The sequence below is a fragment of the Paraburkholderia sacchari genome, from assembly GCF_000785435.2.
Classification (GTDB): domain Bacteria; phylum Pseudomonadota; class Gammaproteobacteria; order Burkholderiales; family Burkholderiaceae; genus Paraburkholderia; species Paraburkholderia sacchari.
The window spans coordinates 115344-343550 of the sequence record NZ_JTDB02000007.1 but is presented as its reverse complement, the minus strand read 5'-3'; the positions used below and the strand labels follow the sequence as shown (position 1 = coordinate 343550).

The 228207-nt window shown below is 64.6% G+C and carries 207 protein-coding genes, 4 tRNA genes, 1 other RNA gene and 5 pseudogenes (2 of these 217 running past the window's edge); 90 read left to right on the top strand and 127 right to left on the bottom strand.

Annotated elements, in window-relative coordinates; all coding sequences use genetic code 11:
- From ompR to NH14_RS23840, 3 genes are all read left to right on the top strand, one after another.
- On the top strand, positions 1-433 hold the 3' portion of the coding sequence (gene ompR, locus NH14_RS23850; RefSeq protein ID WP_027814652.1) for an osmolarity response regulator transcription factor OmpR. The gene continues 302 nt to the left of window position 1, outside the view; only the last 433 of its 735 coding nucleotides appear in the window; its start codon lies beyond the left edge, outside the window; the stop codon is at positions 431-433.
- 53 nt (positions 434-486) lie between these two features.
- Entirely contained in the window at positions 487-1836 is a 1350-nt protein-coding gene (locus NH14_RS23845) for an ATP-binding protein (protein WP_035533264.1), read from the top strand.
- Between the two features lie 135 nt (positions 1837-1971).
- On the top strand, positions 1972-2520 hold the full coding sequence (locus NH14_RS23840; protein WP_035533265.1) for a peroxiredoxin: 549 nt from the start codon (positions 1972-1974) through the stop codon (positions 2518-2520).
- A 62-nt stretch (positions 2521-2582) separates the two neighbouring features.
- Here the strand turns inward: NH14_RS23840 and NH14_RS23835 are convergent, their stop codons facing one another.
- The 3 genes from NH14_RS23835 to ispD all read right to left on the bottom strand — a co-directional run bounded on the left by NH14_RS23835 (position 2583) and on the right by ispD (position 5090).
- Positions 2583-3731, bottom strand: a complete 1149-nt coding sequence (locus NH14_RS23835) for an acyltransferase family protein (protein WP_035533267.1) — start codon at positions 3729-3731, stop codon at positions 2583-2585.
- 138 nt (positions 3732-3869) lie between these two features.
- Positions 3870-4349 carry a 2-C-methyl-D-erythritol 2,4-cyclodiphosphate synthase gene (ispF, locus tag NH14_RS23830; RefSeq protein WP_035533268.1) on the bottom strand — a complete coding sequence of 160 codons (480 nt, stop codon included), beginning with the start codon at positions 4347-4349 and terminating at the stop codon, positions 3870-3872.
- Positions 4350-4370: 21 nt separating this feature from the next.
- Positions 4371-5090: a 2-C-methyl-D-erythritol 4-phosphate cytidylyltransferase gene (gene ispD / locus NH14_RS23825; protein ID WP_035533270.1), complete on the bottom strand. Its 720-nt coding sequence runs from the start codon at positions 5088-5090 to the stop codon at positions 4371-4373.
- Positions 5091-5372: 282 nt separating this feature from the next.
- Here ispD and mfd point away from each other — a divergent pair, with 282 nt between their 5' ends.
- The 4 genes from mfd (at position 5373) to mscL (ending at position 11890) form a co-directional block, all read left to right on the top strand.
- Complete coding sequence (gene mfd / locus NH14_RS23820) at positions 5373-8861, top strand: transcription-repair coupling factor (RefSeq protein WP_035533271.1); 3489 nt, start codon at positions 5373-5375, stop codon at positions 8859-8861.
- A gap of 126 nt (positions 8862-8987) precedes the next feature.
- Positions 8988-10208, top strand: a complete 1221-nt coding sequence (gene argE, locus NH14_RS23815; protein WP_035533273.1) for an acetylornithine deacetylase — start codon at positions 8988-8990, stop codon at positions 10206-10208.
- A gap of 64 nt (positions 10209-10272) precedes the next feature.
- On the top strand, positions 10273-11283 hold the full coding sequence (locus tag NH14_RS23810; protein ID WP_035533275.1) for a threonine/serine dehydratase family protein: 1011 nt from the start codon (positions 10273-10275) through the stop codon (positions 11281-11283).
- Between the two features lie 169 nt (positions 11284-11452).
- Complete coding sequence (gene mscL, locus NH14_RS23805; protein WP_035533277.1) at positions 11453-11890, top strand: large conductance mechanosensitive channel protein MscL; 438 nt, start codon at positions 11453-11455, stop codon at positions 11888-11890.
- 68 nt (positions 11891-11958) lie between these two features.
- On the opposite strand, the gene NH14_RS23800 is transcribed toward mscL, so the two are convergent.
- The 3 genes from NH14_RS23800 to NH14_RS23790 all read right to left on the bottom strand — a co-directional run bounded on the left by NH14_RS23800 (position 11959) and on the right by NH14_RS23790 (position 16348).
- The gene (locus NH14_RS23800; RefSeq protein ID WP_237179746.1) at positions 11959-13956 is read right to left on the bottom strand and encodes a hybrid sensor histidine kinase/response regulator; all 1998 of its coding nucleotides are present in this window, start codon (positions 13954-13956) and stop codon (positions 11959-11961) included.
- Between the two features lie 96 nt (positions 13957-14052).
- Positions 14053-14622 (bottom strand): response regulator, encoded by a 570-nt coding sequence (locus NH14_RS23795; RefSeq protein WP_084225909.1) that lies wholly within the window; start codon positions 14620-14622, stop codon positions 14053-14055.
- A gap of 58 nt (positions 14623-14680) precedes the next feature.
- Positions 14681-16348: a sensor histidine kinase gene (locus NH14_RS23790; protein ID WP_035533279.1), complete on the bottom strand. Its 1668-nt coding sequence runs from the start codon at positions 16346-16348 to the stop codon at positions 14681-14683.
- A gap of 426 nt (positions 16349-16774) precedes the next feature.
- Between NH14_RS23790 and NH14_RS23785 the strand changes: the two genes are divergently transcribed.
- Positions 16775-17278: a hypothetical protein gene (locus NH14_RS23785; protein WP_035533281.1), complete on the top strand. Its 504-nt coding sequence runs from the start codon at positions 16775-16777 to the stop codon at positions 17276-17278.
- Between the two features lie 93 nt (positions 17279-17371).
- On the opposite strand, the gene NH14_RS23780 is transcribed toward NH14_RS23785, so the two are convergent.
- The gene (locus NH14_RS23780) at positions 17372-19714 is read right to left on the bottom strand and encodes an AsmA family protein (RefSeq protein WP_168727157.1); all 2343 of its coding nucleotides are present in this window, start codon (positions 19712-19714) and stop codon (positions 17372-17374) included.
- 90 nt (positions 19715-19804) lie between these two features.
- Here NH14_RS23780 and NH14_RS23775 point away from each other — a divergent pair, with 90 nt between their 5' ends.
- Together NH14_RS23775 and NH14_RS23770 are read left to right on the top strand one after the other, a co-directional pair.
- The gene (locus NH14_RS23775) at positions 19805-20557 is read left to right on the top strand and encodes an ABC transporter ATP-binding protein (protein WP_052148477.1); all 753 of its coding nucleotides are present in this window, start codon (positions 19805-19807) and stop codon (positions 20555-20557) included.
- Entirely contained in the window at positions 20554-21378 is an 825-nt protein-coding gene (locus NH14_RS23770; protein ID WP_035533283.1) for an ABC transporter permease, read from the top strand. The genes NH14_RS23775 and NH14_RS23770 overlap by 4 nt, the downstream gene beginning before the upstream one ends.
- A gap of 105 nt (positions 21379-21483) precedes the next feature.
- Here the strand turns inward: NH14_RS23770 and NH14_RS23765 are convergent, their stop codons facing one another.
- Positions 21484-22041 carry a DUF6013 family protein gene (locus NH14_RS23765; protein ID WP_035533285.1) on the bottom strand — a complete coding sequence of 186 codons (558 nt, stop codon included), beginning with the start codon at positions 22039-22041 and terminating at the stop codon, positions 21484-21486.
- A gap of 218 nt (positions 22042-22259) precedes the next feature.
- Entirely contained in the window at positions 22260-23345 is a 1086-nt protein-coding gene (ligD, locus tag NH14_RS33665) for a non-homologous end-joining DNA ligase (RefSeq protein ID WP_052148478.1), read from the bottom strand.
- A 330-nt stretch (positions 23346-23675) separates the two neighbouring features.
- Here ligD and serB point away from each other — a divergent pair, with 330 nt between their 5' ends.
- Positions 23676-24515, top strand: a complete 840-nt coding sequence (gene serB, locus NH14_RS23755; RefSeq protein WP_035533287.1) for a phosphoserine phosphatase SerB — start codon at positions 23676-23678, stop codon at positions 24513-24515.
- A gap of 119 nt (positions 24516-24634) precedes the next feature.
- On the opposite strand, the gene NH14_RS23750 is transcribed toward serB, so the two are convergent.
- The 10 genes from NH14_RS23750 to NH14_RS23705 form a co-directional block, all read right to left on the bottom strand.
- Positions 24635-25849 carry a cystathionine beta-lyase gene (locus NH14_RS23750; RefSeq protein ID WP_035533289.1) on the bottom strand — a complete coding sequence of 405 codons (1215 nt, stop codon included), beginning with the start codon at positions 25847-25849 and terminating at the stop codon, positions 24635-24637.
- 224 nt (positions 25850-26073) lie between these two features.
- Positions 26074-26664: a hypothetical protein gene (locus NH14_RS23745; RefSeq protein ID WP_035533291.1), complete on the bottom strand. Its 591-nt coding sequence runs from the start codon at positions 26662-26664 to the stop codon at positions 26074-26076.
- Positions 26664-27602: a sugar kinase gene (locus NH14_RS23740; RefSeq protein WP_168727156.1), complete on the bottom strand. Its 939-nt coding sequence runs from the start codon at positions 27600-27602 to the stop codon at positions 26664-26666. The genes NH14_RS23745 and NH14_RS23740 overlap by 1 nt, the downstream gene beginning before the upstream one ends.
- 5 nt (positions 27603-27607) lie before the next feature.
- Positions 27608-28945 (bottom strand): 30S ribosomal protein S12 methylthiotransferase RimO, encoded by a 1338-nt coding sequence (gene rimO / locus NH14_RS23735; protein ID WP_052148642.1) that lies wholly within the window; start codon positions 28943-28945, stop codon positions 27608-27610.
- A gap of 237 nt (positions 28946-29182) precedes the next feature.
- Positions 29183-29785, bottom strand: a complete 603-nt coding sequence (phaR, locus tag NH14_RS23730) for a polyhydroxyalkanoate synthesis repressor PhaR (protein WP_035535443.1) — start codon at positions 29783-29785, stop codon at positions 29183-29185.
- A 164-nt stretch (positions 29786-29949) separates the two neighbouring features.
- Complete coding sequence (locus NH14_RS23725; RefSeq protein ID WP_035535446.1) at positions 29950-30690, bottom strand: 3-ketoacyl-ACP reductase; 741 nt, start codon at positions 30688-30690, stop codon at positions 29950-29952.
- A gap of 107 nt (positions 30691-30797) precedes the next feature.
- Positions 30798-31979, bottom strand: coding sequence for an acetyl-CoA C-acetyltransferase (locus NH14_RS23720; RefSeq protein WP_168727155.1), 1182 nt, complete (start codon positions 31977-31979; stop codon positions 30798-30800).
- A gap of 142 nt (positions 31980-32121) precedes the next feature.
- A complete protein-coding gene (gene phaC / locus NH14_RS23715) occupies positions 32122-34059 on the bottom strand; it encodes a class I poly(R)-hydroxyalkanoic acid synthase (RefSeq protein ID WP_407947177.1) in 1938 nt (645 codons plus the stop codon).
- A 446-nt stretch (positions 34060-34505) separates the two neighbouring features.
- The gene (pgeF, locus tag NH14_RS23710; protein ID WP_035526263.1) at positions 34506-35399 is read right to left on the bottom strand and encodes a peptidoglycan editing factor PgeF; all 894 of its coding nucleotides are present in this window, start codon (positions 35397-35399) and stop codon (positions 34506-34508) included.
- Entirely contained in the window at positions 35396-36664 is a 1269-nt protein-coding gene (locus NH14_RS23705; RefSeq protein ID WP_035526261.1) for an RluA family pseudouridine synthase, read from the bottom strand. The genes pgeF and NH14_RS23705 overlap by 4 nt, the downstream gene beginning before the upstream one ends.
- Before the next feature lie 41 nt (positions 36665-36705).
- Here NH14_RS23705 and NH14_RS23700 point away from each other — a divergent pair, with 41 nt between their 5' ends.
- On the top strand, positions 36706-37602 hold the full coding sequence (locus NH14_RS23700; protein WP_035526259.1) for an outer membrane protein assembly factor BamD: 897 nt from the start codon (positions 36706-36708) through the stop codon (positions 37600-37602).
- A 115-nt stretch (positions 37603-37717) separates the two neighbouring features.
- On the opposite strand, the gene rlmD is transcribed toward NH14_RS23700, so the two are convergent.
- Positions 37718-39133: a 23S rRNA (uracil(1939)-C(5))-methyltransferase RlmD gene (gene rlmD / locus NH14_RS23695; protein ID WP_035526256.1), complete on the bottom strand. Its 1416-nt coding sequence runs from the start codon at positions 39131-39133 to the stop codon at positions 37718-37720.
- A 295-nt stretch (positions 39134-39428) separates the two neighbouring features.
- Between rlmD and NH14_RS23690 the strand changes: the two genes are divergently transcribed.
- The 3 genes from NH14_RS23690 to NH14_RS23680 all read left to right on the top strand — a co-directional run bounded on the left by NH14_RS23690 (position 39429) and on the right by NH14_RS23680 (position 41100).
- Positions 39429-39635, top strand: a complete 207-nt coding sequence (locus NH14_RS23690; protein WP_152617137.1) for a hypothetical protein — start codon at positions 39429-39431, stop codon at positions 39633-39635.
- Positions 39636-39786: 151 nt separating this feature from the next.
- On the top strand, positions 39787-40134 hold the full coding sequence (locus NH14_RS23685; RefSeq protein WP_035526254.1) for a hypothetical protein: 348 nt from the start codon (positions 39787-39789) through the stop codon (positions 40132-40134).
- Between the two features lie 66 nt (positions 40135-40200).
- The gene (locus NH14_RS23680) at positions 40201-41100 is read left to right on the top strand and encodes an endonuclease/exonuclease/phosphatase family protein (RefSeq protein ID WP_035526251.1); all 900 of its coding nucleotides are present in this window, start codon (positions 40201-40203) and stop codon (positions 41098-41100) included.
- 25 nt (positions 41101-41125) lie between these two features.
- Here NH14_RS23680 and NH14_RS23675 read toward each other — a convergent pair whose 3' ends face one another.
- Genes NH14_RS23675 through surE form a run of 5 tightly spaced genes read right to left on the bottom strand, consistent with a single transcriptional unit; the run spans position 41126 to position 45787 of the window.
- Positions 41126-41905, bottom strand: a complete 780-nt coding sequence (locus tag NH14_RS23675) for a 3'-5' exonuclease (protein ID WP_035526247.1) — start codon at positions 41903-41905, stop codon at positions 41126-41128.
- Positions 41906-41937: 32 nt separating this feature from the next.
- Positions 41938-43014, bottom strand: a complete 1077-nt coding sequence (gene rpoS / locus NH14_RS23670) for an RNA polymerase sigma factor RpoS (RefSeq protein ID WP_035526244.1) — start codon at positions 43012-43014, stop codon at positions 41938-41940.
- Between the two features lie 12 nt (positions 43015-43026).
- Positions 43027-43899 (bottom strand): peptidoglycan DD-metalloendopeptidase family protein, encoded by an 873-nt coding sequence (locus NH14_RS23665; RefSeq protein ID WP_035526241.1) that lies wholly within the window; start codon positions 43897-43899, stop codon positions 43027-43029.
- Positions 43900-43904: 5 nt separating this feature from the next.
- Positions 43905-45029, bottom strand: coding sequence for a protein-L-isoaspartate(D-aspartate) O-methyltransferase (locus NH14_RS23660; protein WP_035526239.1), 1125 nt, complete (start codon positions 45027-45029; stop codon positions 43905-43907).
- Positions 45026-45787 (bottom strand): 5'/3'-nucleotidase SurE, encoded by a 762-nt coding sequence (surE, locus tag NH14_RS23655; protein ID WP_035526435.1) that lies wholly within the window; start codon positions 45785-45787, stop codon positions 45026-45028. Before surE ends, NH14_RS23660 begins: the two co-directional genes overlap by 4 nt.
- 320 nt (positions 45788-46107) lie before the next feature.
- Here surE and NH14_RS23650 point away from each other — a divergent pair, with 320 nt between their 5' ends.
- Complete coding sequence (locus NH14_RS23650) at positions 46108-47079, top strand: NADPH:quinone oxidoreductase family protein (protein WP_035526236.1); 972 nt, start codon at positions 46108-46110, stop codon at positions 47077-47079.
- A 92-nt stretch (positions 47080-47171) separates the two neighbouring features.
- Here the strand turns inward: NH14_RS23650 and NH14_RS23645 are convergent, their stop codons facing one another.
- From NH14_RS23645 to ffs, 5 genes are all read right to left on the bottom strand, one after another.
- On the bottom strand, positions 47172-48425 hold the full coding sequence (locus NH14_RS23645; RefSeq protein WP_035526234.1) for a CaiB/BaiF CoA transferase family protein: 1254 nt from the start codon (positions 48423-48425) through the stop codon (positions 47172-47174).
- Positions 48426-48460: 35 nt separating this feature from the next.
- Positions 48461-49057: a recombination mediator RecR gene (gene recR / locus NH14_RS23640; protein WP_035526232.1), complete on the bottom strand. Its 597-nt coding sequence runs from the start codon at positions 49055-49057 to the stop codon at positions 48461-48463.
- A gap of 98 nt (positions 49058-49155) precedes the next feature.
- Complete coding sequence (locus tag NH14_RS23635; RefSeq protein WP_035526230.1) at positions 49156-49482, bottom strand: YbaB/EbfC family nucleoid-associated protein; 327 nt, start codon at positions 49480-49482, stop codon at positions 49156-49158.
- 81 nt (positions 49483-49563) lie between these two features.
- Entirely contained in the window at positions 49564-52032 is a 2469-nt protein-coding gene (locus NH14_RS23630) for a DNA polymerase III subunit gamma/tau (RefSeq protein ID WP_035526228.1), read from the bottom strand.
- A 256-nt stretch (positions 52033-52288) separates the two neighbouring features.
- Positions 52289-52387, bottom strand: an RNA gene (gene ffs, locus NH14_RS23625) — signal recognition particle sRNA small type.
- Between the two features lie 448 nt (positions 52388-52835).
- Here ffs and trxA point away from each other — a divergent pair.
- From trxA to NH14_RS23585, 8 genes are all read left to right on the top strand, one after another.
- A complete protein-coding gene (gene trxA / locus NH14_RS23620; RefSeq protein ID WP_027797264.1) occupies positions 52836-53162 on the top strand; it encodes a thioredoxin TrxA in 327 nt (108 codons plus the stop codon).
- A 271-nt stretch (positions 53163-53433) separates the two neighbouring features.
- Positions 53434-54696 (top strand): transcription termination factor Rho, encoded by a 1263-nt coding sequence (rho, locus tag NH14_RS23615; protein ID WP_027797263.1) that lies wholly within the window; start codon positions 53434-53436, stop codon positions 54694-54696.
- Positions 54697-54856: 160 nt separating this feature from the next.
- Complete coding sequence (locus tag NH14_RS23610; RefSeq protein WP_052148035.1) at positions 54857-55396, top strand: MerR family transcriptional regulator; 540 nt, start codon at positions 54857-54859, stop codon at positions 55394-55396.
- A complete protein-coding gene (locus NH14_RS23605) occupies positions 55393-56949 on the top strand; it encodes an MFS transporter (protein ID WP_035526226.1) in 1557 nt (518 codons plus the stop codon). The genes NH14_RS23610 and NH14_RS23605 overlap by 4 nt, the downstream gene beginning before the upstream one ends.
- 51 nt (positions 56950-57000) lie before the next feature.
- On the top strand, positions 57001-57846 hold the full coding sequence (locus NH14_RS23600; RefSeq protein WP_035526225.1) for a M90 family metallopeptidase: 846 nt from the start codon (positions 57001-57003) through the stop codon (positions 57844-57846).
- 149 nt (positions 57847-57995) lie between these two features.
- Positions 57996-58259: a type B 50S ribosomal protein L31 gene (locus NH14_RS23595; protein ID WP_035526223.1), complete on the top strand. Its 264-nt coding sequence runs from the start codon at positions 57996-57998 to the stop codon at positions 58257-58259.
- 275 nt (positions 58260-58534) lie between these two features.
- Positions 58535-60289 (top strand): ArnT family glycosyltransferase, encoded by a 1755-nt coding sequence (locus NH14_RS23590; RefSeq protein WP_035526222.1) that lies wholly within the window; start codon positions 58535-58537, stop codon positions 60287-60289.
- Between the two features lie 7 nt (positions 60290-60296).
- Complete coding sequence (locus NH14_RS23585; protein ID WP_035526220.1) at positions 60297-61664, top strand: MATE family efflux transporter; 1368 nt, start codon at positions 60297-60299, stop codon at positions 61662-61664.
- Between the two features lie 58 nt (positions 61665-61722).
- Here NH14_RS23585 and lipA read toward each other — a convergent pair whose 3' ends face one another.
- From lipA to NH14_RS23560, 5 genes are all read right to left on the bottom strand, one after another.
- Complete coding sequence (lipA, locus tag NH14_RS23580) at positions 61723-62757, bottom strand: lipoyl synthase (RefSeq protein ID WP_084225392.1); 1035 nt, start codon at positions 62755-62757, stop codon at positions 61723-61725.
- A 2-nt stretch (positions 62758-62759) separates the two neighbouring features.
- Positions 62760-63881: an acetoin dehydrogenase dihydrolipoyllysine-residue acetyltransferase subunit gene (locus tag NH14_RS23575; protein WP_035526218.1), complete on the bottom strand. Its 1122-nt coding sequence runs from the start codon at positions 63879-63881 to the stop codon at positions 62760-62762.
- A 4-nt stretch (positions 63882-63885) separates the two neighbouring features.
- Positions 63886-64890 carry an alpha-ketoacid dehydrogenase subunit beta gene (locus tag NH14_RS23570; protein ID WP_035526215.1) on the bottom strand — a complete coding sequence of 335 codons (1005 nt, stop codon included), beginning with the start codon at positions 64888-64890 and terminating at the stop codon, positions 63886-63888.
- A 46-nt stretch (positions 64891-64936) separates the two neighbouring features.
- A complete protein-coding gene (locus NH14_RS23565) occupies positions 64937-65914 on the bottom strand; it encodes a thiamine pyrophosphate-dependent dehydrogenase E1 component subunit alpha (protein WP_035526213.1) in 978 nt (325 codons plus the stop codon).
- Between the two features lie 121 nt (positions 65915-66035).
- Entirely contained in the window at positions 66036-67097 is a 1062-nt protein-coding gene (locus NH14_RS23560; RefSeq protein WP_152617136.1) for an ATP-NAD kinase family protein, read from the bottom strand.
- A gap of 429 nt (positions 67098-67526) precedes the next feature.
- On the opposite strand from NH14_RS23560, the gene NH14_RS23555 reads away from it, so the two are divergent.
- From NH14_RS23555 to NH14_RS23545, 3 genes are all read left to right on the top strand, one after another.
- On the top strand, positions 67527-69542 hold the full coding sequence (locus tag NH14_RS23555; protein WP_035526209.1) for a sigma-54-dependent Fis family transcriptional regulator: 2016 nt from the start codon (positions 67527-67529) through the stop codon (positions 69540-69542).
- A gap of 213 nt (positions 69543-69755) precedes the next feature.
- Positions 69756-70361 carry a ComEA family DNA-binding protein gene (locus NH14_RS23550; RefSeq protein WP_035526207.1) on the top strand — a complete coding sequence of 202 codons (606 nt, stop codon included), beginning with the start codon at positions 69756-69758 and terminating at the stop codon, positions 70359-70361.
- Positions 70362-70441: 80 nt separating this feature from the next.
- On the top strand, positions 70442-70882 hold the full coding sequence (locus NH14_RS23545; protein ID WP_035526205.1) for a YidB family protein: 441 nt from the start codon (positions 70442-70444) through the stop codon (positions 70880-70882).
- A gap of 130 nt (positions 70883-71012) precedes the next feature.
- On the opposite strand, the gene clpB is transcribed toward NH14_RS23545, so the two are convergent.
- Both clpB and NH14_RS23535 read right to left on the bottom strand, forming a co-directional pair.
- Positions 71013-73610 carry an ATP-dependent chaperone ClpB gene (gene clpB, locus NH14_RS23540; RefSeq protein WP_035526203.1) on the bottom strand — a complete coding sequence of 866 codons (2598 nt, stop codon included), beginning with the start codon at positions 73608-73610 and terminating at the stop codon, positions 71013-71015.
- A 249-nt stretch (positions 73611-73859) separates the two neighbouring features.
- Complete coding sequence (locus NH14_RS23535) at positions 73860-74360, bottom strand: Rrf2 family transcriptional regulator (RefSeq protein ID WP_035526201.1); 501 nt, start codon at positions 74358-74360, stop codon at positions 73860-73862.
- A 161-nt stretch (positions 74361-74521) separates the two neighbouring features.
- Between NH14_RS23535 and NH14_RS23530 the strand changes: the two genes are divergently transcribed.
- Positions 74522-75088: a group III truncated hemoglobin gene (locus NH14_RS23530; protein WP_035526199.1), complete on the top strand. Its 567-nt coding sequence runs from the start codon at positions 74522-74524 to the stop codon at positions 75086-75088.
- A gap of 164 nt (positions 75089-75252) precedes the next feature.
- Here the strand turns inward: NH14_RS23530 and NH14_RS23525 are convergent, their stop codons facing one another.
- The 6 genes from NH14_RS23525 to NH14_RS23500 all read right to left on the bottom strand — a co-directional run bounded on the left by NH14_RS23525 (position 75253) and on the right by NH14_RS23500 (position 81651).
- Entirely contained in the window at positions 75253-75732 is a 480-nt protein-coding gene (locus NH14_RS23525; RefSeq protein WP_035526198.1) for a molybdenum cofactor biosynthesis protein MoaE, read from the bottom strand.
- 37 nt (positions 75733-75769) lie between these two features.
- Positions 75770-76027, bottom strand: coding sequence for a molybdopterin converting factor subunit 1 (gene moaD, locus NH14_RS23520; RefSeq protein WP_035526196.1), 258 nt, complete (start codon positions 76025-76027; stop codon positions 75770-75772).
- Between the two features lie 15 nt (positions 76028-76042).
- Positions 76043-77287, bottom strand: a complete 1245-nt coding sequence (locus NH14_RS23515) for a molybdopterin molybdotransferase MoeA (RefSeq protein WP_035526426.1) — start codon at positions 77285-77287, stop codon at positions 76043-76045.
- Positions 77288-77509: 222 nt separating this feature from the next.
- A complete protein-coding gene (thrC, locus tag NH14_RS23510; RefSeq protein ID WP_035526194.1) occupies positions 77510-78961 on the bottom strand; it encodes a threonine synthase in 1452 nt (483 codons plus the stop codon).
- 22 nt (positions 78962-78983) lie between these two features.
- On the bottom strand, positions 78984-80315 hold the full coding sequence (locus tag NH14_RS23505; RefSeq protein ID WP_035526192.1) for a homoserine dehydrogenase: 1332 nt from the start codon (positions 80313-80315) through the stop codon (positions 78984-78986).
- Positions 80316-80412: 97 nt separating this feature from the next.
- Positions 80413-81651: a pyridoxal phosphate-dependent aminotransferase gene (locus NH14_RS23500; RefSeq protein WP_167556497.1), complete on the bottom strand. Its 1239-nt coding sequence runs from the start codon at positions 81649-81651 to the stop codon at positions 80413-80415.
- Positions 81652-82128: 477 nt separating this feature from the next.
- Between NH14_RS23500 and NH14_RS23495 the strand changes: the two genes are divergently transcribed.
- The 13 genes from NH14_RS23495 (at position 82129) to NH14_RS23435 (ending at position 95485) form a co-directional block, all read left to right on the top strand.
- The gene (locus NH14_RS23495; protein ID WP_035526186.1) at positions 82129-82503 is read left to right on the top strand and encodes an Mth938-like domain-containing protein; all 375 of its coding nucleotides are present in this window, start codon (positions 82129-82131) and stop codon (positions 82501-82503) included.
- Positions 82504-82675: 172 nt separating this feature from the next.
- Positions 82676-84367, top strand: coding sequence for a glycosyltransferase family 39 protein (locus NH14_RS23490; RefSeq protein ID WP_035526184.1), 1692 nt, complete (start codon positions 82676-82678; stop codon positions 84365-84367).
- 281 nt (positions 84368-84648) lie between these two features.
- Positions 84649-85020, top strand: coding sequence for an SMR family transporter (locus tag NH14_RS23485; RefSeq protein ID WP_028219199.1), 372 nt, complete (start codon positions 84649-84651; stop codon positions 85018-85020).
- Between the two features lie 118 nt (positions 85021-85138).
- The gene (locus NH14_RS23480) at positions 85139-86314 is read left to right on the top strand and encodes a DegT/DnrJ/EryC1/StrS family aminotransferase (RefSeq protein WP_035526183.1); all 1176 of its coding nucleotides are present in this window, start codon (positions 85139-85141) and stop codon (positions 86312-86314) included.
- Positions 86315-86433: 119 nt separating this feature from the next.
- Positions 86434-87528, top strand: coding sequence for a glycosyltransferase (locus tag NH14_RS23475; protein WP_052148045.1), 1095 nt, complete (start codon positions 86434-86436; stop codon positions 87526-87528).
- Positions 87525-88472, top strand: coding sequence for a formyltransferase (locus NH14_RS23470; RefSeq protein ID WP_035526181.1), 948 nt, complete (start codon positions 87525-87527; stop codon positions 88470-88472). Before NH14_RS23475 ends, NH14_RS23470 begins: the two co-directional genes overlap by 4 nt.
- Positions 88469-89515 (top strand): bifunctional UDP-4-keto-pentose/UDP-xylose synthase, encoded by a 1047-nt coding sequence (locus NH14_RS23465; protein ID WP_052148034.1) that lies wholly within the window; start codon positions 88469-88471, stop codon positions 89513-89515. The genes NH14_RS23470 and NH14_RS23465 overlap by 4 nt, the downstream gene beginning before the upstream one ends.
- A gap of 16 nt (positions 89516-89531) precedes the next feature.
- Entirely contained in the window at positions 89532-90428 is an 897-nt protein-coding gene (locus tag NH14_RS23460) for a polysaccharide deacetylase family protein (RefSeq protein ID WP_035526179.1), read from the top strand.
- A gap of 117 nt (positions 90429-90545) precedes the next feature.
- Positions 90546-91007 (top strand): peroxiredoxin, encoded by a 462-nt coding sequence (locus tag NH14_RS23455; protein ID WP_035526418.1) that lies wholly within the window; start codon positions 90546-90548, stop codon positions 91005-91007.
- A 90-nt stretch (positions 91008-91097) separates the two neighbouring features.
- Positions 91098-91295 (top strand): hypothetical protein, encoded by a 198-nt coding sequence (locus NH14_RS23450; protein ID WP_152617135.1) that lies wholly within the window; start codon positions 91098-91100, stop codon positions 91293-91295.
- 127 nt (positions 91296-91422) lie between these two features.
- Positions 91423-93273, top strand: a complete 1851-nt coding sequence (locus NH14_RS23445) for a PhoH family protein (RefSeq protein WP_035526177.1) — start codon at positions 91423-91425, stop codon at positions 93271-93273.
- A gap of 245 nt (positions 93274-93518) precedes the next feature.
- The gene (locus tag NH14_RS23440) at positions 93519-94511 is read left to right on the top strand and encodes a C40 family peptidase (protein WP_035526175.1); all 993 of its coding nucleotides are present in this window, start codon (positions 93519-93521) and stop codon (positions 94509-94511) included.
- A 167-nt stretch (positions 94512-94678) separates the two neighbouring features.
- On the top strand, positions 94679-95485 hold the full coding sequence (locus NH14_RS23435; protein ID WP_035526172.1) for an SDR family oxidoreductase: 807 nt from the start codon (positions 94679-94681) through the stop codon (positions 95483-95485).
- A 98-nt stretch (positions 95486-95583) separates the two neighbouring features.
- Here NH14_RS23435 and NH14_RS23430 read toward each other — a convergent pair whose 3' ends face one another.
- From NH14_RS23430 to NH14_RS23385, 10 genes are all read right to left on the bottom strand, one after another.
- Positions 95584-96594: an inorganic phosphate transporter gene (locus NH14_RS23430; protein WP_035526169.1), complete on the bottom strand. Its 1011-nt coding sequence runs from the start codon at positions 96592-96594 to the stop codon at positions 95584-95586.
- A 10-nt stretch (positions 96595-96604) separates the two neighbouring features.
- Entirely contained in the window at positions 96605-97231 is a 627-nt protein-coding gene (locus NH14_RS23425) for a DUF47 domain-containing protein (protein WP_035526166.1), read from the bottom strand.
- A gap of 182 nt (positions 97232-97413) precedes the next feature.
- Entirely contained in the window at positions 97414-98796 is a 1383-nt protein-coding gene (locus NH14_RS23420) for a replicative DNA helicase (RefSeq protein WP_035526163.1), read from the bottom strand.
- Between the two features lie 190 nt (positions 98797-98986).
- Positions 98987-99439, bottom strand: a complete 453-nt coding sequence (gene rplI, locus NH14_RS23415; protein ID WP_035526160.1) for a 50S ribosomal protein L9 — start codon at positions 99437-99439, stop codon at positions 98987-98989.
- Between the two features lie 27 nt (positions 99440-99466).
- Positions 99467-99742, bottom strand: coding sequence for a 30S ribosomal protein S18 (gene rpsR / locus NH14_RS23410; protein WP_035526157.1), 276 nt, complete (start codon positions 99740-99742; stop codon positions 99467-99469).
- Positions 99743-99744: 2 nt separating this feature from the next.
- Positions 99745-100044: a primosomal replication protein N gene (priB, locus tag NH14_RS23405; RefSeq protein ID WP_028216786.1), complete on the bottom strand. Its 300-nt coding sequence runs from the start codon at positions 100042-100044 to the stop codon at positions 99745-99747.
- 59 nt (positions 100045-100103) lie between these two features.
- Positions 100104-100475, bottom strand: a complete 372-nt coding sequence (rpsF, locus tag NH14_RS23400) for a 30S ribosomal protein S6 (RefSeq protein WP_027818337.1) — start codon at positions 100473-100475, stop codon at positions 100104-100106.
- Positions 100476-100646: 171 nt separating this feature from the next.
- A complete protein-coding gene (locus NH14_RS23395; RefSeq protein WP_035526150.1) occupies positions 100647-101582 on the bottom strand; it encodes a zf-HC2 domain-containing protein in 936 nt (311 codons plus the stop codon).
- Complete coding sequence (locus NH14_RS23390) at positions 101572-102375, bottom strand: RNA polymerase sigma factor (RefSeq protein WP_084225398.1); 804 nt, start codon at positions 102373-102375, stop codon at positions 101572-101574. Before NH14_RS23390 ends, NH14_RS23395 begins: the two co-directional genes overlap by 11 nt.
- Positions 102376-102607: 232 nt before the next feature.
- The gene (locus NH14_RS23385) at positions 102608-103519 is read right to left on the bottom strand and encodes a LysR family transcriptional regulator (protein WP_035526148.1); all 912 of its coding nucleotides are present in this window, start codon (positions 103517-103519) and stop codon (positions 102608-102610) included.
- A 215-nt stretch (positions 103520-103734) separates the two neighbouring features.
- Between NH14_RS23385 and gcl the strand changes: the two genes are divergently transcribed.
- The 4 genes from gcl (at position 103735) to lysM (ending at position 108440) form a co-directional block, all read left to right on the top strand.
- Positions 103735-105519, top strand: coding sequence for a glyoxylate carboligase (gene gcl, locus NH14_RS23380; RefSeq protein ID WP_035526145.1), 1785 nt, complete (start codon positions 103735-103737; stop codon positions 105517-105519).
- A 112-nt stretch (positions 105520-105631) separates the two neighbouring features.
- Entirely contained in the window at positions 105632-106429 is a 798-nt protein-coding gene (gene hyi, locus NH14_RS23375; RefSeq protein WP_035526143.1) for a hydroxypyruvate isomerase, read from the top strand.
- A 32-nt stretch (positions 106430-106461) separates the two neighbouring features.
- Positions 106462-107379, top strand: a complete 918-nt coding sequence (locus NH14_RS23370; protein WP_331253469.1) for a 2-hydroxy-3-oxopropionate reductase — start codon at positions 106462-106464, stop codon at positions 107377-107379.
- Between the two features lie 560 nt (positions 107380-107939).
- Positions 107940-108440: a peptidoglycan-binding protein LysM gene (gene lysM / locus NH14_RS23365; RefSeq protein ID WP_035526137.1), complete on the top strand. Its 501-nt coding sequence runs from the start codon at positions 107940-107942 to the stop codon at positions 108438-108440.
- An 84-nt stretch (positions 108441-108524) separates the two neighbouring features.
- On the opposite strand, the gene NH14_RS23360 is transcribed toward lysM, so the two are convergent.
- The 6 genes from NH14_RS23360 to NH14_RS23335 form a co-directional block, all read right to left on the bottom strand.
- Positions 108525-109556 carry an asparaginase gene (locus NH14_RS23360; protein ID WP_035526133.1) on the bottom strand — a complete coding sequence of 344 codons (1032 nt, stop codon included), beginning with the start codon at positions 109554-109556 and terminating at the stop codon, positions 108525-108527.
- Between the two features lie 95 nt (positions 109557-109651).
- The gene (locus NH14_RS23355; RefSeq protein ID WP_035526130.1) at positions 109652-110578 is read right to left on the bottom strand and encodes a CysB family HTH-type transcriptional regulator; all 927 of its coding nucleotides are present in this window, start codon (positions 110576-110578) and stop codon (positions 109652-109654) included.
- Between the two features lie 59 nt (positions 110579-110637).
- Entirely contained in the window at positions 110638-111693 is a 1056-nt protein-coding gene (locus tag NH14_RS23350; RefSeq protein WP_035526127.1) for a sulfate/molybdate ABC transporter ATP-binding protein, read from the bottom strand.
- Positions 111694-111695: 2 nt separating this feature from the next.
- Positions 111696-112682, bottom strand: coding sequence for a sulfate ABC transporter permease subunit CysW (gene cysW / locus NH14_RS23345; protein ID WP_035526124.1), 987 nt, complete (start codon positions 112680-112682; stop codon positions 111696-111698).
- Positions 112679-113575, bottom strand: coding sequence for a sulfate ABC transporter permease subunit CysT (gene cysT, locus NH14_RS23340; RefSeq protein ID WP_035526121.1), 897 nt, complete (start codon positions 113573-113575; stop codon positions 112679-112681). Before cysT ends, cysW begins: the two co-directional genes overlap by 4 nt.
- A gap of 130 nt (positions 113576-113705) precedes the next feature.
- Entirely contained in the window at positions 113706-114749 is a 1044-nt protein-coding gene (locus NH14_RS23335) for a sulfate ABC transporter substrate-binding protein (RefSeq protein ID WP_035526118.1), read from the bottom strand.
- A gap of 313 nt (positions 114750-115062) precedes the next feature.
- Between NH14_RS23335 and lexA the strand changes: the two genes are divergently transcribed.
- The 3 genes from lexA to NH14_RS23320 all read left to right on the top strand — a co-directional run bounded on the left by lexA (position 115063) and on the right by NH14_RS23320 (position 116934).
- Positions 115063-115713, top strand: coding sequence for a transcriptional repressor LexA (gene lexA / locus NH14_RS23330; RefSeq protein ID WP_035526115.1), 651 nt, complete (start codon positions 115063-115065; stop codon positions 115711-115713).
- Between the two features lie 43 nt (positions 115714-115756).
- Positions 115757-116143 (top strand): hypothetical protein, encoded by a 387-nt coding sequence (locus NH14_RS23325; protein WP_035526113.1) that lies wholly within the window; start codon positions 115757-115759, stop codon positions 116141-116143.
- A gap of 74 nt (positions 116144-116217) precedes the next feature.
- The gene (locus NH14_RS23320; protein ID WP_052148033.1) at positions 116218-116934 is read left to right on the top strand and encodes a DUF2939 domain-containing protein; all 717 of its coding nucleotides are present in this window, start codon (positions 116218-116220) and stop codon (positions 116932-116934) included.
- 163 nt (positions 116935-117097) lie between these two features.
- Here NH14_RS23320 and NH14_RS23315 read toward each other — a convergent pair whose 3' ends face one another.
- Positions 117098-117571, bottom strand: a complete 474-nt coding sequence (locus NH14_RS23315) for a universal stress protein (protein ID WP_035526110.1) — start codon at positions 117569-117571, stop codon at positions 117098-117100.
- A 176-nt stretch (positions 117572-117747) separates the two neighbouring features.
- Between NH14_RS23315 and nodI the strand changes: the two genes are divergently transcribed.
- Both nodI and nodJ read left to right on the top strand, forming a co-directional pair.
- The gene (nodI, locus tag NH14_RS23310; RefSeq protein ID WP_035526107.1) at positions 117748-118656 is read left to right on the top strand and encodes a nodulation factor ABC transporter ATP-binding protein NodI; all 909 of its coding nucleotides are present in this window, start codon (positions 117748-117750) and stop codon (positions 118654-118656) included.
- Positions 118657-118666: 10 nt separating this feature from the next.
- A complete protein-coding gene (nodJ, locus tag NH14_RS23305) occupies positions 118667-119503 on the top strand; it encodes an ABC transporter permease (protein ID WP_035526103.1) in 837 nt (278 codons plus the stop codon).
- Positions 119504-119524: 21 nt separating this feature from the next.
- Here nodJ and NH14_RS23300 read toward each other — a convergent pair whose 3' ends face one another.
- The gene (locus tag NH14_RS23300; RefSeq protein ID WP_035526100.1) at positions 119525-119947 is read right to left on the bottom strand and encodes a hypothetical protein; all 423 of its coding nucleotides are present in this window, start codon (positions 119945-119947) and stop codon (positions 119525-119527) included.
- A 142-nt stretch (positions 119948-120089) separates the two neighbouring features.
- Positions 120090-121160, bottom strand: coding sequence for a permease (locus NH14_RS23295; RefSeq protein WP_035526097.1), 1071 nt, complete (start codon positions 121158-121160; stop codon positions 120090-120092).
- 117 nt (positions 121161-121277) lie between these two features.
- Here NH14_RS23295 and NH14_RS23290 point away from each other — a divergent pair, with 117 nt between their 5' ends.
- Positions 121278-121457 (top strand): hypothetical protein, encoded by a 180-nt coding sequence (locus tag NH14_RS23290; RefSeq protein ID WP_152617134.1) that lies wholly within the window; start codon positions 121278-121280, stop codon positions 121455-121457.
- 56 nt (positions 121458-121513) lie between these two features.
- On the opposite strand, the gene NH14_RS23285 is transcribed toward NH14_RS23290, so the two are convergent.
- The gene (locus NH14_RS23285; protein ID WP_035526094.1) at positions 121514-121789 is read right to left on the bottom strand and encodes a hypothetical protein; all 276 of its coding nucleotides are present in this window, start codon (positions 121787-121789) and stop codon (positions 121514-121516) included.
- A gap of 450 nt (positions 121790-122239) precedes the next feature.
- On the opposite strand from NH14_RS23285, the gene dusA reads away from it, so the two are divergent.
- From dusA to NH14_RS23270, 3 genes are all read left to right on the top strand, one after another.
- On the top strand, positions 122240-123265 hold the full coding sequence (gene dusA, locus NH14_RS23280) for a tRNA dihydrouridine(20/20a) synthase DusA (protein ID WP_052148031.1): 1026 nt from the start codon (positions 122240-122242) through the stop codon (positions 123263-123265).
- A gap of 94 nt (positions 123266-123359) precedes the next feature.
- Positions 123360-123435: transfer RNA gene (locus NH14_RS23275), tRNA-His, on the top strand.
- Positions 123436-123792: 357 nt separating this feature from the next.
- Complete coding sequence (locus NH14_RS23270) at positions 123793-124164, top strand: DUF805 domain-containing protein (protein ID WP_052148030.1); 372 nt, start codon at positions 123793-123795, stop codon at positions 124162-124164.
- A gap of 46 nt (positions 124165-124210) precedes the next feature.
- On the opposite strand, the gene NH14_RS23265 is transcribed toward NH14_RS23270, so the two are convergent.
- The 5 genes from NH14_RS23265 to ssuD form a co-directional block, all read right to left on the bottom strand.
- A complete protein-coding gene (locus NH14_RS23265; RefSeq protein WP_035526091.1) occupies positions 124211-124453 on the bottom strand; it encodes a DUF6566 family protein in 243 nt (80 codons plus the stop codon).
- Positions 124454-124548: 95 nt separating this feature from the next.
- Positions 124549-124764: a TOBE domain-containing protein gene (locus tag NH14_RS23260; RefSeq protein WP_035526088.1), complete on the bottom strand. Its 216-nt coding sequence runs from the start codon at positions 124762-124764 to the stop codon at positions 124549-124551.
- Between the two features lie 60 nt (positions 124765-124824).
- On the bottom strand, positions 124825-125817 hold the full coding sequence (locus tag NH14_RS23255; RefSeq protein ID WP_035526085.1) for an ATP-binding cassette domain-containing protein: 993 nt from the start codon (positions 125815-125817) through the stop codon (positions 124825-124827).
- Positions 125814-126662, bottom strand: coding sequence for an aliphatic sulfonate ABC transporter permease SsuC (gene ssuC / locus NH14_RS23250; RefSeq protein ID WP_035526082.1), 849 nt, complete (start codon positions 126660-126662; stop codon positions 125814-125816). Before ssuC ends, NH14_RS23255 begins: the two co-directional genes overlap by 4 nt.
- Before the next feature lie 92 nt (positions 126663-126754).
- Positions 126755-127912, bottom strand: coding sequence for an FMNH2-dependent alkanesulfonate monooxygenase (ssuD, locus tag NH14_RS23245; RefSeq protein ID WP_035526404.1), 1158 nt, complete (start codon positions 127910-127912; stop codon positions 126755-126757).
- Positions 127913-128215: 303 nt separating this feature from the next.
- Between ssuD and NH14_RS23240 the strand changes: the two genes are divergently transcribed.
- Positions 128216-128641: a hypothetical protein gene (locus NH14_RS23240; RefSeq protein WP_035526080.1), complete on the top strand. Its 426-nt coding sequence runs from the start codon at positions 128216-128218 to the stop codon at positions 128639-128641.
- 103 nt (positions 128642-128744) lie between these two features.
- Here NH14_RS23240 and NH14_RS33660 read toward each other — a convergent pair.
- The 3 genes and pseudogenes from NH14_RS33660 to NH14_RS23225 form a co-directional block, all read right to left on the bottom strand.
- A pseudogene (locus tag NH14_RS33660) lies at positions 128745-128867 on the bottom strand (enoyl-CoA hydratase/isomerase family protein); the annotation flags it as partial.
- A 36-nt stretch (positions 128868-128903) separates the two neighbouring features.
- Complete coding sequence (locus tag NH14_RS23230; protein ID WP_052148029.1) at positions 128904-129638, bottom strand: TetR/AcrR family transcriptional regulator; 735 nt, start codon at positions 129636-129638, stop codon at positions 128904-128906.
- A 69-nt stretch (positions 129639-129707) separates the two neighbouring features.
- Positions 129708-129992 (bottom strand): DUF1488 family protein, encoded by a 285-nt coding sequence (locus NH14_RS23225; protein ID WP_035526077.1) that lies wholly within the window; start codon positions 129990-129992, stop codon positions 129708-129710.
- A 334-nt stretch (positions 129993-130326) separates the two neighbouring features.
- Between NH14_RS23225 and NH14_RS23220 the strand changes: the two genes are divergently transcribed.
- Positions 130327-130539, top strand: a complete 213-nt coding sequence (locus tag NH14_RS23220; RefSeq protein ID WP_035526074.1) for a hypothetical protein — start codon at positions 130327-130329, stop codon at positions 130537-130539.
- Between the two features lie 16 nt (positions 130540-130555).
- On the opposite strand, the gene NH14_RS23215 is transcribed toward NH14_RS23220, so the two are convergent.
- The gene (locus tag NH14_RS23215; protein WP_176329286.1) at positions 130556-130888 is read right to left on the bottom strand and encodes a DMT family transporter; all 333 of its coding nucleotides are present in this window, start codon (positions 130886-130888) and stop codon (positions 130556-130558) included.
- Between the two features lie 10 nt (positions 130889-130898).
- Positions 130899-131396, bottom strand: a complete 498-nt coding sequence (locus NH14_RS23210; RefSeq protein WP_035526068.1) for a heme-degrading domain-containing protein — start codon at positions 131394-131396, stop codon at positions 130899-130901.
- 241 nt (positions 131397-131637) lie between these two features.
- Between NH14_RS23210 and NH14_RS23205 the strand changes: the two genes are divergently transcribed.
- The 9 genes from NH14_RS23205 (at position 131638) to NH14_RS23165 (ending at position 138823) form a co-directional block, all read left to right on the top strand.
- Positions 131638-131714 (top strand) — tRNA-Met (locus tag NH14_RS23205).
- Between the two features lie 115 nt (positions 131715-131829).
- On the top strand, positions 131830-132117 hold the full coding sequence (locus NH14_RS23200) for a hypothetical protein (protein ID WP_035526066.1): 288 nt from the start codon (positions 131830-131832) through the stop codon (positions 132115-132117).
- A 258-nt stretch (positions 132118-132375) separates the two neighbouring features.
- Positions 132376-133716, top strand: coding sequence for a tetratricopeptide repeat-containing glycosyltransferase family protein (locus NH14_RS23195; protein WP_152617133.1), 1341 nt, complete (start codon positions 132376-132378; stop codon positions 133714-133716).
- Positions 133713-134258, top strand: coding sequence for an NUDIX hydrolase (locus tag NH14_RS23190; RefSeq protein WP_035526063.1), 546 nt, complete (start codon positions 133713-133715; stop codon positions 134256-134258). The genes NH14_RS23195 and NH14_RS23190 overlap by 4 nt, the downstream gene beginning before the upstream one ends.
- Positions 134259-134272: 14 nt before the next feature.
- Positions 134273-135037 carry a leucyl/phenylalanyl-tRNA--protein transferase gene (gene aat, locus NH14_RS23185; protein WP_035526060.1) on the top strand — a complete coding sequence of 255 codons (765 nt, stop codon included), beginning with the start codon at positions 134273-134275 and terminating at the stop codon, positions 135035-135037.
- A 147-nt stretch (positions 135038-135184) separates the two neighbouring features.
- Complete coding sequence (locus NH14_RS23180; protein ID WP_052148028.1) at positions 135185-135964, top strand: arginyltransferase; 780 nt, start codon at positions 135185-135187, stop codon at positions 135962-135964.
- Positions 135965-136108: 144 nt separating this feature from the next.
- Positions 136109-137143, top strand: coding sequence for a quinone-dependent dihydroorotate dehydrogenase (locus NH14_RS23175; RefSeq protein WP_035526058.1), 1035 nt, complete (start codon positions 136109-136111; stop codon positions 137141-137143).
- A gap of 125 nt (positions 137144-137268) precedes the next feature.
- The gene (locus NH14_RS23170; protein ID WP_035526055.1) at positions 137269-138066 is read left to right on the top strand and encodes a transporter substrate-binding domain-containing protein; all 798 of its coding nucleotides are present in this window, start codon (positions 137269-137271) and stop codon (positions 138064-138066) included.
- A 97-nt stretch (positions 138067-138163) separates the two neighbouring features.
- Complete coding sequence (locus NH14_RS23165) at positions 138164-138823, top strand: amino acid ABC transporter permease (RefSeq protein WP_035526053.1); 660 nt, start codon at positions 138164-138166, stop codon at positions 138821-138823.
- Between the two features lie 23 nt (positions 138824-138846).
- On the opposite strand, the gene NH14_RS23160 is transcribed toward NH14_RS23165, so the two are convergent.
- The 3 genes from NH14_RS23160 to NH14_RS23150 all read right to left on the bottom strand — a co-directional run bounded on the left by NH14_RS23160 (position 138847) and on the right by NH14_RS23150 (position 142657).
- Positions 138847-139860, bottom strand: a complete 1014-nt coding sequence (locus tag NH14_RS23160) for a Gfo/Idh/MocA family protein (protein WP_052148027.1) — start codon at positions 139858-139860, stop codon at positions 138847-138849.
- A gap of 152 nt (positions 139861-140012) precedes the next feature.
- A complete protein-coding gene (locus NH14_RS23155) occupies positions 140013-140732 on the bottom strand; it encodes a FadR/GntR family transcriptional regulator (RefSeq protein ID WP_035526050.1) in 720 nt (239 codons plus the stop codon).
- 275 nt (positions 140733-141007) lie between these two features.
- Complete coding sequence (locus NH14_RS23150; protein WP_035526047.1) at positions 141008-142657, bottom strand: mannose-1-phosphate guanylyltransferase/mannose-6-phosphate isomerase; 1650 nt, start codon at positions 142655-142657, stop codon at positions 141008-141010.
- A gap of 729 nt (positions 142658-143386) precedes the next feature.
- Between NH14_RS23150 and NH14_RS23145 the strand changes: the two genes are divergently transcribed.
- Positions 143387-144121 carry a Crp/Fnr family transcriptional regulator gene (locus NH14_RS23145; RefSeq protein WP_035526392.1) on the top strand — a complete coding sequence of 245 codons (735 nt, stop codon included), beginning with the start codon at positions 143387-143389 and terminating at the stop codon, positions 144119-144121.
- 180 nt (positions 144122-144301) lie between these two features.
- Here NH14_RS23145 and rpiA read toward each other — a convergent pair whose 3' ends face one another.
- The 4 genes from rpiA to rnr all read right to left on the bottom strand — a co-directional run bounded on the left by rpiA (position 144302) and on the right by rnr (position 149626).
- Positions 144302-144994 (bottom strand): ribose-5-phosphate isomerase RpiA, encoded by a 693-nt coding sequence (gene rpiA / locus NH14_RS23140; RefSeq protein ID WP_035526389.1) that lies wholly within the window; start codon positions 144992-144994, stop codon positions 144302-144304.
- A gap of 137 nt (positions 144995-145131) precedes the next feature.
- On the bottom strand, positions 145132-146049 hold the full coding sequence (locus NH14_RS23135; RefSeq protein WP_035526044.1) for an N-acetylmuramoyl-L-alanine amidase: 918 nt from the start codon (positions 146047-146049) through the stop codon (positions 145132-145134).
- Positions 146050-146061: 12 nt separating this feature from the next.
- The gene (rlmB, locus tag NH14_RS23130) at positions 146062-146805 is read right to left on the bottom strand and encodes a 23S rRNA (guanosine(2251)-2'-O)-methyltransferase RlmB (RefSeq protein WP_035526041.1); all 744 of its coding nucleotides are present in this window, start codon (positions 146803-146805) and stop codon (positions 146062-146064) included.
- 271 nt (positions 146806-147076) lie between these two features.
- Complete coding sequence (rnr, locus tag NH14_RS23125) at positions 147077-149626, bottom strand: ribonuclease R (RefSeq protein WP_176329285.1); 2550 nt, start codon at positions 149624-149626, stop codon at positions 147077-147079.
- A gap of 235 nt (positions 149627-149861) precedes the next feature.
- Between rnr and NH14_RS23120 the strand changes: the two genes are divergently transcribed.
- From NH14_RS23120 to NH14_RS23110, 3 genes are all read left to right on the top strand, one after another.
- Positions 149862-149948: transfer RNA gene (locus NH14_RS23120), tRNA-Leu, on the top strand.
- Entirely contained in the window at positions 149939-150166 is a 228-nt protein-coding gene (locus NH14_RS23115; protein ID WP_152617131.1) for a hypothetical protein, read from the top strand. Before NH14_RS23120 ends, NH14_RS23115 begins: the two co-directional genes overlap by 10 nt.
- An 11-nt stretch (positions 150167-150177) precedes the next feature.
- A tRNA-Leu gene (locus NH14_RS23110) sits at positions 150178-150264 on the top strand.
- A gap of 110 nt (positions 150265-150374) precedes the next feature.
- Here NH14_RS23110 and NH14_RS23105 read toward each other — a convergent pair.
- Together NH14_RS23105 and NH14_RS23100 are read right to left on the bottom strand one after the other, a co-directional pair.
- Entirely contained in the window at positions 150375-151238 is an 864-nt protein-coding gene (locus tag NH14_RS23105; RefSeq protein ID WP_035526035.1) for a nucleotidyl transferase AbiEii/AbiGii toxin family protein, read from the bottom strand.
- Positions 151219-152328, bottom strand: coding sequence for a type IV toxin-antitoxin system AbiEi family antitoxin (locus NH14_RS23100; protein ID WP_035526386.1), 1110 nt, complete (start codon positions 152326-152328; stop codon positions 151219-151221). Before NH14_RS23100 ends, NH14_RS23105 begins: the two co-directional genes overlap by 20 nt.
- 225 nt (positions 152329-152553) lie before the next feature.
- Here NH14_RS23100 and NH14_RS23095 point away from each other — a divergent pair, with 225 nt between their 5' ends.
- On the top strand, positions 152554-152877 hold the full coding sequence (locus NH14_RS23095; protein WP_035526032.1) for a hypothetical protein: 324 nt from the start codon (positions 152554-152556) through the stop codon (positions 152875-152877).
- An 8-nt stretch (positions 152878-152885) separates the two neighbouring features.
- On the opposite strand, the pseudogene oxlT reads toward NH14_RS23095, so the two are convergent.
- The 8 genes and pseudogenes from oxlT to NH14_RS23055 all read right to left on the bottom strand — a co-directional run bounded on the left by oxlT (position 152886) and on the right by NH14_RS23055 (position 162421).
- Positions 152886-154273, bottom strand: a pseudogene (oxlT, locus tag NH14_RS23090) (oxalate/formate MFS antiporter).
- Positions 154274-154290: 17 nt separating this feature from the next.
- Entirely contained in the window at positions 154291-155685 is a 1395-nt protein-coding gene (locus NH14_RS23085) for an NAD(P)(+) transhydrogenase (Re/Si-specific) subunit beta (protein WP_035526029.1), read from the bottom strand.
- Between the two features lie 13 nt (positions 155686-155698).
- On the bottom strand, positions 155699-157288 hold the full coding sequence (locus tag NH14_RS23080) for a Re/Si-specific NAD(P)(+) transhydrogenase subunit alpha (RefSeq protein WP_035526027.1): 1590 nt from the start codon (positions 157286-157288) through the stop codon (positions 155699-155701).
- 301 nt (positions 157289-157589) lie between these two features.
- Positions 157590-157850, bottom strand: coding sequence for a hypothetical protein (locus NH14_RS23075; protein ID WP_035526024.1), 261 nt, complete (start codon positions 157848-157850; stop codon positions 157590-157592).
- Positions 157851-157916: 66 nt separating this feature from the next.
- Positions 157917-158351, bottom strand: coding sequence for a PAS domain-containing protein (locus NH14_RS23070; protein ID WP_035526021.1), 435 nt, complete (start codon positions 158349-158351; stop codon positions 157917-157919).
- Positions 158352-158462: 111 nt separating this feature from the next.
- Complete coding sequence (frc, locus tag NH14_RS23065) at positions 158463-159713, bottom strand: formyl-CoA transferase (protein ID WP_035526019.1); 1251 nt, start codon at positions 159711-159713, stop codon at positions 158463-158465.
- A 42-nt stretch (positions 159714-159755) separates the two neighbouring features.
- The gene (gene oxc / locus NH14_RS23060) at positions 159756-161501 is read right to left on the bottom strand and encodes an oxalyl-CoA decarboxylase (RefSeq protein WP_035526017.1); all 1746 of its coding nucleotides are present in this window, start codon (positions 161499-161501) and stop codon (positions 159756-159758) included.
- A gap of 200 nt (positions 161502-161701) precedes the next feature.
- The gene (locus NH14_RS23055) at positions 161702-162421 is read right to left on the bottom strand and encodes a GntR family transcriptional regulator (protein ID WP_035526014.1); all 720 of its coding nucleotides are present in this window, start codon (positions 162419-162421) and stop codon (positions 161702-161704) included.
- A gap of 241 nt (positions 162422-162662) precedes the next feature.
- Here NH14_RS23055 and NH14_RS33235 point away from each other — a divergent pair, with 241 nt between their 5' ends.
- Positions 162663-163046 (top strand): hypothetical protein, encoded by a 384-nt coding sequence (locus NH14_RS33235; protein WP_052148026.1) that lies wholly within the window; start codon positions 162663-162665, stop codon positions 163044-163046.
- A gap of 59 nt (positions 163047-163105) precedes the next feature.
- Here the strand turns inward: NH14_RS33235 and NH14_RS23045 are convergent, their stop codons facing one another.
- Both NH14_RS23045 and NH14_RS23040 read right to left on the bottom strand, forming a co-directional pair.
- On the bottom strand, positions 163106-164797 hold the full coding sequence (locus tag NH14_RS23045) for a long-chain fatty acid--CoA ligase (protein ID WP_035526011.1): 1692 nt from the start codon (positions 164795-164797) through the stop codon (positions 163106-163108).
- A 60-nt stretch (positions 164798-164857) separates the two neighbouring features.
- A complete protein-coding gene (locus NH14_RS23040; RefSeq protein ID WP_035526009.1) occupies positions 164858-165631 on the bottom strand; it encodes an SDR family oxidoreductase in 774 nt (257 codons plus the stop codon).
- 264 nt (positions 165632-165895) lie between these two features.
- On the opposite strand from NH14_RS23040, the gene NH14_RS23035 reads away from it, so the two are divergent.
- The 3 genes from NH14_RS23035 to NH14_RS23025 all read left to right on the top strand — a co-directional run bounded on the left by NH14_RS23035 (position 165896) and on the right by NH14_RS23025 (position 170713).
- The gene (locus NH14_RS23035) at positions 165896-167347 is read left to right on the top strand and encodes a glycosyltransferase family protein (protein ID WP_052148025.1); all 1452 of its coding nucleotides are present in this window, start codon (positions 165896-165898) and stop codon (positions 167345-167347) included.
- A 280-nt stretch (positions 167348-167627) separates the two neighbouring features.
- Complete coding sequence (locus NH14_RS23030) at positions 167628-168842, top strand: MFS transporter (protein ID WP_035526006.1); 1215 nt, start codon at positions 167628-167630, stop codon at positions 168840-168842.
- Between the two features lie 83 nt (positions 168843-168925).
- A complete protein-coding gene (locus NH14_RS23025; protein WP_035526003.1) occupies positions 168926-170713 on the top strand; it encodes an AMP-binding protein in 1788 nt (595 codons plus the stop codon).
- On the opposite strand, the gene NH14_RS23020 is transcribed toward NH14_RS23025, so the two are convergent.
- The 5 genes from NH14_RS23020 to NH14_RS23000 form a co-directional block, all read right to left on the bottom strand.
- Positions 170710-171069, bottom strand: a complete 360-nt coding sequence (locus NH14_RS23020; protein ID WP_035526000.1) for a hypothetical protein — start codon at positions 171067-171069, stop codon at positions 170710-170712. The genes NH14_RS23025 and NH14_RS23020 overlap by 4 nt on opposite strands.
- A gap of 36 nt (positions 171070-171105) precedes the next feature.
- On the bottom strand, positions 171106-172719 hold the full coding sequence (locus tag NH14_RS23015) for an FAD-binding oxidoreductase (RefSeq protein ID WP_035525997.1): 1614 nt from the start codon (positions 172717-172719) through the stop codon (positions 171106-171108).
- 40 nt (positions 172720-172759) lie between these two features.
- Entirely contained in the window at positions 172760-173614 is an 855-nt protein-coding gene (locus tag NH14_RS23010; protein ID WP_035526379.1) for an anti-sigma factor family protein, read from the bottom strand.
- Positions 173615-173691: 77 nt separating this feature from the next.
- A complete protein-coding gene (locus NH14_RS23005) occupies positions 173692-174243 on the bottom strand; it encodes a sigma-70 family RNA polymerase sigma factor (RefSeq protein WP_035525993.1) in 552 nt (183 codons plus the stop codon).
- Positions 174244-174277: 34 nt separating this feature from the next.
- Positions 174278-174415, bottom strand: coding sequence for a hypothetical protein (locus tag NH14_RS23000; protein WP_167556495.1), 138 nt, complete (start codon positions 174413-174415; stop codon positions 174278-174280).
- Between the two features lie 485 nt (positions 174416-174900).
- Here NH14_RS23000 and hfq point away from each other — a divergent pair, with 485 nt between their 5' ends.
- On the top strand, positions 174901-175407 hold the full coding sequence (gene hfq / locus NH14_RS22995) for an RNA chaperone Hfq (RefSeq protein WP_035525987.1): 507 nt from the start codon (positions 174901-174903) through the stop codon (positions 175405-175407).
- A 145-nt stretch (positions 175408-175552) separates the two neighbouring features.
- Positions 175553-175735, top strand: a complete 183-nt coding sequence (locus NH14_RS22990; protein WP_084225388.1) for a hypothetical protein — start codon at positions 175553-175555, stop codon at positions 175733-175735.
- Positions 175736-175880: 145 nt separating this feature from the next.
- Here the strand turns inward: NH14_RS22990 and NH14_RS22985 are convergent, their stop codons facing one another.
- Both NH14_RS22985 and NH14_RS22980 read right to left on the bottom strand, forming a co-directional pair.
- Entirely contained in the window at positions 175881-176639 is a 759-nt protein-coding gene (locus tag NH14_RS22985) for a DUF2968 domain-containing protein (protein ID WP_035525984.1), read from the bottom strand.
- A 54-nt stretch (positions 176640-176693) separates the two neighbouring features.
- A pseudogene (locus NH14_RS22980) lies at positions 176694-177802 on the bottom strand (sigma 54-interacting transcriptional regulator).
- Between NH14_RS22980 and NH14_RS22975 the strand changes: the two are divergent.
- Positions 177747-177968, top strand: a pseudogene (locus NH14_RS22975) (ShlB/FhaC/HecB family hemolysin secretion/activation protein); the annotation flags it as partial. The pseudogenes NH14_RS22980 and NH14_RS22975 overlap by 56 nt on opposite strands.
- Positions 177969-178204: 236 nt before the next feature.
- Positions 178205-178690, top strand: coding sequence for a DUF2147 domain-containing protein (locus tag NH14_RS22970; RefSeq protein WP_035525981.1), 486 nt, complete (start codon positions 178205-178207; stop codon positions 178688-178690).
- Between the two features lie 6 nt (positions 178691-178696).
- On the opposite strand, the gene NH14_RS22965 is transcribed toward NH14_RS22970, so the two are convergent.
- The 6 genes from NH14_RS22965 to typA form a co-directional block, all read right to left on the bottom strand.
- Positions 178697-179158: a transposase gene (locus tag NH14_RS22965; protein WP_035525978.1), complete on the bottom strand. Its 462-nt coding sequence runs from the start codon at positions 179156-179158 to the stop codon at positions 178697-178699.
- A gap of 149 nt (positions 179159-179307) precedes the next feature.
- Positions 179308-180405 (bottom strand): cell division protein ZapE, encoded by a 1098-nt coding sequence (gene zapE, locus NH14_RS22960; RefSeq protein WP_035525975.1) that lies wholly within the window; start codon positions 180403-180405, stop codon positions 179308-179310.
- A gap of 117 nt (positions 180406-180522) precedes the next feature.
- A complete protein-coding gene (lpdA, locus tag NH14_RS22955) occupies positions 180523-181953 on the bottom strand; it encodes a dihydrolipoyl dehydrogenase (RefSeq protein WP_035525971.1) in 1431 nt (476 codons plus the stop codon).
- Positions 181954-182050: 97 nt separating this feature from the next.
- Positions 182051-183319 (bottom strand): 2-oxoglutarate dehydrogenase complex dihydrolipoyllysine-residue succinyltransferase, encoded by a 1269-nt coding sequence (gene odhB / locus NH14_RS22950; protein ID WP_035525967.1) that lies wholly within the window; start codon positions 183317-183319, stop codon positions 182051-182053.
- Between the two features lie 124 nt (positions 183320-183443).
- The gene (locus NH14_RS22945) at positions 183444-186308 is read right to left on the bottom strand and encodes a 2-oxoglutarate dehydrogenase E1 component (protein ID WP_035525965.1); all 2865 of its coding nucleotides are present in this window, start codon (positions 186306-186308) and stop codon (positions 183444-183446) included.
- Between the two features lie 336 nt (positions 186309-186644).
- Positions 186645-188471, bottom strand: a complete 1827-nt coding sequence (gene typA / locus NH14_RS22940; protein WP_035525962.1) for a translational GTPase TypA — start codon at positions 188469-188471, stop codon at positions 186645-186647.
- Between the two features lie 339 nt (positions 188472-188810).
- Here typA and NH14_RS22935 point away from each other — a divergent pair, with 339 nt between their 5' ends.
- The 4 genes from NH14_RS22935 (at position 188811) to NH14_RS22920 (ending at position 193910) form a co-directional block, all read left to right on the top strand.
- Positions 188811-189317, top strand: coding sequence for a MarR family winged helix-turn-helix transcriptional regulator (locus tag NH14_RS22935; protein WP_035525959.1), 507 nt, complete (start codon positions 188811-188813; stop codon positions 189315-189317).
- 92 nt (positions 189318-189409) lie between these two features.
- Positions 189410-191002, top strand: a complete 1593-nt coding sequence (locus NH14_RS22930; protein WP_035525956.1) for an efflux transporter outer membrane subunit — start codon at positions 189410-189412, stop codon at positions 191000-191002.
- A gap of 47 nt (positions 191003-191049) precedes the next feature.
- Complete coding sequence (locus NH14_RS22925; protein ID WP_035525954.1) at positions 191050-192291, top strand: EmrA/EmrK family multidrug efflux transporter periplasmic adaptor subunit; 1242 nt, start codon at positions 191050-191052, stop codon at positions 192289-192291.
- A 53-nt stretch (positions 192292-192344) separates the two neighbouring features.
- Entirely contained in the window at positions 192345-193910 is a 1566-nt protein-coding gene (locus NH14_RS22920; protein ID WP_035525952.1) for a DHA2 family efflux MFS transporter permease subunit, read from the top strand.
- A gap of 70 nt (positions 193911-193980) precedes the next feature.
- Here the strand turns inward: NH14_RS22920 and NH14_RS22915 are convergent, their stop codons facing one another.
- The 11 genes from NH14_RS22915 to NH14_RS22865 form a co-directional block, all read right to left on the bottom strand.
- Positions 193981-195093, bottom strand: a complete 1113-nt coding sequence (locus NH14_RS22915) for a Gfo/Idh/MocA family protein (protein ID WP_035525949.1) — start codon at positions 195091-195093, stop codon at positions 193981-193983.
- A 150-nt stretch (positions 195094-195243) separates the two neighbouring features.
- Positions 195244-196356 carry a porin gene (locus NH14_RS22910; RefSeq protein ID WP_084225386.1) on the bottom strand — a complete coding sequence of 371 codons (1113 nt, stop codon included), beginning with the start codon at positions 196354-196356 and terminating at the stop codon, positions 195244-195246.
- 70 nt (positions 196357-196426) lie between these two features.
- Positions 196427-197236 (bottom strand): SDR family NAD(P)-dependent oxidoreductase, encoded by an 810-nt coding sequence (locus tag NH14_RS22905; protein WP_035525946.1) that lies wholly within the window; start codon positions 197234-197236, stop codon positions 196427-196429.
- Positions 197233-198129, bottom strand: coding sequence for an aldose 1-epimerase (locus NH14_RS22900; protein ID WP_035525943.1), 897 nt, complete (start codon positions 198127-198129; stop codon positions 197233-197235). Before NH14_RS22900 ends, NH14_RS22905 begins: the two co-directional genes overlap by 4 nt.
- Before the next feature lie 2 nt (positions 198130-198131).
- Positions 198132-198965, bottom strand: a complete 834-nt coding sequence (locus tag NH14_RS22895) for an HpcH/HpaI aldolase family protein (RefSeq protein WP_084225384.1) — start codon at positions 198963-198965, stop codon at positions 198132-198134.
- A gap of 16 nt (positions 198966-198981) precedes the next feature.
- Positions 198982-200724 carry an L-arabinonate dehydratase gene (araD, locus tag NH14_RS22890; protein WP_202031765.1) on the bottom strand — a complete coding sequence of 581 codons (1743 nt, stop codon included), beginning with the start codon at positions 200722-200724 and terminating at the stop codon, positions 198982-198984.
- 5 nt (positions 200725-200729) lie between these two features.
- On the bottom strand, positions 200730-201551 hold the full coding sequence (locus NH14_RS22885; protein ID WP_237179744.1) for a sulfite exporter TauE/SafE family protein: 822 nt from the start codon (positions 201549-201551) through the stop codon (positions 200730-200732).
- Positions 201552-201553: 2 nt separating this feature from the next.
- On the bottom strand, positions 201554-203605 hold the full coding sequence (locus NH14_RS22880) for an alpha-glucosidase (RefSeq protein ID WP_052148023.1): 2052 nt from the start codon (positions 203603-203605) through the stop codon (positions 201554-201556).
- A 41-nt stretch (positions 203606-203646) separates the two neighbouring features.
- Positions 203647-205386, bottom strand: coding sequence for a solute:sodium symporter family transporter (locus tag NH14_RS22875; protein WP_052148022.1), 1740 nt, complete (start codon positions 205384-205386; stop codon positions 203647-203649).
- A 155-nt stretch (positions 205387-205541) separates the two neighbouring features.
- Positions 205542-207014 carry an NAD-dependent succinate-semialdehyde dehydrogenase gene (locus NH14_RS22870; protein WP_237179743.1) on the bottom strand — a complete coding sequence of 491 codons (1473 nt, stop codon included), beginning with the start codon at positions 207012-207014 and terminating at the stop codon, positions 205542-205544.
- 17 nt (positions 207015-207031) lie between these two features.
- Positions 207032-207922, bottom strand: coding sequence for an SMP-30/gluconolactonase/LRE family protein (locus NH14_RS22865; RefSeq protein WP_035525940.1), 891 nt, complete (start codon positions 207920-207922; stop codon positions 207032-207034).
- Positions 207923-208167: 245 nt separating this feature from the next.
- On the opposite strand from NH14_RS22865, the gene NH14_RS22860 reads away from it, so the two are divergent.
- Positions 208168-209181: a LacI family DNA-binding transcriptional regulator gene (locus NH14_RS22860; protein ID WP_202031749.1), complete on the top strand. Its 1014-nt coding sequence runs from the start codon at positions 208168-208170 to the stop codon at positions 209179-209181.
- A gap of 91 nt (positions 209182-209272) precedes the next feature.
- Here the strand turns inward: NH14_RS22860 and truB are convergent, their stop codons facing one another.
- The 9 genes from truB to NH14_RS22815 all read right to left on the bottom strand — a co-directional run bounded on the left by truB (position 209273) and on the right by NH14_RS22815 (position 221599).
- The gene (gene truB / locus NH14_RS22855) at positions 209273-210244 is read right to left on the bottom strand and encodes a tRNA pseudouridine(55) synthase TruB (protein ID WP_035525935.1); all 972 of its coding nucleotides are present in this window, start codon (positions 210242-210244) and stop codon (positions 209273-209275) included.
- Between the two features lie 11 nt (positions 210245-210255).
- Positions 210256-210621 carry a 30S ribosome-binding factor RbfA gene (gene rbfA / locus NH14_RS22850; protein ID WP_035525933.1) on the bottom strand — a complete coding sequence of 122 codons (366 nt, stop codon included), beginning with the start codon at positions 210619-210621 and terminating at the stop codon, positions 210256-210258.
- Between the two features lie 72 nt (positions 210622-210693).
- The gene (gene infB / locus NH14_RS22845) at positions 210694-213645 is read right to left on the bottom strand and encodes a translation initiation factor IF-2 (RefSeq protein WP_035525930.1); all 2952 of its coding nucleotides are present in this window, start codon (positions 213643-213645) and stop codon (positions 210694-210696) included.
- A 153-nt stretch (positions 213646-213798) separates the two neighbouring features.
- Positions 213799-215274: a transcription termination factor NusA gene (gene nusA / locus NH14_RS22840; RefSeq protein ID WP_035525927.1), complete on the bottom strand. Its 1476-nt coding sequence runs from the start codon at positions 215272-215274 to the stop codon at positions 213799-213801.
- Positions 215271-215729 carry a ribosome maturation factor RimP gene (gene rimP, locus NH14_RS22835; protein WP_035525925.1) on the bottom strand — a complete coding sequence of 153 codons (459 nt, stop codon included), beginning with the start codon at positions 215727-215729 and terminating at the stop codon, positions 215271-215273. Before rimP ends, nusA begins: the two co-directional genes overlap by 4 nt.
- Positions 215730-216108: 379 nt before the next feature.
- Entirely contained in the window at positions 216109-217980 is a 1872-nt protein-coding gene (gene rluB, locus NH14_RS22830) for a 23S rRNA pseudouridine(2605) synthase RluB (RefSeq protein WP_035525923.1), read from the bottom strand.
- 74 nt (positions 217981-218054) lie between these two features.
- Entirely contained in the window at positions 218055-218936 is an 882-nt protein-coding gene (gene scpB, locus NH14_RS22825) for an SMC-Scp complex subunit ScpB (RefSeq protein ID WP_035525920.1), read from the bottom strand.
- 361 nt (positions 218937-219297) lie between these two features.
- Positions 219298-220554: a pyridoxal phosphate-dependent aminotransferase gene (locus tag NH14_RS22820; protein WP_084225382.1), complete on the bottom strand. Its 1257-nt coding sequence runs from the start codon at positions 220552-220554 to the stop codon at positions 219298-219300.
- A 136-nt stretch (positions 220555-220690) separates the two neighbouring features.
- Positions 220691-221599: a LysR family transcriptional regulator gene (locus tag NH14_RS22815; RefSeq protein ID WP_035525917.1), complete on the bottom strand. Its 909-nt coding sequence runs from the start codon at positions 221597-221599 to the stop codon at positions 220691-220693.
- A 447-nt stretch (positions 221600-222046) separates the two neighbouring features.
- Here NH14_RS22815 and NH14_RS22810 point away from each other — a divergent pair.
- A pseudogene (locus NH14_RS22810) lies at positions 222047-222442 on the top strand (transposase); the annotation flags it as partial.
- Positions 222443-222786: 344 nt separating this feature from the next.
- On the top strand, positions 222787-223104 hold the full coding sequence (locus NH14_RS22805) for a hypothetical protein (RefSeq protein ID WP_152617130.1): 318 nt from the start codon (positions 222787-222789) through the stop codon (positions 223102-223104).
- Positions 223105-223268: 164 nt separating this feature from the next.
- Here the strand turns inward: NH14_RS22805 and NH14_RS22800 are convergent, their stop codons facing one another.
- Positions 223269-223589, bottom strand: a complete 321-nt coding sequence (locus NH14_RS22800) for a hypothetical protein (protein WP_035525910.1) — start codon at positions 223587-223589, stop codon at positions 223269-223271.
- Between the two features lie 256 nt (positions 223590-223845).
- On the opposite strand from NH14_RS22800, the gene NH14_RS22795 reads away from it, so the two are divergent.
- The 4 genes from NH14_RS22795 to NH14_RS22780 all read left to right on the top strand — a co-directional run bounded on the left by NH14_RS22795 (position 223846) and on the right by NH14_RS22780 (position 227071).
- Complete coding sequence (locus NH14_RS22795) at positions 223846-224544, top strand: YdcF family protein (protein WP_035526354.1); 699 nt, start codon at positions 223846-223848, stop codon at positions 224542-224544.
- A 189-nt stretch (positions 224545-224733) separates the two neighbouring features.
- On the top strand, positions 224734-224976 hold the full coding sequence (locus NH14_RS22790; protein WP_035525908.1) for a hypothetical protein: 243 nt from the start codon (positions 224734-224736) through the stop codon (positions 224974-224976).
- 299 nt (positions 224977-225275) lie between these two features.
- On the top strand, positions 225276-225536 hold the full coding sequence (locus NH14_RS22785; protein ID WP_035525906.1) for a hypothetical protein: 261 nt from the start codon (positions 225276-225278) through the stop codon (positions 225534-225536).
- Between the two features lie 248 nt (positions 225537-225784).
- Positions 225785-227071: an EAL domain-containing protein gene (locus tag NH14_RS22780; protein WP_035526351.1), complete on the top strand. Its 1287-nt coding sequence runs from the start codon at positions 225785-225787 to the stop codon at positions 227069-227071.
- A 79-nt stretch (positions 227072-227150) separates the two neighbouring features.
- Here the strand turns inward: NH14_RS22780 and arfB are convergent, their stop codons facing one another.
- A complete protein-coding gene (gene arfB / locus NH14_RS22775) occupies positions 227151-227555 on the bottom strand; it encodes an alternative ribosome rescue aminoacyl-tRNA hydrolase ArfB (RefSeq protein WP_035526348.1) in 405 nt (134 codons plus the stop codon).
- 286 nt (positions 227556-227841) lie between these two features.
- On the opposite strand from arfB, the gene NH14_RS22770 reads away from it, so the two are divergent.
- Positions 227842-228207, top strand: partial view of a VC0807 family protein gene (locus tag NH14_RS22770; RefSeq protein ID WP_052148021.1) — the 5' portion only. 288 nt of this gene lie beyond the right edge of the window; the window shows 366 of its 654 coding nt (coding positions 1-366); the start codon lies at positions 227842-227844; its stop codon lies beyond the right edge, outside the window.

Sequence of the window (228207 nt, the reverse complement as noted above, 5' to 3'; positions counted from 1 at the left end):
AATGGGTGCCGACGATTACCTGCCGAAGCCCTTCAACCCGCGCGAGCTGGTTGCGCGCATTCATGCGGTGCTGCGTCGCCAGGCACCGTCCGAGCTGCCTGGCGCGCCCTCGGAAACCACTGAGGTGTTCGAGTTCGGCGAATTCGCGCTGAACCTCGCCACCCGCACGCTCACCAAGGCCGGCCAGGAAATTCCGCTCACCACGGGCGAATTCTCGGTGCTCAAGGTATTCGCGCGCCATCCGCGCCAGCCGCTCTCGCGCGAAAAGCTCATGGAGCTCGCGCGCGGCCGGGAATACGAGGTGTTCGACCGCAGCCTCGACGTGCAGATCTCACGTCTGCGCAAGCTGATCGAGCCGGACCCGGGCAGCCCGCGCTTCATCCAGACGGTCTGGGGCCTCGGCTACGTGTTCATTCCCGACGGCGCGGCCTGATACTCGACGGGGTCTAGTTGTCTGCACTGCCTTTGTTGAAACGGGAAGGGTCCATGCGGATTGACCGGCGTTTGCTGACGCTCGCGTTTGGCGATCTGTTCTGGCGCACCTTCCTGCTGATCGCCCTTCTCATCGCGGTCAGTCTCGCCGCGTGGTTCCAGAGCTTTCGGGTGATCGAGCGCGAGCCGCGTGCGCAGCGCGTGGCGCTCCAGCTCGTCGCCGTCGTCAAGCTCACGCGCACCGCGCTGCTCTATTCCGATCCCGATCTGCGCCGCGCCCTGCTCCAGGACCTGGAGAGCAACGAGGGCGTGCGCGTTTACCCGCGCGAAGCCACCGACAAATACAAGCTTCAGCCTGACGAGTCGCTCAATCGGCTGATCGAGCACGACATCCGCGGGCGTCTTGGCGACGACACCGTGATTGCGCAGTCCGTGAACGGCATTCCCGGTGTCTGGATCAGCTTCAAGATCGACGACGACGATTACTGGGTTGCGCTCGATCGCGACCAGCTCGACAGCGTCACGGGCCTCCAGTGGGTCGGCTGGGGCGTGTCCGCGCTCGCGCTCTCGCTGTTCGGCGCGGCATTCATCACGAGTCTCGTGAACCGGCCGTTCGCGCGGCTCGCCATGTCCGCGCGCATGGTGGGTTCGGGGCAATCGCCCGCGAAGCTGCCCGAAAGCGGCATGGGCGTGGCCGCCGAGACCAATCGCTCGTTCAACCAGATGGTGCGCGACCTCGAGCAGCTGGAGGCCGATCGGGCGCTCATGCTCGCCGGTATCTCGCACGATCTGCGCACGCCGCTCGCGCGGCTGCGGCTGGAAACGGAAATGAGTCCGTCCGACCAGGCGACCAAGGACGCGATGATCGACGACATCGAGCAGATGGACATGATCATCGGCCGTTTCCTCGACTATGCGCGGCCCGTGCAACGCATGCCCGAGCGCGTCGACCTGTCGGTCATCGCGAGCGAAATGGCCGCGCGCATGGCCAGCGAGGACGGCGTGCGCCTCATCACGCGCCTCGCGCCCACGGCCGTGATCGAAGCCGACGACACCGACATGCGCCGCGTGTTGGGCAATCTGATCGAAAACGCGCGCAAGTACGGTTTGAGCGAGTCCGACGGCATTCCGCACATCATGCTGGAAACGCGCGTCTCGCATTCGCGTGTGGAGCTTTCGGTGGTCGACGAAGGCCCTGGCATTCCCGAAGACCAGCTGCCGCTCGTCACGCGGCCGTTCTATCGCGTCGACAGCGCCCGCACCCAGGCCAACGGCACGGGCCTCGGCATGGCCATCGTGCAGCGCCTCGTGGGCCGTTATCGCGGCGCGCTGCGCCTGCGCAATCGCGCGCCCGGGCCCGGTCTCGAAGTCACCATCGAATTTCCGCTCGCCAAGGGCGCCTGAGCCCCCCGTCGTTGCCCCTGCCCCCGCGCACGCCGGTGGCACGCGCCCTCCACCCCTGCCACAATTAGCGAAAGCATCGGGCCATGAGGCGCGCGCACGGGGCGCGCGTGCGCCCCGCGTTCAAGGAGCGACGCCATGAAAACCGTTGGCGACAAACTCGAAGCCTTCACTGTCACCGCCGCGAAACCCGGCTTCAACCAGCCCGAAGAAAACGGCGAATCCGCATTCATGGAATTCACCGAGCGCAGCTTTCCCGACAAGTGGAAAGTGATCTACTTCTATCCGAAAGATTTCACGACGGTCTGCCCGACCGAGATCACGGCATTCGCTCAGTTGCACAAAGAGTTCGAAGACCGCGAGACCGTGCTGTTGGGCGGCAGTTGCGACAACGAATACGTGAAACTCGCGTGGCGGCGCGAGAACAAGGCGCTCGACCGGCTGAACCACTATGCCTTCGGCGACGTAAAGGGCGAGTTGATCGACCAGCTCGGCATTCGCGACCAGGAAGCGGGCGTAGCGCTGCGGGCGACGTTCATCGTCGATCCGGATAATGTCATTCAGCACGTCACGGTGAACAATTTGAGCGTCGGGCGCAGCGCCGCCGAAATCCTGCGCGTGCTCGACGGGCTGCAAACCGGCGAACTCTGCCCGAGCGACCGCGAGGTGGGCGGCGCGACGTTCTGAAATGCGTGTGTGTGTGGAAAGCCGCGTGGGTCGCTCGCCAGGAGCGGCTCAGCGCGCCTTGCTCAAGTCCGCCCGGCGGCCGCGCGCGCAGGCAGGCGGCTGCGGATTGCCGTGGCGAGCGGCTCCTTCCACTCGAGCACGCGCTTTTCCAGCAACTGCCACGACAGATGCGCAAGCAATACCGAAAGCGCGAACTGCATGACGAGCGACATCAGGTCCTGCGCAAGTGGCGGCACATGCAAGCTTGCATAGAACGCCGGGGCCTCGCCCAGACGCGACGGCACCAGATTGTGGAACAGATAGAACCCGTAGCTGATGGTACCCAGATACGCGAGGGGCCTCGCTTCGAGCGCGCTCACGAGCGCGCTGTCCTGCCGTCGCACGAGCCATAGAAATACGGCGCAGAGCGAAAGCGCGAGGCCGATATCGAGCAAGCCGGGCAAGACGGCGCGCTGTGCCGCTTCGCAGGTGTCGCAATCGGCGCGCGCAAGCGCGAATGTCACGAGACTCGCGCATGCGAGCACAAACCAGACGCCGCTTCGCACCCTCCCCTCGATGGGCACGCGAGCGCGGCCAATCGACAAGATAGCCAGCACGCCGCCGAGCGCGAGCAAGGCGAAATTCCACGGCGAGAATGCATAGACGAGCGGCTCGATCGCTCCGGTGGCATAAAGCACGAGATGCGCGAGCGCCGCGCAGCAGATCATGACGATGCATATCGCCAGATGATATGAAGCGCGCGTGAACAGCAGCGCGAACGGTGCGATCAGATAGAACTGCTGCTCGACCGCGAGGCTCCAGAAATGCGAGACCGAGCCCGGCCATCCATCATGGACGATGCCGATCCAGAAATTGGAGAGGAATACGTAATGCCAGGCGAGCCCGAGATTCACATCGCGTTGATAAAAGAACGCATGTGCGATCGTGAGTGCGATGAGCAGCAAATAATAGACTGGGAAGATGCGCAACGTGCGCTTGACGAAGAATACATAAAGCACCGCATCACGGCGCGCTGTGCGTTGTTCGACGCGCAGGCGGTTGCGATGCAGTTCGCCGATGATGAGATAACCGCTGATAAGGAAGAACAGCCACACGCCGATCTTGCCTGCGTCGATTGCATCGACGTGCGCCTTGTGCGACAGGAACACCAGCATCACGGCCAGTGCCCGGAGACCGTCGAGGCCTTTCACGCGTCTTTCGAGTCCCGTCATGAACCTTTCCGCTTCCGGTGCGACTTGATACGGCTTCAGTATGCGGCGAAAAAAACGGAAATTAATCGACAATAAAAACGAGGGCGGTGATTGCAGATGCAATCACCGCCCTCGTTATGGCAGCAGGCACACGGCCTGCTAAGCGCGCGTGAGCAGCACAACCGCCTGCGCTTCGATGCCTTCGCCACGGCCCAGATAGCCGAGCTTCTCGTTGGTTTTTGCCTTCACGTTCACGCGATCGAGCGGCAGTTGCAGATCTTCCGCAATGCATGCGCGCATCGCTTCGATATGCGGCGCAAGCTTCGGCGCCTGCGCAATCACGGTGGTGTCCACGTTCACGAGCGTGAAGCCCGCCTCCTGCACGCGGCGCAGGCACTCGCGCAGCAGCACGCGGCTGTTCGCGCCGTAGAACTGCTTGTCGGTGTCCGGGAAATGGCGGCCGATGTCGCCGAGCGCAGCGGCGCCGAACAGCGCATCGGTGATCGCGTGCAGGAGTACGTCGGCGTCCGAGTGGCCGAGCAGCCCGCGCTCGTAAGGCACGGTCACGCCGCCAATGACGAGCGGACGTCCCGGCACGAGCGCGTGCACGTCATAGCCTTGTCCGATTCTGATATCCATATGTGAAGTGTTCCGTGTAACTCAGTTTCCAGGATTGCGGCTGAGAATGGCTTCGGCGAGTGCGAAGTCTTCCGGGTAGGTCACCTTGAAGTTGCGCAGGCTGCCCTGCACGAGCCGCGGCGAATGGCCGAGCCATTCGATGGCGCTCGCTTCGTCGGTGAGATCGTGGCCGTCTTGCTGCGCGCGCTCGATCGCCGTGCGCAGCATGCCGATGCGGAACATTTGCGGGGTCTGGGCCTGCCAGAGGCCGTCGCGCGCTTGCGTGCGCTCGATGCGCGGGCCGCCCGGCACGTGCTGGGGCGCGACGCGCTTGAGCGTGTCGGCGACGGGCAGCGCCATGATGCCGCCTACGGGGTCGTCCTTGAGCGCATCGACGAGCGAGCGGATCAACGCGGGCGTGATGCCGGGGCGCGCGGCGTCGTGCACGAGCACCCAATCGTCGTCGGTGGCGCCGAACTCGGCCAGCGCGATCAGGCCGTTGTAGACCGACGCCTGGCGCGACGCCCCGCCCTTGCGGCGCACCGCGAAGCGCAGGCCGGCGAAGCGGCGCGCGTCGAAATGGTTATCGTCGGGAGAAATAACCACGAGCGTCTGGGTGAATTCGCTGCAGGCGTCGAATGCCGCAAGCGTATAGTGCAGAAGTTCGTGTCCGGCGACCGCCCGATATTGTTTGGGCATCGCCGATCCCGAGCGGCTGCCGGTGCCGGCACAGGGGATCAGGGCAAAAAGGCGTGAGGTCACAGTATTGCGGGCCGCATGAGTCAAAGTAAAGGACGGATTTTATAATAGGTCCTTTGACCATACGTCAGCCGTTCGCTCTGGCCCCTCGGCCTGCGCCGCAACCGGCGCTGGCGGGCGTGGTGGGCGTGGCGGATACGTCGCCCGCCCTTCGCCAGGCCGCGCCCCTTTACCTTACGAATGACTGTCGCTCACCGGATCGCATGCGCGCTGCACCGCGCGCCCCGCTACTGACACATAACCGACGCATACGATAAGCAGCGCCTCGCCACTCTGTTGCCCCCTATGTCCGATATCGCCGCACCCCAGCAGTCGCCGTCTTCGTCCCCGTCTCCGGTCGCCATCGTCAAACCGGGGCAGCGCTTTGCCTTCGACGGCACGCACGGCTCGTCCGATGCGCTCCTGATCGCCCGCTATCGCGAGGCTTCGCGCGCGAGCGCGCCGGGCGCGCCTTTGCTCGCGGTAATCTGCGCGAGCGCCGTGGACGCCCAGCGCCTCGCCCAGGAGATCCCGTTCTTCGCGCCCGATGCGCGCGTGCGCCTGCTGCCCGACTGGGAAACGCTGCCCTACGACACGTTCTCGCCGCACCAGGACCTCGTGTCCGAGCGCCTCGCGACGCTGCACGATCTCGGCGAAGGCCGCTGCGACATCCTCATCGTCCCGGCCACGACCGCGCTCTACCGCATGCCGCCCGCGTCGTTTCTCGCGGCCTATACGTTCTCGTTTGCACAAGGCGAGCGCCTCGACGAAGCAAAGCTCAAATCGCAGCTCACGCTGGCGGGCTACGAGCACGTGAGCCAGGTCGTGCGACCCGGCGAATACTGCGTGCGCGGCTCGCTGATCGACCTGTTCCCGATGGGCTCGCCGCTGCCGTACCGCATCGACCTCTTCGACGATCAAGTCGATTCGATCCGCGCGTTCGACCCCGACAACCAGCGCAGCCTCTATCCGGTCAAGGACGTCCGCCTCTTGCCGGGCCGCGAGTTTCCATTCGACGAGGCCGCGCGCACGGCATTTCGCAGCCGCTGGCGCGAGGTGTTCGAAGGCGATCCGAGCCGCGCGTCCATCTACAAGGACATCGGCAACGGCGTGCCGTCCGCAGGCATCGAGTACTACCTGCCGCTCTTCTTCGAAGAGACGGCCACGCTGTTCCACTATCTGCCCGAAAATGCGCAGCTGGTGTTTTCGGGCGACCTCGACGCCTCGATCCGCCGCTTCACCGCCGATACCAAACAGCGCCACAACTTCCTCGCGCACGACCGCGAGCGGCCGATCCTTGAGCCGCAGCGCCTGTTCCTGACCGACGAGGACTTCTTCACGCTCGCCAAGCCGTTCGCGCGCCTCGCGCTGCCGGCCGCAAGCGCGGGCGGCTGGGCCAACGCGCTGCCGAGCCTCGCGATCGACCGTCACGCCGACGACCCGCTCGCCGCGCTGCGCGATTATCTGAACGCCACGAAGAACCGCGTGCTGTTCGCGGTGGAGTCGGCGGGACGGCGCGAGACCATCGCGCAACTGCTGGCCGAGAACCATCTGCGCCCCACGTCCGCGGACAGCTACGCAGACTGGCTCGGCAGCGATGAGCGTTTCGCGCTGGGCGTGGCGCCGCTCTCGACCGGCTTCGCGCTGCCCGGCGAAGGTCTCGCGATCATCACCGAAAGCGAGCTCTATGGCCCGCTCGCGCGCCGCGCGGGACGCCGCCGCCAGGAACAGGCGAGCAACGTCGATTCGATGGTGCGCGACCTCTCCGAGCTCAAGGTGGGCGACCCCGTCGTGCACGCTCAGCACGGCATCGGCCGCTACCACGGGCTCGTGACGATGGACCTCGGCGAAGGCGACACCGAGTTTCTGCACCTCGAATACGCCAGCGCGAGCAAGCTCTACGTGCCGGTCTCGCAGCTGCACGTGATTTCGCGCTATAGCGGCGCCGATCCGGAAAGCGCGCCGCTGCACGCGCTCGGCTCGGGCCAATGGGAAAAGGCGCGCCGCAAGGCCGCGCAGCAGATCCGCGACACCGCTGCCGAGCTGCTCAACCTCTACGCGCGCCGCGCCGCGCGCGAGGGCCACGCGTTCGCGCTCGAACCGCGCGACTATGTGAAATTCGCGGAGAGCTTCGGCTTCGAGGAAACGCCCGACCAGGCGGCGGCCATCGCGGCCGTGATCGGCGACATGACGAGCGGCAAGCCCATGGACCGCCTCGTGTGCGGCGATGTGGGCTTCGGCAAGACCGAAGTGGCGCTGCGCGCTGCGTTCATCGCCGTGATGGGCGGCAAGCAGGTAGCGATCCTCTCGCCCACCACGCTGCTCGCGGAGCAGCACACGCAAACCTTCACCGACCGCTTCGCCGACTGGCCCGTGCGCATCGCCGAGCTTTCGCGCTTCAAGTCCGCGAAGGAAGTGAGCAGCGCGATTCAGCAGATCAACGAGGGCAGCGTCGACATCGTGATCGGCACGCACAAGCTGTTGTCGTCCGATGTGCAGTTCAAGCGCCTCGGGCTCGTGATCATCGACGAGGAGCATCGTTTCGGCGTGCGCCAGAAGGAGGCGCTGAAGGCACTGCGAGCAGAAGTGGACGTGCTCACGCTCACCGCCACACCGATTCCGCGCACGCTCGGCATGGCGCTCGAAGGCCTGCGCGACTTCTCCGTGATCGCGACCGCGCCGCAAAAGCGCCTCGCCATCAAGACCTTCGTGCGCCGCGAGGAAGACAGCGTGATTCGCGAAGCCATGCTGCGCGAGCTCAAGCGCGGCGGCCAGGTTTATTTCCTGCACAACGAAGTCGAAACCATCGAGAATCGCCGCGCGATGCTCGAAGCGCTCGTGCCCGAGGCGCGCATTGCGGTCGCGCACGGCCAGATGCACGAGCGCGAACTCGAAGCCGTGATGCGCGATTTCGTGGCGCAGCGCGCGAACGTGCTGCTGTGCACGACCATCATCGAGACCGGCATCGACGTGCCGACCGCGAACACCATCCTCATTCACCGCTCCGACAAATTCGGCCTCGCGCAATTGCACCAACTGCGCGGCCGCGTCGGGCGCTCGCACCACCAGGCTTATGCGTACTTGCTCGTGCACGACCCGCAGGGCCTCACGAAGCAGGCGCAGCGCCGTCTCGAAGCGATTCAGCAGATGGAGGAACTGGGCGCGGGCTTCTATCTCGCGATGCACGACCTCGAAATCCGCGGCACGGGCGAAGTGCTCGGCGACAAGCAGTCGGGCGAAATCCACGAGATCGGCTTCCAGCTTTACACCGACATGCTCAACGACGCCGTGAAGGCGCTCAAGGATGGCCGCGAGCCCGATCTGAACGCGCCGCTCGCCGCGACCACGGAGATCAATTTGCATGCGCCCGCAATCTTGCCGGCCGACTATTGCGGCGATGTCCAGGAGCGCCTGTCGCTCTACAAGCGCCTTGCGAACTGCGAGCACGACGATTCGATCGACGGCATTCAGGAGGAGCTAATCGACCGCTTCGGCAAGATGCCGCCGCAGGCGCATGCGCTGATCGAAACGCATCGGCTGCGCCTCGCGGCCAAGCCGCTCGGCATCACCAAGATCGACGCGGGCGAGGCCGTGATCGGGCTGCAGTTCGTGCCGAATCCGCCCATCGACGCCATGCGCATCATCGAAATGGTGCAGAAGCACAAGCACGTCAAGCTCGCGGGCCAGGACAAGCTGCGCATCGAATCGCGCAGCCCCGACCTCGCCGTGCGCGTGGCGACGGTCAAGGAGACGCTGCGCGCGCTCGGCGCGCCGGCGCGGGCAGCGGCACGCTGAATACGCCCCGGCGCGGGGCGCATATTGCACCGCGCCATCGCACGCCCGGGCCGCTTCGGCCCGGGCGTTTTGGCTTGAGCGGTCCTTTTTGGGTAATATGGATAGACAAGCAAGCTGGAGTCCATCATGACCATCGCCGCTGAATCAGCGCAGTCGTCCCTCCCTGCCTCCCTTCCCGCCGCGCTCCCCTGGGTCACCCGTCTCGTGTCGATGGATACGGTCAGCCGCCATCCGAATCTCGGGCTGATCGAGACCGTGCGCGACGACCTGCGCGCGCGCGGCATCGAATCGACGCTCACCTATGGCCACAACGGCAAATGGGCCAACCTGTTCGCCACCTTGCCCGCGCACGACGGCTCGACCGATGGCGGCATCGTGCTCTCGGGCCACACCGATGTGGTGCCCGTCGACGGCCAGAAGTGGGACAGCGCCCCGTTCAAGCCCGAGATCCGCGACGGCCTGCTCTATGGACGCGGCACTTGCGACATGAAGGGCTTTATCGGCACGGCGCTTTCGCTCGTGCCCGAGATCCAGCAGATCAAGCTCGCGAAGCCGCTGCATCTCGCGCTCTCGTTCGACGAGGAAGTCGGCTGCGTCGGCGCCCCGCTCATGATCGAAGATCTCGTCAGGCGCGGCGTGAAGCCCGAGGGCTGCATCGTTGGCGAACCCACGAGCATGCGCCCGATCGTGGCGCACAAGGGCATCAACGCGTATCAATGCTGCGTGCGCGGGCATGCGGCACATTCGTCGCTCACGCCGCGCGGCCTGAATGCCATCGAATACGCTGCGCGCCTGATCTGCCATATCCGCGACATCGCCGACGAGTTCCGCGCGAAGGGCCCGTTCGACGAGCTCTACGACGTGCCGTTCACGACCGCGCAAACCAGCACGATCGAAGGCGGCAACGCAATCAACACAGTGCCGGCCGAATGCCTCTTCGCCTTCGAATTCCGCAACCTGCCCACGCTCGACCCCGACGCGATCTTCGCGCGCATCGAGCAATACGCGCGCGAGACGCTCGTGCCGAAGATGCAGCGCGAAAACGCGGCGGGCGCGATCGAGTTCATGAAAATCGCTGCCGCGCCGGGACTCGACGACAGCGAGCAGGCGGCGATCACCCAGCTCGTGCGCGCGCTCACCGCCGACCGCACGCGCCGCAAGGTGGCGTACGGCACCGAAGCGGGCCTCTTCGCGCGCGCCGGCGTTCCGAGCGTGGTGTGCGGCCCGGGCGACATCGAGCAGGCGCACAAGCCCAACGAATTCGTCTCGCTGGACCAGCTCGCGGCATGCGAGGGCTTCCTGCGCAAGCTCGTGCACGGCCTATCGGTCGAGGCGCAAGCGCAGTAGTCTTCGCAATCGTCATCGAGGCAGCCCTCTTCAACACACTCGTCCCGCGCGCAGGTCCAACGCCATGTCAACCGCCACGCCGCTGCCCACCGATCGCACGATCGACGGCGAAGCCATTCCAACGCTCGACGAGATCGCCTCGCAGCACTTCTCGCTGGCGCCGTGGGTGCTGCGCACACCGGTGTTCGACCGCCACGACCTGCCTTCGCTCGGCAACACGCACGTCAATTTCAAGTTCGAACTGCTGCAGGCGGGCGGCAGCTTCAAGGTGCGCGGCGCGTTCACGCACCTGCTCGCGCTCAGCGCGGCGCAGCGCAGCGCGGGCGTCACCTGCGTCTCGGGCGGCAATCATGCGATCGCGGTCGCGTATGCGGCGAAGCGGCTTGGCATCGGCGTGAAAGTCGTGCTCTTTCGCACCGCGAGTGAAGCACGAGTCGAGCAGTGCCGCCGGCTGGGAGCTGAAATCGTGCGGGCCAACGACAGCCGCGAGGCCTTCGAGATCGTGCGCCGCATCGAGGCCGAGGAAGGCCGCTATTTCGTGCATCCGTTCAACGGCTATCGCACGGTGCTCGGCACCGCGACGCTCGGCTACGAATGGGCGACCCAGGCACCCGATCTCGACGCCGTGATCGTGCCGATCGGCGGCGGCGGGCTGGCCGCGGGCGTGGCTACGGCGCTGCGCCTCGCCAACCCGCGCGTGCGCGTCTACGGCGTGGAGCCAGAGGGCGCCGACGTAATGAGCCGCAGCTTCGCGGCAAATCACACGATACGCATGACCCACATGCAGACGATTGCGGACTCACTCATGTCGCCGCATACCGAGCAATACAGCTATACGCTATGCCGCCGTCACATCGAGCGCGTCGTCACGGTCTCCGACGACGCGCTGCGCGCGGCGATGCGCCTGCTCTTTGACGAGCTGAAGCTCGCCGTCGAGCCGGCCTGCGCAACGGCCACCGCGGGCCTCTACGGGCCGCTGCGCGACACGCTGGAGGGCAAGCGCGTGGGTGTCCTGCTGTGCGGGACCAATACGGATCCGCAACGCTTTAGCGAGCAGATCGAGCAGGCCCACTGAGGCCACGCCACGCCCAAGGGGCTATCGACACAATGTTATGCAGTGTCAAATCGCTACCGCATTGCGGATGCGTTCGTTATCATTGCGCCGTTGTGCCCATTGCGCCGTTGTGCCCATTGCGCCGTTGTGCCCCCGGCCCGTCCCGCCCCCGTTCAAGGAGAGCCTGCTCATGAGCATCATCAAGGAGTTCAAGGAGTTTGCCGTCAAAGGCAATGTGATGGATCTGGCAGTCGGTGTGATCATCGGCGGCGCCTTCTCGACCATCGTCAACTCGGTCGTGAAGGATCTCATCATGCCGGTGATTGGCGTGGTTACGGGCGGTCTCGACTTCTCGAACCTGTTCGTCCGGCTCGGCCACATCCCCGATACCTTCAAGGGCAATCCCGACTCCTACAAGGATCTGCAAACCGCCGGCGTGGCCGTGTTTGGCTACGGTGCGTTCATCACGGCGCTGATCAACTTCGTGATCCTCGCTTTCATCATCTTTCTGATGGTGAAGTTCGTGAACAAGCTGCGCCAGGCGGAACCGCCCGCGCCGGCCGCGCCGCCGCCCACGCCCGAAGACGTGTTGCTGCTGCGCGAGATTCGCGACTCGCTCAAGAAGTAAGCCCAAGAAGTAAGATAGTCAGCAAAAAAGCCCGCTTCGCGGCTTTTTTGCGTCCTCGCAGGCCATGCTCAGGCCGCTGATGTATCGCCTGCGCGCTGTATCACCGTCGCTTCGATCAAGCGCTCGAGCTGATCGAAATTCACGGGCTTCGTGAGATGCGCGGTGAAGCCGGCTTCGAGACTGCGGCGCACGTCGTCGTCAGTGCCGAAGCCGGTGAGCGCGATGGCCGGCGCCGCCGACTCCTTGCGGAATGCACGGATGAAGTCGATGCCCGAGCCGTCCGGCAATCCGATATCGCTCACTACCAGATCGAAGCGCTGCGCAGCCGAGAGCGCGAGCGCGCCGGCCACGCTCGCGGCCACCGAAACTTCGTGGCCAAGTGCGCGGATCAGTTGCGACATGACTTCGGCCGTATCGTCGTGGTCCTCGATCAGGAGGATGTCGAGCGCGCCCGCACGGTGCGGCTCGCTGTCGTCCGCGGGGCATGCGACGCCCGAGCCGGGCGCCGCGGTCGGCAGCACGATCGTGAAGGTCGCACCGCAGTGCGAGCCCGGGCTCTTCGCGCTCACGGTGCCGCCATGCGCCTCGGTCAGCGCCTTCGTCACCGCGAGTCCAAGGCCGAGGCCGCCGAACTGCCGCGTCATGTTGTGGCTGCCCTGCTCGAAGGCGTGAAAGAGCTTGCCGATCTGGTCAGGGGCGATGCCGATGCCGGTGTCCTCGACTTCGATCACCACATGCATGCGCTCATCGCGCGTGCGCACGTAAATATGGCCGCCGTCGGGCGTGAATTTCGCCGCGTTGCGCACGAGATTCCAGAACATCTGCTGCATGCGCGCGCGGTCGCCGCGCACGTAGTGATGCTGCGCCAGTCGCTCGACGTGCACGTCCTGCTGCTTGATCTGGATTTCGCTATGAAAGAGTTCTAGCACCGCGTCGATCACCTCATGCACGTCGACCGTGTCGAGCGTGAGGCTCAGCTTGCCGTTCGCCACGCGCGTGAGATCGAGCAGATCGTCGATCAGGCGCGCCTCGAGTTCGATATTGCGGCGGATCATCAGCACGCCTGCGCGCGCGGCATCGGGCAAGCCGTCGATCTGTTCGAGCAGGCGCGTGCCGGCCAGCACCGGCGTGAGCGGCGTGCGCAACTCGTGCGAAAGCATCGCCAGAAAGCGATCCTTTGCGCGATTGGCCTCTTCAGCCGCCTGACGCGCGGCCTGCTCCGAGGCCAGCAGCAACTCGCGCTCTTCGTTCGATTCGCGCTGAGCATGGATGTCGGTGCAACTGCCGAACCACTTGTTGACGCCGCCGCGCGGATCGCGCATCGCAACGATTCGGACATCGAACCATCGATATGCGCCGTCGTGGCGAAGAATGCGCAGTTCGTGCCGGTAATCGTCGTTGGCGGTGCGCACGGCTTTGAGCCAGGTGTCGCGAATCTCGTCGCGGTCGTCCGGATGCACGGCGTCGAGCCACGCGAGGCCGTGCGTCGTGTCGGCGTCGATGCCCGTGTATTCGCGCCATTGCTTCGAAAGAAAATCGCACTCGCCGTCCGCGCGGCAGGTGAACACGAGGTGCGGCAGCGCCTCGGACAGCGTGCGGTAATGCTCTTCGCGATCGCGCAGGAGCAGCGCCTCGTCGGAGGCACGCTGCAGCGCGACCTGTGCGAGCACGCGTGCCACCGCTTCGGGCAAGTAGTCGAGGTAATCGCCCGACTTCGGCACCACGTCGGAGACGCCCGCGCGCAGCGCGGCGATCACGCGCGATTCGTCGGTGAAGCCGGTGACGAGTATCGCCGGCACACGCACGTCTTCGGCACGCAGGCGCCGAAAAAAGTCGAGCCCGGTCTCGGCGCCGTCCAATTGGTAATCGAGCACGAGCACGTCTGGCGTGCGCGCCGCGAGCACCGCGCGCGCCTCGCCAACGCCCGTGCAGGTATCCACGCGCGCGCCGGCCCGCACTAGCGATTTGCGCGCGAGCCGCAGAATACCTTCGTCATCGTCGACGACGAGCACGTGCGCGCCCGCCAACATCGGCGCCCCTTCGTTCAAGTCATTTATGCCGTTCATGCCGCTCATGCGTCGAGCATCCCTTGTGACTGGCGCCGCGCCGCTGACTCGCGCGGTATCGATATTGTCGTGGTGATCCTGCGTGAATCGAAAACATCACGGACGCAAAAAACGATGCCCCGGTGGCAACTTGACGACCTGGAGAAAAAATCCGAGCCGCCGCACCGCCTCGATGAATGCGTCATATTCGACAGGCTTCGTGATGTACACATTGCAGCCCAGTTCGTAACAACGCTCGATCTCGCGCGGATCGTCGGTCGTGGTGAGCACGATCACCGGCACCGAAGCGGTCACGGGATCGGCCTTCAACCGCCGCAGCACTTCGAAGCCGTCCACGCGCGGCATGCGCAGATCGAGTAGCACGACGAAATTCGCCAGTTCTTCTCGCGACGGGTAATTCGACGCTGCAACCGTGTCAGCGCCCGGCGCGCCGAAGAAGTAATCGAGCGCCTCCTGGCCGTCGCGAAAACGCAAAAAGCCGTTGGACACGCCCGAGCGCCGCAGGTTGCGTTCGACCAGCGTGGCATGCCCATCGTCGTCTTCGATCAGCACGATGCTCACGCGCCGCCCGGGCTCGCCACGTTCGGCCGGGAGGGCGGCTCGCGCACCGCCATGGTGCGGATCCGGCTGCGCCGCTGCGCTGTCGTCCGCCTTATTTTCAGCCATCTCTCCCTCCCTCATAACGCTCTCCGACGTTTCCTCATGCGATTCAATGGTCGTGTCCTCATGCCGCACGCAGCGGCTCGTCGGGCAGCGCAACGAAGAAGGTGGAGCCCGCGCCTTGCGTCGACTCGACCCAGATGCGTCCGCCATGGCGCTCCGCAATGCGGCGCGCGAGCGCGAGCCCCGTGCCCTGCCCGTCCGACTCGCCGCCGTGCAGGCGCTGGAACGCGCGAAAGAGCTTGGGCAGATACGCCGACGGGATTCCGACGCCATTGTCGCGCACATAGTAGGTCCGCGTGCGTGTGCCCGATATGCGCGAGGTATCGCCGGCGACGTCGGACAGTGTGGCGGACGACGTGGAGGACAGCGCCGCACTACGATCCGCGCCCTCGCCCGGCTCCAGTGCGCCGATTTCCACATGCCCGGGCCGCGCCGGATCGAGATGACGCAAGGCGTTGTCGATCAGGTTGCCGAAGATCTGCTCGAGCGCCGCGGGGTCGCCCCATGCAGGCGGCAGCTCGCGCACCTCGATGCGCGCCTGCTGCGCGAGCCCCGCTGCGAGACCGGCGAGCGCACGCTCGACAATCCGCCCCACATTCACGCGCTGCCAGCGGTACTCGAGTCGCCCGGCGCGCGACATGCGCAACAGCGCATCGATGATGGAGGCCGCGCGCGCCACGGCCTGGCGCAGGAATTGCAGCGACTCTTCGACATCGCCTTCGAGCAACTCCACCATATGCTGGCGCTCGTTAGCCGGCAGATCGGCCAGATCGATCTGCTCGCGCAGATCGCCGCACGAAACCTGCAATTCCTTCGAAAAGCCTTGCAGATTCACGAGCGGCGAGCGAAGGTCGTGCGAGACGCTGTAGATGAACATCTCGTTGTCCTGGCTCTCCTGGCGCAAGTTGTCGTTGGCGGCGGCGAGGTCCGCGGCGCGCTCCTGCAATTGCGCCTTGAGCGCGGTCTGTTCATGCTCGGCTTCGGCGAGGCGCCGGCTCGTCTGGTTGAGCACGGCGTCGAGCGAGGCAATTTCATCGTTGCCGGCAAGCGGCGGCGCGAGCGCCACGCCAACGCCGAGCCGTTGCGCATTGGCGCTCAGCGCGGCAAGGCGCACGCCCACATTGCGCGCGAACACGACGGCGGTGGCGGCCCAGATCAACATCGACCCGACGACCGCGAAGATGAGCGCATCCTGCTGCCGCTCGCGGCTCTTGCGCAGCGAGGCGCTGCGTGCTTCGTCAAAGCGCGTTTGCTCCGCGATGAACGCATCCAGCTCGCTACGCACCGCGTCGATTTCCGGCGGCAGGCCGACGCCGCCCGTATAGGCGAAGCCGCCGGCCTCACTGGCGCGCAGCGCGTCGGCCACCTTGCTGCAGCGCGCGCGCCACATCCGCGCATAATCGTTGATGCGCTGGATGCGCGCGAGTTGCGTGGGGTTGTCGCCCACCATATGCGCGAGCAGCCCGATGCGGTCGGAGAATTCGGCCCAGACGGCGCGACGGTCGATGAACGATGGATCTTCGAGCACGATCGCCGTGCGTACCCGCGCGGCCTCGCGCAACAGTGGATGGGCGAGGCCCGCGGCCTGCCAGAGAATCTGCTTGCTGTTCTCGGCGCTCTTCGCGGCCTGGGCGGCCTCGCCTTGCGTATCGAATACGATGCCGAGCAGCGCGAGCTCGATTGCGCTCGGTATCGCGATCAGCAAAAGCCCCTTGGCGAACAGTTTCATGTCTGTCTGATTGGATGCCGCTCAGGGCCGCGCTTGCGCGCCGGACCTCCCCGCCCGGCCACCCCAGGCCAGGTCCCTCGCGTGCCGCGAAAAGGCCGCGCCGCCCGTGCCAAATCATTATCCCCGGTAGATTATGAGATTACAACGTATGTGGTGACCCGCACCACCTAGTGAGAAAAGCGGGCATTTTCCGGAGAAATCGTCACACCGCGCGCGCGTGCAGGTCTATTATTGAGACCGGAGATAAGTAATGGTAGCGAGAGAGCGCCGGGATACCTACATGAGCGCGACGTGTGGTCCGGCATGGCGTTTGCCTGACACAACGAGGATGTCGACAGGGTCCTCACGGGCCTGAGTCCTCGTGAATCCGGCAAATCGGTATGCATGTGGGATCGACGTGCGGCGCACCAGTCCGGGAGTGGTCGCATGGGAACGCTGCGTATTTTGCAATCCACCTTTTTCAGGCGAATTTTTATGTCTTTCCCGAAAAAGCGTAAACGCATCAGGGCGGATGGCGACGAGTCGTTTCTCGCCGTACTCAGCCACTTCAAGCCGTTTGGTCAACTCGACACCAAGATCGCACGCGCACGCGCGCAGGACGAGCCGGTGCTCTATGCACACGTGCTGCCTGGGCTGGACGTGCTGTTATGCAGCGTCCGCGGTGCGCATCCGCCCTATCCCGGCACGAGTGAATTGCGCCGGCGCTGCATCGAATCGATCGCGCATGCGCTCGAGCAGCCGATCGAAGGGCTAGAGAACGGCGGCTACTGGTACGAGGCCGACGGCTTCGGCTTCCTCGTGTTCGCGAGCCGGGCACGCGGGCGAATCCTGCCCGAGTTCGGCGGAAGCCGCTCTGGCATCAGCTTGCGGCACGCGGCTCGCCGCCAGGACACCACGGGCGATCCGGCACCGCGCCAACAGTTGCGCTGAGCTATTCTGAACAACGCCCGACGCCCAAGCGTCGGGCGTTGTCGTATCTGCGTGTATCTGCGCGGCTGAAATTCGCCGGCCATCTCATCTGCCTCAACTGCCCTTGTACAGACCCTGCGTGCCGGTGGGCGCGGCGTCGCCATGCGTCACCGGCGGCGAGACCACCTTCGCCCCGCTGGCGGGCGGCGGCAAGGCTTGCATTTTCTGGCCCGGCGGTGGTGCGGCCGGACGCTGGCGGATCTGCGCGAACAACTGATCGCACGGTAACGGCTTGTTGTTGCTCGGCGCGACGAGCGGCAAGAGCGCCATGAACGGGTTGATGAGCCCGAGCCCCACCATGGCGCCGCCGCGCAGCGCGAGCGCTGCGGCGTCCACGCCCACATGCGGATTCTGGAACGTACCCTTCACGTAGAGCGGCGAGCGCAACGAGAACACCCGGAAACCTTTGGTGTGCGGATGCACCCTCATGTTCATCGATTCGTCGCGCAGATCGATGGGGCCATCGATGTCGATCACTGCGTCGTCGGTGTCCAGCGCGAACACGCGTGGATCGAGCACGCCGTTGGTCGCAACGAAATCCGCCGCCGCGCAATTGATGTTCACATCGCGGGTTCCGAACAGCTTTTCGTAGACCACATTGGCCACATTCAGGCCCGCCGCTTCCATCAGCAGGCGGCTGATGGTGCCTTGCGTGACCAGCGCCTTCACCTCGCCGTTGGAGGTGGCCGCGAGCGCCGCCGGCGAATTGCCGGTCGCGGAAAGCGAAGCGTCGCCGTTGATTTCGCCGAGCGCCGACTRCATCGATTTGAACTTCGGGAACAGTTCCTTGAGCTTCAGGTGGCGCGCGGAAACGGTGCCGCGCGCCTTGAGCGGCTCGCCACTGCCATCGAGCGAGAGCCGCGTGGCGAACGTGCCGCCCGCCACGCCGAATTGCAGGGGTTCAAACTTGAGCACGCCATCGGTCAGGATCACGTGCGTGTGGAGGTCCTGGATCGGCAGGCTGCCCTGCTTGATGATGCTTTTGCCGGTGAACTTCACGTCGGCGTCGATGGACGTCCAGCGATCGGTCTTGAACGGCTCGGCGGGGATCACGCGGCCTGCAGGCTGCCTGACCGTGTCGCCACGCTTCTTCTTGCTAGCCTTACTGTCCGCGCCGATGATCGGCGCCAGATCCGAGAACTGCAGCAGGTTCGACACGAGGTCGCCGGAGAGCAGCGGGCGCGGCTGGCGCTGCTCGTACACGAACGTGCCGTTCAGGTCGCTGCCACCCACACGGCCCGTGAAATTCTCGTAGCGGAACACGCTCGCGCCGCGATGGAACTGGCCGACGAAACGCCCTTCGGTTGCGTAAGGCGGCGTTTCAGGCAGCGTCACGCCGGTCAGACTGTACAGATGCGCCATGCTCTGGCCTTGCAACCAGAGGCGCAAATCGACGGCGGCGAGGTGCATGGGGTCGGTAAGCGTGCCGACCAGCGCGATATGCATGTCGCCGGAACGCACGTCGGCCTGAAGCGGGAACGGCCGCTTTGCGTCTTGCAGCGCAAGCACGCCGCCGAACTTGCCGTCGCCCGAGACCGGCGTCTTGTTGTAGGTGCCCTTGAGGGTCCAGCCGATCGCGTAGAACGGCTCGCTCGGCCTGCGAGCTGCGGGCGCGCTTGCGGCGCTTGCGGCACTGGTGGCACTAACGGCGCTCGCAGCGGATGCAGCGCTGGCGGCCGCCGCCTCGGAGGCGTGCGCCTTCTGCGCCTGCTGCGCGAGCCGGTTCGCGCCCGCGCGCCCGATCATCTCGGCGGAACCCTGGCGCGATGCCGCCTCCTGCTGAGCCATCACCTCGCCGATCGGAATCCCCTTGCCGAGCAGGGTCACGGCGATCTTCACATCGGTTTTCGTCTGCTGGTCGCTCACCGCGATATTGCCGCTGGAGAACGTGATGTCGTGCAGATCGAGCTTCCACGTGGAAGGCCCGCCCGACGACGCCAGCTTGAAGGTCCAGTTGTTGCGCCCGTCGGCGAGGCGTTCGATATCGACGGCCGGATTCTCGAGGTGAATCGCCGGAATCACAATGTCGTGCGCGAGCAGCGGCAGCACGGCCACATCGAAATCGATCGCGTCGAGCGTGGCGAAGTGCGGCGTCTGGGTCCAGTCGGGGTTTGCCACTTCGATTCGCGAGGCCGAGAAGCGCGGCCACGGCACCCAGGCGCGCCAGCCCGTTTCGTTCGGCGGCCGGCGCCAGCCCACCTTGAGGTCGCCGACAATGGCGAACGGCCGACCGATAGCTTGCGTCACCTTTTCATTGACAAAGGGTCTGGCGCGATTCCAGTCGAAGGTATAGATGAATACGCCAAGCCCGGCAACCAGCACCACGACAACGGCCGCGAGCCATGCGAAGATCCTGGCGAGCGTGCGGCCCAAGCCGTGGGATTGCCGTGACGTCATGCGCACTCCATGTTATCCATTGTTGTTTCGCCAACGATGACGCAGCACCTGGCGTGCCTGATGGCTGCTCACTTTGTCTGTAATACTCCGATGACTCATCAAAACGATTCGCGCCGGGCCGGCGTTGACCTGAAGTCCAGCGCGCCGCTCATCGAAGCAAGACGCATCACGCGCCGCGACGTCCAGCGCGACCAGGTCTTGCTACAGTCCACCGATTTCGCGCTTCACGCGGGTCAACGCATTGTGCTCACGGGACCATCCGGATCGGGCAAGAGCGTATTCCTGCGCGCGCTCGCGCTGCTCGATCCGCTCGACGGCGGCACCCTGCACTGGCATGGCCAACCGATCGCGCCCGCGCGGATTCCGCACTACCGGCGTCACATTGCCTACGTGCGGCAACGGCCCGCGCTGATCGACGGCACGGTGGAAGACAACCTGCGCTATCCGTTTTCGCTCGCGGTCTATCGTGACACAGCCTTCGACGCTGCACGCGCGCGTGCGCTCTTCGACGCAGCAGGCCGAGGGTCCGGATTCCTCGCGCGCGAGACGGCGGAGCTATCCGGCGGCGAAGCGCAGATCGTGGCGCTCGTGCGCGTGCTGCAACTCGATCCCGAAGCGCTGCTGCTCGACGAACCCACCGCCTCGCTCGATCCCGAATCCGCGCGTGCGGTCGAAACGCTGATCGCACAATGGTTCGAACACGATCGCACCGCCCGCGCGACAGTCTGGGTCTCGCACGATCCCGTGCAGGCGCAACGCGTGGGCGAGCGCCACATCACGATGCGCGCAGGCGTGCTCGACGAGCCCGCCGCCACGCACGCCGCACTGGGAGCCCTGCGATGAACCCCGGCGTGCTGCAGAACCTCGGCATCGGCGACGTCGCCATCGCGGCGCTGCTGGTGTTCGTCAACGGCGCCATTTCGGTGCTGCTCAAGCTCGACCTCGAACGCAAGCTTGCATGGGCCGCCGTGCGCACCGTGGTGCAGTTGCTCGCGATTGGCTACGTGCTCGGTTGGGTGTTCGCGTTCAACCGCTGGTACGCGGTGCTGCCGCTCATGGCGTTGATGACGCTCATCGCCGGCATTGCGGGCTCGCAGCGCGGCGCGCGCACCTATCTGGGCCAGCGCCTGGACAGCATCGTGTCGATATGGATCAGCGCGTGGCTCGTGGCGGCGGTAGGGCTTTTCGTGGTGATCCGCATTCGGCCATGGTACGAGCCGCAATATGCGATACCGATCCTCGGCATGATTCTCGGCAATACGCTCACGGGTGTGTCGCTCGGCGTCGAGCGCATGATGCAGGAGCTCACTGCGCGCCGCGACCGTGTGGAAAGCGCCCTTGCGCTCGGCGCCACGCGCTGGGAGGCGGCCCAGGCGAGCGCGCGCGAGGCCGTGCGCGCGGGCATGATCCCGACGCTGAACCAGATGGCCGTGGTGGGTGTGGTGAGCCTGCCCGGCATGATGACGGGACAGGTGCTCGCGGGACAATCGCCGCTGCAGGCGGTGCGCTATCAGATCGTGATCATGTTCCTCATCGCGGCATCGTCGGCGCTGGGCACCGTGGGCGCTGTCGTGCTCGCGTACCGGCGGCTTTTTTCGGCCGAGCATTGCTTCCTGGCCGCGCGGCTCATCGAGCGGGAAGCCCGCACGAAAGCGCGCGCGTGACGTCTCGGTCATGAGTCGCCTTGACGGCGCGCGGTGCACGTGTCGTCCAAGGCTTCCTGCCACCCGGCGCTACCGCAACGCAGGTCTGGTTTCGAACGCAGCCAACTAGCGTTGCGCCGAAACGCTCAACTGCGTGCCGTCGCTGAGTGTGAGCGTTTTGGCCGTGCCGTTGGTGGGCATCGAGAAGTGCAGCACCTCGCTATGGGCGACCACTTCGGGACATTGCGCGCCGGCGGCCGATTTGCCGGTGCGCGGCGCCTGGGCCCGGAAGCTCACCTGGACATTCGCCGTGCCGTCCGCCGCTACGATAGGCGCGAGCCGCACCTGCGTCTGGCGCACCATCGCCCCGTTCGCGTCGAGCGGCAGCGAGGCGTAATCGGGACAACTCTGCGCCGCCGGCACCGCGCCGCCTGGCGGCGTGGTGCGCCAGGTAAAGTCATCGGTGTCGCCCGAACGCAGCGTGCGGGTTTCCTGCGAGTTGCCGTAGAGCTTCGACGTGACCTTGACCGTGTACCGAATCGGGCCATCGGGCGGCGTCTTCGACGTCACCTTGATCGGGGGCGAGGCCAGTGCCGGCAGCGCGATCGCGCAAGACAGGGCAACGGCAACACGAACGAGCGCCGCGCGAGTGCGGCTGGGACGGCTGGAGCTGCTGCAAGGCATGCGTCACCTCCTGGCGGGAGCTGCCGCGGCCGCGATCGACGCGGTGCGGGCAGCACGTGGCGGAACTTCTACTGTCAGTCTAGCGCGACACGCGAAGCCTTGCGCCGGACGATGACGTCGGCGTGACCAGGTTTTATCCGGCTTGCCAGGCCGCGCATTTTGTTAGCAATGCGCAATGTGCTGTCGTGCAGCGCGAAGCGTGCCCCATCGCCTGACGCCTAAGCAGCGCCCTGCTCCAGCCGCAACGTGAGCTCGCTGCTTACCGACTGGCGCACCCGCGCATAATTTGCCCACGGGTCCGAGCATTTGACGTGCGCCAGACGCGCGTCGATATTCGCGAGCGTCCATTGTGCGCCGCCCGTTGTATCGGCGAGTTCGTCCCACGCGATCGGCACCGAGACGCCCATGCCGGGCCGCGCGCGCACGCCATAGGCAACCGCCGTGCTGGCGCCGCGCACATTGCGCAGATAGTCGACGAAAATCTTTTTCTTGCGATGCTCGGGGCCCATGGTCGCCGTGAACTGCGTGGGCCAGCCCGAGGCAAGCCGCTGCGCCACGGCGCGCGCGAAAGCCTTCGCTTCGTCCCAGCCCGTGCCGTGCACGAGCGGCACGACGATATGCAGCCCCTTGCCGCCGCTCGTCTTGCAAAACGCATCGAGACCGAGATCGGCGAGCATCACGCGCGTAAGCTGCGCGGCCTCGATCATGCGGTCCCAGTCGAGTGCGGGATCGGGATCGAGGTCGAGTACGATGCGATCGGGCGCTTCGATATCAGCGGTGACGGCATTCCATGTGTGCAGCTCGATCGCGTCCATCTGCGCGACGTGCACGAGCGCTTCGAGCGAATCAATGCTGAGCACCGGCGGATGGCCGGGATCGAGACCTTCGTGTTGCGTGACCTCGGGAATCGGCGCGCGCGCGCTGTGGCGCTGGAAGAAAAGCTCGCCGCCGAGACCTTGCGGTGCGCGCACGAGCGATACCGGTCGATCGCGCAAGTGCGGCAGCAGCCAGGGCGCGGCGCGCGCGTAGTAGCGCACGAGGTCGAGCTTGCGAGTGCCGCTGTCGACATCGATGACGCGGCGCGCGCTGGTGATGCGTATGCCGGCGACTTCGCCGATCGTGCCATGACGGCCCGAAGAGGTTCGCGGAGATCGAGGCGCGCGAGGCATGGCGGTACGCGGCACGCGCTGGGTGGTCACGTTAGGCGCGCTGGGCGCGGTTTGCGCTGCGCTGTCCGCAGCCTCGGCCCGCGCGCCGGTCGGCGTTCGGGCGGCGCCCGCCTGGGCATTGTGAGCGTCCTGCATACCGGTTCCCCTTGCGCCCTTGCAGGGCGCATGCGACGCATCGCACGGCACAAGCCGCAAATCACGATGCGCTCGGTTGACGGCATGCGGCGACCGTCCCCCGGCAGGCGCCGCACGAGCTTTCATTGTGCCTAAAAAGACGGCTTTCGTCTCTGTAAGCTGTGAACCGGGCCGCGCGCCGGCATCGAAACGGTACAATTCGCCTTTTGACGCCGTGCTTCGGCCGGAACGACCGGTCCTTGCACCCTTTTTATCGATACCCATTCGATATCCATTCGATCTTCCGCCGTTTCCGGGGCGCCATCCCGGAATCCCGGCACCGTTCACGTCATGAATCTCGTCATCCAGAGCCCCGCTCCGCTGCAAGCCGTCCACCACAAGCCACTGCTCGCACTCGCGCGCGGCAGCCGCCTCGTGCCGATCGACGCGCATGCGATCCGTATCGAAGACGCCGCGCCCGCGCAGCACCCGGACCTCGACGTCTATTGCGGGACGCATCAGCTCGATTTCGCGTTCATCGAGCCGGACCGCACGCTTGCCGGCTTCGGGCTCGTCGCCATGGACATGGACTCGACGCTCATCACGATCGAATGCATCGATGAAATCGCCGACTTCTGCGGCCTGAAAGCCGAAGTTGCGGCGATCACCGAGGCGGCGATGCGCGGCGAGATCAAGGACTTCAACGAAAGCCTCACGCGCCGTGTCGCGCTGCTCAAGGGGCTCGACGCGAGCGCGCTGGAACGCGTCTATGAAGAGCGCTTGCAGCTTTCACCCGGCGCCGAAAAAATGCTCGCCGGCGCAAAGGCCGCGGGCCTGAAAACGCTGCTGGTTTCGGGCGGTTTCACGTTCTTCACCGAGCGGCTGAAAGCGCGGCTCGGCCTCGACTTCACGCGCGCGAACACGCTTGATATCGTCGACGGCAAGCTCACTGGCCGCGTCGTGGGCGAGATAGTCAATGCGGAGGTGAAGGCGCGCACACTGGTCGAAACCTGCGCGCAGATCGGCGTCGAGCCGCGCCGCGCGATTGCCATGGGCGACGGCTCGAACGACCTGAAAATGATGGCCGAAGCGGGTCTTTCGGTTGCGTTCCGCGCGAAGCCCGTGGTGCGCGAGTCGGCGAGCGTCGCGTTCAATTTCGTCGGCCTCGACGGCTTGCTGCGGCTCTTCTGAAGCGCCTCAAACGTGCCTCGACGTGCCGCGCAAGCGGCACGCGCGCTGCTGAAACGACAACGGCCGTGTCTGTCCCGGGATAGAACCCCGGCGACAGGCGCGGCCGTTTCGTTATGGCGCTATTCCTGCGGGCCGCGCACCGATGCGCCGCCTTCGAGCGTCGCGAGCGCGCGTTCGAGGTCGGCGCGCAGGTCGGCTTCGTCCTCGAGGCCAATGTAGAAGCGCACCAGCGTGCCGCGATGCGGCCAGCTCGCCTCCGTGCGCATCGACGCGATGTCGTAGGGCATCGCGAGGCTGTGCGCCCCGCCCCAGCTCCAGCCAAGCGAGAAAAGCTCGAGCGATTCGCAGAACGTATCGACTTGCGCGGGGCTGTAACGTTCGTCGAACACCACCGAGAACAAACCGCCCGCACCAGTGAAATCGCGCTTGTAGAACTCGTGGCCCGGACAATCGGCGAATGCGGGATGCAGCATCGCGGCGATCTCGGCGCGCGACTTCAGCCACGTCGCGAGCGCGAGCGCGGTGCGGTCGTGTGTCTCGAAGCGCGCCTTCATGCTCGGCAGGCCGCGCAGAACGAGCGAGCAGTCATCCGACGAGACGCCGATACCCAGCCGCATGCGCGCCGCCTTCAGCTTCAGATGCAGCTCGCGGTCCCGCGTGATCGTTGCGCCCATCAGGACGTCGCTGCCGCCCGACTGGTACTTCGTGAGCGCCTGCACCGAGATGTCGATGCCATGCTCGAACGGCTTGAACGCAAGGCCCGCCGACCACGTGTTGTCGATCGCCGTGACGACGTTGCGCGCGCGCGCAGCCGCAGTGATTGCACGCACATCGGGCACTTCCATCGTCACCGAGCCGGGTGCTTCAAGCCAGATCAGCTTCGTCTCGGTGCGGATCAGCTCGGCGATGCCCGCGCCGATCATCGGATCGTAGTAGCGCGCCGTCAGGCCGAAATCGCGTGCGAGCCAATCGCCGTGATCGCGGTTCGGCGAATAGACATTATCGGGAATCAACACGTCGTCGCCAGCCTTCAGGAGACCGAAGTACACGTTCGAGATGGCCGAGAGGCCGGACGGCTGCAACAGCGCATGCTCGCCGCCCTCGATGGCGGCAAGACGCTGCGTGAGCATCGAAGACGTGGGCGTCGCGTGCAGGCCGTAGCGCCATTGCGCGTCGTTGCGCCAGTCGAGCGCGCGCACCGACTTGAGGTCGGGGAACACGACTGTCGACGCTCGCGTGACGGGCGCGGCGAACGACTCGAAACCGGGCGTGATGTCTTCTTCGGGGTGAACGATGCGTGTCTGCAGCGCGTGGCTAGGTTCGGATTTCTTCATGTCGGATTGGATGGCAAGCGGTAAATGCGCTGGGGGTAGGTGGCGCGAGGCTCCTCAGGGCGAGTTCGACAACGAAGCAAACCGGGAGCCGCGACGCGCGCCGCATGCAGAAGATTAACACCAGCGCCAGCCAGGCTCACCGCGGCGGCCCAGCGCCTGCGCTTTCGCGCAGGGCGCGCCATGCGGTGCGCGCGTTATTGCACGTTATTGCACGAAATTACGCGTTATTCGCCGGTCACGAGATTGCCGACGCCGTTCACGGCCTGGCCGCCTTTCGCGGCGGAATGGGCCACCGCGGGCGCAGATGCTCCTGCGCCAAGCGGCTTCAGATCGAACGGCTGAGGATTCGAGTCGTCGATTTCCATGCGCTCGCCCGAGATCGAGCCATCGTCTGCGAACGTGCCGACCCAGTTGCCCGTGATGCGCGAACCGTCGTCCGACTCTTCCGCTTCGAGCGTGGTGCCGGTGCGGTCGCCCGCAATCAGCACAACCTCGCCCGTATCGGTGAATTGATATTCGCCATGCACGCCGGTCTTGTCGTCCGGGTCGTCGGTCTTGGCGCCGAGCCGCATCACGATCGGACGCTTGCCGAGCGTGCCCGCGTATTGCGGAAGCCTGGCGAATTCCGGGCTCGGCTTGAGCAACGAATGCGCTTGCTCCGGCGCGGCCGAGGCATTCGACGCATCGCTCGATGCACTGCCGCCCGCGGCGCAGGCCGCGAACGGCAACGCAAGCGCTGCCGCCGCGAAGCACACGCAGCCATACCGCCGCACGAGATTCGAAATGCTCGTCACTTTCGAGGCCGACGCTTCCATTAAATCCCGTCCTTCGTGGCGAGCATGCGTTCGACATCGTCGCGGCGCGGAATCGGCGCAACGGCGCCAAACCCGAGCGTCGACAGCGCGGCTGCCGCGTTTGCGTATTGCGCCGCCGCGAACGGGTCGTCGCCGGCCACGATCCGGGCGATGAACGCGCCGCCAAAGCAGTCGCCCGCGCCGGTGGCGTCGACAGCCGCTACGACGCGGCCCGGCACGAGACGGCGCTCATGCGGCGTAGCCACATAAGAGCCCTCCTTCCCGAGCTTCAGCGCGACGACGCGCGAACCGAGCGAGAGCAGACGGTCGACAATCGCATCGCGATCGTCCAGGCCGGTCAGCGCCGCGACATCGTCCCAGCTGGGCAGACAGATATCGGTGACACGCAGCACCTCGGTCATGACCGCGCGGGCACGCGCGAGCGGCCAGAGCTTCAGGCGCAGGTTCGTATCGAAGCTCACCTGCACGCCATTCGCGCGTGCATGATCGATGGCCGCGAACGCCGCGTCGCAGGCGGCGTCGCCGATCGCCACGCTGATGCCCGACAGATGCAGCACGCGCGCGGCAGCCAGCGCGTCGAGCGGCAGATCGCGCGCCGCGTAGCGGCTCGCCGCCGAACCCTTGCGCAGGTAATCGAAGGCATGGCCGTCGGGGCCGTGCGAGACGAAGTACACGCCGGTCGGCGCGCTGGCGTCGACCCGCACCATCGAAGTATCGACGCCCTCGCTCGTCCACAGATCGAGCAGCAGACGCCCGAACTGATCGTCACCCACCGCCGAAACAAAGCCCGTGCGCACGCCCTGGCGCGCCGCCGCGATGGCGAAGTTCGAGGTATCGCCGCCGAAACCCTGCAGATACTGGGGCTTGCCTTTCTCGGCCTGATTGAATTCGATCATGGCCTCGCCATAGGCGAGAACTTCCGGCGCCGGGTGTGCCATGCCGATCAGACCTCGCCCCAGAGATCGTGTCCGTCGGCGCCGGTGATCTTCACCGAAACGAAGTCGCCGACCTTGTAGCGCTTCGAAGCCTTGGTCGCGGGCGCGACGTAGACCACGCCGTCGATCTCGGGCGCGTCCGCCGCCGTGCGGCCGATGCCGCCGTCGGGGTTGATCTCGTCGATGAGCACCTTGAGCGTCTTGCCGACCTTGCGCTGGATGCGCTTGGCCGACACTTCCTCGGCCACTTCCATGAAGCGCGCGCGGCGTCCCTCGCGCACTTCGTCGGGCAGCGCGCCATCGAGCTCGTTGGCGCTCGCGCCTTCGACCGGCGAGTAGGCGAAGCAGCCCACCCGGTCGAGCTCGGCTTCGCGGATAAAGTCGAGCAGCGTCTCGAACTGCTCTTCGGTCTCGCCGGGGAAGCCCGCGATGAAGGTGCTTCGAATTGTGAGGTCCGGACACATTTCGCGCCACGCCTTGACGCGCTCCATCACCTTCTCCGCGTTCGCGGGGCGCTTCATGCGCTTGAGCACCTCGGGGTGCGCGTGCTGGAACGGCACGTCGAGGTACGGCAGCACGTGTCCCTTGAACGGACCTTCCGCCATGAGCGGAATGACCTCGTCCACGCTCGGGTACGGGTACACGTAGTGCAGCCGCACCCACGCGCCGTACTGCGCGGCCAGCTCGCCGAGCGCGGCGACCAGATCGGTCATGCGCGTCTTGATGGGCTTGCCGTTCCAGAAGCCGGTGCGGTATTTCACATCGACGCCATAGGCGCTCGTGTCCTGCGAAATGACGAGCAGCTCCTTCACGCCCGACTTGAAGAGGTTCTCCGCCTCGAGCATGACTTCCGCAACCGGACGCGAGACGAGGTCGCCGCGCATCGACGGGATGATGCAGAACGTGCAGCGGTGATTGCAGCCTTCGGAAATCTTGAGATACGCGTAGTGACGCGGCGTGAGCTTCACGCCCGCCGGCGGCACGAGATCGACGAACGGATCGTGCGGCTTGGGCAGATGGCTGTGAACCGCCTGCATGACTTCGCCCACGGCGTGCGGCCCCGTCACGGCCAGCACCTTGGGGTGCACTTCCTCGATGAGATTCGAGCCGCTCGCGCTCGCCTTCGCGCCCAGACACCCGGTGACGATCACCTTGCCGTTTTCGTTGAGCGCCTCGCCAATGGCGTCGAGACTCTCCTGCACGGCTTCGTCGATAAACCCGCAGGTATTGACCACGACCAGATCGGCGCCGTCATATGACCCCGAAATTTCGTAACCCTCGGCGCGCAGCTGGGTGAGGATCTGCTCCGAGTCGACGAGCGCTTTGGGGCAGCCAAGGGAAACCATGCCTACGCGCGGCGCAGGATTGCGGGAGGTCGTTGATTCAACAGGGTTTTTCACGTGTACGTCCGGATGTGGGGCGCACGGCGAAGAATGCGCCGCGCGAAATCAAGCCAATCCGCCATTTTACCCGTTTGGCGTATCGAGCGGCGCGCGGGTCGAGCCAACCGGCGCCGCGCAAACGCTGTTGCGCGTCGCCGAGCGCCATCCGGAAGCACTGTGCAATCTGAAAACCGCCCGAGCTTACTTCTTCTCGTTTTCGCCGCTGCCGCCCTCGTTCGTGCCTTGCGCGGGCGAGCCAGGCGTTACGGGCTTGAACGGAAAGCTGCTGAACATGTTCTTGGCCTGGTTCTGCATCTGCTCCTGCATCTGCACGAACATGTTCTTCGATTGCTCGATGTAGCTGGTCATCATGCCCTGCATCATCGGCGCCTGCATGTTCATGAACTGCGACCAGACCTCGGGGTTCATCGCGTTGCCTTCGTAAAGGTTCTTCGACTGATCGGCGAGTTTGTTCTGGATGTCGATGAACGCCTGGATATTCTTTTCCAGGTACGTGCCCATCATGCCCTGCATCGCATGCCCGTAGAAACGGATGATCTGCGAGAGCATCGACGACGAGAACATCGGCAGACCGCCGCTCTCCTCTTCCAGAATGATCTGCAGCAAGATGCTGCGCGTGAGGTCTTCGTTGCTCTTAGCATCGATAACCTTGAACTCCTCCTGATCGAGCACGAGTTGCTTCACGTCGGTCAACGTGATGTAGGTGCTCGTCTCCGTGTCGTACAGCCGACGGTTCGGATATTTTTTGATCAGCCGTTCGGCGGTCTTCTTTGTAGTCGTCATGTGTCGCCCTTGTAAGCGCCAACGCGCGACGGCCAATCCCGTCGCGCGCTGCGCTGTCTTCCAGCCCGGAGGCGGAGCCTGCCCCGGCGTGCAAACAGGCCCGCCGCCGCCGTCGATCCCTGCGTTGCCGCGCGCCCCTGTCACGCACGCGGCGGCGCGCGGGATCAGCCCATGTGCAACCCGCCGTTCAGCGAGAAGTCAGCACCGGTTGAGAAGCCCGACTCATCCGAGGCGAGCCATGCGACGATCGAGGCGATTTCCTCGGGAGCGCCGAGACGGCGCACGGGGATGGTCGCGACGATCTTTTCCAGCACGTCGGGACGAATCGACTTCACCATGTCCGTGCCGATGTAGCCGGGCGAAACGGTGTTGACCGTCACGCCCTTGGTGGCCACTTCCTGCGCGAGCGACATCGTGAAGCCGTGAATCCCGGCCTTGGCCGTCGAATAGTTCGTTTGCCCGAACTGGCCCTTCTGGCCGTTCACCGACGAGATATTGATGATGCGGCCCCAGCCGCGCTCGACCATGCCGTCGATCACCTGCTTCGTGACGTTGAAGAGGCTCGTCAGATTGGTATCGATCACGGCGGTCCAGTCTTCGCGCGTCATCTTGCGGAACACCACATCACGCGTGATGCCGGCGTTGTTGACGAGCACGTCGACCTCGCCCACTTCGGCCTTGACCTTGTCGAACGCCTGTTTCGTCGAATCCCAGTCGCCAACATTGCCTTCCGAGGCGACGAAGTCGAAGCCCAGCGCCTTCTGATCTTCGAGCCATTTGGCGCGGCGCGGCGAGTTCGGTCCGCAACCCGCGACTACCTTGAAGCCCTGCTTCGCGAGGCGCTGGCAGATTCCGGTTCCGATGCCGCCCATTCCGCCCGTGACATACGCAATACGTTGTGACATAAACCACACTCCATTATCGTTTTCCGGAGCGCCGACCGACGGCCCCGACCTCGCTTCCGATCCGTTGCTGCCGCGACCGGGCTGCGCTCAATCGTGTTCAATCAAGCTCAAGCGCGCTCGAGCGCAAGCGCCACGCCCATGCCGCCGCCGATGCACAGCGAGGCCAGACCGCGCTTTGCGTCGCGGCGCTGCATCTCGTGCAGCAGCGTCACCAGAATCCGGCAGCCCGATGCGCCAATCGGGTGACCGATCGCAATCGCCCCGCCGTTCACGTTGATCTTCGACGTGTCCCAGCCCATCTGCTTGTTCACCGCGAGCGCCTGCGCCGCGAACGCCTCGTTGATCTCCATGAGATCGAGGTCGCCCGCCGACCAGCCCGCACGCTCCAGGCAGCGCTTCGATGCCGGCACCGGGCCCATGCCCATCACCTTCGGATCCACGCCGCCGGCCGCGTACGCCTTGATGCGCGCAAGCGGCGTGAGGCCCAGCGCCTCGGCCTTCTTCGCCGACATCACCAGCACCGCCGCCGCGCCGTCGTTCAGACCCGATGCGTTCGCCGCCGTCACCGTGCCTTCCTTCGAGAACGCCGGCTTCAGGCCCGCGAGCGATTCCGCCGTCACGCCATGGCGCACGAATTCGTCGGTCTTGAACACCAGCGGGTCGCCCTTGCGCTGCGGGATTTCCACCGGCACGATTTCCGCGTCGAAGCGGCCCGCCTTCTGCGCGGCTTCCGCCTTGTTCTGCGAGAGCGCCGCGAACGCGTCCTGCTCTTCGCGCGTGATGCCGTATTCCTTCGCCACGTTTTCCGCGGTCACGCCCATGTGGTACTGGTTATAAACGTCCCACAGACCATCGACGATCATGGTGTCGACGAGCTTCGTGTCGCCCATGCGGAAGCCGTCGCGCGAGCCCGGCAGCACGTGCGGCGCCGCGCTCATGTTCTCCTGGCCGCCGGCCACGACGATCTCCGAGTCGCCCGCGATAATCGCGTTGGCCGCGAGCATCACGGCCTTCAGGCCCGAGCCGCACACCTTGTTGATCGTCATGGCGGGCACCGCTGCAGGCAGCCCGGCCTTGATCGACGCCTGGCGCGCAACGTTCTGGCCCGAACCCGCGGTCAGCACCTGACCCATGATCACGTCGCTTACCTGCTCGGGCTTCACGCCCGCGCGCTCCAGCGCTGCCTTGATGACCAGCGCGCCCAGATCGGGCGCGGCAATCTTTGCCAGCGAACCGCCGAATTTGCCCACCGCGGTGCGCGCGGCCGAAACGATCACAATGTCAGTCATTTTCAGTTCCTCCAGGCGGCGGGAAGTTGCGATAGCCACCTGCCCGTCACGTTAAAAACCTTTCACCACGCATCGCCGCGGCACTCGCGGCGCACGCTTCGAAGCCCATTCAGTCCGCGCTTCACTCCACGCTTTGGCCGCCTCAGTCGCGCTGCTGCACGTAGCGCCCAGGCGCGGGCTCGATCTCGGGAAACTCCGCCGAGCCCGGCTGCGCACGCGGCTTCACCTTCTTGCCGCCGAACTGGTCGAGCCATTCGATCCAGGTCGGCCACCAGCTGCCGGGCTTTTCCTCGGCATCGGCGAACCACTCGTCTGCAACGCCTGGCAAGTGCTTCGCATCGGTTTCGACGCTCCAGTAGCTGCGCTTGTTTTTCGAAGCCGGATTGATCACGCCGGCGATATGCCCTGACGCGCCCAGCACGAACTTGAGCGGCCCCGAAAGCAGCGGCACCGAAGCATAGGCGCTGCGCCACGGCACGATATGATCTTCGCGCGAGCCATAGATGAAGGTCGGCACATCAATGCGCGAAAGATCCACTTCCTCGCCGCACACGGTGAGCGCGCCAGGCTCGCGCAACTTGTTCTCGAGATACGTATTGCGCAAATACCACGCATACATGGGACCCGGCAAGCTCGTCGAGTCGCTGTTCCAGTACAGCAGATCGAACGCGGCAGGCGTGCGGCCCTTCAGGTAATTGTCGACGACGTAGTTCCAGACCAGATCGTTCGGGCGCAGGAACGAGAACGTGTTCGCGAACTCGACGCCGCGCATCAGCCCCGGCGTGCCGCCGTTCTTGCCGCCAATGGTCTGCTCGCGCATCTGCACGTGCGCCTCGTCGATGAACACGTCGAGCACGCCCGTATCGGAGAAGTCGAGCATCGTCGTGAGCAGCGTCATCGACGCTGCGGGATGCTCGCCGCGCGCAGCCGCGACGGCCAGCGCCGTGGCGAGCAGCGTGCCGCCCACGCAGAAGCCGAGCGTGTTGATCTGCTCGCGCCCGCTGATGCTGCGCGTCGTCTCGATCGCAGTAAGCACGCCCTCTTCGATGTAGTCGTCCCAGCCTTTATGGGCAATCGACGCGTCGCCGTTGTGCCAGGAGACGAGGAACACCTGCTGGCCCTGCTCCAGCGCGTATGCGACCAGCGAATTCTCGGGTTGCAGATCGAGAATGTAGTACTTGTTGATGCACGGCGGCACGAGCAGCAGCGGCCGCTCGTGCACGGTCGCCGTGCGCGGCTTGTACTGGATGAGCTGGAACAGCTCGTTCTCGAACACCACCGAGCCTTCGGTGTTAGCGAGATTGCGGCCCACCACGAAGCGCGATTCGTCGGTTTGCGAAATCTTGCCGCGCGACATGTCGCCGAGCAGATTCATCACGCCCTGGCGCAGGCTCTCGCCGTGACTTTCGAGCAGCGCGTGCTGCGCCTCGGGGTTGAGCGCGAGAAAATTGCTGGGCGACGCAGCCGCCGTCCATTGCTGAACCGCGAAGCGGATGCGCTCGCGCGTTTTTGCATCGGTTTCGATGGCGTCGACCATCTCATGCAGGTAACGCGCATTGAGCAGATACCACGCCGCCGTGAACGCATAGGCCGGCGTGGCCTTCCACGCGTCCGCGTTGAAGCGACGATCCTTGAGTTCGGGGGCCTTGGGCGAAGCAGCAGACGCCTCGCGCAACAGTTCGAGTGCATCGCGCGAGTACTCGGCCTGCAAATGCTGCAAACGCGTAGGCTCGATCGAGGCCGATGGTAGCTTGAACGCCTCGAGCGCGCCCAAAGCGGAACGCATCGCGGTGGGATTCATTGCGGCGTTGAACGCCGCCTGAACGGGATTCGGCGCGGCGCTCGCGGCACCGTTGGCCATACCAGGCCAGAATGCGCCGGGTTGCCCCGCCGCCTGGCCCCAGTGCTGCATACCCGATTGCTGCGCGGCATCCATGGCGCTGCGCCATGCCTGCGTCCACGCATCAAGCATCTGTTGCATGCCAGCAGCGTCCGGTGTGAATTTCGGAATGAAAGACTGTGCACCGTCGGTTGAAGCGCCCGTACCCGGGGTTGTCGAGGAACGTTGAGATGCCGTCATGCCTGCTTTTGACCGATGTGTCCCGGAGGACTGGTTGAGAGGCAGGTGGTCCGCTTGCGGTGCACTGCTGCCATGTGCGCCCGGTCGCGTCCTGTCCCGTAGGTGAGGGACATTCTTGCTCCCCACTGCAAAGCGTGTCAATGCTTGTGCCCGATTTTGCCGCAGTGCGATATTTTTTTTATTATCGTTTTCCCGATGTAAGCCATTCTTAAATTGGCTGACACAATGCACCGCGCACGATGCTGCAAAAAAAAGCGCCGTGCGCGCAAGTGCTTGCAGTGCAATGCAGGAATCGCCCGACTGATTTGAATCGCATGAAGTACGGCGTTTGGCGCCGACCGTGCAGTGCAGCAAAATATGGCGGTTCGGGACTTAAAACCGGTGTTCGAAAGTTCAGCAGGAAGCCTGCGGATTTGAAATAACGGAGCGGCTCCCCACTGCAAGATTCAAGGCGTAAGCCAGATGAGCGCCGCCATTCGGCCAGTCACGCGTTCGCGGCGATAGGAAAAGAACCGTTCGCGATCGGTAAAAGTGCACATTCCCCCGCCGCTGATATGCGTCACGCCGATTTCAGCAAGCCGCAGGCGCGCGAGGCAGCCCAGATCAGCGAGATACTTGCCAGGCACCTCGGGGCGCGGCACAAATGCCGCTTCTGTGCCGACGCGCACGGCATCGCGCCGGGCACCATCGATGGCCTCGGCGTGATCCATGAACGCGGCGCGCACATCCTCCCCCACTTCGAACGCCTTCGGGCCGATTGCGGGCCCAAGGTACGCGTGCAGTTCGCTCGCGGCACAGCCCGCGAGCGCGGCCACGCGTTGCGCAGTTTTCTCGATGACCCCCGCAGCGAGCCCGCGCCATCCCGCATGCGCCGCGCCTACGGCCCGCCCCGCGCCATCGCAAAGCAGCACGGGCATGCAGTCGGCGACCATCACCGCGCAGGCGATGCCCCGCTGGCCGGTCACGCTCGCATCGGCTTCGAGCAGGGTACCCGCGCGAGCGGACTCGAGGGCAGCTGCCGCGTCGACCACCACTGGCCCGTGAACTTGCTTCAGCCATGCCGCCGGCACGCCCGCCCAGGCGAGCAGGCGCGAGCGATTGGCCTCGACGTGCTCCAGATCGTCGCCGGACAAACGGCCCAGGTTCAGGCCGCACGGCAGCTCCACACCGCCTTCGCTCGCCGCATCCGCCAAGGACGCCGCATCTGCCCGCCAACGGCCGAACGGCGGCAAGCTCACGCCGCCGTTACGCGTGGTCACGATCGCGCGCACGCGCGGCGCCACATGCCACTCCGGTTGCAGCAAATCGGCGGAAGTCAGTTCCGGGCAGGTCGTAGTCATACCGGCTGGTTCTCCTCGTCATCTTCGCCTTCGTCATCTTCTTCGTCGTAGTCGTAATCGTCTTCGTCGCTGCCGATCACGTAGCCCTCGTCGGTGTACGCGCTATCGAACATCTCGTCGTCGAAGCCGTGTTCGTCCTCGCCCTCTTCGCGGCCGAAGCCAAGCGCTTCGATCAGCGCGTCCATGTCGTCGGGCACCTCCGCGCGCCATTGCATCGCGCGGCGCGTGACCGGATGGATCAGGCCGAGACGCCACGCGTGCAGCGCCTGGCGCGCAAAGCCGCCGGGCAGCGCGGCGACCGAGCGCTTGCCGCGTGCGTGCCCGTAGACCGGATCGCCGAGCAGCGGATGGCCGATGGCCGCGCAATGCACGCGGATCTGGTGCGTGCGCCCGGTCTCCAGGTCGCAATGGATCGCGCTCACGGGCTGGTTGTGCCAGAGGGTTTTGTCGATGCGCCGGAAGTGCGTGCGCGCGGGCTTGCCCGAGGCGCCCGACACGACCGCCATGCGCGTGCGCTCGCGCGGGTCGCGACCGATGGGCGCGTCAATCGTGCCCTCATCGCGAATATTGCCCCACACGAGCGCGAGATAGCGGCGCTTGACTGTGCGCGCCTGCAGTTGGCGCACGAGATCGGTCTGCGCTTCGAGCGTGCGCGCGACCACCATCAGCCCCGAAGTTTCCTTGTCGAGCCGATGCACGATGCCCGCGCGCGGCAGGCCCGCCGCCGCTTCGCCGTAGCGGTGCAGCAAGCCATTGAGGATCGTGCCGCTCCAGTTGCCGGCGGCCGGATGCACCACGAGCCCGGCGGGCTTGTTGATCACGACGATGGCGTCGTCTTCGTAGACGACATCGAGCGGCAGCGGCTCGGGGGTGAACGCGAGCTGTTCGGGCAGCAGATCGGGCACGAGTTCGATGAGCGCACCCAGCGGCACCGGCTGGCGCACCTTGGCCGGCTTGCCGTCGACGCGCACGCGCTGCTCCTCGATCCAGCCTTGCAGACGGCTGCGCGAAAACTCAGGAAACACTTTGGCGAGCACTTTGTCGAGCCGCTCGCCGGCAAGCTCGTCGGGCACCTCGACGCGGCGCGCTTCCTGCTCCTGCTGGGCGCGGCGTGTGCGCGGCGCGGCGGCGGACGCGCCGCCAATGGGGGCGTCATCGCGCGCCTGGCCGGCTGCTGCGTCATTGGGCTCATCGCCCAGGCTATAATCGCTGATGCTGTTTTGGGCGCCGGGAGCGCCGGCCCCCCGAATAACTGAACGGGTCATTGAGTCTGGGTCACCTGTGGACCTGTAGCTGGACTGGATAAATGCGAGCCTTGAACACGATTACGAAACTGGCCCAAGAAACAATGGCCCGAAACGCTACGCGCACGGCGCGAGCACGAACGCTCGGCAAAATTGGCAACGTTATTCGCATTGCCGCCTGCGGTGCCGCGCTCGCCGTGGTCGCGGCCTGCCACGGCCTGCCGCAAAAAACGGACGAAACGGCAACGTGGAATAACAACAAATTATATACGGAGGCCCAGGACGCGCTCTCCGGCGGCGACTGGGGCAAATGCGCGAAATACTTCGAGCAACTCGAAGGCCGCGACCCGTTCGGCCGCTTCGCTCAGCAGGCGCAGATCAACGTCGCCTACTGCAGCTGGAAGGATAACGAGAACGATGCCGCCGACCAGGCCATCAACCGTTTCATCCAGTTGCACCCCGATCATCCGGACATTGCCTACGCGTACTATCTGAAGGGCATGATCCACTTCAACGACGACCTCGGTCTGTTCGGCCGCTTCTCTGGCCAGGACATGAGCGAGCGCGATCCGAAGTCGCTGCGCGAGTCGTATGACGCGTTCAAGGTCGTCGTGGACAGGTTCCCGAAGAGCAAGTACGCGCCGGACGCAGCACAGCGCATGCGCTATATCGTGAACGCCCTCGCCTCGCACGAAGTGCACGCGGCCGACTACTACTACCGTCGCGGCGCCTACGTGGCGGCGATCAATCGCGCGCAGCTGGCGATCCAGGACTACAAGAGCGCACCGGCAATCGAGGACGCCCTGCACATCATGATCCTCTCATATCAGAAGCTGAACCAGCCGCAGATGGCCGAGGATACCCGCCGCGTGCTCGCCGCCACGTTCCCGGACAGCCCGTACATCACGGGCCACGCGCGCGCCGGCAAGGAGAACAAGCCGTGGTACCAGATCTGGTAAGCGCCGCTTCGGCCCAGTCGGTCCAATAAAAAATCGCACGGAAATCCGTGGCGATTTTTTTTGCCGCTATCGATTGTCGAGCCGCTGGAAAAGGCGCCGGAGGCGCCGTCCTCGTTCAGTCGCGCTCGAACAACGCGATCGACTCGACGTGCGACGTATGCGGAAACATGTTGACCACGCCCGCGCCCTTTAGCCGGTAACCCGCTTCGTTCACGAGCACGCCCGCGTCGCGCGCGAGCGTCGCCGGACTGCACGACACGTAGACGATGCGCGTGGGCAACGGCCCCTCGCCGCTCTTCGCGATCTCGGCCAGCGCCTGCGACACCGCAAGCGCACCTTCGCGCGGCGGATCGATCAGGAATTTGTCGAAGGCGCCGAGCGCCCGAAGATCGTCGGCAGTGACTTCGAACAGATTGCGGCACGCAAACGACGTATGGCCGTCCACGCCATTGGCACGCGCGTTTTCGAGTGCGCGCGCCGTCAGCGTATCGCTGCCCTCGATGCCCACCACTTCGCGTGCGAGACGCGCGAGCGGCAGCGTGAAGTTGCCGATGCCGCAGAACAGGTCGAGCACGCGGTCGCCCGCCTCGGGTGCGAGCAGGCGCAGCGCGCGTCCTACGAGCACGCGGTTGATCTGGTGATTGACCTGAGTGAAATCCGTCGGCTTGAACGGCATGCGGATATCGAACTCGGGCAACGTGTAGTCGAGCGCCTTGTCGAGCGGATAGAACGGAAACACCGTATCCGGACCCTTGGGCTGCAGCCAGAACTGCACGTTGTGCAAGTCGGCGAAGGTGCGCAGCAAGTCTTCGTCGGCGGCGGTGAGCGGCTCGAGGATGCGCAGGACCAGCGCCGTCACGCTCGAACCGACGGCCAGTTCGATCTGCGGCATGCGATCGCGAATCGACAGCGCCTCGACCAGCCGACGCAGCGGCACGAGCATGGCCGAGACATGCGGCGGCAGGACCTCGCAACTCGTCATGTCGGCGACATAGCTGCTCTTGCGTTCGTGGAACCCCACCAGCACGCCGCCCTTCTTCGGCACATTGCGCACGGTCAGGCGCGCACGGTAGCGGTAACCCCACGACGGCCCGTGGATCGGCCGGAACATCGTTTCAGCACGCACCTTCGAGAGATGCATGAGATTGTCTTCGAGCACGCGCTGCTTGACGGCAATCTGGGCGCGCACGTCCAGATGCTGCATCGAGCAGCCGCCGCAGGTGCCGAAGAACTGGCACTGCGGCCTCGTACGAATCGCACTCTCGCGCAGCACGTTCACGACCTGAGCCTGCTCGAAGCTCGGCTTCTTGCGGTAGCTCAAATATGTGACCTGTTCGCCCGGCAACGCGCCCTCGACGAAGATCACCTTGCCGGGTTCGCCCGTTTCGGTGACGGTACGGCCCACGCCACGCGCCTCCATGTCGAGGGACTCGATTTCCAGAATCGGGGCATGAGCAACCGACGCTTCGATGGATGCGCGTTTCTCGGCACGGCGCTCGCGCTTGCTGAGCTTCTTCGCGGGCACGGGCATGGAAGCAGCGGCAACGGATTCGGCACGGCCAGTTTCGGCACGGCCAGTTTCGGCTTGAGGGTCGGGGGCAGCTTGAGACACCAGCGGGTTCCTGACAGACAGACAGTGAGGGGAATTTTTCAGGCGAAGGCGAGATTGTAGTCGATTCGGCGTCGACTCCCTACGCGCGCTGCGACACGCCCCCGCTCACGCTGCACTCGCACTTTCAAACTAATCCCATACCCGGCGCGGACATCGGTCAGTACGATGTTTCTCACGATGTGCCATATGAGGCCTGCGCCCGAAACCCGACATCATGGACATACTCCTCTCCGATCAAGGCTTTGCGATACCGCTGGCCATACTTTGTACCGCGATTGTATTGCTCACCCCTTCTCTGGAAGCGCCGCCTCGTCGCGCCATGGCGCGGCGCCGCTCGTATGCGGTCGCCGCAATCATGCCATGCAGTTCGTTCGTGATGATCGGCCTCATTTATCTCATCGTCCGCTTCGTATTCGATTGATTCGATTGATTCGATTGAGTAGCGGGTAAGCAGCCCCTGCGCGCACGCGATGCTTTGGATTCCCTGGCACGTTGAATTGAGACGAATCCGATAGAAAACCTTGCACCGGGAGCGTACAGATAGCGCACCCATCATGATCTTCTAGTTTGAAATGAACAAACTGCTTTATGCGATGCTGGTCGCGACTGTTCTCGGTGCGAACGCCTGCATCTCGCCAACGCCGGCTCCTGATGTGACGATGTCCTCCGTCACGCGGAGCATGACGCAAACCGAAGTCACCAGGCGCATCGGACCACCCGATCGCATATTTGGCGAAAACGGCAACGAGTGCTACCAGTATGCGCTCGGCGATTACGGGAAGGTCCCGTTCGCCGTGTATTTCAAGCAGCGCGCCGTGTCGGCGACCGCGCACGGGAAATGCGACTTGGGCCTGGTGCGCCGGGCAGCCGGGCCCGCCGTGGCCTATCATTCATCCGATTACGCGGTCATGCGCCGATAATCCGCTCGCGATCATCCCGGAGTCCGGCGCCCCGGCCGTTCAATGATGCGTGAACTGGAGCCGGTCATGAAACTCGTTAGCTGGAACGTGCAGTGGGGACGCGACGCATCAGGTGTCGTGGATCTCGGGCGCACGGTGCGCGAAGCCCGCCGCCTCGCCGATTTCGACATCCTGTGCATGCAGGAAATCACGCGAGGCTTTCACGCGCTGCCGGGCGGCCCCGGCAACGACCAGTTCGCCGAACTGGCAACGCTTCTACCCGGCTTCACGGTAATCGAAGCAATCGGTGCCGACTTAGGTGCCGATTTAGGTGTCGATCCGGCCACTGCGCCGGACACGGGCCCCGCAGCGCGCCGGCAGTTCGGCAATGCGATCGCCACCCGCCTGCCTGTCGCCCAGGTATTCCGCCATCTGCTGCCCTGGCCCGCCGATCCTGCCGCGCCGTCGATGCAGCGCGTCGCGCTCGAAGCGGTGCTCGATGTGTCCGGCGCGACGTCATCGGGCGGCGCATTGCGCGTGCTCGTGACACACCTGGAGTTCTATTCGGTGCACCAACGGCTCGCGCAGGTCGATGCGCTTCGGCAACTGCAGCAGGAGGCCACCGCCCACGCGGCGCACCCCGCCCCCGCCGAGAACGCCGAAGGACCGTTCGCTCGTACCGTGCGACCGGTGAGTGCAATTGTCTGCGGAGATTTCAACAGCGCGTTCGGCAGCGCCGCATACGCGCGCATGCTCGAACCGCTTGCCGGCAGTCCCGCGTTCGTCGATGCCTGGACTGCGCTGCATCCCGGCATGACGCCGCCGCCCACGGCGGGCGTCTTCGACACCGTGCAATGGTCCGACGGGCCGCTCGCCTGCGACTTCGTGTTCGTCACCGAGGATTTGCGCGGACGGCTCAAGTACTGCGAGATCGACGGCGCCACCGAGGCGTCCGATCATCAGCCGATCGTGCTCGAACTGGACTAACCAACCAGGCTAACTACGCCGGCGCTCACTGGCCGAACGCGTCCAGATATTCCTTCCAGTGCGCCGCGGGCTCGGCCGTGAGCGACTGCTTCACGAACTCGATTTCGTCGTCGTATTCGCGCTCGGTGAAACCGCCGCGCATCTTCTGGAAGCGGCAATAGAGCAGATACGTGTTGACCACGTCGGTTTCACAGTAGTTGCGGATTTCCTCGATGCGCCCCTGCTGGAACGACGTCCACACCTGACCGCCGTCCATCCCGAGCTTGCCCGGAAAGCCGCACAGTTTCGCGAGCGCATCGAGCGGCGCGCTGGCGCGCGGCTGATACATGGCGAGCAGGTCCATCAGGTCGGTGTGACGCGAGTGGTAACGGCTGATGTAGTTGTTCCACTTGAAGTCGCGCTCCTCCTCGCCCATTTCCCAGTAGCGCACGGCACGTATGCCGTGCACCAGCGCCCGGTAGTGCAGCACCGGCAGGTCGAAGCCGCCGCCGTTCCACGAAACGAGTTGCGGCGTGTACTTCTCGATGGTGCGATAAAACGAGTCGATCAGCTTTGCTTCGCCGTCCTCGGGCGTGCCTAGCGAGCGCACGCGAAAGCCCTGCCCATCACGGAACACGCACGAAATCGCGGCCACGCGCTGCAGATGATGCGGCAGGAAATCGCTGCCGGTTTTCTCGCGGCGCGCGGCGAATGCGTGCTCGGCCACTTCGGCGTCGGAGAGCGAGGCGGGCAGATCTTCGAGGCGGCGAATGCCGTCGACATCGGGAATCGTCTCGATGTCGAATACAAGTACAGGAACTGTCATTCAGGTCGACTGCGAGGTGGACTGCGAGGGTTTTATAGAACAGCGTCCTTGCGCACGCCGTTCGAAGCGAAAAAGCGCTTGAGGCGCACCAGCGCTTCTTGCTGGATTTGCCGCACACGCTCGCGGGTGAGGCCCATTTCATCGGCCAGCTCTTCGAGCGTGGCGGGCTCGATATGGTTCAGTCCAAAGCGCCGCTCGATAACATGGCGATGCTTGTCCGAGAGCCGGCCGAGCCAGGCGCGCGTGAGCGTCTCGAGCTCGCGATGCTGCACCTCGGCGTCGGGCGACTGGCTCTGGTCGTCCGAGAGCAGATCGAGCAGGCTGCTTGCCGGATCGAGGTCAAGCGGCGCATCGAGCGAAGCGGTGTGTTCGTTGAGCGCGAGGATGTCGGTGACTTCCTCGGTGGTTTTGCCGGTGAGATAGGCGATGTCGTCGATGCTCGCGTCGCGCCGGTCGGACGCCGAGTCGGCGTTCAGCGAATTCTTCTCCAGATGGCGCTTCGCGCGCAGCACCTGATTGAGTTCGCGAATCACGTGCACCGGCAGGCGCACCGTGCGCGCCTGGTTCATGATCGCGCGCTCGATGCTCTGGCGGATCCACCAGGTGGCATAGGTCGAAAAGCGGAAGCCACGCGTGGGATCGAATTTCTCGATCGCGTGCATCAGGCCGAGGTTGCCTTCCTCGATCAGGTCGAGCAGCGGCACGCCACGGTTCAGATAGCCCTTCGCAATGCTGACGACGAGACGCAGATTGCGCTCGATCATGACCTGCCGCGCCTCGAATTCGCCGGCCTTGGCAAGGCGCGAGTAGCGCTGCTCTTCCTCGACGGTGAGCAGCGGCTTCACGCTGATCCGGTTCAGATAATGCTGGATGGTGTCGGCCGTGAGTTCGGCCTGCAAGATCGCGCGGAAGTCGTCCGCATCGGACGGCGCTTCCGCTGCTTCTTCGTTTTCGCGCCCCCCCTCTTCCGAGGCGGACTCGCGCTCGTCGAACTCGCGTGCGTTCTCGAGTTCTTCGTCGTCGCCCTGCCGAGCGCCGTCCTCCACCGAAACCTGGGCGGCTTGACTGTCAGACTCGGACTGCTGCAGACGGCGCTTCGATTTCGGCATAGTCGGCTCGCTTTATTGCGGCGGCAAGTATTTCATAGGGTCGACGGGCTTGCCCTGACGGCGTACTTCGAAATGCAGCATCACGCGGTCCGAATCGGTATTACCCATCTCGGCAATTTTCTGACCCTTCGTGACCGCATCTCCTTCTTTTACCATCAAAGCCCGGTTGTGTGCGTACGCTGTCAAAAACGTCGCGTCATGCTTGATGATAATGAGATTGCCGTAACCGCGCAGCCCATTTCCGGCATAAACCACTCGTCCATCACCCGCTGCCTTGACAGGGTCACCAGTTGCACCGCCGATATTGATGCCTTTGTTCTTCGCATCGTCGAAGCGGTTGAGCACCGGGCCGCGCACCGGCCACGCAAGCGACACGCTGCCGGGCGCTGCGGCCGTGTCGCTGCCGCTCGCCTGCGGCGGCACGGCCGCAACGGGTGGCGTTGCGCTCGCGCCCGATCCGTATATCGGCGGCATGGCGGACGAGCCCGGCTGTGCGCCCGGCGCTGGCGCTGCGACAGCCCCCGGCGCGCTGCTCGCACCATTCGGCGGCGCGACACGCAGCAACTGATCGACTTCAATCTGATTCGGATTGGTGAGATTGTTCCAGGTGGCGACGTCGCGGTAGTTCTGACCGTTTTCGAGCGCAATCCTATACAGAGTGTCGCCCGGCTTCACCCGGTAGTATCCCGGAGGCGGCGGCCCGAGCGGCGCTGCTGGCTGTGCGCCCGCCGTCCCGAGCGGCGCGGTGCGGTCTACGACAGGTGCGTTGTCGAGGCGCGTCGCACAGGCCGTCAGCAGGCAGAGCGCGATGACCGAAGCCCCATTACGGGCTGCGGTCAGGTCGATATTCAAGCGTTTTCTTTGCATCGCGCGCAACATACTCATCGGTTTCAAATCACTCCGGATTTTAAAGGGACAAAGAAAACGCGATCAAGCCGCGACTCCCGCCACTGCGCAGGCCCCGTGCGCTCGACGAGCGTGAGCACCTGGGTCGTCTCGCCCTGCTCCGCGACAGGCGCGACGAGCCGTCCGCCAATGGCAAGCTGTTCGAGCAGCGCCTGCGGCACCTCGAAGCCGGCGGCGGCGATTACGATCGCGTCGAACGGCCCCGCCGACGGCAAACCGAGCCGTCCGTCGCCGTAGTGCAAACGGATGTTCGGGATGCGCAGCGGGCGCAGGTTCGTTTTCGCGCGCTCGTATAACGGCTTGATGCGTTCAATGGAATACACATCGCGTGCAATCCGGCTCAGCACCGCGGCCTGATAGCCGCAGCCGGTGCCGATTTCGAGCACGCGCTCGAGGTTGCGGCCCGCGCCCGCGAGTTCGAGCATGCGGGCGACGACCGAGGGCTTCGAAATGGTCTGGTGATGGCCGATCGGCAACGCCGCATCTTCGTAGGCCTGGGTCGCGAGGCCTGGGTCGACGAACATGTGGCGCGGCACACCCGCAATGGCCTGTAGCACGCGCGGGTCGGCAATGCCATTCGCACGCAGGCGTTCGACCATGCGTTCGCGAACCCGTTCCGAAGTCAGCGCGTGCGCGCCGTTGAGCGCGACGCCGGGCGCCCCCGAGCTGGGCGCCGCACCCGGGCGCGCGTTGGCCGCAGGCCGCGCTTGACCGTTTCTGGCCACGGACGTGGCGACAGGAAAAGATGCCGCGGGGCGCGGCACCGGTTCGCTGCGGCGCACCTCGGATTTGCGCGCAGGCGACGCTGCGGCATGCACTGCCCCGGGCGCTTTTGCGGGTTGAATGCCGTGCGTGGCGGCCGACGAACCTGGCGTGTTCTTCACGCCCGGCAAGCCCTTGACGCCAGCGTTTTTCGCAGGCGCGGCTTTCGCGACGGGGTTGACCGCCCGCTTCGCTGCGCCTGAAACACCTGGCTGGCCCGCGCGCCCGAGCGGCGCGCGCGCCTCGCCCGGCCGCCCATCGTGACGATCCTGGCCGTCGTGACGCCGCGGCTCGCGCACGAGATCCGCGAGACCGAGCGGGAAACGCTTCGTGCGCTCGCCCGTCATGAAGCGCTGCCGCCCTGACGCACCCATTCGTGCGTCGCCGGCAACATCTGCGTGTGTGTGAGGTCGAGTTGCAGCGGCGTAATCGACACATGACCGTGCGACACCGCATGAAAGTCCGTGCCCTCGCTCGCGTCGCGCGCGCTGCCCGAAGGGCCGATCCAGTAGATCGGCTCGCCGCGCGGATTGGTTTCGCGGATCACGGGCTGCGAAGGATGACGTTTGCCCAGACGCGTGACACGCCATTCGCCGAGTTCGTCGTATGGCAGATTGGGAATGTTGACGTTGAGCAGCGGATTGCCCGGCAGCGGATTCGCCAGATAATGCGCGACGATGTCGGCCGCCACGCGCGCGGCGGAATCGAGATGCGCCCAGTCTTTGTCGACGAGCGAGAACGCAATGGCCGGCATGCCGAACATGATGCCTTCGGTGGCCGCGGCGACCGTACCCGAATACAGCGTGTCCTCGCCCATGTTCTGACCGTTGTTGATGCCGGAGACCACGAGATCAGGCTTGTGATCGAGCATGCCCGTGAGCGCGATATGCACGGAGTCGGTGGGCGTGCCGTTCACGTAATAGAAACCTGTGCTCGCCGAGCGCAGCACCGAGAGCGGGCGCCACAGCGTGAGCGAGTTGGAAGCGGCGCTGCAGTTCTGCTCGGGCGCCATTACCGTGATCTCGCCGAGCGGCTTGAGCGCTTCGTAGAGCGCGGCAAGGCCGGGCGCGAGATAACCGTCGTCGTTGCTGATCAGGATTCGCATCCGCCGATTGTAACCGAGGAAAGAAGGCAGGCGAACGACACGCCGGTATGCGCCCGCCGCTGCGCACGAGCTGATTCGCGCCACATTCCGGCGCGTGCAGGGAATCTTGCGCGCGACGCTCTTCGCCCCGTTTTTCTTCCGTTTTTCTTCCGCTTCTCGCACCCGTTGCGCGATCTTTTCCGGCCGCGCGCGGACTGGATCGATAACCGGCACGCAGACATAAATGCACGATCGTTCGCATAAACCGGGATTGCCGTACACTGTGGCGCTGAGCTTTATCCATGACCGCCCTACCGGAACGACAAAAGACAGGAGACACGATGCGCGCAATCCGCTGCAACCAGTACGGCCCGCCCGAAACGCTCACCCTCGAAGACCTGCCTGACCTCGTGCCAGGCGCGGGCCAGGTGGTGATCGACGTGAAGGCGGCTGCCGTTAACTTCCCGGACGTCCTGATCATCGAGAACAAATATCAGGTCAAGCCCCCGCTGCCGTTCACGCCGGGCGCCGAGGTCGCCGGCATCGTGCGAGCCGCCGGCGAGGGCGTGGCGCTCGCGCCCGGCATGCGCGTGGTCGCCTATGTGGGCAACGGCGGGTTCGCGGAGCAGGCGCTTGCCGATGCCGCCGCCTGCGTGCCGCTGCCCGAAGGCGCCGATTTCGCCACTGCGGCCGCCTTCACGCTCGCCTACGGCACCTCGCATCACGCCGTGGTCGACCGCGCCGCGCTGCGCGCCGGCGAAACGGTGCTCGTGCTCGGCGCGGCGGGCGGCGTGGGTCTGGCTGCGGTGGAGATCGGCAAGGCGTTGGGTGCGCGCGTGATCGCAGCGGCATCGAGCGACGAAAAGCTCGAGGTCTGCCGCCGCTTCGGCGCCGACGCCACCATCAACTACAGCACCGAGGACCTGCGCGAGCGCATCAAGACGCTCACCGACGGCAAGGGTCCCGACGTGATCTACGACCCGGTCGGCGGCATTTATGCGGAGCCGGCGTTTCGCAGCATCGGCTGGCGCGGCCGCTATCTCGTGGTCGGCTTCGCCAACGGCGAAATCCCGAGGCTGCCGTTGAACCTCACGCTGCTCAAGGGTGCGAGTATTGTCGGCGTGTTCTGGGGCGATTTCGCGCGCCGCGAGCCGCAGCGCAATGCAGCGGCCTTCGCGCAGATGGTGGGCTGGATCGGCGAGGGCAAGCTCAAGCCCTATGTCTCGAAGCGTTACGCACTCGCCGACACCGCGCAGGCGCTCAAGGACATGGCCTCGCGCAAGGTGACGGGGAAGATCGTGATCGAGCCCTGACCGGCGCGGCGCGTTACGCTTGTAAACGAGAAAAAGGCTCGCGATGCGCGAGCCTTTTTCAAATTTTCAGCGCTGCAATAACCACCGCGCCGCTAGACGATTTGTTGCGCGTGCAACTGTGCGATGCGCTCCGCGTCATAACCGAGCGAGCGCAAGACTTCGTCGGTGTGCTCGCCCAGTTCGGGGCCGAGCCAGCGCGTGTCGCCCGGCGTCGCCGAGAGCTTGGGCGTGACCGCCGGCAGCGCGATATCGACACCCTCGCCCTCCTGCGCATCCTTCTTCTGCCAGCGGAACTGCTGGATCATCTGGCGCGCGGCAAACTGCGGATCGGTGAACATGTCGGCCACCGTGTAGATGCGGCCCACGGGCACGTCGGCGGCATTGAGCACGTCGAGCGCTTCGTCGATGGAGCGCGTCGCGAGCCACTGCGCGATCGCGCCATCGATCTCCGCCGTGCGCGGCACACGGCCGTCGTTGTGCGCGAGGCCAGGATCGTTGGCGAGGTCGTCGCGATCGATCGCCGTCATGAGACGCTTGAAGATCGGATCGCTGTTGCCGCCGATCACGATGCTGCCGTCGCGGCACGGATACGTGTTCGACGGCACGATGCCCGGCAGCGAGGCGCCGGTGCGCTCGCGCACCATGCCGTACACGCCGTACTCGGGCACCACGCTCTCCATCATGTTGAACACGGCCTCGTAGAGCGCGACGTCGACGATCTGGCCGCTGCCGCCGTTCATGTTGCGATGATGAAGCGCCATCATTGCGCCGATCACGCCGTGCAGCGCCGCGATCGAGTCGCCGATCGAAATGCCGATGCGCGGCGGCGGCAGTTCTGGATAGCCGGTGATATGGCGCAACCCGCCCATCGACTCGGCGATCGCGCCAAAGCCTGGACGATCGCGATACGGGCCGGTCTGGCCATAACCCGAAAGCCGCACCATCACGAGACCGGGGTTCTCCTTCGAGAGCACGTCGTAGCCGAGCCCGAGCTTTTCGAGCAGGCCAGGCCGGAAGTTCTCGATAACGATATCGGCTTCTTTCGCGAGCCGGCGCACGATCTCCTTGCCTTCCTCGGCCTTGAGATTGATCGTCACCGACTTCTTGTTGCGTGCCTGCACCGCCCACCAGAGCGAGGTGCCGCCCACTTCGGGATAGAGCTTGCGCCACTTGCGCAGCGGGTCGCCGCCCTTCGGGTCCTCGATCTTGATGACCTCGGCGCCGAATTCGCCAAGAAAGCGCGCTGCGAACGGGCCTGCGATCAGCGTGCCGAGTTCGAGCACTTTGACGCCTGCAAGCGGGCCGGCTGGTTTCGCAGCGGATTCGGGGGAAGAGGCTGCGCTCATGAGTCTCCTTTGGTGTTCTGCTTGTCGGCGCGGCGCTACATCGAGCGCCGGTCGAGCATTGCGCGGGCAATGGTGCCCGCGTCGACGTATTCCAGTTCTCCGCCCACCGGCACGCCACGCGCGAGGCGCGTGACGGCGAGGCCCCGCGCCTTGAGCGTCTGGCCGAGGTAGTGCGCGGTGGCCTCGCCCTCATTGGTAAAATTGGTTGCGAGAACAACCTCCTTGACGATGCCATCGGAGGCGCGCTTCACGAGGCGATCAAAATGAATTTCCTTGGGACCGATACCGTCCAGCGGACTCAGATGCCCCATCAGCACGAAATACAGCCCGCGATAAGTCATGGTCTGCTCGAGCATGATCTGGTCGGCGGGCGTCTCCACGACGCACAGGAGCGTGGGATCGCGCTCATCGTCGAGGCATGTTTCGCAGACCTGAGCTTCGGTGAAGGTGTTGCACTTCTCGCAATGCTTCAGGTGGTCGGTTGCGAACAAAAGCGCGCGGCCGAGCTTTTCAGCGCCGTCGCGGTCATGCTGCATCAGGTGATAAGCCATGCGCTGCGCCGACTTCGGCCCGACACCGGGCAACACGCGCAGCGCCTCGACGAGCGCCGCCAGGGCGGAAGGTTGTTTCATGCGGATTCAGCGTGGCAATGCATGAGCGTGCGCGGCGGCCGGCAAAGCCGTCGCGCACGAGGCTGCGCGCGGCCACCGGGCCGCGCGGCGCGCCTGCTTTAGAACGGCAGCTTGAAGCCCGGCGGCAGCGGCAGACCGGCGGTCATGCCGCCCATCTTTTCCTGCGACGTGGCTTCGGCTTTGCGCACGGCGTCGTTGAACGCAGCGGCGACGAGGTCTTCGAGCATGTCCTTGTCGTCGGCGAGCAGGCTCGGATCGATCGACACGCGGCGCACGTCGTTGCGGCACGTCATCGTGACCTTGACGAGGCCGGCGCCTGCCTGACCCTCGACTTCGATCTGGGCAAGCTGCTCCTGCATCTTCTTCATGTTTTCCTGCATCTGCTGAGCTTGCTTCATGAGCCCGGCGAGTTGACCTTTCAACATTTCACTGCTCCTTCTGGATCATGTGTGATTCGTAAATGATGTGTTCGCACGCGCGGCGCCCGGAGCGCCGCGCGGCGTAATTCAATGGGCGGCCTGGTTGCCGCCCGTCGCGGCCTCGGGCGCGATCGGCCGGATCGAACCCGGCACGATGCTCGCGCCGAAGTCGCGAATCAATTGCTGCACGAAAGGATCGGCGCCGATCTCGCGCTCGGCGTCGCGCTGGCGCTCGGCGCGCGCGGCAGCATCCAGCGCGGCCGCGGTGCGGCGCGCGGGGCCGACCGTGACGTCGACCTCCACGGGCTTGCCGAGCCTCTCGGCCAACGCCATCTTGAGCTTGGCGACCTGCGAGGTTTCGGCGTACTGCGGCACCGGCACGCTGAGCTTGAGCACACCATCTTCGAGCGCGGTGAGTTCACTGTTGAACGCGAGCTGATACGAAATGCCCGTGAGCGGCAGCGTGGCGGCAAGCGCAGGCCAGTCGCCCGAAAAGCCGATGGCGTCGAGCGGGATGCCCGCAGGCAGCTTGCTTACGTCGACCACTGCCGCCGAAGTCGCGGCGGGAACGGCTGCGCGTGGCGCGGCGGACTCGCTCTCGTAAGCAGGCGCGAAATTGTCTTCGGATGCCGAGAAATAAGCGTCGTCGGCGCTGAGCGGCACGTAATCGTCGGGCGGGATGTCGTCCCAGGGCGGCGCACCCGACGCGTCCTGTCGCGGGTTCGATTCCCGCGCGGGCCGACGCGCCTGCGCTTCTTGCGCAGCCGCCGCGCGACGCGCGGGGTCGGGTGTCGGCACCTTCACTTCCGCGCGCGGCGCGGCTGCCTTCGGAGGCGCCGCGGGCGTTGTGGCCGGGGCCGCTGGCCGGGAACCGCGCTCGGTTGACACCCGCATGCCCTTGCTGCGCAGCACGTCGAGTGCGGCGCTCGCACCGCTGCGCGACGACGCCGCTACAGCGCGCGCCTCATGCATCTGAGGCTGTGACCCAGGCAGTACCCCAGGCGCAGCCGGCTCTGCGGCGACAGGCGCTACAGCGGACGCCGCCGCGGTTTGCACGTCGGCTTGCGCTTCCGGCTTTGCATCGTCGCCCGAAGCGGCCGTGGCGTCGTCTTCCCAAGGCGGCACGATGCGCACTTGTGCAACAGGCGCGGCGTCCACAACATTCGCCGCCGCAGAGTCAGCGGAATCGGTATGGACATCGTCGGCAACCGGCGATGCGGCGCTCTGCTTCGCGTCTTCAGCCACAACGGCACGAAGCGGCGTGCTCGCGACTTCAACCTGCGCCGGTTCAGCAAGCGGTGCGTCCGGCTTTGTCGGCGCGGCGACCTTCGGCTGAACAACAGCGCGCTCGGCGGACACAACGCCCGCCGCCGAAGTTGCCGTCTGTGTTGCCGTCTGCGCAGCCGCACGCACGCCCGCGCCTGCCGCAACCGGCCTCGAAACCGGCGCGCTGCCGACACTGCCCGCGCCCGCCGAAGGCTCGAACGCGAGCATGCGCAGCAGCGTCATGGTGAAGCCCGCGTACTCGTCGGGCGCAAGCCCGAGCTCGCTGCGCCCAAGCGTCGCAATCTGATAGAAAAGCTGCACCTGCTCCGCGCTCAACACGTCGGCGAAGCGGCGCAGATCGTCGGCCTCGGGCCATTCGTCGAGCACCGACGCCGGCGCGAATTGCGCCCACGCCACGCGATGGAACAAGCTCGCGAGATCTTGCAGCGCGGTCGAGAACGACAGGCTGCGCAGCGACATTTCGTCGGCGATCGCGAGTACCTGCGCACCGTCGCCTGCAATCAGGGCGTCGATCAAGCGAATCAGGTAGCTCTGGTCAAGCGCGCCGAGCATGCCGCGCACGGCTTCTTCCGTGACCTGATTGGCCGAATAGGCGATAGCCTGGTCAGTGAGCGAAAGCGCGTCGCGCATCGAGCCGTCCGCGGCGCGTGCGAGCAGGCGCAGCGCTTGCGGCTCGAACTCGACCTTCTCTTCGCCAAGAATATGCGTGAGATGCTCGACGATATTGGCGGCCGGCATCTGCTTCAGGTTGAACTGCAGACAGCGCGAGAGCACCGTGACCGGAATCTTCTGCGGGTCGGTGGTCGCGAGGATGAACTTGACGTGCGGCGGCGGCTCCTCAAGCGTCTTGAGCATCGCGTTGAACGCGTGGTTCGTGAGCATGTGCACTTCGTCGATCATGTAGACCTTGAAGCGCGCATCCACGGGCGCATAGACCGCGCGCTCGAGCAACGCCGCCATTTCGTCGACGCCCCGATTGCTCGCCGCGTCCATCTCGACATAATCGACGAAGCGGCCTTCGTCGATCTCCCTGCACGCGCGACACACGCCGCACGGCTTTGACGTCACGCCGGTCTCGCAATTGAGCGCCTTGGCGAAGATGCGCGAAAGCGTCGTCTTGCCCACGCCGCGCGTGCCCGTGAAGAGATACGCGTGATGCAGACGCCCGCCGTCGAGCGCATGCGTGAGCGCGCGCACCACGTGCTCCTGTCCGACGAGCGAAGCAAAATCCTTCGGTCGCCACTTGCGTGCGAGAACTTGATAGGTCATCTGGAAATTGTATCAGCAACGCCCGTGCGTCCAGATGGATTCGAAACGCGTCTCGCGTCGTCCGGACGGGCACGCCGAACCCCGGCCAAGGCACTGCCAGGAGATCGTTCTTGCAGGTTCTTGCGCCCCACTTCCCCGCAGGCAATTGGCATGCGTGCAACGTGCAAAAGCGGCACACTCAGCCACATTCGGCAAGACGACGCACTCAGGGAGAAACAACGAGGGGGAGAAGAAACAACGCGGAAGAAAAAAGGAAGGTGACGAGCCTGACCCTCGGCACTGGCGGAAAACGGCTGTGGCTGCTTCGTTCCCGACCTGACCAGGTTGACCGCCCCTCCATGCGAGGAGGCCCGTCACGGCGCATTCTAACATCGGTTGTACGGCATTGCGAATGCCGCATCGCAAAAAAGTCTTCAAAAGGCCCTGGACCAACGCGATGAGCGAGCCGGGATGAGCACATGAAAAACAGGCAGACGGATGCAAGACGACGCATCGCGTGCGCCCTCTTGCAAACACGCCCCGCATCGCCATATCGGCAATATGAGGTTCGGGAAATACCTTGAAATACCGGGAAACCCTGCTGCCGATATGCGTACTATCACCGTCGGCAACGCATAGGGATTTAGGCTACACTGGCGTCGACCGTTGCCTGGGCAGGCCCGGCGACCGTATCCCGGCGACCGTATCCCGGCGACCGCATCCGGTCCCGCCTGGCGAGGCCCTGGCCCCCGGATATATTTTGAGTTTTGGTGTATCGTGGCGAGCAATTCAATCAGCCTCGATCGTGAAGAGGTATTCATACAATGAGCGAACAAATCAAGCACATCAGCGACGCATCGTTCGAACAGGACGTCGTGAAATCCGACAAGCCCGTGCTGCTGGACTTCTGGGCCGAATGGTGCGGCCCCTGCAAGATGATCGCGCCGATTCTCGACGAGGTCGCGAAGGACTACGGCGACCGCCTCCAGATTGCGAAAATCAACGTTGACGAGCATCAATCGACGCCGGTGAAGTTCGGCGTGCGCGGCATCCCGACGCTGATCCTCTTCAAGAATGGCGCCGTTGCGGCACAGAAGGTCGGCGCACTCTCGAAGTCGCAGCTCACTGCATTCCTGGATAGCCACCTGTAATCAGGCGCTCCAACTCCCCGCCGCGCGAATGGGCGAACAGGCGGGCGAATCAAAGGTGCGTGTTGTCCACCGACAACACGCACCGTAAAAAACATGCTGAAACTTGCCACCGGGCTCCACTGGCGGCTTCCGGCGTGTGCTATGCTAGAATTCATAAAGCGTCTACCCGGCGCTCTTATATAAAGTTTCAAGCAAAAGTCCTTGAGCGGTTCCGCTCGCTTCTTTTCCCCCAGACTTCTTTTCGTCGCATCCTCCCCGACGGGTTCTCCGTATGCATCTTTCCGAGCTCAAGTCTCTGCACGTGTCCGAATTGATCGAGATGGCCAACGGCCTCGAGATCGAAAGTGCGAACCGCCTGCGCAAGCAGGAACTAATGTTCGCGATTCTCAAAAAGCGCGCCAAGACGGGCGAAACGATTTTCGGCGACGGCACGCTCGAAGTGCTGCCGGACGGCTTCGGTTTCCTGCGCTCGCCGGAAACCTCGTATCTCGCGAGCACGGACGATATCTATATCAGCCCGTCGCAGATCCGCCGCTTCAACCTGCACACCGGCGACACGATCGAAGGCGAAGTGCGCACGCCGAAGGACGGCGAACGCTACTTCGCGCTCGTGAAGGTGGACAAGGTCAATGGCCAGCCGCCCGAGGCCTCGAAGCACAAGATCATGTTCGAGAACCTCACGCCGCTGCACCCGAACAAGGTGCTGCTGCTCGAGCGCGAAATGCGCGGCGAGGAGAACGTGACGGGCCGCATCATTGACATGATCGCGCCCATCGGCAAGGGTCAACGCGGCCTGCTGGTCGCCTCGCCCAAGTCGGGCAAGACCGTGATGCTTCAGCACATCGCGCACGCCATCAAGCAGAATCACCCCGACGTGATCCTGTTCGTGCTGCTGATCGACGAACGTCCTGAAGAAGTGACCGAAATGCAGCGTTCGGTGGCGGGCGAAGTGATCGCCTCGACCTTCGACGAACCGGCCGCGCGCCACGTGCAAGTGGCAGAAATGGTGATCGAGAAGGCCAAGCGCCTGGTCGAAATGAAGCACGACGTGGTGATTCTGCTCGACTCCATCACGCGTCTCGCCCGTGCGTACAACACGGTTGTGCCCGCATCGGGCAAGGTGCTCACCGGCGGTGTGGACGCCAACGCGCTGCAACGTCCGAAGCGCTTCTTCGGCGCCGCGCGCAATATCGAGGAAGGCGGCTCGCTCACCATCATCGGCACGGCGCTGATCGAAACCGGCAGCCGCATGGACGACGTGATCTACGAAGAGTTCAAGGGCACCGGCAACATGGAAGTGCACCTTGAGCGCCGTCTCGCGGAAAAGCGCGTCTACCCGTCGATCAACCTGAACAAGTCGGGCACGCGCCGCGAAGAGCTGCTGATCAAGCCGGACATCCTCCAGAAGATCTGGGTGCTGCGCAAGTTCATCCACGACATGGACGAAGTCGAGGCCATGGAATTCCTGCTCGACAAGATTCGCCAGACGAAGAACAACTCCGAGTTCTTCGACATGATGCGTCGCGGCGGCTAAGGCCTCGCCCACCCTGCCCGTTTGATGTACCGCAAACGCCCGCACACGCGGGCGTTTGTCATTTCTGCTCAAGCCCGTTCAGCGTCAAACCTGTACGTGAACGTTCACGTTAAACTATAATCCGATCGTTACTCCACCGCCGCCACGCGGCTGCCCGCCGATGTCCAGGGATCCCAGCGCACTGTTGACAGTGCGAGACGCTGCCCAGCGGCTCAACGTCACGCCGCGCACGCTCAAGTACTACGAGGAACGCGGCCTCGTCACGCCCACGCGCAGCGAGGGCCGCTACCGCCTCTACGACGAACACGATCTCGAGCAATTTGCCCGCATTCTGCGACTGCGTGCGCTCGGCTTCTCGCTGCACGGCATTACCGAGATGCTCAAGCGCCCGCTTGAATCGCTCGACGACGGCCGCCGGCGCTACTCGCAGGAATCGCTGCAGCAGATTGCCGATGCACTCGCGCAGCAGATCGACACGCTAGACGCACGCATCGCCGCCGTGCGCCGCGAGTTGAGGGAAGCGCAGACGGTGCGCACCGAATTGGCCGGCGATCTCGACTATCTGCGGCGGCGCCTTGCTGGCGTGCCATCGGAGACGTTGATCGACGAGCGGCTTGCCGCCACGCGCCGGCGCAAGGAGGAGGCAAAGGAGGCAAAAGAAAGTGCCGGCGGGCGCAAACATGGGAGCGCTCGCGAATGAGCAGCGCCCCGAGCCGCGCACCGATCTTTGACGCCGCACGTCTACGAGGCGATTTTTTCCCCTGGGTGCTCGCGCTCGCGACCGGCCTCGACTACTACGACAACGCCATCTTTTCGTTCTTCACGAGCTATATCGCCGGAGGCATCAACGCTTCTCCCGACGAGCTCGTCTGGGCATCCAGCGCTTACGCCGTGTGCGCCGTGCTCGGCATCCTGCAGCAGCAATGGTGGGTCGAGCGCATCGGCTACCGCCGTTATGTGGGCGGGTGTCTGCTGCTCTACTCGGCGGGCGCGGTGGCGGCGGCGCTTTGCGAATCGTCGATCGAACTCGCCTTTGCGCGCGGTTTCCAGGGCTATTTCATTGGCCCGATGATGGGCACCTGCCGCATCCTCATTCAGATTTCCTTTACGCCGCAGCAGCGCCCCGTGGCGACGCGCGCATTCCTGATCCTGATCGTGCTGTCCAGCGCGCTCGCGCCACTCGCGGGCGGTTTTCTCGTTTCGCATTTCGACTGGCGCGCCCTCTTCGCGTTTTCCGCGCCGGCCGGCGTGCTCTATGCGGCGCTCGCCCTGCTCGCGCTGCCCGACGCCGGCCACGTGCTGCCCGAAGCGCGCGGCGATACGCATTTCTGGCCCTACATCATCTTTGCGCTTGCCCAAGGCGCGCTGCAGATCGCCATGCAGCAGGTGCGCTTCGCGCTCTTCAGCACCTCGCCCGGCACCATCTTGCTGAGCGTGGCCGGCATCGCGGCGCTCGCGTGGTTCGCCTGGCATCAGTGGCATCATCCGAAGCCGCTCATGCGACTGCACGCGCTGCGCGAAAAACCGTTTCGCGTCGGGCTGCTGCTCTACACGATCTATTACTACCAGAGCACGGCGCTCAGCTATCTGGTCTCGCGCTTTCTCGAAGGCGGGCTGAACTATCCGGTGGAAAATGCGGGGCGCCTCACTGGCATCACCTCGCTGATTTCGGCTTCGACGCTGTTCTTCTATTTCCGCTACGCGAAGTTCGTCACGCACAAGAAGTGGATCATCGTGCCGGGCTTCGTGCTGGCGGCGTTCATCTCGTTCTGGATGACGCGCCTCACGCCCGACACCAGCGAAAGCTGGCTCGTTTTCCCGCTGCTGCTGCGCGGCCTCCTGCTGCTCTTCATCGTGCTGCCGGTCGCGAACCTGACGTTCCGCATCTTCGACAACGAAGAGTTCACGCACGGATACCGCTTGAAAAACGTCGTCCGTCAGTTGACGATATCGTTCGCGACCGCAACGATTATCATCGTCGAGCAGCACAGACTGGCACTGCACCAGGCGCGGCTCGTGGAGTTCGTGAACCCGCTCAACCCGATCTTCCAGAGCATTTACGCCACGCTCTCGCACGCCTTCGAAGCGCTCGGCCGCTCGCCAGGCGAGGCCCACGGGCTCGCGCTCGCGCAGATGAGCCGGATGGTCGCGCAGCAGGCGAGCTTTCTGAGTTCGCTCGACGGGTTCTATTTCCTGATCGGCGTGGCCGTGTGCGGCGGGATTTTCGCGGCCTGGCAAAAGCAGATCGACTGAACTGAACGACACGTGAACGCACCCCGCATACACAACTGAGCGCACCGAGCGATGTTTTCGAAACTGACCCAATGGTTCGGCGCGCGCCGACGCGAAAAGGCGCTGCGCACCTACGCGATCGACGACGCGCTCTGGCAAACCACGCTCGCCGGACTGCCCTTCCTCTCGCACCTCGAAGCCGCCGATCTCGCGCGCCTGCGCGAACTCACGAGCCTCTTTCTCGCGCAAAAGGAATTTTCCACAGCCCACGAGCTCGAACTCACCGACCAGATCGCGGTTGCGATCGCGACGCAAGCGTCGCTGCCGGTGCTCAATCTTTCCCTCGATCTCTACAAGGGCTGGGTCGGCGTCACCGTCTATCCTGGCGAATTCGTGATCCGCAAGACGGTCGAGGACGAGGACGGCGTGGTGCACGAAGTCGAGCACGACGCGAGCGGCGAAGCATGGGAAGGCGGGCCGGTGATCCTCTCGTGGGAAGACGCGCAGATGACCGATGGCAGCGATGCCTACAACGTCGTGATCCACGAGTTCGCGCACAAGATCGACATGCTCACCGGCGAGGCCGACGGCCATCCGCCCCTTTTTCGCCGCTGGCACGCGCCGCTCGATGGCCAGGCTTGGGCCGACGTGTTCGATAACGCCTACGACCAGTTCTGCGACAAAGTGGATGCCGTGCCCGAGCGTCGCTGGTCGCGCTTCGAGCGCGATTCGCTGATCGACCCCTATGCCTCGGACCATCCGTCGGAATTTTTCGCTGTATGCAGCGAGGCGTTGTTCGTGAAACCCAAGGCATTCGAAGCCGAATATCCTGAGCTTTACCGGCTGCTCGCGTGCTATTACCGGCAGGATCCGGCCAAAGTGGGGGCGCTGGCCGCGCTGGCCGCTCCGCCCGCGTGAATCCCGCCTCGCGAGCCAGCAATAATTCGCCAACCGGCTGATTTTCTGGCATAATCGCCGTTTTTCGACCTTGGGCAAGTGGCTCGCGCCGAAACGACCTTCACAGTGAAGGCACGCGGGTTGGCTACCGCCAGATTTAAGGAAAAACCATGAAAGAAGGCATTCACCCGGATTACCGCGAAGTCCTGTTCATCGACGTTTCGAACGACTTCAAGTTCGTGACCCGCTCGACCATCCAGACGCGCGAAACCGCCGAATTCAACGGCAAGACCTACCCGCTCGCGAAGATCGAAGTGTCGTCGGAATCGCATCCGTTCTACACGGGCACGCAAAAGATCATGGACACGGCCGGCCGTGTCGAGAAGTTCAACAAGAAGTTCGGCGCACGCGCCTCGGGCAAGGCTGCAAAGTAAGCTTTCGAAGCGAACTTCGCGCACCGGCTCCAAGCCGGTCCCGCACAAAAAAGGGCAGCCTGCGCTGCCCTTTTTTATTGCCTGCACGGCGTTCGCGCTGGTCCGCGCCGTGACGCTCGCTGGCGCAGGCGGCTAGAATGCCGGATGCTCCCGACCGGCGGCGCACGACGGCACGTGCCGCGGCAGTTCCCGCGACCGCCCTAGGCATCGCCCCCTTGAGGCCACAACCGCCATTGGCGCGCCCCGGTCCGCTTACCCGAATTCCTTCGCATTGCATGAAGCCTGCCATTCGCCTGACCGCCTCCGCCACCAGCGCCCTGCCGCGCTGGCTGCTGCTGACCATCTGCATCATCTTCGCTTCGTTTGGCCTGTTCGGCCGCGACCCGTGGAAGAACGAGGATGCGGCCGGATTCGGCGTGATGTGGACGATGGCCGGCGGCACCACGCACGACTGGCTGATGCCGAACCTCGTCGGCAAATACATCACCGCGAATGGCCCGCTTGGCTACTGGCTCGGCGCCATCTGCATCCGCGCGTTAGCCCCCTGGGTCGACGCCAGCAACGCGGCTCGAGTGGCCACCGGCGTGCTGTTCTGCAGCGCGTGCGCCTTCGTCTGGTACGGCGCCTATCTGCTCGGCCGGCGCCCCGAAGTGCAGCCGTTCAAATACGCGTTTGGCGGCGAGCCCGAGCCGCGCGACTACGGCCGCACGCTCGGCGACGGCGCCCTGCTCATCCTGCTCGCCTGTTTCGGTCTGGCCGAGCGCGGCCACGAAACCACGCCGCAACTGATGCAGTTCATGGGCATCGCCATGCTGGTGTACGGCCTCGTTCGCGCCATCGACAAACCCATTCAGGGCGCACTCTGGTGGGGTCTCGCGCTCGGCGTGGTGATGCTTTCGAGCGGGCCCGTACTGGTGGGCGCGCTGCTCATCGGCACGCTCGTCATGCTCGTTTTCGCACCCGAGACGCGCTCGCGCTGGCTGCTCGTGGCCGGCTTGCCGGTCGCGCTCGTGGTGTCGCTCTCCTGGCCGATCGCCACGCTGCATCTCTATCCCACCGATGGCGTATGGTTCCTCGACCAGTGGGCGCGCACGAGCGTCAATGCCTTCGCGGGCCCGCCGGGCTCGGTGCTGCGCTACGCGGCAAAGAACCTGCCGCTCTTCACATGGCCGGCCTGGCCGCTCGCCATCTGGGCGTGGATGAGCTGGGCAGGGCTGCGGCGCGCACCGCATGTCGCGATTCCGCTCTCAGTCATCGTGCCGCTCCTGATCCTCGTGATCGTGCAGAGCCACGAGACCAACCTGCTCTTCATGCTGGTGCTGCCCGCGCTCTCGGTGCTCGCGACCTTCGCGCTGCCCACGCTCAAGCGCGGCACGATCAACGCCATCGACTGGTTCGCGGTGCTGAGTTTCACGATCCTCGGCACCTTCGTGTGGCTCGTCTGGCTCGCCAGCATGACCGGCTTCCCGGCGCCGCTCGCGCGCAACCTCGCGCGCCTCGTGCCCGGCTACGTGCCGCAATTCAAGATTCTGTCGTTCGTTTGCGCGGTGGCCGTGACCGTATGCTGGATCACGCTCGCGCACTGGCGCGTCGCGCGGCACCCGAAGGTGCTCTGGCGCAGCGTCGTTCTGTCTAGCGGCGGCACCACGCTGATGTGGGTGCTACTGATGACGCTCTGGCTACCGGTCGTCAATTACAGCCGGACCTACAAGGACGTCGCGCAGCAGATCGCCACGCATCTGCCGGACGACTACCAGTGCATTTCGCCCGTGCGCCTCGGCGACGCGCAGATCGCCACCTTCGCGTATTTCGGCAAGATGCATTTCTCGTTCGACGAGGACTGCGATGTGATCCTGCGCCAGGATACGCAGGACTACGGCGCACCGAGCCCGATGTCGAACTTCGCGTGGAAGCTCGTCTGGGAAGGCCGCCGCGCGGCCGACCGCGACGAGCGCTTCCGCCTATACGTGCGCATCGACCGCCCGCAGCCGCCGCTGAAGAAACGCATCTGGCGCAAGCGGCCCGACTGAGGCCCCGGTGACGACGACCTTCGCCGGCGACATCCGGCGCATCGCCACCCTCGCCTGGCCGGTGCTGGTCGGCCAGCTCGCGATCATCGCGTTCGGCGTAATCGACACCGCGATGGTGGGCCGCTATTCGGCGCTCGATCTCGCAGCGCTGGGGCTCGGTTCGTCGATCTATGTCTCGGTCTATATCGGCCTGACCGGAATACTTACCGCGCTGCAACCCGTCGCCGCGCAGCTCTATGGCGCGCGCAAGGACGTCGAGATCGGCCTCGAAGTGCGCCAGGCCTTTTGGCTCGCGCTCGTGCTGATGGTGGTCGGCTTCGCGATCCTGTATTTTCCCGGCCCGCTGCTGGACCTCGCGCGACCGCCCGAGGCGCTGCGCGAGCGCACCGTCGCCTATCTCAGGCTGCTTTCCTTCGGGCTGCCCGCGAGCCTCGCGTTCCGCATCTACAGCTCGCTTGCCAATGCCGTGAGCCGGCCGCGCCTCGTCATGTTCCTGCAGGTGGCCGCGCTCGCCATCAAGGTGCCGCTGAACACCTGGCTCATTTTCGGCGGGCTCGGCGTGCCTGCGCTGGGCGGCCCGGGCTGTGCGCTCGCGAGCACTGCGATCAACTGGGCGCTCGCCGTGTGCGCCGCCATCGCGCTCACGCGCATCGACGTATTCGCGCCGTTCGAAATCTTCAAGCACTTCTGCTGGCCCGAATGGAGGCGTCAGGCGGAACTGCTCAAGCTCGGCATTCCGATGGGGCTCTCGTATCTCATCGAAGTGACTTCGTACACCTTCATGGCGATCTTCATCGCGCGCCTCGGCACGACGACGCTCGCCGGCCATCAGATCGCCGGCAACATGGGCGCGGTGCTCTACATGACGCCGCTCTCGATCGGCGTGGCGACATCCACGCTGGTTGCGCAGGCACTGGGCGGCGCGCGCCCCGCCGAAGCACGCACGCTCGCGCGGCATGGTGTGATGACCGCGGTGGCGATCGCCTGCTGCTACGGTGCAATCGTGCTGGTGCTGCGGCCGCTGCTGATCAAGGGCTATACGCCGGACCCGGCCGTCGCCGTGGCGGCGATGCCGCTCGTGGCAATCGTCACGCTCTATCACGTATTCGACGCCCTGCAGATCACCACGGCATTCGCGCTTCGCGCCTACAAGGTTGCTGTGGTGCCCACGGTGATCTATGCCATCGCATTGTGGGGCGTGGGCCTCGGCGGCGGTTATGTGCTCGGCTTCAACGTGCCCGGTACCCTGCCCGAAGGGGCCACAGGCGCGCGTGGCTTCTGGATCGCCAATACGGCGAGCCTCGCGATTGCCGGCATTGGGCTCGTGGTCTATCTGTCGCTTGTCAGCAGGCGGTATCTGCGCGCGCAGGAATGAACATTTGCTGCTGGGCAACTGCCGAAGCAGATGCTCTGCTTCGGCAGTTAGTTGCAAATCAACCCATATCTTCACGCGCGAATGCCTGATTCCGCGCAGCCTCGACGGTTTGTGCCGCGTGATACGACGAACGCACGAGCGGCCCCGCCACGACTTCGCTGAACCCCATTGCGAGCCCTGCCTCGCGCAGCGCCGCAAACTCGTCTGGGTGCACATAGCGCCGTACCGGAAGGTGATAGCGCGACGGCGCGAGATACTGCCCGATCGTCAGCACTTCCACGCCGTGCTCGCGCAAATCGCGCATGGACTCGTGCAGTTCGGTGTCGGTCTCGCCCAGCCCGACCATGAGCCCCGACTTCGTGACCAGCGCCCCATGCGCGGCCTTAGCGCGCGCAAGCAGTTCAAGCGAGCCGCGATAGTCGGCGCCCGGCCGCGCCGCACGGTAAAGCGACGGCACGGTCTCGACGTTGTGATTGAACACATCGGGCCAGGCCTCCGAGAGCGCCTCGAGCGCACGATCGATGCGCCCGCGAAAGTCAGGCGTCAGCACCTCCACGCCGATGCCCGGCACGCGCTCGCGCACCCTGGCGATGCAGCTTGCGAAATGCGCCGCACCGCCGTCGCGCAAGTCGTCGCGGTCCACCGAGGTGATCACGACATGACGCAGTCCCAGGGCCGCGACCGCCGCGGCGAGGTGCACAGGCTCGTCTTCGTCGAGCGGCGCGGGCCGTCCGTGCGCAACGTCGCAAAACGGGCAGCGCCGCGTACACAGCCCGCCCATGATCATGAACGTGGCCGTGCGCTGCGCGAAGCATTCGCCGATGTTCGGGCACATCGCCTCCTCGCACACCGAATGCAAGCGGTGTTCGCGCAGCACGGCGGCGACCTCCGCGACCGTCGTGCTCATGAGCGGACGCGCGCGCAGCCAGGGCGGCTTGGGCAGCGCCGCCCCCTCGTCCGCCGGCACGATCTTCACGGGGATGCGCGCGAGCTTCTCGCGGCTACGCAAGCCATGCTGGCCAAGCGCGGTGTCGCCGGACGCGCCCGGCGATCGAGCGCCCTCCCGCACCGGTTCAATCGTGACGGCGTTCATGGTCAGCCTCCCGTCTCGAAGAACGCCTTGAGCACGCGATTGACCTCGGCGGCGGCTTCCATCTGCACCATATGCCCCTTGCCCGCGATCACCTCGATGCGCACCCCGGGCGACAAGCCTTGCGAGTGCTTGACCGGAATGATCTGGTCGGTCTCGCCCCAGATCACAAGCACCTTCGGCGCGAGCGTCGAAAGCCGGTCGCGGAATACGCGCCGCTGCGCGCCGCCCTCGAAGGCCTGCGCCGAGATCTTCTTCAGCGCATCCTGCACGCCTTCGAGCCGCTTGTACTTCACGAGGTCCTCCACGAGCTGGCGCGTGACCAATGCGGGATCGGCGAACAGCTTCACCACATGCGGCTTGAGCGCGTTACGGTTCGCCGCCGCGACGAAGCCTTCGATATACGCGCCGTCGATCTCGTCGCCGAGCCCCGCGCTGGCGATCAGCGCGAGCGAAGCAACGCGCGCGGGCACGCGTTCGGCTACCGTCATCGAGACCGCACCGCCCAGCGAATGCCCGACCAGATGTGCACGCTCGATCTTCTGCGCGTCGAGAAAATCGACCACGCTCTGCGCGAGTTCATCGAGCGCCCCACTCTCCACCGCTTTGCCCGATTCGCCGTGTCCCGGCAGATCGAGCGCCCACACCGTACGCTCCGTGGCGAGATCGGCATGATTGAAGAGCCAGTTGTTGAGGTCGCCGCCGAAGCCGTGGATCAGCACGACAGGCGTGCCGTCACCCTCGCCCAGCTTCAGATAGCGCAGCGTGCGCCCGCCGATTTGCGCCTTCTCCGGCTGCGGGCCGGCATCGGCGTCGCCAGCCTTCGCGGGCACGAAATCTCGCTGGAATTCGGCCACCGCCGCATCTATTTCAGCGTCCGCTTCTTCCACGCCCGCCACCACGCCGAGCAGCGCACCCACCGGCAGCGTGTCGCCTTCCTGCGCGATCTGCCGCCGCAGCACGCCGTCGAATGCGCACTCTACGCCCGACGCGATCTTGTCGGACTCGACGTCGAGCAATTCCTCCCCTTTGGCAACCTTGTCGCCGAGCGACTTGAGCCAGCCGTTTACCTGGCCCTGCTCCATCGAAAGGCCCCACTTGGGCATCGTGATCATGTGAATCGGCATGACTTCAGCTCCTTGCCGCGCGCACGGCATCGGCGATCTGCTGCGCAGAGGGAATGTAAAGGTCTTCGAGCGAGGCCGCGAACGGCACCGGCGTATGCGGCGCGGTCACCATACCGACCGGCGCCTTGAGATCGCGAAATGCCTTGTTTGCGACGAGCGCGGCGATATCGGTCGCGATTGAGCAGCGCGGGTTCGCCTCGTCGACGACCACGATGCGGCCCGTGCGGCTCACGCTCTCCAGAATGGTTTCCTCGTCGAGCGGCGAAGTCGTGCGCAAATCGATCACATCGGCTTCGATGCCGTCCTTGGCGAGCTGTTGCGCCGCATCGAGCGCGTAATGGACCATGCGCCCATAAGTGACGATGGTGACGTCGTCGCCGTCGCGCGCGATGTTGGCCTCGCCGAACGGAATCGAATACGACTCCTCAGGCACCTCGCCTTCCATCGTGTAGAGCAGCTTGTGCTCGCAGAAGATCACCGGGTCGTTGTCGCGAATGGCCTCGATCATGAGGCCCTTCGCGTCATAAGGCGTGGCCGGGCACACGACCTTGAGGCCCGGAATATGCGTGAACAGCGACGTGAGCATTTGCGAGTGCTGCGCCGCCGCGCGCAGTCCCGCGCCGTACATCGTGCGGATCACCACCGGCGTGACCGCCTTGCCGCCGAACATGTAGCGGAACTTCGCCGCCTGGTTGAAGATCTGGTCGAAGCACACGCCCATGAAGTCGATGAACATCAGCTCCGCCACCGGCCGCATCCCGCATGCCGCCGCGCCCACTGCCGCGCCGATAAAGCCGCCCTCCGAGAGCGGCGTGTCGAGCACGCGCCCCGGGAACTTGCCATAGAGGCCCTTAGTCACGCCGAGCACGCCGCCCCAGGCGTCCTGCTCGCCTGGCGAGCCCGCGCCGCCCGCGTTGTCCTCGCCCATCACGATCACGCTCTCGTCGCGCGCCATCTCCTGGGCGAGCGCTTCGTTGATCGCCTGCGAATAGGTGATTTTCCGTGCCATTTTCGTCTCCTTGATCTGGAATCCTGATTACCTGTGCGAATCGCGCTCAGGGATATGACACGTATACGTCGGTGAGCAGCGCCTCGGCGGCTGGCAGAGGCGCAGCCTTCGCCTTCGCCACCGCATCGTCGATCAGCGCGCCCACTTCGGCGTCCACCTTGCGCAGGTCGTCGGTGCTCGCGAGCTCCGCACGCACTACGCGCTCTTCGAAGCGCTTCAGACAGTCTTTTTCATCGCGCAGCTTCTGCACTTCGCCGGGTGCGCGGTAGGTCTGCGCATCGCCTTCGAAGTGGCCGTAATAGCGCGAGAGCTTCATTTCGACGAGCGTCGGGCCGCCACCGTTGCGCGCCCGCGCTACGGCCTCGCCGAGCGCCTCGTGCACGGCGAAGAAGTCGAAGCCGTCGACGATCACGCCCGGCATGCCGAATCCGTTGGCGCGGTCGGCGATGTTGTCGGCCGCAACCGACCACGTAGACGAGGTCGCTTCCGCATAGCCATTGTTCTCGGCGACGAAAATCACTGGCAGACGCCATACCGAAGCGAGATTCATCGACTCGAAGATCACGCCCTGGTTCGAGGCGCCATCGCCGAAAAAGCACACGCCCACGCCACCGGTTTTCTTTTGCTTCGCGGCGAGCGCCGCGCCACACGTGAGCGGACCGCCCGCGCCAACGATGCCGTTCGCGCCCAGCATGCCCTTCGAGAGGTCGGCAATATGCATCGAGCCGCCCTTGCCGCGGCACGAACCGGTGGCGCGGCCATAGATCTCGGCCATCATCTCGCGCACGTCCACGCCCTTCGCGATGCAATGGCCATGGCCACGGTGCGTGGTGGCGACGTAATCGTTGTCGTTCAAATGGCTCATGGTGCCGACGGCGGACGCCTCCTCGCCCGCATACAAATGCACGAAGCCCGGGATCTCGCCGGTCGCGAATTCGACGTGCAAGCGCTCCTCGAACTCGCGGATCGTGCGCATCGAGCGATACGCCGCGAGCAACTGCTCCTTGTTCAACGTCACAGACATGGTTGTCTCCTGTCGAGTTGTGATGACCACGGTGGTGATGCCTGCTGTTTCCGAAACGAACTGGGTAGGTGAAGTGGCTCCTTGATTGAAGAAAATTTGGGGATATCCAATGCAGCGCGCGCTATCCCGGCACCGCGCGCAACAACTGATGCGAGGCCGCGTAACGCAGGGTGCGTGCAACGTCCACGGTCACCGGCCCGCCCCAGTCGAGCGCGATTTCGTAGCGGTCGCCGCGCGCCGGTTCGATCTCGCGCTCGCCGTCGAAGGCGAGCGTGCCGTGATTCGCGTCGAGCGGCAGCGCCATGCCGACTTCGAGCCGCTGGCAGGTGCGCATCGTCAGGCGCTCGATGCGCCCCGGCGCGATGGGCGCGATGAGCGGCACGCCTTCGCCCTCGCCGCCTTGCGTGGAGTCCGATGCAAAGGTCATGTGCAGGCCGTGCGCGGCGTCGCGCCCGACCGGCGCCCATGCACCGCCGATCGACGCGAGCCCGATGCCGTCGGGCGGCGCAAAGGCCAGAAATAACGATTCGATATCCGAACTATCAGAAATCGCACGCGCGCCGATAAACGGCTGACGCGACACGCAGATGTCGACCAGCGCGATCTCCTCGCGGCCGCGACCCGGTCCTTCGACGCACCGCGCGACGAGGCGCTTATTGCGCGCAAGCGCGGTTTCGGCCGGCACGGCGCCGGTGGCGACGAGCGCGCCCGCGAGACCCGCGACCGTGGCTTCGCGCAACTCGGGAAACGCGTTGTTGGTGCCGGTGGAAAGCGCGAGCAACGGCGTATCGCCGCAATGCGCGGCAACCGCGCGATGCGTGCCGTCGCCGCCGAGCACGGCGATGAGCGCGACCCGCTCGCGAACCATATGCGCGACGCCCGTGTGCGTGTCGGCCACGCTCTCGCTGATCGGCAGATCGACGAATTCCACGGCGGGCCAGCGTTCGTGCCGCGCCACGGCCGCATGGGTTTCGAGCGCGCGCAGCACGAGCGCGGCCACGCCGGTGCGGTCGCGCAGCGTAAGCACGCGCTCGACTCCCAGCGCGCCAAGCCCCGCAAGCAGGCGCACGACCATGTTGGCCTTTTCCGCCGTCGGAAAGACCGAGGCGTGCGTGGTAAGACGGCGGATGTCGCGTCCCGAAGCGGGGTTCGCGATCACGCCTACGGTCACGGGCATCGTCACGATGCGTTGTCTCCTATGTGGAGGCGCATGCATGCGCCACCATTGCCGTGACTCTCTGCAAGCGCTGTGCCAACGCATTCGAATGACCTCCGATGTCCCGCCGAATGCCGTATCTACTGGCTTTGCGGTCGCGATGGAGACGCTTCAGCACGATCGTTCATGGCCCGCCCGGCGTCTCAGTCGCGACTGGACGCACGCGCCGCGCGAGACAAAACCGGTATCCGGCGACCGCAGCAGGCCCGCCGAGCCCCGCGCAACAAGCCTCGCGCCGGGTCTCAAGGTCGTCTCGTCATGCCCTGAGACGATTGTCTCGGCTGTCTCGCATGCTGCGCTGCGGTGTGATCGCAAGCCGCAGATGTGCTACAAAAAGACTCCCGCCGAGCTCTCCGAGCGCCGACGCCCCGCATCAGGAATCGTCTGGAATCGCCCATGCCCTACGCACTCGCGCCCACCCGCCACGCCGAACGCGTGCGCGGCGCCGTCGAAGGCCGGCTGCCCGCGCCGAACGACTCGCCGCGCCTCGTGTCGTCCTGGCAGCGCTCGTTCGAGCGTTATCAACTCGATCCAGGTTCGGTGATCGGCCCGCGCGTGCTAAGCGCCGCCGAGCTGCGCGAGATCCGCGATCGTGAGGAGGCTTTTTTGCGTGCCTCGGGCCAGTGCCTCACGCGCCTGCACGAGACCGTGCGCGACGCCGACTATTGCGTGATGCTCACCGACGCGCACGGCGTCACCATCGACTACCGCATCGACCGCGAGCGCCGCAACCATTTCAAGCACGCGGGGCTCTATATCGGCTCGTGCTGGTCGGAGAGCGAGGAAGGCACGTGCGGCATCGCGAGCGTGCTCACCGATCTCGCACCGATCACGGTGCACAAAACCGAGCATTTTCGCGCCGCATTCACGACGCTCACGTGCAGTGCCGCGCCCATCTTCGCGCCGGGCGGCGAGCTGATCGGCGTGCTCGACGCCTCCGCCGTGCAGTCGCCCGACAACCGCGACAGCCAGCGCATCGTCAATCAACTGGTGCGCCAGAGCGCGACGCTCATCGAAGACGGCTATTTCCTGCATCGCACCTCCGCGTGCTGGATTCTTTTCGGACACCAGAACCGCAACTATGTCGAGGCGCAGCCCGAACTGTTGATCGCCTTCGACGAGAACGGCAACGTGGCCGCCGCGAACCGCCGCGCGCGCGAATGCATTCCGGGGCTCGACGGCCCGCGCCATATCGACGAGATCTTCGATTCATCCCACGTGCAGTTGCGCGATATTGGCCGTATCGAAGCCATTGCGGCGCTGCGCCTGCGCGCGAACGGCGCCATGCTCTATGCGCGCATTCGCGCACCGCTCGGGCGCACCGGGTTCCCGGGCGCGGCGCGCGCATCGTCGCCGGCCGTGCACGGCGCAACGCCGCTGCGCAACGCGCGCGCTGACGACACGCACGACCACGGCGCGCTGGGCCCGTTCCTGCGCAGCGCGGATGCGCGCGTCGCCGAAAACGCGCGCATCGCGCAACGCGTGGCGGGCAAGCATTTGCCGGTGCTGCTGCTAGGCGAGACGGGCGCGGGCAAGGAAGTGTTTGCGCGTGCGATCCACGACGCGGGGCCGCGCCGCAACCGGCCGTTCATAGCGGTGAACTGCGGCGCGCTGCCCGAGTCGCTGATCGAGAGCGAACTCTTTGGCTACGCGCCGGGCGCGTTCACGGGCGCACGGCGTCACGGCGCGCGCGGCAAGATTGCCATGGCCGATGGCGGCACGCTCTTTCTCGACGAGATCGGCGACATGCCGCTCGCGCTGCAGACGCGCCTCTTGCGCGTGCTCGCCGAAGGCGAGGTGCTGCCGCTCGGGGGCGAAACGCCCACGCACGTCGACCTCGAAGTGATCTGCGCGACCCACCGCGACCTCGCGCAGATGGCCGCTTCGGGCACGTTTCGCGAAGACCTGTACTACCGGCTCTGCGGCGCGGTGCTCGTATTGCCGCCGCTGCGCGAGCGGCGCGATATCGCAGCGCTCATCGAATCGGTGTTCGCGGAAGAGGCGCAGGCGGCCGGCCGCCCGCTCGTGCTCGACGCCGATCTCGCCGCGCGGCTTGCGGCGTTCGCCTGGCCCGGCAACCTGCGCCAGTTGCGCAACGCCATGCGCTACGCATGCGCGGTATGCGATACGGTGCGCGTCGAGGCGCGGCACCTGAGCGGCGACCTCGCGGCACAACTGGCCGCGACCATCGCCCCAGCCGGCAACAAGGCGACCACTCCGGCGAACGGCGTGGCAAACAACGCGGCAAACAGCGCAACAAGCAGCAGCGACGACGAACGCGCGCGCATCGTCGCGGCGCTCACCGCGCATCGCTGGCGTCCCAATGCCGCCGCCGCGGCGCTAGGCATCTCGCGCGCGACGCTCTATCGGCGCATTGCGAAGCTCGGCATCGTCGGGCCGCATCGCGCCTGAAGCACGCGGCAAGCGCCATCTCAGTCGCCGTCGAATTGCACAGAAGTATTAAATATTGTGCGGCGCGATTGTATTGCCACGAAACCGTGGGTATAAATCGAGCGCTTCCCGTCCACGGATACGCCAACTGTCCTATCCTTGTTGCACAGCACTACCTGGTCGATGCGTCGTCCGTTCCCGGCTAACCGAAATGCCCTCAATGGAGTGATTGCCATGTTCAAGAAGTTACTGATGCTGTTCATCGCACTGGGTCTGTCGCTGTCTGCCGCTCTGGCGGCGGCTGTCGAAGTCAACACCGCCGATCAAGCCACGCTCGAATCCGTCAAGGGCATTGGTCCCGCCCACTCCAAGGCCATCATCGACGAACGCACCAAGAATGGCCCCTTCAAGGACGCCGACGATCTCGTGAACCGCGTCAAGGGCATCGGGCCGAAGTCGGTGCAGAACCTCGAAGCCGCGGGCCTCACGATCAACGGCTCGTCGGCGCCGCCGGCCGGCAAGAGCGTTGCGACGTCGAAGAGCAGCAAGAGCGCCGCTCCCGCTGCAACTGCTGCCGCCGGCACTACGCCCAATCCGATGACGGCCTCGCAAGCACCCGCTGCCACGACCGCGCCGCAAGCCGCGTCGGATGCGGGCGCAAGCAAGTCAAAGCACAAGAGCAAGAAGGACAAGGCAGCCGCAGAAGCAAGCGCGCCTGTAGCAGGCTCCGCCGCTGCGGCGCCGGGCGCTGCCTCGGACACCACGGCGAAGAAGTCCAAGAAGTCCAAGAAGTCCAAGAAGAGCAAGGCCGCTTCCGAGGCGGCTGCTTCGGGTGCTTGATTCGCGTACCGGATCTGGATTCCGGGTTTCGTTTTTCCGGCCGCGCTCCCCTGCGGCGGCCATCATTCAGAGAGATTGTCATGAGCCTGCTAGATTCCCTCGGTTCCCTGCTCGGTTCGTCGTCGCAGCAACAAGGCGGCGGCCAAGCCCAACTCCTCGCTGTCGCGATGGAATTCATCAACAACCAGCCGGGCGGACTGAACGGCCTGATCCAGAAGTTTCAGCAAGGCGGCCTCGGCGATGTCGTGCAGTCGTGGGTTAGCAACGGCGAGAATCAGGCGGTTTCGCCGGATCAACTCCACAACGCACTGGGTTCCGACGTGGTTTCGGGCCTCGCGCAAAAGGTCGGCATGCAGCCCGACCAGGTCAGCGGCCTGCTCGCACAGGTGCTGCCGCACGTGATCAACGCCGGCACACCGAACGGTGAAGTGCCGGCCGGCGGCCAGATCAATGCCGAGAGCGTGCTGGGCACGCTGGGCGGCCTCGCATCGCTGTTCGGCGGTGGGAACAAGCAGGCATAAGCGGGCATAAGCAGGCGCAAGCTGTCGCGCGCCACATGAAAAAAGGGCAACGGAAAAAAACTCCGTTGCCCTTTTTGTTTGCTGCTGCGCGTGCCTTGCGGCACGCGCTTCGCGCAGAGTGAACCGCGCCTTAGTGCACGACGCGTTCGAACACGAATTTGCCGTCTTCGACGTCGACCGGAATCACATCCTTCGGCCCGAACCTGCCCGCGAGGATCAGCTTGGCGACCGGATTTTCGATCTCCTGCTGGATCGCGCGCTTGAGCGGACGTGCGCCGAACAACGGATCGTAGCCAACCTCGGCGATCTTGGCGAGCGCCTCGTCCGACACCACCAGCTCCATATCGAGCTTGCTCAAACGCTCTTGCAGGCGCTGCAACTGGATCTTCGCAATCGACTCGATATTCGAGCGGTCGAGCGCATGGAACACCACGACTTCGTCGATCCGGTTCAGGAACTCAGGCCGGAACTGCTGCTTCACTTCGTTCCAGACGGCTTCCTTCACCGCTTCCTGCGGCTCGCCCGTCATCGACTGGATGAGGTGCGAACCAAGGTTCGACGTCATCACGATCACCGTGTTCTTGAAGTCGACGGTGCGTCCCTGGCCATCGGTCATGCGGCCGTCGTCGAGCACCTGCAGCAGCACGTTGAACACGTCCGGATGCGCTTTCTCGACTTCGTCGAGCAGGATCACGCTATACGGCTTGCGGCGCACGGCCTCGGTCAGATAGCCGCCCTCCTCGTAGCCCACGTATCCCGGCGGCGCACCGATCAGACGCGCGACGCTGTGCTTCTCCATGAACTCGCTCATGTCGATGCGGATCAGATGATCCTCCGAGTCGAACAGGAAGCCCGCGAGCGCCTTGCACACCTCGGTCTTGCCCACACCCGTAGGCCCAAGGAACAGGAACGAGCCGTAAGGCTTGTTCGGGTCCGCGAGACCGGCGCGCGAGCGGCGGATCGCATCGGCCACGGCGTTGATCGCCTCGTCCTGGCCCACCACGCGCTCGTGCAGCTTGTCTTCGATCAGCAACAGCTTTTCGCGCTCGCCCTGCATCATGCGCGAGACCGGAATGCCGGTCGAACGCGACACCACCTCGGCGATTTCCTCGGCGCCCACCTGGGTACGCAGGAGTCTGCGGCGTGTCGGGTTGTTCTGCTCGTCGGCCTCGGCCTGCGTGACCTGCTTCAGTTGCGACTCGAGCTGCGGAAGCTTGCCGTACTGCAACTCGGCAACCTTCTCGAGCTTGCCTTCGCGCTGGAACTTCGTGATCTCGGCGCGCACGCGATCGATTTCTTCCTTGATCTGCGCGCTACCCTGCACCGCCGCTTTCTCGGTGGTCCAGATCTCTTCGAGATCCTTATATTCGAGGCTCAGGCGGTCGATCTCTTCTTCGATCAGTTGCAGACGCTTTTGCGACGCTTCGTCCTTTTCCTTCTTGACGGCTTCGCGCTCGATCTTCAGCTGAATGAGACGACGGTCGAGCTTGTCCATCTCTTCGGGCTTCGAATCGATTTCCATCTTGATCTTCGAAGCGGCTTCGTCGATCAGGTCGATGGCCTTGTCCGGCAAGAAGCGATCGGTGATGTAGCGATGCGAGAGCTCCGCCGCCGCGACGATCGCCGGGTCGGTGATTTCCACGCCGTGGTGCAACTCGTACTTCTCCTGCAGACCGCGCAGGATGGCGATGGTCGCCTCGACCGACGGTTCATCGACGAGCACCTTCTGGAAGCGGCGCTCGAGCGCAGCATCCTTTTCGATGTACTTGCGATATTCGTCGAGCGTGGTCGCGCCGATGCAGTGCAGCTCGCCGCGCGAGAGCGCCGGCTTGAGCATGTTGCCCGCATCCATCGCGCCTTCGGCCTTGCCGGCACCCACCATCGTGTGGATTTCATCGATGAAAACGATGGTCTGGCCTTCGTCCTTCGCGATGTCATTGAGCACGGCCTTCAGGCGTTCTTCGAACTCGCCGCGATACTTCGCGCCCGCGAGCAGCGCCGCCATGTCGAGCGAGAGCACGCGCTTGCCCTTGAGCGTCTCCGGCACCTCGCCGTTGACGATGCGCTGCGCGAGGCCTTCGACGATGGCTGTCTTGCCCACGCCCGGCTCGCCGATCAGCACCGGGTTGTTCTTGGTGCGGCGCTGCAGGATCTGGATCGAGCGGCGAATTTCGTCGTCGCGGCCGATCACGGGATCGAGCTTGCCCGAACGCGCGCGCTCGGTCAGGTCGACGGTGTACTTCTTGAGCGCTTCACGCTGGCTTTCGGCGTCCTGGCTATGGACCTGCGCTCCGCCGCGCACCGCGACGATCGCCGCCTCGAGCGCCTTGCGCGTGAGGCCGTTCTTGCGCGCGATCTGGCCCGCGTCGCCCTTGTCCTCGGCGACCGCCAGCAAGAACATCTCGCTCGCAATATAGGTGTCGTTGAGCTTCTGCGCTTCCTTGTCGGCCTGATTCAGCAGACCCGTGAGTTCGCGGCCGACCTGCACGTTGCCGTCGGTGCCCTGCACCTGCGGCAAGCGGTTGATGGCGTCGTTGAGCGCGTTCTGCAATGCCTGAACCTGCACGCCCGCGCGCGACATGAGCGAGCGCGCCGAGCCGTCCTGTTGCGCGACGAGCGCCGCCAGCAGGTGGACTGGTTCGATGTATTGATTGTCGTGGCCGACGGCAAGGCTTTGTGCGTCGGCGAGCGCTTCCTGGAACTTGGTGGTGAGTTTGTCGACTCTCATTTAAAAGAGACCTCCAATTTTTTTAACTGTCACCAAATCTGAGGGGGGTTGCGCCGGTTTCAAGCGGGCATCGCGTAATTTTTTCCGATGCGCCTGTCCGGGGTTGGGCGAACGGCTGCACCGGCCTGCCGCGAAACGGCAGCCCGGCGCGGTATGCCGAAGCACTCTGTGAGGATAGACGCTACGAGGGGAAACTGCGTGCGCGAGCGACGGAGTCGCCACGCTTCGGCCTCAGTGGCCCCGTACACCTCAGTGTTCGCCTGGCGGCGCATGGCGCGTGGCGCGCGCGCGTGGCATCAGGATAACGGGGGCGAGGCCCAGCAAGCCGGTCAGTTCTCCGGCGGGCTGCGCCAGCTCGCCGATGGTATGCCGGTCCAGCTCGGCAAGGAACGCGTCGCGCGCCGCCGCCAGCGCGTGCCTGAGCCGGCATTGCGGCTCAATGACGCAGCTTCGGCGCTCGCCGTGCTCGTCGGGGAAACATCCGACCAGCGCAAAATCGCTCTCGGTCTGCCGCACCACCGCGCCGACGCTCAATTCGAGCGAATTCGACCCGAGCCGCAGGCCGCCGTTGCGGCCACGGATGGTATCGACCCAGCCCAGCTCGCCAAGACGCTGCACCACCTTCATCAGATGATTCTTCGAAATGCCGTAGGCATCCGAGATCTCCTGGATTGTCGAAAGCCCGTCGCGACGCAGCGCGAGATAGAGCATCACGCGCAGCGAATAATCGGTGTAGTCGGTCAGTCTCATGGTGCCAGGCTGTAGATGGGCGCGCGAGCGCGGAAGTCCATACGATAACATGCAAGGTGCATGCACGTTTTTGATCGCCTGGGTATTATGAGCGCTTCGATCAGCACTTCGCAAAATCATTCATTGCGTGGCGGCTCCGCGCCCCGCCCCCGGCTTTCGACATGACGCACTCCGACTCCAGCGCCGCTCCCGCGCGGCACGCCGCCCCCACCGAAGACAACATCCGCGAGCTCGTCTACGCGTTCTACGACCGTGTGCGCGCGGATGCCCTGCTCGGCCCTGTTTTCGAAGGCGTGCTCGCTGGCCGCTGGGACGAGCATCTGCCGAAAATGTGCCGCTTCTGGTCAAGTCTCGTGCTCGGCACGAAGACTTACCGCGGCAATGTGCAGCAGGCGCACGACCCGGTGCCGGGCGTCGAGCCGAAGCATTTTAGCCACTGGCTTTATCTGTTTCTCGACACGGTCCAGGCGCGTTACGAACCCGCCGCAGCCGTGCAGTTCATGGAGCCCGCGCTGCGCATCGCGCAAAGTCTGCAACTGAGCCGCTTCGGCTGGGATTACATGATTCCGCCCGAACAACAGGCCCTGCTCGACTCGATCGCCCCACGCCGCCGTCCGGCGGACCACGGCCACGATCTCCCCGCTCGCCTGGCTGGCGAGCCGTTTCCGGCCAAATTCGTCGGCCGTTCGATGGACGACAATGAGGACGAAGCCGCTCGCTCGCACTGAGCCGCCAACCACGTGTGTGCAGGACGCTCTAGGCTGTTAGTTGCACAATCGGCTTCAGTAGTGTTCGGGCCATAGTTCCGATATCTCAGGAATAATGGCGACTGGCAGCGCATTGGCGGCCATCATTCCGCAATGCTGGAACTATTTCGCGATCGACGGCGCGCTCAGTCTTCCTTCGCCGCATTCGTCGACGTCACGCCCCAGCGCGCAAGCGCCGCATCATCGCTCTCGCGCGCATCGACCCAGCGAGCGCCTTCCCCGGTCTCTTCCTTCTTCCAGAAAGGCGCTTCGGATTTCAGGTAGTCCATCACGAACTCGCACGACGCGAACGCATCGCCGCGATGCTTCGAGGTCGTCGCCACCAGCACGATCTGATCGAGCGGCGCGAGCCTCCCCACCCGATGGATGATCAGCACTTCGATGCCGGGCCAGCGCCGCTGCGCCTCGGCGACGATGCCCTCCAGCGCCTTCTCGGTCATGCCCGGATAGTGCTCGAGCTCCATGCCCGCGACCGTACTGCCGTCATTGATGTCGCGCACGGTCCCGACGAAGCACGCCACCGCGCCAATCGCCGGGTTGCTCGCACGCAGTTGCGCAACTTCGGTCGTCAGGTCGAAATCGCCGGTCTGAACACGTACTGGCATGGCTGCCCTCCTCGTCGCCCTTGGTGGTCCTGGTGAATCAACCGCCCGTGACCGGCGGGAAAAACGCCACTTCACAGCCGTCGGTGATACGCGTGGCCGCATCGGTCATGACATGGTTGCAGGCCATGCGCAGCGCACGCCCCTCCGCCAGCGTTTCCGCCCAGACGCCACCGCGCGCGCGCAGCCAGCCGCGCACGTCGCCGACCGTAACGATGCCCTCGGGCAGCGTGACCGACTCGTCGGCCACGCCCAGCGCCTCGCGCACGCTCGCAAAAAATTTCAACTGGATCTTCATCGGATGATGCTCAACTCAATACAACAATTCGGTGAAAGGGATGAAACGCACGGTCTCGCCCGCGCTGATCGCATGATTGGGCGGATTATCGATGAGGCCGTCGCCCCATACGGTCGAGGTCAGCACCGCCGAGCTCTGATTCGCGAACAGGTCGAGGCCGCCCGCCGGGTTCACGCGCGCGCGCAGGAATTCGTTACGGCGATCTGCCTTGGCCTGCGTGAAATCGGCGCGCAGCGAAAGCGCGCGCGGACTCACGTGCGTCGCGCCGGAAAGGCGCAGCAGGAACGGCCGCACGAACAGCAGGAAGGTGACGAAGCTCGACACCGGGTTGCCCGGCAGACCGATGAAGAACGCCTCATCGGCGGCAGCCTGCACGCCGCCCTGCGGCCGGCGCACCGCGCCGAACGCCAGCGGCTTGCCCGGCTTCATCGCGATCTGCCACATGTTGATGTGCCCTTCGGCCTCCACCGCCGGTCTCACGTGGTCTTCCTCGCCCACGGAAACGCCGCCCGAGGTCAGGATCAGGTCATGCTTCGCGGCGGCCTCGCGCAGCGTCGCGCGGGTGACGTCGAGCCGGTCCGGCACGATGCCGTAGTCAGTGACTTCGCAGCCGAGGTTGCGCAACAGGCCCGTCAGGGTGAAGCGGTTCGAGTTGTAGATCGCGCCCGGCCTGAGCGGCTCGCCCGGCATGGTCAACTCGTCGCCGGTGAAGAACACCGCAACTTTCACGCGGCGCGCGACCGTGAGCGTCGCGCAGCCCACCGACGCCGCCAGCCCGAGCGCCGCCGGCGTGAGCCGCGTGCCCGCGGGCAGGATCACCGACCCCTTCTTGATATCGGCGCCCTGAGCGGTGATCCACTCGCCGGCCTTCGGCGCATGCAGGATCGTCACTTCGCCGCCGGCCGTTTCGGTCTGCTCCTGCATCACCACGGCATCGGCGCCCGGAGGCACCGTCGCGCCCGTAAAAATTCGCGCCGCCGTGCCCGCCGCGAGCGGCTGCGGCGCATGTCCGGCGGGCACGCGCTGCGAAACCGGCAGGCGGCGGCTACCCTGCGCGAGATCGGCCACGCGCACCGCGTAACCGTCCATCGCGCTCGTGTGCATCGGCGGCACGTCGAGCGGCGAGACGACCTCGACCGCCAGCACGCGATTGAGCGCGTCGAAGGTCGACAGCGTCTCGGTGGCGCTGCCGGGCGCGGCATCGGTCAGGGGCCTGGCGGCGGCCAGCAAGGTGGCGAGCGCGTCGGCGGTCGAGAGCATCGGCGCGCGCGGCGCGGCGGCAGCGGAGGATGGCGATTGAGGCGTGGACATTGGCGGGAATGTTGGGCTTGACTGGACGCCGCGTGCGGCGTCTTCGACAGAAGTGGTCTGTCGATATTGTAGCGGCGAGGACGCGGCGTTGCGCCGCTACGCTTTATGCCACGGATTTTCAGCACCCTGGCCGCGAGCGCGACCAGGGTTCACCGGCCACTCAGCAGGCCATCAAAGCCCCGTATGAGCGGCGATGTAGTCCTTCACGCGCTGGGCATCGGCCGGCATGACTTCGAAGCGCTGCGGCAGCGCCTCCAGGCCTTCGAACGCCGCCGGGCGCTCGGCCTCGCGATCGAGCGCCTCGCGAATCGTCTCGCCGAACTTCACCGGCTGCGCGGTTTCGAGCACGATCATCGGCACGCCCGGCTGCAAGTGCTCGCGCGCGACCTTCACGCCGTCCGCGGTGTGCGTGTCGATCATGGTCTGATAGCGCGCGTACACGTCGCGGATCGTGGCGATGCGGTCGTCGTGGCTGCTGCGCCCCGACACGAAGCCGAATTGCTGCACGCGCACGAAATCGCCGCTGGCCGCGAGATCGAAACCACCCTTTTCCTCGACATCGCGGAACAGTTGCGTCACGCGCGCCGGATCGCGGCCGAGCAGGTCGTAGACGAAGCGCTCGAAGTTCGACGCCTTCGAGATGTCCATGCTCGGGCTGGTCGTGTGATACGTTTCGGCCGAGCCGCGCACGCGGTAGATGCCCGTGCGGAAGAATTCGTCGAGCACGTCGTTCTCGTTGGTGGCGACCACGAGCTTCTCGATCGGCAGGCCCATCATGCGCGCGATATGGCCTGCGCAGACGTTGCCGAAGTTGCCCGAGGGCACCGTGAACGAGACGCGCTCGTCGTTGCTCTTCGTGGCCGCGAAGTAGCCTGCGAAGTAGTAGACGACCTGGGCCACGACGCGCGCCCAGTTGATCGAATTGACCGTGCCGATCTTCTGCTGCGCCTTGTACGAGTGGTCGTTCGAGACGGCCTTGACGATGTCCTGGCAGTCGTCGAACACGCCTTCCACCGCGATATTGAAGATGTTCGGGTCCTGCAGGCTGAACATCTGCGCGGTCTGGAACGCGCTCATCTTCTTGTGCGGTGAGAGCATGAACACGCGCACGCCCTTCTTGCCGCGCATCGCATATTCAGCGGCGCTGCCGGTGTCGCCGGAAGTCGCGCCGAGAATGTTCAGCTGCTGCCCCGCCTTCGCGAGCGCGTACTCGAACAGGTTGCCGAGCAGCTGCATCGCCATGTCCTTGAACGCGAGCGTCGGGCCGTTCGAGAGTTCGAGCAGCGAGAGCTGCGCGCCGTTTTCCTCGCCGAGCGTGGTGAGCGGCGTGATCTTGCTCGCGTCCTCGCCATGGCGCACGTTGCAGTACGTGGCGGCGGTATAGGTGCGGCGCGTCAGGTCGCGCAGGTCCTCGGCGGGAATGTCGTCGCTGAACTTCGAGAGGACCTCGAACGCGAGGTCCGCGTACGAGAGGCCGCGCCAGCGCGCGAGTTCTTCCTTGCTAATCCGCGGGTATTCAGCCGGCAGATACAGGCCGCCGTCGCGCGCGAGGCCGCCCAGCAGGATGTCGGAAAACGAGTGATGCTCGCCGGCACCCGCGCCGCGCGTCGATACGTAGTTCATTGCCTTTGCCTTATTCAGCGCTTCAGTTCAGTCCTTCCATGCGCAGCTTCGTCACCGACGACTTCACGGTCGCCAGCTTCTCCACCTGCGCAATCGCCGCGTTGACGCGCTTCTCGACCGTCTCATGCGTGATCAGGATGATGTCGGTTTCCGCCTTGCCCTGTGCGTCGACCTGCTCCGATTCCTTCTGCAGCAGCGCGTCGATCGAAATGCCGCTGTCCGCAAGGATGCGCGTGATGTCGGCCATCACGCCGGTCTGGTCGGCCACGCGCAAACGCAGGTAGTAGCCGCTCGTGACTTCGTCGATCGGCAGGATCGGCGTGTTCGAGAGGCTGTCCGGCTGGAACGCCAGATGCGGCACGCGGTGCTCGGGGTCGGCCGTATGCAGGCGCGTGACATCGACGAGATCCGCTACCACGGCCGAGGCCGTCGGCTCCGAGCCCGCGCCCTTGCCGTAGTAGAGCGTCGTGCCCACGGCGTCGCCGTGCACGACCACCGCGTTCATCGCGCCTTCCACGTTTGCGAGCAGGCGCTTGGCCGGGATCAGCGTGGGGTGCGTGCGCAGCTCGATGCCCTTCTCCGTGCGGCGCGCGATGCCGAGCAGCTTGATGCGGTAGCCGAGTTCTTCCGCGTACTTGATGTCGATGGCGTCGAGCTTGCTGATGCCTTCCACGTAAGCCTTGTCGAACTGCACGGGCACGCCGAACGCGATCGCGCTCATGATCGTGGCCTTGTGCGCGGCGTCCACACCTTCGATGTCGAAGGTCGGATCGGCTTCGGCGTAGCCCAGCTCCTGCGCGGCCTTCAGCGCGGTCGCGAAGTCGAGGCCGCGCTCGCGCATTTCCGAGAGGATGTAGTTCGTGGTGCCGTTGATGATGCCCGCGATGTACTCGATGCGGTTGGCCGTGAGGCCTTCGCGCAGCGCCTTGATGATGGGAATGCCGCCCGCGACCGCCGCCTCGAACGCGACCATCACGCCCTTGGCGCTCGCCGCTTCGAAGATCTCGGTGCCATGGACCGCCAGCAGGGCCTTGTTCGCGGTGACCACGTGCTTGCCGTTGGCGATGGCGCGCAGCACGAGGTCCTTCGCAACGCCCGTGCCGCCGATCATTTCAGCGATGATCGAAATCGACGGGTCGTCGACGACCGCGTTGAAGTCGCTCGTGAGTTCGACCGTGCCGGCTTCGGCGCCGAGCGCCGCCGTGGCCTTGGCCGGGTTGCGCACGGCGATGCGCGCAACCTCGATGCCGCGGCCCGCGCGGCGTTTGATTTCTTCCTGGTTGCGGCGCAGTACCGTGAAGGTGCCGCTGCCCACCGTGCCGAAGCCCAAGAGACCTACTTTGATCGGTTCCATGCAGCGTGTGTTCGTCTAAGTGTTTAAAAGGAAAAGCGGTTGCGCCGCGCCGGAACATCGGCCGCGCGGCGCGCGTGGTGAATATGCCGGACGCGGCTCAGGTGCCGTGCCTCTGCCGATAGTTGTCGAGGAAACGCGCGATGCGGTTGATCGAATCGGTCAGGTCGTCGACGTTCGGCAGAAACACCACGCGGAAGTGGTCAGGCTGCTTCCAGTTGAAGCCCGTGCCCTGCACCAGCAAGACGCGCTCCGCGAGCAGCAGATCGAGAATGAACTGCTGGTCGTCCTCGATCGGATAAAGCTTCGGGTCGAGGCGCGGGAACATGTAGAGCGCCGCCTCGGGCTTCACGCAGGTCACGCCTGGAATGGCCGTGAGCATGTTGTAGGCGAGTTCGCGCTGGCGATACAGGCGCCCGCCCGGCTGGATCAGCTCGTTGATGCTCTGGTAGCCGCCCAGCGCCGTCTGGATCGCGTACTGGCCGGGCACGTTCGCGCACAGGCGCATCGAGGCCAGAATGCCCAGGCCCTCGGTATAGTCCTTCGAGCGGCGGCGGTTCTCGGCCGTCATGCCCGAGAGGAACATCCAGCCCGCGCGGTAACCGCACGCGCGATAGCTCTTCGACAGGCTGTTCAGCGTGACCGTGATGACGTCTTCGGACAGCGAGCCGAGCGCCGTGTGGCTCTTGCCGTCGTAGATGATCTTGTCGTAGACCTCGTCGGCGAAAATGATCAGGCCGTGCTCGCGCGCGATGGCCACGAGGCCGCGCAGCAGTTCGTCCGAGTACAGCGCGCCCGTGGGGTTGTTCGGGTTGATGACCACCAGCGCGCGCGTGTTCGGCGTGATCTTCGCGCGGATGTCGTCCAGATCCGGCATCCAGGCGTTCGACTCGTCGCAGATGTAATGCACGGGCGTGCCGCCCGACAGGCTCACCGCCGCCGTCCAGAGCGGGTAGTCGGGCGCCGGCAGCAGCACTTCGTCCTCGTCGTTCAGAAGCGCCTGCATCGCCATCACGATCAGCTCGGACGCGCCGTTGCCGATGTAGATGTCGTCGAGCTCGACGCCCTTCACGCCCTTTTGCTGCGCGTAATGCATGATCGCCTTGCGCGCGGCGAATACGCCCTTCGAGTCCGAATACCCCGAGGAGCCCGGCAGGTTCAGGATCATGTCCTGAATGACCTCGTCGGGCGCATCGAAACCGAACGGCGCGAGATTGCCGATATTCAGCTTGATGATGCGGTGGCCTTCTTCTTCGAGGCGCTTGGCATGCTCGAGCACCGGCCCCCGGATGTCGTAGCAAACGTTCTGCAGCTTGTTGGATTTGAGGATCGGTTTCACGGCGGGCGGTTGGTCCAAAAGCGTTTGATGTTTTCGGGGGCAGTCTGAAAAGCTGGATCGGGCTGCGACGGGGTTGATCGGCATAGACGACGCGCGGGGCTGCGGACCGCAAAGGGGGCGGCACACAATGCACGAATCATGGATTGTACGGTCTGGCAGCCAGCCTGCAGCTTGTGACTGCGTTCGCCCTTCGATGGATGATGACCCGGGCCGATGGGCTGATGCGGATGGCACAAGGCGCACTAACGGCGCACAACGGCGCACTAAAGGCGCACGCCATGCGCACACGGAAGGTCCACTGCCGGGGCCGGCGCTGGTCGCACCTTCGGCGCGCCTCTGAGCACGCCATCGGACCCTTTTGAGCAAGGCCCGTCGTCGCAGCCGCTAAAAAGTTATAATTTAGCGGATTTTGGCCGACTTCCGCAATGCGCACCAAGCCGCGCGCCTTTCGAACCGAGACCTTCCGGAACCGAAGTTTTGAAACTACACCAGGACTCCAGCGGCGCCCTGAACACCGTCACCGGTTACGGCGCCGATTACGTCGAAATCAATCTCGAACGCCATACCGGCAGCGTCATCGTGATGCCCGAGACGCCCGTCATGCCTTGGCCGGTCAGTGCGTTCGATGCCTTGAGCCCCGAACTTTTCGAAATGCTGCTGCCGCTCGCCCCCGAGGTCGTGGTGTTCGGCAGCGGCGACCGGCTGCGCTTTCCCCATCCGCGCCTGACTGCCGCGCTTGGCGCGAAGCGCATCGGTGTGGAGGCCATGGACTTCAAGGCCGCCTGCCGCACTTACAACATCCTGATGGCCGAAGGCCGGCGCGTGGCCGCCGCGCTCCTGATCGAATCCTGATTCAATCCTGACCGAAAGCAGGCGGTTTCGCAGCGCCTTAAGCCCGCCTTCAGGTAAGCCGGGCGCGCCGTAGTACACTTGCGCGCCGCGCGGGCGCTGCACGCCCGCCATGAGATCACGGGCGCAGCGCCGCCTGACCGACTGCAACATCAACAAGAACAGGCTGGAACCCATGAACGATACGCCCTCGCGGCTGCCGCTCAATCGCAGCGCAATCCTGCTCCTGATCGTCGCCCTCGCCGTCATCTGGTTCGTGCCGCTTGGCTGGCGCCATCTGGTGCCGAGCGACGAAGGCCGCTACGCCGAAATGGCGCGCGAAATGCTCGCTAGCGGCGACTGGATCACCCCGCGCTACAACGACTACAAGTATTTCGAGAAGCCGCCGCTGCAAACCTGGATGAATGCACTCACGTTCGCGTGGTTCGGCATCGGCGAATGGCAGGCGCGCCTCTACACGGCGCTCACGGGCTTCGCGGGCGTGCTGCTCATCGGCTTCACCGGCGCACGCGTCTTTAACGCCGCCACGGGCTTCTTCGCCGCGCTCGTGCTCGCTTGCGCACCGTACTGGAACCTGATGGGCCACTTCGACACGCTCGACATGGCCCTGTCGTTCTGGATGGAACTGACGCTTTGCGCGCTGTTGCTCGCCCAGCGCCCGAACCTGCCCACGCGCGCGGCGCGCCTGTGGATGTGGGTCTGCTGGGGGGCGATGGCGCTCGCGGTACTCTCGAAGGGCCTGATCGGCCTGATTCTGCCGGGCGCGGTGCTGGTGCTCTACACCGTGATCGCGCGCGACTGGGCGCTCTGGAAGCGCCTCTACCTCGTGAGCGGGCTGATCGTGTTCTTCGCGATCGTCTCGCCCTGGTTCGTGCTGGTGCAGCAGCGCAATCCCGAGTTCTTCAACTTCTTCTTCATCGTCCAGCAGTTCCAGCGCTATCTCACGCCCGCGCAGAACCGGCCCGGCCCGTTGTATTACTTTGTACCCGTGATGCTAGTGGGCTTCCTGCCGTGGCTCTCGGTGAGCGTGCAAAGCGTGCGCCACGCACTGCGCGCGCCGAAGCAGCCCAACGGCTTCGCCCCCGTCACGCTGATGCTGGTCTGGAGCGTGTTCATCTTCCTGTTCTTCAGCGCCTCGCACTCGAAGCTGCTGTCGTACACGCTGCCGATCGCGCCGCCGCTCGCGCTCGTCATCGGCCTGTATCTGCCGCTCATGACGCGCCCGCAGTGGAACCGCCATCTGGCGGGTTACGCGATGCTCGCCGTCGCGCTGATGGCCGGTTCCTTCGTGCTTACGCGCATCGGCGACTCGCGCAATCCGAACGCGCTCTATCGCGAGTTCCAGGTCTGGGTGTTCGCGGCCGCCGCGGTCGCCTTCATCGCCACCATGATCGGGCTGCGCCTGAACCGCGCGAAACGCACGCCCGAGACGGGCGCCAGCGCGCCGGCCGTGGCGCTCGGCGCCGCCTGGCTGCTGCTCGCGACCATCGCAGGCACCGGGCACGACGTGTTCGGCACGCTCAGCTCGGGCGCGCCGCTCGCGCCCGCGGTGCGCGCAGCCATCGCGAAACTGCCGCCGGACACGCCGTTCTACTCGGTGGGCGTGCTCGACCACACGATGCCCTTCTACGTGCGCCACCCGATGACGATGGTGCAAGTCACCGACGAACTGGCCTTCGGCATCTCCGAGGAGCCGCAAAAATGGGTGCCGACCATCGCGGAATGGGAGCAGCGCTGGAAAAGCGAGCGCTATGCGCTCGCGCTGCTGCCATCGGACCGCTACAACGAGCTGGCCGCCCAAGGTTTCCCGATGCAGGTGATCGCGCGCGACTCGCGCCGCGTGATCGTCGAGAAGCCGCAACCCTGATGCTTCCCCCTCTTGCGGCGGCCATGCCGCGCGCATAGGCGATAATGCTGGGCGCCGCCGCTGCGTGGAGCGTGGCGGCTGCGAATGACCGCTGCGAATTTCCGCTGCGAATGGCGGTTGTGAAGGCAGCCGCCCGCAGCCGCCGCCGTGGCGAACCCGTCCGCACGCCGGCCACTGCGCCGCCAGGGCAATCGGAGCGGGCCCGCCAGCCACGCGCCCACGGCAAATTCGCCCTAATTCACTTCGCGCCTCTATCAGGCCCCTATTAGCCATCCAACACGATGAATCCGATTTCCCTCATCTGCATCCTCGCCGGCGTCAGCCTGAATGCCTGTGCGCAACTGTTGCTGAAAGCCGGTGTCAATGCCGTTGGACACTTCGAATTCACCCGTGCGAACATCCTGCCCATTGGCTGGAAGCTGGCAACGCAACTGCCGATCATCGGCGGGCTCACTTGCTACGTGTTCAGCGTGGTCGTGTGGATCGTGGGACTCTCGCGCGTGGACGTCTCGATCGCCTATCCGATGCTCTCGCTCGGCTACGTGGTCAACGCGTTCGCAGCGTGGTATCTGTTCGGCGAGGTGCTGAGCGTGCAGCGCCTCGTTGGCATCGGCATCATCCTGATCGGCGTGTTCGTGCTCGCGCGCAGCTAATGACGCAGCGCACCGAAGCACGCCCGGGCACGCATCGAGGCGCCACTGTGCGTCTCTGGCATTCTTGCACCGCAGCCGAATTCCGATTTTTTCTGACGTTCTCACGAGCAAAGCACTCATGACCCAGTCAACCGCGCAGTCTTCCGTTCCGTTCCTGCCGTTCGTCAAGCCCGAAATCGACGAAGAAACCATCGCGGGCGTCGCCGACGTGCTGCGCTCGGGCTGGATTACGACCGGTCCGCAGAACCAGGCGTTCGAGGCCGCGCTCTCCGAGTACTGCGGCGGCCGCCCCGTGCGCACCTTCAACTCCGGCACCGCGACGCTCGAAATCGGCCTGCGCATTGCGGGCGTGGGCCCCGGCGACGAGGTCATCACCACGCCCGCCTCGTGGGTCGCAACCAGCAACGTGGTCTACGAAGTGGGCGCGACGCCGGTGTTCGCCGATATCGACCCCGTCACGCGCAACATCGACCTCGACAAGCTCGAAGCCGCCATCACGCCGCGCACGAAGGCGATCATCCCCGTCTATCTCGCCGGCCTGCCCGTCGACATGGACCGCCTCTACGCCATCGCCCGCCAGCACAAGCTGCGCGTGATCGAAGACGCGGCGCAGGCGTTCGGCTCGACGTGGGACGGCAAGCGCATCGGCGCGATCGGCGACATCGTCTCGTTCAGTTTCCACGCCAACAAGAACCTCACGTCGATCGAAGGCGGCGCGCTCGTGCTCAACAACGCGGACGAAGCCGAACTCGCCCGCAAGTACCGTCTGCAGGGCATCACGCGCACGGGCTTCGACGGCATGGACTGCGACGTGCTCGGCGGCAAGTACAATCTCACGGACGTGGCGGCACGCGTGGGCCTCGGCCAGCTCAAGCACATCCAGCGTTTCACCGAGCAGCGCCGCAAGCTCGCGCATGCCTATTTCACGGGCTTCGAGGGCAGCGCTGCCGTTAAGCTCGGCGTGGGCCTGCCGGTTGCGGACTTCACCAACAGCAACTGGCACATGTTCCAGATCACGCTGCCGCTCGAGAAGCTCACGCTCGACCGCGCGGGCTTCATGAAGCAGCTTCAGGAGCGCGGCATCGGCTCGGGCGTGCACTACCCGGCCATTCATCTGTTCACGCTCTATCGCGAGCGCGGCTTCCGTGCGGGCATGTTCCCGCACGCCGAGCGGTTCGGCGCGACCACGGTCACGCTGCCGCTCTTCACGCAGATGAGCGTCGCCGACGTGGCGCGGGTATGCCGCGCCGTCGACGACATCTGCACGCAGTACGCAGTCGGCGCCGCCGCCTGACCCGGCGCTTTACACGGGATTCAGGCACGCGGGTGCAGCAACCCAGGGGGACGCACCTGCTTGAGAGCGGCAATTTCGACGCCAATTACATGCATCACCAGAACGGAAAAGACGCACTCATGACTCAAACGGAACAACGCACCTTGACCCCGGAGTCGCCGGAAGTCTCGGTCATCATTCCGGTCTACAACGAGGAAGCGGGGCTCGCCGCGCTGTTCGCGCGCCTGTACCCGGCGCTCGACGCCCTCCGCACCTCGTACGAAATCATTTTCATCAACGACGGCAGCCGCGACCGCTCGGCCGCGATGCTCGCCGAGCAGTTCCGCGCCCGGCCCGACACCACGCGCGCGATCCTGCTCAACGGCAACTACGGCCAGCACATGGCGATTCTCGCGGGCTTCGAGCAGGCGCGCGGCGAAATCGTCATCACGCTCGACGCCGACCTGCAGAACCCGCCCGAGGAAATCGGCAAGCTCGTCGAGAAGATGCGCGAAGGCTACGACTACGTGGGCACCATCCGCATGCAGCGCCAGGACAGCCTGTGGCGCCGCAAGGCCTCGCAGATGATGAACCGCCTGCGCGAACGCATCACGCGCATCAAGATGACCGACCAGGGCTGCATGCTGCGCGCCTACAACCGTCACATCATCGACACGATCAACCGCTGCGGCGAGATCAACACCTTCATTCCCGCGCTCGCCTATACGTTCGCGCAGAACCCGGTGGAAGTCGATGTCGCGCACGAAGAACGCTTCGCGGGCGAATCGAAGTATTCGCTCTATAGCCTGATCCGCCTGAACTTCGACCTCGTGACCGGCTTCTCGGTAGTGCCGCTGCAGTGGCTCTCGTTCATCGGCGTGATTCTCTCGCTCGGCTCCGCGGGCCTCTTCATCTTGCTGCTGATTCGCCGCTTTATTCTCGGCGCGGAAGTGCAAGGCGTGTTCACACTGTTCGCCATCACGTTTTTCCTGCTCGGCGTGATCATCTTCGCGCTCGGCCTGCTCGGCGAATACATCGGCCGCATCTATCAGCAAGTGCGTGCGCGTCCGCGCTATCTCGTGCAGACGATCCTCGAAGAACGCAACGGCCGCGAAGTGGTGGGCGCGCCTCGCCAGGACGTCGTGCAGGGCGTGCAGGCGTCGCTCAATGTCGGCACCGGACCCGCCGCAAATCAGGACGCAAACCCTGGCACACAGCGAGGAGCCCAGTCATGAAGCCGCGCGCCGTCGTTTTCGCGTATCACAATGTGGGCGTGCGCTGCCTGCAGGTGCTGCTCGCGCGCGGCGTGGACGTCGCGCTCGTCGTCACTCACGAGGACAGCCCGACCGAAAACATCTGGTTCGGCAGCGTGAAGTCGGTGGCCGAGGAGCATGGCATCGACGTCATCACGCCCGCCGATCCGAAAAGCCACGAGCTGCGCGCAGCCGTTGCCGCCGCGCGGCCCGACTTCATCTTCTCGTTTTACTACCGGCACATGCTGCCGGTGGACCTGCTCGCGATCGCCGGGCGCGGTGCCTACAACATGCACGGCTCGCTGCTGCCGAAGTATCGCGGCCGCGTGCCCACGAACTGGGCCGTGCTCAAGGGCGAGACCGAGACCGGCGCGACGCTGCACGAGATGGCCGCCAAGCCCGATGCGGGCGCAATCATCGCGCAGACCCCTGTGCCGATCCTGCCCGACGACACCGCCGCGATGGTGTTCGACAAGGTGACGGTGGCCGCCGAGCAGACGCTCTGGCGTGTGCTGCCCGCGCTGATCGCGGGCGAGGCGCCGCATCTGCCGAACGATCTCTCGCATGGCAGCTACTACGGCGGGCGCAAGCCCGAAGACGGCCGCATCGATTTCACGCAGCGCGCCCAGGACGTCTACAACCTGATCCGCGCGGTCGCGCCGCCCTATCCCGGCGCGTTCGCCGACGTCGGCAGCGAGCGCTTCGTGATCTGCCGTGCGCGCCTCGTGCGGCCCGGCGCAGCGACGCCCGGCATATCGGGCCAATTGCCCCCGGGTATCCACGTAAGCGATAATGCGCTTTTCGCCGTCTGCGGCGACGGCCGCGCCATCGCGATCCACGAACTGCGGCGCCAGCACAATGGTCAAGAGACCATCGTTACCCCCGCCGCGTTCTCCGAACTCACTTCATCTGTCCCCCGTCCATGAAAAAAGTCCTGATCCTGGGTGTGAACGGCTTTATCGGCCATCACCTCTCCAAGCGCATCCTCGAAACCACGAACTGGGAAGTGTTCGGGATGGACATGCAGACGGACCGCCTCGGCGATCTCGTCAAGCATGAGCGGATGCACTTCTTCGAAGGCGACATCACGATCAACAAGGAGTGGGTCGAGTATCACGTCAAGAAGTGCGACGTGATACTGCCGCTGGTGGCGATCGCCACGCCCGCGACCTACGTGCAGCAGCCGCTGCGCGTGTTCGAACTCGACTTCGAGGCGAACCTGCCGATCGTGCGTTCGGCGGTGAAGTACCGCAAGCATCTGGTCTTCCCGTCGACCTCCGAGGTCTATGGCATGTGCTCGGACGAGCAGTTCGACCCGGACGCATCCGCTCTCACCTACGGCCCGATCAACAAGCCGCGCTGGATCTACGCGTGCTCCAAGCAGCTCATGGACCGCGTGATCTGGGGCTACGGCATGGAAGGCCTGAACTTCACGCTATTCCGTCCGTTCAACTGGATCGGACCGGGCCTCGACTCGATCTACACGCCGAAGGAAGGTTCGTCGCGCGTCGTCACGCAGTTCCTCGGCCATATCGTGCGCGGCGAGAACATCAGCCTCGTCGACGGCGGCGCACAAAAGCGCGCGTTCACCGACATCGACGACGGCATCGAAGCGCTCATGAAGATCATCGAGAACAAGGGCGGCGTCGCCACGGGCAAGATCTACAACATCGGCAACCCGACCAACAACTTCTCGGTGCGCGAACTCGCGCACAAGATGCTGGCGCTCGCTGCCGAGTTCCCCGAGTACGCCGACTCCGCAAAGAAGGTCCAGCTCGTCGAAACGTCGTCGGGCGCGTACTACGGCGCGGGCTATCAGGACGTGCAGAACCGCGTGCCGAAGATCGAGAACACGATGCAGGAACTCGGCTGGGCGCCGACGTCGACCTTCGACGAAGCGCTGCGCAAGATCTTCGAAGCGTACCGCGGCCACGTGGCCGAAGCACGCGCGCTGGTCGAGCAGCAATAAGCGAAGGACCCGCTCCTTGGCCCGCATCGTCCTGAAAATCGACGTCGACACGCTGCGCGGCACGCGCGAAGGCGTGCCGAATCTCGCCCGCATCTTCGATCGCTACAAGGCGCGCGCAACGTTCCTCTTCAGTCTCGGCCCGGACCACACGGGCTGGGCGCTGCGCCGCGTGTTCCGGCCGGGCTTTCTCAAGAAAGTCTCGCGCACGTCCGTGGTCGAGCACTACGGCGTCAAGCAACTGATGTACGGCGTGCTGCTGCCCGGCCCCGACATCGGCGTGCGCGCGGCTGCCGAGATGCGCGCGATCCACGAAGCCGGCTTCGAATGCGGCATTCACACGTGGGATCACGTCTACTGGCAGGACAACGTGCGCAGCCGCGAACCCGCCTGGACCGCGCGCGAGATGAACAAGAGCCACGAGCGCTTCACGCGGATCTTCGGCATCGCGCCCGTCACGCACGGCGCCGCCGGCTGGCAGATGAACGAGGCCGCGTTCGAGCAGATCGACACGTGGGGCATGAAGTACGCCTCGGACGGACGCGGGCATTCGCCCTATCGCCCCGTGGTGCGCGGGCGCACGCTCAACCACGTGCAGATGCCCACGACGCTGCCCACGCTTGACGAAGTGCTGGGCGTGGACGGCGTGGACATCGACAACGTCGCTGCGTGGCTGCTCAAGCGTACCGAGCGCAATCCGCATGACCAGGTGTTCACGCTGCATGCCGAGCTCGAAGGCCAGAAGCTCGCACCGGTGTTCGAGCAGCTGCTTGCCGGCTGGCGCGCGCAAGGCCATACCTTTGCCACGATGGGCGACTACCATGCGGCGCTGGACCCGGCTTCGCTGCCATCGTACCCTGTCACCTGGGGCGAGATCACCGGCCGCTCGGGCCAGTTGATCGTCCAGCCCGACTGAAATCCGCAGCAAGGCGATGCCGCGGCGCAGCGTGCACGAGACTGCGCCGCAGCGCCGATTCACGCGAATCGCGCCGCCCGTGCCAGCCCATAACAACAGGAGAGCCACGTGCCTGACGTGACCATCGCAGTCGACCAACCCGTTCCCGATTTCACCGCGCCCGCCACCGGCGGCGACTTCACGCTTTCGAGCCTCAAGGGCAACAAGGTCGTGCTGTACTTCTACCCGAAAGACAACACGCCAGGCTGCACGCGCGAAGGCATGGAGTTCCGCGACCTCTATCCGAAGTTCAAGAAGGCGGGCGCCACGATCGTGGGCGTCTCGCGCGACAGCGTGCGCTCGCACGAGAACTTCAAGACCAAGCTCGAATTGCCGTTTACTTTGGTATCGGATGGCGACGAAGCGCTCTGCTCGCTCTTCAACGTCATCAAAATGAAGAAAATGTATGGCAAAGAAGTGAGAGGAATCGAGCGCTCCACGTTCCTCATCGACGCCAGCGGCGTACTGCGCCAGGAGTGGCGCGGACTCAAGGTGCCGGGCCATGTCGAGGAGGTCCTGGAGGCTGTACAAGCGCTGTGAGGCGCGTTATATTGGGCTGCAATGAGTGCCTGTCCACCCCATTTTTTGTCGCATTTGCCACGCCCGCGCGGTCTTGAGAACGGTCACAGGATGACCGTTCCAGCGCATCCGGGGCAACGCGCCATTAAAGCAGTCAAGCCGCTTGCCTCGTCACCCGGGGCGGCGGCTTTTTTGTTTGTTTCTTTGTTTGCAGTCACTCCCTCCACGTCGCACCGGATTAGCGACCCGGCGCGCGTCAACGTCAAGGAGCCGATCGAAAAACAGGCGAACCGGCATTTTCAGACCTGAGCGCGCACCCGGCGCGGTCACGGCGGGTGCCTTACCCGGCACCCGCACGCCCCGCCAGAAAGCGCACCGTACGCGCACCGTACGGTCAACACCGCGACCACTCGACCCGAATTTTTCGAGGGACACCATGCCTTTGCCTACCCCCCCCAGCAAGCTCGGCAATCTGCTGCCGCCCGATGAGTACAAGGCGCGTGCCCGCACGACCCGCAGCACGCGCAAAGCGGCGAGCGAAAACGACGCCGCCGATGTCGCCGACTATGGCGCGGACAGCGTCGCCGAGCCGATGACACCCGCTGCCAACGCGGCGACCACGCTGCGCACCGTGCCCATGCACACCGCCAGCGCCGAACTCGCAGCGCTCGAACCGGTCGCACCGGCGCCGGTGCGAAAACGCAAGCAGCAAACTGCTGCGCTGCTGCAGCCGGTGCAAGCGCATGCCGAACCGCAAACCGAAACGCCTGCTGCACCTGCGGCACCCATGGCGCGCGGCGGCAAATCGCCTTCGGCCAAAACAGCAGGCGGCGGCACCGCGAGCGCTCCGCGCACGAGCACGAAAAAGCGCCTGCACCCCGAAGAGACCATGGAGGTCCAGAAGCTCTTCGTGCTCGATACGAACGTGCTGATGCACGATCCGACCTGCCTGTTCCGCTTCGAGGAGCATGACGTCTTCCTGCCGATGATGACGCTGGAAGAACTCGACAACCACAAGAAGGGCATGTCGGAAGTGGCGCGCAACGCGCGTCAGGTGAGCCGCACGCTCGATCAGCTCGTCGCCAACGCCGGCCCGATCTCGGAAGGCATCTCGCTCGACCGACTCGGCAGCCGCGAGGCGCTCGGGCGTCTGTACTTCCAGACCACGCTCACGCACATCGATCCGGTCGACGGCCTGCCCGAAGGCAAGGCCGACAACCAGATCCTCGGCGTCGTGCGCGCGCTCCAGCGCGACCGGCCGGACCACCTCGTCGTGCTGGTGTCGAAAGACATCAACATGCGCATCAAGGCGCACGCGCTCGGCCTGCCCGCCGAAGACTACTTCAACGACCAGGTCCTCGAAGACAAGGACCTGCTCTACTCGGGCATCCGTCCGCTGACACAGGACTTCTGGACCAAGCACGCCAAGGGCATGGAGTCGTGGCAGGACACCAAGACCGGCACGACGTACTACCGCGTGACGGGCCCCGAGTGCCTCTCGATGCTCGTGAACGAGTTCGTCTATCTGGAGCCTCAGAACGGCGAACCCGCGTTCCACGCGATCGTGCGCGAGCTCAACGGCAAGACGGCGCTGCTGCAAACGTTGCGCGACTACGGCCACCACAAGAACAACGTGTGGGGCATCACGGCGCGCAACCGCGAGCAGAACTTCGCGCTGAACCTGTTGATGAATCCCGAGATCGACTTCGTCACGCTGCTCGGCCAGGCCGGCACGGGCAAGACGCTCGTCGCGCTCGCGGCGGGACTCGCCCAGGTGCTCGACGACAAGCGCTACAACGAGATCATCGTGACGCGCGCGACGGTGCCGGTGGGCGAAGACATCGGCTTCCTGCCCGGCACCGAAGAGGAAAAGATGCAGCCGTGGATGGGCGCCTTCGACGACAACCTCGAAGTACTCCAGAAGACCGACGACGCCGCCGGCGAATGGGGGCGCGCCGCGACCCAGGAGCTGATCCGCTCACGCCTGAAAGTCAAAAGCATGAACTTCATGCGCGGCCGCACGTTCGTGGACAAGTATCTGATCATCGACGAGGCACAGAACCTGACGCCCAAGCAGATGAAAACGCTCGTCACGCGCGCCGGTCCGGGCACGAAGATCGTGTGTCTGGGCAACATCGCGCAGATCGATACGCCGTACCTGACCGAAGGCAGTTCCGGCCTCACCTACGTGGTCGACCGCTTCAAGGGCTGGGCGCATAGCGGCCACGTGACGCTCGCACGCGGCGAGCGCTCGCGTCTCGCCGATTACGCGTCAGACATTCTGTAAAGCCACGCTTGCCGCGCTTCGCGAAGCGCGGGACGCCACCCGAAGGACCGTATCCGGGCAACCGGATACGGTCTTTTTTTATTCGCCGAAGCACCGTTTGTGCGTGCCGAACCCGCAACAGGCCACGCGCGAACTTCAAGTAAGTTGTGAAGATTTCTTGCCGAAGCCATGTTCGGCGGGCTACCATCCGCTCATTACCGGTTTTCCCCAATGGCAAACGCCAGGCGTTTGTCTACTGCATTTTCATGCGGCGACTCTGGCTTCCCTTACTGATCGTGGTGTTTCTTGCAGCGTGTTCCAGCACGCCGCAGAAGACCTCGCACAGCGGCAGTTCGGGTTCGAGCGCCAATGCGTGGCGCACCAAGCCGCCGGGCTTCCCCAATTTCGTCGATCACAGCGTAGGGCGCGAGGAAATCTCCATCCAGGCGATGAGCCTCGTGGGCATTCCATACCGCTGGGGCGGCAATACGCCCGACAGCGGCTTCGATTGCAGCGGTCTGGTGAAATACGTGTTCGCGCGCTCGGCCCAAGTAGATCTGCCACGCACCACGGCCGATATCAGCCAGCGCGGCGAGGCCATCGATCCCGATGAAATCGCGGCTGGCGACCTCGTGTTCTTCAATACGACCGGCAGGCCGCACTCTCACGTAGGCATTTATGTCGGCAAGCTGCGCTTCGTCAATGCGCCGTCCACGGGTGGCACGGTGCGGCTCGACTACCTGACCAACCCGTACTGGGCCAAACATTTCGACGGCATTCGGCGCATGGCGCCAGCGAAGCGCGCCCCGACCACGCCGTTCGATACACCGACCTGGGAAGCCGCCACACCTGCGCCAGCCGCACAGGCGGCGGCTGTTGCGGCTGCGGCTCCCGCGCTTGGTCCGGCTCCAGCGGCGCCTTCAGCCTCGCGAACCAACGCCACCGCAACCGCCATGGCACCCGCCGCCACGCCGCCAGCACCGCGCGTTGCTATGGTGGATCAAAGCCGCTTGACGTCGACGCCGCAGCCCGCCTATGCCGGCAGCGCCGCGCCAGCCGATGCCTTCGAGCCGCCGCCTCCCGGCATGAGCGCAGCAGCACGCCAGGCCGCACAAGCGGGTTCGACGCCGATCGAGCCCGCATCGTCTTCAGATGCGCCCGCACAGATCATGCGGGCGTCGACGACCGGCGGCAGTGTCCCCGCCCCCACGCAATCGAGCGACGATCCGATCGCCCGCTTCGCCACCGGCTCGTTCTGAGCCGCGCGTCCGCAGCCGAACGCCCCAGCCGGGCCTTTGGCCGCGTGGCGTCCGCAACCCGCCAGCCCCTGGCCGAAAGGTCAATCAAAGACTTCGGCGGTTTCGCGCGCGCTGCGCGTCTGCTATCGTTTTGGGACTGTTTTTCACTTTCGCGCAGCGAGGCAGCGATGGAACTCGGACTCGGCAGCAAAGTGGTTCTGGTCACGGGCGGCAGCAAGGGAATCGGCCTCGCGTGCGCCCGCGCGTTCGCAAAGGAAGGCGCGAAAGTCGCGATCGTCTCGCGCGATCCCGCCAACCTGGCGCGCGCGCGCGAGCAACTGGCGAGCGAAGGGCTCCATATCCATCTCACGCGCGCCGACCTGCACGAGCCCCATAGCGCCGCCGACGTGGTCGAGGAAGTCACCACGGCCGTGGGGCCCATCGACATCCTCATCAACAGTGCGGGCGCCGCGCGCCGCTACGACCCGGAATCGCTCGACGCCGACGCGTTCAAGGCGACCATGGAAGCCAAGTACTTCCCGTACATCTACCCGCAGCAGGAGGTGCTGCGCCGCATGGTGGAACGCATCAAGGCTGGCGCGGCCCGGGAGCCGGGCGCGATCGTCAACATCATCGGGATGGGCGGCAAGTACGCAAGCGACATCCATATCGCGGGTGGCGCGGCGAATGCGGCGCTCATGCTCGCCACGGTGGGGCTGGCGCATTATCACGCGCGCTACGGCATCCGTATCAACGCGATCAACCCGGGCGCGACGCTCACCGAACGCCTGCAAGAGGCCTTGCAACTGGAAGCGGAACACGAAAGCGTCAGCGCCGAAGAGGCGCTCGCTCGCGGCGAGGCCAGGGTGCCGCTCGGGCGCTATGCGAAGCCGGAGGAAATCGCCGACGTTGCACTCTTTCTGGCGAGCCGCCGGGCCAGCTACGTGACCGGCGCGATCGTGCCGATGGACGGCTGCACAACGCCGATCATCTGATCCGCAGGCGGGCATGCTCAATCGGGCGATCGGGCCACGCCCAAACAAGAACGGCGCCCGAAGGCGCCGCGCTGTCCAACCTGTCCTGGCTGACCGACTTACAGCAACCGGTGACCGATCCACCAGCCTGCTGCTGCGAGCGTGGCCGAAGCCGGAATCGTCAGAATCCAGGCCCAGACGATGTTGCCCGCCACGCCCCAGCGCACGGCGCTGAGCTTCTGGGTCGCACCCACGCCGACGATCGCACCGGTGATCGTATGCGTCGTGGACACGGGAATGCCCAGCGCCGAAGCCGTGAAGAGCGTGAGCGCCCCGCCCGACTCCGCGCAGAAGCCGCCCACGGGCTTGAGCTTGGTGATTTTTTGACCCATGGTGCGCACGATCCGCCAGCCGCCGAACAGCGTGCCGATGCCCATCGACAGATAACAGCCGCCGATCACCCAGATGGGCGGAGCCGCTGCCGTTGCCGAGGCGTAGCCCGTTGCGATCAGCAGCATCCAGATGATGCCGATGGTCTTTTGCGCGTCGTTGCCGCCGTGGCCGAGGCTGTAGAGACCCGCGGAGATCAGCTGCAGACGCCGGAAACGCCGGTCCACCTTGCTTGGCGGCGTGCGGAAATACAGCCACGACACCGTGAGCATGAAGAACGAGCCCAGCACGAAGCCGAGCAGCGGCGAGATGAAGATGAAGGCAACGGTCTTCATGAGGCCGTCGAAGTTCAACGAGTGCCAGCCCGACTTGGCGAGCGCGGCCCCCACAAGCCCGCCGATCAGCGCGTGCGACGAGCTCGACGGAATGCCGTAGTACCAGGTGAGCACGTTCCAGCCGATCGCCCCCACGAGCGCGCCGAACACCACGTAGTGGTCGACGATATCGGGGTCGATGGTGCCCTTGCCCACCGTCTGCGCCACCTTCAGGTGGAAGACGAAATAGGCAATCACGTTGAACATGGCGGCGAACGCCACGGCCTGCTGCGGCTTGAGCACGCCCGTCGACACGACGGTGGCGATGGAATTCGCCGCGTCGTGAAAGCCGTTCATGAAGTCGAAGATGAGGGAGATGGCCACCAGTCCGACGACCACCCAGAGGGCGAGTTGTATCGAATGCATCGCGGTCCGCTCAGGCGTTCTCTAGCACGATGCCTTCGATGATGTTCGCGACATCCTCGCACTTGTCCGTGATCGCTTCGAGGATCTCGTAGATCGCCTTCAGCTTGATCAGCGTCTTGACATTGTCTTCCTCGCGGAAGAGCTTGGACATGGCCGCGCGCAGCAGCCGGTCCGCGTCCGATTCGAGGCGGTCGATGTCCTCGCACGCCTTCAGGATCTCGCGCGCCTGCTTCATGTCGGAGAGCAGCGCCACTGCCGCCTGCACGCGCTCGGCCGTGGCCGTGACCACGTGCGCGAGCTGGCTGGCCTCGGAGGTCACCGACTGCACGTCGTACAGCGAGATGGCCGTGGCGACGTCCTCCATGAGGTCGAGGCAGTCGTCCATCGTCGTGATCAGCTTGTGGATCTCGTCGCGGTCCAGCGGCGTGATGAAGGTCTTGTGCAGCAGGTCGATGGCTTCGTGCGTGAGCTTGTCGGCGGCCTTTTCGGCGGTCTGCACGTTCTGTTTATGAACTTCCGCATCAGCCAGATTGTCGATCAGGAGCTCGAGCTCGCGGGCTGCGGATACGATGCACTTTGCGTGCGCGTTGAAGATTTCGAAGAACTTGCCCTCAGTGGGCATGAATCGACCGAACATTGGAATCCCGGTAATTGGTCTCGGATCGCCGTCACAAAACGGCAAGATAGCCGTCATAAAACGGCGACATTGTATCGTCACGGGCTGGACGCCGCATGCATTCCGGGATGTCACAACATGGTTTGCGCCACTTTGGCGCAAGCCCGACCCCCGTTTCCCTGCGGAATCCCCGCTACTTCGCCTTACTCGCCGTAGAAGTTCTGCGCGCCGGCAAAATTGTCGAACTTCGTGTATTGGCCGTGGAACGTGAGTCGAACTGGCCCGATCGGACCATTACGCTGCTTACCGATGATGATCTCGGCAGTGCCTTTATCAGGGCTGTCGGGATTGTAGACTTCATCGCGGTAGATAAACAGAATGACGTCCGCATCCTGTTCGATGGCGCCCGATTCGCGCAGGTCGGACATGACCGGACGCTTGTTGGGACGCTGTTCGAGACCGCGGTTGAGCTGTGACAGCGCGATCACGGGCACGTCGAGCTCCTTCGCGAGACTCTTGAGCGAGCGCGAAATCTCCGAAATCTCTGTCGCGCGATTTTCGCCCGACGAAGAACCGCTCATCAGCTGGAGGTAATCGATGATGATGAGCCCGAGCTTGCCGCACTGGCGCGACAGACGCCGCGCGCGCGAGCGCAGCTCCATCGGGTTCAGGCCGCCGGTTTCGTCGATGAAGATTTGCGCCTCGCTCATTTTCTGCACAGCGTGCGTGAGCTTGGGCCAATCCTCGTCGGTGAGACGGCCCGTGCGCATACGATGCTGGTCCAGCCGCCCGACCGAACCGAGCATCCGCATGATGAGCTGCGTGCCCGGCATTTCCATCGAAAACACCGCGACCGGCAACCCGTACTCCACGGCCACGTATTCGCCAACGTTCATGGAAAATGCGGTTTTGCCCATCGACGGACGTCCCGCCACGATGATCAACTCTCCGCCGTGCATGCCCGAGGTCATGCGGTCGAGGTCGATGAACCCGGTGGGCGTGCCCGTCACGTCGCTCGGATTGGCCGTGTGGTAGAGCGTGTCGATGCGCTCGACCACCTGCGTGAGCAGCGGCCCGATTTCGAGGAAGCCCTGGGTGCCGCGCGCGCCGTCCTCGGCGATCGAGAACACCTTCGCCTCGGCTTCGTCGAGCAGTTGCCGCACTTCCTTGCCCTGGGGGTTGAAAGCATCGGCGGAAATTTCGTCGGCGACCGACACCAGGCGGCGCAGCACCGCGCGGTCGCGCACGATTTCGGCGTAGCGGCGAATGTTCGCGGCGCTCGGCGTGTTCTGCGCAAGCGCGTTCAGGTACGCGAGCCCGCCCACCTCCTCGGCCTTGCCCGAGGTGCCAAGCGCCTCGTACACGGTCACCACGTCGGCCGGGCGCGCGCCCGAAATCAGGCGACCGATATGTTCGAAGATGAGGCGGTGATCGTAGCGGTAGAAGTCGCTTTGCGAGAGGAAGTCGGCAATCCGGTCCCAGGCGCCGTTATCCAGCAGCAGGCCGCCGAGCACCGACTGTTCGGCCTCGATCGAATGCGGCGGGACTTTCAGCGATTCGAGTTGGGGGTCTTTCGGAGCGTTCATGGAGGGCAATTATCGGACAAGCCGGCTACCTGGAACAAGCAAAACGGCAGCAATTCGACGGCGCAGCGCCAGTACTTCAGAGGCGGCTGTGCGCACAACAAAAAAGGCAGAAGCCGCGGGGGGCTCCTGCCTTTTTTAATTTACAGCGCTCAAGCGGCCTGGCGGGTCGCCCCGCAGGCTGCCTGGATGCTTAGACGTGCTCGCCCAGCACCGACACCATGACGTCAACGAGGACGTCGGTGTGCAGCGAAACTTGCACCGGGTGGTCACCCACCATCTTCAGCGGGCCTTCCGGCAGACGCACTTGCGCCTTTTCCACTGCAAAGCCAACCTTGCCGAGCGCAACGGCGATGTCCGCGTTCGTGACCGAGCCGAACAGACGGCCGTCCACGCCAGCCTTCTGGCCGATCTGAACGGTCAGGCCGTTGAGCTTTTCGCCTTCGGCTTGAGCGGCTGCCAGCTTTTCAGCGGCGGCCTTTTCGAGTTCGGCGCGGCGAACTTCGAATTCAGCGATTGCGTCTTTCGTGGCACGGCGTGCCTTCTTGTTGGGGATCAGGAAGTTACGTGCGTAACCGTCCTTCACCTTGACGATGTCGCCGAGGTTACCCAGGTTGACGACTTTTTCCAGAAGAATGATCTGCATTCTATTGCTCCTTATCGCGTCGTCTTATTAGGCCTTGTGCTGGTCGGTGTACGGCATCAGCGCGAGGAAACGCGCGCGCTTGATAGCCGTGTCCAGCTGACGCTGATAGTGGGCCTTCGTACCCGTCAGACGAGCCGGCGTGATCTTGCCGTTTTCGCCGATGAAGTCCTTCAGCGTATCGAGGTCCTTGTAGTCGATCTGCTCGACGCCTGCAGCCGTGAAGCGGCAGAACTTCTTGCGCTTGAAGAGCGGGTTTTGTTGCTGACGACGCTTGTCGAATTTCTTACCAGTAGGGCGGGCCATGATTAGTCCTTTCCTGTGCCTTGCATTTCGGTGATGTGAAACACCAGGGTTCGCGCATTGCGGTGCTTTTTCGCCAGAAAACCGGTGAAGAGCGCTTCCACGCCCATTTCGCAGCTTTCGACGAGACCGCAGGCCTTGCCGGCCGCCACCGCGGGCATCGTGAGTTCGACGAAACGGGCAATGCCGGCTTCGACGACCTCCGTGCGGTGCTGCAACGTGACGCTTGCGATCGGAACGCCGGCGGGGGTGTACCGCACCGGTTCGCGTTCTACGACGCTAGCCGTAAGCTGCAGCCTGTTCACGGGACGAATTTAAGCAAATGAGTCAGGCAAATGAGCGTTGATCCTGGTGGCTTGTGTTATTAAGCCTGCGCTTCGGTCGGCTGGGCAGCCGCCTTCTTGGCTTCTTCGCGCTGCACTTCCTTCATCATCGGCGACGGGCCGGTTTCGGCCTTCTTCATCTTGACGATGAGGTGACGCAGAACAGCGTCGTTGAACTTGAATGCGTGTTCCAGCTCGTCGAGCGTGGTCTGGTCGCATTCGATGTTCATGCAGACGTAGTGAGCCTTCGCGAGTTTCTCGATCATGTAGGCCAGTTGACGACGGCCCCAGTCTTCGATGCGGTGGATCTGACCACCGTGCGACGTGATCGTGCTCTTGTAACGCTCGATCATCGCGGGCACTTGCTCGCTTTGATCGGGGTGCACGATGAATACGATTTCATAATGACGCATGAATCACTCCTTGTGGATTAAAGCCACCCGGGCGTCGGAACCGGTGCGGCAAGTGAGAAGCCGAAGATTGTAGCGCGATCTACCCCACTCATGCAACCGGAATTATGGTTTCGCGCAGCGTTTCGGGCATGTTTTCAAGGACTTGCGCGGCGACGCGTGCCCGCCGACGTCTCAGCCACTGCCGCTGCGGCTGTCCGCGAGCCGCGCGTCGAGCGCCGCGCGCAGGCCGGCGAGCGCGTCCGGGCCCGCATCGGTGACGGCCCACCAGGTCATGCCGGCGGCCTGCCAGCGGGCAAGCGAATAGCCTTCGCTAGCGCGAGGCGCGTCGGCCTCCGTCACCGGTCCCGCCACGCCGGGCGGGAATACATAGACGTCGATCACATGCTTGCGATAGCGGTAGACCAGCACCGCGACCCGTTCGCGCCCCACATAATCGAGGCGGCCGCCCGCGAGCGGGAAGCCTTGCGCCGAGAAGTCCTCAACGGGCGGCGCATAGTCGATGCGGCCGTTGAACCACGGCTTCACCGTATGGCGGTCGGTGGACACCACGTCGAGGTCGCGTCCCGAGATCTGCGCACGCACGTGGCTGGCCACGAGTTCCTCGACGAAAGCTCCACCGGCTGCCGGTTGGCGCAAATGCAAAACCGCCGCCACGCTCAGGATGCAAAGAACTACCACGGCGCCTGCAAACCCCGCGAGTCCCGCAGCAGGCGCGCCGGCCGTGCGCGCGCCGCCAGCGCCGTGGGCCGCCCCGCCAGTACCGCCCTCGCCCGCCGCACGCCCCCGCATGCCAGGCAACGGCCACCATCCGTGCAGCCAGCGGCGCCATGCGCCGGTTCGTGCCGGCTCCGCGTATCGGACGCTGTCCGAAATCGTCGGAGAGCTTTGCGCGGGCGGCAACGCCGCCACAATGCGCGCGGCCAAACTCTCCGGAGCCCGGTAGTAGGACGCCGCACGCGTCACACGGGAAATGGCCTCGACATTCGCAGCCGCGCTGCGGCATTGCGCGCAGCCAGCCAGATGCTCGCGCACGCGCCATTCGTCGGCGGCGGAAAGTTCACGGTCGACGCTCGCGTCGATCAGCGGGCGCGCTTCGTCACAGTTCATCAGGCGCCTCCGTGGCAGGACGTGGCACACACGGCCCCTGAGGCTCGCGCGCTCCGCCGTCGACGGCCGGCTCCTCCCGGAACCGGCCGTCGGATCCCCGGCCGGATGGTCTCCACGCTTTGCTGCTTGCCCCGAAATCTGCCTTGCTGGCTGCGTCATTGGCCCCGTTGTCGGCCATATTGCCCGCATCGCCGGTCGTCCTTTCAACCGTCTTTGCCGGCCCGGCCGCAGCATCACCGCTCCGCGCGTGCGCCGCCAGCATCGCGGCAAGGCGCTTGCGGCCCCGTGCGAGCCGCGACATCACCGTGCCCACCGGCACGTCGATGATCGCCGCGATCTCGCGATAACCGAACTCCTCCAGTTCGCGCAATACGAGCACCTCGCGGTACTCAACCGGCAGGCGCCGCAGCGCTTCCTGCACATGCCGCGCATCCTCGGCGCGGATCGCGAGCGCCTCCGGGTCGGCGCTGCCCGTGTCCCAGCCCTCCGGCGGCTGGTCGTCGCGCAACTCGTCGAACGGCGCCACTTCCTCCGCGCCCGCGCGCCGCCGCCACTCGTCGTACCAGACGCGCCGCACGATCGCGAGCAGCCAAGGCCGCGCGTGGTCGCCGCGAAACGCGTCGAAGAAGCGGAACGCCCGCAAAAAAGCTTCCTGCACAATGTCCTCAGCGTCGCCGGGGTTACGCGAGAGCCAGCGGGCGAGGTTGTACGCGGCGTCCAGATGCGGCAACGCCAGCGCCTGAAAACGGCGGCTGCGCTGCGCATCACCGGATCCCTCGTGCACTTCGTGCATCTCGTGCGCCCCGTTCGCGGATTCGCCCACGTCGTCCCCTCGCGCCTCATGGCTCATGGCTCATGGCTCACGGCGCGACCTCAACGCTCGCCGCTCGACACCGCGCACAACGCGCGCGCCGGCGCCGGTCTCGCTCATGCAATACCGGCACAGCGGTCAGTTTATTCCCGGGAAATGCGCGCGAAAACGAAAAATAAATCGGGAGTGCGCGGGCTGCAAACTCGGGCTCCGATCAAGCCACGCCGCTCCAGTACCCCGGCCGCGCGTAGACCTCTTTGAGGTAATCGATGAAATAGCGCACCCTCGCCGGCACATAGCGTTGCTGCGGGTACACGGCGAGGATGTCGTAGTCGGGCAGCGCGTACTCGTCGAGCACGGTCTCCAGTTCGCCGCGCGCGAGCTGCGCATCGATCTCCCACGTCGAACGCCAGCCAAGCCCGAGCCCTTCGGTGACCCAGCGGTGCAGCAGTTCGCCGTCGTTGCAGTCGAGCGTGCCGCCCACGCGCACGGTCGCGAGCTTGCCGTTGCGGCTGAAATACCAGCCACGGTTCTGGCCGCCCTGCAGATTGAACGCGAGACAATTGTGATTCGGCAGGTCTTCGAGCGTCTTCGGCTTGCCGTGCTTGCGAAAGTACTCAGGCGTGCCGCACACGACGCGCCGGTTCGTGGCGAGCTTCACCGCGACGAAATTCGGATCCACGGACCCGCCGATGCGAATCGACAGGTCGTAACCCTCGCGCACCAGATCGACCACTCGATCGGTCAGGTTGAACGAGACCTGGAGTTCGGGTTTGTCGGCGAGGAATGCGGGCGCGAGCGGCGCCACGTGCTTGCGCCCGAAGGCCGCCGGCGCCGAGACGATCAAATGTCCGTTGACCACGCGCCGTCCCGCGGACAGCTCGTTTTCGGCCTGTTCCCACTCCGACAGCAAGCCGCGGCAACGCTCGAGGAACGCGCTGCCCTCCTCGCTGACCACCAGCCGCCGCGTCGAGCGGTACATGAGTTTCACGCCGAGGCGCTTTTCGAGCGCGTCGATGCGCCGCCCGAGTATCACCGGCGAAACGCCCTCGGTCAGCGCGGCCGCCGCCAGGCTGCCCGCGTCTGCCACGCGCACAAAGGTTTCGATCTGCTTGAAGCGGTCCATTGCCTGCTCTCCTGTCCTGCACTGCCCGCGAAGCCGCACGCCCGAAAGCGCCGCCCCACGGCAATTCCATACTTTTTGTATCGGAATAAACAACCTGGGCTGATCTTATCAAACCTTTCTGGCACCTCTAAAGTGAGCCTCAATCGTTGTATCCAATGCCCGCCATCCCCATGGCGCAGCCCCTCAAAGCATTAGCAACATTCAGGAGACTTTTCATGGCCAAGATGAGAGCCGTCGACGCAGCCGTTCTGGTGCTCGAAAAAGAAGGCATCGACACCGCCTTTGGCGTGCCCGGCGCTGCAATCAACCCGTTCTACTCGGCGATGAAAAAAGCCGGCGGCATCACCCACGTGCTCGCCCGCCACGTCGAAGGCGCTTCGCACATGGCCGAAGGTTACACGCGTACCAACGCCGGCAACATCGGCGTGTGTATCGGCACCTCTGGCCCCGCTGGCACCGACATGATCACGGGCCTGTACTCCGCTTCGGCCGACTCGATTCCTATCCTCGCGATCACGGGTCAGGCACCGCGCGCGCGCCTGTACAAGGAAGACTTCCAGGCCGTCGACATCGAGTCGATCGCCAAGCCCGTCACGAAGTGGGCCGTCACCGTGCGTGAGCCGGCACTCGTGCCGCGCGTGTTCCAGCAGGCATTCCACCTGATGCGCTCGGGCCGTCCGGGTCCGGTGCTGGTCGACCTGCCGATCGACGTGCAGCTCGCCGAAATCGAATTCGACATCGACACGTACGAGCCGCTGCCGGTCTACAAGCCGCAAGCCACGCGCAAGCAGATCGAAGCCGCAATCGAACTCCTCAACGCCAGCGAAAAGCCGCTGATCGTCTCGGGCGGCGGCGTGCTCAACGCTGCGGCTGAAGACCTGCTCGTGCAGTTCGCTGAAATCGTGGGCGTGCCCGTGATCCCGACGCTGATGTCGTGGGGCGCGATTGCCGACGACCACCCGCTGATGGCCGGCATGGTCGGTCTGCAGACGTCGCACCGCTACGGCAACGCCACGATGCTCGCATCGGACTTCGTGCTCGGCATCGGCAACCGTTGGGCGAACCGCCACACGGGCAGCGTCGAGGTCTACACGAAGGGCCGCAAATTCGTGCACGTCGACATCGAGCCGACCCAGATTGGCCGCGTGTTCGGCCCGGATCTGGGCATCGTTTCGGACGCCAAGGCCGCGCTCGAACTGTTCGTCCAGGTCGCACAAGAGTGGAAGGCTGCGGGCAAGCTCAAGGACCGCAGCGCATGGGTCGCCGACTGCCAGGAACGCAAGCGCACGCTGCAGCGCAAGACGCACTTCGAAAACACGCCGATCAAGCCGCAGCGCGTGTACGAAGAAATGAACAAGGTGTTCGGCCGCGACACGTGCTACGTGAGCACGATCGGTCTCTCGCAGATCGCAGGCGCCCAGTTCCTGCACGTCTACAAGGCGCGCAACTGGATCAACTGCGGCCAGGCAGGCCCGCTCGGCTGGACGATTCCGGCAGCGCTCGGTGTGCGCGCAGCCGACCCGGCGCGCCCCATCGTGGCGCTCTCGGGCGACTACGACTTCCAGTTCATGATCGAAGAACTGGCAGCCGGCGCACAGTTCAAGCTGCCGTACGTCCACGTGCTCGTGAACAACTCGTACCTCGGTCTGATCCGCCAGGCACAGCGCGCGTTCGACATGGACTACTGCGTCCAGCTCGGCTTCGAGAACATCAACGCGCCTGAAATGAACGGCTACGGCGTCGATCACAAGACCGTGGTCGAAGGCCTCGGCTGCAAGGCACTGCGCGTGTTCAAGCCGGAAGAGATCGAGCCGGCGCTGAAGCAGGCACAAGCCATGGCCGCCGAGTTCAGCGTGCCGGTGGTGGTCGAAGTGATCCTCGAGCGTGTGACGAACATTTCGATGGGCGCCGAAATCGACGCGATCAACGAGTTCGAAGAGCTCGCCGAGAAGCCGGAGCACGCACCGACGGCGATCACCCCGCTGAACGCACTCGACTAAGCTCGAGCGCATTCAACCCAGCCTGAGCATCACCCAAGCAGGCCGCGCGTCCGGCATCGGCGCGCCGCCTGCCTGATTCCTTTTTACTGACCGACCAGCGAGACCCAGCACCATGCCAAAATTCGCCGCGAATCTCACCATGCTGTTTAACGAAGTGCCGTTCCTCGACCGCTTTGCCGCGGCAGCCGAGGCGGGCTTCGACGCAGTCGAATTCCTGTTCCCGTATCCGTTCAAGGCCGAGGAACTGGCCGAGCGCCTCGCCGCGCACAAGCTCAAGCTCGTGCTGCACAACCTGCCCGCCGGCAACTGGGAAGGCGGCGAGCGCGGCATTGCCTGCCTGCCCGAGCGCAAGGGCGAGTTCAAGGAAGGCGTCGGCCGTGCAATCGAGTACGCGAAAGCGCTGAACGTGCCGCAACTGAACTGCCTCGTGGGCATTCCCACGGCAGGCGTCGACCGCGACACCGCGCTTGCGACCATCGTCGAAAACCTGGGCTACGCCGCGGGCGAGCTCAAGCGCGAAGGCATCCGCCTGCTCGTCGAGCCGTGCAATTCGTACGACATCCCGGGCTTCGCGCTGAACCGTTCAGCCGAAGCGCTCGACGTGATCGCGAAGACCGGCTCGGACAATCTGTTCCTGCAGTACGACATCTATCACATGCAGCGCATGGAAGGCGAACTCGCCGCGACGATCAAGAAGCACTTCGCGAAGATCGCCCACATCCAGCTCGCCGACAACCCGGGCCGCAACGAGCCGGGCACGGGCGAGATCAACTACCCCTTCCTGTTCGATCTGCTCGACTCGCTCGGCTACGAAGGCTACATCGGCTGCGAGTACAAACCGCGCACGACGACCGTCGAAGGCCTCGGCTGGCTGCGCAGCGCGCAGCAACGCGCAGCTGAACTCGCCTGACCAGGTCGCGTCGACCACACACATCGAACCGCATTCGACTCAACGGAGACTTACAGATGGCAAAGATTGGTTTTATCGGCCTCGGCATCATGGGCTCGCACATGGCCCGCAACCTTCTGAAGGGCGGCCACGAACTCGTCGTGAACGGCAAGTTCCCGGTGCCTGAAGACCTCAGCAAGCAGGCCACCGTGGTCGCCGACTCGACGGCCGTCGCGCAGGCTTCGGACGTCATCATCCTGATGGTGCCGGACACCCCCGACGTCCAGAAGGTGCTGTTCGCCGAAGACGGCGTTGCGAAGGGCCTCTCGGCCGGCAAGCTCGTGATCGACATGAGCTCGATCTCGCCGATCGAAACGCAGGAGTTCGCCAAGCAGATCAACGCACTCGGCTGCGACTACCTCGACGCACCGGTTTCGGGCGGCGAAGTCGGCGCGCGCGAAGCGACGCTCACGATCATGGTCGGTGGCCCGGAGAAGTCGTTCGAAATCGCCAAGCCGCTGTTCGCGCTGATGGGCAAGAACATCTCGCTGATCGGCGAGAACGGCGCAGGCCAGACCACCAAGGTCGCGAACCAGATCATCGTCGCGCTGAACATCGAAGCCGTGGCGGAAGCCCTGCTGTTCGCAGCACGCTCGGGCGCCGATCCGGAGCGCGTTCGCCGTGCCCTGATGGGCGGCTTCGCTGCATCGCGCATTCTCGAAGTGCACGGCGAGCGCATGACCAAGCGCACGTTCGATCCGGGCTTCCGCATCGAACTGCACCAGAAGGACCTGAACCTCGCCATCGACGGCGCACGCAAGCTGGGCATCGCCCTGCCGCACACCGCCAGCGCACAGCAACTCTTCAGCGTGTGTGCAGCAAACGGCGGCAAGGCATGGGACCACTCGGCAATGGTCCGCGCGCTCGAGATCATGGCCAACTTCGAAATCACCGAAAGCAAGAAGGCTTAAATCAACGCCGCTCGAGTTGCTCCCGCGACTCGAAAGCGGCTTGATCGAGTCGTTCCGCAGTAGAGGCATTGCACGCGACACCCGCGCGCAATGCCTCGTTGAGATTTTGCAGCAAGCAGCATCCAGATTCCGGCTGGCGCGAACCATACGCGACGGCCACAAGTGGGGCGCTTCGTGGTGGCGGCAACCATCGCGGAGCAAATCGGGGCCGCTCTGGGCTGAGGGCGGCCAGTGGGGTCCGAAAGCGGCACTCGGTGACGGCGGGGAAGCCTTGGTCGGTCAGACGTCATCACCGGGTGTCCGCCTGTCGGATTGCGACACTCCATCAGCCAGCATGCATGCGGCGCGACAGCGCTCTCGTCTTCTACACACTCCCCACCCTGCTCTCGCGCAACGCCTGCCGCGCACTTCACACTCTTTAACGCTCGAACGCTGGACGTCCTCGCCCCTGCGTTTCTAGAATCGTGCTTTCATTCGTCTGTCATGCAGACGGCGCAAGGTGGACCCGCTACCCAATGCGTGGCTACCCAATCAATCCCAGCACGTGAGGAGTGTGATCGATGGGCATCATCAACTTCATCAAGGAAGCCGGCGAAAAACTGTTCGGCGCGGCCGCCGCTCCGGCTCAGGCCGCCGAAACCGCGGCTGCGCCAGCCGCGAATCTCGCCGATCTGAACCAGAAGGCCGGCGATGCAATCGCCGCCTATATCCGCTCGCAGGGCCTCGACGCCGACAATCTCGGCGTGACCTATGACGGCGTTTCGCACACGGTCACCGTCACGGGCAATGCCGTTGACCAGGCAACCAAGGAAAAGATTCTGGTGGCCGCCGGCAATGTCCAGAACGTGGACAAGGTCGACGACCAGATGAGCGTGACGAACCCCGCGCCCGAAGCACAGCATCACACCGTGGTCTCGGGTGACAACCTCTGGAAGATCGCCGAGAAGTACTACGGCAGCGGAGCGAAAAACGACGTCATTTTCCAGGCGAACACGCCGATGCTCAAGAGCCCGGACAAGATCTACCCGGGCCAGGTGCTCGTGATTCCGCCGCTGCAATAAGGCGCCGGGATGAAAATGAAACGGGCCTTGCGGAGCAATCCGCAAGGCCCGTTTGCATGGTTGCTGGCGTTTGGCGCTTATCGTTCAGTACGTATCGAACACGCGTTGCAACGCATCCTTCCCGCTCGTGCCCGCCGCAAGCGCGAGCATCAGCAGCACGCGCGCCTTGTAGGGGTTCAGCGTGCCCGCCGAGACGAAGCCGAGCGCATCGTCCTTCGCCGCACCGTTGTGCATCACGTGTCCCGACCCCACACGCGAAGCGCGCACCACGGCGACACCGCGCACCGCCGCTTCGGCAAGCGCCTGCTGCAGCGTGATGTGAATCGAGCCATTGCCGGTACCGGCCACGACGATGCCGTGCACACCCACGCTCACGAGCGCATCTACGGCGATGCGCGTGACGCCCGCGTAGCTCGTGACGATCTCCACCTGCGGCCATAGCCCGGCCGCATTGAAGGGCGCATCCACGGTATGGGGACGCAGCGCGCGCCGCTGGAATTCCACGCGAGCGTCCTGCACCCAGCCCAGCGCGCCGATCTCGGGCGACTGGAAGGCATCCACCGCATAGGTGCTGATCTTGACGACGTCGCGCGCGCAATGGATGCGGTTATTGAACGCCACCAGCACGCCCTGCCCGGCCGCCTGGCCGCTCGCCGCGAGCGCCACGGCATTGAGCAGGTTCAGCGGGCCGTCGGCGGAAAGCGCCGAGGCGGGGCGCATCGCCGCCGTGAGGATCACGGGCTTGGTGCTCTTGACCGTGAGATGCAGGAAATAGGCGGTTTCTTCGAGCGTATCGGTGCCATGCGTGATGACGACGGCATCGATGTCGTCGTCCGCGAGCAACTCGTTCACGCGCTGCGCGAGCGCGCTCCAGAGGGCGAACGACATGTCTTTACTGTCGACGCTCGCAACCTGCTCGGCATGGATCCGCGCGAGTGCGTTGAGACCCGGTACGGCTGCCAGCAGTTGCGCCACGCCGATCACGCCAGCCTGATAGCCGGCGGTATTGGCCGCGTCGGGCGCGGAGCCCGCGATGGTGCCGCCAGTGGCCAGCACGGCGACGCGTGGCAGCGACTGGGCGCCAGACGGGGTTTGGGGGGAAGTGGACGTATTCATGGCGGCGATTCTAAGCGAATCGCCGCTCGCCCCGAAATAGACAGAAGACCGGAGAACGACCGGGCCAGACGGTCCGGATGAAGCCCCCCCCTGCTTCAGACCGCCTCGCGCAACTGCCCCGCGATCTGCTGTTCGGTAAGCTGCGGCGCGAACATTTCAATCAGCTTGTAGGCGTACTGGCGCAGGAAGGCGCCCTTGCGCAGGCCCACGCGCGTCGTGCTGGCCTCGAACAGGTGCTGCGTGTCGAGCGCCACGAGCTCGCTGTCGCGCTTGGGGTCGTAAGCCATCGCCGCCACCACGCCCACGCCCATGCCCAGTTCGACGTAGGTCTTGATCACGTCCGCGTCGATGGCGGTCAGCACGACGTCCGGCACCGTGCCGGCCTTCGCGAACGCCTGGTCGATATGCGAGCGGCCCGTGAAATCCTGGTCGTAGGTGATGATCGGGAACTCGGCGATCTCCTCGAGCGTGAGGTTCTCGCGGCCCACGAGCGGATGCGTCTTCGGCACGACCACCACGTGATGCCACGAATAGCACGGGAACGTCACGATATCGGGGAAGCGGTCGAGCGCCTCCGTGGAGATGCCGATATCGGCCTCGCCGTTGATGATCATCTGCGCGATCTGCTGCGGATTGCCCTGGCGCAGCGCGAGATGCACCTTCGGAAACACTTCGCGGAACTGGTGCACGACCTTGGGCAGCGCGTAGCGCGCCTGGGTGTGCGTCGTGGCCACGACGAGATGGCCGCTGTCCTGATCGGCGAACTGGCGCGCCACGCGGCGCAGGTTCTCGGCGTCGAGCAGCATGCGCTCGATCAGCTGATGCACGGCCTTGCCCGGTTCGGTAAGGCCCGTGAGGCGCTTGCCGCGCCGAATGAAGATGTCGACGCCGAGTTCGTCCTCCAGATCCTTGATCTGCTTCGAGACGCCCGATTGCGACGTGTAGAGCACGTTCGCCACTTCGGTGAGGTTCATGTTCTGCCGGACGGCTTCACGCACGAAACGCAACTGCTGAAAATTCATGTTCTTCTCTCCGGAACTGCCAACCGCTTCTTTATCGATTATTCGTTATACGCCGATCATCAGGCGGGAAACACGCGCAGCCCGCGCGGCACCGCGGTCACGCCGTCGCCGGGCGCGAGGCTCAGCGCGCGCCACGTCTCGCGGTCGAGCTGCGCTTCCAGCACGCCGCCCGCGCGGCTTTCGAGTTCCACGCGCACCGCGCCGCCGAGCGTCACCACACGGCGCACGTCCACGACGATGCCGTCGCGATGCGCATCGGCCTCGCGATGCAGCACGATATCGTGCGGCCTCACATAGGCGAGCGCCGGGCCTTCGAAGCCGGCCTGCACGGCGATCGGCTGCGCCGCGCCGTCGGCCACGAACCCTTGTGCATCGACACGCCCATGCAAGCGGTTCGCCGCGCCGAGGAACTCGTACACGAACGCCGACTGCGGATGATCGTACACGTCCTGCGGGCTGCCGACCTGCTCCACATGCCCATGATTCATCACGACGATGCGGTCGGCCACTTCGAGCGCTTCTTCCTGGTCGTGCGTAACGAAGATCGTCGAGATATGCAGGTCGTCGTGAAGGCGCCGCAGCCAGCTGCGCAGTTCCTTGCGCACTTTCGCATCGAGCGCGCCGAACGGCTCGTCGAGCAGCAGCACTTTCGGCTCCACGGCAAGCGCGCGGGCCAGCGCGATGCGCTGGCGCTGGCCGCCAGAAAGCTCGGACGGATAGCGTTGCGCGAGCCAGTCGAGTTGCACGAGCTTGAGCAGCTCATGCACCTTCTCACGGATCTGCGCTTCGGAGGGACGCTCGTTGCGCGGCTTCACGCGCAGCCCGAACGCCACGTTCTCGAACACCGTCATATGACGGAACAGCGCGTAGTGCTGGAACACGAAGCCCACCTGGCGCTCGCGTGCGCCAACCGTCGCCACGTCCTGCCCCTGGAGCACGACCTGGCCTTCATCGGCATATTCGAGCCCCGCGATCACGCGCAGCAGCGTGGTCTTGCCACAGCCGGAAGGCCCGAGCAAGGCAACCAGCTCACCCGCCGGAAAGTCGAGCGAAACATTGTCGAGCGCCGTGAAGTCGCCGAAGCGCTTTTGCAGATTGCGAACGATGATGCCCATTTTTAGACCTCTCCCTGTTCAAGCGCGCGGCGCAACGCGCCTGCATGTTGTTGGCTATTCACGGCGCCTTGAGGCCCGGAAGCGCTGCGCGCGGCCGGCGGCCCCGCGAATGCCGGCACGTCGCCGGTATCGCGCAACTCGGCGGACAAGTGGCGCTCGGCCAGCAGCTTGAGCCCCAGCGTCACGAGCGCGAGCAACGCGAGCAGCGAGGCCACGGCAAACGCGGCCGCGAAGTTGTATTCGTTGTAGAGGATCTCGACATGCAGCGGCATCGTGTCGGTCTGGCCGCGAATATGTCCCGACACCACCGAAACCGCGCCGAATTCGCCCATCGCGCGCGCATTGCAGAGGATCACGCCGTACAGCAGACCCCAGCGGATGTTCGGCAGCGTCACGCGCCGGAACATCTGCCAGCCCGACGCGCCCAGCACGTGCGCAGCTTCTTCCTCGTCGGTGCCCTGAGCCTGCATCAGCGGAATCAGTTCGCGCGCGACGAACGGGAACGTTACGAAGATTGTCGCGAGCACGATGCCCGGCACCGCGAAGATGATCTGCACATTGTGGTCCGCGAGCCAGGGGCCGAGCCAGCCCTGCGCGCCGAACAACAGCACGTAAATGAGCCCTGAAATCACAGGCGAAACCGAAAACGGCAGGTCGATCAGCGTGGTGAGCAGCGCCTTGCCGCGGAACTCGAACTTGGCGATGGTCCACGACGCCGCGAGGCCGAACGCCAGATTGAGCGGCACGGCGATCGCGGCGGTGATCAGCGTGAGCTTGATCGCGGCGAGCGCGTCGGGGTCGGCGAGCGATTCGAAATAGAAGCCGATGCCCTTGCTCAACGCCTGCCAGAACACAGCGACGAGCGGCACCACCAGAAACAGTGCGAGGAACGCCAGCGCGATGCCGGTGAGGAGCCAGCGCACCCAGGGCGCCTCCGTTACGGAGTTCGGACGAGCCGCATGGCGGACTCGCGTACTGGTCGTGCTCATTGCGCACCCCCTGCCACAGCGGCCTGCGCCGGGTTCGGCGCACGCGAAGACGTAGCACGGCGGCTCGTACGCCGCTGCAAATACCACTGCAACGTGTTGATGAGCAACAGCATCACGAACGACACGCACAGCATCACCACGGCCAGCGCCGTCGCGCCCGCATAGTCGTATTGTTCGAGCTTCGTGATGATGAGCAGCGAGGTGATTTCCGACTTCATCGGCACATTGCCCGCGATGAAAATGACCGAGCCGTACTCGCCCAGCGCACGCGCGAAGGCGAGCGCAAAACCCGTGAGCAGCGCAGGCAATGCTGCCGGCAACACCACGCGGCGGAACGTGAGCCAGCGCGAAGCGCCCAGGCACGCGGCGGCCTCTTCCTGTTCGCGTTCGAACTCTTCGAGCACCGGCTGCACCGTGCGCACGACAAACGGCAAGCCGATGAACGTGAGCGCCACGAGCACGCCAAGCGGGGTAAATGCAACCTTGAGGCCGAGCGGCTGCAGGAACTGGCCAATCCACCCGTTGCCCGCATACACGGCGGCGAGCGAGATGCCTGCCACGGAAGTCGGCAGTGCGAACGGCAGATCGACGAGCGCATCGATCACGCGCTTGAACGGGAACGTGTAGCGCACCAGCACCCACGCGAGCAGGAAGCCGAACACCGCGTTGATGAGCGCCCCGCCAAGCGCCGAGAAAAACGTGAGGCGGTACGACGCGAGCACGCGCGGCGACGCCACCGCGCGCACGAACTGCGCCCAATCGAGCGTCGCGGTCTTGAGGAACGTGGCCGCAAGCGGAATGAGCACCACGAGGCTCAGATACGCCACCGTGATGCCGAGCGTCACGCCGAATCCCGGCAGCGCGCCTGGCTTCTGTAATCGAAACGTCGTCATGCTCTATCTCTTCACATGGGTTGCGCGGAGCGCCTCTCATCATGCGATGCATGCGAGACGCTGCGGCTAAAGGCGCGCCTCGTCGGGCGCGCCTTGTCTTTGTCGTTTGCGTTGCTTGCTGCGACCTGCTTTACTGCGGCTGATAAATCGAATCGAACACGCCGCCATCGGCGAAATGCGTCTTCTGCGCGTTGGCCCAGCCGCCGAACGCTTCATCGACCGTGTAGAGCTTGAGCTTCGGGAACTTCGCCGTGAGCGCCGCCGGCACCTTGTCCGAGCGCGGACGATAGAAGTTCTTTGCGGCAATCTCCTGGCCTTGCTCGCTATACAGGAACTGCAGATACGCCTGCGCCACCTTGCGCGTGCCGTGCTTGTCCACGACCTTGTCGACCACCGCAACCGGCGGCTCCGCAAGAATGCTGGCCGACGGCACCACGATTTCGAACTTGTCCGGCCCGAACTCCTTGAGCGAGAGGAATGCTTCGTTTTCCCAGGCGATCAGCACATCGCCGATATCGCGCTGCACGAAGCTGGTGGTCGCGCCGCGCGCGCCCGAGTCGAGCACGCCCGCGTTCTTGTAGAGCTTCGTGATGAACTCCTTCGCCTTCTGGACGTTGCCGCCCGGCTGGTGCGCCGCATAGGCCCAGGCCGCGAGGTAATTCCAGCGCGCGCCGCCCGAGGTCTTCGGATTGGGCGTGACGATCGAGACGCCGGGCTTCACGAGGTCGTCCCAGTCCTTGATGTGCTTCGGATTGCCCTTGCGCACGAGAAACACGATGGTCGAGGTGTACGGCGAGGCGTTGTCGGGCAAACGCTTTTGCCAGTCCTTCGCGATCAGCCCTTTATTGGCGAGCGCGTCGATGTCCCAGGCGAGCGCGAGCGTCACGACGTCGGCCTGCAGCCCGTCGAGCACCGAGCGCGCCTGAGCGCCCGAGCCGCCGTGCGACTGCTTGACGGTGAGCGTCTCGCCGCCCTTCGACTTCCACTCCTTGATAAAGGCCTCGTTGATGTCCTGATACAGCTCGCGCGTGGGATCGTAGGAGACGTTGAGCAGCGCCGCGTCCGCATGAGCCGCGGGCGTGAAGGCCGCCATGCCGACGAGCGGCGCCACGCCGATCACCAGTTTCGCCGCCAGTGTCCTGAACCATGCGCGCCCCGTAGTGCCTTGTTTCATCTGCTCTTTCTCCGTGTCGTCGTGCGCTTGAATGCGCTTTCGTGTGTCTGCGCGTGCCGTGCAGCAATCAATGAAGGCCAGTCTAGCGATTGGCTTACATTATTAAAAATGATGTTTTCTCATTTTTTAATACGCAAAAGTGGTAAAGACGGAGGAACTGGACGCTTGAGCAAGTTTTCGTCCGTGATTGCACCTGTCTGGGCGGGGGAAGCGCCGTCGCGACGCCATCCGGATGACAAAGTTCAAGTAACACTTGAAAAGCGGCGAGTACTGTATAAAAATACAGTCACCTGTTCAAACATACAGTAGCGCCATGACCAAACTCACCGCACGACAGCAGCAGGTTTTCGATCTGATCCGCCGCGCGATCGAGCGCACCGGCTTTCCGCCCACGCGCGCCGAAATCGCAGCCGAACTGGGCTTCAGCTCGGCGAACTCGGCTGAGGAGCATCTGCGCGCGCTGGCGCGCAAAGGTGTGATCGAGCTGGCTGCGGGCGCTTCGCGCGGCATCCGTCTCGTGCCCGGTCCAGGCGATCTGCCGCATCAATTCACGCTGCCGCACGCGGGCCTCATGCAGCTCTCGCTGCCGCTCGTGGGTCGCGTCGCGGCAGGTAGCCCGATCCTCGCTCAAGAGCACATTTCGCAGAACTACACCTGCGACCCGGCGCTTTTTTCGAGCCGGCCCGACTACCTGCTGAAGGTGCGCGGGCTGTCCATGCGCGACGCGGGCATCCTCGACGGCGACCTGCTCGCTGTGCAGAAAAAGAGCGAAGCAAAGGACGGCCAGATCATCGTGGCCCGCCTTGGCGACGACGTAACCGTGAAGCGCCTGAAGCGGCAGCGCAACGGCATCGAGCTGATCGCGGAGAACCCCGACTACGAGAATATTTTCGTCGCGGCCGGCAGCGCCGATTTCGCGCTCGAAGGCATTGCCGTTGGTCTGATCCGCCCCACCGAATTCTGATAAATCCGCCTGCGCATTTTCTGCGTATTTTCTGGAGAGAGTCATGGAACGCCTTGCCCGCCTGCTGCCCTTCCGTCAATTCGGCCGTCTGCGTCATTTGCGCGGGATTGCCTCGTGCGCCATGCGCGAGGCGCGCGCCTCGGCGGCGGCTCTCGGCCGGCAATGCGGCTACCAGATCAATGGCTCGCTCTTCGACGACATCGAACGAGAAGATGAAGCGCGCGCGCTGCCTTCGGCGCAGCCGGCCTTCGCACGCGTTTCGCTCAACAGCACGCTGAATGCGGAGCAGCCCGACCGCCGCGCACCGGTGCGCGTTTATCACGGCCAGTCACGGCTCATCATGGTGGGCACGATGGAGGCGGTATGTCGCGCCATCGACCGCTGCATCGCGGAACAACAGGCCGATGCGCCGGTCGCACTGGCAAAGTAATCCATAAAAGTGGGATCGTTTTTGATTGCGCGTGGTCAACACCCTGATTGAACACCTCGGGGTTGCACTGACTAATGACCGATACCCAAACGTATCCGCGCAAATCATCGAGCTGGAAGAAGCCCGTTGCAATCGCCGTCGCGGCGGTTGCGATCGTGGCGGCAGTGGGCTACGGCTATGCATCGCCATACATCGCCCTGAACCATCTCAAGGCAGCCGCCGACGCACGCGACGCGGCTGCACTGAACGAGTATGTCGACTACCCGGCGTTGCGCGTGAGCTTGAAGCAGCAGGTTGGCGAGATGCTGCAGCAACGCATGGAGGCCGCGCACGCCAGCAATCCGCTCATGCTGTTCGGCGCGATGATCGGCAATGCGCTGATCGGCCCGCTCGTGGACGCGTATGCGACGCCAGAGGGCGTGGCCGCGCTGCTTAGCGGCATGCCGCCGACCGGCAAGCCGGGGGAGCGGCCCGCACCTGTGCAGCCGTCTGAAGCGCCGCCGTCGTCACCATCGTCACAGCCGGGCCAATCGACGCCGCCCGCGCCCGGTAATCCGTCACCCCCGGCGCCATCGCCGCAATCACAGCAAGCGCAGCCGCGCGCGCAAACCTCGGCGGGCTATCGCAGTCTGAACACGTTCGCCGTTACGTGGCAACGCGGTGCGAACGGCGCCAATGGCGGCGAGCGCTATGCAGCCATCCTGCAGCGCCATGGGTTGTTTTCGTGGAAACTCGCCGCGGTGGAATTGAACGAACCGGATACCGGCAACGGCGCGAGTGCGTCGAACTGAGCAAGCCGTATTGAAACAACGGAACGAACCGCGAGAATTGCGGCGAGCCATCTACGTGGACGTGGTAGTGGCTCCACCGCTTTTCGCTGATTGACTGAGCGCCGCAATCGCCACAATAGCGCCCGGAAGCGGGTGAAGGCTCCTGGAAGGCGATTTGAAGCGGCTAAGCCGCCGCCTGCTGTTGCTGTTTTTCCTCGGCAGCCGAAGAGCAGGCCACCAGAATGCTGCACGTCACACGGTCGAGCAGCGGCGTATTGCCCGCACCCATCCACCAGCGCGACAGCCCGGTACGGCAGCGGTGCCCCACCACCACGAGATCGACGTGCAACTCGTTGGCGAGATTCGCAATCTCGTCGATCGGATGCCCGAACGCGAAGTGGCCCTGCGCACGCACGCCGCGCTCGGTCAGCCAGTCCACGCCTTCCTGCAGAATCTCGCGCGCCGTTTCTTCAAAACGCCCACATGCCACGTCGGTGAGCAAGCCCGCGCTTTGCGCGATTGTCGAGCGCATGTCGACCACCGAAAGCAAATGGGTCTCCGCATGCAGGTCCAACGCCAGATCCGCGCCGCAACGCAGTGCCTTGCGGCCTTCGCGCGAGCCGTCGTAACAAAGCAGAATTTTCTTGTAGCTCGCCATGATCGATTCTCCCTACCCGCCTGGAAACGCGGGTTACTTTCACATAATGGTGCGCCGCAATTCGACACGCAAGGGCTGGAAAACGCCAGGTTTGCGTGCACATGGATGGTGCAACAGCATGGGAAGGTGAACGCCCTATAATAGGCCGCCTTGCAATGCGCAATAGCCGCACAACCATGCCCGCCATCGAATTCGAGCAGGTGATCAAGCACTACGGAGACAGGACCGTCGTGAACGGCCTGTCGTTCGACGTTGTCCCCGGGGAATGCTTCGGGCTTCTCGGCCCCAACGGCGCGGGCAAGACCACTACATTGCGCATGCTGCTCGGCATCGTTTCGCCCGATGCCGGACGCATCAGCCTGTGCGGCGAACCGGTGCCCGCGCGTGCACGCCATGCGCGCGCACGCGTAGGCGTCGTGCCGCAGTTCGACAATCTCGATCCCGACTTCACGGTGCGCGAGAACCTGCTCGTGTTTGGCCGCTACTTCGGACTCTCGGCAAGCGAAACGCGCACGCTCGTTGCGCCGCTGCTCGAATTCGCCCGTCTGGAAAGCAAGGCCGATGCGCGCGTGGGCGAGCTTTCCGGCGGCATGCGCCGCCGTCTCACGCTGGCGCGCGCGCTCGTCAACGACCCCGACGTGCTGGTGATGGACGAACCCACCACGGGTCTCGACCCGCAGGCACGCCATCTAATCTGGGAGCGGCTGCGCTCGCTGCTCGCGCGCGGCAAGACGATCCTCCTCACGACGCATTTCATGGAGGAGGCCGAACGGCTTTGCAATCGCGTGTGCGTGATCGAGGAAGGCCGCAAGATTGCCGAGGGCCCGCCAAAGACGCTGATCGAATCGGAAATCGGCTGCGATGTGATCGAGATCTACGGGCCCGACCCAGTGGCGCTGCGCGACGAGCTTGCGCCGCTCGCCAAGCGCACGGAGATCAGCGGCGAAACGCTCTTCTGCTATGTCGATGAAGCCGCGCCCGTGCATGAGCTTTTGCGCCATCGCTCGGATTTGCGCTACCTGCATCGGCCCGCGAATCTCGAAGATGTGTTCCTGCGGCTCACGGGCCGCGAGATGCAGGATTAACATCGCCACCATGCAGACACGCACGCAAACTCCGCCGCCCACGCGCCCCGCCCCGTCTCCCATGCGCGCGCCGCGCGCGGCGCTGCCGTCGAACGCGACGCACTGGATCGCCGTGTGGCGGCGCAACTATCTTGTCTGGCGCAAGCTGGCGATCGCCTCGATGTTCGGCAATCTCGCCGACCCGATGATCTATCTGTTCGGCCTCGGCTTCGGGCTCGGGCTGATGGTGGGCCACGTCGACGGCGTCTCGTACATTGCGTTTCTCGCAGCAGGTACGGTGTCGTCCTCGGTGATGATGTCCGCGAGCTTCGAGTCGATGTACTCGGGTTTCTCGCGCATGCACGTGCAGCGCACATGGGAAGCGATCATGCACACGCCGCTCTCGCTCGGCGACGTGGTGCTCGGCGAGGTTGTCTGGGCCGCCAGCAAGTCGATGCTGTCGGGTGCGGCCATCATGATCGTGGCGGGCCTGCTCGGCTACGCGAGCTTTCCGTCGATGCTGCTCGCGCTGCCCGTGATCGCGCTCGCGGGCCTCGCATTCGCGAGTTGCGCGATGATCGTCACTGCGCTCGCGCCGTCCTATGACTTCTTCATGTTCTATCAGACGCTCGTGCTCACGCCGATGCTGCTGCTTTCCGGCGTGTTCTTTCCAATCACGCAGCTGCCCGCCGCCGCGCAACACGTCACGCTGATGCTGCCGCTCGCGCACGCCGTCGAGTTGATTCGCCCCGCCATGCTCGGACGCCCGATCGAGCACGCGGGACTGCATCTCGCCGTGCTCGTGCTCTACGTGGTGGTGCCCTTCGGCGTCGCCTCGATCCTGTTCCGGCGGCGCATGATGCGCTAACGCACGCGATTCGGAGAACGCTCAGTCTTCGTCGTCGCCCCACGGGATATCGACATCCGAAATGAACGCGACGGTCGCGAATGGGCCGCCCTCCTGGCGGCCGATCTTGCCGTCGGCGCGATGCCATTCGACGCGGAACTGCGTGGACTGCGACTGCGCAAGCAGGCGGATCGTGCGGATCTCCTCCGGGTCCGAGTCCTCGACCGGGCCATCGAGCGAAATCAGCAACTGCTGCGGCCAGAGGCCGTCGGCGGGATCGTAAATGCGGTCGCCATCGGGAATCGACGTGTGCGCCTCGACGCCGATGGTCGCCGACGCCTCCACAATCATCTTGCCGAGTGCGCGCAAAACCGCCGTTGCGCGAGCGGAGTTGGCCTGCCGGATGGCAAGGTCGCCCCGCGTCAGGGCCTGTTCGAGTTTCGGATTCGTCTTTTGCTTTGCCATGGCGGCTCCCGGGCCGCAGCCCTGTTCTGTGCGGACAGCCAGCTGGTTAGCCGGTAATCCGCCGTTGATGCGAGTCTCTTATCTTAGGGCCTGTTCACGCCGATGCGCACCAATTCGTGCGACCAGGCGCTACTAAAGCGCGCTAAAACCCCAGCGCGACCGTCGCCAGCCCCGCCACCACGCCGAACAGCACGACCACCGAGCCCACCAGCGCCAGCGTGCGCACCCGGAACGAGCCGGCCAGCATCGCGAACGAGGGCAGGCTCACGGGCGGCAGCGTCATCAGCAGCGCGCCCGCCGGCCCCACGCCCATGCCGAGCGCCAGCATCGCCTGAATGATCGGCACCTCGCCAGCGGTGGGGATCACGAACAGCATGCCGGCCACCGCGAACACAACGATCCAGCCAAGGCTGCTCGCGACCTCGGGGCCGATGTGCGGAAAGAGCCACGCACGCGCCGCGCCCAGCAACAGCACGAGCACGATGTATTCGGGCACGAGCCGCACCGCCATGCGCACGAACAGACGCAGCCAGCGCACGAGCGCATTGCCGCTTTCGGCTTGCTCCTGCGCGAACATCGCGAGCCGCACGTCGGCGGCGAGCGCCTCTTCGCGCGTCACCAGCCGGTTCGCGAGCCAGCCCAGGCCAAACACCATCAGCACGCCCAGCACGAGGCGCAGCGCGCTCCACTGCCAGCCCAGCACGAAGCCCATGAACACGAGCGTCGCGGGGTTGAGCACCGAGTTGCCGAGCCAGAACGCGATCGCCCCGCCCGGCGACGCATTGCGCGCGCGCAGCCCCGCCACGACCGGCGCGGCGCAGCACGTGCACATCATGCCGGGCACCGCGAGCAGACCGCCTGCCGCGACGCTGCCGAAACCATGGCGCCCCAGCGCGCGCGCAATCCACTGCGCGGGCAGCAGCGCCTGCACGCCCGAGCCGAGCAGCAGGCCCAGCACCATCGCCTGCCAGATCGCCTTGCCATAGGCCAAGGCATAGTCGATCGCGGCCGCGAACGACGGCTCAGGGGCGCTCGCCGCGCCGCCCATCAGGATGGACTTGCCGATCGAATGCGTGGCCTCGGCCGTGAATGCGCGGTGGTAGTACGGAAACCACTTCACATAGAACAGGCCGGCAACGGCCAGCAGAATGAAAAGGGGCCAACCCCACGAGGGCGGCGACTGTGGGGGATGTGCGTCGCGTGCGCTGGTCATTGTAGTAATACTCCGCTAAGGAGCTCGGGGCCGGATGATCCGGGGCGAGCAGGTCAAGCAAGGCGCGCCCATTGGAGCATCGGGCAAAACCAGATAGAACCGTGCAGCGCGCGCCGCATGATGCCAGCACGCGCAATGCTTGATCAAGCCAAATTCAAGGCGCGGGGCTGGATGTGCTTCGTGCAGCGCGTCGATCTGCGCGAGCGCTTCGGGCGAAGAATCGCGAAACTATCACGCCGGCCGATTTTTTTCAGGCGCCGTGAAATCCGCGCGCAAAGCAAAGCGCCGGGGTCCTGAGGACACCCGGCGCCCAAGCCACCCGATTGAAGGGCGGCGTTTCGGACCGCGAGAACTTAGTGGCCGAAAAACACTTGCTGCGAACGCGGCGTTTGATCGTTGCGGCTGCCCGACTGGGTGGACACGCTCGCGACACCGCCGTACGACGCGTCGACGCCTTGCTGCTGGGCACGCTCAGCGCTCACCGTCTGGGCGCTTTGGCCTTGTTGCGAAGCCGGCGCGCCAACGTCCGGACGATAGTGCGGCGCCGGGCCGTAACCGCTGGCGAACGCCGGAGCGGCGATGGAAGCGGAAGCTGCGACCAGCAGCGCTGCGATCAGTTTGGTCTTCATGGTGGACTCCAGTATCAGTTTCGATTGCGGTTCGGTGATGGCGCCGCGCCTGGGAGGTCGATGCCCATGAGCTGCGTCAGTGAGAGTCAGTGTAACTACCTACTATCGAAAAATAATCACGATATGCCGAATTTACTATTCCAACGCCGTAAACAATCGCCTCCGCCAGCTCTGGCGGGGCTCAGCGCCGAACAGCCCCTTAAAAGCCATCCAAAATTTCTGACGCGACGCACAATGCAGCGGGTGGATTACATAACACCTGAAGGGTCTTTCGCCTGGCCGAACGTACCGGAAGCGCTCCAACTAGCGCTCGCACAAAACACCCGGCCCACGCTGCCCGCATGCTGTAGCGCGAAATCGCTGGAACGCCCAGGAACTCGCTTGGGCGGGGTTGCGATAAAATAAAAGGTTGATCCACGCTTGTCGCGCTTTCTTGCGCACCGATTCGCCATGTCCACCCACCGTATCGCCAGTCCCCGCCGCGTGTCCGTTGCCCCGATGATGGATTGGACTGACCGCCACTGCCGCTCGCTGCACCGCTTCATCTCACGGCACACCTGGCTGTATACGGAGATGGTGACGACGGGCGCCCTGCTCCACGGCGACGTGCCGCGCCATCTTGCGTTCACGCCCGACGAAGCGCCGGTCGCGCTGCAACTGGGCGGCAGCGAGCCGGACGACCTCGCCCGGTCGGCCAAGCTCGGCGAGCAATGGGGCTACGACGAAATCAACCTGAACTGCGGCTGCCCGTCCGAGCGCGTCCAGCGCGGCGCTTTCGGCGCGTGCCTGATGAACGAGCCGCAGCTCGTGGCCGACTGCGTAAAAGCAATGCGCGACGCGGTTTCGGTGCCGGTCACGGTCAAGCATCGCATCGGCGTGGATGCGGTCGAGGACTACGCGTTCGTGCGCGATTTTGTCGGCACCATCGCGGATGCGGGTTGCACGGTTTTCATCGTCCATGCGCGCAACGCCATTCTCAAAGGCTTGAGCCCGAAGGAAAACCGCGAGATTCCGCCGCTCAAGTACGAATACGCCTGGCAGCTCAAGCGCGATTTTCCGCAGCTCGAAATCATCATTAACGGCGGCATCAAGACGCTCGACGAGGTGGCTTTGCACCTCGAGCACGTCGACGGCGTGATGCTCGGGCGCGAGGCTTACCACAACCCCTACGTGCTGGCCAGCGTCGACGCGCGTTTCTATGGCGCCAGCGAACCCGCGCCCACGCGCGACGACATCGAAGCGAAGCTCATGCAGTACTGCGCGAGTGAAGTGGCACGCGGCACGCACCTGGCCGCGATCACGCGCCACGCACTGGGGCTGTATCGCGGCGAAGCCGGCGCGCGCGGATGGCGGCGCGTGCTGTCGGACAACCGCAAGCTTGCCAAGGGCGACCTCGCAATCTTCGAGGAAGCGCGCGCCCACCTGCGCAGCCCCATGGAAGCGTCGCCTGCACTTTCTTCTGAAATATTTGAATAAAGGGGCTAGGCAAGTCCGATCCGCTATGTATATAATCCTGCTTCTTGATTGACGCCGCTCACAAAGCAGCGCTAGCGAGAAAGCAGTAACAGTGGTGGCTGTAGCTCAGTTGGTAGAGTCCAGGATTGTGATTCCTGTTGTCGTGGGTTCGAGTCCCATCAGCCACCCCAAGAATTCAAGCAAAAAGCCCAGTTCAAATGAACTGGGCTTTTTGCTTTCCGGCTTTCGAATACCGAATACCCCCGTATTCGCCATCAACCCAGCAAACGATCCGTCCCATGGAGTCCTTATGGATTCCATCGCACTACGGACCGCCTGGCGACTCGGCACCTCAGTGCCCAAAGCGACCTTCCCAGCATGCAGAATGAATAACTCAAGCCAATCTATTCACAAGCAATAATATGCAGGATGCCAAATCAATAAACTCGATAAAACCTATGCCATCCCACCGTCACCCGTGCGTAAAATCGCTTCCCGCAGCGAAATAAATCCAACAGCATGCAACCGACGACGGAAATATCGACACCATGGAAAAATGGCTCGAACGACGCTTCACGCTTTCTGGCCGCGCCACGCGGCGCGAGTACGCCATCACGATGGCGCTGTTCCTGATATTCGTTTATGCGCTCGACACTCTCATGCCCGAAGATGGTCTCGGCAATACGCTCCCGGCCGCGATTCTCGGCATGGTGATTGTGTGCGTGGCTTTCTGGGTTCCCATTGCCGCAATGGTGCGCCGGCTCCACGATATTGGCGTGAGCGGCTGGTGGTGGTGGTTGATAGCGATCGTGCCATTTGGCCAGATCGGTTTGGTGCTGCTGCTATTTGTCGGCCCCGATAAATTCAATGGAACACGCTTTTATCGGAATCCACGCAAAAGCGAAGCGAGCGCCTTCTGAGGCACGCACATGACCAGGCGGCGCCGTACCTGCAATGCGATAAACCTCATTGCGCCACACCGCCGTCAATCCACGCGCGCGCCGCCTCGAAACCCGCCTCGGCCGCCGCATGCTCGGTCGACCAGAGGCGGTCGATATGGACCAGTTGCCAGTCCGTTACCAGAGCGCCGGCCTTGAGCACGCGAAAGTGCGCCTTCACGCCCGTGAGCACCTGTTCGACCGCGACTTCGATGTCGTAGTCCTTGTAGCGCTCCTCGTAGTCGCCCATGTCGATGCCTTTCGGCTCCATGATCGTCTCTCCGTCGTGGTTGAGTGATCCATCCTCGCACTTCCACGCCGGGCGCACAACTCTCCGCGCGAGCCCCGAAGCCGCCCGCCGGCGATTCACAGGCGCGCGATCGACACCTCCGTCGACTTCACGAGCGCGACGACTTCCGAGCCGACCTTCAGTTCGAGTTCGTCGATCGAGCGCGTCGTGATAACCGAAGTGACCACGCCAAACGGTGTGTCGACGTCGACCTCCGATACCACCGGCCCACGGATGATCTCCTTGACCTTGCCGCGGAACTGGTTGCGCACGTTGATGGCGGAAATGCTCATTGATTCGGCTCCTGAAGTTGATAAACGAAAATCATTGGGTACGGATGCTTTGCCCCGCATTCACACCGCCCAGCGCACCTCGGCGGGGCGCAGGCCATAAGGCATTTCGTTGGCCCGGGGCGCATGCGCGCTCGCGGGCGTTTCGCTGCCCAGCACGCGCTGGAGCACGCGCTCTTCGATTCCGGCAAAGCGCGCGTCGGCGCGGGCGCGGGGGCGTTCGAGCGGCACGCGCTGGTCGAGTGCGATGCGGCCCTGCTCCACCAGCAGAATGCGGTCGCCCAGCGCAACGGCCTCATGCACGTCGTGGGTGACCAGCAACGCGGTAAAGCGGTGCTCGCGCCAAAGGCGCTCGATCAGCGCGTGCATTTCGATGCGCGTGAGCGCGTCGAGTGCGCCTAGCGGTTCGTCGAGCAGCAACAGACTCGGCCGGTGCACCAGCGCCCGCGCAAGCGCCACGCGCTGACGCTGCCCGCCCGAGAGCCGCGCGGGCCACTCGTCGGCGCGTGCAAGCAGTCCCACTTCATCGAGCACCGCGCGAGCGTCGTCGCGCGCACCGCGCCCAAGCCCAAGCATCACGTTCTGGAGCACCGTTTTCCACGGCAGGAGCCGTGCGTCCTGAAACATCATGCGCGTCTCGAGCGGCGCACCATGCTCGTCGCGTCGCGTCAGCTCGCCGGCATCGGGCGCTTCGAGCCCGGCTACGAGGCGCAGCAGCGTAGATTTCCCGCAGCCGCTTCGTCCCACGATCGCCACGAAGCTGCCACGTTCGATCGAGAGGTCGAAGCCGTCGAGCACCACGCGCTCGCCGTAGCGCTTGCCCACGCGGCGCAATTCGACGGCCGGGTCGTGCGCGCGCGCATCGCTGCGCGCCGTCGCCGTGTCTCTTGTTGCCGGCGCACGTCGATCCTGACCGCCGATGTGAGTGCGCTGCGCGCCATCCTGCTCGCCGGCCTCGTGCGCTTCGCGCTCCTGAGTGCGCGGCAATTCGATCTCGGCTTCGAGATCACGGCCCGCGACGCCGCCGAAATGAACCGCCAACGTGCTTGCGTTCATGCATCGCTCCCTTGTTGATAAGCGGGGTGCCAGCGCAGCGCGGCACGCTCGAGCCATTTGGCAAGCCAGTCGGCGAGCTTGCCGAGCGCGGCGTACAGCAGAATGCCGACCACCACCACATCGGTCTGAAGAAATTCGCGCGCGTTCATCGTCATGTAGCCGATGCCCGACTGCGCGGAAATCGTTTCCGCGACAATCAGCGTTACCCACATCAGCCCCAGCGCGAAGCGCACGCCCACCAGAATCGACGGCAGCGCGCCTGGCAGGATGACTTCGCGATAGAGCGCAAAGCCCCTGAGGCCATAGCTGCGCGCCATCTCGATGAGGTTCGCGTCCACCGAGCGGATGCCGTGAAAAGTATTCACATACACGGGGAAGAACACACCGAGCGCGACGAGAAACACCTTCGCCTGCTCTTCGATGCCGAACCAGAGGATCACGAGTGGAATCATCGCGAGCGCGGGAATATTGCGGATCATCTGGATGGTCGAATCGAGCGCGGTCTCCGCGGGCTTGAAGAGCCCGGTGGCAAGACCGAGCACGAGACCGATGCCGCCGCCGATCGCGAAACCCGAAATCGCGCGCAACGTGCTTACGCGCACGTCCTGCAGCATCTCGCCCGATTCGATGAGCGACCACGCGGCCTTCACGACCGCGAGCGGCTCGGGCAACACACGCGTGGAAAGCGCGCCGCTGCGCGCAGCCAGCTCCCACGCAGCCAGAATCGCGAGCGGCACGAGCCAGGGAGCGATGCGGGCGAGCGCCTTGCGTCCGACGAAGGCGAATGGCCGCCCGCTACGTGGGGCAATGGCCGAGCCGGCAGCAGTCACAGCGGATTGATTCATCGTTATGTCATCCTTATCATATTGCGCGGTTCGAGCGGTGAGGTATTCGCGTGCGCCGCCACTCGGAGGCCTGACGCGCTACTGCTTGCGAATCAGCTCTGGCTCACCTTCGGCAGATACTGATTGCCGACCACCTCGCCAAACGGACCCGAGATGGGACCACCCGATGTCTTCGTACGGCGCCCCGGCAACAGCGGGAACACGAGTTCGGCGAAGCGATAGGATTCCTCAAGATGAGGATATCCGGAGAGAATGAAGGTCTCGATGCCCAACTGCGCGTATTCCTTCATGCGCTCGGCAACCTGCTCCGGATTGCCGACCAGCGCTGTGCCCGCGCCGCCGCGCACCAGGCCTACCCCCGCCCACAGGTTCGGATATACCTCCAGTTCCTTGCGCGTGCCGCGCTTGCCGCCGTGCAGTTCGGCCATGCGGCGCTGGCCTTCCGAATCCATCTTGTTGAACGCGGCTTGCGCACGCGCGATGGTGTCGTCGTCGAGACGGCTGATGAGGCGCTCCGCCGCCGCCCATGCTTCCTCCTCGGTCTCACGCACGATCACGTGCATACGAATGCCGAAGCGGATCTTGCGGCCGTGCCGTTCGGCCCGTGCGCGGATATCGGCGATCTTCTTCGCGACGGCCTCGGGCGGTTCGCCCCATGTCAGATACGTATCGATGTGCGCGCCCGCCATGTCGTGCGCAGCCGGCGACGAGCCGCCGAACCACAGCGGCGGATGCGGATGCTGCACCGGCGGATAAAGCACCCTGCCGCCCTTCGAACTCAGGTGCTTGCCTTCGAAGTCGATTGCTTCGTTGGTATGCGAAGCTGCAAGCAGCTTGCGCCAGATATGCAGGAATTCGTCGGTGATTTCGTAGCGCGTGTCGTGATCGACGAACACACCGTCGCCTTCGAGTTCGGCGGCGTCGCCCCCGGTCACGACGTTGATCAGCAATCGTCCATTCGAAAGGCGATCGAAAGTCGCGGCCATGCGCGCGGAAAGCGCCGGCGACGAAAGCCCCGGGCGAATCGCGACGAGGAACTTCAGGCGCCGCGTCGCGGCAATCAGGCTCGATGCCACGACCCATGCGTCTTCGCATGAACGGCCCGTCGGCAGCAGAACGCCTTCATAGCCAAGCGTATCCGCCGCGACGGCCACTTGCTGGAAATAGGCGAGATCAGCGGCGCGCGCGCCTTCGGACGTCCCCAGATAACGGCTGTCGCCATGGGTCGGAATGAACCAGAACACATTCATGCATTGCTCCTGCTTTTGTTCGAGCCGTGAAACGAAAAAGTCCGGGGCGCGGGGCCACAGCGGCGGCGCCGTCGTCATGGGGACCCAGTCTAGGGATCGCCCTAAGCGTTTTGAACAATTTTTTTGAGCTTAGGTTTTCCAATTTCGTGCTTTACGCGACGCTTTAACATACACAGGGGCAATCACAGGCGCGGCGCGCCGATATAATGGCGCACACATCGACAATAATCCGGCCGGCCGCGCTTTTACGCCTTTTCATTTCAGGCATGCGCGGTCCGCGCCACGCAATCCTCGCGCCTCCTCATGCAAAAACTGATTTTGCCGTTCGTATCCGGCTTTCTGGCCTCACTGTTCTTTCGCGAGGCAACGCTCGCGCTGCTTCACGCGGCGCAAGTCATCGACGCCGCCGGTTTCTCCACCGAGCCGTTCGCCCCCATCGGCCTGCCCGAGTTCCTCGTCAATGCAATCTGGAGCGCGCTGTGGGCCATCCCGATGACGTGGCTGCTGCGCATCTCGCCGTCGCGCCCCGCGCCGTGGGTGCAGGCGTTCGTGTTCGGCGGCATCGTGCTCACGGCCGCCATGCTGTTCGTGGTCGATCCGCTGCGCGGCATCTGGCCGAGCGGCAACATGCTGCCGCGCGTCGCCATGGGCTTCGCGTCGAATGCGATCTGGGGCTGGGGCTCACTCGTGTTCATGCGCGCCTTCATGAGCGAAACCAGCGAAGACTGAACCGGCACCCGTGCGCGGCGCAAGAAACAGGCGCGCCGCGCGCGGTATCGGCTGACGGGTCCGGCAACGCCCCCCCGCAATCTGCTCGGCCCAATCGACATCGGGGAAAAAAACCAATGCGCGTCTCGGACATCGCCATACGTGCCGTGCCGCCCATCACGACGCCATTGATCAACGCGATATAAGGTTTCGGATAACTGAAGATTGCATGATTCGGACGGTTCTCCATGCTCACGCCCTTGGCTAACCACGCCCAGCAAAACTATGACGATGGGCCCTCCGGGTTTTTCTCCACGGCACGCGCGGGCGGCGGCACACCGCCAAGCCAGCCGCCGAGCCCGGCGTCGACGATAGGCGCCAACGACGCCTCATGCGCGAACCCCGGCCCGATCAGCGAAAACACCACGACGCCATGGAGCATCGCCCATAACGCGCGCGCGAGCAGCGCCGGCTCGCATTGCGCGCCGCTACGCAAATGCCCCGCGCTTGCAAGCGCTTCGAGCGCGTCGGCGAACAGATCCGCCACGCGCCCAGCTTCTTCGCAAGGCAGCATATCGCCGGGATTAGCAATCGCCGGAGATTCGCTCGCCGCCCGCGTTGCGGCGCGGCCCTTCGCGTGCGCGCCGGAACGGCCGCCCTCCCCCGGCTCCATGTACATGAGCCGGTAAGCCTCCTGATGCGCGCGCCCGAATGCGACATAAGCATGCGCCAGCGCATGAAGCCGCTCCCACGGGTCGCCGATCTGCGCACACGGTTCGAGATGCGCAAGCAACTGCGCAAAGCTCTCGCGTCCCAGCGCGCGGGCAATCTCGTCGCGGCTGTCGAAATGGAGGTAAAGCGAAGCCGGCGAATAGCCGACAGCCTCGGCAAGCTTGCGCATCGAAAGCGCATGCAGCCCGTCACGCGCCACGATGCGGCGCGCGGCATCCAGTATGCGTGCGCGCAGTGCCATGCGAAACGCAGTGGCGTCGGGGGCTTTCGGTTCAGCGGTGTTCATGGGAACAGCCTGGGCGCGATTATCGAGCCGGTGCGCCGGGATGGTACGACGCCGGCACGCGCAGCCTCATCAGGAAAGCAGACGGCCCGGTGGAAAATGGCCGCTTTTTAGCAGCACCGGCGTGCCGTTGCCAAGTTCCAGATGCGCGCGCGCCACGGCCTCGATGCGCGGGCGGCCCGCATCGAACGCCTGCATCCACGCGTCCCGTCCATCGGACAGCGCACCGAAATGATCCTCGAGCGCCTCGACCGAGATCGCGCAGGGCACGCGCGCACCGTCCACCAGCGCGGGAAACCCCACGGTGAGATTCACATCGTGCCAGGACGGCGCCTCGGAAGGGAAACGGATATCCATGTCCAGCCCCGTTGGAAAATCTGCTGAAAAAAAGCCGCGCCGGCGGGCGGCGGGACCGCGTCCCATGTTACTCGCTGCACGCCGCGACAGGGCCGATACATGACATCGGGCGCCGTGCAACCGCTAGACGAATGGGTACGGAACCTGCAACACTCAAACATGATCGGCGCGCAAGAAAAGCGCGGCATACAACCCTTTCACTATTGCAAGCTCGGCTTTGCATGAAGTGGAGCACCAGCCCCGCTCAACTGCGAAGCATGGGACCAGAGCAGGAGCGCTGCATGGGCCTGGAGTAAGTGCTAAAGCACTAACTCCAGGCCGACACAGGAGAACTATGGAATCGCACCGGAGAGGCCAATACTTCGAAGAAAACCGTGGGATATCCGAGCAACAGGCCGCGAGCCGCTGGTTCACTTACACACGGGAAAACGGCATCGAGATCTCGCGCGCGATCAGCCTGTGGGAAGACGCGGCCACGCCCGAAGGCGAACGTAGCCGCAAGACTATCGCGAGCAGCGGCATCCGCATCGTGCCGCCTGAATACTGAATAGCCTCGGTGTGATTCAGTGAGCCTGCATCTTTGAAAACAGATTCAACACGACCACACCGGCCACGATGAGCCCGAGGCCGAGCACGGCGGGCAAATCGGGCACCTGCTTGTAGAGCACCATCGCGACGAGCGTGATGAGCACGATGCCCACGCCGGACCAAACGGCATAGACCACGCCCACGGGCAGATTCTTGAGCGTAAGCGAGAGACAGTAGAACGCGACGCCATAACCGGCGACCACCACCGCCGACGGCACGATCCGCGAAAAACCCTCCGAAGCGCGCAGCGCGGACGTAGCAATGACTTCCGCGACGATGGCAACGACGAGAATGAGCCAGGGAGACATGCGCATTGCGTCAGGCCTTCGCAAGCGCGAGCTTGCTGTAGTCGGCGTCGAGGTGGGCGCACAGCGCCTCGACCACGAGCTCGTGATCGGCGCGCTGCGGCAGGCCCGAAACCGTCACCGAGCCGATCACGCCGGCACCCGCGACGGTCAGCGGAAACGCGCCGCCATGGGTGGCGTAATCCGCCACGGGCAGGCCGTTTTTCTCGGCGAGCGACGAGCCCGACTGCTGCACGCGCAAACCGATCGCATACGAACTGCGCCGGAAATGCTCGACCACGCGCGACTTGCGGCGCGCCCACTCGACGTTCTCGGGCGTCGCGCCGGCAAGCGCGCAGAAGAACTGTGGCAGGCCAAAGGTGCGCACGTCGATGACGACCGCGTGCGAACGCGCAACCGCAAGCTCGCGCAGCACGGTGCCGAGTTGCCAGGCGCGATCGGTGTCGAAACGGGGAAACACCAGCGCGTGCTCCTGCGCGGCTATCGATTGCAGATCGAGGGCGATATCCATATGAGAGGTTATGAGGGCAGAGTCAGAGGCAAAAAGATTGGGCGGATTGATCGAATTGGGCGGCTCGCCATTTCTGCTGCGGCAACCGGGCACACGATTCTAGCCTGGCGCCCTGTGCAAACGCCCCGGGCGCAGCCTCGCCCGCCCTGTCCGCAATGATTCTGCAATCGTCCAGAAGGGTGTTCGTTAATTATTGTTGCATCACCGCTATATTTACCCTATAATCTTTTTCTTTGACGGACGCGGGGTGGAGCAGTCTGGCAGCTCGTCGGGCTCATAACCCGAAGGTCGCAGGTTCAAATCCTGTCCCCGCAACCAAAGCCCATTGAGGCTTTTCGCAAAAACCGTCATGCCATCAAACCCGCTTCGGCGGGTTTTTTGTTGTCCAGCGAAATCCGTCCCGAGCACGGGGCGATATTTGGGGGACCGATCCATGAAGAAGCAAACATTCATCCGCCTGGCACTTGCCGCCGCATCTATCGGCTTGGCCAGCGCGGCAAACGCGACCGATGTCAACGTGGGCATCAACGTGGGGACCCCTGTTGTCCCTGTCGTGGTTGCGCCGCCACCTCCCGCCGCTATCGTCGTCACGCCGGGCTGGTATGGCGACCGCTATTGGGATGGCCGCCGTTACTGGGACCGCGACGACTGGGACAGGCACCACCATCACGACAAGGGCTGGCACTGCCCGCCCGGCCACGCCAAGAAAGGTGAATGCTAACCGGACGCCCGTCCGGTCACATGAAGAAACCCGGCCTCGCGCGCCGGGTTTTGTTTTTCTGGTACCCTCCGGCTTCACGCTTCACGCGGTCATTCCTGCCCTCTAATTCAACACAAATTAGGAAAAATCCGATATCGCGCTACGCGAAAAAGATCGCAATATCCTGAACAAGATATGGCGATCACCAACCGATTGCGTCAAGCTTGCAAGGATAACGATCTGCTAGTCGCGGAAAATCTTCCCCAAAGAGATTAACTCATGCTCAGCAATGATTTGGAGAGAATCAAATATTTCGCCAAACTGGCAAACGCATTTGATGAAACCCTGCTGAATATAAGAAGCCATATCGCCAACAACCCCGATGCACTTAGAGAACTCGCTTACGCCTTATACGAGAGCGATCGATTCGAGCAAACCCTGAGTGTGGCAATGCAAGGGCTTGCAATTGCGCCCGCACATCCCGTATTGCGTTACGATGCCGCAAGAGCATGCAGCATAACAGGCGACGTCGAGCAAAGTCGACAACATATCGAGATCGCAGTAAGCGTCCACAGCAAGAACCCCTATTTCCAAAGTCACTATGCCGATACGCTATTACGCCTCGGCGAATTCGAAGAAGGCTGGAAACGCAAAAAATGGTATTACCAGCTGCCCGGGATTGAAGAGAGCATGGTTCAGCTACCCTTTCCCAAGTGGTCGGGCGAATCGGTCGCTGGAAGCACAATTTTGCTTGTTGGCGAACAAGGACGCGGCGACGAAATTCAATTTTTAAGATTTGCGGAATGGTTGAACGAGAAAGGCGCAATAGTGGACGCGCTAGTGAGTGAGCCAATAGCACCATTGGCAAAATCCATGGCCAGCATCCGCGCTACCTACACTCGAATCCCACCGTGTTCTTATCAATACTGGTGCCATATAACCAGGGTCCCAGAATTCATGAATCTGGAACTTTCGATGCTTCCATATGCAACCGGGTATATATCGTCATCGCCGGAAAAGGACGACTTCTGGAATCACAGGATCAACGCGCTTACAGCCAGTAAAGCATCCAGACACAATATGAAAATTGGAGTGGTGTGGGAAGGCGGCCCCGCACACTCGCTCGATCGTTTCCGGTCGATCAGCCTGAATACATTTATCCCTCTTTTCACACTACCGGACGTGACGTGGTTTTCCTTGCAGAAAGGAAAAAGCGAGCAGGCAAGTCGCGCGCTTGAAGAGAATTTCGATATACACACGTTAGGCCCGGAAATCCATGACTTTACGGATACGCTATCAATACTCAATCAACTGGATTTGCTTATTTCCGTTGACACATCGGTCGCTCACCTCGCAGGCGCAGGAGGTACTCCTGTGTGGACGCTCGTACCGGCTTACGGCGATTGGCGATGGCTCACCCATAGAATGGACAGCCCCTGGTATCCGACCATGCGATTGTTTCGGCAACGCAAATTAGGAAACTGGATCGAGGTCGTCAGTGAAGTGAGGGACGCGTTACTGGCACGCACCCACCTCCTATACGGGGAATCCGCGCCGGCTCCCGTCGCCCCGCCTTGCGGTGATACACTCGCATCACCCATCCCCCTATCGTGCCCATGAAATTCTGCTCGACTTGTGGTCAGGCGGTCAGCCTGCTCGTTCCGCCCGGCGACAATCGCGAACGCTACGTCTGCGCGCACTGCGGCACCATCCACTACCAGAATCCGCGCAATGTGGTCGGCACCGTTCCCGTCTGGGAAGACAAGGTGCTGCTGTGCCGTCGCGCGATCGAGCCGCGCTACGGCTACTGGACGCTGCCCGCCGGCTTCATGGAGATGGGCGAGACGACCTCCGAAGCCGCCGCGCGCGAGACGCTCGAGGAAGCTGGCGCGCGCGTCGAGGTGCAGAACCTGTTCTCGTTGCTGAACGTGCCGCGCGTGCATCAGGTGCATCTGTTCTATCTCGCGCGCCTGCTCGACCTCGATATCGAAGCCGGCGAAGAGAGCCTCGAAGTGCGCCTCTTCGAAGAACACGAAATTCCGTGGGACGACATCGCGTTCCCCACCGTCGGCCAGACCCTGCGTTGCTTCTTCGCCGACCGCCAGTCGGGAAGCTATGGCCTGCACACGGGCGACGTCTTGCGCTCCCTGCGCGACGGCTGACTGCTTTTACGGCGATGGTGCCCTGGCTTTCGCCCGACGACCCGTTCCCGCCTGTCGAGCGCGCCCTTGGCGCGTCGAGCGGCGCGCCGGGCCTGCTTGCCGCAAGCGCCGACCTGCTGCCCTCGCGCCTCGTCGACGCCTATCGGCACGGCATTTTTCCGTGGTACTCGGACGGCCAGCCCGTGCTTTGGTGGAGCCCCGATCCGCGCATGATCCTGCGCCCCGACGAGTTCAAGGTTTCGCCCTCGTTCAGGAAAACGCTCAAGCGCGTGCTGCGCGATCCCGCGTGGGAAATCCGCGTCGACAACGACTTCCCCGCCGTGATGCGCGCCTGCGCGAACGCGCCGCGCCGTGGCCAGCGCGGCACCTGGATCACCTCCGACGTGGTCGACGCCTATTCGAGCCTGCATCGCATCGGCGATGCGCACAGCGTCGAAGCGTGGTTCGACGGCCAGCGCGTGGGCGGCCTCTATGGCGTCTCGCTCGGCAAGATGTTTTTCGGCGAATCGATGTTCGCCTCCATCACCGACGCCTCGAAAATCGCGCTCGCCGCGCTCGCCGCGCATCTGCGCCGCAACGGCGTCGAGCTGATCGACTGCCAGCAGAACACCGCCCATCTGGCTTCGCTGGGGGCGCGCGAAATCGGGCGCAAGGCGTTCATCGCGCATGTGCGCGCGACGGTAGGCACGGGCGCGATCGGCTGGCGTTTCGATAAAAGCGTGCTCGCCGATTGGGTCCGCCAGGGCCACGCCGACAATAGCGCCGTATCCGCGCTCTAAGACGCGCGCGAGCACGGGCCCACGCCCGTCACCCATGCCCGGCGGCGCGCAATTCGATAGATACGCGTCTGGCGTCAATGTTAGTATGCAAGGAGAAAACGTCGCATCCGCTGCGCGACGATCCGAACCGCTACGAGAGCTGCCAACGTGACGCATCCGAACGAGCTGCCGCTTTCACCGCTTTCCGCGCTGCAATTCTATGCAACGGCGCCCTACCCCTGCAGCTATCTGGAGGGGCGCATCGCGCGCTCGCAAGTGGCGACGCCCAGCCATCTCATCAACTCCGACGTCTACACCGATCTCGTGAAGGCGGGCTTCCGCCGCTCGGGCGTCTTCACGTACCGCCCCTATTGCGACGGCTGCCGCGCCTGCGTGCCGGTGCGCGTGCCGGTCGAGCGCTTCGCGCCGAACCGCACCCAGCGCCGCGCCTGGAAGCGTCATGGCGCACTCGTGGCGACGGTCGCGCCGCTCCATTACGACGAAGCGCATTACGCGCTCTACATGCGCTACCAGTCGGCGCGGCACGCGGGCGGCGGCATGGACCGCGACAGCCGCGACCAGTACGAGCAGTTCCTGCTGCAAAGCCGGATCAACTCGCGCCTCGTGGAATTTCGCGAGCCCGATGCGCAGCGCCCCGAAGAGCCCGGCACGCTGCGCATGGTGAGCATGATCGACATCCTCGGCGACGGGCTCTCCTCGGTCTACACCTTCTTCGAGCCCGACAGCCCGCACACGAGCTACGGCACCTACAACATCCTCTGGCAAATCGAGCAGGCGCGCAGTCTGCAACTGCCCTACGTCTATCTCGGGTACTGGATCCGCGAGAGCCCGAAAATGGCCTATAAAGCCCGCTTTCAGCCGCTCGAAGGCCTCTTCGACGGCCTCTGGTGCGCGCTCGGCCCCACGGGCGAAGCTGCCGAAAGCTAGCCCGCGAGCGGCGCCGCGGCAATCTTTCCCGTGCATGCGCCCGGCCCCTCCGCCGTTTGCGGCGAACGGCGCTGTGAACTGCGGGGTGAACTTTATCGCTAAAATAGCGGGTTCTCATTTTTTTGGCGCCCGCGCCTTTTCTCCGTGTTCAGCACCCTTTATCCGCTCGTCCGCGACCGGCTCTTCCGCATGGACGCCGAAGACGCCCACCACCTCTCCCTGCGCATGATCGGCGCTGCGGGCCGCACGGGCCTGGCAAGCCTCATCGCGCCGCGCGTGCCCGATTCGCCGCGCACCGTCATGGGCCTCACGTTCCGCAATCCGGTAGGACTCGCCGCGGGCCTCGACAAGGAAGGCGCCGCCATCGACGGATTCGCCGCGCTGGGCTTCGGCTTTATCGAAGTGGGCACAGTCACGCCGCGCCCGCAGCCGGGCAATCCGCGGCCGCGCATTTTCCGCCTGCCCGAGGCCGGCGGCATCATCAACCGGATGGGGTTCAACAATCAGGGCGTCGAGCAGTTCGTGAAGAACGTGCAGGCCGCGCGCTATCGCGGCATCCTCGGCCTGAACATCGGCAAGAACGCCGACACGCCGATCGAGCGCGCCGCCGACGACTACTTGTTCTGTCTCGAGCGCGTCTATCCGTTCGCGAGCTATGTGACGATCAACATCTCGTCGCCGAACACGAAGAATCTGCGCCAGCTGCAGGGAGGCGGCGAGCTCGACGCGCTGCTCGCGGCGCTCAAGGACAAGCAGCAGCGTCTCGCCGACATGCACGGCAAGCTCGTGCCGCTCGCGCTGAAGATCGCGCCCGATCTCGACGACGAGCAGATCAAGGAGATCGCCGACACGCTCCTGCGCCACCAGATCGAAGGCGTGATCGCGACGAATACGACGCTTTCGCGCGCGGCGGTCGATGGCCTGCCCAATGCGAACGAAACCGGCGGCCTCTCGGGCCGCCCGGTGTTCGAGGCTTCGAACGAGGTGATCCGCAAGCTGCGCGCCGAACTCGGCGAGCAGGTGCCGATCATCGGCGTAGGCGGCATTTTCTCGGGCGAAGATGCGCGTGCGAAGATCGCCGCGGGGGCGTCGCTCGTGCAGGTCTATACAGGTTTCATCTACCGCGGCCCGGCGCTCATTGCCGAATGCGCGCGGGCGCTGGCCTCGGGCCGCGCGTGAGGCTATAGTTTCAGGCCATGTGCGGCGCGTGGCGCGTATCGGGCCACGAACGCCGCAACAGAAGACAGCCGGCCTGGGGAGTCCTCGGGCTCGCTACAAAACCGCAGCAAAACAAGAGGAAAACAATGAAAGTCGCCTTGCTGAAAAAGCTCCTTGCGCTCGCACTCGCCGGCGCATCGTTCGTTGCAGCGAGCGCCCACGCCGAAGACCTGCTCGACCAGGCGAAGGCGCGCGGCACGCTGCGCATCGGTCTCGAAGGCACGTTCCCGCCGTTCAACTCGAAGGCGCCTAACGGCGAACTGGTTGGCTTTGACGTCGACATCGCCAAGGCCGTGGCCGCGAAGATGGGCCTGAAGCCCGAATTCGTCACGACCGAATGGAGCGGCATCATCGCGGGCCTGCAAGCCGGTAAATTCGACGTGATCGTCAACCAGGTGGGCGTCACCGACCAGCGCAAGGCCGCGCTCGACTTCTCGCCGGCCTACACGTACTCGGCCGCGCAGCTCATTCAGCGCAAGGACGACAAGCGCCAGTTCACGTCGCTCGAAGAGCTGAAGGGCAAGAAGCTCGGCGTGGGTCTGGGCACCAACTACATGGACATGGCGAAGTCGGTGCCGGGCATCGACGTGAAGACCTATCCCGGTGCGCCGGAATACCTGCGCGACCTCGCGGCCGGACGTCTGGACGCGGCGCTCAACGACCGCCTGATGCTCGCCTACCTGCTGAAGAACTCGCAGTTGCCGCTGCGCACGGGCGCGATGGTCGGCGCCGGCAACCCGTCGGCCATTCCGTTCAGGAAGGGTAATCCGAAGTTCGCCAAGGCCATCGACGAAACCATGGCGCAACTCGAAGCCGACGGCACCTTCACGAAGATCTCGGACAAGTGGTTCGGCATCGACGTGACCAAGCCGATCACGAAGTAACGATGCAAGTCACGGGGCCGCATCCCAGGGTGCCGTCCCCTGTTCTTATGGCTCGCCTCGCGAGCGCCTCAAATCCGCGACCCATCCGCGTCCTCCCATGCCCATCTCCTCGCTCATCATCCAGTCGCTGCCCGTGCTCGCGCAGGGCGCGGTGCTGACGGTCAAGTTCGCTGTCCTGTCGATGATCTTCGGGCTCGTCGGCGGTGCGGTGCTCGCGCTCATGGGCATCAGCTCGAACCGTGCGCTCGTGTTCATCGCGCGCGTGTACGTGAGCCTCATGCGCGGCACCCCGCTGCTCGTGCAGATCTTCGTGATTTACTACGGATTGCCGAGCATCGGCATCTCGCTCGACCCCACGCCTGCAGGTGTGATCGCGCTCTCCGCGAACGTCGCGGCCTATCTTTCCGAGAGCATGCGCGGCGCGATTCTCGGCATCCACAGCGGCCAGTGGCTCGCCGCCTATAGCCTGGGACTCTCGCGGCGCCAGACGCTGCGCTACGTGATCGCGCCACAGGCGCTGCGCATTGCGGTGCCGAGCCTCTCGAACAGCCTGATCAGCCTCATCAAGGACACGTCGCTCGTCTCGGTCATCACCGTGACCGAACTGCTGCGCAGCGCCCAGGAGATCATCGCTTCGACGTATCAGCCGCTGCCGCTCTATCTCGCGGCCGCCGCCGTCTACTGGGTGCTCTGCCAGGTGCTCGAGTGGATCCAGCACTGGTACGAAAAACGCCTGGCGTTGCCCGCGCGGCACTGAGTGGCGTCGAGCGGCGCTGAGCGTCACTCGCAGTCGAACCGCAAGCCGAGCGCCGCGCGAGCGGCATCGGCCATCGCGATCATGCGCCGCGAAGTCTCATGCGGCATGACCGGGCTCTCCAGCGCGCCGGCGCGCACCAGCTCGCAAAAGTGCGCAGTCTCGTAGTTCAGGCCGCCGCCTTCGAAGGGCTCGTCGAGTTCGACCGTGCGGCCGTCGACATAGCGGATCGTCGCGCGCACCGGGTTCCACCAGTTCGCATGAATCGTAACGTTGCCGAGCGGCCCGGCCAGCAGCGCATCGCCAAAGCCATGCAGGTCGAGCCCGCAAAAGAGCTGCGCGATACCGTTTTCGTGCTGGCAATTAAGGCTTGCAAACGTATCGACGCCCGTGACGCCCAGGCGCCCGAAGGTCTGCACCTCGCGCGGCGCACCCAGCCAGTCGACTGCCAGAAACATCTCGTACACGCCGATGTCGAGCAGCGCCCCGCCCGCGTGCTCGAACGAGAACGACGGATGATCGGCAGGAACGTTAGCCACCGAGCAGCCCGCGCGGACGAGACCCACGGGGCCGATAGGATCCGCTTGCAGATGCGCGCGCAAGGCGCGATAGAGCGGAAAGAACGGCGGCTTCATCGCCTCCATGAAGAGCCGTTGCGCGCGCCGCGCGGCGTCGATCACGCGTTCGAGTTGCCCGGCGTTCACCGTCGCGGGCTTTTCGCAGAGCACGTGCAGGCCCGCCTCCAGCGCCGCGACCGCAAAGTGCGCGTGGCTGTCCTGCAGCGTTGCGATGTAGACGGCGTCGACACCGCTCGCGAGCAGCGCCTCGAAACTCGCGCACGCAGCGGCGCCGCACTCCTGCGCGAGCGCCGCCGCCGGCGCCGCGCGGCGCGACCATACCGCGCCCACGCGCGCGCCTTGCACATGCGCCACGCCCTGTGCGAAACGCCGCGCGATGCGACCCGCGCCCACGATGCCCCAGGTTATCGCGGCCGAAGTGGCGCCGTTACTGGTTTCGCTGCCCTTCCCGGAATTGCCCATGCCTTGCCTCGTATCGCCGATTGCTTCGGTTGCGTGATTCTGCTCGCCGCACGCCGGACACCGGCCGCAGCGAAGCAAAGATACGCACGATACGGGCTTGCGCGCGCGCAGGCAACCGCGCAGTCAAGCACTCAGGCAACGAACGGGAAGCGTCAGCGCGTCTCGACGGCCTCCGGCGAAAGCGCGCTGTGAAGCTCGTCGGCGGTGAGTTCGATCATGGCCATCGCGGCCGCGCGCGCATCGTCGGGCGCACGTCGCTCGATCGCGTCGACCACGCCGCCGTGCGCGTTCACCACGTTGGTCCAACCGTCCTCGCGCTGGCTCAGGATGGGCCCCACGAGCGTGAGCGCGCCGCGAATGATCGCTGCCATCTGCTGATAGAACTGATTGCCGCTCGCGGCGAGAATGCGCGTGTGCAAAAGCGTATCGGCAGCTTCGCAACCCGCTTCGCCGGGACTCGTCTGGCGTAGCGCCTCGTAGGCCTCGCGAATGCCCGCGAGATCCGCCGCGCTCGCGCGCTCGGCTGCCAGCGCGCACGCGGCGGGCTCGATCAGCGCGCGGAACTCGATCACGTCGCGCAGAAAGTTCTTGTCCGGCTTCGCGCGAAAACGCCAGCTCACCACGTCTTCGTCGATCATGCGCCAGTCGCGCATGGGCCGGATGCGCGTGCCGATCTTCGGCCGCACGTCGAGCATGTGGCGCGCGAGCAGCATGGACAGCGCTTCGCGCATGACCGTGCGACTCACGTCGAACTCTTTGGACAAGACGTCCTGCGGCGGCAGGATCGCGCCATACCGTTCTTCGACGATGCCCGAAATCAGGCCGTCCATGACCTTGCTCACGAGTGAGCGTTCCTTGTTCCCCAGTTCCATGACCCTTCCCCCCCGATGCCGCGTAAGCGCGCCTGTATGACGGTTGCTGCGTGGGCCCTCGTGCTTCGTCGAACTTAGTCGTACGTTGCCATGCGAATTGCATCAACCGCCAGCCAGGATATCTCCTGACGCATGAATCACGCGGCAAACGCTCCGTTCGTCCCAGCTTTTTCCGAGTCTTGCCGAATTTTCCCGCCAGGCCCGTTGGTTTCCCGATTCTTGTGGTTTACAGTTTCTCGTTGTCGTTTTGTAAGCAGTCTGTATGGATCCCCCGTCTACTTTCGTGGCCATGCGAGCGCGTCTTCATGCTCTCCCGCACGCCCGTACTGATCGTCGAAACGCACGATGTCGTCCTCGCCGAGATAGCCGCCCGACTGCACTTCGATGATCTCGAGCGGTGTCTTGCCCGGGTTTTCGAGCCGGTGCTTCACGCCAAGTGGAATGTAGGTGGACTCGTTCTCCGAGATCAGGAACACTTCGTCGCCGCGCGTCACGCGCGCCGTGCCGCGCACGACGACCCAATGCTCGGCGCGGTGATGATGCATCTGCAACGAGAGCCGCCCGCCCGGCTTCACGACGATGCGCTTGACCTGGAAGCGCTCCCCGCGATCGACCGAGTCATAGCAGCCCCACGGCCGCTCGACGCGGCGGTGATGCTGCGCCTCCTCGCCGTGCTGCGCCTTGAGCTTGCCGACGATCGCCTTCACGCTCTGCACCCGGTCCTTGGCAGCGACCAGCACGGCATCGGCGGTCTCCACCACCACCACGCCGTGCACACCCACGCAGGCTACGAGCCGGCCATCGGAATGCGCGAAGCTCTCGGTCGAATCCTCGAACAGCACGCGCCCGCGCGCGACATTGCCGCTCGCATCCTTGTCGGAGACTTGCCAGACCGCGTCCCACGCGCCAACGTCGGACCAGCCCGCCACGAGCGGCACGACCACGCCCGCGAGAAGCGCGTCGGCGCCCACGGACTCCATCACCGCATAGTCGATCGAATCGCAGGGGCACGCCGCCAGCGCCGCCGCATCCAGATGAATCGCGCCGTCCGCATCGACACTCGCGCGTTCGAAGGCCTGCGCGCACTGCTCGGCGATGGCGGGCCGGCAACGGGCGATGGCCGCGAGCCACACCGAGGCCCGCACCACGAAAATGCCGCTGTTCCACCAGTAGTCGCCCGACGCGACGTAACGCGCGGCCACCTCGGCATCGGGTTTCTCGACGAAGCGTTCGATGGTGCGCGCGCCGCTCGCGCCAAGGGTCGGGCCGGCGCCGATGTAGCCGTAACCGGTCTCCACCCGTTGCGGCGGCACGCCAAGCGTGACGATCGCACCGCGCGCTGCGTAGATCACGGCGTCTTCCAGCGCGGCGGCAAACGCTGCCCGATCGGCGATCAGATGATCCGCCGGCATGGCGACCAGGATCGGGTCGCTATCGCTTTGCGGTGCTTTTGCCGGCGCGTTTGCCGATGCACCGTCCGGCGCGGCTTCCGTCGCTGTTTCCACCTCAGTTTTCACCGCGGTTTCCGCCGTTGCCTGCGCCGCGCATGCGGCGAGCGCAGCCACGGTGAGCGCCGGCGCGGTGTTGCGCGCGACCGGCTCGAACATGACGCGCGCCGCCATGCCGCTGCGGCCGAGCCGGTCGGCGGTCATGTGGCGCAGTTCCTCGCTGCTCACGACGAGCGGCGCGGCCTTGCGCACCGACGCGCCGCCACGCGCATACACATCATCGAGGCGGCGCACGGTGGCCTCGAGTAGCGACTCGCCGTCGAGCAGGTCGATCAGCTGCTTGGGGCAATGTTCGCGCGAAAGCGGCCATAACCGCGTTCCCGAACCGCCAGCCAGCACGACGGGCTGGACGACGAGTGCGACTTCGGGCTCATTGGCCGCGGCAATCAAGCCGGCCTGCGTAACGACCTGGTTCATGCACGAAGCTCCCCGTTCGGATATCCGGTCCCGGACGGGCGCGGCATCGCGTGCTGCCTTGCGCCCCCTGGGCATTCGGACTCCATTGGAGCAAAGCGCGGCGGGCGATTCTGTACGCATACCCACACTGATCGAGCAAGTTGCAGGCAGCAAGGCAAGGAGACATTTACGCACGCATGTGCGGTGAGAAAGCGGCCCGGCATCCATGTTTCAGGAGCGAACATTTCCGCGCGGATTGCCTGCCGTGCAACACAACTGAATCAAATTCGAACGGTTCCGCGTGCGTTGCGAGCGGACGGCCACAGCCGTCGATCAGGTGTGTTTCAGCTTGGAGTCATTTTTGGAAACGCGTCCCGCAACACAAAATAGTCCAATAAATTCAATCACTTGATAAGTTACATCTAGTTACAAATAGCGGCGACGGCGGCCGCGCTCCGCCCAGGTGTCGTACAGAATTGAAACAAAAACGGCGCCTTGCTTCGATGCGCTCGCATCGATACGCCCGCAAAGCCGCACGTACACGAGGTTTGTGCCGCTCTGGCACACCCCCTGCTTAGTGGGATGTGCCACACAGCGTGACGCATACAGCCGATATAGCGCACGCACTCGGACCATGGGGCCGGCACGACGAGCCAATAGCCGCTACGGGAAGCGGTATACAAAAAGCGGTTCGACGACCGGAATGAAAAGACAGAGGCGGTGAAAGCCGCTTCGAACGAGGACCAAATCATGTTGACCCTTCAATCGGATCTGCACGGCAACCATTTGCTCGGGGCACTGCCGTCACACGAGTGGCAAGCACTCGCACCGCATCTCGAACTCGTCCATCTGCGCACCGAACAGCTGCTCTGCGACTCCGGCCAGCGCATTCATCACGTCTATTTTCCGACCACGGCAATCATCTCCATGCTCTCGACGATGGAAGACGGGAGCTCCGTGGAGATCGCCGCGGTGGGCCGCGAAGGCATGACCGGCGTGCCCGTGCTCACGGGCGGAGAAACCATGCCCAACCGCGTGCAAGTGCAATGCACGGGCTTCGCGTATCGCATGAGCGCACAAAGCCTGCGGCAGCAATTCGCGCGCTCGGACTTCCTGCGCCGCCTCATGCTGCTCTACATGCACGCATTGCTCACGCAAGTGGCGCAAACCGCGGCCTGCAACCGCCATCATTCGCTCAGCAAGCAGCTGTGCCGCTGGCTCCTGATCGAAGTGGACCGCGTGGCGTCGAACGACCTGACGGTCACGCAGCAGCTCATCGCCGACATGCTTGGCGTGCGCCGCGAGGGCATCACCGAAGCGGCCGGCAAGCTGCACCACGAAGGTCTGATCCAACACAGCCGCGGCCGCATCCGCGTGCTCGACCGCAAGGGTCTCGAAGCCCGCGCCTGCGAGTGCTACGGCCTCGTGCGCCGCGAGTTCGACCGCTTGCTGCCGCGCCTTCATCAAGCGGAAACCGTGGAATGAGCCGCCCCCTGGACGTCATGACGAGACAGCTATGCTTTCTCGTCATGACGGCTCGGGTCGCGAAACCTGCCCGCATCGCCACATCATCTGGATTCCTGAACGATTATCGGATGCGAAGCGCAGGCGCATGACGGCACGCGCACCGCATAGCGGTATTCGCGCCGCCGCTCGTTCGGGCAATCAGCTCTTGTAGTCGATGCGCTCGACGCCCGACTCGCCGCCGAGCAGGCACAGATCGGCGCAGCGTGCCGCGAACAGACCCACGGTCACGACGCCGGGCCATGCGTTGACTTGCGCCTCGAGCGTGCGCGGGTCGCTGATGCTCAGGCCCTTCACGTCGAGAATCTCGTTGCCGTTGTCGGTGATATAGGGCGTGCCGTCCTTCTGCACGCGCAGCACCGGCACGCCGCCGAGCGCCATCACGCGCCGGCCGATGGCCGTGCGCGCCATCGGCACGACTTCGATGGGCAGCGGGAACTGGCCGAGCACGCCTACGCGCTTGCTGGCGTCGGCGATGCACACGAACACTTCCGACACCGACGCGACGATCTTCTCGCGCGTGAGCGCCCCGCCGCCGCCCTTGATCATTGCGCCCGATGCGTCGATTTCGTCGGCGCCGTCCACATAGACGGGCAGCGATTCGATCTCGTTCAGGTCGTAGATCTTGAAGCCGTGCGCTTCGAGACGCGCCGTGGTCGCAACCGAGCTCGATACGGCGCCGCGATAGCGGCCTTTGCTGGCGGCCAGCGCGTCGATGAAACAGTTCGCGGTCGAGCCGGTGCCGACGCCAATCACGGCGCCTTCCGGCACATGCGCGTTGACATAGTCTGCGGCGGCCTGGCCGACCAGTTTCTTGAGTTCGTCTTGAGTCATGATGGGGAACTGCCCGAGGAAGGAAAACGCGAAAAGCGCATAGTTTACCGGAGTTGCGTCGCACCGCCGGCGAGACGCCATAAGCGCTGCGTCGATGCACGACGTATCGCACGCCGCGCGCACGCCGCGCAACGCATTCAAGGTGCCGTTTCGTTCGCGCCGGATGGCGCCGGTGCCGTCCGGTCGATGTATTTGTCGAGCAGCGCCTGCGCGATCGCATCGGTTTCGGCGTCGGGCGTGCCCGAGTAGTCGCGTGGCCGGAAGTGCATCTGGAAGGCCGCGAACACGCGCCGCGTGCGCGCGTCTAGCACGCCGTCGGTCACGACCGCGTAGCCATAGCGCGCAAGCTTCGTTTGCAGGCCGAGCACGTCGGCAGGCGCGTCGGGGGCACGGCCCGCGAGATCGGCTTCAACGGTGGCGTCGTCGGGCCATGCGCCCACGCCCGCCTCGTAAAGCTGCTTCCACGGAAACAGCGGCCCCGGATCGATCTTGCGCTGCGGAGCGATGTCGCTATGGCCCACCACGCGCGTGGGCGCAATGCCGTAACGCGTGACAATGTCCTTCGAGAGCGCGATGATCGCCGCGACCTGATCGGGCGGCCAGGGTGCCCATTCGCGCGGCGGCGTCCCTTCCGGCATGCCTTGTGACGTCGTCTGCAAGTCTTCGAGCGGCCCCGAATTGACGTTTTCGATGCCGATCGAAGCCGCGTTGAGTTCGGTCGTGCCCTGCCACTCGCTCGCGCCCGCGTGCCAGGCGCGTTGCGCCTCGGGCACGAGCTGCAGCACGACGGACTTGCTGTCGCGCAGCGGCGGATGCACGGGAACGAGGTAATGGGCGCTCACGTTCTCGCGCGTCAATTCCTCGAGCGCGGTGGATTCATCGCCCTGCGTGTAGTGCTCCACGAGAAAGCGGATGCGCGAGTCGGCGCTGCGCGCATGATATTGCGTATCGGCGACATAGCCGCCGCGATCGACGATCGTGGCGGGCGCGCACGCGGCAAGCGCAAGCGCCGCGAACGCAGCCACGCCGAGCCTCGACTTGCGCAGGAACCGCATGTGCGGGACGCGTCAGCGCGCGACCGAACGTTGACGCACCGCCTCGAACAGGCACACGCCCGAAGCGACGGAAACGTTCAGGCTCTCGACCGTGCCGGCCATCGGAATGTGCATGACCTCGTCGCAGGTTTCGCGCGTGAGGCGGCGCATGCCCTCGCCTTCGGCGCCCATCACGAGCGCGACGGGGCCGTCGAGCTTCGTCTGATACAGGCTCGCGCTCGCCTCGCCCGCCGTGCCGACCACCCATACGCCCGCGTCCTTCAGTTCGCGCAGCGCGCGCGCGAGGTTCGTGACGGTGATGTACGGAATCGTATCGGCCGCGCCGCTCGCGACTTTCGCGGCGGTGGCGTTCAGGCCCACGGCGCGATCGCGCGGCGCGATCACGGCGTGCGCGCCGGCTGCATCGGCCACGCGCAGGCACGCGCCGAGGTTGTGCGGGTCGGTCACGCCGTCGAGCACGAGCAGCAGCGGCGCCCCCTGGATGCCGTCGAGCAGCTCGGCCAGGTTCTGCGCGAGCGGCAGATCGTGCACGCGCGCGACCACGCCCTGATGGCGCTCCGTGCGCGCGAGGCCCCACAAGCGCGTCTCGTCCGCGGCGATGATGCGCACGCCCGCTTCCTTCGCGGCGTGCAGGAAATCCTGCATGCGGCGATCGCGCCGCGTCGTGTCGTAATAGACATCCTCGACCGTGGACGCGTCGTGCCGCAAGCGTGCGGTCACCGCATGAAACCCGTAAAGAACCTTGAGACGTGACATGACTGGATACAACCCCTGGTGAACGGTTCGCGGCGCACATGGCCTGCGGCCTCGTGCCTCGAGTCTCGTGTTTTGAGCCTCGTGCCGCGAACGAATGTGATTCTGCCGGCCGACATGCGGCCGGGCACGCCCTGCCCGCGTCGGCGGCCATTTCGATGGCCACCTCAGCGAAAAACCCGGCGTGTCTGCTAAACGTGCGTGCGCCGCGCGGCATTCGCGGCGCGGCGCATGGTTGCTACCAATGCTGCACGCTCTCGCGCGCAGCACGGCTTCAGCGCTTCTTGCGCGATACCGGCTTCTTGGCCGCCGACTTCGATGCCGCGCGCTTCTTTGCGGTCTTCGCCGCGCTGCGTGCTGCGCGCGCTTCCTTCACGGCCGCACTCGGCGCCGGTGCGGCCTTCTTGCGCCGGACGTCTCCGCCCTGGCCGCCCTGGCCCTGCTGCAGCGACCGCACGCGCGGCCCGCCCTCTTGCGGCCCGCCACGTTCCTGCTGGCCTTGCCCGCCGCGATTCAGAGCGGGCTTGACCGGCGTATCGCGCACGAGGCGGAAATCGATCTTGCGCGCATCGAGATCGACGCGGCTCACCTGCACGCGCACGCGGTCCGAAAGACGGTAGCGGATGCCGGTGCGCTCGCCGCGCAGCTCGTTCTTGATTTCGTCGTACTGGAAATAGTCCGAGCCCAGTTCCGTCACATGCACGAGGCCTTCGATGAACAGCGAATCGAGCTGCACGAAAATGCCGAACGACGTCACGCCGCTCACCATTCCGCCATATTCCTCGCCAAGCTTGTCGCGCATGAAGTAGCACTTGAGCCATGCCTCGACGTCGCGCGAAGCTTCATCGGCGCGACGCTCGTTGGCCGAGCAGTGCAAGCCGAGCTCTTCCCAGATGGCCGTATTCGCGCCGCGCGCACGCTTGCCGCGCTTCGCCTCGTCTTCGGCCTGCATCGCGCGGGCGCGCGGCGAGAGAGCCGTGTTGAGCTCGACGCCGTCGGGCGCCGCCGGCTGATACTTCTTGCCCTGCAGGATCGCGTATATCGAGCGGTGCGTGAGCAGGTCGGGATAGCGGCGAATCGGGCTCGTGAAGTGCGCGTAGGCCTCGTAAGCCAAACCGAAGTGGCCGATGTTGTCCGGGCTGTAGACAGCCTGCTGCATCGAGCGCAGCAGCATCGTTTGCAACATCTGCGCATCGGGCCGGTCGCGGATGTGCGCCATCAGCGCCGCGTAGTCGCTCGCGTGAGGCGTGTCGCCGCCGCCCAGCGAAAGCCCCATGCCGCGCAGGAAGGTGCGCAGGTTTTCGAGCTTTTCCGCGCTCGGCCCCGCGTGCACCCGGTACAGGCCCGGATGCTTGTTGCGCTTCATGAAGTCCGCCGCGCAGACGTTGGCCGCAAGCATGCATTCTTCGATCAGCTTGTGCGCGTCGTTGCGCTGGCGCGGCACGATCTGCTCGATCTTGCCCTGCGCGTTGCAGACGATATAGGTCTCGGTCGTGTCGAAGTCGATCGCGCCGCGCTTCTGGCGCGCCGCGAACAGCGCCTTGTAGACGCCGTAGAGGTTCTGCAAATGCGGCATCAGCGCGGCGCGGCGCGCGGCCTCCGGCCCCTTGGTGTTCTTGAGCACCGCGGCGACCTCGGTATACGTGAGACGCGCCGCCGAGTGCATCACGCCCGGGTAGAACTGATACGCCTTGATCTCGCCGCGCGCGGTGATGACCATGTCGCACACGAGCACGCAGCGGTCCACATGTGGATTGAGCGAGCACAGCCCGTTCGAGAGCTTCTCGGGCAGCATCGGAATCACGCGGCGCGGGAAGTACACCGAGGTGCTGCGCTCGATGGCGTCCACATCGAGCCCGCCGCCCGGCTGCACGTAGTGCGAGACGTCGGCGATGGCCACGAGCAGACGGAAGCCGTCGCCGCGCCCGACCTTCATCGGTTCGCAGTAAACGGCGTCGTCGAAGTCGCGCGCATCTTCACCGTCGATGGTGACGAGCGGCACGTCGCGCAGATCGATGCGATAGCGGATATCGGTGGGACGCACGGCGTCGGGCAGCTTCGCGGCTTCGTCGAGCGCGGGCTTGCTGAACTCGTGCGGCACGCCGTACTTGCGCACGGCGATCTCGATCTCCATGCCGGGGTCGTCGATGTCGCCGAGCACTTCCAGCACGCGGCCGAGCGGCTGCGAGTGGCGGCTCGGGAAGTCCGTGAGCTCGACCACCACCACCTGCCCGACCTTGGCCTTCTTCGCATTCTGCGTGACGAGAATGTCGTGGCCGATGCGCTTGTCTTCGGGCGCGACGATGAGCGCGCCGTTTTCATTGAGCAGCCGCCCGATCACGCTGCGGTTCGCGCGGTCCGTGACCTCGACGATGTGCCCTTCCGGACGCCCGCGGCGGTCGTAGCCGACGATGCGCGCGAGCACGCGGTCGTTGTGCATGACCTTCTGCATCTCGCCTTGCGGCAGGAACAGATCGTCCTGGCCGTCGTCGCGCACGAGAAAGCCGTAGCCATCACGATGGCCCTGGACCCGGCCCGCGACGAAGTTGGAAGGATGCGCAAGCTGATAATGGCCGCGCGAGTCGAGCCGGATCTGCCCGTCGCGCTCCATCGCGGCGAGCCGCCTGAAAAACCCTTCACGCTCCTGGCGCTTGATGGCGAGAGCCTCGGCGATATCGTTCGCGGTACAGGGCGATTCGCTGGTCCGCAGCACGCCGAGAATCTCCTCGCGGCTGGGAATCGGATAGGGATATTTGCTCAAGGGCTTGTCGATGGTTGTTCTCGTGGCGTGGACGTCGGATAGTGCGCGGACACGCGAAATCATGCCGCGCCCGGTCTTGCTGCGAGGCATTCTAACACCCGCGCCGCGCCCGGCAATTCAGCGTGGAAGCTCGCGCACGCCCGCTGCTCGCAGCTCGCGCGCCGGACTCGCGACCAACGCCGACGCTGCACTTTTTTCTCAAATTTCCTCAAAAGGGCCTTGACAGGCCCTACAGACACGCTAGAATTTCGTTCTCTGCTGCACGACAAGCGCAGCAGCAAGTAGTAAGCGACACCTTGCCCAGGTGGCGGAATTGGTAGACGCACCAGGTTCAGGTCCTGGCGGTGGCAACACTGTGGAGGTTCGAGTCCTCTCTTGGGCACCAAGATTCAAAAAAGCCGGCTTTATGCCGGCTTTTTTCGTTTCCGGGTCGTCGTTTCCAGATGTGCGCCTGGCGGCGCGGGTCCGCAGAACAGCAGCATCGGCACGCTGCGCCGAATGTTTCGCGGCTTCCCTCGCGCGGATGCAGATCTTTCGCGATGTGAAGATTTTTTGAAAAGATTGATTGACAGGGTTCGCGAACACGCTATAATCGCTGTCTAGCTTGAAGACGTGCCCAGGTGGCGGAATTGGTAGACGCACCAGGTTCAGGTCCTGGCGGTGGCAACACTGTGGAGGTTCGAGTCCTCTCCTGGGCACCACGCTTCTTCAAGTCACGGTTTCATCGAAAAGCCCGCAAATTGCGGGCTTTTTCGTTTTTGCGCGACTGAAACCGTGCCCGCTTTCAGCGAAAAGCCGTACAGCAAGGAAATCACGGCCCCGGCCAATCCAGCAGCCCGATCCTGAATTCAACGAGCCGGCTCTCGATCGCCGCTACAGGCTCTCCCGAATGAACGCCGCCCCGCAGCATATGCATGACCAGCCGGTCGTGCAGTTCGGGATCGGCCAGAATGTGGGCGAGCTGTTGCCTGCTTCGCGCCGAAGCGATGGACGCGATATCCATTCCGAGCAATCTCGGACCCGCGCGTTCGAACGCGTAATCGCACGCTGCCAGCAACGGCAACTCTTCCCCATAAAGCCTGTCGGCGTTGCCGGCGGTCGCATAGTTTTCCAGCAGATACCGGAAATCCACCGCGTCTTTCGGATTGGACTGCCCGCGGTCCAGCCACGCGATCAGTTTCGTCATCACGAGACCCGGTATCGACGCAACGCGAATCTCGCAACGGTCCGCGATGCGTACGGTCACCGCACTATCCAGCGCTTCGGCGTAGCCCGCCACATTCATCACAATTGCCATGTCCGGTGGCCACGCCACTTGCGACGGAGAAACCTCGACACCGCCGAACGGGACCAGATCCACCGGAAAGCCATCGCCTGCCGCGGGCGAATAATGAAGCCGATGCACAATCTTCCCGTCCAGACGGAACCCCGGCTCACCAAGAAGCCCGGTTCGCAGCGCTTCGAATGCTGGCCAGCTTTCGATGGCCATTGCGAAATCGATGTCGGGACTGGCGCGGTTGAGAGGAAATCCATGCAGGTGGTACATCAGGATATCTCTGGCTGTCGCACCGACAACGAAGTACTGCAGGTTCGTGCGCCGGGCCACGCGATCCATGACCGTCAACACTGCCTGCTTTCCCGGCGGGAGCGGCGTCTTAAGAGATATGACCGTCATTCACCCCACTCCATTGATCGCGAATCAACGCGGCTGCCTCCGCATTGCGAGGCTCTCTCGTGCGCAGGAGATCCGCATACACGAGCAAAGGTGGCGCCGTCAGCTGCGCGGTCCGCATGTCGTCGAGATGCCAGAAGGCATCGACGATCTCCAGGCTGCCTGCGGGATCGGCGCGAAAGCGGTGTTGCTTCGCCAGCGCCATCATGACCGCCGGTCTCGCTGCGGGTTCGACATACAGTGTCTGCGAGGCCGGCCGAAGCTGCCGGGTCAGTTTTGCGGCGGCGACTTCCCCGCTCCACCAGGCTTGCCCGGCAGGAAGTTCCGCGCGCTGCCACCACGCAGGATCATCGATCGCAAATCGTTGTGCGTTGAGCTTCGGCAGCAGGCGAAGCGAGTAATTGATTGCCCACTCTTCCCTCAGGGCGGCAGGATCGATCAAGCGCCGGTCTTCCGTGCCTGCGAGTAGACCGCGTTCACGCAGGTCATCGAACACGCCGCCAATCGCGCCAAGCGCCACCCCTGCCGACGAGGCGATTTCCCGGTATGGACGGTTAATCAACTCCGGAGCGGATAGCAACACAAAAATCATCCTGAGCGCGGAAGCACTCGCGGAGATCGCAGGTTTTCCTGATCTCGAGACGAAGCGCTTGATGTCTGGATTCGCCGGCCGGCCAGTGACGAGAATGTACTGGCCGGGCCCGCGCACATGCAGATTACCGGCGAGGTCGATGAACTGCAGGCCTTGCTCGACGCACTCATCCGCTAATGCAGGCGTCAGCCAGGACGTGGCCAGAAGGACCGGAAGACCGGCAGTGGCGCTTTGGGCCGCGACAGTTCTCACCTCCTCCCGCGTTCGGAGCCGGGCGCGAGCCGCGAGCATGTAGGGTTGCCGGGCGCCGTTCACCTCCAGCGTAACCTTCATCTCGCTGTTCATCTCTCTGGCCGACGCGGCGCTGGGGGCTGCCGGACCGAAGTCGATTACACGTAGCGGCACACCCAGACGTCCGGTGGCCTCGTTGATGAGCCGCCTGAGCAGCGCCTCGGTTGGACGATCAAAATTCGGGAGTCCGTGCTGGTTGCCGTCGTTCATAAATTCCGCTTGTTCAAAAATAATGAACATATCGACATTATGAACAGAAATCCCTGGATGTTCAATTTTTTCTCGCGTTCATAATTCATGAACGACATCGATCATTGAACGAACGCGCGTCGCGCTAAAAGCATCGCGTTATGTTTATTGGTATACGTTGACCGCAACCAGCGATGCCTAAGGCGCACGCGCTGGCACGAGATCAAGCTGAAAGATGGTGAGGAAATGGAAATCGTCGTTATCGCCGCGATTATCGCCGTGGGCTTCGGCGCTGCGGCGACGTGGTTGATCGCGACCCGATTGCCAGCGGAGTGGATCGAGCGTGGCCAGACCGAGGGACGCTACGCGGCGTTATCGACGGGCGACGCCGACGAGGCGCTCGACCTGCCCCGCATGCAAGCACGCACCGATGCCCGCCGGGTGCGCCGCGCGCGCGGGCGCGCGTTGCAAGCGCCGGCGCTCATGCGCAGGTTGCGCACGCACCCGGGCGGCGGCGCGCCGGCGTGCGCAGCACTTCATCCGGATAGCGCGCGCCGCCCGCCTCGATAGCGATCCAACTACTCGCCCGTGCCTAACGGCTCGCGCACGAGCGCCCTGTCACCATGCCCCGCGGGGTTTGCCGACTGGAAAATCCAGCGCCGCCGCATGGGCTGCAACACCACCTTCGCGCACACTCCCGCCATCATCGCGATACAGGCCGCGAAATCGAACACCATGTTCCAGCCGCCGTGCACCGCGAGCAGCGTTGCAACCGGCACCAGCAGCGCGGCGGTCCCCTTCGCCGTATAGAGCGTGCCGGCGTTGCCTGCCGCGTAGCGCGCACCGAAGGTGTCGGCGCAGGTTGCCGGGAAGTTCGAGAAGATGTCGCCATAGAACAGGAACACGAGCCCCGAAAACAGGATGAACAAATACGGGTCGTGACCAAAGTAGCGCAGGCCGAGCAACGCGAGCCCTTCGCCGATAAAGGTCATGAACATCGTGTTCTCGCGCCCGATCCGGTCCGAAATGAGCCCGCACAGCGGCCGCGTGAAGCCGTTGCAGAGATTGTTGATCGACAGCGTCATCGTCAGAAGCGGCAGCGTCATGCTCATGAACGCGACTGGCATCGAGGCGAAACCGTACTCCCTGGCGATCGGCCCGATCTGTGCGGTCGCAATGATGCCGCCCGTGGCAACGCACACGAACATGGCGTACATCACCCAGAACAGCGGCGCGCGGATCATCTGACGCGTCGTGTAGTCGGTCTTCGTGGCCACCACGCGCTGCACGCCAGCCGCATGCGCCGGCGGCTTCGGGCGCACCATCACGAGCGCGAGCGCCATGATGCACACGCCCTGCAGCAAACCGAAAAGACGAAGGCCGTCTCATAGCCCGAATGCTGGATCATGCGCGCGATCGGGATGACCGTGAGCGCCGCGCCCGCGCCAAATCCTGCCGCCGTCATGCCCGCGGCAAGCCCGCGCCGGTCCGGAAACCATTTGAGCGCCGTGCCCACGCACGTGCCGTACACGCATCCCGCGCCGATGCCCGAAATCACCGCTGCCACGTACAGCACCGGCAGCACCGGCGCCCACGCGTCGAGCACCCACCCGAGCGCCACGCAACACGCGCCGCCCATCACGACCGGACGCGGGCCGAAGCGGTCCACGAGCCAGCCCTCCACGGGAACGAGCCACGTCTCCGTCACGATGAACAACGAGAACGCGAGCTGAATGGCGGCCTGACCCCAATGGTGCTTCGAGTCCATCGGTACTACGAATAATGTCCATGCATACTGCAGATTGGCGACTAGCCCCATGCAGGCCACACCGGCCACGAGCTGCACCCAGCGGTTATGCCGCCGCGCCGTATAAGGGGCGTCGATGCGATCGGTTTGTGCCACGTTTGTCTCTCCGGTAAATCCGCCCGATCCAGCGGTCTCGCGCGCGGCACGGAATCTCGCCATGCCGCGCTACGGCTTCATCAAGCCGTTTCTAGTTGTCTGAGCAGAGCATCGACACTACCCTTTGCGTCGCCAAACAGCATTCGGGTGTTCTCCTTATAGAAGAGCGGATTGTCGACGCCCGCGTAGCCCGTCGCCATGCTGCGCTTGGAAACCACCACGGTGCGCGCCTTCCACACCTCGAGCACCGGCATGCCGGCGATCGGGCTGCCCGCATCCTCCTGTGCGCCCGGATTCACAATATCGTTCGCGCCGATCACGAGCACGACATCGGTATTCGTGAAGTCCTCGTTGATTTCGTCCATTTCGAGCACGATGTCGTACGGCACCTTCGCCTCGGCGAGCAGCACGTTCATATGGCCCGGCAGGCGCCCGGCAACCGGATGGATGCCAAAACGCACTCGCACGCCCTGCGCACGCAGCCTGCGCGTGATTTCGCTGATCGTGCTTTGCGCCTGGGCCACCGCCATGCCATAACCGGGCACGATCACGACCTCGGCGGCATCGCGCAGCAGCGCGCCCACTTCGTCCACGGAGGTCGCCACCACGTCGCCCTGCGGCGCGGCGCTCGACGTGCTGGCCACGGCGCCGAAGCCGCCGAGAATCACCGAAACGAAGCTGCGGTTCATGGCGCGGCACATGATGTAGCTGAGAATCGCGCCGCTCGAACCCACCAGCGCGCCGGTCGTCACCAGCAAATCGTTATCGAGCATGAAGCCGGTTGCCGCGGCCGCCCAGCCCGAATAGCTGTTGAGCATGGACACCACCACGGGCATGTCCGCGCCGCCGATCGCCATCACCAGATGCACGCCCAGCACCGCTGCAATCGCGCACATCGCGATGAGCGCGGGGAGCGCATACGGGCCATCCGGTGCGCCCACGAACACATAGCCGAGCACGATGCAGACCGCGAGCGCCACCGCGTTCATCAGATGCCGGCCCGGCAGCACGAGCGGCTTGCCGCCCACCGTGCCCTGCAGTTTGAGAAACGCCACGATCGAGCCGCTGAACGTCACGGTGCCAATGAACGCGCCGATATAGATCTCCGTATCGTGGATCCCGCGCTCGACGGCGCTCGTGGCGGCGGCGGGCGAGAGAAAGCTAGCGACGGCGATGAGCGTTGCCGCAAGGCCGACGAAGCTGTGCAGCACGGCCACGAGTTGCGGCATTTGCGTCATCTCCACGCGCCGCGCCAGCACGGCGCCAATGCCGCCGCCCACCAGCGCCGCGCCGAGCGCGACTTCGAGACCCGCCCCGCGCGTGACGAGCAGCGTCGCGACAACCGCGATCGCCATCCCGCAGATGCCGAAGAGATTGCCCCGCCGGGCGCTGGCCGGATGACTCAGCCCGCGCAGGCTGAGAATGAAGAGCGTAGCCGAACCGAGCCACGCCATATTGCCGATTCCACTGAGCATGACGTCAGTCTCCTTAGGTCCGTTGGAACATTTTCAGCATGCGCTGGGTCACGAGGAACCCGCCTGCAATGTTGATCGTCGCAACCAGCAGCGCGACGCCCGCCAGCACTTTCACGACCATCGCCGTATCCGCGCCATTGGGATGCAGCAGCGCGCCGATCACGATGATCCCGCTGATGGCGTTGGTCACGCTCATGAGCGGCGTGTGCAGCGCCGGCGTCACGTTCCAGACCACCTGATAGCCCACGAAAACGGCCAGCACGAACACCGTGAAATGCGCAACGAACGCGGGCGGCGCCACCGCGCCGAGCGCGAGCAGCAGCACGGCGGCCAGCGCCAGCATGACCAGCGGCCATGCACTGCGGCTGCGCGTTTCGGCGGCAGCCGGTCCCGCCGCGCCGTGCGCGTGCTGCGCGGCCTTCGCCCCGCTCGCGGCCGATGTGCCCGACGTGGCTTGCGCGACAGCGGCGGTTGGCACCGGCGGCGCGGGCCAGCAGAGCTTGCCCTGCTCCATGACCGTGGTGCCGCGCTTCACGACATCGTCCATGTCGATCTTTAGTTCGCCATCCTTACCAGGAGTGAGATCGGTCAGCAGATGGCGCAAATTCGTCGCATAGAGCTGGCTCGACTGATTCGCCATGCGGCTCGGCAGATCGGTATAGCCGATCACCGTCACGCCATGCGCATGCACCACCTCGCCAGCTCGCGTGAGCTCGCAATTACCGCCCTGCTCCGCAGCCATATCGACGATCACGCTGCCCGCGCGCATGCACGCGACCATTTCTTCGTCGATGAGGCGCGGCGCGGCCTTACCCGGGATCAGCGCGGTCGTGACGATAATGTCCACCTCGCTCGCCTGGGCCTTGAACAGCGCCATCTCGGCTTCGATGAACTTCGCGCTCATCACCTTCGCGTAGCCGCCGCCACCGCCGCCTTCTTCCTCCACGTCCACGCTCAGGAACTCGGCGCCCATGCTCTCGATCTGCTGCCCGACCTCGGGCCGCGTATCGAATGCGCGCACGATGGCCCCAAGCCCGCGCGCCGCGCCGATAGCCGCGAGACCGGCCACGCCCGCGCCGATCACGAGCACCTTGGCGGGCGGCATCTTGCCCGCCGCCGTGATCTGCCCGGTGAAGATGCGACCGAAATGCTGGGCGGCCTCGATCACCGCGCGATAGCCGGCCATGTTCGCCATCGAGCTCAGCGCGTCGAGCTTTTGCGCGCGCGAGATGCGCGGCACGCAGTCCATCGCGAGCACCGTCACGCCGCGCGTGGCGAGCACGTCGAGCAGCGCGTCGTTCTGCGCGGGCCAGATGAAACTGACGAGCGTCGCGCCCATCTTCAGGCGCTGCGCCTCTTCGAGCGACGGCGGACGCACCTTGAACACGATGTCGGCGTTGGCCCAGAGTTCGAGCGGATCGTCGACGACGCATGCACCGGCCGCGCGATACGCTTCGTCGCCATACGATGCGAGTTCGCCCGCGCCCGCTTCAATCTCGATCTCGTAGCCAAGCTTGATCAGTTGTACGACGCTTTCCGGCGTGGCCGCTACGCGGCGTTCGTTTTCGAATAATTCGCGGGGCACCGCAATGGTCATTGCCATGGCGAACCTCCGCGCATGGATGAAGCGCAAATGCCGAAGCAAATACCGGCGCGGGGATGCGGCGGCGCGCAAAGCCCCCTGGCGCGCCCAGGGCGTGGCCATGTCGTCATGAAACGTCTCCTGTGTCGGCCGGAGTTAGTGCTTCAGCACTTACTCCGGCCCTATGCAAAGCCTGGATGTTGGAATTCTTCGCGCGCGTCGCACCCTGCGCCGCGCGCCTAGCTGCGTGTCCCTATGCGTTATCACGCACCTTTACGCGCCTTTACACGCCTTTACGCGTCTTTACGTGCAACCGGGACCGCTAGCGCGGCGGGTTGACTGTCCCCAGATCGCTGAGCATGACGAGCGCCGCCTCGCGGGCGCCCGCTATTGCGGCGGCCTCGCTGGCGAAGACGGTTTCGTCGGCTACGCGCTGCTCGGGGAGCAGTGCGGCACACCCCGTTTGTTCACCGCGCTCGCCGTGCGAATCGTGGATAGCGGCGAACGCCGCCCAGCCACCGTTGTGTATGAATTGACGGGCCGAGAGTTCGACCTCGTAATGACCGACTTTTTCCGTATGCATCGAAGCGCTCCGTGCGGACCTTGGGGTCAGGCGATCTACGGCCAGCCCGCAGGCTGGCTCACTGGCTCAGAACTGCTGGGCCTGGGCTTCGAGTTCGGTAATGCGCTTGCGCAGATTGCGCTCTTCCTGGAAGCGCGCGGTCTCGTCGCGAATCACGGCAACGATGCCCGTGATCTCGCCTTGCTGCCCATGCAGCAGCGCGACGGTAAACGCGATCGACAGCGCGCGGCCGTCCTTGTCGACGGCGGGCACGCGCAGCACGTCGTTGCCGTAACGCGTCTGCCCCGACGCCATCGTCTTGTGATAGCCCTCCCAGTGGCGGCCGCGCAGCCGCTCGGGAATGATCAGATCGAGCGTCTTGCCAAGCGCCTCTTCGCGTGTATAGCCGAACATGCGTGTAGCGGCGGGATTCCAGTACGTGATGTCGCCGGCGGCATCCGAGATGACGATGGCGTCGCCGATAGCGTCGGCAAGCTGGGCGAAATCGATGGCGGTTGGCATGGCGCTTGACCTGATAGAGCTATGTGGGAAAAGGATTGAATCGCCGGAGCGCGGCGCGCGCGACCCTCATGCGCGCGCCGCGCTCCGCTGGCCTGCGGAGCGTCCCGTACCTCAGACTGCGCGCGTCTCGTGCAGCGCCGCGATCTGCTGCGGCGTGTAGCCAAGATCTGCGAGCACTTCATCCGTATGCTCGCCGAGCAGCGGCGAACCCGTGATTTCCGGCTTCAGGTCCGAGAACTTGATCGGGCTGCCCACGGTGAGGTACGTGCCGCGTTGCTTGTGCGGGACTTCGACGATAGTACCGCTCTCGCGCAGCGACGGGTCATTGGCGATTTCCTTCATGCTGAGCACCGGCGCGCACGGGATGTCGAACTTGCGCAGAATATCGACGGCCTCGAACTTGGTCTTGTCGGCCAACCACTCCTCGATCGTCGCGAAGATGTCGAAGATATGCGGCTGGCGCGCCTGGGCCGTCATGTAGTTCGGATCGTTGATCCACTCAGGCTTGCCGATCGCACGGCAGATCGGCTCCCATGCGTGGCCCTGCACCGTGAAGTAGATATACGCGTTCGGATCGGTTTCCCAGCCCTTGCACTTGAGCACCCAGCCCGGTTGACCGCCGCCGCCCGCGTTGCCGCCACGCGGCACCACATCGCTGAAGGTGCCGTGCGGATACTGCGGATACTCCTCCAGATAGCCCACGCGATCGAGACGCTGTTGGTCGCGCAACTTCACGCGGCACAAGTTGATCACGCTGTCCTGCATCGAGACGGCGACCTTCTGGCCCTTGCCGGTCTTTTCGCGGCCAATCAGCGCCGTGAGAATGCCGATGGCCAGATGCATGCCCGTGTTGCTGTCGCCGAGCGCCGCCGCGCTGACCGTCGGCGGGCCGTCCCAGAAGCCCGTGGTCGAGGCCGCGCCGCCCGCGCACTGCGCGACGTTCTCATAGACCTTGAGGTCGTCGTAGTGGTGGCCTTCGCTGAAGCCCTTCACCGAAGCGACGATCATTTTCGGATTGAGCTCCTTGATGCGCTCCCACGTGAAGCCCATGCGATCGAGCGCGCCGGGGCCGAAGTTTTCCACCATCACGTCCGACTCGCGAATCAGCTTCTCGAGCACTTCCTTGCCTTCCGGCTTCTTCGTGTCGAGCGTGAGCGAGCGCTTGTTGCTGTTGAGCATCGTGAAGTACAGCGCGTCCGCCTCGGGAATGTCGCGCAGTTGCGAGCGCGTCACGTCACCGGCGCCCGGGCGTTCCACCTTGATCACGTCCGCGCCGAACCACGCGAGCATCTGCGTGCATGCGGGGCCCGCCTGTACGTGCGTGAAGTCGATGATCTTGATGCCGTCGAGGGGTTTGCTCATGTCCTGGCTCCTGATTAATTAAGGTATCCTGTGAGACTCAGCTTATTTCTTCATGGCCGCGCTTTGCGGATTGAGATTCGTGAGACGACCGCTTTCCGTGCCGGCCGATTCGTCGATCACTGCGTTGATCAGCGTGGGCTTGCCCGACGCGATCGCTTCGAGCAGCGCCTCGGTCAGTTCCTCGGGAGTCGTGGCCTGGTGGCCAATGCCGCCGAACGCCTCGATCATCTTGTCGTAGCGCGCGCCCTTCACGAATACGGTGGGCGCGACGTCGGCGCCGCCGGTCGGGTTCACATCGGTGCCGCGATACACGCCGTTGTTGTTGAAGACGATCGTGCAGACCGGCAGGTTGTAGCGGCAGATGGTTTCCAGCTCCATGCCGCTGAAGCCGAACGCGCTGTCGCCTTCGATCGCCACCACTTGCGTGCCGCTCGTGACCGCCGCGCCGATCGCGAAGCCCATGCCGATGCCCATGATCCCCCACGTGCCCGAGTCGAAACGCTTGCGCGGCTGGTACATGTCGATCACCGCGCGCGCATAGTCGAGCGTGTTCGCGCCTTCGTTCACCACGTTGATGTCGGGACGCGTCTTGAGCACGTCGCGAATCGCGCGCAGGGCGCTGTGGAAATTCATCGGCGTCGGGTTCTTCTCGAGCGTCGCGGCCATCTTCGCGAGGTTCTTGTTCTTGCGCTCCGCCACGGCGCCGAGCCATTCGGCGCTCGGCTGCGGGAAGTTCGAGCCCATGCCCGCGACGAGCGCCTCGACACACGAACCGATGTCACCGATCACGGGCGCTTCGATCGCCACGTTGCTGTCGATCTCGGTGGGCGCGATGTCGATCTGCACGAAGCGCTTGGGCAACGGCGCGCCCCAGGTCTTGCCCTTGCCGTGCGAGAGCAGCCAGTTCAGGCGCGCGCCGATCAGCACGACCGCATCCGATTCGGCGAGCACGAACGAGCGCGCGGCGGACGCGGACTGCTCGTGCGTGTCGGGCAGCAGGCCCTTGGCCATCGACATCGGCAGATAAGGAATGCCGCTCTTCTCGACCAGCTCGCGAATCTGCGCGTCGGCCTGGGCATAGGCCGCGCCCTTGCCGAGCAGGATGAGCGGGCGCTTGGCCGTCTTGAGGACTTCGAGCGCGCGCTGGACCGCATCGGGAGCGGGCAGTTGGCGCGGCGCGGCATCCACGACCTTGATCAGCGACTGCTGGCCCTTCACGGCGTCGATGGTCTGCGCGAGCAGCTTGGCCGGCAGGTCGAGATAGACGCCGCCCGGGCGGCCCGAGACCGCAGCGCGGATCGCCCGGGCGATGCCGACGCCGATGTCCTCGGCATGCAGCACGCGGTAAGCGGCCTTGGCATACGGCTTGGCGGCATTGAGCTGGTCCATTTCCTCGTAGTCGCCCTGCTGCAGGTCGACGATCTCGCGCTCGCTCGAGCCGCTGATGAGGATCATCGGAAAGCAGTTGGTGGTGGCATTGGCCAGCGCGGTCAGGCCGTTGAGGAAGCCAGGCGCCGAAACCGTGAGGCAGATGCCCGGCTTCTTCGTCATGTAACCCGCGATGGCCGCGGCATTGCCCGCGTTCTGCTCGTGCCGGAAGCCGATGAAGCGCATCCCTTCGGCCTGGGCAAGACGCGCGAGGTCCGTGATCGGAATACCGACGAGACCGTAAATCGTGTCGATGTCGTTGAGCTTCAGCGCATCGATGACGAGGTGAAAACCATCGGTCGTCGGTTGCGCTTCCTGCGCAGGGCTGTTCTGCGCGTCGTTCATTCCTGCTTCTGCCATGACGTCTCCTCGTTGGCGGGGCGTTGGATTACTCGTGATATACAATATTCCACACACAATATTAGTCAAGTATTTTTTTGAGGTCCCGGTCTGTGCAGCAGCGCCAGGCGCCACCATTTATTACGGAGTCCAAATTTACTGACCAACAGCAACACTTGAAAAAGCACAACAGCGGCACGCGACGTGCGCGCCCGGGTTACTCAGTCGAGAAAGTCGCAGTTCGCCTCGACAAATAACGCAAGGTCGATCGAATGCTGGCGGACGAGCCGCTCCACTCTTTCGGTATCGCGTGCTTCGAGTGCCTCGATGATGCGCATGTGGTCCACGATCGATCGTGACGCGCGATCGCTTTGCGCAATCGTCATGCGCCGGATCGCTCGCACATGCATGAAGATGTTCTTGATGGTCTCGACGATGATCGGCGACTTGGACAGCTCCACCAGCGCCTGATGAAACGTGATGTTCGCTTCCGAGTATTCCTCGATGTGCTCGGCGGGCTTGTCCTCGCCGAAATCCGCGAACATGTGGCGCAAACGCGCGATGTCCTCATCGGAAGCGCGCTGCGTCGCGAGTCGCGCGGCGATGCTTTCCAGCGCAGCCCACATATAGATCATCTCGACGATCTCCTTGCGGGTTTTGCGCAGAATATAGACGCCGCGCCGCGGCACCGTACGCAGGAATCCTTCCTGTTCCAGCAGCGTCATGGCCTCGCGCACCGGCGTGCGGCTCACGCCGAGCTTTTCGGTCAACTCCTTCTCGTCGAGGCGGATTTCATCTCGCGAGCGGTAGATGTCGGTCTCTGCAATCGCCTGCTTCAGCTTCGCATAAGCCTGATCGCGCAGCGAAACGGTGGCGTGGATGGGTTCGAGCGTCAAGCTCAGCGGGGACACCCCCGCTACGTCCTGGGTTTCGGCAGACATCGGTGGTTTGTCTCCAACGTTGTGTTTAGCCGTCGTTAAAAGCAAATTCCATATGTGCCATACAATATATCAGAAGCAAGCACGTCACCAAGCGGGTTTACGCGTAGGTCGATTCCCAGCGGCTTACGACGCATTTTCATACATGATGACTTATACAAATAGAAAAAAACTTTAACTATCGTTTATTCATCAACACTTCTACGATTGGCTCACGTCATCTGAACTCACACGGAGACTAGCCATGAGCCACTCTTCAGCCGGCCGCAACGCCACGGAACACGATCAGCACCTGCACAACCAGTTGAGCGCATTCAACTCCGCTTTTGCCGAACTCGGATTGCGTTTTCGCTGGGATGCCACCACGCTCTACTCGCTCGCGGAGATCCAGGGCGAAGCGGCGCGCCTCGCGGCCTATATCGAAACGCATCATGCGCATTTGCTGAAGGCGTACAGCATCGACTTTCTGTGCGAAGCAATTCTCGAGCGCAAGAACGCGCAGGCGCCTGGCGAATGGTCGCCGGGTCACACCGCGCGGCACGCGGGCGCGAAGGGCGCGGCCGCCGAGGCGGCTCACGGAGGATGGGACTGGAGCGAGCTGCACCTGCCGGCATTGGCAGGCGCTTGAGGCTCGCGAGGAAGGAAGGAGGTTCGGTGCGCTGCTTTATTGCACTTCAGTAATGCGCTTCAGCGCGCAGCAGCCTCCTCTTCCTGCAACTGGCGCCAGAGAATCTTGCCGCTGCCCGACTTCGGCAACGCCTCGACGAACTGCACGACGCGCGGCGCCTTGTACGCAGCCATATTTTCGTGCGCCCACGCGAGAATATCGGCTTCGCTCACGCTGCCCACCTGCTTCGGATCGAGCACTACGACGGCCTTCACGGTCTCACCGCGCTTGGCATCCTGGGCGCCGATGATGCAGACCTCCTTGATGGCCGGATGCCGGTACATGAGCGCCTCGACTTCGGCGGGCCACACCTTGTAGCCGGACGCGTTGATCATGCGCTTGAGGCGGTCGGTCATGAAGTAATAGCCGTCGGCGTCGCGCCGCACGAGGTCGCCGGTGCGCAAAAAGCGCTTGCCGTCGCGCTCGATGAAAGCCTCGCTCGTGGCCTTGGGGTTGCCCCAATAGCCCTGCATCACTTGCGGCGCGCTCATGATGAGTTCGCCCGCCTCGCCCTCGGGCACCTCGTCGAGCGTAATCGGATCGATGATGCGCGCATCGACGTCGAACACCGGAATGCCGAGACACTGTGCCTTCGGGTGCTGCGGCGGGTTGATATGCGTGGCGGCCATCGTCTCCGACATGCCGTAGCCCTCCACGAATTCGAGACCCGTGAGATCGCGCAGTTTCTTGACCACCGCATCGGGCATGGTCGCGCCGCCACCGCGCAGCGCGGCGAGACTCGACAGATCGTATTCGCCGATGCGCGGATTCGAAAGAAAGTCCACCACCATCGTCGAAATCGACTGCCAACACGTGATGCGGTAATGCTCGATCGCGCGTGCCGCGGCGTCGCGGTCCCAGCGCGGCAGGATCACAATCGTCGAACCGCTGTAGAGCGGGCTGTTCATGCCGCCCTGCATGCCAGTCACATGAAAGAGCGGCAGCACGGAAAGCTGTACGGCATCCTGAGTATTGCCGAACCAGACGCAACCACCCACGGCCGTGGACATCACGCTGCGATGCGTATGCATGCAACCCTTGGGCTTGCCTGTCGTGCCCGACGTGTACGGCATCACGCACAGATCGTCCGGCCCCGCGGTGAGCGCGCCAGGCGTGCGACCCGCCGCCAGCATGTCGGCCCAGTGCGTGACGCCCGGTCCCTGCACGTGGCGCGGCGCGCTCACGAATTCGGGCAGCGGCGAAAACGGTTCGTTCTTCAAATAATCGCTGTACGTGGCAACGAGCAGATGCCGCAGCCCCTGCCCTTCGCCCGCGCCCACCAGCGACGCGATGCGCGGATACAAATCCTGGGCGACAAACGCAGTGGTCGCGCCGCTATCTTCCACGTAGTGCGCGAGTTCGTCGGTGAGGTTCATCGGGTTGACGGGCACGACCACGGCATTCGCGCGCAAGATGCCGTAATAGGAGATGGCCCATTGCGGGCTGTTCTGCATATAGAGCAGCACGCGATCGCCGGCCTTCACGCCGCACTCGGTCTGCAGATAGCCTGCCACGCGTTCGGCTTCGTCCTTGAACTGCGCGAAGGTAATGGGCGTGTCGTAGAAGACGATGAAAGGCTTGTCCGGATAACGCGCGGCCGAGACCTCGGCGTTATAGAACAGGTTCGTGGCGGGAATGCTCAGGTGCGCTGAGAGATGGGCAGGCCAGTATGGCGAGCTCTTGCACGGCGCGGCAGTGGTGAACTGGGGCATGGCGGGTATTCGTCTCGTGAGCTTCGTGGAATTCGTGGAACTCGTGCGATTCGCACGGCGTCAGGCGATGCTCGCGCCGCCGTCGACCGCCAGATGCTGGCCAGTGACATGCCGCGACGCGGCGCTCGCGAGAAACACCACCGCGCCCTTGAGATCGCTTTCGTCGCCGAGGCGATGCAGCGGCGTGCGATCGATCACCGCCTGCCCGGCCTTGTCGAGCAGGCCCGCCGTCATCTTCGACGGAAAGAAGCCCGGGCAGATCGCGTTCACGTTGATGTTGTACTTGCCCCATTCGGCGGCCAGCGCGCGCGTGAAGTTGATGGCCGCGGCCTTCGAGGTGTTGTACGCGATGGCCTGCATCGCGCCAAGCGAGCCTTTCAGGCCCGCGATCGACGCAATATTGATGATCTTGCCGCGCTGCGCGGGAATCATGCTGCGCTTGCCCACTTCGCGCGCGAGGAAAAACGGTGCGTTGACGTTGAGGTTCATGACCTTGTGCCACGCCTCGTCGGGATAGTCCTCCGCCGGCGCGCCCCATGTCGCACCTGCATTGTTCACGAGAATGTCGATCCGGCCGCATGCCGCCAGCGTTTCGTCGACTAGCGGCTTGACGGCCTCGGCGCGCTGCAGATCGCTCACGATCGTCGTGACCTCGATGCCGCGCGCCTGCAAATGTTGCTGCGCCGCTGCGAGTTCGTCGGCCTTGCGCGCGGTGATGACGACGCGGCAGCCCATTTCGCCGAGCGCCTCGGCCATCTGTAACCCGAGCCCGCGCGAGCCGCCCGTAATAAGCGCCGTCTGTCCACCCAGTTCGAACAATTCCCTGACCTGCATGCTTGCGTCTCCTTGATATCTACTGGCCCGGTTCCGCAGTGCGGAATACAGCGGGGATCAAACCGATTCTAGTGACTCTGTCTCATCACCGGAATCAGGAAAAGCACGGTCGTTCATTATGTTAGAAGGCTCGTATGCGTGCAGCAAAGCTGCACCTGCGGCAGGTGGCGCACCGCGGCGAGGCTCGTTTTAAGAAGCCTCCGATATCGGCCAGCCATGGCGCTCAATAGGATTTCTCCGACAAATATCGCCTGCTATCCCACCATGACCGTCGATCCGGAACAGCAACTCCTGCAAGCATTCGTCGCGCACGCCCGCAGCCCCGCCGACCCCGCGCCGCTGCTCCAGATCTGCGAAGCGCTCGTCGGCGTGAAGCGCGACGAGCAAATGCTGCCGTGGGCCGAAAAGGGCCTGGCGCTCGCCCCCCACAACCGCGGCTTCGTGCATGCGTGCGCCCGCGCGCTGCGCCTGCTGGGCCAGCACGCCCAAGCCGCACAGACCTGGATCGATTCCGCGCCGCTCGACTGGCCGCCGCTGTTCCATGAGGCACGACTCGGCCGTGACCTTTACCTGAGCGGCGACACCACGCGCGCCATTGCGCTGCTGGAGCAAGTAGTCAACGCGCCGGCCGACGACCATGACCCCGACAAACTGCGGGCGCGCAAGTGGCTGGCCGAAGCGCTGCTCAGCACGGGAGACGCGCGCGGCTTCGCGCACTGGATCTGGCGCAACCGTAGTGACAGCGGAAACTACCGCTACAGCGCCGTGCCGATGTGGGACGGGCAATCCGATCTGCGCGGCGAACGCGTGCTGGTCACGCACCAGATGGGCTATGGCGACCAGTTCATGCTGTTCGGCAGCATCGCGCATTGGCGCGCGGCCGGCGCCGAGATCATGGTGACCTGCGACGAGCCGATCCACAGCGTCGTCGAGGCGTCGCTGGCCGGCTGCCGCGTAGTCGCCGCGCGCAGACCGCTGGACCAGCGCTCGCCGTTGGACGAATCGACGCTGCCCGCTGTCGAGGCATTCGCACCCACGATGCAGGCCACGCTGCTGCATCTGCCGATGCTCGCGGCCCACGTCCAGCCGTGCCCCGAACCATGGTTCGCAGCCTGGATACGCGCACCGCAGCTCGCGCGCGACCAGGCGACGAACTGGGCGCACACGTTGCGCGCCCAGCACCCAGGCAAGGCACTGATTGGCGTGTTCTGGGATTGCGCGCAACGCCATAACCGCGACATGCGCAGCAAGGAGCGCAGTTGGGCTGGCCTGCGCTCCTTGCCGCTCGCGGCGCTCGAGTCCCTCACGACGAACGCGGCGCTCGAGCGCCGCGTCCATTTCATCAGCCTGCATCACCCCGTAGCCGAGATGATGGGCGGCTCGCCGCGCGGAAACATCGCGCACTACGCGCCGGGCATCATGTCGTTTGGCGACACGGCGGCCTGCATCGAACAACTGGACGCCGTAATCAGCGTCGACTCGGGCGTCGCCAATCTCGCCGTCATGATCGGCAAGCCTACTGCCGTACTCGTCAACCCGGCTGGCGAGTGGCGCTGGGGCGCAGCCGGCACGCGTTCGCCCTGGATGCGCGACGCGTACGTGCTGCGCCAGACCACCATCGGCGAGTGGGACGACGTCGTATCCCGCACCGCAGCATGGCTGATGCAAAGCCAGGCCGCCGCCCCCGCCGACTCAATCAGGATTGCAAATGATTGACGCAAACCCTGCCCGCGCATCATTCGTAGGGCGTCCAATTTCCAATTCAAATTAATTACATTTTATTTACCATTAAAACAATAACCTTTCACCCAACAAGACCCGATAAAACGATTCCCCAGGGACTTGTCCCGGTTGCGCGGGACATTCCTGCAAATATTTAATACGCAGCGTACACTCGTATGCAGCTCGCCACGCGGGGCTGAGCGAGCCATGCGCGCATTGCCGGGAAGCAGGAACAAGCCAGCGACAAGCGCGGCCACATGAGGAGACAAAAGCCATGAGCTGGACGCGAGAGCAGAAGAACGTCACCATCGCAGCGTATCTGGGCTGGACGCTCGATGCATTCGATTTCTTTCTAATGGTTTTTGTCCTGAAAGATATCGCCACCGAATTCAACACTGAAATCCCCGCCGTTGCATTTGCCATTACGCTCACGCTGGCCATGCGTCCGATAGGCGCTCTGATTTTCGGCCGGCTTGCCGACAAGTTCGGCCGCCGTCCCACGCTGATGGTCAATATCGCGTGCTATTCGCTGCTCGAAATGCTCACCGGCTTCTCGCCCAACCTCACGACATTCATTGTGCTGCGCGCGCTCTTTGGCGTGGCGATGGGCGGCGAATGGGGCGTGGGCTCCGCGCTCACCATGGAAACCATTCCGCCAAAAGCGCGGGGCGCCGTCTCGGGCCTCCTGCAGGCCGGTTACCCGAGCGGCTATCTGCTCGCCTCGATCGTGTTCGGCGTGCTCTACCAGTACATCGGCTGGCGCGGCATGTTTTTCGTTGGCGTGCTGCCCGCGCTGCTCGTGCTCTACGTGCGCGCCCATGTGCCCGAATCTCCGGCCTGGAAAGAAATGGAAAAGCGTGCGCGCCCGAGCCTGCTCTCCACGCTCAAGCACAACCTAGGCCTCTCGCTCTACGCAATCGCGCTGATGACCGCGTTCAACTTCTTCTCGCACGGCACGCAGGACCTCTATCCGACCTTCCTGCGCGAGCAGCATCACTTCGATCCGCATACGGTATCGCTCATCACCATCACGCTGAATATCGGCGCGATCGTGGGGGGCATTTTCTTCGGCTCGCTTTCCGAAAAAATCGGCCGCCGCAAGGCCATTTTCATCTCGGCGCTGATCGCGCTGCCGGTGCTGCCACTCTGGGCATTTTCGTCGGGCGCTGCGCTGCTCGCGCTTGGCGCGTTCCTCATGCAGATTTCCGTGCAGGGCGCATGGGGCGTGATCCCGGTGCACCTCAACGAGATTTCGCCCGATGAAGTGCGCGCGACCTTCCCGGGCCTCGTCTACCAGCTCGGCAACCTGCTCGCTTCCGTGAACGCCACGCTGCAAGCCTCGCTCGCTGTCACGCACGGCCAGAACTACGGGATGGCGATGGCGATCGTCGCGGGCACGGTAGCCGTCGTGATCGCCGTGCTGATCCCATTCAGCCGCGAACGGCGCGGCATCGACATGACGCAGACCGCCAAACAGATGACCGGTTGATAGACGACCGGCTAACGCGGCGCGCGGCCCGCCGCGAGATGGTGCAAGATGGCGAGAGACCACGCCACGCCCGGAGAACGACAATGAGCGAGACGCCACCGCCGCCGCTGGCTCGGCCCGATGCAGACCCGTCGGGCCCTGCAAACCCTGCGCCGCCGGACACCGACGGCGTCTGGTACGCCTCGTATCCGCCGGGCGTCCCGCACGAAGTCGACGTGACGCAGTACGCGTCGCTCGCCCACTTCTTCGACGACTGCACCGCGCGCTTTCGCGAGAACGTCGCCTACGTAAGCGCCGGCTCGCCGATGACCTATGGCGCACTCGCCCGCAAGGCCACTGCGTTCGGCTCGTGGCTGCAAAGCGTGGGCGTGCGGCCCGGCGAGCGCGTCGCCATCATGCTGCCCAACACGCTCCAGTATCCGGTCGTGCTATTCGGCGCGTTCAAGGCCGGCGCGGTCGTCGTGAACGTCAATCCGCTCTACACGCCGCGCGAGCTCGCGCACCAGTTGAAGGACAGCGGCGCGCAAACCATCGTCGTGTTCGAGAGCTTTGCGAAGACGCTGGAAATTGCGCTGCCCGGCACGCGCATCGAGCGGGTCATCCTCACGCAGTTGGGCGATCTGCTGGGCGAAGGCATCAACCTCAAGGGCCGTTTCATCAACTTCATGCTGCGCCACGTGAAGAAACTCGTGCCCGCGTACCAGCTGCCGCCCAGCGTGCGCACGGTACGCTTGCTCGACGCGCTCAGTGAAGGCGCCCGCGCGCCGCGCGCACCGGTGGCGCTGCAGCGCGACGGCCTGGCCTTCCTGCAATACACGGGCGGCACCACGGGTGTAGCCAAAGGCGCAATGCTCACGCATGGCACGGTCATCGCGAACGTGCTGCAGGCCAAGGCATGGATCGCGGGGCAGCTCGTGAACGAGCGCGAAACCATTCTTACGCCGCTGCCGCTCTATCACATCTATTCGCTCGCCGTGAACGCGCTGTGCTTCATGGCGATCGGCGGACGCAACATCCTGATCGCGAATCCGCGTGACGTGCCGCGCGTAATGAAAGTCCTGCGTCACGAAACGTTCAGCTGCATCAGCGCGGTCAACACGCTCTACAACGCGTTCCTCGAAAACGAGACATTCCGCCAGCGCGATTTTTCGGCTCTGAAGCTCGCGATGGGGGGCGGCATGGCTACGCAGCGAGCCGTCGCCGAACGCTTCAAGGCGGTCACCGGCAAGCCGATCGTCGATGGCTACGGGCTCACGGAGTGCTCGCCCATCGTGTCGATGAATCCCGCCAATCTTCAGGATTTCGAAGGATCTATCGGACTGCCCGCACCTTCGACGCAGGTACGCTTTCGCCGCGACGACGGCACGTGGGCGAACCTCGGCGAGCCGGGCGAGGTATGCGTAAAAGGCCCACAGGTCATGAAAGGCTACTGGATGCGCCCCGACGAAACCGCGCGCAGCTTCGTCAACGACGGATGGTTCGCGACCGGAGACATCGGCATCATGGATGCGCGCGGCTATATCCACCTCATCGACCGCAAGAAGGACATGATCATCGTCTCGGGCTTCAACGTGTACCCGAACGAAATCGAGGATGTGATCGCGCTGCATCCTGGCGTGCGCGAAGTCGCGGCCATTGGCGTGCCGGACCCCGTACAGGGCGAGCGTGTGAAGGTGTTCGTCGTGCGCCGCGACCCCGCGCTCACCGAGGACGCGCTGATCCAGTTCTGCCGCCAACAGCTCACGGGCTACAAGGTGCCGCGTCTCGTCGAGTTCCGCGCGTCGCTGCCGCAGAGCAATATCGGCAAGATTCTGCGGCGCGAACTGCGCGATGAAGAGATCGCCAAAATCGGCAAGGCGGGTGCGGGCTAAGCCCGGAGCACACCGAGCACGATGCAGCCGCGCGACGCAGCGAGACGCTCCAGCACGAAGCGGTCGGACTCGCGTAGTGCACAGAGGACGACGGCGGGCGCTTCAGCGCGGGATTCGAGGCGGCGCGCAAGCTGCGCATGCCACAGCATGCCGATGTCGTCCGCGCCTTGCGCTCCGGGTGCGAACGCCGGCACGCCGAGCAGCGCGGCATGGCGCGCGAGCGCCCTGCCGTGTTCCAGCGCCGGGTCGTAGACCGCCACGCGCATTGGCGGCGCGCCAGGCCGCCACACCGGCGCCGCCGCGCAGGTCGCTGCAAACGCACCACTCGTTGCATGAAGAAAGGTTCGCCGGTTCATCGCATCTCTCAAGGTTCCGTGCCAGCTCACGCAGACTCATGTATAGCCGCGCATGGCGCGCCACGCCGCCGGCCACACGCCCTGCTTGCCCGGCGCCAGCACGCCCTGCGGATCGAGCGCATCCTTCACGGTCTGCGCGAGCCGCAGCAGCGCGCCATCGTTGAAGTCGTACTGCGCCGCCGCGTAATCCATGTAGAGCAGATGCGAGCGGTACACGCCATAGCCCGCCGCGCGTGCGTCGCTCATCAGCGCGCGCAGCAGATCGCCGGCACGCGCTGCATCGGCGCGCCGCTCGCGCGCGAAGATCGCCGCGAATATATGATGCAGACAGCGCCCCGCCGCCGTGAAGCCACCGTAGTAATCGAAGCCGTATTCCGCCGCGCGTGCTTTGACGAGCGCGTACTGGCGCAGCGCGTCGCGGCCATCGGCGGGACACAGCGGCGAGAAGTCCACATGCGCGCCTTCGCCGCCCACCCAGTCGAGCATGCGAAACGCGCTCATCGATGGAATGCCGGCCATGTTGCGCTCGCCGCCGCCCTGCGGCTCCTCGCTGCCCGCATAGCGTTTCGCGAATGCGCGCGCGTGCTGCACTTGTGAGAACGCGCGCTCGACCTTGCGGCGCTGCAGTTCGATCACATCGGGCTCGCCGTAGAGCGCGTAATGCAGATTCCAGCGGCCGATGTCGAGGTCGCGCTGCATCGCCGCCACGACCGCTTCGGGCATCGGTCCGTCGCCCTCGTACCAGCGCTTGCGCGGCGCAATGCTGGCCGCGCGGCGGATCGCGCCTTCAATCACGGCGTGCTGCGCAATCGTGCCGCCCAGTTGCAGCGCGCGCAGCGTATCGACGATCGTGCCCAGATCGTCCTCGCGCGCAAACTGGATTTCGCCGATCACGTAAGCGGGCGGCGCCGGCATCAGCCAGAGCCCCATCTTCGTGACAATGCCGTAGTTCGATTGCGTGAAGAGCGCGTCGAACGATGGGCCGTAGCCCGGCTTGTAGAGCTGCCACGCCGTGCCCGTGCCGATCGCGCCCATGCCGGTGCGCACGATGTCGCCGTTGGCGAGCACGATCTCCATGCCGCACTGCGCCGCTGCGTGATCGCCGTATGCGGTGTAGCCGAAGCCGCGTTCGAGGGTATTGCCGATCACGCTGCCCCAGCCCGCCGCCGGCGGATCGACCCATAGCCTCAGGCCGTGTTCGCGCAAATGCGCATGGAGATCGAAGTAGCTCACACCGGGCTCGACGAGCGCCCATGCGAGCCGCTCGTCCACGTCGAGCACGCGGTTCAGGCGCTGCAAGTCCAGCACCACCGATCCCGCGAGTCGCGGGGCCGCGCCGCCATAGGCGAAGTTGCGACCCGTGGAGACGGTCCAGAGCGGCACGCGCGCCGTGTTGGCAACGCGCAGGATCGCGCGGATCTCGTCGACGTCAGCCGGCAGGAGCGCCGCCGAGGGCGCAAACGAGGACGCGAATCCACTCCCGTCGTCGACGGGCGCGAACGGATCGAAATACGGCGCGAGCGCCGCGCCGCCACGGCAGACGTTGGGCGCGCCCACGATGGCCTCGAACGCGGCGAGCGCGCGCGCAAAGCGCGCCGCGCTCATGCCGGGCGGCAGCACGCGAGCCGGTTCAGGTTCGTGCGGCGCCATCGTGTGCCTGTCGCCGCTTGTCACCGCTTGTCACCGCTTGTCACCATTGCGCCGGCGAACCGCCTAGCGCGCCGCACACCTCAAAGGCGATCGAGCGCAGGCGAGCCTCGGTGGCCGGGCCGGACAGCGCATAGCCCATGCCTTTGGTGCTCCAGTAGAAGGTGCGGCGGCTGCCGTCGCTCAGCAGATGCACCGCATCGCGATCGCGGCCCGATGCGCTCACATAGAGCGTGAGCCGCGCGCCGGCGGGGTTCTGATACATGAACTGCGCCGCGGGGCCGGCCGCGCCCGGCAACAGGCGGCCGCCCACGAGCGCGTAGCCATATTCGCCGAGCGGCGGAATGGCGAGCTGCTTGCCCAGCCGCTTCGAAAGCCATGCAACGAGGTGCGCTTCGTCCGCGGCGCCCACTTCCACTGGATGTCGCACTTCGGGCGAATACACGGCATAGGCCACGTCGGCGCGACGCGCGAAACCTTCCGCGTCGCGCGCCAATGCTGCGGGGGCCTGGCCCACGTTCGCCACGCCTGCGGTCCCTCCCGCGCCCCACGGGCCGTCGGGGAACCACTGCGGCATCAGCGTGCCTGCCGCCACCGCGAAGCCCGCGCCCGCCACAGCCCACGCCGCCGCGAGGCCCGCGCGCCGCCACCACGGGTCGCGACGCCTCAGCACCAGGCAAGCCGGTTCAGCAGATTCGTCGCCGGCGCGGCACAGCGCTTGCAGCGCGGCCTTCTGCGCGCGCCAGGCCGCTACGCGCTGCGCGGCGTGTTCGTCGGCCGCCAGCCGCGCCTGCACGGCCGCGCGCGCGTCGGCCGGCAGTTCATCGTCGAGCCAGGCGCCCAGCGCGGCAAGGTCCATATCGGAGTCCGAATCAACCGGATGGGACGGAGGCGGCATCGGGCCAGCCAGCGTCCCGCCATCGGGCGCAGCCGCCCGTGCAGCGTTCGCGCGCTCGCGTTCGAGTTTGTCATCGTTCATCGCGTGGTCCCCACCACCCTGAGCGGCACGACGTGCCGCGCAGAATCCTGCGCCGGTCCCCTGTCCAGCAATGCGCGCAGATGCTCGCGCGCACGCGAAAGCCGCGACATCACGGTGCCCGCCGGCACGCCGAGCACCGTCGACACCTCCTGATAGCTCAATTCCTCCACGCAAACCAGCAGCAGTACCTCGCGCTGCGCGGCGGGAAGCTGATAGAGCGCGCGTTGCAAATCGCGCAGCACGAGGCCGTCGACTTCACCATGCGGCGCTTCCAGCGTGCGCCACGGCGCGCTTTCATCGTCCACGGCAATCTCGCGCCGCCCGCGCAACTGATCGATGTAGATGTGGCGCAGGATCGTCAGCAGCCAGGCACGCAGGTTGCTGTCCGGCCGGAACGACGCGGCGCGCGAGAGCGCCCGCTCCGCGGCGTCCTGCACTAAATCGTCGGCCCACGCGGCGTCGCCGGTGAGCGCACGCGCATAACGGCGCATGGGCGCGAGCTGCGCGACCACTTGCGCTTCGAACTCCGCGGACGGACGGCGCAGCATGGCGCGCGGGACCCGTAGCGTGGCTAGCCGCGAATCAGTAACCGCCGCCGCCCGAACTGCTGGACGAGTTGCTGCCACCCGAATTCATGTCGCTGCACGCGGTCACCGAAGCCGAGACCGCAGCCATCGTCAGACAGAGAAGGCAGGCAAGAACAATGCGAAACCGCTTCATGGTCATCTCCTGTGCAGAGTGAACGTCGCGCTGAACCGACGTCGACATGAGATAAACGCGGCAGACCAACGCCTTATTCCCGGATCGCGATTACGCATTTGCCGCGCATCTGGCGCGCGCGTGCGTCGCCGCACGGAACGCACACGTGGAAGTCCGCAAAATCGCCATTCAGTAAGGTGCAGGAAAGCTCGAACGCCGTTCGCGCGCAACGACAGCGAAATCCGCGACACATTCGCCCGAGCTTTGCACTACGCTATGAAAGTATGCACCGCGAGCGCGTCTGATGGTTCGAGACCCGCTTTCGTGGATTCTTGCGGACATGCAAAGTGCCAGCCCGGCAATTCCGCTATTGTGGTCGCGAGCCGGTATAGTTCTGCAATAAAGTATGTCTACGCACGCGCGCTTTGCCGGCACAAGGTAGAATTCCGGCAAGCAAACGTTTCTAAATGAATTGCGGCATTGAGCCGCCTGGTCAAAATTCGTCCATGCCTTCCGCAGAATCGCACCCGCAAAACGACTTCATGAACGCCGCGCGCAAAGAGCGCAAGCGCGTCGAAATCTATCTGGTCAACGGCATTCGCCTGACCGGATGCATCGAGTCGTTCGATCAGTACCTGGTGATGCTGCGCACGCCTGTCGGCTTGCAAGGCATCTACAAACGCGCCATTTCCACCATCCAGCTCGACACCGGCACGCGCCCGGGCCCGCGCACGCCGCGCCCCTCGCACGGCGAGCACACGAGCCGTGGCCCGCATGGCAACCATGGCGGCCACGGCGGCCACGGCGGCCATGGTTCGCGCGAGCCGCGTGAATCGCGTGAGCCCCGGGAGCGCGAGCCGCGCGAATCCTGGTCGGCGCCTGGCTCGTCCAATGCACCCGGTTCGCCCGAGCGCCCCGCCCAGGACGGCCCGGTGGTCGTCACGCGCCGCCGCCGGCTCTACGGCACCGTGAACAACGGCGGCAACGGCGGCGAAGGCTCGAACAACGGCTAAGCCATGCGCGCGCGAGCCGCGCGCGCTTTTTCAGCATCGGCCGGTCTCGTGCAGCACCAGCAAAAGCACAAAGGATCCGGCCATGCGCTCGTGATCCTTCTCTTTGCGTTATCCTGAAAGCGACTCTCTTCGCCAGGAGAACGCCATGAGTTCATCTAAACCGAAGTCTCCTCAGCCCCCGCAGGAAGATGCGCTCGACGAAGCGCTCGAAGAGACTTTTCCGGCGAGCGACCCTATCGCCGTCGATCCGCCCCCCTCCAGACCCAAGCCCACCGACGACACCGGCAAAGGCCACACCAAGCATCATCACCATCACGGCAAGCATTGAGGCCGCGCAGCGGCACCAGGAATTCGTCAGGTTTTCGCGAAACCTCGCCGCCGAAAACTACGAAGGGCAACGAAGGACCGGTGCGTCACGGACGCCCCGCCTTCGTTGCCCTTCCTGTCCTGCCTGTTGCACGGTTGCAGCCTGATTACCGGATCGGCAATCCGCCCTCGACCTCGCGCTGCAGTTCCTGCACCTTGCGCTGCGCCGCACGCAGTTGATCCTGCGCAGCCGCCTTCTCGACCTGAAGCGCATTGGCCTGGGTGCGTGCCTGCTTCTGCTGATCCGCGACAATGGCCTGCTGCTGGCGCGCGATCGCGAGATCGGCCTGCAGGCGATTGGCGTGATCCTGCGTCAGCGCGATCATGCGCGCCGTGTACACCTTTTGCGCCTCGAGGCGCGTGCGGCGGATCTCGACGTCCGACAACTGCAGCGTCTTCTGCACGAAATCGCGGTAGATCGCCTCGGCGCGCGTCTCGTCGCTGGTCTTGATGACGCGCCAGAACGTCTTGTTCTGGAACAGCGTCACGTAGTAGGTCATCTCCTTGCCGTAGAACAGGAGACTCGCGCCATAGGTGCCGTTGTAGGTCGTGCGCAATTCGTTGAGATCGGAGCCGCGGATCATCTGCTGCAGCTCGGCTACATTGCCCGCCGCGTTCTGCTGCGCCTCCTCCTGCGTCAGCGCGACCGGTGCACCCGGCAGTGGCTGCGCACCCGGCGCCGCCTGCGGCTGCACCGTCGTGGTGGCCGGATCCTGGGCCGCCATGTTCGCGGCCACGTTGACCGTCGACTGCCCTGTCGATTGCGTCGTCCCCTGCTGCAGCGGCTGCGCGCAGCCGGATTCCAGCCCCCCGAGCAGCATCAGCACGGCCAACGCAAGCTGTCGAACTCTCCACTTGTCGCTCATGAAGTCCCTGTTTTGAACAGTTCTTTTGTATGATTTTACAAAATCGCACAATTATTACTCACTTTCGCCGGTTGCGGGCTCTTCGTCGAAAATTTGGTATTTGCGGATCTTTTCCCACAACACCTTGCGGCTGATTCCCAGGTATTGGGTCGTGTCCTTGCGGCGCCAGCCGTTCGCATCGAGCGCCGTCAGCAGCCGGCTGCGCTCGGCCATGTCCCATTTGCTGCGATCGACGATAGGCGCCATCGCCGACTCTCCCGGCGCCGGCTGGACGCTGCCCGCCCCCGCCAGCAGCCGGCGCAGGCGCGGCGCGTCCCAATTGCCCATCTGCCGCACCGTTACGCCGACCCGTTCGGCCAGGTTGCGCAGCTCGCGCACGTTGCCCGGAAAGCGCATCGCCGCTACCGAATCGGCCAGCCAGTAAGGCAGCGCCGCGAGCCGCTCGCTGCCCACCACCGACGCCACGAAAGCCTTGAAGAGCGCGATCTTGTCCACTGGGCCGCGCGCCTCGAGCGACGGCACGATCAGCTCGATCACGGCAAGCCGGTAATAAAGGTCGGCGCGGAAATTGCCGTCTTTCACCAGTTGCGGCAGTGCCGGTTCGTGGTCGCGACAAGGCGAAAGTCCACCTTCAGCGGCGTGGCCGAGCCGATGCGCGTGACCGAGCCGTCCTCCAGCACGCGCATCAGCTTCACCTGCTGATAGAGCGGCAGATCGCCGATTTCGTCGAGAAACAGCGTGCCGCCGTCGGCCTGCTCGAAGTAGCCCTTGTGCGCGAGCGCAGCGCCCGTGAACGAACCCTTCGCGTGCCCGAAGAACAGCGACTCGAACAGGCCGTCGGGGATCGCGCCGCAGTTGACGGCCACGAACGGGCCAGCGTCGTAACGGCTGTGCTTGCGATGCAGCAGTTCGGCGATGCGCTCTTTGCCAGTCCCGGTTTCGCCGTGCACGAGCCCGCGCAGCTCGGCGCAGGTGAAGTCGAGCGGCAGAATGTGCGAATACTCGGCGGGATACATGGCCGGGTCGTTGTCGCGCGGCGCCGCGCCGACCCAGATCACGGGCATGCCGTGCGTGGCCTGCCAGTCGCGCAGCACCAGCGCGCCGGTGTCGATCACGCAGTATGTGTCGTTCGACATGGCGCGCGTGTACCTGCATGCGGGCACGCCCTCGCCTTCGCGGCTTTCGTCGGCTTCGGCGGGGTTCCGGATCACGGACGGCAAGTACTACAGCCTCGATCTCTCAGTGGCGAAGGCGCTGGCCGATGCGCCCGTTGAAAGCGCGTCGCGCAGCCCGCCTGTGAATGCTACGTTCTCGTATCAGCCCAATTGAGCCAAAAGCCGCAAACCGGGCGATTCGCGACAACCGATTCACGGCAACAGTCCGTCAGGCGCGGCGCGTGCGCCACGCGCCGTGAACGCCGACTAGAGTTTCTCCTCGCAAACGCGCGAAGTGCTTTCGCGTATCCTGCGCTGACCGCCGCCCGCCTTTGCCGCAGTTCGCTGCCACGCAACCGGGCTCGCGGCGGTTTGAAAAACATACCGATAAACACCAGTGGAGGAAGACATATGGTCCCGTTCAACAGCCGCGGCAATGCGTTCGCCGCTCGTGCGGCGCGTCATATCGTGCTGGCCGGCGCGCTGCTTGGCGGCGTGATCGCCGCCCATGCGCAATCGAATTCGCCTGTCGGCGTCTGGCAAACGATCGACGATCACAGCGGACAGCCCAAAGCGCTCGTGCAGATCAGCGAAGATGGCAGCGGCGGCCTCACCGGCAAGATCATCAAGGGGCAGGGTGCGAACGATCAGCCGGACCGCCGCTGCACGGCGTGCACGGACTCACGCAAGGACCAGCTGATTCTGGGCATGACGATCATCGACGGCATGAGGCAGGCCGGCAGCGAATGGGATGGCGGGCACATTCTCGACCCCGAGAACGGCAAGGTGTACCGCTGCAAGATCCACACCGAAGACGGCGGCCAGAAGCTGGTGGTGCGCGGTTATCTGGGCATTTCGCTACTGGGCCGCTCGCAGACCTGGGTACGCCAGCAGTAAGCGCGATCAAGCCGTATGCCGATACACCGACCGATAACTCAACGGCTGCGGCACACCGGACGTGGCGGGGCTGAACGGCGAATGGCGCGTGGTGGACGGCAGTCCGGGCAAGCCTTCCTGAACGCGTGCGGCGGCCTTTTCTGCACGGCTCAAATGCTTGCGCATGCGCGATTCGATGGTGTCGCACAGCGCGATGCCCTCGTCGCCGAAAAGCTCGGCCATCACGCGCTTGAGAACCCCTTCGTCATGCCAGGCTTTGAAGCGGCGATGGCAGGTTTGATAGGACGGATAGCGGCGCGGCATGGCCGACCACGTAGCGCCGCTATACATGACCCACAAAACGCCGTTGAGCACCGAACGGGTGTTGGCAAGCGGACGGCCGCGCATTTCCGAGCGCGGACGCAGTTCTGGCAGCAGCGGCATCACGCGCTGCCATTCTTCCTCGGTAATATCGCGATGGGGGGTCATGGTCTACTCCTTTGTCGGAACCTGTCCTGACTAAAGATATCGACTTGCTCCTGCGGCCCCTATCAGACGAGTCCGAATCTTGAAAAAACGCATCCGCGCCTGTTTTTGCGAGGAATCGCGGTATTTTCAGGAGCGACAGACCCCACTGATTAAGTGAGCGTCGTATCGACGATGCGGCGCGGCGTTTCCAGATACTCCTTCGACTGCATCTCGACGATGCGCGAAACCGTGCGCGTGAACTCGTTGGCCATCGGACCCTCCACGTAAAGCTCCTCGGGCGGCACCGCGGCCGACATCAGCAGCTTCACCTTGTGGTCGTAGAACACGTCGATGAGCCAGGTGAAGCGGCGCGCTTCGGATTGCATGCGCGGTGTCATCTGCGGCACATCGGAGAGGATCACAGCGTGGAAACGGCTCGCGAGTTCCAGGTAGTCGTTCTGCGAGCGAGGGCCGCCGCACAGCGTGGCGAAATCGAACCACACTACGCCATCCGCCTTGCGCAATGCCTTGAGTTCGCGCTTCTCGATGCGCAGCAGCGGGCTTTCGTCGGGCACCGCGGCAAGCTCCGCGAACGAGTGGCGCAACGCCTTGTCCGCAGCCGCGCCTAGCGGCGTGTGATAGACCTCGACCTGCGCGAGCGTGCGCTGGCGATAATCGATGCCGGCATCGACGTTCAGGACATCCAACTTTTCCTTGATGAGCTCGATGGCGGGCAGCATGCGGTCGCGATGCAGGCCGTCGGGATAGAGCAAATCGGGATCGTAGTTGGACGTCATCACGAACTGCACGCCATTCTTGAACAGACCGTCCAAAAGGCGATAAAGGATCATCGCATCGGCAATGTCCGAGACGTGGAATTCGTCGAAGCAAATCAGGCGATAGCGCTTCGCGATGCGGCGCGCGAGTTCGTCGAGCGGATCGGCCTGCCCCTTGAGCTCTTCGAGTTCGCGGTGCACCTCGCGCATGAATTCGTGAAAATGCAGACGCGTCTTGCGTTGCAACGGCACGACCGCATAGAAACTGTCCATCAGGAAACTCTTGCCGCGGCCCACGCCACCCCACATGTAAACCCCGCGCGGCAGATCCGGGTGATTGATGAGCTTCCAGAACGCGTTCGAGCGGCGCCCCTTGTAGGCGCCCCACTCGTCGTAGCACCGCTGCAGCCGGTCGATGGCGGTGCGCTGGGCCGCATCGGGTTTATAGCCCCGCTTCTGCAGTTCGTTTTCGTAGTATTCGGTGACGTTCATTTTTCTGGACCGCAAACAAAAAGAGGCGGGAGAGCCTGAGCCCACCCGCCTCTGTACTGATGCATGCTACTGCGAGACAGGGCGGTCATAAAAAGCCGGCCGCCCTGCCCTCGGTGCTTACATGTTGAGCGCGCGCTTGTCGGTGGCGAGCGCCGCTTCGCGCATGACTTCGGACAGCGACGGGTGCGGATGGCAGATGCGGCCAATGTCTTCGGCGGCCGCCTTGAACTCCATCGCCACCACGGCTTCCGCGATCAGGTCCGATGCGTTCGCCGAGATGATGTGCACGCCGAGCAGCTCGTCGGTCTTCGCGTCGGCGATCATCTTCACAAAGCCGTCGGCCTTGTTGATGCCGAGCGCGCGGCCGTTCGCCATGAACGGGAACTGGCCCGTCTTGATGTCGCGGCCTTCGGCCTTGAGCTGCTGCTCCGTCTTGCCGACCCACGCGATTTCCGGCTCGGTGTAGATCACCCACGGAATGCAGTTGTAGTCGATGTGCGGCTTCTGACCGTCGATGATCTCGGCCACCAGCACGCCTTCGTCTTCGGCCTTGTGCGCGAGCATCGGGCCGCGCACCACGTCGCCGATCGCGTAGACGTTCGGCACCGACGTTGCGCAGTGGTCGTCCACGTCGATGAAGCCGCGCTCGTTGGCTTTCAGGCCGATCGCTTCGAGGCCGAGGTTGTCGGTGTTCGGCACGCGGCCAACCGACACGATCAGGCGGTCGGCTTCGAGCACTTGCGCGTTGCCGTCCTTGTCCGTGTAGTTGATCGTGACGTTCTTGTCGGTGGCCTTCACTTCGCCCACCTTCACGCCGACGTGAATGTCGAGACCCTGCTTCTTGAAGAGCTTCGCGGCTTCCTTCGAGAGCGACTGGTCAGCCGCGCCGAGGAATTCCGGCAGCGCTTCGAGGATCGTGACGTCGGCGCCGAGACGGCGCCACACCGAGCCGAGCTCCAGGCCAATCACGCCTGCGCCGATCACGGCCAGCTTCTTCGGCACGGAGTCGAACGTGAGCGCGCCCTCGTTGTCGGCGATGATCTTGTTGTCGACCGGCATGCCCGGCAGATGGCGCGCCTTCGAGCCCGTCGCGATGATGACGTTCTTCGCCGTGACGACTTCAGTTTCGCCTTCTCCCGACACTTCGATCTGCACGCCGGCGTCATTCTTGCCGGTGAACTTGCCGTGACCCTTGAGCCACGTGATCTTGTTCTTGCGGAACAGGAACTCGATGCCCTTGGTCATCTTCTCGACGATGCCCTCCTTGCGGGCGAGCATCTTCGCGACGTCGATCTTCACGTCGCCCACGCTGATGCCGTGGTCGGCGAGATGATGCTGGGCATTCTCGAACTCTTCCGACGAGGCGAGCAACGCCTTCGACGGAATGCAGCCCACGTTCAGGCAGGTGCCGCCGAGCTTCAGCGCGCCGGCCGGGTTCTTCCACTTTTCGATGCACGCAACCGACTTGCCGAGCTGCGCGGCGCGAATCGCCGCGATATAGCCGCCGGGGCCGGCGCCGATCACGACGACGTCAAATTCTTTGGACATGGTCATCCTTTCGATACGTGAGCGCGGCGCGCGGAGTCCGGCTTCCGGAATCCGCGCGCGACGCTCAGTGTGAGACGGGGTACTAGACGAACTACGCTTACAGGTCGAGCAGCAGGCGAGCCGGATCTTCCAGCGCGTCCTTCATGGCGACCAGCGACAGCACGGCTTCGCGGCCGTCGATGATGCGGTGGTCGTACGACATCGCGAGGTAGTTCATCGGGCGGATCACGATCTGGCCGTTCTCCACGACAGCGCGCTCCTTGGTTGCGTGCACGCCGAGGATCGCCGACTGCGGCGGGTTGATGATCGGCGTCGAGAGCATCGAGCCGAACACACCGCCGTTCGAGATCGAGAACGTGCCACCCGTCATTTCTTCGATCGAGAGCTTGCCGTCCTTGGCCTTCTGACCGAATTCAGCAATCTTCTTCTCGATGTCGGCGAGGCTCATCTGGTCTGCGTTGCGCAGGATGGGCACCACCAGACCACGCGGCGAGCCGACCGCGATACCGATGTCGAAGTAGCCGTGGTAGACGATGTCGTTGCCGTCGATCGACGCGTTCACGAGCGGGAACTTCTTCAGCGCATGGACTGCCGCCTTCACGAAGAACGACATGAAGCCGAGCTTCACGCCGTGTTCCTTCTCGAACTTGTCCTTGTACTTGTTGCGCAGGTCCATGACCGGCGCCATGTTCACTTCGTTGAACGTCGTGAGGATGGCGTTGGTTTGCTGCGACTCGAGCAGACGCTCGGCGATACGCGCACGCAGACGCGACATCGGCACGCGCTGTTCCGGACGGTTGTTGAGCCAGTTGGCAGCCGATGCCGGCGCATTGACTTGCGGCAGCGAGGGCTTCGCGGCAGTGGCGGCCTTGGCAGCCGGTGCTGCCGCCGGAGCGGCCTTCGGCGCGCCCGCGCCGAGCACGTCCTGCTTCGTGATGCGGCCGTCACGGCCGGTGCCGGCGACGTCGCCGCCCGAGAGGCCCTGCTCGGCCATCAGCTTCGACGCTGCGGGCGACGCCACAGTGCTGCTGGCCGTCGAGGCGGCAGTGGCGGCAGCCGGTGCGGCTGCGGGAGCAGCAGCGGGCGCGGCGGCAGCGGCCGGAGCCGCAACGGCGCCCGCCTTGGCTTCCGTGTCGATCTTCGCGATCAGCTGCTCGCTCGTGACGGTCGAGCCGTCGCCCACGATGATCTCGCTCAGCACGCCGGCAGCCGGCGCGGGCACTTCGAGCACGACCTTATCGGTTTCGATCTCGATGACGACTTCGTCCTGGGCAACAGCTTCGCCCGCCTTCTTCTTCCACTGCAGCATCGTGCCTTCCGACACCGATTCCGAAAACTGCGGGACCTTGACTTCTACGATAGCCATGTGATTTTCCTGAATACTTGTCCGGGGATTTTCCCCGTATGACGAACCGGGTCGCGCACTTGAGCGCGGGAAAGCGCGTGATGGATGAGTCGCGCTTTCCCGGTTCGATTCGCTCTATGTGTGCTTACTTCGCGACCTGCGCGCCCTTCAGGCGGCCGAACGCACCTTCGATCAGCGTCTTCTGCTGCTCGTAGTGCTTCGCGTAGTAGCCGACGGCCGGCGAGGCGGAAGCAGGACGGCCGCTGTACGCGAGCTTCATGCCTTCCTTCATGCCTTCCTTCAGGTGATGCTCGATGTAGAACCACGGGCCCTGATTCTGCGGCTCGTCCTGCACCCACACCACTTCCGTCGCGTTGTCGTACTTCTTCAGCTCGGCTTCGAACTGCTTGTGCGCGAACGGATAGAGCTGCTCGATGCGGATGATCGCGACGTCGTTCGACTTCGATTCGCGGCGATGCGCGACGAGGTCGTAGTACACGCGGCCCGAGCAAGCGACGATGCGCTTGACCTTCTTCGCGTCGATCGTGTCGTCCACTTCGCCGATGACCGGCTGGAACGTGCCCTTCGCGAGTTCAGACAGGTCCGACACGGCTTCCTTGTGACGCAGCAGCGACTTCGGCGTGAAGATGATGAGCGGCTTGCGGAACAGGCGGATCATCTGGCGGCGCAGCACGTGGAAGATCTGCGCGGGCGTGGTCGGCTGGACGACCTGCATGTTGTGCTCGGCGCACAGTTGCAGGAAGCGCTCGATACGCGCCGACGAGTGCTCCGGACCCTGGCCTTCGTAGCCGTGCGGCAGCAGCATCGTGAGACCCGAAACGCGGCCCCACTTCACTTCGCCCGACGAGATGAACTGGTCGATCACGACTTGCGCGCCGTTCACGAAATCGCCGAACTGGCCTTCCCACGCCACCAGCGTGTTCGGCTCAGCCGTCGAATAGCCGTACTCGAAGCCGAGCACCGCTTCTTCGGAGAGCACCGAGTCGATCACCGTGAAGCTCGCCTGGTTCTCGCCGATGTTCTGCAGCGGGATGTACGTGCCGTCGTTCCAGCGCTCGCGGTTCTGGTCGTGCAGAACGGCGTGACGGTGGGTGAACGTGCCGCGACCCGAGTCCTGGCCCGTGAGGCGCACGGCGTAGCCCGAAGCGACCAGCGACGCGAACGCGAGGTGCTCGCCCATGCCCCAGTCGAGCTTCGCTTCGCCCTTGCCCATCGCGCGGCGGTCGTTGATAACGCGCTCGACCAGCGGGTGAACCTTGAAGTTCTCCGGGATCGTCGTGATGCGCTCAGCGAGACGCTTGAGTTCCGCGAGCGGCACTGCCGTGTCCGCTGCGTCGGTCCACTTGCGGTTCAGGAACGGCACCCAGTCCACCGCGTACTTGCTCTTGTAGTTCGAGAGCACCGGATCGACCGTGTGGTGGCCTTCGTCCATCGCGGAACGGTAGGCCTTGACGTAGTTGTCGCCGTCCTCGGCCGTGATCACGCCCTGCTGCACGAGCTTCTCGGCGTACAGCGCACGGGTGCCCGGGTGCTTCGCGATCGTCTTGTACATGAGCGGCTGCGTGACCGCCGGGGTGTCCTGCTCGTTGTGGCCGAGCTTGCGGAAGCAGATGATGTCGACCACGACATCCTTGTGGAACTGCATGCGGAACTCGACCGCGAGCTGAATGGCCAGCACGACCGCTTCCGGATCGTCGCCGTTCACGTGCAGCACCGGCGCTTCGATCATCTTGACCACGTCGGTGCAGTAGAGCGTCGAACGCGCGTCGCGCGGGTCCGAAGTCGTGAAGCCGATCTGGTTGTTGATGACGATGTGCAGCGTGCCGTGCGTGCCGTAACCGCGCGTTTGCGCGAGGTTCAGCGTTTCCATCACGACGCCCTGGCCCGCGAAGGCCGCGTCGCCGTGGATCTGCACCGGCAGCACTTGCAGGCCGTTGTCGTCGCCGCGGCGGTCCATACGCGCCTTCGCCGAACCCTCGACCACCGGGTTGACGATTTCGAGGTGCGACGGGTTGAACGCGAGCGACAGGTGGACCGGACCGCCTTCGGTCGCGATGTCCGACGAGAAGCCCTTGTGGTACTTCACGTCGCCGGCCGGCAGGTCGTCGACGTGCTTGCCTTCGAATTCGGCGAACAGGTCCGACGGCATCTTGCCGAGCGTATTCACGAGCACGTTCAGACGGCCGCGGTGAGCCATGCCGATCACGATTTCCTGCACGCCCTTGGCGCCCGCGTGACGAACGACTTCGTCCATCGCGGCGATGAAGGACTCGCCGCCTTCGAGCGAGAAGCGCTTCTGGCCGACGTACTTGGTGTGCAGGAAGCGCTCGAGGCCTTCGGCGGCCGTCAGGCGCTGCAGAATGTGTTTCTTCTTCTCGTTCGAGAAGCTGGGCGTCGAGCGGATCGACTCGAGACGCTCCTTCCACCAGCGCTTTTGCTCAGGATCGCTGATGTACATGTACTCGGCGCCGATCGTGCCGCAGTACGTGTCGCGCAGCGCCTTGACGATCTCGCGCAGCGACGCGCGCTCGAACCCGAAGTACAGGTTCGTGGCGCTGAACGTCTCGTCCATGTCGGCTTCGGTGAAGTCGTAGAACGCGGGCTCGAGCTCGGGGATATTCGGACGCTCACGGCGCTTCAGCGGATCGAGGTTGGCCCATTGCGAGCCAAGGAATCGATAAGCACCGATGAGGGATTGAACGTACACCTGCTTGCGTGCCGTGGCGAGGTCTTCGCCGCCTCCACGCGGAATGAACGCGTTGGCCTTGGCGCGCTGCGCAAACGACTCGACGATCGGCCCATGGGCGATGTCGTTGTCCGTGGTGCCGCTCGACGACGGCACGTTTTGCAGTGCGTCGAAGTACTCGCGCCAGTTGTCCGGAACGGACGCAGGGTTATCAAGATATGCTTCGTATAGCTCTTCGACATACGGAGCATTGCCGCCGAACAGATAGGAGTTCAGCTGAAATTGCTTCATCGTTTCCGACATTTACGCTCACCTTTCTTCGAGTTTCTCGAGAAATAGCGGGTTACTCAACCTTCCGCGCCACGGCCTGACCGTTTAGCGGATTGCGAATCAAGTCTGCTTGGAAGGACCTAAATCATGCATCCGCGGAGGATATCACATAAGTGATACCCGCCATAGATTGCAATGTGGCACGAACGCGCACGCAAACCCTTTGTAGACGGGCCTTTGCGGCATTCGCAACACACTCTTTACGCACTGCAACATAATTGTTGCAAGACGCAAAAAAGCCGCCCACAAAGAGGCGGCTTTTCTGGCTTCCAGCTTGCATTGCAGTGCGCAAAAATTCAATAACTGCGCTTATTCGGCAGCGGCTTCGCGGCTCGCGCGGCGACGCTCGTGCTCTTTCAGATGACGCTTGCGCAGACGGATCGACTGCGGCGTGACTTCCACGAGTTCGTCGTCGTCGATGAATTCGACTGCGTATTCGAGCGACATCTGGATCGGCGGCACGAGGCGCACGGCTTCGTCGGTGCCCGAGGCGCGCACGTTGGTGAGCTGCTTGCCCTTGATCGGGTTCACGACGAGGTCGTTGTCGCGGCTGTGAATGCCGATGATCATGCCTTCATAAAGCGCGTCGCCCGGCTTCACGAACATGCGGCCACGATCCTGCAGCTTCCACAGCGCATAGGCGACGGCCGCGCCATCGTCCTGCGAGATCAGCACGCCGTTGCGGCGCTCGCCGAGCGAGCCGTCCTTGATAGGACCGTATTCGTCGAACACGTGGCTCATCAGGCCCGTGCCGCGCGTGAGCGTCATGAACTCGCCCTGGAAGCCGATCAGGCCACGGGCGGGAATCTTGTACTCGAGACGCGTGCGGCCGCGGCTGTCCGAAGCCATGTCGAGCATTTCGCCCTTGCGGCGGCCCAGCTCTTCCATCACGCCGCCCTGGTGGGTGTCTTCGACGTCGACGGTCAGCAGTTCGTACGGCTCCATCTTCACACCGTCGACTTCGTGCAGCACCACGCGCGGACGCGACACGGCCAGCTCGTAGCCTTCGCGGCGCATGTTTTCGATCAGGATCGTGAGGTGCAGTTCGCCACGGCCCGACACTTCGAACGTGGTTTCGTCGCCGGTGTCCTTCACGCGCAGCGCGACGTTGTGGTTCAGCTCCTTCGTGAGACGGTCGCGGATCTGGCGGCTCGTCACGAACTTGCCTTCGCGGCCTGCGAGCGGCGACGAGTTCACGAGGAAGTTCATCGTCAGCGTGGGCTCGTCCACCGTGATCATCGGCAGTGCTTCGGGGTTGTCGATCGCGCAGATCGTGGCGCCGATGCCGATGTCTTCAATGCCGTTGATCAGCACGATGTCGCCGGCTTCGGCCGACTCGACCTGCACGCGCTCGAGGCCGCTGAACGACAGCACCTGGTTGATCTTGCGGTTCATCACCTCGCCTTCCGGGCCGAAGCGCAGCGCCACCGGCTGACCCGGCTTGATGCGGCCGCGCTTGATGCGGCCCACGCCGATACGGCCAACGTAGGTCGAGTAGTCGAGCGAGGTGATCTGAAGCTGGAGCGGACCTTCCGGATCGGCGTCGCGCACCGGCACGTGTTCGAGAATCGCTTCGAACAGCGGGCGCATGTCGCCTTCGCGCGCATCGGCGGAGAGCGACGCGTAGCCGTTCAGGCCCGAGGCATAGACCACCGGGAAGTCGAGCTGCTCTTCGGTCGCGCCGAGCTTGTCGAACAGATCGAAGGTCTGGTTGATGACCCAGTCGATGCGCGCGCCCGGGCGGTCGATCTTGTTGACGACCACGATGGGCTTCAGGCCGAGCGCGAGCGCCTTCTTCGTGACGAAGCGCGTTTGCGGCATCGGGCCTTCGACGGCGTCGACGAGCAGCAGCACCGAGTCGACCATCGAGAGCACGCGCTCGACCTCGCCGCCGAAGTCGGCGTGGCCCGGGGTGTCGACGATGTTGATGTGGGTGCCTTCGTACTCGACCGCGCAGTTCTTCGCGAGAATCGTGATCCCGCGCTCTTTTTCGATGTCGTTCGAGTCCATGACGCGTTCGGCGACCTGCTGGTTGTCACGGAAGGTGCCGGACTGGCGCAGCAGTTGGTCGACGAGCGTGGTCTTGCCATGGTCGACGTGGGCAATGATGGCGATGTTGCGAAGGGCGCGGGACATAGGAACCTGGGTACTCAGTTGGGTGCGGCGCATGAGCTCGACAGCGGGCTCGCGCAACCGTTCTGCGCGCGCTCCGACACTCGGATCGGGCATTGCGAGCAGACGTTGTGAATGACGCACTTTGGGAACCTGAAATTATAGCACGAGACGATGAATTGATCGTGCTCATACTCAGGAGCCCCTGAAAGGCACGACCAGGCGCATCGCGCCCGGATTCGAGCCCCGATAGAAACCCCGCCCGGCAAAAGTTTCTCCGCCCCGCCACAATAAACCCTTGCCGCGTCAACTAACGGCTCCTATAATCCATGCCTGGTCAATCATTGCAGCCGCAGCAGAAACATGACGGATCCGACTCCCGCGCCGCCGCCCGAAGTACGCGATTACGACTTCGGCGAAAGCGTTGGCTACCTCCTTTCGCGGGTGAAATCGACGATGTCGAACCTGATCACCCAGCGCACCGTCGCCGAGCTCGGCGTAACGAGCCAGCAAGCCAGCGTGCTGTTCATGGTGGCGAGCGGCAAATGCGTGCTGGCGGCGGAACTCGCACGCGAGTACGGCATCGACGCGAGCGCGGTGACGCGCCTCGTCGACCGGCTCGAAAAGCGCGGCCTCCTCAAGCGCGTGCGCAGCTCCGAAGACCGCCGCGCCGTGCGCCTCGCGCTCACGCCCGAGGGCGAAGCCATCGCCGCGCGCATGCCGGCCATCTTCACGAGCGTGACAGAAAGGCTCTCGCAAGGCTTTACGCCCGAGGAAGTCTGCTTCCTCAAGAGCATGTTGCGGCGGGTTCTTGCCAATAGCTGCGAAGCTATGCAGAACGCGGGACAGAACACACCGCCAAATTCATGACAGGGCAAGCAAATTCGCAGCCGCAGCACGAAAAAATAGCTGCAACGTCCAGCATTACCTCACTTTTTTCGACTCACGCCATGAGACGAGCAATGAAACCCGGTGTTCAGTTTGCCCAGTTTGCGCCAGCGCTCTCCTGCCGGGGGGCAATCGCCGCTGCGGTGGCGACGCTCGCGCTGGCGGGCTGCGCGAACTATTTCGGCGTCAAGAGCGACAAGACCATCGCGCAACCGCAACAGTTCGAGACCTCGCAGAGCATCCCGGCGCAGGGTGGCCAGTGGCCGACGCTCGACTGGGCGCAGCAGTTCGGCGACCCGCAGTTGCCCAAGCTCATCGACGAGGCGCTAGAAGGCAGCCCCACCATCGCGCAGGCGCAGGCCCGCATCGCCAAGGCGTCTTCGTACATCGAGACGTCGAAGGCGGGGCTCTATCCGAAGGCCAACGCGAGCTATTCGTGGACCCGCGAAATCTTCACGGAAAACACGATCTTCCCGCCGCCCTACGGCGGCACCTGGTACAACGAGAACAACGCGCTCGCGAGCGCGTCGTGGGATCTGGATCTGTGGGGCAAGAACCGCCAGCGGCTTGCCCAGGCGGTGTCCGCGCAGCGTGCCGCCCAGGCCGACATGCAGCAGGCGCGCATCACGCTCGCTGCGTCGGTCGCCCGCACCTACAACCAGCTCGCGCAGCTCTACGCGCTGCGCGACATCGCCGCGCGCGAGATCGATAACCGCAAGACCATCGGCACGATCACGAACGGCCGCGTGGCGGCAGGTCTCGACACCAACGTCGAGCGCCAGACCGCGAACGGCAACATCGCGACGAGCCAGGCGAACCTCACGCAAATCGACGGCCAGATCCAGAACGTGCGCTACCAGTTGGGCGCGCTGCTCGGCAAGGGCCCGGACCGTGGCCTGCAGATCGCGCAGCCGGTGCTCAACCCGGTCGCCGACATGGCCCTGCCCGGCAACCTGCCCGCCGACCTGCTGGCGCGCCGCCCCGACATCGTCGCCGCGCGCTGGCAAGTCGAAGCCGCGATGCACGACGTGAAGGAAGCCAAGGCCGAGTTCTATCCGGACGTGAACCTGAGCGCCGCGATTGGCCTCGACGCGTTCGGCTGGGGCCGCTTCCTGACCTTCTCCAGCCGGACGATGAACTTCGGCCCGGCCGTGCATCTGCCGATCTTCGACGCGGGCGCGCTGCGCGCCCAGTTGAAGGGCCGCTACGCCGACTTCGACCTCGATGTGGCGAACTACAACCAGACGCTCATTAACGCGCTCCAGCAGGTGGCCACGCAGGTTTCGTCGATCCGCTCGGCGGACCAGCAGCTAGTCGACGCGCAGCGCGCGCTTGACGCCTCCACCAAGGCGTACCAGCTCGCCGTGATCCGCTACAAGGCCGGGCTCTCCGAGCAGCTCCAGGTGCTCAACGCCGACCAGAACCGCCTCGCGGCGGAACAGACCGTCTCGAACCTCAAGATGCAGCGCCGCGACCAGCAGATGACGTTGATCACGGCGCTCGGCGGCGGCTTCGACGCGCACGACGCGGGCCTCGTGCCGCCGGTCGAGATCGGCAGCGAGTCGAAGGGGCAAAGCGACGTGAACGGCGGACCGTGGAGCCGCACCTCGGTGCCGGCGCAAAGCGCCGCAGTCTCGGCCTCGGCAAGCGCGCCCGCCGCGAACTGAACACCCATAACTGAACGAACAGCACGCCAGAACCCGGAGATCCTTCCATGAGCACCCCCCAGCAACCGGCGGCCAATCCGCAGCCGAACGCAAACAACGGCAAGCGCAAGCGCATGATGACGCTGCTTGTGCTCGTGATCGTGATTGCAGCCATTGCCTACGGCCTCTACTACTTCCTCGTCGCGCGCTTCTCCGAGAGCACCGACGACGCCTACGTGAACGGCAACGTCGTGCAGATCACGCCGCAGGTGACGGGCACGGTGATCGCCGTGAACGCGGACGACACGCAAACGGTGAAGAGCGGCGACCCGCTCGTACAGCTCGATCCCGCCGATTCGCGCATCGCGCTGCAGCAGGCCGAGGCGAACCTCGGCCAGACGGTGCGCCAGGTGCGCGGCCTCTTCGCCGACGACAGCCAGTACCAGGCGCAAGTCGCCGTGCGTCAGGCCGACCTCTCGCGCGCCCAGGACGATCTGCGCCGCCGCATGCAGGTCGCGCAAACGGGCGCCGTCTCGCAGGAAGAAATCTCGCACGCGCGCGACACCGTGAAGAGCGCCCAGGCCGCGCTCGAAGCGGCGCAGCAGCAGCTCGCCGCGAACCGCGCGCTCACCGCGAACACCACCATCGCCAATCACCCGAACGTAATGGCCGCCGCCGCCAAGGTGCGCGACGCGTATCTCGCGAACGCGCGCAACACGCTGCCCGCGCCGGTCACGGGCTACGTCGCGAAGCGCTCGGTGCAGGTGGGCCAGCGCGTCTCGCCCGGCACGCCGCTCATGTCGGTGGTGCCGCTGAACGCCGTGTGGGTGGACGCCAACTTCAAGGAAGTGCAGCTCAAGCACATGCGCATCGGCCAGCCGGTCGAAATGACGGCGGACGTGTACGGTTCGTCGGTGGTCTATCGCGGCAAGGTGGTGGGCTTCTCGGCGGGCACGGGCTCGGCCTTCTCGCTGCTGCCCGCGCAGAACGCCACGGGTAACTGGATCAAGGTGGTGCAGCGCCTGCCGGTGCGCATCGCGCTCGATCCGGAAGAACTCAAGAAGCATCCGCTACGCATCGGCCTCTCGATGCAGGTCGACGTCAACATCAAGGACGATACGGGCAGCCAGCTCGGCAACGCGCAGAACACGGTGTACCAGACCAGCGTGTTCGAGAAGTACGGCGACGAAGCCGATGCAGAAATCGCCCGCATCATCGCGGAAAACGCGGGGCAGAACGCCGGCAAGGCTCAGGTTTCGTCGGCGGGGGCAGGCAATAGCGCCGCGAAGCCCGCGGCCAAGCTGATGTAATCGCGCGCCGCCGCAACGACGTCAACGCAACGACGCCAACTACAAAGCACTCAATGGCCGCACAACAACCCGTAGTCCATCCGCCGTTGCAAGGCGCGCAACTCGTGATCGGCACCATCGCGGTGTCGCTCGCGGTGTTCATGAACGTGCTGGATACCTCGATCGCGAACGTGTCGATCCCGACGATCTCGGGCGACCTCGGCGTCGCCTCCGATCAGGGCACGTGGGTCATCACCTCGTTCGCGGTCGCCAACGCGATCTCCGTGCCGCTCACCGGCTGGCTCACCGACCGCATTGGCCAGGTGCGCCTGTTCATGGCGTCGATCATCCTGTTCGTGATTTCGTCGTGGATGTGCGGCCTCTCGCCCAACCTGCCCTTCCTGCTCGCCTCGCGCGTGCTGCAAGGCGCCGTGGCCGGCCCGATGATCCCGCTCTCGCAAACGCTGCTGCTCGCGAGCTATCCGCGCGCGAAAGCGCCCATCGCGCTCTCGATGTGGTCGATGACCACGCTGATCGCGCCGGTGGCGGGCCCCATTCTCGGCGGCTGGATCTCGGACAACATCTCGTGGCCGTGGATCTTCTACGTCAACATCCCGGTGGGCATCATGGCGGCCGTCGCCACGTGGGCGATCTTCCGCAATCGCGATTCGGTCATCAAGAAAGCGCCCATCGACGGCGCGGGCCTGGGACTCCTGGTCGTCTGGGTCGGCTCGCTGCAGATCATGCTCGACAAGGGCAAGGATCTCGACTGGTTCGCCTCCACCACGATCGTCGTACTCGCGCTCACGGCTGTGATCGCCTTCGCGTTCTTCGTGATCTGGGAGCTAACCGCCGATCACCCCGTGGTCGATCTCTCGCTGTTCGCGAGGCGCAACTTCACGGGCGCAACGATTGCGCTTTCGGTGGGCTACGGCCTTTACTTCGGCAATCTCGTGCTGCTGCCGCTGTGGCTGCAAACCACGCTGGGCTACACCGCAACCGATGCGGGCATCATCATGGCGCCCGTGGGCTTCTTCGCGATCATGCTTTCGCCGATCACGGGCCGCATCCTGCCGCGCACCGATCCGCGCTATATCGCGACAGCGGCGTTCGTGGTGTTCGCGCTGTGCTTCTGGATGCGCTCGCAGTACACGACCGGCGTGGACACCTGGGCGCTCACGGTGCCCACCTTGATCCAGGGCATCGGCATGGCGGGCCTCTTCATTCCGCTCGTCTCGATCACGCTCTCGGGCCTGCCCGGCAACCGCATTCCCGCGGCATCGGGTCTGTCGAACTTCGTGCGGATCATGTGCGGCGGCATCGGCACCTCGATCTTCGAGACCGCGTGGGACCATCGCACGACGTTCCACCACGCGCGCCTCACCGAGCAGGCCTCGCAGGCCAACCCGATCTTCAATCAGTCGATGCAGCAAATGCAGAACGCAGCCGGGCTCGATCCCTCGCAAGCACACGGGCTGTTCGACCGCATGGTCACGCAGCAGGCAGCGCAGCTTGGCGTGAACGACCTGTTCTGGATTTCGTCGGCGATCTTCATCGTGCTGATCGCGCTGATCTGGATCACGCGTCCCGAGCGCAGCGGTGGCGGCGATGCGGGCGCGGCGGCTTCGGCGGCGCATTGAACCCGGCGCCCGCGGGCGCACCAAGGGCGGCGCGGCAAACGCCGCCCCGTTCCACTCGCGGCGCGCCGACTTAACGAAGCGTCCACCCCTGAAGCTCGACGGCCCGCCCTTCCCTGATCGACTGCTCGGCTGCCAGGCCAATCACCACCGCTTTCAGCCCATCCTCCACCGACACCTTAACCGGCGTTCCTTCAAGGATCGATTGCTGGAACCCTAGAAGCTCGAAATACGTCGACCCGTGGTGGGCTCCGAGACCCAGCAGATGTTCGTCGACCTCGACCGTGCGCCGCACCGGACCTTTGGGCTCGCGCGGACTCGTGACCAGTTCCGCCTGGCGCTCGCCACGCCCGGGCCAATGTTTGCCCGCGCCCGGCACCAGACACTCGATCTTGCCCCGGTCGCCGACCGCTGAAAATTCTTCCTGCCAGTACGCGCCGTCCGCGAACATGCAAAGGTCCAGGCTGGCCCGACGCCCGCTGCGGAACTCCACGATGACGTACGCGTTGTCAATCATGTCCGGGACCTGTCCGTCGTAACGCTCGTCCCGATGGTTGACGTCGGCGGCTCCGGAGGCAAACACGCGTACCGCTTCGTCGCGAAGCACGAAACGCATCAGGTCGAAAAAATGACAGCACTTTTCGACCAGCGTCCCACCCGTGCGTGTGGCAAAGCGATTCCAGTTTCCGACCTTCGTGAGAAACGGATGGCGGTGTTCACGGATCGAAAACATCTTCAGGTTGCCGACCTCCCCGCGGTCGATCTCTTCGATCATCGCGGCCAGTGGCGGCATGTACCGGTACTCCATGCCCACCCATAGCGGCGCACGATGGCTACTTGCGGCATCGGCCAGATGCCGGCAATCCTCGATGGTCGTGCAGATCGGCTTTTCGATCAGCGTCGGAAACGCAGTGGGCGCAGCCAGAATGTCATCGAGCACCGCACGGTGCGTGTCGTTGGGTGTCGCGACCACGAGCACATCGCAGACCTGGCTTTCAAGCAGCGCGCGGTAATCGGCGAATACCTCGACTTCGCGTCCAACTATTTTTCGCGCCGAGGCAATTGATTCCGCATGCGGATCCGCAAGCGCGGTGACGACCGCATCGGGCAGCAACGCGATATTGCGAAGATGCTCTTGTCCCATCATGCCGGCGCCAATCACGCCGTATCGCAAAGGCCTGGACATAAATTCCCCTTCATCTCAAAAAATGCTCGCGATCTGCCTGCCCGGCAATCGTCCGCAAGACGGCCCCACTGACGTTGTGTCGGGTCTGCCGTTGTGCGGGCCGGAACAACGCGCGCAGCAACTCACGCGTGTTGCCCCGGCCCGCAACCATCAGAACGACGTGCGCAAGCCCGCCGTCACGGCCCACGGACTGAAGCCCGGTGTGACCGTTGCGAAGTTAGAATTCAGTAGTGCGAAACCCTGACTCGAATGGCTGTTGTTCGTAATCATCGTCGCGTAGCCGTACAACTGCGTGCGTTTCGAGAGGAAGTACACATAGCCCGCGTCGTACGCCATCGCCCGCGCGTTCCCGTTCTCGATCCGCCGGGAGACGCCGAGTTCGATATCGCCGGGGCCCGCCGGAATCTTCGCGTTGAGGAGAAACGCGGACGCGAACCAGTTGGTCGAATCGGTGCGCTTCGAGTAGATGTAGTTCGCGCCGATGAAGTTACCGGCGTACGCGTAGGTCGCGGCAACCACATGCGTCAGTTGCGACGAAGGCGTCAGGGTGGTCGCATCCGCGTAGTACTGGTAACGATTGAAGCCATAGCCGAACATCATGCCAAAGCGTTGGTACATCACGTTCGCGCCAATGTTGCGCCCATTGGCCGTCTGGCCCGACGCGTTCTGCGCGCCGAACGAATAGCCGATTTCGCTAGAGAAGCCGTTGTAATTCGGCGTGCGATAACGCACCGCGTTTGGATAGAAGCCTCCCGTTCCGGACTTGCCGAGCGTCACCGTGTGTTCCAGCGACATGATCGCGGCAGGATTCGACAAGCCATAGGTCGAGACGTCCGAGCCGAGAAACACCCAGTAAATGGGCAGGTACATGAAGCCGGCATCGATGCTGCCGTACGTCGCGCTCGACAATCCCACCGACGCGCCGCGATTGAACATCGTCGTGCCGCCCCCCACGCCCGTGTACGTGTTGAAGCCCGTCTCGAGCTGGAAGTTCGCGCGATAGCCGCCGCCCAGATCCTCGCTGCCGCGAAAGCCGAAGCGCGACGCCTGCAGGTTACCGCTCGCCGCCATCGCCGTCGGGCTGACGGTATCGTTGAACTTGCCGTACTGCACAGCGGCATCGACGATGCCGTACAGCGTGACCGTCGACTGCGCCCAGGCGGTTGAATACCCCGCCGTAGCGAGCGCCGCGACCACCATGCCATTTCGCAGGCACGAGCGTACCCCTGCGCCTTCTCTCAGGCGCTTTTTCGTTTGCAGCATCAAAAGGTCTCCAGTTTTCCCGTGGTTTTAGTACCGCTCCCACTGCGGCGCGCGAGTGGCCGCCCCCCGTCTATCCAACGACAGACACCTGTGCAAGCCCGGCATCGACGATCAGGTTCTGTCCGGTGATCGCCGCGGCCTGCGGGCTTGCGAGAAACAGCACCGAGTCCGCGATATGCGCGGGCTCGACGCGATACTTCAGGCACTGCAGCTCAAGAAACTGCCGGTCCGCGTTCGGGTCGCGCCACAGTTCCGTCTGCCGCGGCGTGACAACGGCGCCGGGAAGCACCGCGTTCACGCGAATGCCGCCATCGCCGAGCTCGCGTGCGAGCGTGCGCGTGATGCCGGTGATGGCCGCCTTCGACGCCGTGTAGCCGATCAGATTCGGACGGCCGCGCAGCCAGGAAATCGAGCCGAGATTGATGATCGAGCCGCCGCCGGCGGCGCGCATACCTTGTGCTACACGCTGCGTCGCGAACACGTGATGCGTGAGATTGACGGCCAGCATCTCGTTCCACATCTCGACAGTGAGATCGTCGAGGGCGTGCCGCGTATCGCGGCCCGCGTTGTTGACCAGCGTGCGAATCGGCCCTAGCGTGTGCGCGGCACGATCGAGCACGCTGCAATACGCCGCGATATCGCGTACGTCGCAGCGCGCGAACCACGGACGCAGACGCGCGACCGGAGCCGCTTCCGTAGCCGCGTTGCTCAGGCGCTCGCACAACGCGTTGCCGGCATGCTCATCGAGATCGCAGAAAGCGACTTGCGCCCCCTGCTCCCAGAGCGCTACGACAATCGCCTCGCCGATGCCCGACGCACCGCCCGATATGAATGCCACCTGGCCGGCCAGAGCCGGATAAAACGGACGGTTTGTGTTCATGCTTCACTCCTGTGTGAATCCGCGGTCGGCGCCTGCACCGAAATCGTCATACGCGCTTCGAGCGCCTCGTGTGGCGCTAGCACATGCATGGGCGGCTCGATGCCGTTGAGCGCGTTGTTAGCGTGGCTCACCGGTTCGAATGCGAAAAAACTCTGGTCTGCTGGCCTGAAAAGCACGGCACAGCGCAACGTGTCGCTCGCCTCGATGCTCACGCGATGATGCGGCGTATCGATGCGCGCGCTGCGGCTCCAGCCGGTAAAGCAGTTGTCGACGACGGTGTCGTCGAGCGCGTCGAACTGCGGCGGGAGCGTGCTCGAACACGGCAGGTCGTTTGCGTCGCTCACGAGCATCGCGCTCCATTCGGTATGCAGCCACGTCGGTCCGGCCTCGGTGTCGAGCGGAAAGAACGGATGCCAGCCCACGCCACACGGTGCCGCGATCGTATCTGTGTTGGTCACGCGCAGGCTCAGCACCAGCGCCCCGGCATCGATCGAAATGCGCTGCTGCACTTCGAACGCGAACGGCCACTGGTCATCCGGCTGGTGCGATAGCCGCATGTCGATGGCATTCGCGTCGCGCGTCTGCTGGATCTGCCAGGCCCGCTGGAATCCCGTGCCGTGAATCGCATGGTTTATCCCCGCGAGGTTCTTCACGAGCGTGTAGCGCGTGTCACCGAAGCGGAACGCGCCGAACGCGATGCGATTCGAAAACGGCACCAACGGATAGCACGCGCTCTTGCGCACATTGCGCGCGAGCCATTCCGCCTCCGGCATCGGCCTTAGCACGTCGCGTCCACACCAGCGCGCATCGACGATCGCGCCTCCCAGCGAGGGCGCGACACGCACCCGCCATGAGCCGGCCTCCAGCGCGAACAGTTCCGGAGCACTCGACATGATCAGTACGGCCCACCCGCGTTCGCGCTCGCCTGCACCTGATCGAGCTCCGCGATGAAGGCGTTGGCCTGACGCATCACCATCCCCATATCGGACGCGATCGCGACGTAGTCGTAGCCCATGTCGATGAACTCGCGCACCATCGCGGGCGTTGGCCCGACGATGCCGATCGGCATGCCGATCGCGTTCGCACGACGCGCGCAATCGGCGAGCACGGCGCGCACTTCCGGGTCGGCCAGGTTACCGATCTTGCCCATCGCCGCCGACAGATCGCCAGGACCGACGAAAAGCGCATCGACGCCGGGCACGGCGGCGATCGCTTCGAGCTGCGCGACGGCTTCCGGTGTTTCCAGTTGCACGATGCATGCGGTTGCTTCGTTCGCGCGCTTGCCGAACTCGCTCCACGTGCCGTAACGGCTCGCACGATGCATCGCCGCAAAGCCACGGGTGCCGAGCGGCGGAAACTTGATCGAAGCAACCGCAGCGCGCGCCTCTTCGGGGTCCTGAACGTAGGGGAACATCAGCGTGGACGCCCCCATGTCGAGCGCACGCTTGGCTAGCGTGGCGTCGTTGCGCGCGAGGCGGACGATCGCGGCTGCGCCGCCGCATTCGACGGCCCGCAGCAGATGCTGCACGTCTGTGAACTCGAGCGGCGCGTGCTCCATGTCGACCAGTAGCCAGTCGAACCCCGCGTGCCCCAATGCTTCCGCGGTTGCCGGCGCGCCGGACATCAGCCACGTACCGAGTGGCTTTGCGCGCATTGTGCTATTGGCGGGCTGTTTGAGTGCGTCGCGAAACGTGTTGCGCGTAGGATCGTGATTGATGCCGGTGGCCATCGTGTGTGTCCTGTAATCAGAATATCTGCGGTTCGACGGGCGCTTCGAAGCCCGTCAGGAAGTCGAAGTCGCACCCCTTGTCCGCCTGCGAAACCTGCTCGACATAGAGACGGATATACCCGCGCTTGCGCGGCTTCGGCGGCGCCTGCCAGTGTTCGCGGCGGCGCGCGAGTTCCTCGTCGGAAAGCAGCACATCGAGTCGCCCCGCCTCCACATCGAGTTCGATCGTGTCGCCCGTGCGGATCAGCGCGAGCGGGCCGCCCGCAGCCGCTTCCGGCGCGACGTGCAGCACGCAGGTCCCGTAGTGCGTTCCGCTCATGCGCGCATCGGAAATACGCACCATGTCGCGCACGCCGGCAGCAAGCAGCTTCTTCGGGATCGGCAGATTGCCCCACTCGGGCATACCGGGCGCCCCGATCGGGCCGCCGCCACGCAGCACGAGCACCGTGTTTGCGTCGACGTCGAGATCGGCGTCGTGAATCTCCGCGTTCATCTGCGCGACGGAATCGAACACGAGCGCGCGGCCGCGATGCTTCATCAGATGCGGGGTCGCCGCGCTCGGCTTGATGACGGCGCCGTCTGGCGCGAGATTGCCGCGCAGCACGGCGAGGGCTCCCCGCTCGCTGACCGGGTCGGTCAGCGGACGGATCGCGTCTTCGCCCTGTGGAGGCTGGCCGGACTCGAAGCGCGTAAGGTTCTCGCCAAGCGTCGCGCCCGTCACGGTCATGCAATCAAGCGACAGATGCGGCTTCACTCCGCTCAGCAACGCCGGCAGCCCCCCCGCGTAATAAAAATCTTCCATCAGCCGCTTGCCGGACGGGAACACGTCGGCCAGCACCGGAATGTCCTTGCCGAGGCGCGCGATGTCGTCGAGCGTCAGCGGCACGTTGCCCCGTCCCGCAATCGCAATCGTATGGATGGCGGCATTCGTCGAACCGCCCAGCGCCATATAGGCGACGATGCCGTTCTCGACCGACTGGCGGTTAAAGAAGCGGCTAGGCTTCAGGTCTTCCCACACCATGCCGACGATGCGCTCGCCGCTCGCCGAGCACATGCGCGTATGCGATGCGTCCATCGCCGGGATGCTGGTCGCGCCGGGCAGCGTGAATCCCATCGCCTCCACGATCGAGGTCATCGTGCTCGCCGTGCCCATCGTATTGCAGGTGCCGGGTGCGCGCGTCATGCGCGCTTCGAGCGAAATCCATTCGGACTGCTCGATATTTCCTGCTGCGTATTCGTCCCAGAACTTCTTTGTATGCGTTCCCGCGCCAACGGTCTGGCCGCGATGACGATCGCTGAGCATCGGTCCGGCCGGCACGAAAATGCAGGGCAAGTCCGCCGACAGCGCGCCCATCAGCAATCCCGGTGTTGTCTTGTCGCAGCCACCCATCAGCACGGCGCCGTCGATGGGCAGCGAGCGCAGCAACTCCTCGGTTTCCATCGCGAGAAAGTTGCGGTAGATCATCGTGGTTGGTTTGACCATCACCTCGCCAAGCGACATGGCCGGAAGTTCGAACGGCATGCCGCCCGCGAGCAGGATGCCGCGCTTGACCGCCTCCGCGCGCTCACGCAGATGCGCGTGGCACGGCGACAGGTCGCTCCAGGTATTGATGATGCCGATCACCGGACGCGACATGAATTCTTCGCGGCGCAAACCCATTTGCTGCAGCCGTTGGCGATGAGCGAACGAGCGCATGTCGTCCGGCGCGAGCCAGCGCTGACTGCGCAGTTCACTGAGTTGTTTGAGCTTTTTTTGCACGATATTTATGCCGTGAAATGACCTGAATGATGGGATGCCGCGCTGACCCTGACGGTTGGCTTCGTCTTCGCATTCAGGCCGGTGACAACCGGCGCCACCAGACTGATTCCGGCGGCTGCGAGCAGCACGAACACTACGCGCCGAACCGCCGTGGGCGACCAGCGCGGCGGATAACGGCGTGCGAGCCACGTGACGGTCAGCACGACCGGCAACGCTTCGAGGCTCAACGCGACCGATGCCGCATCGAAACGCCCTTGCGCCAGCACGATGATCAGGCGCAGCACCGCGTTGATCGCAAACAGCAGAACCAGCGTGTCGCGCACGACGACCCGATCGATGGGCTGCCGATAGAGATGGAACACCATCGGTGGACCGGCGCTCGCAAACACGCCGCCCATCACGCCGGAAATGCCGCCATAAAATGCGAACGTGCCGGGCGATGCGATCTGCGTGCGCGGCTTCGCCTGCCACACGAGCAAGACGCTGCACACGAGAATCGCGAGGCCTAGCGTAAAGCGCAACGCGCCGATGGCGTTATCCGAGAGCCAGGCTAGCAGACCGGCGCCCACCGCGACACCCACAAGACTGCTGCCATACGAAGGCACAAGGAGACCGCGCGGCAACGCGGGGATGCGGCGCACGAGCATCGCCGCGTTGGCCAGCACCATCATCGTGACGACATTCGACGCGACCGGCAGCGGCGCGAGATGAAACACGGCGACGAAGCCGAGCAGCACGAGGCCGAACGCGAAACCCGTCAGGCTTTGCGTGAATGTCGCGATGGCGACACACCCGGCAAACAGCACGTGCTGCGGCAAGGACATCATGCTCACACCCCTTCCCGTTTCGCGGGTTTCGCCAGGTCGTGCGCAATAGCCAGCAATTGCGCTTCACGCGCCGTGCCATGACGCACGAACACCGGCGGCTCGCCAGGCGGCGCGGCAACCTCCACATGCTGGCCGCCTTCATGGCGCGCGCCGCTCCACAGATGCGTCCACGCATCGCCTTGCGGCAGATAAACACGCCATTGCATCGCACCGGATGCATGCACCGGCGCCACGAGCAGATCGCGCCCATACAGGTACTGGTCCTGGATCGCGTAGGTTGCACGGTCGTGTTCGTAATGGAGGAACAATGGCCGCTGCAACGGCAAACCTCGTGCTGCGGCTTCGTCCACGAGATCTTGCACGTAGGGCTTGAGCGCAACGAATACGCGTGTCATGCGCGCGAAGTGTGCGAGCACGCTTTCGTCTTGCCAGAACTGGAAGTTCTGCTCTGGACGGTTGCCTTCGTGGGTGCGCATCACCGGCGTGAAAGCCGCCATTTCCGCCCAGCGCTGGAACAATTCCGGCGTGCGCGTATTGCCGAACAGGCTCGTGTATCCGCCTATGTCGCTATGGTGATACGCATTGCCAAGCAGTCCGGACGAAAGCGCACCACAGATCACCGTCTGCAAACCGTCGTGCCGCGAGAAGTCGACGGACTGGTCGCCCGCCCACAATAGCGGGCAATGCGCCTGCACGCCCGTATAGCCCGCGCGCATGAAGAACACCGCATCGCCAGTACGCCCCGCCGCTTCGATTGCGCGTGCGTTGACATGCGCCCAAAGCGTGGGCCACGCGTTGTGCATCAGCTTCGCGTCAACGCCGTTCGCGAGCGTCACGTCGGTCGGCAGATATTCGCCGAAGTCCGCCATCCAGCCGTCGAGACCCTGGTTCAGCATCTCGTCGCGGATCACGCGCTCTTCAAACCAGCGCGCCGCCGCCGGATTCGTGAAATCCACCACGCCGCAATCGAACTCGCCGAAATCGACGAGATAGTCGCTGCCATCCGCTCGCGTTGCCAGATATCCGGCCCCTTTGGCTTCGACGTACAACACGCCGTCGTTGCACAGGTACGGATTCACATAGCCGAGAAAGCGCACACCTTCGGCGTTGAGCTGTTTGACCCAGCCGGCGTGGTCCGGATAACGCGAATCGCTCCAGCGCCAGTCCCAGAAGAGCCGCTTGCCGAACGATGTTTGCCGGATGCCGACCCAATCCTCGCACCACAGTCCGCTGATTTTCAGGCCCGCTGCGCGACCTTGCTCCATGATCGCCTGCGCATGCTCGCGGCCGTTCTTCAGGCCGAGGATCGCGCCGTCCATCACCCATGCGGGCAAGGCCGGCTGGCGGCCGAAGCGTTGCGAGATGCGTTCGACGAGCGAAACGAAGTCGTCCGCAAGGAGGAATTCGAGCCGCTCTGGAATGGCCCAGAATTGCAGTTCGTGCCGTCGCGGGTGACGGAAGTCGAAGTCCGCATAGGCCGTGGTTTGCGCGTGCAAACAGTACTTGAGGGACGAAACGAAGGTCGGCTGCGGATAGTTCGTGTGGTAGTAGTCGCCGCCCGACTTCGAAGTCGTATCGGCCTGCCACGTCAGGTACGTGCTCTTGTCGCGGCCCACGCCAGGCTCAGATGTCCACAGCGGAAAATGGCGGCCGCGCAGGTCGAAATACGACATCTGCTCGCCACAGCCCCATACATGCTCGTCTTCGAGCGCGGGTACGCGCCACCACAGGCGGTTGATCTCACCTCTGGTGGACAGCGCGAGCTGGACGCCATGTGTGGATTGACTGGCGGTGATGGTCAGTTCCGCGGCGGCGTGCTCATCGCGCGCCAGTTCGATGCGCACACAACCATCATTGAGCAGCGTGAGCCGTGCGTCGCGCAGCGCGATGCGCTCTTCCACATAGTCGCTGATGTCGAAATTGCCGCGATACATATCGATTGTTTCGACGCCGTGCCCGACGAACACGGCCGGTGCATCCGGTGCGTGTTCGAAGAGCGTGCGGCCCGCCACGCGCAGCACGAGCTTGCCGCCTGCTTCTGTTTGCCAGTTCATCAGCTTTCCCTTGCTGTTCAGGTTGGATTTAAACCGTTCAGTCAATGTCCGATGGGCTCGCCGGCCGCACGCCCGAGCGCACCCGCAGCCGAGGATTTGCGGCGGAACAGCGCCATCAACCCGAGTGCGGCGCACCACGTCAGCACGATCAGGACTTCGTACTGCATCGTCACACCACCGTGGCGCGCCAGTCCGATCGGCGAGAACGTCAGGTAGATGCTCACCAGCATTGCGATCAGAAAAACGCTCATCGTGCTGGCGTGACGCCACGGCGTGAGATCGCCCGTTTGCCGCAATTGAGGCTCATACGGCTTCACGCGACGGTGACGCATACCGAGCACCAGCATCAGCGTCACCTCGCACACAAACAAGATGCCCATGATGTGGATGAAGTTGATGTCGAGCCGCTTGTCCAACTGGAACACGAGAATGCCGAGCGTGTAGACGATCACGTGCAGCAGCAACACCATCTTCGCGGGGAACGCACCGATCTTCTTGCTGAAGAAGCCCACCAGCACGACCGCGATAATCGGAATGTTGTAGAAGCCGGTGAAGCGGCGCATCACCGTATAGATGCCGTCCGGCGCATACATCAGGAGCGGCGCGACGAGCAGCGAAACGACGGCGATCACCACGCTCGCGATCTTGCCGACGCGGATCAGCTTCTCATCGCTCGCATCGGGCCTCCAAGGGCGATAGAAGTCGAAGGCGATCAGCGTCGCGGTGCTGTTGATCACCGCGTTGAAGTGGCTCATCACGGTGCCGAACAGCACGGCGATGAAAAAGCCCTTGGCCCACCACGGCAGCACGTCCGTCACGAGTTGCGGGTACGCGAGATCGGGACGGCCCAGCGGATGCTGTGCATACAAGTGGTACGCAACCACGCCCGGCATCATCATGATGAGCGGCACGAGCAGTTTCATCATGCCGGACAGCAGCACGCCCTTTTGCCCTTCGGCCAGGCTCTTCGCCGCGAAGGTGCGCTGCACGATGGCCTGATTCGTGCACCAGTAGAACAGGTTGGCGAAAATCATGCCGGTGAACAACGTGCCGAACGGAACGGAGTCGTGCGGGCCGCCGATGGCGGACAGCTTCTCGGGCGCCTGCGTGACGATGGTGTGCACGCCGGTAAGGAAATTGCCGTGACCCAGGGCAAAGAGGCCGAGCACCGGCACCAGCAGGCCGGCGATCAGCAGGCCGACACCGTTGATCGTGTCGGAGACGGCCACCGCGCGCAGCCCGCCGAAGATCGCATACAGCGCTCCGATAATGCCCGACATCCAGACGAGAATCGTGATCGTGCTCGCGTACGACGTGCCGAACAGCGCCTGCACGCCGAACACCTGATTGAACGTAATAGCGCCGAGATACAGGCCCGACGGATTCGCGACTAGCATGTAGCCGATCACGAAGAAAGCGCTCACCACGCGCCGCGTCGTGGCATCGAACCGTTCTTCGAGGAATTGCGGCAAGGTCGAAAATCCGCCGCGCAGATAGCGCGGCAGAAAGAACATGGCGAGCGCGACCGTCGCCACGGCTGCCGTGCACTCCCATGCCATCGCGGACAGGTTGTGCGCGTAGGCATCGCCATTCAGCCCCACCATCTGCTCAGCGGAAAGATTGGTCAGCATCATCGAGCCGGCGATAAACCAGCCCGTGAGCCCGCCGCTCGCCATGAAATAGCCGCGCGCGCCCTTGTCATGCGCGCGCCGCGTGAACAGGTACGACACGAAGCCGACCAGCGCGGTGAAAAAAACAAAACTCAATATGGTGAAAATCATGGTCTCCTCGTCCCTTGAACGTGGTCTTCGGGCTTCGTGTGAGCGGGCCGGTTGGCAACCCGTGCATCATTTTCGCAGCGCTGCGATTTCAGTGCGAAAACGCCCGTGTTTTTCCAGTGTGTCCTACGCAGGATTTCCTTTTCTCTGTCGGAACATCACGCGATCTGCATGCACAGGTACTTCATTTCCAGATATTCGTCGATACCGTATCGGGACCCTTCACGCCCGACCCCGGACTGCTTGACGCCGCCAAATGGCGCTTCTGCTGTCGAGATCAGCCCGGTGTTGATGCCGACCATGCCGAACTCCAGCGCCTCGGCCACGCGCCAGACGCGTCCCATGTCGCGCGTGTAAAAGTAGCTCGCGAGACCGAACTCCGTGTCATTGGCCAGCGCGATCACATCGGCTTCATCGTTAAAGCGCATGACGGGTGCGACCGGGCCGAAGATTTCCTCGCGCGCCACGCGCATCGCGGGCGTCACGTGGGTGAGCACGGTCGGCGCATAGTGGCGCGCGATGCCGTCGCCCCCGAGCGCCAGCGGCTCGCCGCCGCACAGCACGTTTGCGCCTTGCGCGCGGGCATCCGCGACCAGTTCGCCCACCTTCGACAAGGCACGTGCGTCGATCAACGGGCCGATCTGCGTCGACGCTTCGCGGCCGTCACCGCAACGCAGCGCCTGTACGCGCATCGCGAGCTTGTCGACGAAGGCATCGTAGACTCCTGCCTGCACATAGAAGCGGTTCGCGCAAACGCACGTCTGTCCCGCGTTGCGGTACTTCGAGATCAACGCCCCTTCGACTGCGGCGTCAATGTCGGCATCGTCGAACACGATGAAGGGCGCGTTGCCGCCCAACTCCAGCGACAACTTCTGGATATGGCGCGCGCCCTGCGCCATCAGACGCGCGCCGATGCCCGTCGAACCGGTGAACGACAGCTTGCGCACAATCGGATTGCCCGTGAGCTCTTCGGCAATGGGGCCCGGATCGCCGGTCACGACATTGAGCACGCCAGCAGGAATGCCGGCGCGCTCGGCCAGCGCTACCAGCGCCAGCGCGGAAAACGGCGTCTGCGACGCGGGCTTGAGCACCATCGTGCAGCCCGCCGCCAATGCGGGACCCGCCTTGCGTGTCAGCATCGCCGCGGGAAAATTCCACGGGGTGATGGCCGCGCACACGCCAACCGGCTGACGTATCGTCAGAAGCCTGCGGTCGCTGGCAGGCGTCGCGATTACGTCGCCGTCGACGCGCCGCGCCTCCTCCGCGAACCATTCGATAAAGCTCGCGGCGAAGGCGATCTCGCCCTTCGCTTCCGCGAGCGGTTTGCCTTGCTCAGCCGTCATTAGCCGCGCAAGGTCGTCCTGATGTTCGAGCATGAGGTCGTGCCATTTGTGCAGCAGCGTCGCGCGGGCTTTCGCCGTCAGCGCGCGCCATGCGGGCAGCGCGGCTTGCGCGGCATCGATCGCCTCACGCGTTTCCTCGGCAGTCATCGACGGCACACTGGCGATCACTGCGCCCGTCGCCGGGTTGGTGACGTCGATCACGCGGCCATCGCGCGCCGCGCGCCATGCGCCGCCGATCAGGCATTGCGTGCGCAATAATTCGGAATCCTTTAGATCAAGCATGTCCATTTCCATCGAGAGTGAATTCAGACCGATGCGCGCCAGCGCGGCTCGGGCAGTCCCGGCACGTCGGTGCGCATCGCGAAGAGCCCGCCTGCCAGCGGTTCGCGTTCCAGTTCTTCAGCGCTGCGCCCGGCGCGCGCCGTGGTGATGTAGAGCGTACGCAGATCGTCGCCGCCGAACGCGCACATGGTCGGGCAGCGCACGGGCAGCGGATAAACGGCGTCGAGCGTTCCATCCGGCGCGAAGCGAGCCACCCGCCCGCCTTCGTAGAACGCGCTCCAGTAATAGCCGTGCGCGTCGACGGCCGCGCCGTCAGGGCGGCCGCGATCGCTGGCCGTCGGCTGGATTCGCACCCAGACTTCGCGCTCGCCCCAAGCGCCTGTCGCGAGGTCATAGGGCGAGCGGTAAATCGTGAAACGCGGCGTGTCGGAGTGATAGAGCCAGCGGCCATCCGGGCTGAAGGCCAGGCCGTTCGAGGTCATCAGGCCCGCGCTCAGCACATCGAGTTGCCCCTGGCCGAGCCGGTACAGGTGCCCATTGCCACCCGCTTTCGGCTCGTCGATCGTGCCGGCGAAAAAGCGTCCCAACGCGTCGCAGCGCCCGTCGTTGAAGCGGCTCGTGCGCGTGTCCTCGGGATTCGCACAGAGCTGCTGGAGCGGCCGTGCGGCTTCGTCGAGCGTCCAGATGCCCGATCGCAGGCCGGCGATGAAGCCGCCCTCCTCGCGCAAGGCAAAACAACCGATGTGCTCCGGCAACGCGAATACCCTGTCGATGCCCGTCGCCGGATCGAAGCGGTGCAACGCCGGTGCGAGGATATCGACCCAGTACAGCACTTGCTCGCGCTCGTCCCAGCGCGGGCATTCGCCGAGTTGGGCCTGGAGGTCGAGGACACAGCGTGGTTCGGAGGAAGACATGTCAGATCAGCGTTCAGGTCGATGCGCCAGAGTTCGCGCCAAAATCACAGCGCTGCGAAATAATAGCGCTGCGATTTTGGAAATGGATACCAGGGTTAGTGCTGAGAAGATGACTCGTTGCGCTGCGCAAATTACAATATAGGATTCGCGCCGATGGTGGCGCCTGCCTTTTCGACTGCTTGCAATCCATGTCCCAAACGATCGCCAAGATGCCGCGGTCCCGGCGCAGCACGAATCGCGTCACGATGGATGACGTCGCCGCGCGCGCGCGCGTGTCCGCCAGTTCCGTTTCATTGTTCCTGCGCAACCCCGATGCGGTGTCACCGCGCATCGCGCCGCGCATCAAGCAGGCTATCGAAGTGCTCGGCTACGTGCCGAACCTGCTGGCCGGCAGTCTTGCGGCGGCACGCACGCGCGCAATCGGCGTTGTGGTGCCGTCACTCGGCAATGCCTTCTTTTCGGCAACCGTCGCTGCGATGCAAAAGGAGTTCGACCGGCACGGTTATCAGTTGTTGCTCGGCGCAACCGAATATGAGCCCGGCCGCGAGGCGGATCTCGTGCGCACCTTTTTGTCGTGGTCGCCCACGGCGCTCGTGGTCACGGGCTGCCGTCACGACGACGAAACGCGCACCTTGCTGCGCTCGGCGCGCGCGCCTGTGGCGGAAATGTGGGAACTCGGCGAGCAGCCTTTCGATTTGCAGGTCGGCTTTTCGCACTACAAAGCCGGCGAGGCGGTTGCACGGCACATGCTGGAGATCGGCGCGAAGCGCGTGGCGTTCATCGGCGCGCGCATGAAAAGCGACGTGCGCGCCCACCAGCGTTGCGAAGGCTTCAGCCGGTCGATGCTCAAAGCGGGGATCGACGTGCACATCGAGAACGTGCCTGGCGATGCATCGCCGAAAACCGGCGCGCATGCGTTGGCCGATATCCTGCGGCGCATGCCGGACGTCGATTCGATTGCCTGCTCGAATGACGTGATCGCGCTAGGCGTGCTGTTCGAAGCGCAGCGGCGCGGCCTTGCGGTGCCACAGCAGCTACGGGTGGCCGGTTTCGGCGATCTGCCGTTCAGTGAAGAATGCGTACCGCCCCTCACGACGGTTCAGCCGCGCGCAACGCAGATTGGTCTGAGTATCGCGCGGGAACTGATGGAGCGCGTGGAGCAACCGGCGGACGAGCAGGAACCGCGCATCGTCGATAGTGGATTCGAACTGGTCATTCGCGCCAGCACACAACGCATCGAGGCGAGTCAGGAGCCGTAATCCAACGCGTTCAGTGGCGAGGCCTGCAGGTTCGGGGGCGTATCACGCGCGAACTGCCGGTGACAGGCCGCGCGATTGCTGAACAGGCGCGTCAGGCCGGCGCGCCGCTTACCACGAGGCGCTCGGGCGCCAGCACGCCATTGGCCGCCTTCGCTACGCCAAGCAAGCGCCCTTCTTCCCCATACACGCGCACGCGGTCGGCCGCTTCGCACGCCTGGCGGTCGATCACGAGTTCGTTGAGCGGCAAGCGCTGGCCATGCGTGAAGCGGCGCGCCGCGTCGGCGTTCAGCGTCACGGCGGGAAACGTGGAAAGCAGCGCGTCCACGGGTTGAAGCCACGCATCGCGCTCCGGCTCGTCGGCGGCCGTGAGCGCGTCCAGCGTCACCGCATGCTCGAGCGTGAGCGCGCCCACGCCCGTGCGCCGCAGCATCACGAGATGCGCTCCGCAGCCGAGCGCCTCGCCGATGTCCTCGGCGAGCGTGCGCACATAAGTGCCCTTGCTGCACGTAACGCGAAACGTCACCTCGGGAACGGCTGGCAGCGCGCAAGCGATCATCTCCAGCGCGTGGATCGTCACCTGGCGCCCTTCGCGCTCGACCGTCTGGCCGGCACGTGCGTATTCGTAGAGCGGCTTGCCGTCACGCTTGAGCGCCGAATACATCGGCGGCACCTGCACGATGTCGCCGACGAATTTCGCCATCGCTTCGCGCACGGCGGCCTCGTCGCAACGCACTTCGCGCGTCTCGACGGCTTCGCCTTCGGCATCGCCCGTGGCCGTGCGCACGCCAAGGCGCATGGTCGCCTCATAGGTCTTGTCTGCGTCGAGCAGATCCTGCGAGAACTTGGTCGCCTCGCCGAAACACAGCGGCAGCAAGCCCGAAGCGAGCGGATCGAGCGTGCCCGTGTGGCCCGCCTTCTTCACGCGAAACAGGCGCTTGGCGCGGATCAGCGCGTCGTTGCTGGACAGACCGATCGGCTTGTCCAGCAGGAGCACGCCGTCGAGCAGGCGGCGCGGCACCTTGGGACGGGCCGCGCCTTGAGGATTCCTGGATGTTGCAGTCATGCGTGGCAGCGTCAGTCGTCCTTCGCGCGCGTCGCGTTCGCTTCGTCGATAAGACGCGACATCTCGACACCCTTTTCGATCGACTGGTCGTAATGGAAATGCAGCGTCGGCACCGTATGAATATGCAGGCGCTTGAACAGCTGGTTATGCAGATGGCCCGCAGCGTGATTGAGCGCTTCCTGCGTGGTCTTCGGGTCGCCCGTGAGGGTCGTGAAGTAGACCTTCGCGTGCGCATAGTCGGGCGTGAGCTCCACGCTCTGGATCGTCACGAGACCCACGCGCGGATCCTTCACTTCGCGCATCAGCTCGGAGAGGTCGCGCTGGATCTGGTCGGCGATCTGCACGTTGCGATTCGGGGAAGTACGTTTTTTCGGCATGATGATTCCAAAAACAAAACGGGCGGGGCTGGCCAGCGCCTGCCCCGCCCGTTATCGGCTAGCGCCGCTGGATTACAGCGTACGCGCGACTTCGGTGATCTCGAACACTTCGAACTGGTCGCCTTCGACGATGTCGTTGAAGTTCTTGATCGACATACCGCACTCGAAGCCTTGCTTGACTTCCTTGACGTCGTCCTTGAAGCGCTTGAGCGAGTCGAGTTCGCCGGTATGGATGACCACGTTGTTGCGCAACACGCGCACCGACGACGAACGCTTGACGATACCGTCCGTGACCATACAGCCAGCCACCGCGCCAACCTTCGGCACCTTGAAGACCTGGCGCACTTCGACCATACCGGTGATGACTTCGCGCTTCTCCGGCGCCAGCATGCCCGACATGGCCGCCTTCACCTCATCCACAGCGTCATAGATGATGTTGTAGTAGCGGATGTCCACGCCGTTGGTCTCGGCCAGCTTGCGCGCCAGTGCATCTGCACGCGTGTTGAAGCCGATGATGACCGCCTTCGAAGCCGTCGCAAGATTGACGTCGCTTTCGCTGATGCCACCCACTGCGGCGTGCACGATCTGCACGCGCACTTCGCTGGTCGAGAGCTTGAGGAGCGCGTGAACCAGCGCTTCCTGCGAGCCCTGCACGTCGGCCTTGACGATGAGCGGCAGGTTCTGCACTTCGCCTTCGCCCATCTGTTCGAGCATGTTCTCGAGCTTCGCGGCCTGCTGCTTCGCGAGCTTGACGTCGCGGAACTTGCCTTGACGGAACAGCGCGATTTCGCGCGCCTTGCGCTCGTCGGGCAGCACGATGACTTCTTCGCCCGCGCCCGGCACTTCCGAAAGACCCTGGATCTCGACCGGAATCGACGGACCCGCTTCCTTCGTGGGCTTGCCGGTTTCGTCGAGCATGGCACGCACGCGGCCATAAGCCGTGCCTGCGAGCACCACGTCGCCGCGATTGAGCGTACCCGACTGCACGAGCACGGTCGCAACCGGGCCCTTGCCCTTGTCGAGCTTCGCTTCGATCACGAGACCCTTGGCAGGAGCCACGACCGGCGCCGTGAGTTCCAGCACTTCGGCTTGCAGCAGCACGTTTTCAAGCAGCTCGTCGATACCCGTGCCGGTCTTGGCCGACACCGGCACAAACGGCGAGTCGCCGCCGTACTCTTCCGGCACGACGCCTTCGGCCACGAGTTCCTGCTTCACGCGCTCGGGGTTCGCATCGGGCTTGTCGATCTTGTTGATCGCCACCACGAGCGGCACGCCCGCGGCCTTCGCGTGCGAGATTGCTTCCTTCGTTTGCGGCATCACGCCGTCGTCGGCTGCGACCACCAGAATCACGATGTCGGTTGCCTTCGCACCGCGTGCACGCATGGCCGTAAAGGCCTCGTGACCCGGCGTGTCGAGGAACGTGATGACGCCGCGCGGCGTTTCGACGTGGTATGCGCCGATGTGCTGCGTAATGCCGCCCGCTTCGCCCGCTGCGACCTTGGCGCGGCGGATATAGTCGAGCAGCGAGGTCTTGCCGTGGTCGACGTGACCCATGACGGTGACGACCGGCGGACGCGGCAGTTGTTCGACGTCGGCGGCTTCGTGGCCTTCGACCAGCAGCGCTTCCGGATCGTCGAGCTTCGCAGCGAGCGCACGGTGGCCGAGTTCCTCGACGATGATCATCGCCGTTTCCTGGTCGAGCATCTGGTTGATGGTGACCATCTGGCCCATCTTCATCATCACCTTGATGACTTCCGATGCCTTCACGGACATCTTGTGCGCGAGATCGGCAACCGTAATGGTTTCCGGCACGTGCACTTCACGCACGATAGGCTCGGTCGGCGCCTGGAACGTCGATGCGTTGTCCTGGTGACGGCCACGGCCCTTCGGGCCACCGCGCCAGCCGCGGTCCACGCCGCCCGACGAGTCGCCGCGCGTCTTGATTCCGCGACGCTTGGCGGCGTCGTCCTGCCAGCCGCCCTTGCCTGCGCCCGGCTTCTTGTTGCGGTCGCCCGCGCCGGCGCCCGGCGCGTTCGCCGACGGCGCAGCCGCTGCGGCGGGCTTCTTCGCGCCAGCCGATGCGGCCGGGCGCGCCTGGCCTTCCGGACGTGCCGGCTTGTGCAGCGTGCCCTTGGCCTCGGCGGGCTTGGCCGGCTCGGCGGGCTTGGGCGGCTCGACCGCCTTCACCTGCGCCTTGCGCGGCGTGTTCATCATTTCGCGGATCGCGCGCGCTTCGGCTTCTGCAGCCGCGCGGCGGCGGGCGATCTCTTCCTGTTCCTTCTGCGCCTTTTCCGCGGCCTCGCGTGCGGCGGCCTCGGCCTTCTGGGCCGCTTCGCGCTGCGCGGCGCGCTCGGCTGCGGCGCGCTGCTCGTCTTGCTGATCTTGTTGCTGCTTCACTTCCTTGGTCGCTTCGCTTTCTGCGGTGCGTTGCGCAGCCACGGCCTGCGCGGCCAGCTCGCGTGCAGCGGCATCGGCTGCCGCCTTCTTCGACGCGGCGTCTTCCTCTGCGCGACGGCGCTCGGCCTCGGCAGCCTCTTCGCGTGCGCGGCGCTCTGCCTCTTCGCGTGCGAGCAGCTCCTGACGCTCCTTGAGCTCCTGAGCCTGACGCTCGAGCAGCTCGGCCTCGCGGCGAGCTTCCTCTTCGCGGCGCTGCAGCTCCGCCTCTTCGGCGGCAGCGGCTGCGTCGGCGGCATGATTCGATGCCTCCGCCTCACCGGCGGATTCGTCGCGGCGGACGAAAGTGCGCTTCTTGCGCACCTCGACCTGAATGGTGCGAGCCTTACCCGTCGAATCGGACTGCTTGATTTCCGACGTATGCCGTTTCGTCAGCGTGATCTTGCGCTTGTCCGCGTCGGTCGAACCATGCGACTTGCGCAAGTGGTCGAGCAGACGCGCCTTGTCGGTTTCCGACAAGACATCGCTTTCGCTCGCTTTCTGTACGCCCGCCGCCTGCAGCTGCTCCAGCAGCACGCCTGCAGGCATTTTCAGTTCCGCGGCAAATTGGGCTACGTTGTTACTCGCCATTCATTCCTCTTAATGCAAGGACCGATTCCTTGCGGTTGACATCGTTTCATGCGGCCTTGGGCGCCTTGCGTGGCAAGGCCCCGCCGCGATCAGTTCAGTGGGTCATGGTCGCTTCCTGCTCGTCGCGCCCGGGTTCCATGCCTGTTGCCAGGCTTACTGGAACCAGTGCTCACGTGCCTTCATGATCAACGCCTTGGCGGCGTCCTCTTCCATTCCCGTCATTTCGACCAGCTCGTCCACGGCCAGCTCAGCGAGCTCGTCGCGGGTGTGAACCTCGTGCTGCGCGAGCTTCGCGAGCAGGTCCGGGTCCATGCCGTCAAGACTCTTCAAGTCCAGCGCGGCGCTTTCCACCTTCTCCTCGTTCGCGATGGCCTGCGTGAGCAGCGCATCGCGCGCGCGGTTGCGCAACTCATGCACGGTGTCCTCGTCGAACGCCTCGATTTCCAGCATTTCGTTGAGCGGCACATAGGCGATCTCTTCGAGGCTCGTGAAGCCCTCGTCGATCAGGATGTCGGCGACTTCCTCGTCCACATCGAGACGCGCCATGAACAGGTCGCGCAGCACCGTGCGCTCCTGGTTCTGCTTCTGCGCGGATTCGTCCGGCGTCATGATGTTGATCTGCCAGCCGGTCAGCTCGCTGGCAAGACGCACGTTCTGGCCGCTGCGGCCGATCGCGACCGCGAGTTCGCTCTCGTCGACCACGACGTCCATCGAGTGTTTTTCCTCGTCGACGACGATCGACTGCACGGCAGCCGGCGCGAGCGCGCCGATCACGAACTGGGCGGGATCTTCCGACCATAGCACGATGTCGACGTTTTCGCCACCGAGCTCGTTGCGCACAGCCTGCACGCGCGAGCCGCGGATGCCGACGCAGGTGCCGATCGGATCGATGCGCTTGTCATAAGCGACCACGCCGATCTTGGCGCGCACGCCAGGGTCGCGCGCCGCCGCCTTGATCTCGAGAAGGCCCTGCTCGATTTCCGGCACTTCCATCTCGAACAGCTTCATCAGGAACTCAGGCGCGGTGCGCGAGAGTTCGATCTGCGGGCCGCGCGCGGTGCGGTCGATCTTGCCGATCCAGGCCCGCACACGGTCGCCCACGCGCAGGTTTTCCTTCGGAATCAGCTGGTCGCGGCGCAAGAGCGCTTCGACACGGCCCGATTCGACGATGAAATTGCCCTTGTCCATGCGCTTGACCGTGCCGGTCATGATGCTTTCGCCGCGCTCGAGGAAGTCGTTCAGGATCTGCTCGCGCTCGGCGTCGCGCACCTTCTGCAGGATGACCTGCTTGGCGGCCTGCGCGCCGATGCGGCCGAACTCGACCGACGGCACGGGCTGCTCGATGAACTCGTCGATCTGCGCTTCGGGGTTCTGCTCGCGCGCTTCGAACAACAGGATTTCCTGGTCCGGCTCCTGCAGGCCCGCCTCGTCCGGCACGACACGCCAGCGGCGATATGTTTCGTGCTCGCCGCTTTCGCGGTCGATATGCACGCGGATATCCGCATCCTCGTCGAAGAGCTTCTTGGAGGCCGACGCAAGCGCCGCTTCAAGGGCGGCGAACACCACGTCCTTGTCGACATTCTTCTCGCGTGCCAGCGCATCCACCAGCATCAACACTTCGCGACTCATTGTTTGCGGCTCCTAAAGTCAACTTTGGGGATAAGGCGTGCCTTGTCGATGTCCGCGAGCGTGAAATCGAGCATCGCGGGACCCGCCTTCCCTTCGAATTCCAGACCAACGGTTTCGCCTTCCGGGGCATGCACGATGCCGCGGTACGTTTTCCGTCCGTCCAATGGCTTTTTCAACGTGATAACCGCTTCGCAGCCCGCGAAGCGTTCGAAGTCCGCCAGTTTCTTCAGCGGACGGTCGAGGCCGGGCGACGAGACTTCGAGGCGCTCGTAGTCGATGTTCTCGACCGTCAGAACGTGCTGCAGCTGACGCGTGACCTTCTCGCAGTCCTCGATCGCGATACCCGCGGGCTGATCGATGTAGATGGTCAGCATGCCGCGCCCGGTGCGCTCGAGGTCGACCAGCTCGTAACCGAGCCCGGTGACCGTGGTTTCAATCAGTTCCGTCAGTTGCACTATGCTGCTCCAGATGTTCGCGCAGCGAGCCGGCAACTTCCAGTGATACGGGATTCGCGGGCCGCGCGCCAGGTGAGCGCGCGCTCTTGCACCTACTTGCACACTGCCCCACGATGACGACCGCCCAAGGCTGGATCCTGCGCCGACGATACTTTTACAACATCCAAGATGCTGTAAAAGTATCCATTCGGAAGGACAAAAAAAAATGGGCGAAACGCCCATCTTCTCACTTAGCCAGGTGGTCGCACCTGGGGCGCAAATAAAAGCCGCACGCCCAGCGACTCTGAGATTGTAGCCCTTTTTGGGCCTTAACGCAAACTGGGACACACTCGCGGAGCCCTCGCGACATACCCATGACGCGAGGGTTTCAGTGCCTGCGTCAGTGCCCGCGCGTACGGTTGCGCGGTGCGCCGCGCTGGCCGCCGCCGGTGCGGTTGCCGCCCGCTGCACGGTTGCCGTTCGCATTGGCGTTGCCGCCGGGCCCACGGCGATTGCCGCCGTTGCCAGCATTGCCGCTCGCATTGCCACCCGAGCGCTTGCCCGCCGCGCCAGGTGCACGGTTGCCGTCGACGTCACGCGTGCCGGGGCGGCCGTTGCCGCGACTGCCGCCGCGATTCCCCCCAGCGCCGCCCGCACCGCCACCGAATCCGCCACCGAAGTTGCCCTGCGTGCTGCCGAATCCGCCCTGCGCCGAACCTCGTCGGCCTTGGCCTTGACCCTGACGCGACTGGCGCGGCTGACCCATCGCGCCGTGCGAGCTCAGCACCGGCTCGCGGTTGATGAAGCCCATCGAGGTTTGCATCGGATCGGGCTGACGACGTTCCGGCTCCTTGCCGCGACCGCCCTTGTCCTCGGTCGGCGCCTTCAGGCCGACCGCCGCCATCAGGCTGCGTACCTGGTTGTCCTCAAGCTCTTCCCAGCGGCCGCGCTTGAGCCCCTTGGGCAGCGCGATCGGACCATGACGCGTGCGGATCAGGCGGCTCACCATCAGACCGACCGCCTCGAACATGCGGCGCACTTCGCGGTTGCGGCCTTCGGCCAGCGCGACGTGATACCAGTGATTCGTGCCCTCGCCACCGCCGTCGCGGATGCGCAGGAAGTTCGCCGGGCCGTCGTCGAGCTCGATGCCTTTAAGCAGCTTCTGACGATTGCCTTCGGTGAGCTCACCCACCACGCGCACCGCGTACTCGCGCTCAACGCTGTAGCGCGGGTGCATGAAGCGGTTCGCGAGATCGCCCGAGGTCGTGAGCATCAACAGACCTTCGGTGTTGAAGTCGAGACGGCCCACGGCCAGCCACTTCGCGGTTTTCATCGACGGCAAACGGTCGAACACCGACGGACGGCCCTCCGGATCGGCGTGGCTCACGATTTCGCCGGTGGGCTTGTGATAGAGCAGCACGCGCGGCGGCTTGTTCGCCAGCTTGCGCCGGATCGGCTTGCCGTTGATGCGGACCTGGTCGGTCGGCAGAATGCGCTGGCCGATGTGTGCGGGCTCGCCGTTCACCGACACGCGCCCCGCGATGATCAGCTCTTCCATGTCTCGGCGCGAGCCCATGCCCGCGTCCGCCAGCACCTTGTGCAGCTTCGGCGCGTCGTCGTCCGGGCTCAGCACGCGCTTGTTGGCCTGCTGGACGCGGCCACGGCGCAGCATTGGCGCATGCACGCCGCTACCCTCGCCGTTATCGGCGTCGAAGGCCGGCGAGGTCACGTAGAGGAACAGGTCGTCCTGCGTATCCCCGGTCGCGGCGGCGGGCGTCTCGGCGCGGCCCTTGCCGCCCTTGTTGCTCTTGCCGCCCTTGCCTTCGCCGGCACCGCGCGCGCCCTGCTTGCCGGCTTGCGCGGGCTTTGCCTGCCCTGCGCCAGCGGCGTCGCGGCGGCCTTCACGCTGCCCTTCGCGGTTGCCCTCGCGGCTACCCTTCTTCGCGCCAGCATCCTTGCGCGGCTTGCGCGCCTGCGCAGCGACGGCGCCGTCCTGCGGGGCCTCCGTCACGACCAGCGCGGCAGCGTCCGACGCGGACTCGGCCGACGCCGCGACGCCTTCGCCGGTCTTGGCCTTCGCGCCCGCGCGGCGGCGCGCGATCAGGCTGCGCGGGCCGCGGCGCAAACCGCGGCGGGGACGATCCTCGCCCCCGGCAACGCCCTCCGGAGCGACGTCGCCGTGGTCGGCACGCGTGTCGTCGTCGCGCGCAGAAGACGCGCGACGCGAGGATTCGGGCGCGTCGGTCGAATCGGTGTCGTGGATATCAGTCAAAACAACCTCGAAATGTCAGGTTGCGCGCCCACACGCAATAACTTGCGGAGGGCGCGTCAAAAATGTTTGTTGCGTCAGATGCCGCGTCGAACGGCTTCGTCATCCGTCGTCGAGACGGGGTCGTCCTGTGCCGCGTCGCTGCGGCCCTGGTGTGCTTCTTCGAGCGCGCCGGCCGTGTGCCGGGCGGGCTCCGTTTCCTGCGCGTCGGCGCGCGAATTGCCATATCCGCCGTGTTCGTCGGGACGGTCCGCGTGCGCGGCATCCTGTGCGTCCGCATCGGCCATGCCTGGCGCTGCTTCGGACGCTTCCTGCCCTGCATCCGCATCGACCACAGCCATCGGCGCTTCAGCGCCCTCAGGTGCACCCGCGGCAACCAGTTGCGCCACTTCGCTGTCCGGGAATTCGATCGCATGCTGAGCCAGCAATTGCTCGCCCAACTGACTCGACGGATCGTCGAGCGGCGGCAGTTCCTCTAGCGACTTCAGCCCGAGGTCGTCCAGAAACTGACGCGTCGTGGCGTAAAGCGCCGGACGGCCCGGCACGTCCCGGTGGCCGATCACCTCGATCCAGTTACGGTCCTCGAGCTGCTTGACGACCTGCGTGTTGACCGTCACCCCGCGAATTTCCTCGATATCGCCCCGCGTGACCGGCTGCCGGTACGCGATGATCGCGAGCGTTTCAAGCACGGCGCGCGAATAGCGCGGCGGCTTCTCGGGATGCAGGCGGTCGAGATAGGTGCGCATGGCCGGCTTGCTCTGAAAGCGCCAGCCGGATGCGAGGCCCACCAGTTCCACACCGCGCCCGGACCATTCGCTACGCAGGTCTTCGAGCAGGTTACGGACGGTGTCGGCCGAAATGTCGTCGGCAAACAGTTTGCGCAGATCGCCGATTTTCAGCGGCTCCTGCGTGCAGATCAATGCAGTCTCGAGGACGATTTTCGCCTCTTGGGTATTCATGCAGCCAGGTCAGACCCTAAGTAAGGTAAATCAGGTTCATGGAACCGGATCAGACAGACGAAAGACGATATGGAACTGGAGACGCGCTCGCCCGATTCTGATCGGTCATATTGATGGGAGCACGCACCGGGGGGCCGTTATACAACACATGCACAGGCAAAGTGCCAGACCCAGCCGGACGGAGCAGCGAAATTCCCGCAGGGAATCGCGTGACTGAACGCCATCTTACGCAAAAACGCCGGGGGCGTAAAGACGGCTTCGGACTTGCTTTCGTCTGCTTGAATCCGCCCTGAATCCATCTCGGCAGCCGTCAATGCGCCTTGCATGGCGCGCGCCTCGGCCCATCGTCCCGGCGCGCCGTTCAGTGCGCCCCGCGGCTCGCAAGAAAGTGCGAGAGGCGCTCGACGCCAGCGTCGAGCCGGGCCGGATCGCACGCGTAGCACCAGCGCACGAAGCCCTCGCCTTGCGGACCGAATGCACTGCCCGGCGCGAGCCCGAGCCCTGCCTCGCGCACCAGCGCCTTGCACAATTCGAGGCTCTCTTGCGCACCCTCAAGCCTGAAGAACAGGTACATCGCGCCATGCGGGACTTTCACGTCGACGCCGGGCAATCCGGCGAGCGCTGCCGCGAGATGATCGCGCGACCCGCGCAAATCGGCGACGAGCGAACGCGTGAACGCCTCGCCCTCTTCTAGCGCGACCACGCCCGCCTGCTGCACAAACGACGGCGCGCACGACGTGTTGTACTCGACCAGCTTGCCGAGATCGTCCATGAGCACGCGCGGCGCAACCATCCAGCCCAGCCGCCAGCCCGTCATGAGCCAGGCTTTCGAGAATGAATTGACGCAAATCAATCGCTCGTCACGCGACGCCAGATCGAGGAACGACGGCGCCGTGCGCTCGCCGGCCTCGCCATAATAGAGCCGTTCATAGACCTCGTCGGCGACGATCCAGATGCCGTGACGGCGGCAATGCGCAAGAACGGCGCGCTGCTCGTCGCGTGTCATCACCCACCCGGTCGGATTGTTGGGCGAGTTGATCATGAGCAGCTTCGTACCCGGCGTGAGCACCTTCAGAAGTCCCTCGATATCGAGCGTCCAGCCCCGCTCGCCATAGCTGAGCGCGACTGTCTCGACGCTCGCGCCGAGGATCTTCGGAATCTCGACGAGGTTGGGCCAAAGCGGCGTCACCGCGACCACGCGGTCGCCCGCGCCCACCACGAGCTGCGCGGCGAGCATCAATGCATTCACGCCGGCGCTCGTCACCGCGACGTTTTCCATCGGTGTCGCGCCGTGCAGGTCGCTCATGTAGCGCGCGAGCGCCTCGCGCAGCGGCGCGATGCCGAGATTGTGCGTGTAGAACGTTTCCCCGCGCGCGAGCGCACCGGCGGCGGCCTCGCGGATGAACGCCGGCGTCACGCGATCGGATTCGCCGAACCAGAACGGCAGAACGTCGGCGACACCGAAGCCCGCGTTCGCCACTTCGCGAATCTGCGACGAACGCAACGCCCTGACCGCATCTCGCGCCGTGACCTCGGCGCCGCCGCCGATTCCGGCAAATGGCGCAGCGGCGTTATCGGGCAAGGAAATGGCAGACGAAGACAGATCGAGATCGCGCATCGAAGCTTCCAGAGAGGCAGGGAATCGGGGGGGGGGAAATTGGAGAATTCGCATTTGCTGACGCTCGTCAGTGTAGCGCGCGCAGCCGCCTGGCTAAGCCGCGCTGCCCGGCCGGCACTGCGCTTTTCCGCGTCCGTCAGGCGCCGCGCCTCTCCTCGGGGCCGGCGCCCCGTTCGCGAATCAGCGCCCACACGGCCTCGGCGGCGGGCGAGAGCGAGCGGTCGCGCCGGCGCACAAGCTCGACGGTGCGTTCGGCGCGCGGCACGAGCGAGCGCGCGACCAGCGACGAGCCAGCCGGCACGGGCAGCGCGAACTTCGGCAGCACGCTCACGCCCACTCCGGCCTCGACGAGGCCGAATGCCGTCGAAGGATGCCCCAGCTCCTGCACCACGCGCGCGCTCACGCCCTGCTCCTGGAGCACCGCATCGATCAGCGGGCGGCTGCCCGAAGCGTGATCGAGCAGCACGAGCGCTTCGCCGCCGAGCGAGCGCCACGCCACCTGCTCTTCTCGTGCGAGCGCATGGTCGTCGCGCACCACCACGCAGAAGGAGTCGGTTGTCAGCAACTCGGTTTCGAGATCCTCCGCCGCAAAGGGCCCGATGATGACCCCGAAATCCACCTCACCTGAGCGTACTTTGCGCAGCACGTCGCTCTGCACATCGTCGCGCAGGCCGAGCGTCACATAGGGGAACTGCTCCCCGCACGCAGCGACGACCTCCGGCATCAGCCGGCATGCCACCGTCGGGCTCGCCGCGACGACGACACGGCCACGCCGCTGCTCGCCGATCTCGCGAATTTCCCGCAGCGCGTCGTCCAGATCGCCGATCAGACGCGGAATGCTCGCGATTAGATTGGCGCCGACATCGGTGAGCTGAACCTCGCGCGTGGTCCGATCGACGAGCTTCACACCCATCTCCGCTTCGAGTTCGCGCACGCAGCGGCTAACCGCGGACTGAGTGAGCCCGATTTCATCGCCCGCCCTGCTGAAGCTCTGCAAACGCGCCACTTCGATGAACACTCGCAGTTGCCGCAAGGTCACATTCATCCGATTACCTCATGAATTCTTCTGTTTCATGCAATTTTATGCGCAAACTCACCACGTTACAGCGGTAAAAGTCCAGTCCTGAGCGCTCAAAGTCCCGCCGCAACCACTTCGCGGCAGTGCAACAATCCGGCGCAAACGCACGTCGGACGGGCTTGTCTGCACAAGATTGGTGATTGTCCCGATTTCCCGATGATGCGTTTTCGAGTCTTATACGGCCCTGGCAAGCACCCGCGCGGGCTTGATACCACGCGGCTTCGAGACAAAAACGTGTGCTCTGGCACGCTTCTCGCTTTAAGGCACGTACAGGATCGCAGGACGGTCCACGGCTTTTCGAGACTGGTCCGTTCAAACGATTCCGCCTGGTACTCCGCCCGTCGGCTGGAAGTACATGAAGAGTGCGCAGCGCGGGGCAGCGCACCGGAGATAGCTTCGCTGAGGTGATACATGATGCTGTTCGACGATTTGAGAGATAACGAGTGGGCGCTGGTCGAGGTGTTGTTCTGCGCGGAACCCGCGCGGAGCGAGCGGCGCGGACGGCCTCGCGTCGAAGCGCGTGCTGTGGTCAATGCAGTGCTTTGGGTGCTTTCGACGGGTGAAGGCTGGTCCAAGCTGCCGGGCCGCTACCCCTCGCCGCCCACCTGCCGACGCCGCTTCGACGAATGGCAGGCCGACGGCACGCTCGCCGAAATCGTGAAGCGTCTGAGTACGAGCGGCCGCGAAATCTCGCTGCGCGGACGTATTGGCGCGACTGCCACGAAACCGCCGGCACCGCCGAGCCGCGACCGCCTGCGCGGCGCATTCTGGACCAACCCGGAGTCGTGGCGCGCGCCGGTCAAGATGGCCTGAAGCTCCGCGGCACAAGCACGTAACCAGTACCTTTTCGCATTTTCCGCCGGGCGCCACACCGCCCGGCATCTAACCTTTCTGGCGCACGCCGCGGCTCCTGCGTGACGTCCCAAGCCGGCGAGTTCCGCTGGCCACCCTCATCCGTCGTTCGCCGCTTCGCCCACCTATCCGACATTGCGCCCTCGCGGCCGCCCTGACTCAGGGCGAACCGGGCCGAGCAACGCCGGGATCGATGTGTGCGAAACATCTATTTACTAATATTTACAGCGTGCTTTCGCAGGGACCATTAGCTTAGAAGCATGTCTACGAACGTCAACTACCCGTATTGACGGGAGGTTCCCATGAAGTCCATGACTCTCCTGAACCGGGGCTTCATGGTTTCGCTCAGCGCTTTGGCACTGCTTGCACTTCAATTTCTCTTGCCCTCGCTCGCATCCTTGCTCACAGCCGACGCCACGGCCAAGCCACCGCATGTCGGTACGCCGCACTTGTCCGTAGCGCGCACCGGCACGCATTCCTGGGGACTTGCCGAGAACCCTCGCGCCAATGGCGCGGCGCAAGCCGTGCCGCGCGGCGATCTGCGTGGCGATATTGCCGATAACGCGCGCCGCAGCGCAGCGCCTCACCCGAATCGATCGGACCCGCCGCGCAATCCGTAGCCGCACGAGATCGCGCATTCGGGCGCGACCGTCGCGTTGTCGTGAAGATGATGGGAACCACCACGCCCGAAACCGGTCTACTCTTTGCCATTAAGCACAGCGTGGCAGCAGTAATTCCGGTAAGCCCGTATCTTTCGATACGGGCTTTTTTTTGGGGGTGTCTATCAGTCGGCCTGGCCTGCTTCGTCGGAAGACTGCGCGACTGCATCGGCCACATAGTCGGCCATGCGCTGTTCGGTCCAGTTCAGGGAGCGCTCGTCACGGGAGAGGCGCGCGAATTCGGCGCGGCCGCGCTCGGTCAGCACAGCGATATCGACCGGCGCATGAAAGCCAGGAGCGGGGGCAACGGTGCGCTGCCTGACGGTGTCCATGAACCCCAGGTTGCGCAGGTATTGAAAGACTTCCGGGCGTCGCGCCCACGGGACCTGCCGATACTGCACCCGCCGCAACGCTTCGAGTACTGCTTCGTTGGAATACGTGGTCATCTCACTTCTTTCTTAAAATGCAGTCCTGCGGCCATCCCGCCTGCTGCGGCGCAATGCCGGCGAGGGCTGCAACGGCTGCACGATGCGCGGCCAGGCGCCCTGCCGTTTCCGAGCGCCGTGGCAAGGACTGCAGGTTATTCGGGGCCCCGAGAACGTGCGGCGCCGCTGCGCTCGACACGAATCATCCCGAAACCAATACGGTACCTCATTCAAATTGATTCTATTCGGATTATTTGCGCTATTTTTTGCGCTGTTCATGCTGTGGCGTGGCGCCCGTAGGCCGATCGCGGTCATCGCCGTCATCCTTTTCTGGCTGCTCGGATCGGGGTGGCTGGCCAAACCGCTAATCGATCTTGCCCAGCCCCCGAACTATCGCACTCCCTATAATCCGGCAACGACGCCCGCTTCCGCATTCGGTCCACGCACGGCAATTGTCATGCTCGGCGGCGGCACGAACGAGCGCGCCGACGGCACACTCGTGCCCAAACACGACGTATACGCGCGCATTGCAATGTCCGCCGCGCTGCAAGCACGCTGCCTCGCGGCCGGCGGCGTGTGCAAGGTGATCGTGAGCGGCGGCAACCCGCAGCATCACGCCGCCACCGAAGCCGATACCTACGCTCCGTTGCTATTGCGAGCGGGTGTCGAGAAAAGCGACCTCGTGCTGGAGAACCGCAGCCTCACGACCTGGGAGAACGCACGCAACGTTGCACCGATCGTGCACGCCCAGCGCGCGGATACGCTCTTCGTCGTAACCTCGGCTTATCACATGCCACGCGCGATGCTGGATTTCCACCGCTTTCAAATGGATCCCGTGCCAGCGGTATCCGACGTGCGCCGTGTGCGCACCGGCATGTGGCCGCGCCGAGCCAATCTGCGCGACGCAGAAACGGCGTTGCACGAATTGATCGGCATTGCGCAGTTTTATGTGTACAGGATGCTCGGCTGGTTCTAGATCACGCCGATGACTCGCCGATGACTAATACGCGACAAGATCCATCGGGTTATGTAAAGATATGTAACAGGCACGCGCACGCCTTATGCGATGTCATCTGGAACGAGTATTCGATCGTTAGAATGGCATGCCAATCCTGCTTGAGCAGGCACAGGCTGGGTCCATAAACCGCTCCTTCGGAGGTTAGTGATGAAAAAAGTGTCCCTCGCAGTCCTGATTTCGCTTTCCGCGCTCGCGAGCGCCGCGTATGCGCAAACCGAAAATGGCGTCACCATGAGCACCGATCCGGCCAAGGCCGCCGACGTCGAACAGCGTGCTCAAGATCTGCAGGCGCGCCAGCAAGCTGCCGCCGAGGCACCGGCCCCGATGCCCGCGAAGCATCACAAGAAAGGCGGCAGCCATCACAAGGCTCCGGCCAAGGCTGCGGAGTAAAGCTCGCTCGTCAGCCCTCGTGGCCGTGCAGGGCGGGCACGGCGCGCATGCGCCTGCCACCGCTTTCACGGCCGACCTCGGTGAGCCTGCTCAACATTGCGGCGTCGTAATTGCACAGCGATAACTGCACTGCGAGATGCCGAACAAGCCGATGCCAGTCCCCTGGCATCGGCTTTTTTCTTGTCCGTGCCTGACACCGAGGCGCCCATGCACCCGCAAGTCGCTTCGCGCGGTATGCTAAAGTCGCGCACCCCGGATTCCACCACCTGTTTGTGCGCGACTCGCGCGGAGAAACATTCATGAGTAACATCCAGCTCGACATCGAATGGACTGAAGCGGCATCCCGCAAGATCGAAAAACTGATGCCGCGCAGCAAGGACGGCGACGCCTTTCTTGCGCTGCCCCCCATCGAATGCCTGCCGATGGAAGGCGACGTCCTGTTCCTCGGCCCACAGGGCAAGCAACAGCCGTTCATCGTCGCCGAACGTCAGTATCACCACGAGGGCGATGCCGACTGGACCATCATCCTGATCCTCGATGTGCCGGGCACGGCCCACTAATTGCTCATCAAGGTGGCTCATTGAGTGAGTACGGCGCGGCGCCCAGGCCGCGCAACGAGCCCGCCATCGAGCGCCAGTCGCTCTTCCGCGCAGTCCCGTGACGCGGCTCGACCGCCTGGCAAGCATAATTTGCCGATACTCCGTACACTGGCGGTAAAGCGTGCCGCCCGGACACCGCCCTGCCTGGCGTTGCGCTGCATCGTCGGTCAGTGAGTTCAATCAAGCGCCGCGAGGTGCGCTCCAGCGCCATGTCGAACACGCAGGCATCGCTCGCCACGCTGCTCAGGCACCTGGAACCCCATGACGGGCGCTTTCGGGCGCGCTGGCGCTCGACGCTGCTCGAAAGCGCATTCCAGCCGGTGCTCTCGATTACGCATCAGCGCGTGGTCGGCTACGAGGCATTGTTACGTGTCGTCGGCGCCGAGCCCGGCGGTACCGGTCCCGCCGCGCTATTCGCGCGCGCGACGCCCGAAGCCGCGCGCGAACTCGACGAACTCGCGCGTTGCCTCCATCTGGCCAACTTCACCGCCCAGGGCATCACAACCGGCTGGCTCTTTCTGAACTCGCTGCCGCGCCCAAGGCCCGGCGACTGGCCGACGCAAGCCGCCATCGACGGGCTATGCCGCCACTTCGCATTCCCGCACGAGCGCGTGGTGATCGAAGTGCTCGAACAGCGCGCCGGCGACGAACCGGCATCGTTTCTGGAAGCCCGCCCGCCGCCAGGCGGACGCGATTTTCTTGTCGCGCTGGACGACTTCGGCTCGGGGTTTTCGAACTTCGACCGCGTCTGGCGCTACCGTCCCGACATCGTCAAACTCGACCGCTCGCTCGTACAGCGCGCAGCCAATGGCGAGAGCCATATTTCGTTCATCGCCAGTCTAGTTTCGATCCTTCATCATGCGGGCGCGATGGTGCTCGCCGAAGGTGTCGAAACCGAAAACGAACTGATGGTGTTGATGGAGGCGGATGTCGATCTCGTGCAGGGCTTCTGGTTCGGCCAGCCGCATGCCGTGGTGCGCGAAGCCAGCGCCGCCGCGCCCGCGCTCGCGCAAACGATGTGGCGGCGCTTCGCCGACTATCGGCGCCACAGCCAGTTGCATGAACAGGTCGATCTTGGGGAAGTCACGCATGTCATGCTGCGCGGGGCGCGCGTGTTGACTGGGGGCGGCACGATCGAAGCCGCCGCGGCGACGATTTTCGAGCACTCCGATGCGCTGCGCGTCTTCGCTGCCAACGACCAGGGCGAGCAGCATGCGCCGTCGATTGCCGCGCCGGGCGTCGGGCCGCCCGCGCGGCTTGCACCGCTCTATCCCGACACCAACAGCAACTGGTCGCGCCGCGAATACTTCCGGCGCGCGCTCGCGGCGCCCGGACGCGTGACCGTGATGGGCCCGCACTACTCGCTTCATGACGGCGCGCTGTGCTACACCGCCGCCATTGCGCTCGACTATGCGGGCGCAACGCATGTGTTGTGCGCCGATTTCCCGCCGGCGCTTACCCTGCGCGAGCCCCCGCCGGATCCAGCGCAAGCTTGAGCGCGGCGTGGTCGCTGCGGTCGCTTCACAGCAGCTTCACAGCAGCTTCACAGTGCTTCACGGCCGCTTCGCAGCCGCCTCATTCGTGTACGCGCCGCCGCCCCGCTTTCACCTCTCCCTTGCGCGTCTTGCTTTCGAGACGGCGCAGCTTCGACGCACGCGTGGGCCGGGTGGCCACGCGCGCCTTTCTCGTCACGCTCACGCTGTCGATTAGCGCTTCGAGACGCGCGAGCGCAGCGGCGCGATTCTGCTCCTGCGTGCGGTATTCCTGGGACTTGATGACGACCACACCCTCGTGCGAGATGCGCCGGTCGGTGAGCGCGAGCAAGCGCATCTTGAGCACTTCGGGCAGCGACGATGCGCGAATATCGAAGCGCAGATGAATCGCACTCGACACCTTGTTGACGTTCTGCCCGCCCGCGCCCTGCGCGCGAACGGCGGAAAGCTCGACTTCGTGCAGCGGGACTGGCGAACGGGCAATCATGATGGACGAAAAATGCAGGGGCAAGGCGGCCGGCGCAGGTCGAGTTGTGCCAGGTTGGATCACGAATCGCAGTGTCGCATAAGGCGGCACGCGGCGCCGCACAACGACGCGCGGCTCTCGACATGCAGCAAGGCCGGCGAAACCGTCTCTTATAGGCGCGAACCCGGCCGCACAAACTTCGGGCACGCTATATGCCAAGGCGCGTATCATGGGCCATCGCAGGCCGTTTGCCGGTAGCCGGCCATCGGCTCATACTTTCTTCATCTTTTTCTGGAGCGCGCCTCGCATGAAGCTGCGTCCAGCATTCGTTGCCGAACTGGCAGTCAACCTGCTACTACCGTGGGTAGCGTACCGGCTCGCCCAACCTCACTGGGGAGAATTCGGCGGGCTCATTGCCTCGGCCATTCCGCCGCTTGCCTGGAGCATCGTCGAACTCGTGCGCTTTCGGCGCATCGACGCGCTCTCCGCGGTCATCCTCCTCGGCATCGTGCTCTCGCTTGTCGCCATGGTGTTCGGCGGCAGCACGCGCATGCTGCTGATGCGCGAAAGCTTCGCCTCGGGCGCAATTGGCGCCGCGTTCCTGTTCTCGCTGCTGGCGAAGCGCCCACTGGTGTTCTACCTGGCGCGCGCCACGGTCGCGCGCGAAACGCGC

Bases quoted from the DNA above. Each gene is read 5' to 3' on its own strand.
- NH14_RS23845 (WP_035533264.1), top strand. From the start codon at position 487: ATGCGGATTGACCGGCGTTTGCTGACGCTCGCGTTTGGCGATCTGTTC.
- NH14_RS23840 (WP_035533265.1), top strand. From the start codon at position 1,972: ATGAAAACCGTTGGCGACAAACTCGAAGCCTTCACTGTCACCGCCGCG.
- NH14_RS23835 (WP_035533267.1), bottom strand. From the start codon at position 3,731: ATGACGGGACTCGAAAGACGCGTGAAAGGCCTCGACGGTCTCCGGGCA.
- ispF (WP_035533268.1), bottom strand. From the start codon at position 4,349: ATGGATATCAGAATCGGACAAGGCTATGACGTGCACGCGCTCGTGCCG.
- mfd (WP_035533271.1), top strand. From the start codon at position 5,373: ATGTCCGATATCGCCGCACCCCAGCAGTCGCCGTCTTCGTCCCCGTCT.
- argE (WP_035533273.1), top strand. From the start codon at position 8,988: ATGACCATCGCCGCTGAATCAGCGCAGTCGTCCCTCCCTGCCTCCCTT.
- NH14_RS23810 (WP_035533275.1), top strand. From the start codon at position 10,273: ATGTCAACCGCCACGCCGCTGCCCACCGATCGCACGATCGACGGCGAA.
- mscL (WP_035533277.1), top strand. From the start codon at position 11,453: ATGAGCATCATCAAGGAGTTCAAGGAGTTTGCCGTCAAAGGCAATGTG.
- NH14_RS23800 (WP_237179746.1), bottom strand. From the start codon at position 13,956: ATGAACGGCATAAATGACTTGAACGAAGGGGCGCCGATGTTGGCGGGC.
- NH14_RS23795 (WP_084225909.1), bottom strand. From the start codon at position 14,622: ATGGCTGAAAATAAGGCGGACGACAGCGCAGCGGCGCAGCCGGATCCG.
- NH14_RS23790 (WP_035533279.1), bottom strand. From the start codon at position 16,348: ATGAAACTGTTCGCCAAGGGGCTTTTGCTGATCGCGATACCGAGCGCA.
- NH14_RS23785 (WP_035533281.1), top strand. From the start codon at position 16,775: ATGGGAACGCTGCGTATTTTGCAATCCACCTTTTTCAGGCGAATTTTT.
- NH14_RS23775 (WP_052148477.1), top strand. From the start codon at position 19,805: ATGACTCATCAAAACGATTCGCGCCGGGCCGGCGTTGACCTGAAGTCC.
- NH14_RS23770 (WP_035533283.1), top strand. From the start codon at position 20,554: ATGAACCCCGGCGTGCTGCAGAACCTCGGCATCGGCGACGTCGCCATC.
- NH14_RS23765 (WP_035533285.1), bottom strand. From the start codon at position 22,041: ATGCCTTGCAGCAGCTCCAGCCGTCCCAGCCGCACTCGCGCGGCGCTC.
- ligD (WP_052148478.1), bottom strand. From the start codon at position 23,345: ATGCAGGACGCTCACAATGCCCAGGCGGGCGCCGCCCGAACGCCGACC.
- serB (WP_035533287.1), top strand. From the start codon at position 23,676: ATGAATCTCGTCATCCAGAGCCCCGCTCCGCTGCAAGCCGTCCACCAC.
- NH14_RS23750 (WP_035533289.1), bottom strand. From the start codon at position 25,849: ATGAAGAAATCCGAACCTAGCCACGCGCTGCAGACACGCATCGTTCAC.
- NH14_RS23745 (WP_035533291.1), bottom strand. From the start codon at position 26,664: ATGGAAGCGTCGGCCTCGAAAGTGACGAGCATTTCGAATCTCGTGCGG.
- NH14_RS23740 (WP_168727156.1), bottom strand. From the start codon at position 27,602: ATGGCACACCCGGCGCCGGAAGTTCTCGCCTATGGCGAGGCCATGATC.
- rimO (WP_052148642.1), bottom strand. From the start codon at position 28,945: ATGGTTTCCCTTGGCTGCCCCAAAGCGCTCGTCGACTCGGAGCAGATC.
- phaR (WP_035535443.1), bottom strand. From the start codon at position 29,785: ATGACGACTACAAAGAAGACCGCCGAACGGCTGATCAAAAAATATCCG.
- NH14_RS23725 (WP_035535446.1), bottom strand. From the start codon at position 30,690: ATGTCACAACGTATTGCGTATGTCACGGGCGGAATGGGCGGCATCGGA.
- NH14_RS23720 (WP_168727155.1), bottom strand. From the start codon at position 31,979: ATGACTGACATTGTGATCGTTTCGGCCGCGCGCACCGCGGTGGGCAAA.
- phaC (WP_407947177.1), bottom strand. From the start codon at position 34,059: ATGACGGCATCTCAACGTTCCTCGACAACCCCGGGTACGGGCGCTTCA.
- pgeF (WP_035526263.1), bottom strand. From the start codon at position 35,399: ATGACTACGACCTGCCCGGAACTGACTTCCGCCGATTTGCTGCAACCG.
- NH14_RS23705 (WP_035526261.1), bottom strand. From the start codon at position 36,664: ATGACCCGTTCAGTTATTCGGGGGGCCGGCGCTCCCGGCGCCCAAAAC.
- NH14_RS23700 (WP_035526259.1), top strand. From the start codon at position 36,706: ATGCGAGCCTTGAACACGATTACGAAACTGGCCCAAGAAACAATGGCC.
- rlmD (WP_035526256.1), bottom strand. From the start codon at position 39,133: ATGCCCGTGCCCGCGAAGAAGCTCAGCAAGCGCGAGCGCCGTGCCGAG.
- NH14_RS23690 (WP_152617137.1), top strand. From the start codon at position 39,429: ATGGACATACTCCTCTCCGATCAAGGCTTTGCGATACCGCTGGCCATA.
- NH14_RS23685 (WP_035526254.1), top strand. From the start codon at position 39,787: ATGAACAAACTGCTTTATGCGATGCTGGTCGCGACTGTTCTCGGTGCG.
- NH14_RS23680 (WP_035526251.1), top strand. From the start codon at position 40,201: ATGAAACTCGTTAGCTGGAACGTGCAGTGGGGACGCGACGCATCAGGT.
- NH14_RS23675 (WP_035526247.1), bottom strand. From the start codon at position 41,905: ATGACAGTTCCTGTACTTGTATTCGACATCGAGACGATTCCCGATGTC.
- rpoS (WP_035526244.1), bottom strand. From the start codon at position 43,014: ATGCCGAAATCGAAGCGCCGTCTGCAGCAGTCCGAGTCTGACAGTCAA.
- NH14_RS23665 (WP_035526241.1), bottom strand. From the start codon at position 43,899: ATGAGTATGTTGCGCGCGATGCAAAGAAAACGCTTGAATATCGACCTG.
- NH14_RS23660 (WP_035526239.1), bottom strand. From the start codon at position 45,029: ATGACGGGCGAGCGCACGAAGCGTTTCCCGCTCGGTCTCGCGGATCTC.
- surE (WP_035526435.1), bottom strand. From the start codon at position 45,787: ATGCGAATCCTGATCAGCAACGACGACGGTTATCTCGCGCCCGGCCTT.
- NH14_RS23650 (WP_035526236.1), top strand. From the start codon at position 46,108: ATGCGCGCAATCCGCTGCAACCAGTACGGCCCGCCCGAAACGCTCACC.
- NH14_RS23645 (WP_035526234.1), bottom strand. From the start codon at position 48,425: ATGAGCGCAGCCTCTTCCCCCGAATCCGCTGCGAAACCAGCCGGCCCG.
- recR (WP_035526232.1), bottom strand. From the start codon at position 49,057: ATGAAACAACCTTCCGCCCTGGCGGCGCTCGTCGAGGCGCTGCGCGTG.
- NH14_RS23635 (WP_035526230.1), bottom strand. From the start codon at position 49,482: ATGTTGAAAGGTCAACTCGCCGGGCTCATGAAGCAAGCTCAGCAGATG.
- NH14_RS23630 (WP_035526228.1), bottom strand. From the start codon at position 52,032: ATGACCTATCAAGTTCTCGCACGCAAGTGGCGACCGAAGGATTTTGCT.
- trxA (WP_027797264.1), top strand. From the start codon at position 52,836: ATGAGCGAACAAATCAAGCACATCAGCGACGCATCGTTCGAACAGGAC.
- rho (WP_027797263.1), top strand. From the start codon at position 53,434: ATGCATCTTTCCGAGCTCAAGTCTCTGCACGTGTCCGAATTGATCGAG.
- NH14_RS23610 (WP_052148035.1), top strand. From the start codon at position 54,857: ATGTCCAGGGATCCCAGCGCACTGTTGACAGTGCGAGACGCTGCCCAG.
- NH14_RS23605 (WP_035526226.1), top strand. From the start codon at position 55,393: ATGAGCAGCGCCCCGAGCCGCGCACCGATCTTTGACGCCGCACGTCTA.
- NH14_RS23600 (WP_035526225.1), top strand. From the start codon at position 57,001: ATGTTTTCGAAACTGACCCAATGGTTCGGCGCGCGCCGACGCGAAAAG.
- NH14_RS23595 (WP_035526223.1), top strand. From the start codon at position 57,996: ATGAAAGAAGGCATTCACCCGGATTACCGCGAAGTCCTGTTCATCGAC.
- NH14_RS23590 (WP_035526222.1), top strand. From the start codon at position 58,535: ATGAAGCCTGCCATTCGCCTGACCGCCTCCGCCACCAGCGCCCTGCCG.
- lipA (WP_084225392.1), bottom strand. From the start codon at position 62,757: ATGAACGCCGTCACGATTGAACCGGTGCGGGAGGGCGCTCGATCGCCG.
- NH14_RS23575 (WP_035526218.1), bottom strand. From the start codon at position 63,881: ATGCCGATTCACATGATCACGATGCCCAAGTGGGGCCTTTCGATGGAG.
- NH14_RS23570 (WP_035526215.1), bottom strand. From the start codon at position 64,890: ATGGCACGGAAAATCACCTATTCGCAGGCGATCAACGAAGCGCTCGCC.
- NH14_RS23565 (WP_035526213.1), bottom strand. From the start codon at position 65,914: ATGTCTGTGACGTTGAACAAGGAGCAGTTGCTCGCGGCGTATCGCTCG.
- NH14_RS23555 (WP_035526209.1), top strand. From the start codon at position 67,527: ATGCCCTACGCACTCGCGCCCACCCGCCACGCCGAACGCGTGCGCGGC.
- NH14_RS23550 (WP_035526207.1), top strand. From the start codon at position 69,756: ATGTTCAAGAAGTTACTGATGCTGTTCATCGCACTGGGTCTGTCGCTG.
- NH14_RS23545 (WP_035526205.1), top strand. From the start codon at position 70,442: ATGAGCCTGCTAGATTCCCTCGGTTCCCTGCTCGGTTCGTCGTCGCAG.
- clpB (WP_035526203.1), bottom strand. From the start codon at position 73,610: ATGAGAGTCGACAAACTCACCACCAAGTTCCAGGAAGCGCTCGCCGAC.
- NH14_RS23535 (WP_035526201.1), bottom strand. From the start codon at position 74,360: ATGAGACTGACCGACTACACCGATTATTCGCTGCGCGTGATGCTCTAT.
- NH14_RS23530 (WP_035526199.1), top strand. From the start codon at position 74,522: ATGACGCACTCCGACTCCAGCGCCGCTCCCGCGCGGCACGCCGCCCCC.
- NH14_RS23525 (WP_035526198.1), bottom strand. From the start codon at position 75,732: ATGCCAGTACGTGTTCAGACCGGCGATTTCGACCTGACGACCGAAGTT.
- moaD (WP_035526196.1), bottom strand. From the start codon at position 76,027: ATGAAGATCCAGTTGAAATTTTTTGCGAGCGTGCGCGAGGCGCTGGGC.
- NH14_RS23515 (WP_035526426.1), bottom strand. From the start codon at position 77,287: ATGCTCTCGACCGCCGACGCGCTCGCCACCTTGCTGGCCGCCGCCAGG.
- thrC (WP_035526194.1), bottom strand. From the start codon at position 78,961: ATGAACTACGTATCGACGCGCGGCGCGGGTGCCGGCGAGCATCACTCG.
- NH14_RS23505 (WP_035526192.1), bottom strand. From the start codon at position 80,315: ATGGAACCGATCAAAGTAGGTCTCTTGGGCTTCGGCACGGTGGGCAGC.
- NH14_RS23490 (WP_035526184.1), top strand. From the start codon at position 82,676: ATGAACGATACGCCCTCGCGGCTGCCGCTCAATCGCAGCGCAATCCTG.
- NH14_RS23485 (WP_028219199.1), top strand. From the start codon at position 84,649: ATGAATCCGATTTCCCTCATCTGCATCCTCGCCGGCGTCAGCCTGAAT.
- NH14_RS23480 (WP_035526183.1), top strand. From the start codon at position 85,139: ATGACCCAGTCAACCGCGCAGTCTTCCGTTCCGTTCCTGCCGTTCGTC.
- NH14_RS23475 (WP_052148045.1), top strand. From the start codon at position 86,434: ATGACTCAAACGGAACAACGCACCTTGACCCCGGAGTCGCCGGAAGTC.
- NH14_RS23470 (WP_035526181.1), top strand. From the start codon at position 87,525: ATGAAGCCGCGCGCCGTCGTTTTCGCGTATCACAATGTGGGCGTGCGC.
- NH14_RS23465 (WP_052148034.1), top strand. From the start codon at position 88,469: ATGAAAAAAGTCCTGATCCTGGGTGTGAACGGCTTTATCGGCCATCAC.
- NH14_RS23450 (WP_152617135.1), top strand. From the start codon at position 91,098: ATGACCGTTCCAGCGCATCCGGGGCAACGCGCCATTAAAGCAGTCAAG.
- NH14_RS23445 (WP_035526177.1), top strand. From the start codon at position 91,423: ATGCCTTTGCCTACCCCCCCCAGCAAGCTCGGCAATCTGCTGCCGCCC.
- NH14_RS23440 (WP_035526175.1), top strand. From the start codon at position 93,519: ATGCGGCGACTCTGGCTTCCCTTACTGATCGTGGTGTTTCTTGCAGCG.
- NH14_RS23435 (WP_035526172.1), top strand. From the start codon at position 94,679: ATGGAACTCGGACTCGGCAGCAAAGTGGTTCTGGTCACGGGCGGCAGC.
- NH14_RS23430 (WP_035526169.1), bottom strand. From the start codon at position 96,594: ATGCATTCGATACAACTCGCCCTCTGGGTGGTCGTCGGACTGGTGGCC.
- NH14_RS23425 (WP_035526166.1), bottom strand. From the start codon at position 97,231: ATGTTCGGTCGATTCATGCCCACTGAGGGCAAGTTCTTCGAAATCTTC.
- NH14_RS23420 (WP_035526163.1), bottom strand. From the start codon at position 98,796: ATGAACGCTCCGAAAGACCCCCAACTCGAATCGCTGAAAGTCCCGCCG.
- rplI (WP_035526160.1), bottom strand. From the start codon at position 99,439: ATGCAGATCATTCTTCTGGAAAAAGTCGTCAACCTGGGTAACCTCGGC.
- rpsR (WP_035526157.1), bottom strand. From the start codon at position 99,742: ATGGCCCGCCCTACTGGTAAGAAATTCGACAAGCGTCGTCAGCAACAA.
- rpsF (WP_027818337.1), bottom strand. From the start codon at position 100,475: ATGCGTCATTATGAAATCGTATTCATCGTGCACCCCGATCAAAGCGAG.
- NH14_RS23395 (WP_035526150.1), bottom strand. From the start codon at position 101,582: ATGAACTGTGACGAAGCGCGCCCGCTGATCGACGCGAGCGTCGACCGT.
- NH14_RS23390 (WP_084225398.1), bottom strand. From the start codon at position 102,375: ATGCACGAAGTGCACGAGGGATCCGGTGATGCGCAGCGCAGCCGCCGT.
- NH14_RS23385 (WP_035526148.1), bottom strand. From the start codon at position 103,519: ATGGACCGCTTCAAGCAGATCGAAACCTTTGTGCGCGTGGCAGACGCG.
- gcl (WP_035526145.1), top strand. From the start codon at position 103,735: ATGGCCAAGATGAGAGCCGTCGACGCAGCCGTTCTGGTGCTCGAAAAA.
- hyi (WP_035526143.1), top strand. From the start codon at position 105,632: ATGCCAAAATTCGCCGCGAATCTCACCATGCTGTTTAACGAAGTGCCG.
- lysM (WP_035526137.1), top strand. From the start codon at position 107,940: ATGGGCATCATCAACTTCATCAAGGAAGCCGGCGAAAAACTGTTCGGC.
- NH14_RS23360 (WP_035526133.1), bottom strand. From the start codon at position 109,556: ATGAATACGTCCACTTCCCCCCAAACCCCGTCTGGCGCCCAGTCGCTG.
- NH14_RS23355 (WP_035526130.1), bottom strand. From the start codon at position 110,578: ATGAATTTTCAGCAGTTGCGTTTCGTGCGTGAAGCCGTCCGGCAGAAC.
- NH14_RS23350 (WP_035526127.1), bottom strand. From the start codon at position 111,693: ATGGGCATCATCGTTCGCAATCTGCAAAAGCGCTTCGGCGACTTCACG.
- cysW (WP_035526124.1), bottom strand. From the start codon at position 112,682: ATGAGCACGACCAGTACGCGAGTCCGCCATGCGGCTCGTCCGAACTCC.
- cysT (WP_035526121.1), bottom strand. From the start codon at position 113,575: ATGACGACGTTTCGATTACAGAAGCCAGGCGCGCTGCCGGGATTCGGC.
- NH14_RS23335 (WP_035526118.1), bottom strand. From the start codon at position 114,749: ATGAAACAAGGCACTACGGGGCGCGCATGGTTCAGGACACTGGCGGCG.
- lexA (WP_035526115.1), top strand. From the start codon at position 115,063: ATGACCAAACTCACCGCACGACAGCAGCAGGTTTTCGATCTGATCCGC.
- NH14_RS23325 (WP_035526113.1), top strand. From the start codon at position 115,757: ATGGAACGCCTTGCCCGCCTGCTGCCCTTCCGTCAATTCGGCCGTCTG.
- NH14_RS23320 (WP_052148033.1), top strand. From the start codon at position 116,218: ATGACCGATACCCAAACGTATCCGCGCAAATCATCGAGCTGGAAGAAG.
- NH14_RS23315 (WP_035526110.1), bottom strand. From the start codon at position 117,571: ATGGCGAGCTACAAGAAAATTCTGCTTTGTTACGACGGCTCGCGCGAA.
- nodI (WP_035526107.1), top strand. From the start codon at position 117,748: ATGCCCGCCATCGAATTCGAGCAGGTGATCAAGCACTACGGAGACAGG.
- nodJ (WP_035526103.1), top strand. From the start codon at position 118,667: ATGCAGACACGCACGCAAACTCCGCCGCCCACGCGCCCCGCCCCGTCT.
- NH14_RS23300 (WP_035526100.1), bottom strand. From the start codon at position 119,947: ATGGCAAAGCAAAAGACGAATCCGAAACTCGAACAGGCCCTGACGCGG.
- NH14_RS23295 (WP_035526097.1), bottom strand. From the start codon at position 121,160: ATGACCAGCGCACGCGACGCACATCCCCCACAGTCGCCGCCCTCGTGG.
- NH14_RS23290 (WP_152617134.1), top strand. From the start codon at position 121,278: ATGATGCCAGCACGCGCAATGCTTGATCAAGCCAAATTCAAGGCGCGG.
- NH14_RS23285 (WP_035526094.1), bottom strand. From the start codon at position 121,789: ATGAAGACCAAACTGATCGCAGCGCTGCTGGTCGCAGCTTCCGCTTCC.
- dusA (WP_052148031.1), top strand. From the start codon at position 122,240: ATGTCCACCCACCGTATCGCCAGTCCCCGCCGCGTGTCCGTTGCCCCG.
- NH14_RS23270 (WP_052148030.1), top strand. From the start codon at position 123,793: ATGGAAAAATGGCTCGAACGACGCTTCACGCTTTCTGGCCGCGCCACG.
- NH14_RS23265 (WP_035526091.1), bottom strand. From the start codon at position 124,453: ATGGAGCCGAAAGGCATCGACATGGGCGACTACGAGGAGCGCTACAAG.
- NH14_RS23260 (WP_035526088.1), bottom strand. From the start codon at position 124,764: ATGAGCATTTCCGCCATCAACGTGCGCAACCAGTTCCGCGGCAAGGTC.
- NH14_RS23255 (WP_035526085.1), bottom strand. From the start codon at position 125,817: ATGAACGCAAGCACGTTGGCGGTTCATTTCGGCGGCGTCGCGGGCCGT.
- ssuC (WP_035526082.1), bottom strand. From the start codon at position 126,662: ATGAATCAATCCGCTGTGACTGCTGCCGGCTCGGCCATTGCCCCACGT.
- ssuD (WP_035526404.1), bottom strand. From the start codon at position 127,912: ATGAATGTGTTCTGGTTCATTCCGACCCATGGCGACAGCCGTTATCTG.
- NH14_RS23240 (WP_035526080.1), top strand. From the start codon at position 128,216: ATGCAAAAACTGATTTTGCCGTTCGTATCCGGCTTTCTGGCCTCACTG.
- NH14_RS23230 (WP_052148029.1), bottom strand. From the start codon at position 129,638: ATGAACACCGCTGAACCGAAAGCCCCCGACGCCACTGCGTTTCGCATG.
- NH14_RS23225 (WP_035526077.1), bottom strand. From the start codon at position 129,992: ATGGATATCCGTTTCCCTTCCGAGGCGCCGTCCTGGCACGATGTGAAT.
- NH14_RS23220 (WP_035526074.1), top strand. From the start codon at position 130,327: ATGGAATCGCACCGGAGAGGCCAATACTTCGAAGAAAACCGTGGGATA.
- NH14_RS23215 (WP_176329286.1), bottom strand. From the start codon at position 130,888: ATGTCTCCCTGGCTCATTCTCGTCGTTGCCATCGTCGCGGAAGTCATT.
- NH14_RS23210 (WP_035526068.1), bottom strand. From the start codon at position 131,396: ATGGATATCGCCCTCGATCTGCAATCGATAGCCGCGCAGGAGCACGCG.
- NH14_RS23200 (WP_035526066.1), top strand. From the start codon at position 131,830: ATGAAGAAGCAAACATTCATCCGCCTGGCACTTGCCGCCGCATCTATC.
- NH14_RS23195 (WP_152617133.1), top strand. From the start codon at position 132,376: ATGCTCAGCAATGATTTGGAGAGAATCAAATATTTCGCCAAACTGGCA.
- NH14_RS23190 (WP_035526063.1), top strand. From the start codon at position 133,713: ATGAAATTCTGCTCGACTTGTGGTCAGGCGGTCAGCCTGCTCGTTCCG.
- aat (WP_035526060.1), top strand. From the start codon at position 134,273: ATGGTGCCCTGGCTTTCGCCCGACGACCCGTTCCCGCCTGTCGAGCGC.
- NH14_RS23170 (WP_035526055.1), top strand. From the start codon at position 137,269: ATGAAAGTCGCCTTGCTGAAAAAGCTCCTTGCGCTCGCACTCGCCGGC.
- NH14_RS23165 (WP_035526053.1), top strand. From the start codon at position 138,164: ATGCCCATCTCCTCGCTCATCATCCAGTCGCTGCCCGTGCTCGCGCAG.
- NH14_RS23160 (WP_052148027.1), bottom strand. From the start codon at position 139,860: ATGGGCAATTCCGGGAAGGGCAGCGAAACCAGTAACGGCGCCACTTCG.
- NH14_RS23155 (WP_035526050.1), bottom strand. From the start codon at position 140,732: ATGGAACTGGGGAACAAGGAACGCTCACTCGTGAGCAAGGTCATGGAC.
- NH14_RS23150 (WP_035526047.1), bottom strand. From the start codon at position 142,657: ATGAACCAGGTCGTTACGCAGGCCGGCTTGATTGCCGCGGCCAATGAG.
- NH14_RS23145 (WP_035526392.1), top strand. From the start codon at position 143,387: ATGTTGACCCTTCAATCGGATCTGCACGGCAACCATTTGCTCGGGGCA.
- rpiA (WP_035526389.1), bottom strand. From the start codon at position 144,994: ATGACTCAAGACGAACTCAAGAAACTGGTCGGCCAGGCCGCCGCAGAC.
- NH14_RS23135 (WP_035526044.1), bottom strand. From the start codon at position 146,049: ATGCGGTTCCTGCGCAAGTCGAGGCTCGGCGTGGCTGCGTTCGCGGCG.
- rlmB (WP_035526041.1), bottom strand. From the start codon at position 146,805: ATGTCACGTCTCAAGGTTCTTTACGGGTTTCATGCGGTGACCGCACGC.
- rnr (WP_176329285.1), bottom strand. From the start codon at position 149,626: ATGATTTCGCGTGTCCGCGCACTATCCGACGTCCACGCCACGAGAACA.
- NH14_RS23105 (WP_035526035.1), bottom strand. From the start codon at position 151,238: ATGACGGTCATATCTCTTAAGACGCCGCTCCCGCCGGGAAAGCAGGCA.
- NH14_RS23100 (WP_035526386.1), bottom strand. From the start codon at position 152,328: ATGAACGACGGCAACCAGCACGGACTCCCGAATTTTGATCGTCCAACC.
- NH14_RS23095 (WP_035526032.1), top strand. From the start codon at position 152,554: ATGGAAATCGTCGTTATCGCCGCGATTATCGCCGTGGGCTTCGGCGCT.
- NH14_RS23085 (WP_035526029.1), bottom strand. From the start codon at position 155,685: ATGCTCAGTGGAATCGGCAATATGGCGTGGCTCGGTTCGGCTACGCTC.
- NH14_RS23080 (WP_035526027.1), bottom strand. From the start codon at position 157,288: ATGGCAATGACCATTGCGGTGCCCCGCGAATTATTCGAAAACGAACGC.
- NH14_RS23075 (WP_035526024.1), bottom strand. From the start codon at position 157,850: ATGCATACGGAAAAAGTCGGTCATTACGAGGTCGAACTCTCGGCCCGT.
- NH14_RS23070 (WP_035526021.1), bottom strand. From the start codon at position 158,351: ATGCCAACCGCCATCGATTTCGCCCAGCTTGCCGACGCTATCGGCGAC.
- frc (WP_035526019.1), bottom strand. From the start codon at position 159,713: ATGAGCAAACCCCTCGACGGCATCAAGATCATCGACTTCACGCACGTA.
- oxc (WP_035526017.1), bottom strand. From the start codon at position 161,501: ATGGCAGAAGCAGGAATGAACGACGCGCAGAACAGCCCTGCGCAGGAA.
- NH14_RS23055 (WP_035526014.1), bottom strand. From the start codon at position 162,421: ATGTCTGCCGAAACCCAGGACGTAGCGGGGGTGTCCCCGCTGAGCTTG.
- NH14_RS33235 (WP_052148026.1), top strand. From the start codon at position 162,663: ATGAGCCACTCTTCAGCCGGCCGCAACGCCACGGAACACGATCAGCAC.
- NH14_RS23045 (WP_035526011.1), bottom strand. From the start codon at position 164,797: ATGCCCCAGTTCACCACTGCCGCGCCGTGCAAGAGCTCGCCATACTGG.
- NH14_RS23040 (WP_035526009.1), bottom strand. From the start codon at position 165,631: ATGCAGGTCAGGGAATTGTTCGAACTGGGTGGACAGACGGCGCTTATT.
- NH14_RS23035 (WP_052148025.1), top strand. From the start codon at position 165,896: ATGACCGTCGATCCGGAACAGCAACTCCTGCAAGCATTCGTCGCGCAC.
- NH14_RS23030 (WP_035526006.1), top strand. From the start codon at position 167,628: ATGAGCTGGACGCGAGAGCAGAAGAACGTCACCATCGCAGCGTATCTG.
- NH14_RS23025 (WP_035526003.1), top strand. From the start codon at position 168,926: ATGAGCGAGACGCCACCGCCGCCGCTGGCTCGGCCCGATGCAGACCCG.
- NH14_RS23020 (WP_035526000.1), bottom strand. From the start codon at position 171,069: ATGAACCGGCGAACCTTTCTTCATGCAACGAGTGGTGCGTTTGCAGCG.
- NH14_RS23015 (WP_035525997.1), bottom strand. From the start codon at position 172,719: ATGGCGCCGCACGAACCTGAACCGGCTCGCGTGCTGCCGCCCGGCATG.
- NH14_RS23010 (WP_035526379.1), bottom strand. From the start codon at position 173,614: ATGCCGCCTCCGTCCCATCCGGTTGATTCGGACTCCGATATGGACCTT.
- NH14_RS23005 (WP_035525993.1), bottom strand. From the start codon at position 174,243: ATGCTGCGCCGTCCGTCCGCGGAGTTCGAAGCGCAAGTGGTCGCGCAG.
- NH14_RS23000 (WP_167556495.1), bottom strand. From the start codon at position 174,415: ATGAAGCGGTTTCGCATTGTTCTTGCCTGCCTTCTCTGTCTGACGATG.
- hfq (WP_035525987.1), top strand. From the start codon at position 174,901: ATGCCTTCCGCAGAATCGCACCCGCAAAACGACTTCATGAACGCCGCG.
- NH14_RS22990 (WP_084225388.1), top strand. From the start codon at position 175,553: ATGAGTTCATCTAAACCGAAGTCTCCTCAGCCCCCGCAGGAAGATGCG.
- NH14_RS22985 (WP_035525984.1), bottom strand. From the start codon at position 176,639: ATGAGCGACAAGTGGAGAGTTCGACAGCTTGCGTTGGCCGTGCTGATG.
- NH14_RS22970 (WP_035525981.1), top strand. From the start codon at position 178,205: ATGGTCCCGTTCAACAGCCGCGGCAATGCGTTCGCCGCTCGTGCGGCG.
- NH14_RS22965 (WP_035525978.1), bottom strand. From the start codon at position 179,158: ATGACCCCCCATCGCGATATTACCGAGGAAGAATGGCAGCGCGTGATG.
- zapE (WP_035525975.1), bottom strand. From the start codon at position 180,405: ATGAACGTCACCGAATACTACGAAAACGAACTGCAGAAGCGGGGCTAT.
- lpdA (WP_035525971.1), bottom strand. From the start codon at position 181,953: ATGTCCAAAGAATTTGACGTCGTCGTGATCGGCGCCGGCCCCGGCGGC.
- odhB (WP_035525967.1), bottom strand. From the start codon at position 183,319: ATGGCTATCGTAGAAGTCAAGGTCCCGCAGTTTTCGGAATCGGTGTCG.
- NH14_RS22945 (WP_035525965.1), bottom strand. From the start codon at position 186,308: ATGTCGGAAACGATGAAGCAATTTCAGCTGAACTCCTATCTGTTCGGC.
- typA (WP_035525962.1), bottom strand. From the start codon at position 188,471: ATGTCCCGCGCCCTTCGCAACATCGCCATCATTGCCCACGTCGACCAT.
- NH14_RS22935 (WP_035525959.1), top strand. From the start codon at position 188,811: ATGACGGATCCGACTCCCGCGCCGCCGCCCGAAGTACGCGATTACGAC.
- NH14_RS22930 (WP_035525956.1), top strand. From the start codon at position 189,410: ATGAAACCCGGTGTTCAGTTTGCCCAGTTTGCGCCAGCGCTCTCCTGC.
- NH14_RS22925 (WP_035525954.1), top strand. From the start codon at position 191,050: ATGAGCACCCCCCAGCAACCGGCGGCCAATCCGCAGCCGAACGCAAAC.
- NH14_RS22920 (WP_035525952.1), top strand. From the start codon at position 192,345: ATGGCCGCACAACAACCCGTAGTCCATCCGCCGTTGCAAGGCGCGCAA.
- NH14_RS22915 (WP_035525949.1), bottom strand. From the start codon at position 195,093: ATGTCCAGGCCTTTGCGATACGGCGTGATTGGCGCCGGCATGATGGGA.
- NH14_RS22910 (WP_084225386.1), bottom strand. From the start codon at position 196,356: ATGCTGCAAACGAAAAAGCGCCTGAGAGAAGGCGCAGGGGTACGCTCG.
- NH14_RS22905 (WP_035525946.1), bottom strand. From the start codon at position 197,236: ATGAACACAAACCGTCCGTTTTATCCGGCTCTGGCCGGCCAGGTGGCA.
- NH14_RS22900 (WP_035525943.1), bottom strand. From the start codon at position 198,129: ATGTCGAGTGCTCCGGAACTGTTCGCGCTGGAGGCCGGCTCATGGCGG.
- NH14_RS22895 (WP_084225384.1), bottom strand. From the start codon at position 198,965: ATGGCCACCGGCATCAATCACGATCCTACGCGCAACACGTTTCGCGAC.
- NH14_RS22885 (WP_237179744.1), bottom strand. From the start codon at position 201,551: ATGATGTCCTTGCCGCAGCACGTGCTGTTTGCCGGGTGTGTCGCCATC.
- NH14_RS22880 (WP_052148023.1), bottom strand. From the start codon at position 203,605: ATGAACTGGCAAACAGAAGCAGGCGGCAAGCTCGTGCTGCGCGTGGCG.
- NH14_RS22875 (WP_052148022.1), bottom strand. From the start codon at position 205,386: ATGATTTTCACCATATTGAGTTTTGTTTTTTTCACCGCGCTGGTCGGC.
- NH14_RS22870 (WP_237179743.1), bottom strand. From the start codon at position 207,014: ATGGACATGCTTGATCTAAAGGATTCCGAATTATTGCGCACGCAATGC.
- NH14_RS22865 (WP_035525940.1), bottom strand. From the start codon at position 207,922: ATGTCTTCCTCCGAACCACGCTGTGTCCTCGACCTCCAGGCCCAACTC.
- NH14_RS22860 (WP_202031749.1), top strand. From the start codon at position 208,168: ATGGATGACGTCGCCGCGCGCGCGCGCGTGTCCGCCAGTTCCGTTTCA.
- truB (WP_035525935.1), bottom strand. From the start codon at position 210,244: ATGACTGCAACATCCAGGAATCCTCAAGGCGCGGCCCGTCCCAAGGTG.
- rbfA (WP_035525933.1), bottom strand. From the start codon at position 210,621: ATGCCGAAAAAACGTACTTCCCCGAATCGCAACGTGCAGATCGCCGAC.
- infB (WP_035525930.1), bottom strand. From the start codon at position 213,645: ATGGCGAGTAACAACGTAGCCCAATTTGCCGCGGAACTGAAAATGCCT.
- nusA (WP_035525927.1), bottom strand. From the start codon at position 215,274: ATGAGTCGCGAAGTGTTGATGCTGGTGGATGCGCTGGCACGCGAGAAG.
- scpB (WP_035525920.1), bottom strand. From the start codon at position 218,936: ATGAATACCCAAGAGGCGAAAATCGTCCTCGAGACTGCATTGATCTGC.
- NH14_RS22820 (WP_084225382.1), bottom strand. From the start codon at position 220,554: ATGCGCGATCTCGATCTGTCTTCGTCTGCCATTTCCTTGCCCGATAAC.
- NH14_RS22815 (WP_035525917.1), bottom strand. From the start codon at position 221,599: ATGAATGTGACCTTGCGGCAACTGCGAGTGTTCATCGAAGTGGCGCGT.
- NH14_RS22805 (WP_152617130.1), top strand. From the start codon at position 222,787: ATGAAGTCCATGACTCTCCTGAACCGGGGCTTCATGGTTTCGCTCAGC.
- NH14_RS22800 (WP_035525910.1), bottom strand. From the start codon at position 223,589: ATGACCACGTATTCCAACGAAGCAGTACTCGAAGCGTTGCGGCGGGTG.
- NH14_RS22795 (WP_035526354.1), top strand. From the start codon at position 223,846: ATGCTGTGGCGTGGCGCCCGTAGGCCGATCGCGGTCATCGCCGTCATC.
- NH14_RS22790 (WP_035525908.1), top strand. From the start codon at position 224,734: ATGAAAAAAGTGTCCCTCGCAGTCCTGATTTCGCTTTCCGCGCTCGCG.
- NH14_RS22785 (WP_035525906.1), top strand. From the start codon at position 225,276: ATGAGTAACATCCAGCTCGACATCGAATGGACTGAAGCGGCATCCCGC.
- NH14_RS22780 (WP_035526351.1), top strand. From the start codon at position 225,785: ATGTCGAACACGCAGGCATCGCTCGCCACGCTGCTCAGGCACCTGGAA.
- arfB (WP_035526348.1), bottom strand. From the start codon at position 227,555: ATGATTGCCCGTTCGCCAGTCCCGCTGCACGAAGTCGAGCTTTCCGCC.